Origin of the sequence: Chondromyces crocatus (assembly GCF_001189295.1) — a bacterium.
Classification (GTDB): domain Bacteria; phylum Myxococcota_A; class Polyangia; order Polyangiales; family Polyangiaceae; genus Chondromyces; species Chondromyces crocatus.
The window spans coordinates 4,546,761-4,777,446 of the sequence record NZ_CP012159.1; the positions used below are offsets into that span (position 1 = coordinate 4,546,761).

A 230,686-nucleotide genomic window follows, 5' to 3' on the forward strand; every position below is an offset into this window, starting at 1 on the left:
GTTCCTATTGCCCGGATGCTGGCGTGGTGGAGCTGGGGCGCCACGCCGTGCCGACCAGCCTCGATCTGGAAGGGCGCGAGGCGCTGGAGACGAGGATCCTCCAGCTGCGGTAGCCACCCGTCATCGCACCATCTCCTGCTCGGCACACCGCGTCATGGTGAGCGTCGACGCATTCGACGCAGCGAATGCCTCGCTCGGACACGGTCTGGTCCAAATTTGCTGTCGATGGCGAATACCACGACGGGATGTCGTTGCTGTTCCCATCACTCGTATTCCGTACACAACGGTGTCAGCCCCACTGTTCTCGCGGTGAGAGGGTGTGGTAGCGTGCCGCTTTCAACCCTCATTGTCCCAGGAGGACCTATGAGCTTCGACATCGCCCAGGCAGCAGCCAATTTCGAGACCAACCTTGGCCGCGAGGTCCTCTACAGCGAGATGGTTTGCAACCAGTTCGTGGTGGCTGTGCTTCGCCAGACGGTGGACGCCTCATTCCCCATGATCCGCGCGGACGATTTCCCGCATTCGCCCAAGTTCATGAAGGTCGACCTGCCGCAGCCTGGGGATCTCGTTCATTGGCCCGGGCATATCGGTATCGTCCTCGACCCCGACAAGGGCACCTTCATCGGCTCCCAGACGAGCACGGGCGTCGCGGTGGCCAACTACAAGAGCGGCTACTGGAATGGCTCGTACGGTGGCAAGCGCCCGGACGCGTTCCTGCGCTTCATCCACTGATCCTCCCCCCTCCGTCTCCGCTCCAGACTCCACGTCAGAGCCATCGACCGAAGAGAGGCATGCCCGAGGCAGCCTCTCCTCGGCGAGTCGTCACCCCTGAAGCGCCTTGATGTCCGTCAGCAAGACCTGCTCGTGACCCTGCGGGGTCACCTTCTCGTAGATCTTGCGCAGCACACCGGACGGGTCGATCACGAACGTGGTCCGGTCCCAGTACAGGGTGCCCTTCCATTCACTCTGCCCGACCTGAGCCGCTCGGAGCAGCTCGTGCTTCGTGTCGGCGAGCAGATCGATGGTGAAGTTGAATTTGTTGCAGAAATTGCGGTGCGAGGCGACGTCGTCTTCACTGATGCCGACGACGGTAATGTTCGCGGCGTCGAAATCCTGGCGCGTCGCCGTGAACGATTGACCCTGGATGGTGCAGCCCGGGGTGTCGTCCTTGGGATAGACATAAAGGACGAGCCATTTGCCGGCGAAATCGCCGAGCGATAGGGTCTTCCCGTCCTGATTCGGCAGAGAAAAGCTCGGGAAAGGCTGTCCGACCTCGAGGGCCATGGATGGTGTCTCCTTGCAGGGTTCTCGTTGCAGTGCGCTCTTGCCGGATGGGTTCGAGCGGGTTGGATCTTTTTAGGGGGATGGCTGGAGCCGACGCAATTCTTTTCTGGTGCCAGGCTCAGGGGTGTGGCGTCGCTTTGGCGCGCGCGGCGAGCGCAGCAGCGTCGTCGAGTGGGGCCTGGGGAGCCCGCTGGGCGAGCTTCATCCGTGATTGCGATGCTGGTTCCCCCTGAACACAGCGTCCGCGTGTATAGGCGCCGAGCCAGTCCAGCATGGGGAGATTGCGGCAGGCACCGAAGGAGCGCTTGATGAGGGCGTGGCCCGACCGGAAGCACTTCTCGCGGTCTTCGACCAGATCCTCGTGCGTCCACCCCTCGGCGGTCTTCCCCTTGCCGACCCGGATCTGGAGCAAGCACGAGTCCGTCCCCGAACCGCGCGACAAGGGTCCCTTGCCGAGATCGACGTCGCGGCGAAATCCGCTCTCGTGCTTGGCGATTGAAAGCAGAAGCGCCATCGTCGTGGCCCGGCCTCGCGGCCCTCGGAATACGGGGTCGAGTTCGGGATCGTACGCGACGCGGGCAGCCGCTTCGGCAATCGCCTCATAGCGAGCACGGCCTTCTTCGGGCGTCTCGACCGCGTCTCGGATGTGACTCCTCCCGGGGGGAGCCCAGGACACCATGATGGACACGGCCCAGGCGGTGATTGCGTCCATGCTCATTTCTCCTCCGTGACGGTGATACCGCCGGGTTGTGACGCTGGTATGGACAGCGACGCTGGTATGGATAGCAAGACAGAAGGGGGCGTCGGCGTCAATGTGGACATTTCGCTTTGCATATGCATTGCACGCGCGCGGACCCTGGCGTAACAGGCGCCATGTCGAATGATCCGTTGTCGGTCGATGTGACGTACGACGATATCGCCAGTGCGGCCCGGCTGCTCGATGGGATCGCCCACCGCACGCCCGTTGCCACCTCGAGAACGCTGAATGCCCTGCTCGGGGCGACGTGCTTTCTGAAGTGCGAGAATCTCCAGCGCATGGGGGCATTCAAATTTCGTGGTGCGTACAACGCCGTGAGCAGGCTGGGCGAAGCGGAGCGGCGGAGGGGCGTGATTGCCTATTCATCTGGAAATCACGCACAAGCGGTGGCGCTGGCGGGGCGGCTTCTGGGCGTGCCGGCCACGATCGTGATGCCCGAGGACGCGCCTGCCGTGAAGCGGCGGGCCACCGAGGGGTACGGCGCGCGGGTGGTGATCTATGATCCCCGCAAGGAGCGCCGTGAAGACGTGGCGCAACGCATTGCTGGAGAGGGAGGGGCGATACTCATTCCGCCGTTCGATCACCCGCACGTCATCGCGGGCCAGGGGACGGCTGCGAAGGAGCTGTTCGAGGAGGTCGGCCCGCTCGAGCTGCTGCTCGTGCCTTGTGGTGGTGGGGGGCTCCTCTCCGGTTCTGCGCTGGCGGCCCGGGCGCTGAGCCCAGGGTGCCAGGTGGTGGGAGTGGAGCCCGAGGCGGGGGACGACGCCACGCGCTCGTTCAAGAGCGGGGTGCTCTGCTCCGTTCACAACCCCGACACGCTGGCCGATGGGGCGCGCACGCCGTCCCTGGGCAAGCTCACGTTCCCTCTGGTACGCCAGTTCGTGGACGACATGGTGACGGTCCCGGACGAGGCGCTGCTGGGAGCGCTGCGCTTCGTCTGGGAGCGCCTGAAGCTGGTGGTCGAACCGACCGCGGTGCTCGGCCTGGCGGCCGCCCTTCAGGGGAGGGTCGACGTGGCGGGCCGCCGGGTGGGCGTGATCTTGAGCGGCGGCAACGTGGATGTGCTCGCCGTGGCGGAGCGGCTTCGAGGGATTCCCGTCACTGGTTGACGAGCTTCATCCCGACCTCGGTGTAGCGCTCCCCTGCCGCTGCGCCTCGCGGCGCCGCAGCGTCGATGCGGGCGATGTCGGTGGGCGTCAGCGTGATCGCGGCTGCCGCGGCGTTCTCTTCGAGGTAGCGGCGGCGCTTCGTTCCGGGGATGGTCACCACGTCCTCCCCCTGCGCGAGGACCCACGCGAGGGCGAGCTGGCTCGCCGAGCACCCCTTTTCCTGGGCGATCTCCTCGACCCGAGCGAGAAGCTCCAGGTTCTTCTGGAAGTTGTCGCCCATGAACCTGGGTGACGTGCGCCGGTAGTCGTCGGGGGCGAGATCCTCGAAGCGCTTGATCTGTCCGGTGAGAAAGCCACGTCCCAGCGGGCTGTAGGCGACGAAGCCGATCCCCAGCGTCCTGCACAGGGCCAGCAGCTCGTCCTCCGGATCGCGGCTCCAGAGCGAGTACTCGGTCTGAAGCGCGCTGATGGGATGAACTGCTGCGGCCCGGCGCAGTGTCTCTGCGCTCGCCTCCGATAGGCCCAGGTAGCGAACCTTGCCTGCTTGCACCAGGCCGGCCATCGCCCCCACGGTGTCCTCGATCGGCACACTCGGGTCCACCCGGTGCTGATAGTACAGATCTATCGCTTCCACCCCGAGCCTTCGCAGCGAGGCGTCGCATGCCTCGCGGACATACTCCGGCTTTCCGCTCACCCCGCGAGCTGCCGGATCTGCCGAGCGCCGGATGCCGAACTTCGTCGCGAGCGTCACCCGATCCCTGCGATGCCGGATCGCTCGGCCCACCAGCTCCTCGTTGGTGAATGGCCCGTACATGTCGGCCGTGTCGAGGAACGTGACGCCGAGCTCCAGGGCGCGGTGGATCGTCGCGATGGACTCCTGCTCGTCCCGCTGCCCTTCGCTGCCGTAAAAGTCGGACATCCCCATGCAGCCGAGGCCGATGGAGGAAACCTGGAGGCCATGCCGGCCGAGGGCACGGACAGGGATCGTCTGGGTCATGGGTATCTCCTGATCACGAGGTGCGGGGAGCTTACGGCGTCGGCCTGCTCCCGCCACCCCGGAACGCCCCCGCGCGTCGCCTCCGGGCATGGCGATCCGGGGGGGCGCCATTCATGGGCATGGCCTTTCTTCGTCCCGAGGATGGTGTCACCATGGCGCCATGAATCCTCGCTTTCTTGGTCTCTCGCTGCCTCTCCTCGTCCTGGCCTGCGGAGGTTCCGTCGAGCAGGCGCCTGGTGGTGGCGGTTCGTCCTCTTCCACCTCGTCCACGACCAGCACCTCGAGCAGCGGAGGTGGCGGAGGTGGCGGAGGTGGCGCGTCGACGCGTTGCGGTGGGCTGGCCCAGGTCGAGTGTGCCCCCGAAGAAGTCTGTGTCTGGCAGGATGGATCCTGCGGGGGCGACGATGGCATGGGCCTCTGCGAGCCACGCCCGAAGGGCTGTGACGACGACTGCCCTGGCGTCTGTGGATGCGACGGGAAGTTCTACTGCAACAGCTGCTATGCACAGTCAGCCGGGATGGATGTGTCGCCTGGTACCACGTGCGCAGCGCCAGACGATTTCGCAGCCGGCTTCTATTTCGGCGGCCTCGATCGCTTGATCCTTCGGAAGGTGGATCTCGCTCGGGACCTGTGCATCCGCATCGTCTTCGTCACACCGCCTTCACAGGGAGGCGTGTTCAATATCAGCCTGCCGGAGGACTGGGGGGTGTCCGATGCCTGGATCACCAACAGCGCGGCCGACTGCGAGGCTTCACCCGAGACGCCGCCGGGTGAGAGCGCGCAGGCCACGGGCGGCAGCGGGATGGTGTCGTGGACGACCGGATCGAGCATGTACGTGCCTTGTCGGGTCGGCATCGACGCGACGCTGATCTTCTCCGGCGCGCCCTCCTGGGCACCTGCTTCCGTTCCGCTCAGCGCGGCGGGGATCGTCGTCGAAGGTGGCTGTCAGTGAGCGCTCGCTCGGCGCGGCGTCACCTCGTGGTGCAGCGATCCGCGCCGGTTCACTTCGACGGTGATGACGCCGCGTGGGAGCGCCGCTTCAGATAGAAAAAGTCGCGCTCCGCCGGTGTCGTCACGTAACCGCGCTTGATGTGCTTCGTGTCCTGGATCAGAGTCGACACCACTTGGAGAGGATCGCTCGGCGTCGGGCGACCGTAGAAGAGGAACTTCGTGTACGAGTAGTTGATGTCGAGCTGCGCGGCGTCGACGGCGCCCGCGGCCTTCATCGCCACGGCGACGTCCTTCGCCGTCACCCACTCCCCGCTCCCGTAGAACAGCACCCTTCCGGTCGCGTCGACACCGAGCGCCGAGCGTCGGATCTCGACTTCGCCGTTCTCGGCCGCGCTCCATTTTCGAGGGCGCACGGCGTCCTCGATGGCCGGGTGCAGCTCCCTGGCCGTGACGAGGCATGGCGGCGTTTGCCGGAGCCCCACCATCTTCGGTGCGTCGGCCTCGATCTGGCTCCACTCGGCGATACGGACGGCACCATCCTGGTAAAGCGCCACGGTGCATGCGTCGGGGCGTGGAGGCAGGAACTCGTCTCCTTCCACCCGCATGCCGTACTTGCCGTGGCGCGCCATGAACCCACCGTTGAACACCGCGATCAGATCCTGCTGATCCGCAGCGGGGACGAGCCCGGGTCGCCGCTCTGCCGGGATGTCCTTGGACTGGGGCTCCAGTGTTCCGGCCACGAGGTGCAGCGCGACCTTGCGCAGGTCGATGGCCACCACGTGCACGTAGACGTGAGGCTTGATCTTGTGAGGGTGGACGGTGGCCTGTGCGAGCACGGGCGTCCCTCCTGCTGCGCCTTCGGCGAGCGGCCTCCAGGTGCCGTCCTCGGGCTTGGCGGTGCGTGCGTGCGGCGGCTCGAAGGAGGTGGGAGGGAAGGGGACGGCGACCTCCCGGGCGCCTGATGCTGCAGCCGGATGAGGGCCCGAGGGAGAGGCGCCTCCCTGCGGAGAGGGGCTCGTGGCTTCGGTGTTCACAGCCCCCGTCGATCCCGGGATGGGCGCATCGGGGAGAGCTGCCGTGGGTCCTGTTGACGCCGGCTTCTCGGCTCCACCCGCCGAGGAGGGGATCTGGGGAGAGGAGAGCGATGCCGAAGGTGTTGGCGTCGTTGCCGTCGCAGCCGGTTCGGTGCCCCCGCATCCTGTGCTGAGCCACCCAGCGAACGCAGCGCCGAGTCCGTAGAGCCTCATCCTTGTCGTCGTCATGGTCACCCGCGATCCCTCACTCCTGTCATCGTCACGACCATCGCGCGGCAGGAGTGTACGGCGGAGCGATGACGGTGCCGGTCAAAACTTCCGGTCTGGAGCGGAGCCGGCTACGATTCCAGTTCTCGTGAGAATTCGGTCTGTCGTCCTCGTCGTAGGCTTCGGGTCGCTGGCTGGCCTCGGGTTGGGGGCAGGCCTGCACCACGTGCTCCCACGTGCGCCCGTCGTGCGGGGGCTCTCCATCGGCGAGCGCATCCTTCCGGAAGGCGCTTCTCCGACGGCGTGGCTCGTGTCCCGTCGAGAGCAGCTCCACGGTCGCAAGATCTGGCTGCACCGCGAGGGGCACTGGTTCAGCACCACCCTCGGCGCGCTCGGTGTCTCCGTCGACGTGGCGGCCACGCTGGAGCGGGCGCAGCAGATCGGGCACGAAGGATCGCTGATGCGCCGGCTCAAGCAGACGGCACGCGCGCGGCGGGGTGAGCTCGACGTCCCCCTCGTGTGGACCGTGGACGAGCACAAGGCGCGCACCTTCCTCCGGACGGAGGTTGCGCCCGTCGTCTTCCGGGAGCCCACGGATGCACGCCTGGATCTCGCGCAGCGGCTGAAGGTGCCCGATCAGCCGGGCATGAGCCTGGACATCGAGCGCACGATCGCCGCCCTCCACGCCATCTCGCACGAAGAAGAGGAGACCATGGAGCTCGCCATGAGCTACGTCTCGGCCAAGGTGACCCTGGTGGATCTCACCCGGGTCGACGTGAGCCAGGTCGTCTCGGTCTTCGAGACGTCGTTCTCCACGTGGGGGAGCGGAGCGGGACGGGCGAAGAACATCGCCAACGCTGCTGCGCGTCTCGATGGCGCCGTGCTCGCGCCCGGCGAGGCGATCTCGTTCAACGAGCGGGTGGGCCCGCGGACCCCTGAGAACGGCTTCACCGTCGCTCCGGAGATCCTCGCCGACGAGACGGTCACCGGCTACGGCGGCGGTACCTGCCAGCTCGCCAGCACCCTGCACGCCGCGGCCCTGTTCGGTGCGTTCGACATCCTCGATCGCCAGAGCCACTCGCGGCCGAGCGCGTACACCAAGCTGGGCCTCGATGCGACGGTCGTCTATCCCACCGTGGACCTCAAGATCCGCAACAACCACCCGTTCCCGGTGATGATCCACGCCTTCCTTCCGAAGCCGACGGTCATTCGCGTCGAGCTGCTCGGCGGCCAGTCGTCGGCCACGGTCGAGTACCGGTACGGTGTCGCGAACGTCGAGGACTTCACCCGTCGTATCTACGTCAAGGGGCACTTCCCGCCCGGCAAGCGCATCCGTCACCAGAAGGGCTCGCGTGGGTACGACGTGACGTCGTTCGTGCGCATCTCCCACAAGGATGGTCGCGTCGACGAGCGCCACTACTTCAGCGGCTACCGACCTGCCCCCGAGGTGTACTGGGTGGCGCCCGGGTACGATCTCGCCGAGCTTCCTCCGCTGCCGGAGCATGCCAAGGGCATCGAAGACATGTCGGCCACGAGGACGGCTGGCGACGGCAGCATGGCCATGTGAAGACGGCGCTCGCGCAGGCCCGCCAGGTCAGCCCGGGTCACGACAGCAGCGGAAGCCCACCTCGTAGAAGCGGAACAGCGGCCCGTGGGACTCGTTGGTCCCTCGGCATCCTGCCCAGGGCTTGGACCAGTAGCCCCCTTTGAGGGAGGAGCGGTAGGGCCACTCGGCGCGTGAGGTGCTGACCCACTCCTCGACGTTGCCGACCAGATCGTACGCACCGAAGGCGCTCACGCAGGCCGGGAAGGTGCCTGTGGGCTCACCCTGCCAGACGCGTGCGGTCTCCGCCGCGCGTACCGCGGCGTCGTTGCTCGCGAGCTTGCGTTCGCTCACGGCCTTCCACGGCTTCGAGACGTTGCACGCCCTGGGATCCTGCGCGTGGCCGTAAGGGAAGGGGAGCGAGGCCGGCCCTTCGCAGCCGAGTTCCCACTCGAACTCGGTGCAGAGCCGCTTGCCCACGCCAGCGCAGAGCGCTTCCGCCTCGATGAAGCGCGCCATCACGACAGGCAGTTCACCCTGACGGTTCGGCCACTCGTACCGGTCCATGCACGCGCGGATCGGCGTGGCGCGCATCTCCAGGGCCACTGCCCCCGGGAAGAACGCCCAGCAATGATCCTGTTTGAAGGACGTGCAAAGGCGCTGCACCTGCTCGTGGTGGGTTCCCTCGACCAGCACCATGTCAGGAGGGCAAACGGCATTTCCTGTGACGGGCGCGGCGGTGGATGCCGCGAGGGGAGCGAGGAGCTGAGCCAGCAGGTCGAGACGCATCGAGGAGGGCGGGATATCGCATGCCCTGCGCAAGACCTCCACGGCTTGCAGGGCACTCGGGTATCCTCGTGGGATGCGTAGTGCCTTTCGTGGCGTCGTGCTCGTCGCCGCGCTGAGCTGGGCGGCGTGTGGCGGAAACGTGGTGGTGGATCCCGAGCAGGAGACGGGAGGGCCCGGCGCTGGCCCGGGGAGCGGGCCTGGCGGGGGCGATGACCCAGCCTCGAACTGTGCCCAGTTCTGCTCGGTTCAGCAGCAATACGACTGTTCCGGGCCCACCTGCGAGAGCGAGTGCCTCGAGTCCTACGCCGTCTTCCCGGATGCGTGTTACCCTCTTCTGACCCCGTATCTGCAGTGCATGGTGCAGCAGGTCGGTCCTCAGTGCGACCTGCCCGTCGCGTGCCTTGCCCTCCTCCTCGAAGTGATCGACTGCCTGGAGCTCTGAGCCCTGGGCATGGGCCTGCGCGTGGAGCCCCAGTCCTCGTCCGGCCGAGCCCTGGCACATCGCGTCGTGCCGCGTCGAGACGTAGCTTGGGCAGAGGGCCCCGCGACCCGCCGCTCGACGGATCGCGTTGGCGCGCACGTGCCCCACCGCACCAGAGGGGAGCGGTCACCCGGATGCTCCTCCGCTCGCGATGTGACGAACTCGAGGGCCTGGCCAGTTTCCGCGGGCCCCTGATCCGGACCTGGTCACGCGCCCCCTGAGCCGTGTACGCTGAAGGGCTACGGCGTCCTCGATCCTCCGGAATGGCAGCTCCCCCGTCGCCCTCGAGAACTGCCCTGCCTGCGCCGGATCTGGCGCGGGTGGGCGTGCTATCTGGCGGGATTGAATCCCGAACGCAGCGGCTCGCCCTGCGACCGGATGCAGGCCACGAGACGTCGGCGAGCGCTCCCACCGCCCTGAATCGTGCACCGGAGCCGTCGCTGCTCGACATCGACATCGACGTCGACGTGCCGGAAGAGCCGATCGACGTCGACGCGCTGTTCGATCTCGACGAGCTGCCTCAGGCGAAAGCCCCCTTCGCACCAGCTCCGGTTCCGCCGCCTGTCGTGGCCTCGACCCCTTCCACACCGCCACGGGCTGCCGTGCGTGTCGAGCGGCCGTCGAGCCCCGCTGCGGCCTCGGCGAGCCCGGTGGAGCGGCCATCGAACCCAGCGGCGCCGCTCGTGAACGCACTCCTGCCGGTGAGCGCGGCGGAACCGCCGCCGAAGCCCACGGCACCGCTCGGCGAGCACGCGCTCCCTGCGCTCAACCAGGCCGAAGCCCACCCCGTCGAAAGCGTCTCTCAGCCTCCCCTGTTCTCGCAGCAGGCCGCCGAGACGCTCACGGTGCGGCTCTCTCCGGCACCCGTCTCTGCCGACGAACCAGGTCCAGGGAGCCTCATCTCCGGCCGCTATCGCCTGGAGCAGATCATCGGACGCGGCGGCATGGGCGCCGTCTGGCTCGCCCGCGACACGACCCTGGACATCGACGTCGCCCTCAAGCTCATCCGACGCGACCGCGCTGCCCCCGAAGCGCGCGTACGGTTGCTCCAGGAGGCGCGTGCCGCGGCACGCATCGGCCACCCGTCGATCGTGCGCATCTTCGACTTCGGCGAGACCCCGAGCGGTGATCCCTTCATCGTGATGGAGCTGCTCCGTGGCGAACCGCTGAGCAGCATCCTCGCGCGACGTCAGCGCCTCGCTCCGGCGCTGGCGGTGTCCACCTTGCTCCCGCTGGCCAGCGCGCTCGTCGCGGCGCATGGCAAGGGCATCGTCCACCGCGATCTCAAGCCCGACAACATCCTCCTCGTGACCAACGAGGCCGGCGCGCTGGTGCCCAAGCTCCTCGATTTCGGGATCGCGCGGCTCCTCACGGGGGACTCGGAGCGGCGCTTCACCCTCGCCGGTGAAGTCCTCGGCAGCCCCGACTACATGTCGCCCGAGCAGGCCAAGGGCGAGGAAGACGTCGGCGCGGCGACGGACGTCTGGGCATTCACGGTCGTCCTCTACGAGGCGATCACGGGACGGCGACCGTTCCAGGGGGCGAACTACAACGCCTTGATCCTGGCCATCATCACCCAGGAGCCGACACCGATCACGTCGCTCGCAGCCGGCGACGAAGCGCTGTGGACCATCGTGCGCCGCGGACTCTCGAAGCGCGCCGCGGACCGCTGGCAGACGATGCGCGACCTGGGCGCTGCCCTGGCGACCTGGGCCATCGAGCGCAGCGTGCAAGAGGACGTGTCCGGCACCTCCATCGCCAGCCACTGGCTGACGGGGAGCCGGCAGCGCAAGCTCTCCGTGTACCCCATGGGGCCTCCGCCCAGCCTGAGTGCTGCGCCAGTCGATCCTGCCGTGGCGAACGGCGCCTTCCAGCTTCCGCCGCTCCGCATTCCCGTGGCATCGATGGAAACGGTGACCCGACCTCCCTTCGTCCCCACGCAGCGTCGGTGGGGGATGATGGCAGCGTTCCTCGCCCTCGGGCTGATCGGGACCGTCGCCTTCCTCGCCGTGGGCGCTGGCGCTGGCCGCGTCGCTGAGGAGAGCGCAGGGGAGGCGGCTGCATCGCCGCCGAGCGAACCGAGCGTCGAACTCCTGACACAGGAAGCCCCCCCGGCGGCGACCGCCGACATTTCACCGGCCGAACCGACGGCGACGGCGCTGCCCGTGACGGCTTCCGCCAGCGTCCCCGCCGCCCTGCCCACGGCGACCCCACGCAGCGTGGTGCAACCCATCAAGAAGAAGCCGAAGCGGACGGCGCCGCCCGCACCCAAGGACATCAGGTTCTGACGCTGCCTCCGTGCGCGTCACCTCGGGTTTCTTGCCCCCGGGTGGCCGCATTCACGATCCTTCCGGCATGCGTTGCGCCCGACTCCTTCTCCTTGCCGCCCCTCTGACCCTCGGCTGTGCCGGGCAACCGTGGGCGTCGGGTGGAGGCCTCGCGTACGCGCAGTCCCCCCCGCAGCGCGCGGCGGTCGCGTCGACCACCCCCGCCGAGGCCCCCGGTGTGTCCTCCTCCTCGCGCACCCCCGCGAACCGCGCCGATCCTGCTGCGACAGCCCTCGCCTTCGCTCGATCCAAGCTGGGGACACCTTACTGTCGCGGTGGCACCGGCCCGGGTTGCTACGACTGCTCGGGCTTCACGAAGGCTGCCTGGAGCGCCGCGGGACGGAACATCCCTCGCACCTCGGGACAGCAAGCGACCTCCTTGCCCACGGTGCCCATGGACCGCCTTCAGCCTGGCGACATCGTCTGGAAACCTGGGCACGTCGCCCTCTATCTCGGCGACGGCAAGGTCATCAACGCGACGAAGCCGGGTGACGTCGTGAAGATTCAGCCTCTCAAGGGCTATTCCAAGGCCGTGCGACCCTACTGAGCGGCGCCCGTCTCGACGCTCCGCGTTCCCTCACGACGCGGAGCGTGCCGGCCCCAGATCGAAGGGCAGCGTCTGCTGCCCGGGGCGCAGAAAGGTCGTCGCCCCTTCCTCGGCGACGCGCACACCGTCGAGACCGAGCTTCCTGCAGTGGATCGAGAAGAGCTGCTCGATCGCCTCCCACCGCCTGCCTTCACCCTTCATCCGCGCACCGAAGGCCGAATCGTTCATCTTGCCACCGCGGATCTCGCGGATCGCGCGCCGCACCTTCTCCGCATGCCCGGGGAGCGCAGCCTGGAGTCGCTCGTCGAACACCGGCAGCACCTCGCGTGGCAACCGCAGCGCTTGCATGAACGCCGAGCGTGCGCCCGCATCGCGCGCCCGCTCCAGCAGTTCGGGGATGTCGGTGTCGTTCAGTCCCGGGATCACCGGGGAGATGGAGATCCCCGTGGGGACACCCGCGTCGGAGAGCGCCCTCATCGCCTCGAAGCGGAGCGAAGGCCGGCTCGCGTACGGCTCGATCTTCCGAGCCATCGCATCGTCGGCAAACGTCACGCTGAGGACGACCTTGGCGCGCGCCTTCCGCGAGAGCTCCCCGAGCAGATCGACGTCGCGCCGCACCAGCGCTCCCTTGGTGATCACGACCACCGGATTCTGGTGCGTGAGGCACACCTCCAGCAGGCGACGGGTGATCTGGTAGCTCGCCTCCAGGGGCTGGTAACAGTCCACGCTCCCCGACAAAACGAGCGTGTCTCCTTGCCAGGAAGCCCTGCCGAACTCCCGCCGCAGGATCTCGGCAGCGTTCATCTTCACCACGATCTTCCGATCGAAATCCGTTCCAGCGCCCCAGCCGAGGTACTGATGCCCCGGTCGCGCATAGCAGTAGGCGCAGGCATGAAGGCAGCCGCGGTACGGGTTCGCGCTGAACCGGAAGGGGAGGTCTGGGCTGTCGTTCTGGGTGATCAGCGAACGCGCCTGCTCCTCGAACACCTGGAGGGTCGCCGCGGGCGCCTCTTCCAGGTACGTCACATGGGTCGAGGACCAGGGATTGGGCGGATTCGACACCGGGCGGGGCACGAGACGAGCTTACCCGGGGGGCGCAAGATTGCACGCTTGTTCAGGTGTCGGCCCGGCGTCGAGGTCTCGCGAGCTTCTCGCCCTGGTGCCTCAGTCCTTCAGCGGCAGCTCGATCTCGCGGCCGTCTTCGGCCACCTCGCACGCCTTGAGTTCTTCGCGCGCTTGCTGGAGCAGCACATGGGGCTCGTGATCGTAGCGGGCCGACAGGTGCGTGAGCACCAGCCGTTCCACCCCCGCCTCCCCGGCGAGACGAGCCGCCTCACGCGCCGTCGTGTGCTTCGTGAACTCCGCTCGTTCCTGCTCCGCGTCCCCGAACGTGGCCTCGTGGACCAGCAGATCGGCCCCACGCGACGCCCGCACCATCGCCTCGCATGGCCGCGTATCGCCCGAGATCACCACCCGCCGTCCGGGTCGCGAAGGACCGACCACCTCCTCAGGTTTCACGACGCGCCCGTTGGGCAGGGTGATCGCCTCACCGCGCTGGAGCTTGCCGAAGAGCGGACCCGACGGGACTTGCCGAGCGCGCGCTGCCTCCACGTCGAAGCGCCCTGGCCGGTCGTCCTCCACCAGCGCGAAGCCGATCGACCGCACCCGATGATCGGTGGGGAACGCCTCGACCCGGTAGCCGTCCCCCACCATCGCCGTCCCCTCGGCGATCTCCACGATCTCGACGGGAAGCGCCAGCTCGTCCACGCCGAGCTTGATCACCTGAGGAAGGAACGACGCTGCGGGCGGCGGTCCGTAGAGCCGGAGTGGCTCGGTGCGCCCCATCATCGAGAGCGTCCGCAGAAAGCCGATGATCCCCAGGTAGTGGTCGGCATGAAAGTGCGTGAAGAACACCGCCTGGAGCGAGAACCCCGTCCCGTAGCGGATCATCTGTCGCTGCGTCCCCTCACCGCAGTCGAAGAGCAGCGCGTCGCTCTCCCGCTTCACGAAGAGGCCGGACAGGTTCCGGCGCGCGGTGGGGGCGGCAGCCGAGGTGCCGAGGAAAGTCAGCCGCAAGCTCATGGCGCAGTGCTGTCGTCAGGAGGAGGCGGCGGAGGGGGCGGGGGCATGGGGACTGCCTTGGGAGGCACCACGTGGAACGGTTCTGGCGCGCTCAGCAGCCGGACCCGAGTCGGGTTCTTCGCCGTCACATCGGCCGTGTAAGCGTCGACCTCCGCGCGGCCTCCGGTCTCGTTGGCGTGCAGCACCGCGGTCACTCGGTACAGCCCCTGGCGCCGGAACGTCGTGTTCGGGCAGACCTCTCCGACCAGCACCCGGAAGCTGGTCGACGCACCCGGCTTGAGGGTCCTGAACAGATCCCGAGGCACACCACCGGTCGCTGGCGACGCCGGGCAGATCGTCGTCCCATCCGGCCCTTCGACGCGGAACTCGAGCATGCGCGGCAGCAGCGCCACCGTCATCGGACGCTTGCCTGCGTTCTTCGCGTTCACGGTGAGCGCCACCTTCTGCGGGGTGCTCGCTTCCGACCAGGGATCGGCCGTCACCTCGAGCCAGGGTGCGTTGGCGTCCACGATGGGTGGCGTCACCTCGACCGGCGGGCCTCCCTTGGGTGTCGCCTCCGGGTCGGACGTCGCGCCCGGAGCGCTCGCGGCCTTGTCCGAAGAAGCGGCTTCCTTCGTCTCCGCCGCTGCCGCAGGCACCTTCGCCGTGGGAGCGCCGGCCTTGTCTGGTGTCCCCGCGGGCTTGCTGGAAGCTGCCGCTGCCTTGTCGGCGCTCGCCGCTGCCTTGTCTCCCGCGCCCGCCGCCTTCTCCGCTTCCTCCTCTTCCTCGAGCGTCTTCGCTGCGCCGTAGCTCAGCATCATGGTCGGCGCCTGCAAGCCGCGCGCTGGCGCAAAAGCCACCGGATCGTCGGTCGACTCCGCCATGAAAGGCGCTTCCGGCTTCGCTCGCGACCACGCCTTCGGCGGACTCCAGCCGAGCCAGGCGCGCACCACCGCACCTCCCGTCAACGCCGCCGCGTCCTTGCCGAAACACAGCAAGTGCGGATCCAGCCGCTCGACGTAGGACTGCCCTGGCGCCAGGAGCAGCGCCCTCCGCTCGGGGAACGCGGTCGGCCGCAGCGGCGTGGGCACCGTACAGCGCACCTTCTTCTTCGTCACACGCCCTCGGGCGTCGACATCGGTCAGCTCGATCTCCAGCTCCAGCAGCCGCTCGTCGGCTGCGATGCGCATCGGTCGCTCTCCCGTGTTGTCGAGCCGCATCGTCCACGTGCCGCTCGCCGTCGGCGCCGTGAGCCACAACCGCGCAGGCGCGGGCGGCGGCTCGGGGGCCTTCTCTTTCGTCCCCGCACCGCCGCTCGCCGTCTGGGCGGACGCGGGATGCGAGACGAGGCCCAACCCGACCACGCCGATCAACCACGGAAGGAAGCGCATGTGCATGGATACCTTGCTCTTTGTCCGACGCTTCCGCTTTCTTTCCGGAGGCGTCAACCGTAGCTTTGCGCCTTGACATCGGCCGGGGCGGTCGGCCCCGAGGATCTTCCCTGCCGCACCCCCGTCATCGGTCATGCTTCGATCGGACCGTCACCGACCCCTGCTCTGCACCATGCGAGGACTCTACGCCATCATCGACACCGACGCCCTCGCGCGTCGTGGCATCGACCCCATCCCCTATGCCGAGGCCGTGCTCGCGGCGAAACCGGGCGCCATCCAGCTCCGGGACAAGCGCGGCAGTGCCCGACGCATGCTGGAACTCCTGCGTGCCCTCGTCCCGCGCGCCGCGGCGGCCGGTGTTCCCCTGTTCGCCAACGACCGCCCTGATCTCGCCTTGCTCGCCGGCTGCGAGGGCATCCACGTCGGCCAGGACGATCTGCCGGTGACCGAGGTCCGTGCCCTCGCAGAGCGTGCAAGGGTTCGTGTCCGCATCGGCCTCTCGACCCACGACCTCGACCAGCTCGAGCCCGCCCTCCGCGAGCCCATCGACTACGTCGCCATCGGCCCCATCTTCCCGACCGCCAACAAGGAGCAGGCGGATCCTGCCATCGGCCTCCCGGCCCTCACCGCGCTGGTCGCTCGCGTCGCCGAGGTGCGCCCGGGCCTCCCCGTCGTGGCCATCGGCGGCATCACCCTGGAAACGGCGCCCCAGATCGGCGTCCTGGGTGCGTGCGCTGCCGTGATCGGCGCGCTCCTCCCGTCCGAGCCCGAGGACGGCACCCCCTTCGACCTCACGAGCCCGGAAGCCCTCGCCGCGGTCACCGCGCGGGCCACCACCTTGCATCGGGCCTTGCTCGGTGCAGCGACCCCGGCATGAGCCTGCTCCTGATCGGTGCCGCCACGGTGGTGATGGCGGCCGCGGCAGGCTACGTCGCCGCACGCCGTCACCAGTCCGAGCTACCGCCTCCGAACGCCGTCGCGCGCCGTCGCGACCCATCGGACCCGGACCCAGACGAAGACGACACGCCCGCGAGCGACCCCTTCGAAGCGCTCCCCTTGCGCCTCGGGGACGTCGTGCAGGTCGACCGGGAAGAGCGCTGGCTCGCCGGCGCCGTGCTGGCGCGCGACCGGCGTGAGGTCGTGGCTGCCATCTTCCTCGCCCCCGAGGGGGCCGAGCAGCACGCGGTCGCCGCTTTCGCACCTCCACGGCGTGACATCTACTGGCTGCGCCCCGCCCAGGCCGACGCGCCCGCCGAGCCCCCCGCCACCCTTGAGATCGGTGGGACCGCCATGCAGCGCCGCAGCCGCAGACCCGTCGCCTTGCAGCGCCTGGGGAAGGGGACACCGGAGGTGGGTGACGAAGGCGTGCTGGCGCTCTACGACGCCGGTCCCGGCCGTGTCGCCGTGGTGCTCGGGACTGCGGGGCGCACCTTCGCCTGGGCGGGCAAGCCGGTGGACCCAGGCCGGTACGACCGACTCGGTCACGGCGGCGATTGCCCCTAGCTCCCCGGGTGGCCTTTCACTCGGGAGCGACCTCCCTGCTTGCGAGGTGGAAGCGACCTCTCTCTGCTTGCGAGCGACACCTCGGCGCAGCACGTCGGTGCCGACGCCTCGTCCCCAGGCGCTCCCTGCACGACCCGTGAGTTCAGGGCTGCGGTTTTGCCCCCTCGCGTCCCCATGCCTCCAGCGTGACGCCTCGGCTCACGGCTCCGGCGCAGGCACCTCGCCACCGTGCCCCGCGGCAGGTGGCACCTCCTGCATCTCGACCGCCCTGGCCCACGCCGCTGCCGCATCGATTCCGTGCTCCCCGAAGCGGGGCACGTAGTCCCGGGTGATCGCGCGCTCCAGGATCTCCCCGTAGCGCGCCCCTGCCATCAACCCCCAGGCCCGATCCTCCTCCGAGATCGTCACTCTCCCCCGCGCACCGGGGGGCATGTAGCTCCGCCGCACGCGGCCCAGCATCTGCGGAAGCTCCTGCACCACCAGCTGCTTCACCGCCGGCGCGCACGGCAGGGCGAGCAGGTACCGCAGCAGCGCCCACCCGAAATCCCGGTGACGCACCTCGTCGCGGAGCACCCGATCCAGCGCCCTGCGCGCCACCGGCACCGTACAGCCCTCGCGCAGCACCTTGAACAACGGCACCGCCACCGTCTCTCCCAGACAGAAGACCTCCACCCCCGCCCGCGCCACAGCGAGCTCCAGCAGCTCGCGGCCAGGCCCCCGCAGCCCCAGCGTCTCCCGCGCGAGCGCCGGCATCGCCTCTCCCCCCGCAGCCACGAACGTGCGGTGGCTCAGGTCCGCGTGGACCAGCTCGTCCTTCACGATCCGCAGCCCATCGTCGATCAGATCGGGCGACGCCCCCATCTGGATCAACCACAGAGTCAGATGCTGCGTGATCGCTGCCGACCGGTACTCCGCCTCCACCCGCCGCCCCCACTCCAGCCGCACCGCATCGCTCGCCGCGACCCGTCGCGTGCGCGCCGCAGGCCGCTCGGGGGACGAGGTTCGCGCACGCGCGCGCCGGGCAGGGGAAGGCGTGACCGCAGCCATCTGCTCACGCTAAGCGGCGCTGCGCGGCGCGACAAGCCGCCCGTCCTCGACGCCGACCTTCCCCTCGTCCCGCTCATCCCCTCGCCCCCTTTTCCCGGACGAACCCGTGTATCGTCGGGTCGGCGCCTCTGACGATCGCGGCGCGCGGAGACGCCATGCGGATCCTGTTCACGGCCACCATCGCCCTGAGCGCGGCCTTGCTCTTCAGCGTCCAGCCGATGCTGGGCAAGGCCTTGCTTCCGCGCCTCGGAGGCGCCCCGCAGGTGTGGGTCACCTGCATGCTCTTCTTCCAGGTGGCGCTTCTCGCCGGCCACGCCTACGCCCACCTCGCCGCGACCCGCCTCGACGCCCGCCGCCACACCTTAGGGCACCTCGCGCTCGCCTTCCTCCCCCTCGTCCTCGTCGCTCCCGGCTCGCGTCTCGGCGTCCCCTTCTCCCTCCCTCTCGCTCCAGCGGCGACTTTCCCCCTCGCCGCCATCCTGGACCGCGCGCCCACCCTTGCCGTCCTGCTTCCCCTTGCCACGACCGTCGGCCTCCCGTTCTTCATCCTCGGCGCCACCAGCCCCCTCCTCCAGCGCTGGTTTTCCCGCACCGACGACCCCGACGCACTCGACCCTTACTTCCTCTACGCCGCCAGCAACCTCGGCAGCCTCGCCGCCTTGCTTGCCTACCCCTTCGTCCTGGAGCCCTGGCTCGGCCTCACCGCGCAGGCGCGCGCGTGGGCCTGGGGCTACGGCCTCTTCGTCTTCCTGCTCGCCGCTTGCGCACACCGCGTGATCCGCCGCCACCCCGGCGCCCCGAACGCCAGCGCGACCGCCGAAACCGACGCGCCCGACGCGCCCGACGAGACCGCCTCCGAGCGCGAAATTCCCCCTCGCCCTCTCCTCTGGCTCGCCCTCGCCTTCGTCCCCTCCAGCCACCTCCTCGGCGTCACCGCCTACGTCACCACCGACATCGCGCCCATCCCCTTGCTCTGGGCCGTCCCCCTCGCGCTCTACCTCACCTCCTTCATCCTCGTCTTCGCCCGCCGCCCCACCATCCCGCACGCCTGGATGGTCCGCCTCCTCCCCCTTGGCGCAGCGGCCTCGATCCTCACCCTCATCGCCGAGACCTCCGACCCTCCGGCCCTTCTCCTCCCGCTGCACCTCCTCACCTTCTTCGCCGGCGCCATGGTCTGCCACGGCGAGCTGGCCCGCAGCCGACCTGGCCGTCGCCACCTCACCGCCTTCTACCTGTGCCTCGGCGCAGGCGGCGCCCTCGGCGGCCTCCTCAACGCCGTCCTTGCCCCGCTCCTGTTCAACAGCCTCGTCGAGTACCCACTCGCCATCCTCCTCGCCTGCCTCTGCCGCCCCGCGCCAGCCAGCGACCCCACGGCCTCCCCCTCCTTCGAGCCCGACCACGAACACGCAACCAGCATCCCCCCGGAGCCCGAACGCGAAGCCACCACCAGCGCACCCTCCGCGTCCGAACACGACATCGCGCGCTGCGTCCCCTCCGCGCCTCGTCTCGACACCTCCGAAGAAACCCCCGCGCTCACGGCCGCATGGCAAGGACCCTGGCGCCCCGACCTCCTCTTCGCCGCGCGCGCCGGCTTACTCACCGTCGCCCTCATCCTCGGTGCCCGCTTCCTCGACCGCCCTCACGACCGCCTCACCATCGGCGTCGTCTTCTGCATCCCCCTCCTCTTCGTCTACCGCACCCTCTACACCCCCCGCCGCTTCGCCCTCTCCCTCGGCGCCATCGCCCTCGCCAGCGCCCTCCACCCCGGCGGACACGGCGCCGACCTCCACCGCGAACGCACCTTCTTCGGCGTCGTCCGCGTCACCCAGGACAGCCGCGGCTTCCACCGCCTCGTCCATGGCCGCACCATGCACGGCGTCCAGAGCTTCGTCCCCTCACGCCGCCGCGAACCGCTCGCCTACTACACCCTCGACAGCCCCATCGGCCGCACCTTCACCCGCCTCGATCGCGCCGCCGCCTCCAGTGCCACCATCGGCGTCGTCGGCCTCGGCGCCGGGGCCCTTGCCGTCTACGCCCGCCCAGGCCAGCGCTGGACCTTCTACGAGATCGACCCCGCCGTCGCCCGCATCGCCCGCGACCCCCGCTACTTCACCTTCCTCCACGACGCCTTCCCCGAGGACCGAGGCCTCCACCTCGTGATCGGCGACGCCCGTCTCGGCCTCACCGCCGCACCGGACGCCCACTTCGATCTGCTGATCCTCGACGCCTTCAGCTCCGACGCCATCCCCGTCCACCTGCTCACGCGCGAGGCCCTCGCCCTCTACGAGCGCAAGCTCGCGCCGGGCGGCGTCATCGCCTTCCACCTCTCCAACCGCTTCCTCGACCTCTTCCCCGCCCTCGGCAACCTCGTCACCGACGCTGGCCTCATTGCCTACGGCTTCCAGGACGCGCCCACCCGCAGCCAGGAACAAGCCGGCAAATCCCCCTCGCGGTGGGCCCTGGTCGCGCGCCACATCGACGACCTCCAGAGCCTCCCGCACCTCCCCGACGCCTGGAAGCTCCGTCCCCGCCCCGACGTCGCGTCATGGACCGACGACGTCTCCGATCTCCTCGCGTTGCTCCGACGCTGACCCGCCGCCCTACTTCGAGCCCTTCTTGATCGGCAGCGACACCCGCCGCAGCTCCTCGCCACCGACCTCGCTCACGATCACCGTCAGCTCCCCCGCGTCCACGCTCCGCAGCGTGTTGTAGCCCCACGTTCGCCACTGCCACGACGCCCCCACGTCGAGCGTCAGCTCGGTCCTCGCCACCCCGTTCACCTGGAACTCCACGCGCACCTCGCGTGGCCCCCCCGTCCGGTTTCGCAACGACAGGTGCGCATAGACCCGCTCGCCAGCCCTGGCCGTGCTGAGCCGATCCGCCGGCTCCTTGTCCTTCACGGCCGACGTCAGCGTCATCTTCAGCAGCTCCAGCCCCTTCACCTCCGGCGCCTCGTCGCCGCCCGCAGCGCCTGGCGCGCCCGTCGACACCGCGCCGCTCGACCCCGCCGCCGCGTCGCTCGCCCCCGCGTCCACTCCGGCGCTCCCGCTGCCGCTCGACCCCGACTCGCACCCGCTCAGCGCCGCCACGACGAGGGCGTACACGAGCGCCCAGCGCACCCTCAGCATGCGCATCAGCCCCCCGCCTCGCGCATGTCGGCCACCAGCGACACCATCGCCAGCTGCGGCGAAGCGTTTCGCTCCAGCCGCACCACCGCCCGCGACACCACCTCGTAGCGCCGCGCCAGCACCTCCGCCGCCTCGGGAGCCGTCTCCACCTCGCTCCGCGCCTTCCGCGCCAGCGACGCCCCCAGCGCACGCAGCTCCGCCTTGAGCAACCCCTTGTCCTTCTCCAGCGACTCCGCCAGCGTCACCGCCGCGCCCAGATCGGGCGCCCCCACTGCGTCGAACACCCGCTGCAAGAACGCCTCCCGCCCGGCCGTCGCCTCCTCGTCGCACAGCTCCAGCGCCGCCGACACGCTCCCTCCTGCGAGCTCCAGCGCCAGCTCGTGCCGATCCTCCGGGATCTCCGCCGCCCGCAGCGCCTCTCTCACCACCGCCTCCGGCAGCGGCCCGAAGCGCACCGGCATCGTCCGCGACCGGATCGTGTTCAGCATCGCGTCCGGGCGCGACGTCGTCAGCACGAAGTACGTCCCTTGCCGAGGCTCCTCCAGCGTCTTCAGCAGCGCGTTCGCCGCGCTCGTCCCCAGCTCGTCCGCGTCCCGCACGATGAACACCCGTGCCCGCCCCTCGTGCGGCGGATAGCTCGCATGCTGCAGCACGATGGTCCGCACCTGATCGACCGAGATCTCCGTCACCTCGTCGCTCTTCCGCCCGATGGTCGACGCCGGGTAGAAGTTCTTCGCGATGATCGCCACATCCGGGTGCAGCGGCGACGCCGGCCGCCCTGGCGATCGCGCCCCGGCCCGCTTGCAAGCGCTGCACGCCCCGCACCCGAGCGGATCATCCCCCACGCACACCAGCGCCTGCGCGAGCGCCGTGGCCGTCATCTCCTTGCCCACCCCGGGAGGTCCCTCGAACCGGTAGGCGTGATGCACCCGCCCCGACATCAGCGCCCGCGAGATCGTCGAGACCGCCGTCTCCTGACCGAGGATATGCGTGAACGGCACGGCCGGGTCCTACCACGCTCCAGCGTGCCCGAGAACCCGTCCACCCCAACGTCCAGGCGCCCTGAGCGATGTTGAGTCGCGCTGGACGACCATGCGAGCCTTGCGTGCATGGATCCAGCTCATGCCACTCGTCACACGCTTTTTTTTACCATGCTCGCCGCCGCCCTCGCCGCATGCGGTAACGACTCCCGATCCGCTGACCTGGGGGGAGCGCGTGACGACACCAGGTCTGCCGCCACGGCGAACCCCTCCTCGACGGTGACTGCGGCGACGATTGGCGCGACGCCCACCGGGACGACGCAGACGCCGACCCTTCCCGCGAGCGCGACGCCCGCCACCGCCGACGCCGCTGGCCCCAAGGGCCGCTCCCCCGTGCCCAAGCCGGAAGAGTTCGCCACCGTCCCCGAGGTCACCGTCATCGGCTCCAGCGCGCTCAACTGCGAGACCAAGATGGTCCGTGAGTGGCTCCGGATCTCGTGCCGGGGCCAGACCAAGGCCGGCAGCAAACCCGTGGACGTCATCCGAAGCCGGAGCGGAAAGGATGTCCACCTGTTCGTCGACACGGACCTCCTGAGCCTCGTCTTCCCCTTCGAACCGGGAACGGACGTCGCCGCCACCTTCATGTGGTCCGGCGAGAGCCACCTCTTCACCTCCGAGTGGCCGCGTGGCGCCCCCAAACCAACGCGCATGGGCATCTTCGAACGCGTCGGCGCTCCCAAACCCTGATCCCGCCCGTCCCCCTGGGGTGACCCTTCCTCGGCCCGTCCCCCTGCATCGCCCGTCCCCGACCGTACCCCCCGCATCGCCCGTCCCCGACCCGTGTCCCGCCGTCCCCGACCCGTGCCCCCCGTACCGGACCGCGACGCCGCGCGCTAAGTTCGCCCCATGCGCGTCCTCGTCCTCGGTGGGACCCGGTTCATCGGCTACTTCCTCGTCCAGCGCCTCCTCGCCGCCGGCCACGACGTCACCCTCTTCAACCGCGGCCTCACGCCCGACCCCTTCGGCGCGCGCGTCACCCGCCTCCACGGCGACCGCCACCGCGAAGGCCTCGCCGCCCGCCTCGGCGGCCGTGATTTCGACGCCGTCGTCGACTTCCTCGCCTTCGACGAGCCCGACGCCCGCGGCGCCATCCAGGCCCTCCGCGACCACGTCGGCCACTACATCATGGTCAGCACCGGCCAGGTCTACCTCGTCCGCGAAGCCTGCCCCTTGCCCGCCACCGAGGCCGACTACGAAGGCCCCCTCCGCCCTCCGCCCACCGACGACGACGACAAGCTCAGTTACGACTACGGCATCCACAAGCGCGCTTGCGAAGACACCTTCGCCGCCGCCTGGACCGCCGAGCGCTTCCCCGTCACCCGCCTGCGCATCCCCATGGTCGAAGGCCCTCGCGACCCCCAGCGCCGCGTCGACCAGTACCTCGCCCGCCTCCTCGACGGCGGCCCCTTGCTCCTCCCCACCACCGACATCGCCTCGAACGCCGTGCGCCACGTCTACGTCATCGACGTCGTCGACGCCCTCCTCGCCCTCCTCGAACGCCCCGAGACCACCCGCGGCGAGGCGTACAACGTCTGCCAGCAAGAAGCGCTCACCCTCCCCGAGTACCTCACCCTCCTCGCCCAGGCCGCTGGCGCTCCACCCCCGCGCCTCGTCCCCGTCCCTCGCCGCACCCTCACCGGCGCCGGCCTCGACCCCCAGCAGCTCTCCCCCTTCAGCAGCAGCTGGATGTCCATCATCGACCCCACCCGCGCCATCACCACCCTCGGCTTCCGCCCGCGCCCCCTCGAACGCACCCTCGAGATCCTCGCCACCACCTACCTCGCCAACCAACCCGCTGAACCCTTGCCCGGCCTCGACCGCCGCGCCGACGAGCTCGCCCTCGCCACACACCACGCCGGAGCTGCCTCGTGAACAAAGCCCAGCGCCAGCGCACCCTCGCCGCCTTCAACCACTTCTTCGCGACCCCCCTCGACGAAGCCCTCGCCCGACACCGCGACGTCGACCCCGCCGCCCTCGCCCTCGCCCTCTTCCAGGAAGTCGCCGCCTCGGTCCCTGCCTACGGCCGCTTCCTCACCGAGCGCGGCCTCCAGGCCACCACCGTGCAGACCCCCGACGCCTTCCGCGTCCTCCCCGTGCTCACCAAGCAGAGCTACATCCTGCAGAACCCCCTCGACGACCTCTGCCGCGGTGGCCGCCTCGAAGACTGCGACATGGTCGCCGTCTCCTCCGGCTCCACCGGCCGCCCCACCTTCTGGCCCCGCTTCGTCACCGACGAACTCTCCGTCGCCCGCCGCTTCGAGCAAGTCTTCCACGACGCCTTCGAAGCCGACCGCCGCCGCACCCTCGCCGTCATCTGCTTCGCCCTCGGCACCTGGGTCGGCGGCATGTACACCACCGCCGCCTGCCGCCACCTCGCTGCCAAGGGCTACCCCATCACCGTCATCACCCCTGGCAACAACAAGGAAGAAATCTTCCGCGCCGTCCTCGAGCTCGGCCCCGCCTTCGACCAGGTGGTCCTCCTCGGCTACCCCCCCTTCCTCAAGGACATCATCGACACCGGCCGCGTCCGCGGCGTCGACTGGACCCCCTTCCACCTCAAGCTCGTCTTCGCCGGCGAAGTCTTCAGCGAAGAGTGGCGCACCCTCGTCCTCGAACGCGCCGGCGCCACCGACCCCTGCCGCGACTCCGCCTCCCTCTACGGCACCGCCGACGCTGGCGTCCTCGGCAACGAGACCCCACTCAGCATCACCATCCGCCGCTACCTCGCCCGCCACCCCGACGCCGCCCGCGAACTCTTCGGCCAGGACCGCCTCCCCACCCTCGTCCAGTACGACCCATGCGCCCGCTACTTCGAGGCCATCGACGGCGCCCTCGTCTTCACCGGCGACAGCGGCGTCCCCCTCGTCCGCTACGCCATCCTCGACCAGGGCGGCGTCATCCCCCACGACACCATGCTCTCCTTCCTCGCCCGCCGCAGCTTCCACCCCCTGGTCAGCCTCGGCGACGCCCGCGGCCTGCGCGATCTCCCCTTCGCCTACGTATTCGGCCGCGCCGACTTCACCGTCTCCCACTTCGGCGCCAACGTGTACCCCGAGAACATCGCCGTCGGCCTCGAACAGCCCGCAGTCGCCGAGCACGTCACCGGCAAGTTCGTCATGGAAGTCCACGAAGCCGAGGACCACGACACCGTCCTCACGATCCGCGTCGAGCTGGCTCCAGGTGAAGAAGCCAGCGACCCCCTCGCCACCTCGATCACCACCGCCATCCAGACCGAGCTTCTCCGCCTCAACAGCGAGTACCGCAACTACGTCCCCCCCGACCGCCAGACCCCGCGCATCCTCCTGCTCCCCGCCGGCGACCCGAGCTACTTCCCCGTCGGCGTGAAGCACCGCTACACCCGCAAGCCCACCCCACCGGCCTGAGCGAAGCAGCGCGCGAACTGCGCTGCCGCCCTCCTGCTCCGCTCTCCCGCTCCGCGCTCATGACCCGTCACACGCAGCCCTTCATCCCCGACTGGCTCGCGCTGTGCTGCACGCCGCCTCCGCCAGCTCCTCCAGCGTCACGCCCAGCGCAGCCACCACGGCCGCCTCCACATGCGCCTGCGTGATCTGCGACGGCACGAACGCATCGCTCGGCACATGGAGAAATCCCGCCCGCTCCACCGACGGAACCTCCCCCGCCGCGCACGCCGAGAGCAGCGCAAAGAACACCTGGTTGCAGAGAAACCCGCCCGCATCCTCGCTCGGCTCCACCGGCACCCCCAGCGCGTTCAGCGCCTGCTCGATGCGCTCCACTGGCAACCGCGACGCCAGCCGCACCGAAGCCTGCTCCCGCACCTGCGCCGGCCGTTTCCCCGCATTGTCCAGCCGATCGCGGCACACATCATCCGCGAACCGCTCCACCCGGAACGTCCCTTGCGCCATCCCGAGACACAGCACGATCGCGGGCCCCACCTCCCGCACCGCTTCGAGCAACGCGCTCCCAGCGACCTCCCAGACCACCGGCAACACCCGGCTCGTGATCTGCGCGCTCCACCCAGCCTCCCCATCTTCCCTGCGCAGCTCCCGCCCCTCCAGTGCCCGCGCCGCATCCCCACTCGGATTGCGCAGCGCGCCGTCGAACGGCTCGAACCCCGTGACCAGGATGCGCGTGATCATCGCTAACCCCATGCAATCACACGGCCCCCCTGTAGAACACGCTCCCGCGTTGGCGGCAGCGCCACGCGACAGCGCTGGCGGAGGGATCCACACGTGCTGTTCCGTCACCCAGCCCGAGGCGTGCGGTTCCCGAGAATGCGGGGGTGCGATACTATTTCCTGCGAGATGAGCCGCCCGCCCGTAATTACGCTTCTCGCTGGTCTGTCGATCGTCTCTCTCTCTGCCCTTGGCATGGGAGCGTGTTCGGCGGCGTCCGACAACCCTGACAACCCGAACAACCCGACCGGCGCCGGCGCCGGCAACCCGACCAGCTCCAGCACCGAGAGCGGCGTGATCGACAACCCGGGCAGCTCCACCTTCGGTGGCGAGAGCTGCGGCTCGTCGACCTTCGGCAACCTGGTGCCCGCGAGCATCCTGGTGCTGCTCGACAAGTCGGGGAGCATGTCCGGCGGCGACGGGAAGCCCAACATGTGGAACCCCACCCGTCAGGCCCTCAACGCGATGATGAACGCGGCTGACCCGGACCTGAACATGGGCCTGCTGCCGTTTCCCGCGGGAAACTACAATGATACCAATGCGGCCTTGTGCGTTATCAACCAGAATGCACCCGGCTGTGCGGAGCTGCTCGCCGACGGCGGCTGCAAGGATGTCGCCATGAATCCAGCAGTGCATGTAGCGCCGCTCAGTATCAGCAAGCCACAGATCTCGTCCTGGCTTGCTGCCAACTCCCCCAGAGGCAACACCCCTACATTCGAAGCACTTCAGCGTGCCTATCAGATGATGCGCAATGTCAATGCGTTCGGTGAACGGTACGTGCTTTTGATGACGGATGGTAAGCCGACCATTTATGAGCCACTCTTCCCTCAGTTCAATCTCGAATGTAGAACGCAAGCTGATATCGCGGCAGAAGCGCTGGCAGGCGCCAGTGGCTCACCCCCGGTGAAGACCTTCGTGATCGGTGCGCCGGGCAGTGAAGATGCTGGCGGTCTCCTCTCTCAGCTGGCCATCAATGGCCAGACGCAGCGCTCGCCAACGTGCAGCGTCGGTGCCAAGGATTGTCATTATCAGATCGGGAGCGCGAACTTTCAGTCTGAACTCGAAGCTGTCCTCAATGAGATCTCCGGGAAAATATCAGACTGTGTCTTCGCCATCCCACAAGGAACGGACGAGGTCGATCCGACGCTGGTCAACGTTGTCGTAGAGACGTCGGCTGGCACCGATGAGACGTACCGAGACACCACGCATCAGGACGGCTGGGATTACACGGACGCCAGCGAGACCAAGATCAGACTCTACGGTCCTGCTTGTGAGGCCTACCAGGCTGAGGAGGGCGCCCGCGTGAACATCATCCTCGGGTGCAAAACGGTCATCAGGTAGCCTCGCCGTCTATGCCTGTTCGCTGGCTTGCGCGTCGCATCGCGACACCGTTCGCCCTGATGCTCCTGGTCGGTGGGTGTGGCTTGCTCCTCAGTCTCGACGACTTTTCGGATGCACCAGCGGGCAGTGCGGGGGCGGGGCAGGGCAACTGCCAGGACGAGACACTGAACGGCGACGAGACGGACGTCGACTGCGGAGGCAGTTGCCCTGCTGGTTGCGCCGCAGGGCAGGCCTGTCGCATCTCCGACGACTGTCGGGGCGGGGATTGTGTAGAGAGCCGATGTCAGCCAACCTGCTCTGACGGCGAGCGGAATGGTGACGAGACCGATGTCGACTGTGGTGGTGGAGTCTGCCCAGCGTGCGCCACAGGCCTGCACTGCACGTCGGACCGCGACTGCGTATCCGGCCTCTGCGATGGCGTGATCTGTTCCGAGAGCATCGTCTGGGCTCGAACCCTCGGCACCCCGGTCGCGGCGCTTCGAGCCATCGCGAGCAACGACGTGGGCTCCGTCCTGTTGCACGGGAGCTTCGGCGGAACGGTGGATTTCGGCGGGCAGTCGATGAATTCGGCGGGCTACGTCGATCTATTTGTGGCCAAGCTCAATCCACTAGGAGAGCACCTCTGGAGTAAACGCTTCGGTGATGACGGAATAGATTTTGCGACATCAATACGCATAGCAGCAGACGATTCCATCGTGTGTGCCGGGTACTCTAATGGGAGCATCAATTTCGGTGGCGGCGCGTTGCCCAGCGGTGATGGCTTCGATATCTATCTGGCCAAGCTCGCTTTCAGTGGAGGTCATCTGTGGAGCAAACGCTTCGGTGCATCGTCCCTGACCCGCCAAGAGTTTCCTACCGATCTCCAGGTCGACTCCCAGGGAAATGTCTACCTGAGCGGCGCGTATCAAGAGCCGTTCAGCTTTGGTGGGGCCAACCTACCCGGTGGTAGCAGTTCTTCTTCTGGCGTCTTCCTCGTCAAGCTGGACGCTTCCGGTGGGCACATGTGGAGCCGCGGCTTTCTGGACACTGGTGTGATGGATTGGTCTTTCATCGATATCGATGTCTCCGGAAATGTGATCATGGCCGGTGGGTTCCAGAGTTCCATCAACTTCGGGGGTGGTGTGCTCACGAGCGCAGGCGAAAGTGACGTCTTCCTCGTGAAGCTCAATGCCTCTGGGAGCCATGTCTGGAGCCATCGTTTTGGCGATGCTGCAATGCAATCCGTCACGGCGATTGCCGTCGATGCTCAGGGGGATGTGGTTCTCGTCGGCAGATTCAAGGGGACCATCGACTTCGGGGGAGGACCGCTGAGCGCCAGCGGGAACAGCGACATCTTCGTCGCCAAGCTCGATCGCCACGGCGAGCATGTCTGGAGTAAGCGATTCGATGATGACAATACTACCGCGACGGGGGTCCGAGTGGCCGTGTCCCCCGCTGGCCATGTTTTCGTCGCCGGCTCGTTCTCGGGCCTGACCGACCTCGGTGGCGGGGTCATCAGCAGCGCTGGGGGAACGGATGTCTTCGTGCTCGAACTGACCGCGGATGGTGGGTACCGTAGGAGTCACCACTTCGGTGGATCGGGAGATCAAAATCTCACGGCCCTCGCTCTCTCCGGGGGGCATCTGGTCCTTGGCGGGAGCTTCAAGGAGAGCATCGACTTTGGCTCAGGTCCGATCGCGGCTGCGGGCGAGTACGACGTCTTCTTGGCGAAGCTGCGCGCGCCCTGAGTCCAGCGCCGCTCTCGTCTGCATCCGTCTCGATCGGCGGCCGACGTGACCCCCGTCGTCTGGAGACGGGAGGTAGGGGCAGGACGACACGATTCGCGAGACCATGCAGCGCGGCCATCTCGCCACGTCGGAGCGCGCGAAAGCAAGCTCAGGCTTCGAGCTCAAGCCCGCGATACATCCCAGGTGGATGCGTCTTCAAAAGCTCATCCTCCTCGGGTGCAAGACCGTCCTCGGATGGCCTCGCACGACATGGCCGTTCGCTGGTTTGCACGTCGCATCGCGCCTCCCTTTGCTCTGACGCTGCTGGTCGGCGGGTGTGGCTTGCTCCTCGGTCTGGATGATTTTTCGGACGCACCAGCGGGCGGTGAGGGGGCAGGAACCGGGCAGGGGAGCTGCGAGGACGAGGAGCTGAACGGCGACGAGACGGACGTCGACTGCGGCGGCAGTTGCCCTGCTGGATGCGCCGCAGGGCAGGCCTGTCGCATCGCCGACGACTGTCGGGGTGGGACCTGTGGGGAGGCGCGCTGCCAGCCGACTTGCTCGGATGACGAGCGCAATGGCGGCGAAACGGACATCGACTGTGGCGGTGAGACCTGTCCTGCGTGTGCCACGAACCTGCATTGCGCTACGGATGGCGATTGCGTGTCCGGTCTCTGTGATGGCGTGACCTGTCTGGAGAGCGTCGTCTGGGCCAGAAACCTCGGTAGTACCGATCGCATCGGCGTTCGAGGGATTGCGCTCAACGAGGTGGGCTCCGTCCTGCTGCACGGGATGTTCGGTGGGACCGTGAGTTTCGGAGGGCAGCCTCTGAATTCGGGAGACTACATCGACCTGTTCGTGGCCAAGCTCAATCCTGCAGGCGAGCATCTCTGGAGCAAGGGCTTCGGTGATGACGACATTGAATTTGCGTCGGCAATACGAGTGTCGACGGACGACTCCGTCGTGCTCACGGGCTACTTTGATGGAAGCGTCGACTTCGGTGGCGGAGCGCTCCCCAGTGGCGATGGTGTTGATATCTATCTGGCCAAGCTCTCTCCCAGCGGAACGCATCTGTGGAGCAAGCGCTTTGGTGCGTCATCCTCGACCCGCCAGGAAATACCCAGCGACCTTCGGGTCGACGCCCAGGGGAACGTTTACGTGAGCGGTGGGTATCAGGAGCCGTTCAATTTTGGCGGGGCGACCCTGCCAGGGGGCGGCAGCACCTCTTCGGGCGTCTTCATCGCCAAGCTGGATGCCGCTGGTGTGCATGTGTGGAGCCGCGGCTATCTCGACACTGGCGTGATGGATTTTCCCCTCATCGACATCGATGGCACCGGGAATGTGTTCATGGCCGGTGTGCTCCAGAGTTCCATCAACTTCGGGGGCGGCGCTCTCATGAGCGCAGGCGGAAACGACGTCTACCTCGTGAAGCTCAATGCTTCTGGTAGTCACGTCTGGAGTCACCGTGTTGGTGATGCTGCAATGCAAACCGTCACCGGGGTGGCCGCCGATGCTCAGGGTGATGTGGTTCTCGTCGGGCGATTCAAGGGGACCATCGATTTCGGTGGTGGAACGCTCAGCGCCAGCGGGAACAGCGATATCTTCGTCGCCAAGCTCGATCGCCATGGCGATCACGTCTGGAGCAAGCGATTCGATGATGACAACACCACCGCGACGGGGGTCCGGGTGGCCGTGTCCCCCATTGGCCATGTCTTCGTCGCCAGCTCCTTCTCGGGTCTGACCGACCTCGGTGGGGGCGTCATGAGCAGCGCCGGGGGAACGGACGTCTTCGTGCTCGAACTGACCGCGGCGGGGGAGTACCACCGCAGCCGCCGCTTCGGTGGGCCTGGGGATCAGGACCTCATGGCGATCGCCCTCTCGGGAGGGCATCTGGTCCTCGGAGGCCAGTTCAAGGAGAGCGTCGACTTCGGGGCGGGCCCGATCGCGGCCTCGGGCGAGCAAGACGTCTTCCTGGCGAAGCTGCGCGCGCCCTGAGCCGACCTCGGCACGCCAGCTCTCCCACCCGGAGTCCACCTTCTCACCCCCTTTGAGCCCATCCGCGAGGCGCTCGGCGAGCGACACGCCACGTGAAGAGAACCTGACTGGAGCGGCCACCACGGCCGCCGCCTCCTCGTGGCGGCTCACGGCCCAGCAGCCACCGGGGTCGACCCGACAGATGGGCGAATCGTGTCGCAGCGCGGCGTGGAACGGGAAGGGATCGAGGGCGACTTCAGGGGAGAGGAGATGGAGGTGAACGTCGCTCCTCTTCACGAGGCCACGCGCCGGTGGGCCACCGAGCGACTTCCTGACGACCCGCCGTGTTGGCGATGGGCTTCACCGCCTGATCGGGAGAGGCGCCGTCGAAGGCTCTGGGCTGGTCGCCCTGGCGGGGTTTCCGGCAAGCGCATGGCGTTTTCGATCCATCGCCATCCACCTGGGGTTGCGTGGAAGGGGGAGGCTGGCACGTGAATTGGAAGGGGCGAGCGTCGAACGGGAACCGACGAGCGTCGAATGACGATCGACGATCGTTGAACGGGGATCGACGAGCGTCGAACCAGGACCGACGATCGTTGAATGGGGGAAGGACAATCCGTGAATGGCAAAGGGTGATACGCGAGCGGAAGCGAGAGCGGAGATGGCTGAACGACCGGCACGTGAACGGCGGAGGACGATCGTCGAACGGCGAAGGCTGGCACGTGAACAGAGATCGACGAGCGTCGAACGGGGACCGACGAACGGTGATTGGGGAAGGACGAGCGTCGAACGGGGATCGACGAACGGTGATTGGGGAAGGACGAGCGTCGAACGGGGATCGACGAACGGTGATGGGAGAAGGGTGACACGTTGACGGACCAACGAACGGTGGTTGGCGAATGACTGTCACGTGAACGGGGACCGACGAACGGTGATTGGGGAAGGACGATCGTCGAACGGGGACCGACGAACGGTGATTGGGGAAGGACGAGCGTCGAACGGGGATCGACGTTCGTCGAATGGGGATCGACGATCAGGGATCGCCGACCGCTGGTACGAGATCGGCGAAGAACGATTTGTGAGCAGCCAAGACGCCCGAAGGGTGGGCATGGCCCGGTGCGGTGAGCGCGATGGCTTCTGATGGAACTCAGCGCGCGCTCACGCGACGTCTCGCTGGTGTGGAGACGTGCCCTACGTCGACTGAGACGATCACGATCTCGAACAGTTCCACGTGGCGAGGGAAGGAGATGGCCGCAGGACCGTCCACCATGCCCTGGCCAAGCTCAGGTCACGCCCGGGTCACGCGAGAGGTGCATGTTGCAGCAACTCTGCAATCCGTCGTTGCCCAGGTGGGAAACTGCTTACAGAGGACGAAATCTCATCTCCAGAACTCTCCCATCTCGCGGGAGGCTGCCCGATCTCACCTCGGCTCGCGTCCTCACTCGCGGGGAGCAGCCTGATCTCGCGCAGGGAGCAGCCTGATCTCGCCTTGGCTTCTCGTTCCTCACGCCCCTGGCCGCCCGAACCACGCCAGCAGCGGCTCCCGGTAGTGGTACGCCGCCGCCACCAGCGCGGCGAGCAGCGTGAGGCCCAGGATCATCAGCAGCCGGTACGTCTTCCCGTGCTGATCGGCCACCCGGTCCGGCAGGAACCCCGGGCGCCGCACGCTGCCGGCGGGCAGGGGAGGCACGCGGGTGAAGCGGTGGCTCAGCTTCCGGCGCAGGTAGATCCGGTCGTTGAAGGCCCAGCCGGAGGCTTCGAGGAGGGTCGCGACGTCACGGCGGCGGAGCTTCAGCCAGCCGATCATCGCGGACAGGGACATGATGCCGAGCACGACGCTCGCCAGCGTGAAGAGGACGTTGCGGGCGCCGGTGTTGGACAGCGACTGCAGCACGAACGCTGCCGAGGAGCCGATCGCGGCGAACGCAACGCCGCCGCCCACGAGCATCGCGGGGAGGCCGCCGCCCAGGCCGGGTGCCCCGGGGGCGGCAGGGGCTGCGGTGGGCGCTGCTGCTGGCGGTGGCGGTGGCGCCGGAGGTGGGGCAGCGCCGCCCGGGAGGGGCGCGGCGCCGGCGGCGTTCGTGACCTGGGCGCCGGCCTTCTCGGTGGTCTCTTTTTCGAGGGCTTCGAGGCGGCTGCCGAGCAGCTTCTCGACGCGCTCGGTGACGAACGTGCGCAGCCGGACGAAGGGCGCGATGGCGGCCTCCCAGACGGAGATCGGCTCGGAGATGAGGTCGAGCACGCGCGCGTCCCACTCCTTCGCGTCGCGGTCGTAGAACACGCCGCGCTTGTGGACGTCGATGCCGCGGCGGGTCCCGGAGGTGATGCCGGCGGCGATGACCTGCTGCTTGAGGTTGCCGTCGTCCTTGCGGTCCAGCTCCACGTAGACGACGAAGATGTGGCTCTTGTCGGCGAGCTTCTTGTGCGCGGCGCGGTCGGGGACGCGCACGCAGAGGTTGATCTCGCGGCCATCGAGGACGAGGGTGCCCGCCTCGAAGAGGGCGCGTTCGCCGGTCCGGAAGAGCGAGGGGAAGCTGACCATGTTGTTGGCCAGCTCCAGGATCCAGCGCTGGAGCAAGGCGAGCTTCTCCAGGTCGGAGAGGGCGAGCAGCTCGACGGAGGCCTTGCGATCTTCGAGGATGTGCTCGCGGAGGTTGCCAGGGGCCGCGCCGTCGAGGAGGGTGCGGAGGGCGGCGAGGTCGGGGACGCCAGGCAGGTCTTCGGGCTTGCGGGCGCGCCAGGCGCGGTACGGTTCGAGCTGGGCGCGGACGCGTTCCCATTCGGCGCGGTCGAGGCGATGTGCCGGGTCGGCGAGGCCGAGGGCGCGGGGGAGGACCTCGGTGGCGAGGCGGCGCGCGAGGTCGGCGAACATGGGGTTGATCGTGGCGTCGAGGTCGAGCACGCCTTCGCGGTTGGGCTGGGCGAGGGCGGCGCCGGACAGCCAGGTGCGGATGGCCGCGGGATCGCGGGCGTCGACGGAGGCGAGCGCCCTGCGGGTCACGGCGAGGTGGTGCTCGGCAGCGCTGCCCTGGGTGAGCAGGTCGCACTGCGCGAAGAACTGATCGAGCTTGGTGGCGAGGGCGTCGACGATCTCGAAGAGGCGCGGTGTGTCGTCGCCGAACGGCATGATCGCGGTCGAGGTGCTGGCAGGATCGACGCGCGCTTCGTCGGCCCAGTCGAGGAGCGCGCGGGCGCGCTGGAGGAAGGTGTCGAGGGTGGCCTCGTCGGCGCCCGCCTCGCCGCACGAGTCGGGGACGCCGCCGGTGGCCTTCACGATCAGGGTGGCCAGCTCGGCGAGCTCGGGATCGTCGAGCTGGGAGGGGGCGACGGAGCCGTCGCCGTTGGGGAACTTCTTCTTGTAGCTCTCGCGGAAGGCGCGGATCTCGGCGAGGGTGATGGTCTGGCCTGGGCGCGCGTCGTCGTCGGTGGTTGCGTCGTCGTCTTCGTCTTCGGAGGTGCTCGCGTCGTCGTCGCCGTTCTTGATGTAGCGGCGCACGAGCTGGAGCATGTGCTCCGCGTCCGCGTCGGAGGGGTCGAGATCGTCGAGGTGGACGGTATCGGTGCGCTCGCTGATGCGGTCCTGGTGCTTCAAGCGGGCGCGCAGCCAGTCGTGCGCGTCGAGCAGGTCCTGGACGCGGATGCGGCCGTCTTGATCGCGATCGAGGTAGGTCAGCAGCGCGGGATCGCAGAAGAGCTGATCCACGGGGACGCTGGTGGCGGCCCAGCGTGCCGGAGGGAGATCATGGATGCGGTCGAGATCCTCAGGCGTGGCGATGCGGAGCTGAACGACGCCACGGTAATCGAAGAAAACGAGGGGTTTCGTGCTCACGACGGGCTTGCGTTTCCCATGACGAGCGGCGGCGCGCAACGGTGACGCTGTAGCGTGCAGGGTGATCGGTCGCATTCGCTCGGGGCGATGGCGGTCGCGTTGCCGTGCGGGGCGGTAGGTGATACTTTCCCCACATCATGGGTCGAATCGGGCCGACGGAGATCCTCATCATTGTCGCCATCGCGCTGCTGCTCTTCGGTGGCCGGCGGATCGCCGACATCGGCAAGGGTCTGGGCGAGGGCATCAAGAACTTCAAGAAGGGCATCAGCGATCCCGAGAAGGGAGCGTCCGAGCTGCCTCCTGGAGGCGACGAGACGAAGACGAGTTCGACCTCCACGGCGAACACGACGAACGAGTCGGCGACGACCAGCAAGCCGAGCTGACCGGCCATCCCCTCAGGGCCCCAGCGACCGCTGGAGGCACCTGCCGATGAGGGCGTGGGGCTCGGGAGCCCTCTGCGGGAGGCCACCTCGGAAGAGGCGGCCTCCCGTCGTCGTTCAGGCGGCGTGGGCCGCGGTGGAGCGGGGCGCGCGGCGCTTGAGTACGACGCTGCAGCCGTCCGAGGGGGTGAGGGTGATGTTCCGGCGCACGGCGCGAATGGCGCGGTCGTGGGCGGGGCGCAGGATCGTGCGTGCGAGGACGGTGGCGAGCACCATCTTCATCTCGTGGAGCGCGAACGCCATGCCGATGCAGCGGCGGATGCCTCCACCGAAGGGGAAGAACTCGTAGGGCGAGAACTTCGTGCCGAGGAAGCGGTCGGGGTTGAAGCGATCCGGCTCGGTGTAGACCTCGGGGCGCTTGTGCGCGAGGTAGATGGAGCAGACGGCGCCGACGCCCGCCGGAAGATCCCAGCCGCCCACGCGCACGGGCTTGTCGAGGATGCGGCCGACGAAGGGAAGGACGGGCTGGAGGCGCAGCGTCTCGCGGACGACGGCGTCGAGCAGCTCCAGGCGGGCGATGCGCTCGGGGGTGAAGTGGCCGTCGGCGAGCTCGCGCCGGAGGCGGGCTTCGATGCCAGGGGTGGTGAGGATCCAGTGGAGGGCCCAGGCGAGGCCGGTGGCGGTGGTCTCGTGGCCCGCGACGAGGAGGGTCATGAGTTCGTCGCGGAGCTCTTCGTCGGTGAGGGGCTGGCCCTCTTCGTCGCGCGCTTGCAGCAGCAGGGTGAGGACGTCGTCGCCCTCCAGGCCTTCGGGGCGGGTGGCCTGCTCGGCGCGTCGTCTGCGGATCTGGTCGAGGAGCATGCCGTGGGTCTGGCGCTTGTAGTGAAGGAAGCGTCCCCAGGGGCTCCAGGGGCCGAGGTCACGCTGCATGGCGGGGAGGAGGAGCGGAGGCCACACGGCGATCTCGAGGAGGTTGGTCACGGCCTCGGCGAGGGCGTCGAGGCGGGGGCCTTCTTCGAGGCCGAAGACGGCGCGGAGGATGACGTGCAGGGTGATCTCCTGCATGTAGCCGTGCACGGCGAAGGGGGAGCGGAAGGGGAAGCGATCGATGGCGTCGTGCGCGGCGTCGATCATGATCCGGCCGTACGCGGTCATGCGCTCGCCGTGGAAGGGCGGCAGGAGGAGGCGGCGCTGGCGGAGGTGCTCGCGGCCGTCGAGCATGAGCACGGAGTGGTCGCCGAGGAAGGCGCGCAAGGAGAGGTTGAAGCGGCCAGCGAGCATGGTGTCGCTGTCGCCGGTGAAGATGTCCTTCACGTCGTCGGGGTTGGCGAAGATGGCGACCGGCGGGAGGTTCGGCAGGCGGATGGTGAAGGCCGGGCCGAAGGTGTCGCGGCACTCGGTGAGGAACGGCTGGGGGCGGCGTATCCAGTGGTAGGTGGTGACGAGGGCAGGGGTGCGCGGGCCGGGCGGGAGTGCCATGGCGGCACCTTACCGCACCAGGAAGTACGCGAGGATCGCGAGGCCGACGGTGAGCGATGCCGAGAGGACGCCGAGCAGGAGGAGGAACGAGAGGCTCGGGTGAGGGCCAGAGGTCGGTGGGGCGACCTCTCCCGTCTGGAGGTAGTCGGAGGGGAAGGAGACGGGGGCGCTCGGGTGGATCTTGTTCACGCCCCCTGCGCCGCCGAAGGCGGGGGGGGACCACGAGGCGGGTGAGGGGCCGAGATGCGGTGGGCCCGGGACGGGAGGCGCGTCGAGGCGAGGGCGGGCGGTGGGCAGGGGGAGCATCAGCTCGGTGCCGCCAGGACCCGCAGGGAGGCTCTCGCTGGCAGGGTGACTGGCGCTGCCCGGGGGGAAGCCGCGGGGGGCGCCCTCCGGGGCCTGCGCCTGGGGGCGCGCAGAGGGTCTGGCCATGCGGATGGTGCCGCCCAGGCCTTCGGGGAAGTGATGCGCTGGGGGCGCCGAGGGGCGGCGCTGGATCTGGATGGTGGCCGCTTCGTGGAGGAGGTCGTCGGAGGTGGTGACGTCGTCCTCCTCCAGCGCGTCGTGAAGGGTCTCCGGCTCGATCGAGTCGTCGTCCTGAGGCGCTTGCGAGGGCGCAGGCCAGGCCATGGGCGAGGCTGGCGGCGCGGCGCTCCTGGGGGCGGTGGGCCAGGGGGGCTGACCCGAGATGGCTGCGGGCGAGGCCGGCGGCGCGGCGTTCCTGGGGGCGGTGGGCCAGGGGGGCTGACCCGAGATGGCTGCGGGGGAGGCTGGCTGCGCGAGTGGCTCGAGGAGGGCTGCGAGCTCGGTGGCGGAGCTGATGCGCGCGTCGCGCTGTCGCTGGAGGCAGCGGTCGATGACGGCATGGAACTCGGGACCGACGTTGGGTGCGACCTCGGCGGCAGGGGGGATCCTGCCGTTCACGAGCTGGAGGACGAGCTGAGGGGCGGTGCCGCGGATGGGGCGCTCGCCGGTGAGCATCTCGACGAGGAGGATGCCGACGGACCAGAGATCGCTGCGCGGGTCGAGGTCGGAGGCGGCACGCGCTTGCTCGGGGCTCATGTAGGCCAGGGAGCCGATGGCGGCGCCGGCGACGGTGTGGAGGCCGTCCGAGACCGCGAGGTTCTTGCTGACGCCGAAGTCGAGGATCTTCAGGTGGACGTCGGTCTCGCCGCGCTGGAGGAAGATGTTGGCGGGCTTGAGGTCGCGGTGGATGATCTGCTTCGCGTGCGCGGCGGCGAGGCCGCGGGCGATGTCGCGGGCGAAGCGGGCGGCGAGCGGGGGATCGATGCAGCGCTTTCCCTTCAAGCGCTGGGCGAGGGTCTGGCCCTCGAGCAGCTCCATGACCAGGAAGGGGTCGCCGGCATCGGTGCTCTCGACGTCGAAGAGCTCGACGATGTTCGGGTGATGGAGCTGGCCGCAGGCTCTGGCCTCGCGGAGGAGCCGCTTCTGGAGGTGCTCCTCGGTGTTGCTGAGGAGCTTGAGCGCGACCTGGCGGCCCGTGCTGCCGTTCTCCGCCGCCCACACGGTGCCCATTGCGCCGCTGCCGAGGGGTTTGATCAGTCGGTACTTGCTGCCGATGATCATGTCGGGCGCGAGCGGGGTGGACATGCCTTCGTGAGGGATTATGCGCCGTGTTGCGCGCGGGCCGAAGAAAAGTCATCATGGCGGGTTTTCCAGAGGGCACGCGCTCTCTATGTTGAGGAGGGGGCGTCCGTGATCCTGGAGGGGCCCGTTTCCTCATGCGCCATGTCTCCGCTCCGCTGGTGGTCTTTGGTTGTGGCTTCACGGGCACGGCTGCCGCGGCGATGCGCAGGGCCGAGGGAGGGCGGGTGATCGCGACGACGCGGGACGAAGCGCGGGCCGCCGCGCTGGCGCGGGCGGGGATCGAGGCGCACGTGATTCCGGCGCTGGGCGTGGAGGCGGCGGCGAAGCTCGTGCCCGAAGGCGCCGAGGTGCTGGTGGCCTTTCCTCCGGATCCTGCCGCCGATGCGGCCGTCGCTGCGGCGCTCGAAGGGGCGCGTGCGGTGGTGTACGTGTCATCGACCGCGGTGTACGGGGGGGCGACCGGCAAGGTGGACGAGCTGGTGCCGGTGGATCGTGGGGATGCGCGTGCGGCGGCTCGGCTCGACGCAGAGGCGCACTACCAGCGACGTGGGGCGGTGATCCTGCGGGCCGCCGGCATCTACGGGCCCGGTCGGGGATTGCACCGGCGGCTGATGCGGGGAGAGCACCGGCTGGTGGAGGGAGGGCACAAGGTGGTGTCGCGGATCCACGTGGAGGATCTGGCGAGGTTGGCGCTGGCGTCGCTGGAGCAGGGGCTGCGCGGTGACGTGTTCGTGGTCGGCGACGACGCGCCAGTGCCTCAGGTGGACGTGGTGCGGTGGCTGTGCCAGCGGCTGGGGTTGCCGCTCCCCGTGGAGGTGGAGGCGGGGGCCGTCCACGAGACGCTGCGCCACGATCGGGCGGTGCAGAACGCCCGGATCAAGTCGGCGCTGGGGTTGTCGCTGCAGTATCCGAGCTACCGGGAGGGTTTCGAGGCTTGCTTGGCCCTGGAGGCTGCGCGCGGCACGTATTGAGTCGTCTAGCGCTTCGTGGCCTTGGTTGTGGAGCGCGAGCTGGCCTTGGCAGCCGGTCGCTTCGTGGCCTTGGCAGCCGGTCGCTTCGTGGCCTTGGTCGTGGAGCGCGAGCTGGTCTTGGCAGCCGGTCGCTTCGTGGCCTTGGTCGTGGAGCGCGAGCTGGTCTTGGCAGCCGGTCGCTTCGTGGCCTTGGCCGTCGAGCGAGAGGCCGTCTTGGTCGTGGCCTTGGCTGCGGAGCGCGAAGCGGTCTTGGAGGCAGCCTTGGTCGCCGGCCGCGCCTTGGTCGCCGGCCGCGCCTTGGTCGCCGGCCGCGCCTTGGTCTTGGCAGCCGGTCGCTTCGCGGTCTTGGTCGTCGAGCGTGATGCCGAGGCTTTTGCCGGGGTCGAGGCCGCCTTGGCCTTCGCACGCGGAGGGGCCGCGGTCGATGAGGCCGCTCTGGCAGCAGGCGATGCCACCTCGGTCGCGGAGGCGCCCCCTTCGTCCGAGGACGCGAGCGACGGTTCGGGCTGCGCTCGGGGGACCGCCCGGGGGCTCTTGGCGTTGAGCTTGGCCAGCTCGGCGACCAGCTCCGGGATGCCTTCGTGGGTCGCGGCGCTGACGAGGCGAAGCTTGACGCCTGCTTTGGCGAAGCGGCGCTCGAGGGCAGGGTACGCTTCCCTCACGTCCGGGAGGTCCGCCTTGGAGAGGGCGACGATCTCGGGGCGCTCTGCGAGCTCGGGGCTGAAGCGTTTCAGCTCTTTGCGGAGCGCGCGGTAGTCGGCGAAGGGTTCTCGGTCCTCGCCAGGGTCGAGGGTGATGAGGTGGAGAAGGGCCCTGGAGCGCTCGACGTGCTTGAGAAACTGGATGCCGAGGCCGACGCCCTCGCTCGCGCCAGGGATGAGCCCGGGGATGTCGGCGATGACGAAGTTGGTGCCCCCGGCGCGAGGGCCGCCGCCGACCTCCACCATGCCGAGGATGGGGTTCAACGTGGTGAAGGGGTAGTCGGCGATCTTGGGGCGCGCAGCGGAGACCGAGGAGACGAACGTGCTCTTGCCAACGTTCGGGAAGCCGAGCAGGCCGATGTCCGCAAGGATCTTCAGCTCGAGCTGGAGCTCACGCTTTTCACCCGGTTCGCCTTTTTCCGCGCGGCGTGGTGCCCGGTCGAAGGACGTGGCGAAGTGGATGTTACCCCGGCCACCTCTGCCTCCGTGCGCGACGATCAGTTCTTGCCCGTGCTTGGTGATGTCGGCGATGAGTTCACTCGTCTCGGCGTCGCGTATCTGGGTGCCGAGCGGGATGCGAACGGTGCGATCGGCCCCGGCTCTGCCGTAGCAGTCGCTGCCCTGGCCGTGCTCGCCGCGCTTCGCTTCGATCGTGCGCATGTACGTGAAATCGAGCAGGGTGGACAGTCCCTCGTCCCCGACGAAGATCACGTTCCCGCCGCGTCCGCCGTCTCCGCCCGAGGGGCCTCCGAAGGGGACGAACTTCTCTCGGCGGAACGCGGCCGCGCCGTTCCCGCCGTCTCCGGCAACGACTTTGAGCCGGCACTGGTCGACAAACCGCATCGGCGCGCTCTTATCATGAAAGCTGTCCCGGCGTCTGGAGGAGTGGTGCCTGCCCGCATTCTGATCATCGACGACAACACGACCCTGGCGGCGAATCTGCGCGACATCCTGGAAGGGGCTCCCGAGCTCGATGTGGAGGTGGTGCTCGCGTGCAACGGGAAAAAAGGGCTCGCGTTGGCCCGGCGCGAGGGGTTCGAGGTCGCGGTGGTGGACATCAAGCTGCCCGACGGCAACGGCGTCGAGCTCATCCGGCCGCTGCTGGAGGCATCTCCTCAGGGTGAGGTGGTGCTGGTGACGGGGTTCGCGACGGTGGACATGGCGATCGGGGCGCTCCGTGAGGGGGCCTTCGCCTTCGTGCTGAAGTCGTTTCGCCCGGAGGAGCTGATCTCGACGCTCGCTCAGGCGATCGCGAAGGTGACGCTGAAGCGGGAGCGCGAGGCGCTGGAGCGTCGCTACCGGGCGCTGATCGAGGCCGCAGGGGTGCTGATCCTGGGGCTGAACGCAGAGGGGCGGATCACGCTGATGAACCCGAGCCTCTCCGCACTGGCCGGGCCATCGGCGATGCTGGTGCTCGGCGCGGTGTTCACGGAGTCACTGAGCGAGGAGTCGGATCGGCGGCGGTTCGGGCATGCTTTCCAGAAGGCGCTGGAGAACGCAGTGGCCCCCGAGGTGGAGGTGGGGTTGCGCGACGCCGCGGGGGCCATCCGGCGGGTGCGGTGGCATCTGTCAGGGGTGCGGGGGGCACCCGGAAAGAAGGCGGAGCTGATCTACGGGATCGGTCTGGATGTGACGGAGCGGCGCGCGCAGGAGCGGCGCGCGGCGGACATGGAAGCGCTGAACGCCATGGCACCCCTGGCGCTGGGGCTCGCCCACGAGATCAGGAATCCGCTGAACGCGGCGGTGCTGGAGCTGCACCTGCTGTCCCGTTCCATCGATCGGATGGCCGACGAGGGGGCGCGCGGGCCCATGAAGCGACGGGTCGAGATCGTGGAGTCGGAGATCGCACGGCTGGGGCGTCTGCTGAGCGAATTCCTGGAGCTCGCGCGGCCGAGGGCGCCGCTGCGTGAGCCCGTGGATCTGTCGCGGGTGGTGGCCGAGGTGATGGAGCTGGAAGCCGAGGCGTTCGCGCGGGTGGGGGTGGAGGTGACGCGGGCGCTCGATGGGGACTGCTGGTCGCTGGGCGACGTGGAGAAGCTGAAGCAGGTGGTCCTGAACCTGGTGATGAACGCGCTGGACGCGATGCCCGAAGGCGGCGGGATCCGGGCCGCGACGGGCGGAGATGCCCAGGATGTATGGTTGTCGATCGGCGATACGGGGACGGGGATCGCGGCAGGGGTGCTGCCCGAGATCTTCGATCCGTTCTTCACGACGAAGCCCGGGGGGACCGGCCTGGGGCTGGCCATCGTGCAGAAGATCGTGGACCAGCACGGTGGACGTGTGTCCGTCGAAGCCTCCCCGACCGGGACCTGCGTTCGCGTGCTGTTCCCCCGCTACGTGAGCACTCCCTTGCCTCGCCCCAGCCCCTCCCGCCCCCCGCGCACCCACGGCGACGGAATTTGAAGCAGGGGCCGCAGGCCCCCACGCTCCCGATGGTCGCTACCCTGCGGTAGAAGCGGCCTCAGCAGGGGATGAGCTGATCAGTGGGAGGACGGCCCTCCTCGGCCGGGAGGCCGAGGGGATCACGAGAGCTGGGCAGAAGGAGTCGAGGAGGTGAGACGTCAGCCGACGACGCGCATCGGCGGCTTGAGGGGGAGGGGCGGCCGGGAGCCAGGCGCCGAGGGGGCTGGCTGCGGGACGACATCGCCCTCCAGGGCCGTCAGGGCGACGAGCACCTTGTCCATGCCGAAATCGAGCGCCGCTTCGCGCTGGAAGATCTGCACGACCTTGATCAGCATGAGCGAGTTCTGCTTGCCCAGGTCGATCTCCCGCTCGAGGAACGCCTCGAAGGAGCCGTACCCCTTCGCCTGGAAGAGGTCCTGCTGCTGGATGTCCAGCAGGACGAGGCCGATGTCGAAGAAGCCCTTGTCCAGCTTCTTCCGCAGGGTGCGGATTTTCTGGAGCTGGTTGTGCAGCTCGGCGACCTTGGCCTTGATCTCCTCGGCGCCGGCCGGCACGCGAATGGTCGCCCGCGCGCTGCCTGGGGGAGCCGGCTCAGCCGCACGAGCCCGCGCCTCGGCCGCATGCTTGGCCGCGTGACGCGCTGCCCACGGTGCAGCCCCCCGCAGCCCCAGCTTGCGCTTCGACGAGCCCTTGCTGTCGTCCTTGGCGGCCCCATCGGCGTTCTTGCCCTGGGATTCCGCACTCCCCTTGCCCGCCTTTTTCGCGGTCCCCTTCTCGGAGCTGCTCTTCGTCGTTTTCGCCATGTGCTGCGTCCCCGTAGCCCCCGGGCCCGCACCCTAGCGCGAGCCCGAAAGCGCAAGCTCAAGCTGTGTCCAGCGAGTGAATCCCCGCGCGGCTGTCAAGCCCCGAAAAATCGTGCCCGGCGCTGGCCTTACCAAAATCTCGTCACGTCCGTCCACTCCATTGAGAACTCCGTGACCATTTTCTCACGCCAAGCATGACCCGAAGTGGCTTCGAAATCCAAACGCACGGCCTCGCCCTCGGCGCAAGATTTCTGCTTCGCAGGCAGGGGGCCTGCGCCGTGCGATACGCATACGACGCGCTTTGGCCATGGCGGGTCCGTGGTCCGTGGGGTCCGTGATAGATGTGCCCGATGCACCGAGATCCCGCGGTATCCGAGCCTCAGGAGCCGATTGCCTCCGAGGCGCCGAATGGTGATGCGTCGCGTCAGGTGGCGGCGTCGGCTGCGCCGGCGTCGGTCGGGCCGAGCTCGGCTTCTTCAGGGCGTGCGGGGGCTTCCGGGCTGTCCGTGGGCACGACGCGCGACCGGATCGCCGTGGTGGTGAACGGCAATGCGAAGAGCGTGACCGACGAGGTCATCGAGACGCTCGATCAGATCCTCGATAGCGGCGATCTGTTCGTGTCCAGGCGGGTGGAGGACAGCGAGCGCATTGCCCGGACCCTGGTGGACCGGGGCTACGGCACGATCCTGACGGGGGGCGGTGACGGGACGTTCACGGTGGTGGTCACCTCGGTGGTGAACGAGGCGCGGCGTCGTGGTGCGCCGCTGCCACGGTTCGGTCTGCTGAGGCTGGGGACGGGGAACTCGCTGGCCTGGGTGCTCGGGGCGTCGAACGCGCCTGCGGGGCGAGGGCTCGCGGTCGATCTGCAGCGTCTGCGTGCGGAGGCGGGGAGCCGTGATCTGCGGCTCGTGGAGGCCGAAGGGGTGCTGTCGCCGTTCTGTGGCTTCGGTATCGATGCGGTGATGCTGCGCGATTACAACGAGGTGAAGGCGTCGCTCGCGCGCGGTCCGCTGCGTCGCTGGGCGCCCGGCCCGATCGCCTATACCGTCGCCGCGGTCACGCGCACCATTCCAGCATTCATCGTGCGCCGGACGCCTCACTGCCGGGTGATCAACGAAGGGAGCGACGCCTATCGCGTCGGGGAGAAGGGGTCGATCCTGGGCACGCCCATCCCGCGCGGGGGGGTGATCTACGAGGGGCCGGCGCGGATCGTCGCGCTATCGACGATTCCTTATTATGGCTTCGGCTTCCGGATGTTCCCCTATGCCGAGGACCGACCGGACCGGATGCAGCTCCGCATCTCGACCGTTCACCCCTTCACGTTCGTCCGGCACTTCTCGGGGATCTGGCGCGGCGAGTACGACGATCCCGAGATCATTTTCGATTACTTCGTCGACGACGTGACCATCGAGATGGATCCGCCCACGAGCTTTCAGATCGGCGGGGACGTGCGCGGGGAGCGGCGGCAGGTGCGGATGAAGCTCACCGATCCGATCCGGATCGTGGACTTCTACGCGCCGCCTCGGGGCTGAGCGCGCCGCGCGGATCGACGGGATCCGCCCGGCGCGTCGTGCTGTGCGGCGCAGCGGGCAGCGTGATCAGTCGTAGTACTCGTTGCCCAGGTGGGTGATGAGGTCTTCGCCCATCATCCAGCGCATGGTGTTCTTGAGCTTCATCGACTGGATGAACAGATCGTGCTCCGGGTACAGGTCGGGCGCGGTCATCGGGCTCTTCCAGTAGAAGCTCAGCCACTCCTGGGTGCCGCTGAAGCCGGCGCGCTGGGCGAGATCCATGAGCAGCGCGAGATCGAGCACGATCGGGGCGGCGAGGATGGAGTCGCGGCAGAGGAAGTTGATCTTGATCTGCATCGGATAGCCGAGCCAGCCGACGAGATCGATGTTGTCCCAGCCCTCCTTGGCGTCGCCGCGCGGCGGGTAGTACTCGATGCGCACCTTGTGGAACAGCTTGCCGTACAGCTCCTTGTAGACGTGCGGCTGGAGGATGTACTCGAGCACGCCCAGCTTGGAGACCTCCTTGGACTTGAACGAGTCGGGGTCGTCGAGCACCTCGCCGTCCCGGTTGCCGAGGATGTTGGTGGAGAACCAGCCGGCGATGCCGAGCATGCGGGCCTTGAGCCCGGGGGCGATGACGGTCTTCATCAGCGTCTGGCCCGTCTTGAAGTCCTTGCCTGCCAGAGGGACGCCGTGTTCGCGGGCGAGATCCCAGGCGGCCGGGAAGTCGACGGTGAGGTTGGGCGCGCCGTTGGCGAAGGGGACGCCCTCCTTGATGCACGCCCAGGCGTAGATCTGGGAGTTGGAGATGGCAGGGTCGCTCTTCGCGAGGCCCTCCTCGAACGCGGCCACCGACTGGTGCACGGTGGTGGGCTCGATGTAGACCTCGGTCGAGCCGCACCAGACCGCGACGGCGCGGTCGCAGCCGTTCTCCTTGATGAAGTTGCGGATGTCTTCGCGCACCTGCTCGACCATGTCGGCCTTGGTGGCGCCGGTCTTCACGTGGGTGCCGTTGAGACGCTTCACGTACTCGGGATAGAAGACGCCGCGCATGGGGCGGATGGCCGAGAGTTCGTCACGGACCGCATCGATGTGGCGGAGCTCGAGCACCTCGGCGTGCTTCGCGGACTCGTAGGCGTCGTCCGGGAAGATGTCCCAGCCGCCGAAGGCGACCTGGTCGAGGGAGGCGAGGGGCAGGAAGTCCTTGATCTTGGGGGCCTTGTTGTCGGTGCGCTTTCCGAGTCGGATCGTGCCCATCTGGGTGAGTGATCCGATCGGTTCGGCGAGCCCCTTCCGAGCGAGCAAAGCACCGGCGATCGTGGTGGTCGCGACGGCTCCGAGCCCGGGCAGGAGGATGCCCAGCTTCCCTTCAGCTTTCTTGATCTGCTTCGGCTGCTTCACGTGTGTTCCTTCGCGCTCGAGTTCTCCGGCCGGGGGACCGGCGACGCACGGAATCTCTCGCGCATTGCGACCACGTGCTCAGCATGGAATCACAGCGCGCGCCAGCGATTTTCATGCGCGGAGGACTGCTGTGGACATGCGTCCGCTCGCGCTGCGCACGCTGGAGGTCGCGCGTCTGGCGCGCTCCTGCGGTCATCATCCACCGCCCACCACGACATGTGGTGACTTCACCACAGTCGTGACATGTGGCGACTTCACCACACTGGGTAGCGTGGGTGGCAGCTGCGACGGAGCACGTTGCCAGCCGACGGAAAGGATTTGTTGCGCCGTCGAAGCGCGTGATAGTCCGCAGTGAGGCCTTCGTAGAGAGCCGTCAGGGACACGCGCTTATGTTGAATCGCTACTCGCTCGAGCGGGCCATCGTGCTCGCGGCTGGCACTGGATCGCGTCTCGTCAGCGGAGAGGTGTTGCCGAAGCCCCTCAAGTCAGTAGCTGGCGTGCCGCTGCTGGTTCGAATCCTGCGCACGCTGCAGGACGAGGGGATCCGGGAGGCGGTCATCGTCGTGGGGCACCAGGGCGAGCTGATCAAGCGCGCGCTGCTGGAAGAGCCATCGCTGCGGCTCGCGTTCACCTTCGTGCAGAACGATCGCTTCCTGCTCCGGAACGGCGTCTCCCTGCTCGCGGCGAGCGCGCATGTGGTCGAGGGGACGCTGCTGACGATGGCCGATCATCTCTACTCCCCGGAGATCGTGCGCTGCCTGCGCTCGATGGATCTGCCGCTGGGCGCCTCGGCGCTGGGCGTCGATCACGACATCGAGCGCTGCTTCGATCTCGACGATGCGACCAAGGTGCAGGTCGAGGCCGGGCAGATCGGTGACATCGGGAAAGAGCTGCCGAGCTACAACGCGATCGACACGGGCGTCTTCCGCATCGGGCCGGAGCTGTGCGCGGAGCTCGAGCGGATCTACGCCATGAACGGCGACTGCTCGCTGTCGGAGGGCGTCCGGGCGCTGTCGGCCCGCGGTCTGTTCCACGCCTGCGACGTCGGCGACGCGCAGTGGATCGACGTGGACACGCCGGCCGCATTGCAGCGCGCCGAGGCGATGCTCCAGGTCTTCGGCGACGCCCTCGGGGCCGAGCCGTCGTCGCAGCCGGGCGCCGAGCGGGACTCGCTCGTGGTCCCGGCTCCTGCATGGGCCCGCGCGAAGCAGCCCTACCAGGAAGACGGGTTCCAGAGCGCTCAGGACCTGTCGGCACCTTGATTCACACGGCAGGGGCACGCGACCCAGCCGCCCCGCCGAGCAAAGCTCGTCGGGGCCCCTTCACCCCGCGATCCACTCGGAAAATCGGGCATGTCTCGCCGCTTCGGGCCTGACGTCGTTGCGTCGAGAAGCGGGCGAAGTCCCGGCCGTGTGCATGAGCGTGTGAGGGCGGTACAAGCGGGCTGTCCTCCCGTGTGACGGCGCTCCAGAGAGGCTGTCCCCACGCGTGGGCAAGCTCTTCGGTACCTCGGGTCTTCAGCGCGAAGCCTGGGCAGAGGGAGTGAGCTGCGCCTGCACGAAACGCGTGCCGTCGTAGACCAGGAAGCGGTAGCGAGGGGAGGTGAGGGGCTCCGGGAAAGTGAACCGGACCCGGTGCACGTGGTTGTCCTCGTCGACCTCCAGGACGGTCGCCTTGAAGCGCCCCGTATCGAAGGTCTGGCCGACCTCGAACGGGTCACCGGTCGTGTAGAGCTGCTCGAAGAGCGTCGGGAAGAAGTGCCCTTCCCTGGGCTGGAGCTCGATCTCTCGGTCGCTCACCACGGTCGCGTCCACGTCGCCGTGAACGAACGACAGGGAGTAGTAGTGGATGCGCTCGGCGCCGAGGCCCTGGTACAGGGTCTCGACGTAGGAGAGCTGGTCGTTCTCGGTCCAGCGGGTGTAGTCGTCCACGCCCGTGGGCAGCTCCCGGCGGAGGTACAGGCCGTAGACGGCGGTCATCTCCCGCTGGTGCCAGTTGAGGAAGAACACCTCGAGACCGCTCTCCGGCAGGCGCGTGTAGTCGACCTCCGCCTGAAGAGACTCCTTCAAGGTCCGGTAGCGCCCCTCGAAGCTGTTCACGATGAAGACGCAGGCCTGGCAGAGCACGGGCGCGAGCACGAGGTGCAAGCCCGCCATGATCGCGAGCGACCAGCGCGCTCCCCGGGCCTCGCGCGTGGAGACGGGGATCGCGCCGTGGATTCGACGGAGGGCCTCCTCCATCACGCGTGCGGCCATGTAGGCGAAGCCGATCGAGGGGAGGAACAGGTTGCGAGGATCCGGGAAGCTCGTGGTCACGATGGCTTGCCCCGCGATCATCGTGATCAGGAAGAAGCGCAGCGGCTGGTCGTTCCGGAGCCACCGGAAGGCGAGCAGCCAGAAGGCGAGCGTCACCGCACCGAGCGCCGCTGCGGCCAGCGGGTAGTCGTGGACCGGCGTGCTGGAGAGCACGTGCAAGGGCACGCCGGTCGCGAGGATCACCGCGTGGTAGAACCCGGAGCGGAAGAACTGCGTGGCCCACAGGCCCGGGTTGTGGAGCGGGTTGATGTAATAGACGGAGTTCGCGCCGTGCCCGAAGCCGAAGTAGAGCGCGAGGAAGGCGAGGGTCACCGCCGCGAGCGTCGCGAAGGGCCACAGGTGAGGGCGCAGGCGGTTCCACAGCGGCTGGCCCTCGCGCTCCGGGAACACCACGGCCTGGGCCACCACGAAGACCGGGAGGATCAGGGCCGACTCCTTGGAGAGCAGCGCGCCCACGTATGACAGGACGACGAGCGGCAGGTGGTGGCGGCCCCGCCCCTCGCGGTAGCGCAGCCACGACAGGAGCGAGAGGAGCACCAGCGAGCCGCCGATGGTCTCGTTGCGGTTGGCGATCCAGGCGATGTTCAGCGCGTGGGCGTCGTCGAGCGCGAAGATGAGGACGGCGAGGACGTGGACCGCTGAGCCCGGCTTCAGGAAGCGCGCGAGGACACGGGAGACCAGGTAAACGGAGAAGGCGTACCACCCGATCCCGACGAGGTGCGCGATCGCCGCGTTGCCTCCGAAGATCTGGTGCTCGGCCCAGTACAGGATCGAGGGGATGGGGCGGAAGAAGGCGATCCGCATCTCCTCGCTCGTCCACCACGGCATCAGGCCGAAATGCTTGAAGGCAACGACCTGGTCGGCACTGTTCACGAGCGTGAACAGGTTGAACCGATCGGTGAAGATCTCCTTGAGCTGATCGAGCGCGACGAGGTGGAACCAGTCGTCCGCCATGAAGCCGCCACGCAGCGACGGCAGGTACAGCAGCGTGGTGAGGAGCAGGACGCCGAGCACCCCGAAGCGGGTGAGCGCGCGGGTCCACCCCGAGACGCGGCCACCTCCCGGCCCGGACCCCGACGCGGGCTCGGAGGTGTCGTCCGCACCGATCGGGAGCCCCACGGAGCCGGCGATCATGGCCCGCGCGTTCTTCTCGTGCCGGTGCCGGTGCTCGTGGTGGCGACGCCAGGGGATCACGCCGGGGCTCCTTCCGGGTCGACGTCGCTGCGGGTGACCCGCCGCTCCCAGAGCGCGGCGCCCACGCCCAGCGCGGTGAAGAGCACGATCCGCAGCACAAAGTAGATTTCGAAGCGGCCCAGCGCAGTGGCCAGGGCCATGAGGTCCATGTGGGGCGCGTTGCCGAGGAGGGCCCAGAGGCGCATGGGAGCGCGGTGGGCGGCGACGTAGGCATCGGCGACCGGGCCCGTGACGGGAATCTCGGCGAGGCGCGCGGCGCGCGGGTTCACGCGCCGGATCAGCGTCTCACGGTTCCCGAGCTGCCAGACGAAGACCGTCATCACCGCCCGCTGGAAGAGCGGAGCTCGGCGCTCCCGCAAGCGCGCCAGGGTCTCGGCGGCGCGAGCGCGGTCTCCACCGCTGTGTCGCCCACCCGTGAGAAAGCGCAGGTACATCGCGCAATGAAAGTCGTAGAGCATGAGGTGGTGCGCCCACGCGACGTGCGCGAGCAGCCCGAGCGCTGCCGCCATCGCGAGCGGCATCCTGTGCTCGGCCAGGTAGTAGACCGCGGCGAGGGTCGTGGCGACGTTCACCGCGTAATCCGAGGCGCCGTCGATGGCGTGGCCTGCCTCGGAGGACGTCTTCTTCAGGCGCGCGATCATGCCGTCGACGCCATCGAGGATGGCCGACGAGAACAGGAGGAGCGCGCCACAGAGCAGCGACACGGGTGTGCCGATCACGATGCACGCCGCGGAGCCGAGGCCCGCGAGCAGCGAGAGCAGCGTGACCTGATTCGGCGTGATCGGCGTGCGCACCAGTGGCCTCGCCAGGAGGAGCTGGAGCGGGCGATGAACGTGGAGGTTCACGGGATCCTCCACGTCCGGAGACTTGATGACGTCGCGCAGCTGGATGGACATCGAGGGCGCCGTTACGCCTCCTATGTGACACGGAGACCGCGTGGAGGGAATGGCGCTGGCGCGACCTCGCGCGGTGTGAATTGACGGCACAGGCAGCAGACGAGGCCGCGAAAACGCGGTGGCGCCTCCCTCGTGCTGCTTTGCCCTCGCGGGTTGCGACCTCTCGTCGCTGCGAACTAAGCTCGTGCTCCGATCGCGCCTGGCTTGCTGGAGCCCTGGTTTCCACGGGGAACCAGGGCACCTCGCCACACCTCTCCGGCTCCGCCCGCGCGCCTGTGTCTCCATGGAAGAGAAAAAGTCTCCTCGCATCCTGCAAAGGCTGGGCGCCGCGCAGGCGAGCCGCCCCTGGCTGTTCCTGCTGATTGCCGTGCTGTCGATGCTGCCGACCGGCCTCCTCGCGACGCAGCTGGGCTTCAAGCCGGATTTCTCGGAGCTGCTCCCGGACAACAAGGACAGCGTGATCGAGATGCGCCGCGTCTCGCAGCGGCTCCCGGGCATCACCACGCTGGCGATCACGGCAGAGATCGCTGACGGCAAGAACCGCGCGGCCCTCGAAAAGTTCGTCGACACCCTCACCCCACGCCTCGAAGCGTTCGGACGGGACGAGGTGGCGCTCGTCGATCGTGGCGTCCACGAGAGCCGGAAATTCTTCGACGAGAACAAGCTGCTCTACGCCGAGGTGAAGGATCTCCAGTCGGCTCGGGACGAACTGACGGAGCGCTACGAGTACGAGGTCCAGAAGCAGCTCGGTACCCTCCTCGACGACTCGGACCCTCCTCCTCCGATCACCGCCGCGTCCATCCGGGAGCGTCTCCAGCAGAAGACGGCCGAGGCGAACAAGAGCACGCCGGCCACCGCGACGGCGACCGCCAGCAAGCCCGGCGAGCCGGCCAGCGATCCGTACCCCGGTGGCTACTACATGAGCCCGGACGGGACGTTCATCACCGTCATCGTCCGGACCTCGGTGCAAGGGCGCGCCGCGCGGCAGGCGCTCCTCGGGAAGGTGGAGGCCGCCGTCGCCGAGGTGAACCCCACCCAGCTCGATCCGACCATGAAGGTCGGCTACACCGGCGATCTCGTCATCAGCGCCGAGGAGTACGAGGCCATCGTCAGCGACCTGTCCGAGGTGGGCATCGGCGGCGTCCTCGGCGTGCTCGCCAGCGTGCTCATCTTCTTCCGCAAGATCCGCACGGTGCTGGTGATGGGCGGGAGCATCGCCGTCGGCCTGGTCTGGACCTTCGGGATCACCTACTTCGCCATCGGCTACCTGAACAGCTCCACCGGCTTCCTGGTCAGCATCATCGCCGGCAACGGCATCAACTACGGCATCATGTACATGGCGCGCTACCTCGAAGCGCGCCGCGACGGCTCTCCCGTCACCGAGTCGATCCACATCGCCCACCGCGACACCTGGCTGCCCACGCTCGCCTCGTCCGGCACCGGCATGCTCGCGTACGGGTCGCTCGTGGTCACCGACTTCCGCGGCTTCAAGCACTTCGGGATCATCGGCGGCTACGCGATGATCGTCTGCTGGGCCGCGACCTACCTCTTCACGCCCGCCTTCCTCGCCGCGACCGAGCGCATCCTCCCGTCCTTCAAGCCCCTCGCCCCTGGCGAGACGCGCGCTGGATCTCGCGGCTACTACGGCATCGTCTTCTCCTGGCTCGCCCACGCCGCGCCGAAGACCGTCGTCGCCATCGCCGTGCTCATCGGCATCGGCTCCACCTGGCTCTCGTACCGCTACCTCGCGGGCGATCCGATGGAGTACGACATGAAGAACATCCGCAGCGAGTCCGGCTCGACGCCTGCGGTTGCGCTCTCGGGCCGGGTCGGCAAGGTCGCCGGGCGCCTCTCGCAGGACGGCATGGCGATCATGACCGATCGCCTCGACCAGGTGCCGATGCTCGAAGCCAAGCTGCAGGAGCGGTACGACGCCGCGCCCGCCGATCTGAAGCCCTTCGAGCGGGTGGTGACGATCTACTCGCTCCTCCCCACGCAGCAGGTCGAGAAGATTCCGCTCATCGAGGAGATGGAAAGGCTCGTCCGCAGGGCGCGCAACCGAGGCTTCATCGCCGACAAGGACTGGGCCGACATCGAGCCCGTCTTGCCGAAGGGAAAGCTCGAGCCCATCGGCATCGACGATCTCCCCGAGCAGGTCGCGCGCAGCTTCACCGAGCGTGACGGCACCCGCGGCCGCATCGTCTACATCGTCCCCAAGAGCGGCTTCAGCGTGTGGGACGCGAAGTACCTCATCCGCTGGGCCGACAGCTTCCGCTACACCGAGCTGCCCACCGGCGAGGTGATCAAGGGCTCCGGCCGCGCCGTCATCTACGCCGACATGATCCAGGCCATCATCGACGACGTCCCCAAGGCCACCGCCGTGGCCGCCGCCGGCGCCATCCTCATCATCCTCATCGCCTTCCGCGGCCACTACCGACAGGCCCTCGGCGTCTTCTTGCCCTGGTATCTCGGCGTGAGCCTCCTGTTCGCTTTCCTTTACCTCCGCGGCATCAAGCTCAACTTCCTGAACTTCATGGCCGTACCCATCACCATCGGCATCGGCGCCGAGTACGCGCACAACATGATGCAGCGCTACCGCTCGGAGGACGGCCAGCGCATCGACCGGGTGATCGTCGAGACCGGCGGCGCCATCGTCGCCTGCGCCCTCACCACCTGCATCGGCTACATCGTCCTCATGTGGTCCATCAACCGCGGCATCAAGAGCTTCGGCCTCGCTGCGGCCACGGGCGAAGCGGTTTGCCTCTTCGCCGCCCTCCTGGCGCTTCCCTCGTCCCTCGTCCTGGTCCAGCGCTGGAAGGCGCGCCAGCAGCAGAGCGCGCTCTCCGGCCCGCTCCCGCAGCCGTCACCGCAGGACTAGCCCGCGTGCGCGTCCTCTACCTCGCCCCGAACATCCCCGTCCCTGGCACCCACGGCGGCTCGACCCACGTCACCCAGGTCCACCGCGCCCTCCAGCGACGGGGCCACGAGGTCCTCCTCCTTGCGCGCACCGGCTCCACCGAGCCGGGCGTGCTCCCCCTCGGGACCGACCTCTTCCCCGTCTACAAGCACCTCGTCCCCGCCTACTACTTCGCACGCGCCCTCGCAGCCGTCCGCCGCTTCGCACCTGACGTCGTCTACGAGCGCTACTCCGCCTTCGGCCTCGGCATCGCCTTCGGCCGCGCCCTCGGCATCCCCAGCGTTCTGATGACCCTCGATCGCGACGCGAGCCCCCTCTCGTTCCACTTCGCCGAGCGCATCGTCGCCACCTCCGACGAGTTCATCCCCGCCCGCTACCGCCCGAAGGTCCGCCTCGTCCACTGGGGCGTCGACGTCGCTGGCCTCTCCCCCGAAGGCGCCGCCGCCGTCCGCCAGCGCCTCGCCCCTGCCGGCGAACGGATCGCCCTCTACACCGGCAGCTTCCACCGCTGGCATGGCGTCGACGCCCTCGTCGAGGTCGCGCGGCACTGGGACGGCCCGCCCCTCGTCATCGCCCTCGTCGGTGACGGCCCCGACCGCGCCCGCATCGAGCGCCTCGCCCGCAGCGCCACCCGCGCCCGCGTCGTCTCGACCGGCCGCGTCCCTCACGCCGACATCGGCGCCTACCTCGCTGCGGCCGACGTGTGTGTGGCCCCCTATGCCCCCGCCCGCCACCCCTTGTTTCGCGTCCACGGGATGAACCGCGATCCCATCAAGGTCCTCGAGTACATGGCCCTGGGGCGCCCGACCGTCACCATCGACATCCCCCGACTTCGCGCCCTGTTCCAGCCCGAAGAGCACGTCCTGCTCTACCCGGCGGAAGACGCCCGCGCCCTGAGCGCCCAGCTCCGGAGGCTGCTCGACGATCCCGCGCTCGCGAAGAAGGTCGGCGACGGAGGCGCTGCGCTCGTGCGCGAGCGCTACTCCTGGGACCACCACGCCGAGGAGCTGGAGCGCATCTTCCTCGAAGCCATGCGCCGTGAGCCCGTCACGCCCCCGTGATACGACCTACCCCATGATCATCGGGAAGCGGTGGGGCCTCGTCGTGCTCGCGGGAATCATGGCGGCGGCGCCGAGCGCCTGTTCGAGCGACCCGGACCCTGGACCCAGCACGGGGGGCGAGGGAGGAAGCGGCAACGCGGGTCAAGGCGCAGCGGCTCCGACCGGAGGCGGTGAAGGCGGCGCCGGTGCCTCCGGCGGGGCAGGGGAGGGCGGCTCCAGCGCCCCGGACTGCAGCGTCATCCCTGCGTGCTCCATCTGCGCCCAGTGCGCTGGCGACGGCCCGTGTGCCGCCGAGAGCGACGCTTGCCAGGACAGCTCCGCCTGCCGCGCGTACATCGTCTGTTACAACGACTGCCTCGCCTCCGATCCGGACTGCAAAGACATCTGCGATCAGATCTATGCCGAGGACGCTCCGGAGTTCGCCCCCTACCACGCCTGCTACACCAGCGTCTGCGGCAGCTCCTGCGGAAGCTGACCCCTCACGCGGCCGTGCTTGCCGCCGCCGCGGAGTCACACTTCCCTGACCCGCATGCGCTTCGCCCGTCTCGCCCCACCCGATCAGGATCGACCGCCCTTCTACGCCCGCCTCGAAGGCGCCGCCGCGCTCGTCCTCGATCGCGCCCCCTGGCTCGGCGGGACCACGACCGGCGAGTCCGTCGCCTGGGTGGACCTCGACCTCGCCTGCCCCGTCGAGCCCACCAAGATCCTCTGCGTCGGCCGCAACTACGCCGCCCACGCCCGCGAGCTGGGCAACGACATCCCCAAGGAGCCGTTGCTCTTCCTCAAGCCGCCCTCCTCCCTCCTCGGTCCCCTCCAGACCATCGTCCTGCCTCCTGACAGCCAGCGCGTCGAACACGAGGCCGAGCTGGGCGTCGTCATCGGCCGGCGTTGCCGCAACGTCTCCCCCGAGGACGCCCTCGCCCACGTCTTCGGCTACACCTGCCTCGGCGACATCACCGCCCGCGACCTCCAGCGCAAGGACGTCCAGTTCACCCGCGGCAAGGGCTTCGACACCTTCTGCCCCGTCGGTCCCTGGATCGAGACGGCGCTCGACCCGGCGCAGCTCCGCATCCGCGCCACGGTCAACGGCAAGCTCCGCCAGGACGGCCCCACCTCCCAGATGATCTGGGGCGTCCCCGCCCTCATCGCCGCCATGAGCCGCGTCATGACCCTCGAACCTGGCGACATCCTCGCCACCGGGACGCCCGAAGGCGTCGGCCCCCTCGTCGATGGCGACGAGCTCGTGATCGAGATCATGGGCGAGGGCGACCGGGCGCCAGGAATCGGCGCCCTCCGGGTCTCCGTGGCGACTGCAGACGCGTCCGACGGTGGCGCTTCGACCCTGCCCGACGCCTGAGCCCAGCGGCTCACCCCGGCGCGCGCACCACCAGCCGACCCTTCGCGATCGCCTTCACCACATCCATCGGTGTGATGATGCCCGCGAGCTGACCCTGGCCATCCAGGACCATCAGCCGGTGTACCCCGTTCGCTGCCAGCGATGCGATCGCCACCTCCAGGCTCTCGTCGACCCCGACCGAGATCACCTTGGCCGTCATCAGGTGCCGCACCAGCGACCCCTCGGGCGCGGGCCCATCCAGCTTCACGACATCGCTCTGCGAGAACACCCCCACGACGCGCTCCGCATCGTCACACACCGGCGCCCCGCTCACCCCGATGGTGGACAGCGTGTTCGCCGCCTCCGCCAGCGTCATCTCTGGCGAGAGGGTCACCACGCTGTTCGTCATCACGTCGCTCACCCGCAGCATCGATCCACCTCGCGCGGCAGCGAACCATGGGGCGCCGCAGGGATCAACGCCGCTAGGGCGCTCCCTCGGTGACCACCTCCCAGAAGCTGCGGGGCGGCTTTTTCTCCTGCCGCGCCGTGAAATCGGCGAACCGCTGCGAGACCGTCGCCGTCCTGTGCCCCTGCATCTGTCGCGGGTGCCGCCGCCCCTGGTCCAGGTACGCCCGCACCAGCACCCCGTCCTCGCGGACCGGCAGCGCGGCCACGTTCCGCAGCCACCGAGACCACACCTTCGGCTCCAGCAGGTACTGCTCCACGTTGGACACGTAGAACACCGACACCTCCATCCCCTTCTCCCGCAGGAGCGTCGCGATGGCCGGCATGGCCCGGTCTCCTGCGAAATCGCCCACCACCGGCACGATCCGGTGCTCTCGCTGCATCTGCTGCACGAAGCGGAACGACGCCTCGTTTGCCAGGAAGCTGCGCCGCACACCGCCTGGATCCTGCTGCACCAGAAGCTCGCGGAGCGACGGGTAGCGACGCCCCGAGGACTCGTGCAGCTCGAACCGCAAGCCGAGCTGACGCTCCTGGAACCGGCGCGCCATCAGCTCCATCGACTTCCGATCCGCCGCGTTCAGCGCCACCCCCCACGCCTGCTCCACCCGGCGCTGCGCGCGCTCCAGCGTGGCGGTCACCGTCGCCTCGTCCGACGCCCTCCGCTCCGCGTGCCGGATCACCGCCTCGATGTCCCCCTCGGAGCCCGGGTCTCCGTCGGCCTCCCAGGGCCGACCCAGCAGCAAGGCCAGGAAGTGCGCCCGGCTCTCCGCTTCGACGAAGAGCGCTTTGTAATAAAGGTGGTGGACCAGGTTGTCCCGCCGGATGTCGACCAGGAACGCCGCACTCGGTCGCGAAAGCGCGATGTACGTGAAGTTCTGCTCGGGCCCCACCCCCAGGTAGACCCCACCCGCAGGCCGGGCCGCGAGCGCGCTGGCGATCTGCAGGTACGACGTCTCGTTCGAGATCAGGTTGTCGGAGAAGAACTCCCCGTTCGGCTCCGACAGCGTGCTCACCAGCTCGGAGAACCCTCCCAGCCCGCCCGCCTTCGCCGCCGCGGCATCTCCCGTGCTTGCATCCTCCGCGCCTGCGTCGCCCGGACCTGCCGGGAGCCCTCCTGCTCCGGCGCCCTCGGGCGGGCGCGCGCTCACGCTGCCGGCGACCAGCTCCCCCGCGTGCGCTTCCCCCGACGCTGCCGGGCCGACCGCCGTCCCAGCGGAGCCGGCGGGACGGGCCGCTGGAGGCGCCTCGGCGTCACTGCACCCGTTCAACGAAAGCAGGACCACCAGCGAGAGTGGCGCGAGCTGATGGCACATCGAGGCGAAGACGCGGAAGCTCAGCATGGTTCCGACAGGGAACGCCGGCCGAGGTGGCAAACATTCCGTGGACTGACACCTTCGACGGGTGCATGCCTGTGGGAGCAGGACAACGCCGGAAACGATGGTTATATCCCGCGACGACGCTCCTGCTCGCCGTTGACTCCATGCACATGCTCGACCGAACCCGCGCGCTGCGCCCGCGCAGCCCGCAGTTACCCTCAGGGAACCTTCCATGACCATGACCCCCCGATCCACCGAATCGACCTTGCTCGAGTGGTACACCCGCGCAGCCCGCCCCTTCCTGGAGCACCATGCTCCTGGACATCTCGCCTCCCTCGACCAGCAGAGCAAGCGCCTCGCCCAGCTCACCCATGCTTCCCGTGAAGAGGTCGCCGCGTGCTTCCTCGGCGCAGCCGGCGTCGGCAAGAGCACCCTCCTCAACGCCCTCGTCTCCGAGCGCTACAACCTCCTCCCGCACGGCGGCGTCGGCCCCCTGACCGCGCAGGCCACCGTCGTCCGCTACGCCGACGCGCCGTACTTCCGCGCCACGTACCTCCCTGCCAGCGCGCTCAACCGCATCCTCTTCGCCATCGAACGCGCCCACGAGATCGCCACCCGACGCGCCCTCGATCCCGCCGCCACCGAGGCCGTCGCCGCCGCCCTCGACGAGGAAGAGCGACGCGAAGCCGAAGCTGCCGTCCCCGTCTCTTCCCCGGACGACCCCACCGAAGGCGCCCGTGACAAGATCGACGCCTACGAACGCCAGGTCCGCCTCCTCATCCAGGGCGAACAGCAAGGCGAGATCGACGCGCCCTTCCTCCTCGACGCGCTCCGCACCGTCCTCGGCCTCCCGCTCCGCTGGAACGGCCGCCCCCTCACCCCCGAGGAGCGCGGCCGCATCGAGTGGCTCCGCGAGTGCATCAAGCTGCCGCTGCGGAACGGTGCCCACCGTGAGCAACGCGCCGACGGCGACCTCGAGACCTTCCTGCGTGACCTCCGCGAGCACGCCTCCGGCTTCCTCGCCCCCTTGATCAAAAGGCTCGAAGTCGGCTGGACCGCCGACGCCCTCCGCGAAGGCCTGACCTTCGTCGATCTCCCTGGCGTCGGCGTCGCCAACGACGAGTACCGCAACGTCACCGCCGAGTGGATCCGCGACCGCGCGCGCGCCATCGTCCTCGTCGTCGATCGCGCGGGCGTCACCGAAGCGAGCGCCGACCTCCTCCGCTCCACCGGCTTTCTCAACCGCCTCCTTCACGACAGCGACGACGCCGAGGCCGAGCCCGTGTCCCTCGCCGTCGTCATGGTCAAGGTCGACCAGTCCGCCGACGCCGCCTGGCAAGACGAGAAGCTCCTCAAGCCCGGCAGCGCGCGCAAGTGGGGCGAACACTGGCGCGACGTCCACGCCCGCGCCGTCGACGTCGCCCGCGCCCAGCTCCGCCAGGAGCTGGAGAAGCTTTCCTCCGAGGGCCCCGACGCCACCCGTGACGAGCGCCAGGCCGCCCTCGCGCGCGTCCTCGACACCGTCCAGATCCACGCCGTCTCCGCCCCCCAGTACCGCCTGTGGCACCTCCAGGACGACGAAGAGCGCCCCCGCATCAAGAGCGCCGAGGAGTCCCGCGTCCCCGAGCTGCTCTTCGCCCTCCGCACCTTCGCCACCGACCACCGCGCCCGCCGTGATGCCCAGCTCGCTGCCGCCCGAGCCGACTTCCAGCGCCGCGTCCGCGCCTCCCTCGACCTCGTGCGCGCCGAGTGGGAACTGGACGCCCGCGCTGAGCGGGAGGCTCAGCAGCTCCGCGAGGAGCTGGAGACCTTTCTCGCCCCCAAGCAACGCGAACTCGACGCCCGTCAGGGCGCCTTTCGCGAGTTCCTCCGCGAGAGCCTCCCTGCCCAGATCGACGCCCAGGTGAACGCCGCCAGCCTCCAGGCCAAGGAGGACATCGCCCGTTACCTCGGCCGCCTCAAGAAGCTCCACTGGGCCACCCTCCGCGCCACCGTCCGCCGCGGCGGCGCCCACCTCAACAACAAGGGCGTCCACCTCGACCTCCCCAATGCCCTCGCCCTGCGCTTCGAGGAGCCCATCGCCATCGTCTGGTCCAAGCACGTCCTCACGGCCCTTCGCCGCAGGACCGCCGAGCTGGGGCAGGACTACGTCGCCCTCGTCGGTGAGGTCGTCACCTGGGCCAGAAGCCAGGACGCCCGCGTCCAGGGCCGCTTCGTCGAGGCCCTCCACGAGAGCCTCGTCGCCCAGACCCAGGACCTCGCCTCCATCGGCAAGGACGCCGTCGACGAACTCAAGAAGAACGTCCGCGCCCAGCTCTACGCCCAGCTCGTCACCCGCGTCCGCCAGCGCTGCCAGGTCTTCGTCGACCAGAAGAGCGACGTCGGCCCCGGGGTCAAGCAGCGCATCCTCGAACTCTTCGGCGAAGAGCTGGCCGCTGGCGTCGTGGAGATCGCCCGCCCCGCCGCCGCGAAGGTACTCCGCGACAACTACAACGCCATCCAGGCCGAGATCACCGAGCGCTTCGCCGCCTACCAGAACCCCCTCGACAGCGCCCGCGACGCCATCGTCGGCTCCCACCAGGACAGCATCCGCCGCAGCGATGCCGAGCGCCGCCAGGGCGTCCTCGATCAGATCGACACCATCGCTCGCGCTGCCCCCGAGACCACCGTCGCCCCCAGCGCCACCGACTGATCCGCTGCTTCTCTCTCTCCGCGAGGGCGTCACCCGGGCTTCCACGTGAACCTCCCGGGCCGCCCTCGCGTGCCGCTCCTCGCCTGGACGACCCCCCATGACCAGCCCTCCCCGCGACTCCCTCCGCGCTTCCGCTGCTCCCTCGATCCAGGACCGCACCGTCCTGCGCCGAGCGGGAGATCCCACCCCCTGGACCCTCCTCCGCGCGCACCGCAGCTTCGGCTTCGACGAACTCGACCTCCTCCGCCCACCAGCCCGCTTCTGGTCCGACGGAGCCGCTGCGCCTCCGCCCGCCGCACTCCACGTCGACGCCCGCCGCGCCGAGCCCTTGCCCACCCCTGCCGAGCTTCTCCAGCGCGGTCCTGATCTCCAGCGCGTTCCTGACCTCCAGCGCCCCGACCCGCCCACCACCCCCTGGCCCGCGCTCTCCCAGCGCAGCCTCGACCGACTCCTCGCCTGGTTCCTCGTCCTCGAAGACCCCCAGCGCCGCCTCGACGCCCAGCCCGTCGTCACCCTCGCGCACCAGGCCAGCGTCGTGCAGCACATCCTCCAGCACCCCCACCTCCGCCGCGTCCTCCTCGCCGACGAAGTCGGCCTCGGCAAGACCATCGAAGCCGGCCTCCTCGTCCGCGAGATCCTCGCCCGCGACCCTGCCGCGCGCGTCCTCTACCTCGCCCCCGCCCGCCTCACCCGCAACGTCCGCCGCGAGCTGGACCGCCTCGGCCTCGCCTTCCGCTCCTGGGTCGCCACCACCGATCGCGACGCCTCCCTCACCGACCCTTGCGTCCTCGCCAGCATCCACCGCGCTGCTCTCGACACCCGCCTCCCCGAGTTCCTCGCCGCCCCGCCCTGGGACCTGATCATCGTCGACGAGTGCCACCACCTCTCCGACGCCGCCCCCCTCGGAGGCCGCCCTGGCGCCCAGTACCGCCTCGTCGCCCAGCTCGCCGAGCGCCTCGGCGATCGCGGCCGCCTCCTGCTCATGAGCGGCACCCCGCACCAGGGCCAACCCGATCGCTTCCGCAACCTCCTCCGCCTCCTCCTCGCCCCTGGTGAAGACGAAACCGCCCTCGCCGGCCGCGTCATCTACCGGACCAAGGAAGACGTCCACGACTGGCACGGCCGCCCCCTCTTCCCGGGCCGCCGCATCAACCCCCCCCTCGTCGTCGACCTGCCCCCCGAGCACCGCGCCTGGGTCGAAGCCATCCACCACTACTTCGACCCCGACCGCGCTCCGGCCACCGCCGCCGCTGCTACGACCGCCGCTCCCCTCGGCAACGAGAAGGCCGCCGCCATCGACAGCACGAGCCGCTCCGCAGGCCCCGCGACCTCCACCTGCGCCGCCGCCTCCACCCTCTCCCTGCCTGCCCGACGCGCCTCGGGCTGGCGCGCCGCCCAGGCCCTCCAGTGGGCCACCTCCAGCGTCCACGCTGGCCTCGGCTACCTCGTCCGCCATGCCATCCGCGCTGGCTTCACCTCGGCCGACCTCCCGGCCCTCCGCCCCGCCCTCGAAGCCCTTCGCCCCTACCGTCTCGGCGCACCCGACGAACCCATCGGCGCCCTCCACGCGCGCCTCGCTCGCGAGATCGCCCGCCAGCGCCGCGCTGCCGACACCACCCGCGACGACACCACGAACGACGACGCCACCGACGCCACCGACGCCACCAGCGCCGCCGACGACCTCGACGACCTCGAAGACGTCATCGAAGACCCTGGCTTCCAACCGGATCCCGAGCTTCTCGCCACCCTCCTCCTCGACGCCGTGCAGCTCCTCCGCACCGACGACGCCCGCTGGGACCTCCTCTACGCCCGCCTCCTCGAACCCTGCGCCCCCGAGAAGGTCGTCCTCTTCGCCCAGCCCATCGAGACCGTCACCGCCGTCGCCGCCTACCTCACGCGACGCACCGGAGAACGCCCCGCCCTCCTCCTCGGCGGCCAGACAGACGCCCAGCGCGCCCGCGAAGTCACCACCTTCTGCGACCCGCACGGCCCCCGCTTTCTGATCTCTTCACCTGCCGGCAACGAAGGCTTGAACCTCCAGATCGCGCGCCGCCTCGTCCACCTCGACGTCCCCTGGAACCCCATGGACCTCGAGCAGCGCATCGGCCGCGTGCATCGCTTCCTCTCCCTCCGCACCATCCTCGTCGACACCCTCGTCACCCAGCACAGCCGCGAGGTCGACACCTACGCCGCCGCCCGCGACAAGCTCCGCACCATCGCCAGCGCCCTCGTTCCTGCCGAGCGCTTCGACGGCCTCTTCACCCGCGTCATGTCCCTCATCCCCCCCGAGGAACTCCAGGACCTCCTCGGCCGCGCCCCCCTCGGCCCCCTCACCGACGCCGACCACACCCGCCTCTCCGAACTCGTCCATCGCGGCTTCGAGCAATGGCGTGCCTTCCACGACCGCTACGCTGGCGCCCAGCACGCCCCGCACGACCTCGACCCTGGCGTCGCGACCTGGAGCGACCTCGCCCTCTTCGCCCGCCGCGCCCTCTCCGCCACCGACGCCGAGGGCTTCACCACCCTCCAGTTCTCCGCGCACGGCGACGAGATCCACGGCGCCTTCGAGCCCGCCCCCGTCCTTGCGATCGACGACCGCCCCTACGCCTGCACCGACCCGACCGGCGTCCCCGTGATCCGCGACGATGGCACCCTCGCCACCCCGCTCGGCCTCAACGTCCCTTGCATCGCTCGCGCGCTTCGCGAGCGCATCGCTTCGAGCACCCCGCTCGGCGCCGCGCACCTCACGTGGCCATCCGACCTCGCCCCTCGTCCGCACCCCACACCCTTCGGTCTCCTCGTCGCCGTCCGACAGTGCGTTCTCCTCGACCAGGGCGCCGTCACCGAGCGCTCCACCACCCTGCACGGCGCGCTCGTCTTTCCCGACGGCACCCACCGTGCTCTTCACTTCGGCCCAGACGCTTCCTTGCACCAACCCGGTTCTGACGCGCGCTCACGTCAGGCACCGTCCCTCCCTGGCGCCCCTCTGCTGCGCGTCCTCCTCCGCGCCCCTGTGTCCGCTCACCCCGAGAGCGACCCTGTCCTCCTCCACGCCGTGCGGTACGCCGAAGCCGCGCTTCTCGATGGCCTTCGCCAGCGCACCGAGATCGAACACACAGCGGACGCGACCCTCGCCGTCTCCCCCCTCCTTGCTGCCATCCTCCACTGACCTCGCCACGCAGCGATCCTTCCCGGACCTCGCACCCTCCTCGTCCGAGCGCGCCTCCATCCTCGTCTCAGCGCATGACCCGCGTCTCAGCGCATGACGCCGAGGAGCGTTCCCCCCTACACCTTCATGAACCCGAGGTTGTGACGACGGTCCTCACGCACTAGACCCTCCCCGATGCGCCCCTCCCTTCGTGCTCTTCCGCTCCTCGGCCTCCTCGCGTGCGCACCCACCGCCCCGCCGGCGCCTCCTGCGGAAGCCCCGCCCGCGCAGCCCACCTCGGCCCCTCCAGCGCTCTCCGCCGCCGAGGCGCCCGCGCTGCCTCCCGTTGCCGACGAAGAGGTCGACCTCTCTCGCTTCTTGGCCCCCCTCGAGCTGCGCGGCACCTTCGTCGTCCGCCACCTCCGCACGGGCCGCACCCTCCGCCACAACCCCGAGCGCGCGCGCACCCGCTTCACCCCGGCGTCCACCTTCAAGATCCCGAACTCCCTCATCGCGCTCGAGACCGGCGTCGTCACCGGCGAAGACTTCGCCCTCCCCTGGAAGCGCGAAAGCGACCCGCCGCGCGACTGGTGGCCCAAGGCCTTTTACAAGGACCAGCAGACCCTGCGCTCCGCCTTCCGCCACTCCATCGTCTGGTACTACCGCGAGCTCGCGCGCCGCATCGGCCCCGAGCGGATGAAGCAGCACCTCGCCACCTTCGCGTACGGCAACCAGGACATGTCCAGCGGCGTCGACGACTTCTGGCTCACCGGCGCCCTGACCATCTCCGCCGAAGAGCAGATCCAGTTCCTGCAGCGCCTCTACGAAGGGAAGCTCGGCGTCTCCGCGCACGCCACCGACACCTTGAAGCGCATCATGCTCCTCGAAGAGACCTCGTCGTACCGCCTCAGTGGCAAGTCGGGCACCGACACCAGCGTCCCTGGCAACGATCTCGGCTGGTTCGTCGGCTTCCTGGAACGCGGCGACGACGCGTACGTCTACGCCTTCAACGCGAGTGGTGCGAGGATCTGGAAAGAGTTCCCGCCTCCGAAGCGCGCCGTCCTCGTGCGCGACATGCTGAAGTCGCTCTCCTTGATTCCGGCCGACGCGCCCGTCCTGCCCGACCCGACCCCGTGAGCGTTCAGCTCGAGGCAGCCGATCGTGCGGCAGGTCGTTCTGCACGCCAGCGACGACCGGACGCGCAGGGAACGTCCCACCCGACCGCTGCCTTCAGGACGTGATGCGGTCTCCGGTCGATTCCCGGTGACCCGAACTCGAGAGCTGACCGGGAAAGGCGGAAGATGAGCCAGAGCATCCGCGCCGGATGCTCCGGTGGCAGCGTGTCCTCTGGAATCTCGAAACGGATGACGCCTTGGGCGCGTTGAGGCTCACGGGGTGGAGCTTGGCCCGAGCGAAGCCTTCACGGCGCGGCTCCAGCCCCGACTGCGCGGTATGCCTGCTGCGCACCCGGGCTCAACCCCTGCGCATTCTCGGCCGGGAGCCCCCACCTTTCTTCAGAAAGTCGATCAGCACCTCGAGCTTGGGGGCGAGGTTCAGCCGGCTCGGGTAGTAGAGAAAATAGCCCGGGATGCGCGGGCAATACCCGTCGAGCACCCGCACGAGTCGCTTCTCGGACACGAGCCCGCTCACCATGTCTTCGAAGACGTACGCGAGGCCGACGCCCTCGACGGCGGCGTCTACCAGGACCGATCCATCGTTGGTCACGACGCGGCCGTCGACGGCCAGTTCCAGCTCCTTGTCGCGTTCGACGAACTTCCACCGGGCGACTGCGCCCGTCGACATGCGCAGACCAATGCACTCGTGCTCGTGGAGCTCGCGCGGATGCGTGGGCTTTCCTCGGCGCGCGAAGTAGTCCCGTGAGCCGACGACCACGAGGCGCTGGTCCGGGCTGACGCGAACAGCGATCATCTCGCGATCGAGGCTGTGGCCGAGGCGTATCCCCGCGTCGAAGCCTTCGGCGACGATGTTCGACAGCGCCTCCTGGAGACAGATGTCGATCCGGATGTCGGGGTACGCGGCGAGAAAGGCCGCGAGCTTCGGCTTGACGACCTCGTCGTAGCCGGTTCGGAGCATCGTCAGGCGCAACAGACCCGACGGGCGGCCGTTCATGGCCATGAGCGACTCGAACGCGACGTCGATGCCGTCGAATGCAGGCCTGAGCTGCGCGATGAAATGCTCACCTGCCTCGGTCAAGCCGACGTTGCGCGTGGTTCGTTGAAGCAGACGCACACCGACGCGCTCTTCGAGGGCGCGAACGATCTGACTCACGGCAGATGGCGTTACCCCCAGCTCGGCGGCCGCCGCCCGGAAGCTGCGCTTTTCGGCCACGCAGAGGAGGGCCCGAAGCCCGGATAGGTCGTCACGCATTGTTAAGCCTGGCTACCTATAGCATGCACGATTCAGCGCATTCTCTTTATGTTTGGCGAGACTAATCTCTCCGAAGCGAACCAATGCAGAGGAGAACACTCATGGCATCCGCACTCCCCAAACCCATAGCCGCCTACGTCGAGGCCAACGCACAACTCGATGTGGACGGCATGCTGAAGCCTTTTGCCGCCGATGCGGTCCTCTCGGACAACGGAAAACGTCACGAGGGCCACGCCGAGCTGCGAACCTTGTTCGAAGACGAGGTGATCGCCGTCAAGGCGATCTTCACGCCGGATGCCGTTCGCCACGAGGACGGTCAGGTCGTGGTCGAAGGCCCTGCCCATGGCGACTTCAAGGGCAGCCCGATCCGCTTCACCTATCGCTTCACGCTCGAAAACGACGCCATCAAAGCACTGGAGATCACGCTGTGAACCTCAGAGCTGATCCCGCGGAATTTGCTGGGAAGCGTGTGCTCGTCAGCGGCGGCAGCAAGGGTCTGGGCCGCGCCACCGTCGACCGCTTCCTGGCCGGGGGCGCCCGGGTGATCACCGCAGCCCGCGGAACCCTGGAGCCCATCGACGGCGTCGAGTTCGTCCGGGCGGATCTGACGACGGCCGAAGGTGGGGAGACCCTGGCCAAGGCGGCGCTCGAGCGGATGGGCGGCGTCGACATCCTCGCCCACGTGATCGGCGGCTCGGCCTCGCCGGGCGGCGGGTTTCTCGCCCTGACGGACGAACACTGGCTTGCCGAACTGAATCTGAACCTTCTGGCCACGGTCCGCCTCGATCGCCTCCTGGTCCCGCAGATGATGGAACGGGGGGCCGGCGTGATCGTGCATGTCACGTCGATCCAATCGATCCTGCCGCTTCCCGAATCGACCACTGGCTACGCCGCCGCAAAGGCCGCGCTCAGGACGTACAGCAAGTCGATCTCCAAGGAGCTGGGGCCGAAGGGCGTGCGGGTCAACGCCGTCTCCCCCGGCTGGATCATGACCGAGTCGTCCGTCGACCTGCTGAAGCGTCTGCAGGCCGCCAGTGGCGGCACGGTCGATGAGGCGCGGCAAGTTGTTCTCGATGCTCTGGGCGGGATCCCGATCGGGCGTGCGGCCGAGCCTGACGAGGTTGCCGATCTCATTGCCTACCTGGCCTCCGATCGCGCCGCCGCGATCCACGGCGCCGAGTTCATCATCGACGGCGGCACCGTCCGGACCGTCTGAGGTCATCGCCCCGACGTGTGCACCGCGTGGCAGACGTCGGGAAGCGAGGCTTGCTCGGCGGCTCGTGCGTGAGGGGTGGCTGCGCGAGGTGACCCACGGCCTCTGAGTCAGTTCCCGGTGCTCTCCGGTCAATTCCCGGTGACCCGGAGTCAGTTCCCGGTGACCCGAAGTCAGTTCCCGGTGACCCGAAGTCAGTTCCCGGTGACCCGGAGTCAGTTCCCGGTGACCCGAAGTCAATTCCCGGTGACCCGGAGTCAATTCCCGGTGACCCGAAGTCAGTTCCCGGTGCTCTCCGGTCAATTCCCGGTGACCCGGAGTCAGTTTCCGGTGGTCTGAATTGCATGAGTCACCGTGTGTGACGCTCCTCCGTGTCCACGACGGAACAGCTTCCTTCCTGGTCGGCGGCGTCCGTCGAAATCGTGCCTTTCCATGTTCCTTTCTTTCCCATTCCTTGCCGGTCGATCTGCCGCTGCTACATCCCTGCACATGACGACGCCGGAATTGTCCGGCACGGGAGGAAACCATGGATCTCACGAACATCGCGCCTGGACGGCGCACGGAACTCATCTCGCAGGGACGCCGCTTTGGCTCCGAGCTGGTGTTAGCGCAGGCCCGCAAGACGCTCGCCGCCCTCCAGACCCACGGCAGCAAGCTCGTGGACTTCGGGTTCGGCAGCGCCGACACGACCGAACTCGCCGCGGCTTACGAAGAACTCGTCACGTCGGGCGGCGTCCGCGAAGGGCGACGCACCACCAAGAAACAGAACTCCCTCGGCTACCATCGCGCCTTCCGCGACGCGCTGGACATCCGGCTCCGGGCGCGCGCCGTGCTCACCAGCGGGCGTCGTGCGCTGGCACGCACGGAGGGGGCCGACGTGGAGCAGGCCATACGCCTCATCGACAGTGTCCTCGCGCGCGGCTCGGTCGCGCCGCAGGATGCAGGGCCGCTCGCCAACCAGCTCGACGAGCTGCGGCTCGCGCTGGGGGATGCGACCATCGCACCCATCGTCGCCTCGCGCGGTGGACCGAGCGCCGTCACCGAGCTGGCGGAGCACGCCACCCTGGTGCGCGCCGCGGACAAGGCCATCGCCGGACCTCGCGGCACGCCGGAGCACACCGAGCGGCTCGATCTCGTGGACGGCGTCGTCCTCGAACTCGTGCGCAGCGCGCGCGAGGCGGCCGAGGTGGCGAGCAAGGCGCTCGGCGAGCCGGCGCTGGTCACCGTCTTCTCGCTCTCCGAGCTGTACCCCGCGACGCCCGCCACGAACACGAACAAGCCGAGCGGTCCAGGCGTGACGCCGCCGAGGAACGATCCGCCCCACGGGGGCACGCCGACGCCGACGCCGCCCGCTTCCTCCTGCTGATTCCCGCCGCTGATTCCCGCCGCTGATTCCCGCCAATCCAGCCTGCCGAGCCTCGCGCCTGGGATCTTCGCGCGTGGGGCTCGGCGTCTCCTTCATCGGCTCGTCGCATGCTCTCGCCTCGTTGCACACGTTCGGCGCGTCGCACGCTCAGCGGCTCACTGCGTGAATGCCGTGGATCACAGCATCTCGTGGCCATCACGGGATGGCTGCGCGCAATCCATTTCGCGCATCCGGCTCGCTTCGGAAGTGCGGATCGCACCGCGCGGATCCCGGAATTTTCCTGCATGCGCCTCCACGCTTGACGTGAGCGCTGGCACCCGGAAGATCTCGAACATCATGCAGTATCCCCCTCGACTTGGCTTTGCGCTCCTCGTGGCCCTCACCGGGGCTTTCGGGGCTGGCCTCTCTGGCAGCGTGGGCTGCTCCAGCGATGCATCCTCGTCCACGTCGACACCGACCGGAGGCAACACCGGCGGCAGTGGCGGGACGGGTGGCAGCGGCGGCGATGGTGGCTCGACGGCCTCCGTCTTCCCCTCCACCTTCAACGACTTCCCGAGCGATCCGCAGATCGACGACGGCATCACGCCCGAGATCGTCGGCATCTTCAAGGACAACCCCGGGTCGGACACGGGCGGCCCCTGCGTCGCCGAGCCTTCGCCCGAAGCCCTGGTGCCCACCAACTGGACGCCGCTCCGCTTCGAGTGGGCGCTGCCGCCCGAGCACAACGTCGTCGAGCTGCGCCTGTCGGTGTCGAACCAGAACAACGATCTGGTCGTGTACACCTCGCAGTCCAGCTACACGATCTCGCGTGAGGTGTGGCAAGGGCTCACCAGGAACAGCGCGGGCCTCGACATCCGCGTCCAGGTGCGCAGCGTGCGCATCGACGACGGCGGGACCCTGGGCGACGGGCCCTTCCTCGGGCTCGACAGCGTGGTGCACATCGCGCCCGTCGCGGCGCCCGGGAGCATCGTCTACTGGACCAGCTCGGGTGGCACGGCGCTCAAGGGCTTCACGGTCGGCGACGAGGAGGTGACGACCGTCATCACCCCGCCTGCGGTGAGCGACGATACGGGCTGCGTGAGCTGCCACTCGTCGTCACCCGATGGCAAGCTGGTGTTCTTCACCCGCGATCTCATGGACGGCGCGCGCGCGAACACCGCGCGGCTCGCCGACGGCACCGCTGCCGTTCCCCCGCCTCAGATGGTGACGGACGTCGCCCTCGGGCTGCTCGCGCGCGTCACCCAGGGCGCCCCCGTGCTCTCGGCGGGCCACTACAGCCCGACCGACGCCGTGGCGCTCTCCGTGCTCTACAGCCCCGAGACGGGCAACCGCGGCGAGCTGGCCTGGACCGATCTGCGCGCCACCGACCCGGCGACGGGCTGGGGACTCCTCGCGCGGAACGGCGATCCGCGCCCGGTCACCTCGCCGACGTGGTGGCACGACGGCAGCACCATCGCGTACACCTCGTCGATCGGCTCGGGCAGCGGCGTCGTCGCGAGCAGCAACGCCAACGACCCGACGATGGACATCTACACGGTGCCCTACAACAACCGGCAAGGCGGCGACGCCACCCCGCTGCCGGGCGCGAGCGAGCCGGACTACCAGGAGTTCTACCCGGTCATCTCGCCCGAAGACAAACTGCTCGCGTTCAACCGCATCCCGACGGCGCTCGGCAACAGCTCGTACAACCAGCCGCTCGCCGAGGTGCTCATCGTGCCCGCGGGCGGTGGGACGGCGGTGCGCATCGAGGGTAACGACGCGCCGGCCTGCACGAACCGGCCGAGCCCCGGGATCACCAACTCGTGGCCGCGCTGGGCGCCGAGCGTGGAGACGGCGAACGGCAAGCGCTACTACTGGCTGACGTTCTCGTCGACGCGGCGGGACGCGAACAACCCGCAGCTCTACGTGAGCGGCGTGGTGACCTCGGTGGTGAACGGCGTGGAGACCATCGAGCGGGCCTACCCTGCGGTCTACGTGACCACGCAGCCGCCCGGGGAGAACAACCACACCCCTGCCTGGGACGTCTTCCAGATCGCCCCGCCCCAGTAGTCTCCCTCGACGACGCCACCACGGCCGCAACCACGGCCGCATCCGGCCGTGGTTCAGGCTATCCTCCCCCCCATGCCCCGCGCCCTCTCGGTGGAGCCCCGTCGTCGCCTGCGCGTCGCGCTCGCGGCCGCCCTCTCCCTGGCTCCCCTCGTCGCAGCGCCCGACGCCAGCGCTTTCCTCTGGCCCAACGTCTCCGACCAGATCGCGCGCGCGCTCACGTCCGGCGACGTGGTCGAGCGCCGCCTCGCCGCCCAGCGCCTCGGTGAGCTGCCGCTCGAGACGGCGCAGAAGCTCGTCCAGCGCGCCATGGCCGATCCCGACGTCGAGGTGCGGCTGCGCGTCGCCCAGGCGGCGATCGGGTTTCGCCTCCCGCGCGCCGGCGACCTGGTGATCGACTGGCTCGGCGAGGGCGACGCGCGGCTCCGCCTCGCGGCCTGTGACGTGATCCGCGCCGCGCCGACCGACCGCTCCGTCACGGCGCTCGGCCGCGTGCTCGGCGATCCCGATCCCAACGTGCGGATCGCCGCGGCGGCCGCGATGGGAAGCTCGGGCCTCACCGAGGCGGTGTCGGCGCTGCTCGGTCACCTCGACGACACCGCGCCCGAGGTCCGGGCGGAGGTGGGGCGCGCCCTCGGGCGCATCGGGGACGCGCGCGCCGTGGTCCCCCTGATCGGCAAGGTGCAGGACGCCATCCCCGAGGTGCGCCGCGCCGTCGCGCGCTCCCTCGGCGAGCTGGGCGACACGCGCGCCGTCAGCGCCCTCATGCTCGCCCTCCAGGACACGGCGCAGGAGGTCCGCATCGAGGCGGTGAACGCCCTCGGCAAGCTGCGCTCCGACGAGGCGACCCTCGCGATCGCCCCCCTCGCGAGCCAGGACGACACGGACGCCGGGACCCTCGGCTCGCCGTTCGGTTTCCCGCGCATGCCCGGCCGTCCCCAGGACGATCGCGGCGGTCGTGGCGAGGTCCGCGAGGCCGCCCTCCGGGCCCTCGGTCGCATCGGCTCCGAGGCTGCGGTGAAGCTGCTCGTCGCCGCGCTCGCGAAGGACGACGCCGGCGCACCCCGGTCCCCCGTGCGTGACGCCCTCGTCGCTTCGGGCAAGACCGCAGCGCCGGCCCTCGTTGCCGCGCTCTCCGGCTCTCCGCTCGGCAACACGGGCGCTGGCGCCGCCCTCGTCCTCGGCCGCCTCGGTGCGGCGTCCGCGCGGGAAGCGCGCGCCGGGCGCGACGGGCGTGACGCGGCGGCCGGGACCCCGGCGAGCACCGCAGAGGCAGGGGCGCGTGCGGACACCACGGCGGGCACCGCGCCCCGCGAGGCCCGCGAGGCCATCGTGCGGGGCATGCAGCGCGGCGTCGTCCCGCTCCGCTTCGGCCTGCGGGCCCTCGCGGATCTCGGTGATCCCGCAGCACTCCCCACGGTGCTCGAGCTGCTCGGTGACGAGGACCCTTCGGTGCGTCGCGAGGCCATCCTGACCTCGATGGCCCTCCTCGATCCTGCGCGTGCCGACGGCCGCGCCGTGGATCCAGCCCGCGCGCTGCTCCAGGACGTCGCGACGCCCCTCGACGAGCGCATCGAGCTGGCCCGTCTCCTCGGGCGCACCGGCTCCCCGAGGGCCCAGGAGGCGTTGCTCCCCCTGGTGAAGGCAAAGTCCACGGCGCTGCGCCTCGCGGCCCTGGAGGCGCTCGGCTCCCTGCGCATCTCTGCGGGCGCCGCGGACAAGGTCCTGCTCGGCGCGCTCGACGACGAGTCCGCCGACGTGCGCCTCCGCGCCGCGGTCGCCCTCTCCCGGGTCGCCGGGAAAGGCGCGGCCGGCGTCCTCCTCGAACGCCTCACCGTCGCTGCCGAGCAAGATCGCGGTGCGCTCGGCATCGCGATCGCGGGCGCCCTCGCCAGGACGGCGGATCCCGCGCTCGTGCGCAAGGTCGAGGCCGCCGTCGCCAGCGCCCCCGAGGCTGCACGTGACGCGCTGATCGAGGGGCTCGGTCGCACCCGCGACAAGGCCGCCGGGGAGGCGCTCGCGCGGCTCGCCCGGGGAGGCATCGACGATCGCCGCAAGGTCGCCGAGGCGCTCGCGGGTCACCCCGAGCAGGTGCAGACCCTCCGTCGTCTCGTGACCGACGCCGATCCCGGCGTGCGCGCCGGCGCGGTGTGGTCGCTGGGACTCGTGGGGGGCCGCGACACGCTCGGCGCGCTCGGCGCTGCGCTCAAGGATCCGGACGTGACGGTCGCCGGCAACGCCGCCGCCACCATCGGGCGCGTCGCCGCGCGCACGAACCAGCCGGCCGCCGCGCCGCCCTTGCTCTGCCCCGCCCTCACCGACAGCAGGCCTTACGTGCGCGCCAACGCGCTCTCCGGGCTCACCGTCGCCGGAGCGCGCTGCGACCGGACCCTCGCGCGGGATCTGCTCGCCCGCGATCCTGCCGAGGCGGTGCGGCTCGCGGCCGCCGAGCACCTCACCCGCAGCGCCAGGGAGCCTGGCAAGGAAGGCCTTGCCGACGCCCGCGCCCTCGCGCGGTGCGAGAGCGACGATCGCAACGCCATGGTGGCGCTCCGCTGCGCGCGTGCGCCCCAGCCCGTGTCGGCTCGCCCCGACTCCACGGTGCGGGATGGCGTGGCGGTCTTCGTGGTCCCCGAAGGGCGGCGTTCGCCGCTGGAGCGCGCACCCTTCGCACTGGTGCGCCCCGACGGGTTGATGCGCCTCGGGCTCGCGGATCGTCGGGGTGCGCTGTTCGAGGCGAGCGCCCCGAGCGGGACGCTTCGTCTCGCGGTGCCCGCGCCCCTGGTCCGCTGATCGCGGTGCCAGCGCCCCTGGTCGGCTGAGGCGCGACCCCTCTCGGCATCCTTCGTGCTTCAACGTCGCTCCGAGCCTCTGGCGTGCCTCGAGCTTGAGCCAGACTGTGCCTGGGGAGACACCGCGATCATGCAAAAGAAGAAGCCGCGCCGCGCACCCCGCGCCCCGTTCATCGTCACCGTGGCCGTGGCCTCCGCGGCCGTCATTGCCGGTCTCCCCGGCTGTGGAGCGAGCGTCGCCGACGAGCGGGAGCCGGAGGCCGATGGCTGCCCCGAGCAACCCCCTTCGGTCGGCACCTCGTGCAACGAGATCGGCAAGCGCTGCGACTACCCCGCCGCCCACTCGTGTGCCGAGCATGTCGAGGCGATCTGCGGCGCCGGCGGCACGTGGGGCCAGACCGTCGAGTTCGGCCCGTGCAACCCCCCTCCGGTGGCGTGTCCGGCGAGCGTCCCCCAGCAGGGCAGCGCGTGTGAGCTCGCCCCGAACGAGGGCTGCTCCTACCCCGGCGAGAGCGAGTGCGGATGGCTGGAGACCTACGCGAGCTGCGAAAGCGGTAGCTGGATGGTCACGCATCCCTCCTGCAACCCGCCTCCGCCCGACCTCTGCTACGGCATGTCCGCGTCCGAGTGCGAGGTGGCTTCCCCCCTCTGCCGCTGGTTGCAGCCTGGATGCGATTGGGACCCCGACGTGACGGCACCTCTCCTCGGGGAGGCCGGGTGCTTTCCGCTCCAGGGCTGTGACGATGAGGCCTGGTGCCCGGGTGGGATGACCTGCGTCGAGCGCTCCATCGATCCGTGTCATGGCGACGTGTGCGACGCGTGCGCCCTCTCGGAGATGCTCTGCGTCGCGCTTTGAAGGGCCGCAAAGAACCGTGAGTCGATCGCGAGCGCGATGGAGCCGTGCGTCGACCGGGATGCGCCCGGGCGCTCGATGCTCCACCGTTCGGCCGGCCATGCACGAGCGCGCGCAGGCGGCATCCTGCTGCAGAGCCCGGGGGGGAAACGAGATGGCGCCCCGGGGCGTCGAAGACATGACGAGGGACCATGAGACAGCCGAAGAAGCGACGCGCACCGCGGGCGCCGTTCATCCTGACCGTGACCGTGGCAGCGACCTCTGCGCTGACCCTGCCCTTGCTCGCCGGGTGTACCTCGGGTGACAGCGGATTGTGCATCGAAGGCGCGACCTGCAACCCCCCGTTCCCGCCCGATGAGCCGGACGTGGGCTGCCCCGAGCAAGTCCCTGTCGAGGGCGGGCAATGCGCGGACGTGGGCGTGAGCTGCAGCTACCCACCGGACACCTCGTGTCCGGACTTCGTGGCCACCTGCGACGACCAGGGGACCTGGGACGTGAACGACCTGACCGTGGTCAGCTGCAACCCCCCACCTCTGCCCCCGTGCGACGTGCACACCACGGAGGCCGACTGCGGGAACTCGGAGCGCTCGTGCCGGTGGCTCGTTCCGGGTTGCGCCGAGCCCGATGATCCCGTGCCGGCGCTGGCCGAGGCTGGGTGCTTCGAGGCGGTTCCCTGCGTGGACGATGACTTCTGCTCCCCGGGGCTGGTGTGCGCCGAGCGGGTCTTCGACCCATGTCATGGCATGGAGTGCGATGCATGCGGCCAGACCGAGATGCTCTGCGTCGCGCCGTGAGCCATCGAGCGTACCCGCCCCTTCGAGGAGATCTCGGGGTTCGAACAATCTCGGCTCGGGCTGCTGGTTCGGGTCTTCGAGAGCGACCGACTTGCGGCATCATGTACGGGAACCGGGGGGAACAATGGCGTGGCGCGTCGAAGCGTCCAAAGGGTGACGAGGGATCATGAAGCAACCGAAGAAGCGTCGCGCTCCGCGAGCGCCATTCATCGTGACCGTGGCGGCGACCTCTGCACTGTCCCTACCCTTGCTCGCCGGGTGCAGCTCGAGCGACGTAGACCGCTCGGGACTGGTGGGCAACCCGCCGGAGGTCGAGGTCTGTCCCGAGGAAGTGCCGGACGACGGCGCGCCGTGCTCGGACGTGGGCGTGGGCTGCGACTACCCGGCGGGCATCTCGTGTCCGACCTTCGTGGCCACCTGCACCGACGAGCAAACCTGGAACGTGGAAGACCGAACCGGGGTCACCTGCAACCCCCCTGAAGTCGATGTGTGCCCCGAAGCTGTGCCGGAGGCGGGCGCGCCGTGCTCGGGGCAAACCCTGAGCTGCAACTACCCACCGGACATCTCGTGCCCGGACTTCGTGGCCACCTGCAACGACGACGGGACCTGGGATGTGGACGACCGCAGCGTGGTCACCTGCAACCCTCCACCTCTGCCCCCGTGCGACCTGCTCACCACGGAGGCCGAGTGCGGGAGTTCGGAGCGCTCGTGCCGGTGGCTCGTTCCCGGTTGCGCCGAGCCGAATGATCCCGTGCCGGCGCTGGCCGAGGCAGGGTGCTTCGAAGCGGTTCCCTGCGTGGACAATGACTTCTGCTCCCCGGGGCTGGTGTGCGCCGCGCGGGTCTTCGACCCATGTCATGGCCAGGCGTGCCAGGCTTGCGGCCAGACCGAGATGCTCTGCGTCGCGCCGTGAGCCGTCGAGCGAACCCGCAGCTTCGGGGAGATCGTGGTCGTGGTGCATGACGAGGGTCCGCCCTGAGCTGGATCATGGGCTCAGCGCATTTTTCGTGTGTCGCCCTCTCGGGGCGAGACCTCTTGCATCCCGATCTCTCGGGTATCGAAATGATCTCGGTTCGGCCTGCTGGTTCGTGTCCTCGAGAGTGATCCACTTGCGGCATCATGCACGGGAGCCGGGGGGGGGCGATGGCGTGGCGCGTCGAAGCGTCCAGGTGGTGACGAGGGATCATGAAGCAACCGAAGAAGCGTCGCGCTCCGCGAGCGCCGTTCATCGTGACCGTGGCGGCGACCTCTGCGCTGGCCCTGCCCTTGCTCGCTGGGTGCAGTTCGAGCGTCAAAAGCGATGAGTGCCCTCCGGGCGCGGAGTGCAACCCCCCGGAGGTCGAGGTCTGTCCCGAGGAAGTGCCGAACGACGGCGCGCCGTGCTCGTACGAGGCCCTGCACTGTGAGTACCCACCGGGCGACTGGTGTCCAACTGCCGTGGCCACCTGCACCGACGAGGGAACCTGGGACGTTGAAGACCGAGGCAGGGTCGTCTGCAACCCACCTGAAATCCGCCTGTGCCCCGACGAGCTGCCGGTGGAGGGCGCGCCGTGCTCGCACGTGGCCCTGCACTGCGACTACCCGCCGCACCTCTCGTGTCCCGATCAGGTGGCTGCCTGCACCGAGGGGGGAACCTGGGAGGTGAACGACATGACGGACGTCACCTGCAACCCCCCGCCTGTGCCTCCGTGCGACCTGCTCACCACGGCGGCCGAGTGCAAGAGTTCGGAGCGCTCGTGCCGGTGGCTCGTTCCCGGTTGCGCCGAGCCGAATGATCCCGTGCCGGCGCTGGCCGAGGCAGGGTGCTTCGAAGCGGTTCCCTGCGTGGACAATGACTTCTGCTCCCCGGGGCTGGTGTGCGCCGAGCGGGTCTTCGACCCATGTCATGGCCAGGCGTGCCAGGCTTGCGGCCAGACCGAGATGCTCTGCGTCGCGCCGTGATCTGAAAGCGAGCGAGAGGCGTGCTTCGAGGGCTTCTGGCAAGGGTGAGGAGACGGTGAACGAGCATGAAAGGAAGCATCGTATGCGGCACGCGCCCTGGCTGATCGCCGGGCTCGCCCTGCACCTGTTCACAGGGTGCGGGGACGTGGTGGTGGAGCAGCCTCCGCAAGGAGGGGGCGACTCGCCAGAGACGCCAGCGCAAGGCTGTCCCGAGCAGGCCCCTGGCGAGGGGACGCCCTGCGCCGGCACGGGGCTGCGCTGCGCCTACCCCGACGACACCTGGTGTCCGTCTTTCCTCGCCGTCTGCAGCGGCGACGGGACCTGGGAGGTGGAGGTGCCGCCGGACGACGTTTGCAGCACACCGACCTTGTACCCGTGCCATTCGTTTCTCACCGAGCGCGAGTGTGTAGCGCAGGTCGGCCACTGCCGATGGCGGGTGCCGGGGTGTGCCGACAGCTCTCCCTTCGAGGCGTTGCCCCAGGCCGGGTGCTTCGCGCAGCTGCCCTGCTACGGTCCCCAGTACTGCTACCCGGACCAGACGTGCGTCACGCGGATCGTCGCCCCGTGCGTCGGAGCCGAGTGCAGCGCCTGCGGGGCGTCGGCGAGCGTCTGCCTCGCGCTGTGAGCGTCGGGCGCTCGTCGCACATCGCGGCGTGCGCTTCCTTGCTCCGCGCCTCTTCTCGCCTGTCGTGGGTTTCCATGGCCCCGGGTGCGCCCGGGCCGGATGCTCACCCTGCGTCGGGGGCCCGCCGAAATTCGATCCTTCTGCTCCGGCGACCGGGCTAGAGTGCCCCGCATGCTCGACAAGCTCTCGCGGGAGGAACGCCTCCAGCTCATGCGCTTCGTGTGCTCGTTTGCCTGGGCTGACCTGGAAATCCAGCCCAAGGAGCGAAAGTTCATCGGCAGCTTGATCACCAAGCTCCACCTGAACGCGGACGAGAAGGCCCAGGTGAAGGCCTGGCTCGAGGTGCCGCCGGAGGCGGAGATGCTCGATCCTCAGCTCATCCCGCGCGCCCACCGTGAGCTGTTCCTCGAGACGGCGCGGAAGATGATCGCGGCCGACGGCAACGTCGATCCCGAAGAAGAAGAGTCGCTGCGCCTGCTCGAGCAGCTCACCGCCTGAGTGTCACCATGAGCGATGCTCCCTCCGAGGTGTCGCCGACGTCCGGCGAGGCGCCGTGGGTCGGCGTGATCATGGGCGGCAAGAGCGACTGGGAGCACCTCGCGCCGGCGAGCGAGTTCCTGACACAGCTCGGCATCCCCCACGAAGCGCGTGTCGTCTCCGCCCACCGCACGCCGGACCGGATGTTCGACTACGCGCAGACGGCCGCTGGGCGAGGGATCCAGGTGATCATCGCTGCGGCGGGCGGTGCGGCGCATCTCCCGGGCATGGTGGCCGCGAAGACGACCTTGCCGGTCATCGGTGTGCCCATCCCCGCCACGGCCTTGAACGGCGTCGACGCGCTGCTCTCCATCGTCCAGATGCCGAAGGGCGTCCCGGTGGCGACCATGGCCATCGGCAAGCCAGGTGCGGCGAACGCTGCGTTGCTCGCCGCCTCGATCCTCGCGCTCTCGCGCCCCGTGCTGCGTGAGCGTCTCGCCTCCTTCCGGGCGGCCCAGGAGGCCGCCGTCCTCCGCGACGCCGTGATCCTGTGAACCGACCCATCCTTCCCGGAACGACCCTCGGCATCCTCGGCGGTGGCCAGCTCGGCCGCATGACGGCGCTGGCTGCGCGCACCCTGGGCTATCAGGTCCACGCCCTGGATCCGGATCCCGACTGCGCGGCGCGCCCGGTGCTCGATCGGCTGGTCTCTGCCTCGTTCCAGGACGTGGATGCCGCGGTGGAGCTGGCGTCCCGCTGCGACGTGGTGACGCTGGAGATCGAGACCATCGCGGTGAACGCGCTGGAGGCTGCGGCCAAGGTGGCGCCGGTCAGGCCCTCCGCCCAGGTGATGGGGATGGTGCAGGACCGCGGGATCCAGAAGGCCTGGCTCTCGAAGAACGGGTTTCCCGTCGGCCCGTTCCGGGAGGTGGCGAGTGCCGTGGAGCTGGGCGCTGCGGTGGCCCAGATGGGGGCCTCGTGCTTCATCAAGGCCTGCCGCGGCGGGTACGACGGCCGGGGTCAGGCCGAGCTTCTGGATCTGGCCGAGGCCGAGCAGCTCTGGTCCCAGATCGGCGGCGGTCGCGCCGTCGTGGAGCAAGCGCTGGATCTCCAGGCCGAGCTGAGCGTGCTCGTGGCGCGCAGCCCGAGCGGCAAGCTCGCCGTGTATCCCCCCGCGCTGAACCACCACCGGAACCGGATCCTCGAGTGGTCCCTGCTGCCCGGGCCCATCTCGGCGAGCGTCACCGGGCAGGCGGTGCAGATCGCGCTCGATCTCGCGGTGGGGCTGCGCCTCGAGGGCATCCTCGTGGTGGAGCTGTTCCTGCTGCGTGATGGCCGCTTGCTGGTGAACGAGCTCGCACCGCGCCCCCACAACAGCTACCACGCCTCGGAGGTCGCCTGCGCCACCAGCCAGTTCGAACAGGCGGTGCGCGCCGTGTGTGATCTCCCGCTCGGCTCGGTGGAGATCGTGCGCCCCGCAGCCATCGTCAACCTGCTCGGGGATCTCTGGTTGCGCGATGCGCCACCACCCTTCGAGGCGGCGCTGGAGGTGCCGGGGGTGCGGCTTCACCTGTACGGCAAGCGTGTGGCGCGGCCAGGTCGCAAGATGGGGCACCTCTCCGCGACGGGCCGCACGCCCGAGGAGGCGCTCGCCGCGGCGAAGCTGGCGATGGCGCGCCTCGGGGGTCAGCCCTCGCTGCCGCTGCCAGGCTGAGACGACCTCCGCGCGCGCCGGGGGGCCTGTCGCATGCTGGCGCTCCAGCGCGCGAGGGGTGAACGCGGCGCGTCGAAGGCGGTGCGTCGAAGGCGCGTCAAAGGCGACGCGTCGAAAGGGTCCCTGTCGTCGGGTCGAAAGGGTCCCTGTCGTCGGGGCGAAGGGGTCCCCGTCGTCGGGTGGACGTGACCATCGTCCCGTCGAGGTGCCCGGAGCCCGCTTGACGCCCCCGACGGTCGGCCCGATTGTCCTCCCGCGAACCGTTTGCGGCGTGCAACGGTGTCCAGGAAGGGGAGCCCGCTATGTACATCGCTCGATGGCATTTCACCGCCCGTGAAGGACAGACGAACGCGTGCATCACCCACCTCCGCAAGTGGGCGATCGACGTGGGAGACCGCATCGGTTGGAAGCCCAGCGCGATCCGCTTCATTCAGGGTGCGATCGGTGAGGGCGAGGGGCGGATCGAGCTCGAGGTTCAGCTCGACTCGCTGTCCGATCTCGAAGGCGCGTGGAGCGACATGAAGGGCGTGCCTTACCACGCGCAGCACCAGCGCGAGCTGGAGGGGCTGCTCGTGCCGGGCAGCGTGCACTGGACGGTGCACCGCATCGTCGACTTCTCGGTCGAGGAGTGAGGGCGACCCGTCCCTGATGCGCGCACCTTCCAGGAAGCACGCCGCCGAAGCGACCGCGGTGCTGGTCATCGACGTGGTGAACGATCTGGAGTTTCCGGGGGGCGAGAAGGTGCTGCCGTGGGCCCGCAAGATGGCCGACCAGCTCGTGCCGTTCCTCGACGAAGCCCGCGCCGCGGGGTTCCCCGTCATCTACGTCAACGACAACTTCGGTCACTGGCGCAGCGATCTCGGCGACATCTACCGCCACTGCAGCCGACAGGGGGCGCGCGGGCGCCCCGTCGTCCGCAAGCTGAAGCCGCGCAAGGACGACTACTTCATCGTCAAGCCCAAGCACTCCGGCTTCTTCTCCACGGCCCTGCAGCCGCTCTTGCACCACCTCGGGGCACGCAGGCTGATCCTCACGGGCATGGCGACCAACCTCTGCGTCTTCTTCACGGCGCATGACGCGCACATGCACGAGTACACCATCTCGGTGCTCTCCGACTGCTGCGCCGCCGAGAGCGACCTCGACCACGACACCGCGCTCGACCAGCTCGTGCGTTTCTGTCGGGTCCAGGTGTGCCGCAGCGACGAGATCGCGCTGAAGAAGCTCACCCCGGCCGCCGCGAAGGACGAGCCTGCGCGGCCCCGCAAGCGTCGCGAGCGCAGCACGGCCCGGACGTCGGGGCGAGAGGCTCGTCCGAAGCGGTCTCCTGCGAAGAAGTCTCCTGCGAAGCGGTCTCCTGCGAAGCGATCTCCCACGAAGCGGTCTCCTGCGAAGCGGTCTCGTCCGAAGGCGAGCTGAAGCGCTGACCAGCGCGAGGCCGCGAGCGCCTTGCGATCCGCCCGCGACCGATGTCGCGCCGCGCGAACACAGCGGCGACCGGCCGGCATCCAATCCGGACATGGCACGAGCTGTTTCCACCCGACGAGCACGTCCCTCGGCCTGCGCGGCTGCTGGCGTGCCTCCCTCAGGGTCCTGGGCGCGCGGCTCCCGCGCGATCCGGCTCGCCTCGTTTCTGCTTCTCTGCGCGATCCCGGCCTGTACGTCGAGCTGTGGGGGGCCTCCTCCGACCGACGATGGCGCGGCGGCGTCGGCGCGGATCCGCGCCTGGGTTCGCGCCGAGGCCGAAGCGCGCGCGCAACGCGCCCAGATGGAAGCCGCGGCGCGGGACAGCGCGCCCACGGACCCCGCGCGGCGACCCACCCGTCATCAAGGAATCCTTCCCGTTCTGCTCAGCGCCAGTGGTGGACAGAGCCCTAAAGCCGGCACCCCCGGAGCGCCTGGGGTCACCGAGGCGCCTGCCACGGCAGGGGCCGGGCAAGAGGAGCCCGTCGTCTCCCTCGGCGTTCCGTTCCCGCCTGGCGCCATCCAGGATCCATCGAAGATCGCGCTCCGTCACGGCCGCGGGAAGCCGGTGCCCGTCCATGTCCAGGTGCTCGCCACGTGGCCTCGCGACGGTTCCATCCGCAGCGCCCTGGTCGCGTTCCGGGCCAAGGTGGGGGCGAAGGAGCAGGACCTCTACCAGATCATCTGGGGGCCGGAAGCGGAGGCCAACCGGCGCCCGTCGCCGCCCCTCGCCCCGAATCCGGACGGGCCGATCACGGCGACGTTGCCCGCGTCCTGGTACGGCCAGAGCCTGGTGAGCGGGCCGCAGGTGCCGGCGCTCGACGACCAGCGCTTCCCGAAGTTCGAGCAGCGCATCGAGCAGGGGCTGTCGACGATGTCGCCCGCCTTCGACACGCTGAAGGTGGCGTGCTCCGGGCAGCACCGCACCTACTACGACAGCCCGCACGCGCTCTATCAGCGCTTCCTCCGTTACGGCGATGCGGCGCGGTTCCAGCGGGCGCGCGCGGAGGCGCTCTGGTTCCGCGGCAACGAGATCCGGTTCAGCCCCGACAGGCAGTGGGCGGTCCACGTCTGTCAGCCGGAGGGGTGGACGCCCGAGAAGCCCATCGGGTGGGGCGCGCTGCGGCGCATGGTCTCGCAAGGGTTGCTCGACGACTACCTGCTCACGGGCGATCCCGCCTCGAAGGAGGCGATCGTCGCCATGGGCGAGGCGCTGCGGCTGAGCATCCCGGCCTTCAAGACGAAGAAGGAGGACCAGCTCCTCGCGACGGAGCGGAACATGGCGTTCACCATGATGATCCTGGCCAGCTACTACGCGCTGGAGCCGCGGCCCGACGTGAAGGCCTCCCTCGACGAGCTCGTGGACCGCACGGTGGCCTGGCAGGCGCGCAGCAGCAGCGGCGCCTTCGAGCACGACGTGACACGCGCGGACCCGAGCGAGTGTGAGCGGGGGCCGAAGGGGGCGTCGCCGTTCATGACCGCGCTGCTCGTCGACGCCTTGATGGACGTGCACGCGCTCACGGGCGACCGGCGCATCGTCGGTGTGGTGGAGCGGTCTGCGAAGTGGCTGGAAGAGCAGGCGCTCACCTCCGACCGGCGCGCCTTCCGCTACCTGTGGCGCTGCGAAACCGATGCCTACGACGACAGCGGGACGGCGGATCTGAACCTGCTCGTCGTCCCGGTGTTCGGCGCCGCGTACGCGCTCACGGGCGACAAGCGCTGGCTGCGCACGGGCGACCAGCTCGCCGACATCGGGGTGGACGCGATGAGGCCGAGGAGCCCGAAGCACTGGAGCCAGTCCATGCGCAGCTTCGGCCGCTACCTGGGCTACCGTGCGGCGGGATCGACGGTGGGGGAGGCCGCCGCTGCGCTCGGCACCGACGAGGAGGCGCCCGCGGCGGCACCTCAGGGCCAGGGAGGAAAGACCATTGCTCCCAGCAAGGCACCCGCAGCCGGGCAGACCCCTGCACGCGAGGGGGCCTCGGGCGCGCCGACGCCGACCGCGCCGGCTGCACCGACCGCACCGACCGCACCTCCGCGACCTTGAAGCGCCACGCGTGGCACCTTCGCTCTGCCGTGCAGGACAGGGAGCTGTTCCGTGAGCCGCGGCCTCGCGTAGCATCCCGCGCGTGACGTCCGAGGAAGCGTTCCCGATCGGCCTGTCGCTGCGGGTCGCGGCGATCGCGCTGGGCCTCGCGGGGCCTCTCGGCATCGGCATCGCGTGGGTGCAGGCGCGCCATCGCTACCCGCTCCGCTGGCTGGTGGAGGCGCTCGTCCTCTTGCCGCTGATCCTGCCTCCTTCCGTGATCGGCTACTTCCTCATCGTGGTCTTCGGGCGGCGTGGCCTGGTGGGGCCGCTGCTGGAGGGGACCTTCGGTGTGCGCCTCGTGTTCTCGCCCGCTGGCGCCGTGCTCGCCTCGACGGTGGTCGCGCTGCCCCTCGTGGTGAAGACCGCGCAGCCCGCGATCGAGGCCGTGCCCCCCGAGCTGGAGCAGGTGGCGAAGACCCTCGGCCTGGGGCCACTGTCGCTGCTGTTCCGGGTCACGCTGCCGGTTGCCTACCGCGGTGTGCTCGCGGCGCTGGTCCTCGGCTACGCCCGCGCGCTCGGCGAGTTCGGGGCGACGCTCATGTTCGCCGGCAACATCCCCGGCCTGACGAACACCATGCCGCTGGAGCTGTTCGCTGCCTACCAGGGGGGAGACGACGCGCGCGCGGGCCTGTACGTGATCGTGCTGACGGGGATGTCGCTGGTCGTGGCCTTCGTAGCAGCGCGGCTCTCTCCGCGGGAGATCACGGGGTGAGCGCGCCTGCGCTGGAGGCCTCGCTCACGGTGACGGTGGGCGATGATGAAGACCGCTTCTCGGTCACGGCCGAGCTGTCGCTGGATCGCGGCGTGCTCGTCCTGTTCGGTCCCTCCGGCGCGGGCAAGTCGCTGACGCTGCGCGCGCTCGGGGGGCTGCTCCGCCCCGTCGCTGGATACGTGCGGGCGACGGGGGAGGTGCTCTACGACGGCGAGCGGCGGATCTTCGTGCGGCCCGAGCGGCGTCGGATGGGCTACGTGCCGCAGCTCCCTTCGCTGTTCCCGCACCTCTCGGTGGCGCGGAACGTCGCCTTCGGTCTGCCCTTCCGCGAGCGGAGGCGGCGTGGCCCGCGGGTGACGGCGCTGATGGAGGAGGTGGGGATCGCCCACCTCGCGGGCGCACGGCCTTCGTCGCTCTCGGGGGGCGAGCGGCAGCGGGTGGCGCTGGCCAGGGCGCTCCTCGTGGAGCCGCGGCTGCTCTTGCTCGACGAGCCGTTCGCCTCGATCGATCAGGCGGGGCGAGCCGAGCTGCGGCAGGTCCTCCGCGAGACGCTCGCGCGGCACGGCACGCCGGCGGTCCTGGTGACGCACGATCCAGAGGAAGCGCTCGCGCTGGGCGACACGATGGTGCGGTTCGAGCGAGGCCGGACGGTGGCGCAAGGGTCTCCCGCAGCGCTGCTGCGCGAGGACGGGGTGGTGCTGCTGACGGGCGTGACGACGGGAACCACAACGGAAGCGGGGGAGGGGAGGGTCGCGCTCGCGCTCCGGGAAGCGCGCCTGGAAGGCCCGGCCGAGGTGCTCTCCGGGGTGAAGGAGTCGCTCCGCCTCACGCTGCGCACGCCGCGCACCTGAGCCCTGTCCGCAGCGCTCGGCTCTCTCGTGCGACGCCCTTGCGCCGCCACGAGCGTGCGGGGAAGATGCTCGGGTGAGCGAGCCTTCCCAGAAAAAGCCAGTCATTCTGTCGGGTATGCAGCCGAGTGGTCTCATGACCATCGGCAACTACGTGGGCGCTCTGAGGAACTGGGTCGAGCTCCAGCACCAGTACGACTGCGTGTTCATGATCGTGGATCTGCACGCCTTGACGGTGAAGCAGGTCCCCGCCGAGCTGCGCAACCAGTGTCTCTCGTTCGCCGCCCAGTACATCGCCAGCGGCATCGACCCGGAGGAATCCGTCATCTTCCTCCAGTCCCACGTCTCCCAGCATGCCGAGCTCGCGTGGGTGCTGAACACGATCGCGTACATGGGCGAGCTGAGCCGCATGACGCAGTTCAAGGACAAGTCCCATCGGCACGAGGAGAACGTCAACGCGGGCCTGCTCACCTACCCGGTGCTCATGGCGGCGGACGTCCTGCTCTACCAGGCGAACCTCGTCCCCGTGGGGGCCGACCAGAAGCAGCACCTCGAGCTGACCCGGGATCTCGCCCAGCGCTTCAACCAGCGCTACTCGGACACCTTCGTCATCCCCGAGCCCTTCATCCCCAAGGTGGGGGCGCGGATCATGAGCCTCCAGGACCCGACGAAGAAGATGTCGAAGAGCGACGAGAACCCCGACGCTTACATCGGGCTGATGGATCCGCCGGAGGTGATCCGCCGCAAGATCAAGCGCGCCGTCACCGACTCGGGCACGGAGATCCGGGTCGACGAGTCGCGGCCTGGCGTGAGCAACCTGCTCACCATCCACACGGCGCTGAGCGGCAAGACGTTCGCCGAGCTGGAAGAGCACTTCCAGGGCAAGGGGTACGGGCACCTGAAGGAGGAGCTGGCCGAGGTGGTCGTCTCGGCGCTCGCTCCCATCCAGGCGCGCTACAAGGAGCTGATGGGCGACAAGTCCACCCTGGAGAAGATCCTCGGGGAAGGCGCCGAGCGTGCCCGCTTCCGCGCGCGCAAGACGCTCTCCAAGGTCCACCGGAAGATCGGCCTCGTTCCGGTGCAAGCGCCGCTCGCCCCGAAAAGCTCCATCCCCTAGGCTTCCGCGCATGAAGCGCTGGCTCCCCATCGGCCTCGTCGTCCTCGGCGTGGCCTTCATCGCGTACGCACTCTTCGGGGCCTCCGACAAGGACCGCGTCCTCGCCCTCCTGCACCGGGCGGCGGACGCCGTGCGCGTCGAGGAAGGGGACACGAACCCGGTGGTGCGACTCGGCCGGGTCCGCTCCGACTTCAGCGAGATCTTCTCGAAGGACGCCTCTGCCAGCGTGCCCGAGATCAACCAGCGCCTCCAGGGACGTGACGCGCTGGTGGACGCGACGGTCAAGCTCGGGGCGGTCTACGGCTCCGCGCACGTCACCCTCGACGACATCGACCTCCAGATGGATCCTGGAGGGCTCACTGCCGAGGCCAAGGCGACCGCCACGGTCACCGGCGCGCAGCACGGGCAGTCGGTGCGCCGGGACGAGCGCAAGGTGATGTTTCGCGCGGAGAAGATCGATGGAGACTGGCGGCTCGTCTCGGTGGTCGCGGGCTCGCGGCTGGGCACCGACGACGACGAGCCGTAGTCAGGTCGCCTCGGGGCTCGCTGGTGAGGCGCCTCGCGCGGGTCGCGATCCTCGTTGCACCACTTCCCACCAGCTTCCCACCAGCGCGCGCGCCTCGTCATCCAGCGACAGGGCGTCGGACACGAGCCCATCGATCGCTTCCTGCTCGGCGGCCGTGATTCCCTCGTTGCGATCTCCGAGCCGTCGTCCCAGCGCCGAGAGGGCGTGCACGGCAGGGTGGTCCGCAGGCGGTGCGGGCAGCGCGCGGAGGTGGGAGATCTTCACCTGAGGCATGCCCTGCCGCGCATCCCGCTGGCGATGGTAGTGAACCCAGCGCACGGGCGTGGAGTTCAGGTACAGCAGCAGGAAGTGCGCGCCGTACTGCTCGTCCGCGAAGCCTGCCAGGATGGAGTTCCGGAAGGCCTGCCCATCCGAGAGTGCCGCCAGGGGGAAGCGCGCCGTTTGCCGGATGAGCAGGTCCACGGTGCGCCACTCCTGGGCTGGGCGGAAGCGGGTGTCGAAGGCGTCCGGATCGCAGTAGAAGCGAGGGGGCTTGAGCAAGCAGGGGGCGACGTCGCTGCCGGCCCGCAAGCCCACCGTGTGCGTCGCGTCGGGCTGGAGCACGAGCTTTCGCGTGTCGGCGGCGCTCGTCTGGAAGCCGCGCTCGCCGAAGAGCCGCGGGGACAGCCGGGGCAGCGTGTCGAGCCGTGCGAGCAGCTCGGCCGTCCTCGCGTCGAGATCGGAGCTGGCCAGGTGCCATCGCGACGATGGGGGGCGAGGGGCGGACGGTGATGCGTGACGGCGCGTGGAGAGCAAGCCCATGCTCGGCTGGAACACGCCTTCGAAGGCGCGCTCCCCGAAATCGGGGAGGGCTTCATCGGCCCTGCACAGCGCGTCGTGTGCGCGGCGGGTCGGCTCGTAGCCTGCGAGATCGGACATCGAGGTGGGCAGCACCAGCCCGAGCCGGCCTCCGGGCCTCAGCAGCGTCGCCATGCGGTGGACGAAGAGCCCCTGGAGCGTGCGGTAGCCCGAGAAGGCGGTGCTGAGTTCGGCATGGAGATCACGCAGGGGGTTGGCGATCGGCTGGGCTGCCCTGCCGGCGTAGGCCACCCAGGGGGGGTTGCCCACGAAGGCGTCGAAGCCTCCGCGCTCGGCGAAGACATCGGCGAACTCCAGCTCCCAGTGCAGGGGGCCGTGGCGCTCGCGCAGCTTGTCGAGCCGGTGGGTGAGTTCGGGGTCGAGGTCGCCTTCCAGCAGCCGCGGGACGAGGGGAGGGAGCTTTGCCAGCACCCGTGGCCTCGCGCGCCGTTCTGCCCAGAGGAACGTCGCGAGGATGGTGTCGGCGAGGTGGCGGGTGGGGATGAGCGCCTGGTCGGCGCACGCGAGGGCGTGCTCCCGGGTCAGGGTGCCTTCACGAAGGGCACGCCGGCTGGCCGCGGCGCTCGCCGTTGCGCGCTCCAGGGCTTCGATGGCCACGGGGTCCTCCCGAGCATGACGTCGTCGCGGCGTCAGGGCGGCGATCTGGGCGCGATCGAGGCCCAGGATCGCGTCCCCCCGCTGGAGGGCGTGTGCGAGGAACGGAGGGCGCCCGTCCGGTCCCAGTGCGAAGAGGCCCAGGGAGATCCGGGCGATGTCCACGGCGAGCGGATCCTTGTCCACGCCATGGAGGGCGTGCTGCGCGACGAGGTAGTGCGCTTGGGCACGCCGCGCCTCCGCCGTTTCGAGCCCGTGCGTGACGCCTGCGTCTTCCCACGCCGTCAGCAGCGCCTCCGCCAGCTCGCGGCAGGTCTCGAGCAGGAACGCGCCTGCTCCCATGGCGGGATCACAGATCCGCAGGGCGAGGATGGCCGCCGGGGTGCGCGCCTCGGCGAGGAGAGGCGCGAGCGCTCGCGAGACGATCGCGCGTGCCATCGTGCGCGAGGTGTAGTGCGCGCCAGCGCGCCGGCGGGCATCCCCGGCGGTGATGGAGAACCCTCCAGCGCCGTCCAGCTTCAGCTCGACCCCGAGCAGCCCCTCGTGCAGCGCCCCGAGCCGATCGACTCCGAGCGACGGATCTTCCGGGTGGACTTCGGGCGCGGCGAGGTGGGACAGCACCCGCCGCAGCACCGCATCCGGGACGGTGGGCAGCGTGGGCGCCTCGGGAAGCTCATCCTTGCTGCCGGCAGGCCGCCCTTCGAGGAACGGATGAAGGTGGGGATCGAACAGGCATCCGCCATGCGGGAGAGGCAGCGCTGCGCCCGTCGGCGTGTGGGCTCCTCCGTGAACCGCGCGTGTCAGCGCGAGCAGCGCGGACCATGCGCGCTCCGGCGTGCTGAACAGCGTCGACAGGACCAGGCGCTCCGGGGCGACACGCTCGACGACGAGCAAGACGAGCAGCCGGAGGAGGACCGTGGTGAGGCCTCGCGTGAGGAGCGCTTCCTGTCCCGCGAGGAGCCGACCGCCAGCGTTCACATCCGCCTGCAAGAAGGCTTCGCCCAGCTCGCGGAGCGCCAGCAGGGCGTGATCGCGGAACCGCCGGGCCGGGCGAGCCTGGGACGGCCCGACCGAGGGGCTGGCCTTGATCCTCGCGACGGGCCGGGAATCGCCTCGATCCAGCTTCCCGTCGGACTGGCAGTCTTCTCCCCCCGTCACGGGGAGTGTTGGCAACACGCGCGGTAGCATCGCCGGATGCAGGCGCGTGGCGCAAGCGGGTCGCCGTGGATGGGGCCTCGCGGAAGGCCTCGCCGAGGTGGCAAGCGTGCTGGGCCGGGCGGTGTGCTCCAGCATGAACGCCGGTGTTTCGCGCTTTTCCGTGGGTGAAGCTGGGTCAGGCTCGTCGGGTCGCGGGGCTCGGTCAGATCCCGGCGCGCCCGGCGATACGGGCGCACCGTCGTGTGGCGCAGGGCGCGCTCACGGCTTGGGGTGCGAGAGCAGGAAGTCGAACACCCCGGTGCCGAAGGCGGACGTGAACGAGGGGAGATGGCTGCCGCCCTGGATGCTCCACAGTGCAGCGTTCACCCCGGAGGCACAGCCGCCGAAGGTCTGCGTGGTCGTCTCGGCACCGCCGATGTCTGCCTCCAGATCCAGCGGCTCTCCCGACGTCGGTGATGCGTCGCAGCCCCCCAGCTCGGCCCAGTGCTCCACCGAGGCGAGCGCGCTCGGGTACGCGATCCCCGCGAAGGTGTCCCCCTCGTACTTGACGGTATCGTCGTCCGTTCCGTGGATCTGCAGCACCGAGACGGGCTCGGTGGCCGCGCACTGCGACGGCATGGACACCATCGCCCCGGCGAGGCTGACGACGGCGGCGACGAGATCGGCGTGGTCGCACGCCATGCGGTAGGACATGAAGCCGCCGTTGGAGTGGCCGACGAAGTAGATCCGCTTCGGATCCACCGCGTAGTGCGCCTGGATCTCCTCGACGAGCTCCCGGAGGTACGCGGAGTCGTCGACGGTGCTGCCGTGGAAGTTGCAGCAGGCGTCCGTCGCGTTCCAGAAGCGGCTGCCGTCTGGATCGGTCGTCCCGTCGGGGTGCGCGTACAGGAACCCGTGCGCCTCGGCGAGTGGCCGAAACTGGAAGTACAGCTCCTGGAGCCCTCCCGATGCCGTGAACCCGTGCAGGAGGATCACGAGGGGCGCGGGCGTGTCCTCCTGGTATCCCGAGGGCACGAAGACATCGACGGGCCGGTCACCGCCGAACACGTGCGACGTCCCGCCAGCGCCGCCAGCGCCGCCCGCGCCACCCCCTCCCGCACCACCTTCCCCTGCGGGGCCACCCCCTGCCGAGCTGGTGGCATCGTCGTCGGAGGAGCATCCCGAGCTGAGAGCCGCCGCACCCGTGAGTGCGACCGCGAGCAACGTGGCGGGGAACATGCGCATGGCCTGGCCATACCTGCGCACCCGGGGTCCGGCAAGCCGCCCGTGAGCCGACCGGAGTGAGCCTCTTTCGCGCGATGTCTCAGCCCCGCGGTGGGCGCATGCGGTTCCGGAACCACGAGCGGTAACGTTGCATCTTGACCCGCTGAGACCACGGCGCGCGGCGCACGCAGGGGCCCGCCTCGTCGCTGCCCTCGGGAGCCCCCCAGCGCACCTCGACGCAGTCGTTGGGGTTGTAGGCCATCTCCAGCGCCTCGGCGCGTGCCACCACGTCACCGAGGGTCAGCGCGTACTCGGTGCCGTTGCTCCGGGTATAGGTGACGGTGCGCGCCCCGAGTTCCTCCGAGAGGACCCGCTCCAGCTCGGTGCGCACCTCGGCCGGGGTCCGGCCCGCGGGCATCGCGTACCGAGCAGGGAGCCGCTCCACGCGCGCCGGCAGGCCACGCACCACGTCGATGGCGATCAAGAGGCGGAGATCCCGCGACGGCGTCGAGAAGTCCTCCCACGGGCCCATCGTCTCGAAGATCTCCGCGCCCTTGGGCATGTCCACCGAGGGGTTGCCCTGCGCCACGTAGTCCTGCCCGTTCTTCACGGACAGCACGCGGCCGCGGACCTGCTCGTCCAGGGCCTGGATCGTCTCCATCAGGGCGCGGCGTGGGTCCAGCGGCGCCGGGGAGAGCACCGCGTCGACCTTGTCGTAAAAGCCCTCCACCCCGCGGAGATGCTGGTCACGCGAGTAGTCGCCGTAGACCTCGTGGCGCGCGATCTCTTCGTTCGTGAGGGGTCGGAGCCGGCCTCGCTCCCGCATCAAGGGGCGAAACCGCTTGAAGCCGGCGCCTCCGAGCGAGGGCTCGACCGCGAAGAGGAAGTTCCCGCGCCAGAAGCGCCGCCGCGCGACCGTGCCGTCGGGCTGGCCGTCGACCGCCAGCAGGACGCCGCCCGCGTCGTCGGTCTGCGGCACGCGCTTCGTCACCATCAGCACGTGCCCGTAGGGATCGGCGTACACCGTCCCGGGCCGCAAGCTCTGGGCGGTGAGTGCGACCGAGTAGTAGTCGCCTTCCTCGGACTCCGAGGGCACACGGCTGCTCCCCGAGTGCACAGTGTCTGCCACGGTGACGCGGAGGAAGTGGTTGAACGCCTGGACCAGGCTCCGGGCCTTTCCGGAGAAGCGCTCGTCGCTGGAGCGGAACCGCCTGCAGCTCGGCGGTGCGCCGTACCCGCCGCGGGTGCACGCCGAGAAGCCGAAGGCCAGGCCACGCTTGAAGGCGAAGTACGCCCGCAGGAAGTAGGGCAGATCGGCGCAGTCCGGCTTGAGGGAGAGGCCGCGCGGAGGCGGGTCGTCCTCGCCCTGGCCGAGATGGTTGTGGAGGAGGTTGCGCCTGTCGTCCCGCAGCACCTCCTGGAGCGCACGCCAGGAAGGTTGCTCGGTGAGGGGGGCGTCGAAGAGCCGCTCGATCCAGGCGGAGTAGAGGTCCTCGTCGGCGCTCGTCCAGGCCCGCGCGCTTTGCCACGTGGTCCCGCCGGCGGCGCCGTCGGTCGTGCGAAACGCGGCGGGACCGACGGCCGAGGCGACGCGGATGTCCTGACACGCCAGGATCTCGCGCCCGCGGCCGAGCACGACCCGGTAGGTGCCCGCTCTGGCCGCGGCGATGTCGGCAGAACGCCACCAGGGCGGGCCGCCCCCTTGGGCGACCTCGAACGGGGCCGTGGCGCTCTCGGGCGACCGGATGTCCAGCGCACCCGCCGCCTCGGGGATCGGCTGCGACGAGACCACCACGATCCGGAGCGGTTCCCCCTCGCGTGGCGCAGCGGGAGAGACGAACAGCGTGACGTCGGCGCTCGTCTCGCAAGCGGCTCCCGTCGGAACGTCGGGTCTCGCGAGCGCGGTGGTCGCCGCAGCCGTCGCCCCGGCCCGCGCCGCGGTCGCGACGGCCGCCATGACCCGAGCCGGCGGCCCTGGTGGGTTCCGGCCCCACGCGCCCGCGAGGAGCGCATCGACCGACGGACCCACGTCGGAGCAGCCCGAGAGGAGCAGGGCGAGCAGCGCCCATCGCGACATGCGGACCCTTCTAACGCGCCCCGTCCTCCAAGCAAACTCCCGGGATGAGGCCTGGGCGCGAGGTGCGCTCGCCCCCATCCACTCGCGCCCCACCAGGGAGGCGGGCTTGACGCCCCAGGCTGCCATCGGGAAGACTCCCGTCATGCGCCCGCTCCTCCCCTCTGCTGCAGGCTTCCCGCTGCTTCTTGCGATCGTCGGTTGCAACCAGCCCTCCGCCGCAGACAACGCGGCTCCAGCGGACAAAGCTTCCACGGCCGCGCCCGAGGCCGCGAAGCCGGCGGCGGACGGAGCCATCCCGGCGGATGCCAAGCGCATCGAGATCGCGGTCGTGGACGAAGGGTTCTCGCCGTCGACCCTGGACCTGAAGAAGGGGGAGACCGTGGTGCTGCGCTTCAACCGGACCACGAAGAGCGGGTGCCTGAACGCGATCGAGATCCCCGACCTCGGCGTGAAGAAGGAGCTGCCCTTGAACACGCCGGTCGAGGTGGCGATCACCCCTCAGAAAGAGGGCAAGATGACGCTCCAGTGCTGGATGGCCATGGTGAAGGCCACGATCAACGTCACCTGACCCCTCGCTGACGGACGCTTGTGACGCGAGGCGAGTGGACCTCGGTCCCCTCGCTGGACGCTCAGCTCACTCGGCTCAGAGGACGACCCAGAGATCGGCAGGCTGGCGCAGCTCGGCCGCGATGCGTGACGACTCGTGCTCGTGCGTCGGCGAGGCCTCCGTCACGTGCGCAGGATCCGCGCTCGCCGCCGCACACCGATCCACCGTGACGCGGAGCACCTCGCGGACGTCCGCAGGGGTGAGCGGTCGCTCGGCGTGCCGGTACCCGAACGAGAGCGCGCGCTCGACACAGGCCACACAAGGCGTCGTCGCCGCGCGGAGCCGGAACAGCAGCGTCCCGTCCGGCCAGCCCAGCGTCCGCGCCTCCACCGTGATCACCACGCTCTCCCCATCGCGCAGCACCACGGTCCCCGTGGGCTCCTCCTGGCCACAGCGCCGCCGCACCAGGAACCAGTACCGATCCACCAGTCGCTCCGCTTGCGTCGGAATTTCACGGTCGTCTTTGCGATCCATGCTCCTCCTTCGATGGCGAGAAGCCTACGACCGATGCGGTCCGGGCGCATCTCCTGTGAGGGACGGAGAATGTCCAGAGGACGAAGAATGTCCCGAAGACTGCCGCAGATTTCCAGCGAGCACCGAGCGACGTCAGCCCTGTAGCAGGACTTCGCGCCCTCTCAAGGCGTACCGAGCGACATCAGCTTCACCTCGGCGATGTTCACCTTGTTGAACCGCCCCGCGGCACCACCGTTCCCGGTGTAGAGCGAAAAATGCCCGAAATCGCTCATGTTCCCTGACGCGGCGTCCTCGCGGACGACCAGCGTGTAGCTCTGACCTGCGGTGAGGTTCACGGGCACGAAGTTCGAGTCGCGCCACTCGGACCAGTTCGACAGGTGCGGCATGACGAGCTGACCGCTGCCCACCAGGTTCGCGCCTTGCCAGACCTCGACGGCCTTCACGCCACAGGTGATGCCGGTGTTGTAATTCCCCGCGCCGTTCCCTGCGACGGCCTGCACCAGGTGACGACCCGTCTGCGTGGCGGTCACGTTGATGATCGTCAGCGTGTCGCCGCGGTCACCCCAGTCCTCGTGGTGCCAGTGACCGTGGTTGTTCACCAGGCTGCCACCGACCGCCGCGAAGCCCTGGGCGCCGAAGCTCTGCACGCGCTCGCTGTTCGGGCCCCAGTAGCACCACGCGCGCGCCCGGTGCGACGTATTGCCCGAGGCGCCGAAGACGGCCTCCACGGTGTAGCAGTAGGTCCGGGTCGCGTGCGACGCGCTGTTCTGGTCCACCCAGGTTGTGGTGCTGCCCGGCAGGCCTGCTGCGACGAGGGCCCCGTCGCGGTGCACGTTGAACGTCACGTCGGCCGCGGCTTCGCCGATGGACCAGGTGAGCTGGACCCGGTTGCCGACGATCTCCCCGCCGCTGATGCTCGGCGGACGAGGGCTGAACAGGTTCCGGTAGTCCGTCAGCCCCGCGCCTTCGAGCAGCGTGATGCTTCGCGCCGACGTCGTGCTCGGGCCCAGGACGATCTCGAACAGGTTGTCCCTCGCCAGCGCCGCCGGCTCCACCAGATCGGTGCCCACATCCTTCCCGTTCAAGCGCACCGACTGCACCGTGAGCAGCCCGCCCTCGCCCACGTCGGCGGGCAGGTCCACGGCGACCGACAGGTTCTTCCCGCGGTAGTGGAGGTTGCTCAGCGCGATCCGCTCCGCCCCGGCGAACAGCGTGGTGCGCAGCCCACCCGTGATCTTCGGCAGGAACCGCACGCCCGTGGGCGTCGCTTCCAGGCCGAAGAGCACGTCGTTCACCATCCCCAGGTGACCCGCCACGCTCCAGAGCTGCCGCTGCGAGTTCACCACGGGTCCCGAAGCCGCCCCGTCCTCCACGTAGGCCTGCCCGGTCACCACCTCGAAGTTCTCCATGTGCGACAGGTTCAGCGCCGCGCCGCGCAGGAGCGAGTGCACCGCGTTCTCGAGCGCCGCGGCGTTGCCCACCTTGGCCGCGGCCTTGGCCCAGAACGCCGTCACGAACGGCCAGATCCCGCGGTTGTGGTAGATGGGCGTGTCCTGCTCCTGCGGCCATGCCACGGGCGGCCCCTTGGGCAGGTGCGGGTAGCTCGCCACGATGCGCTCGGACTGGGCGGGCGTCGCCACGCCGTAGAGAACGGCGAACGCCGAACCGAGCAGGTCGAAGCGGCTCGTGGGGACCTGATCCAGCGAGCCGGGGATGAAGGTCGAGAACATGCCGCTGTCCTCGATCCAGAGCCGCGTGCGGAGCGCCTCGCGCAGCGCGCCGGCCCAGCCCGCGTACCGCTGCTGCGCCGCCGGATCCCCCTTCTCTTCCGCGAGCTGCGCCGCGAGTTCGAGCATCACCAGGTGGCCGATGTTCGTGCTGAGCGCCTTGCTCATCCCGATGTGCACCGTGTCCGTCGCCGTGTAGCCGGGGTAGGTCTGCTCGCGCCAGTCGAGGAACGACTGCTCGCCCCGGTACAGACCGTCCACCGGATCCCAGATGGCCAGCCGGTCCCGCTCCGCCGTGTTCACCAGGGCGGGGTAGGCGAGGTCCCGGAACGAACGCCGCTCCTCCCCGTCGAGGAAATCGAGCAGGTACTTCGCGCCGATGGCCCACACCACGCGGTCGGTCGAGATGGGCCAGCTCCCGCCACTGCCCGTGTCCTGCACGATCTCCGGCCGGGTCCCGTCGCGCCGATCGCTGATCTTGAACGCCAGCGAGTTCTTCGCGCGCGTCGGATCGAGCTGCCCGAGCCCCAGGGCCACGGCATACGCGGTGTCGCGGGTCCACACGTAGTTCCAGAGCCGCCCCGTCTCGAAGCAGCCGCCGGCAGGACAGGAGATGGGCTGGCCATCGTTGAACGCGTAGTCGGAGATGGCATCCACCGCGTTCTCTCGCGCCTCTTCCACCGCGAGCGCGTAGATGGCGTCGAACATCGCGTGCCCGGTGCGCACCACCGGCTGCCCCGGCTGCTCCACATACGTCCGCGGGTTCGCCGGCAGGTCGTCCCGCAGCGGACCGGTCGTCGCCAGGACGTAGGAGCGCGCGCAGCTCCCGGGATCCTGCACATCGACGGTGGCCTCGTACGGCGCATCCCGGAGCACGGTGCTCCCATCCGTCCCCTGACCTCGGCCTTCCACGCAGCCCGTGATCGGGCCATCGCCACCAGCGCCCCCGTCGCCTCCCTGGCCGCCCCCCCCACCAGGCCCCCCCGAGCTGGTGGTGGTGGTCGAGCTGGTGGTGGTGGTCGAGCTCGAGTAATCGTCGCCGCAGCCTCCCGCAGCGAGCACGGCCAGCGTGGTGAACAGAGAAAGACCGAGGGAAGATCGCAGGCTTCGCATGGGTTTGGCTGGCGCCATCATGGCGACCAGGGGAGGGGATGGGAAGCCTGGCCCGCCCCCGAGGTCGGCCTTTTCGGCCCGCCCCGAGCGGCCCCGGGCGCGACGATTCCAGCCAGCAGCGCCGGATTTCCAGCCAGCAGCGCCGGATTTCCAGCCTTCGAGCGGACAGCTCCTGCAAACGCTTCCCTTTTGCGTCTCCCTGGGTAGACTTCGCGCCCCCAACGCGTCTGGCGGTTCACCGCCCCGGTTTCCCGCTCCGGAACCTGCTTCGGAGACGCTGAGGGGCAGCGAGGTTCCCTCCCGGCTCGCTGTGCGCCCCTGGCGCAGTTCCCGCGTCCATCGAAACGGAGCGAAGGAAGGCAGTCTCTCGTGAATCAGAATCCCGGCATCATCGGCAAGAAGATCGGCATGACGCAGATCTTCACGGAGAACGGCGAAGTCATCCGCTGCACCGTCGTCCAGGCGGGCTGCGTGGTGGTGGGCAAGCGCACCGTCGAGAAGGACGGCTACAGCGCGCTCATCGTCGGCCTCGACGAGCGCAAGGAGAAGCACACCTCCAAGCCCCTCGCCGGTTACTACAAGAAGACGGGCGTGACCCCGAAGCGCCTCCTTCGCGAGCTGCGTTGCTCCCCCGAGCACGCCGCGAAGTTCGAGGTGGGCGGCGTCCTCAAGGTCGAGGACCTGTTCGAGGCCGGCCAGTACGTCGACGCCCAGGGCCGCACCCGCGGTCGTGGCTTCTCCGGCGTCATCCGCCGGTGGAGCATGGCGGGCTCGGTCAGCTCGCACGGTACCCACGAGTACTTCCGCCACGGCGGCTCGATCGGTACGAACATGACCCCCGGCCGCACCCTCCCCGGCCTCAAGATGCCCGGCCACTACGGCGACGAGAAGGTGACCACGCACAACCTGCGGCTCATCAAGGTGATCCCCGAGGAGCAGCTCATCCTCATCGAGGGCGGCATCCCCGGCCCCGAGGGGCAGTACGTGACCGTGCGCGTCGCCGTGAAGAAGGCGACCAAGCGCTGGGACGTCGCGCGCGCCGTCCACACGAAGAAGAAGAAGGGCGGCTCCTGAAGCCCTGACCGCGCGGGCACGACCCGTTGACCGCGCGGCCCATTGAAAGGCAAGAAGAGCTGACCGGAGAGCACGCAACCGCTCTCCGGATCAGCTCTTGGCTTTTTGGGGCGCCTCTTCAGGCCGCGCCCCTCGAAATCGGGGAAGGCCGCTCGTGAACCGCAGGAACAAGAACCCGTACAAGCGACCCGACGCCAAGACCCGGCAGGCCAAAGCCGAAGGCTACCCCGCCCGGAGCGTCTACAAGCTCGAGGAGATCGACCGTCGCACGCGGCTCCTCCGCGCTGGCCAGCGTGTGCTCGACCTCGGCGCCGCCCCCGGCTCCTGGTCGATGTATGCGGCGCAGCGCATCGGGCAGAACGGCAAGCTGCTCGCCGTGGATCTCTCCCCGATCAACGTCTCGCTCGGACCCTCCTCGCAAGCGATCCAGGGCGACGCGCTCGCCCTCGACAACGCCGACCTCGCCCTGTTTGCCCCCTACGACGTGGTCCTCTCGGACATGGCTCCCGCCACCACCGGGAGCAAACTCGCGGACCAGGCGCGCAGCTTCGACCTCTTCATGCGCGCCGCGGCGGTGGCGCGCGAGCTGCTCGCTCCTGGTGGCGCGTTCGTGGGCAAGCTCTTCATGAGCGACGACTTCCCCAAGGCGAAGGCCGCGCTCCAGCAGACGTTCACCGAGGTGCGCGTCATCCGGCCCGAAGGCACGCGCAGCGTCAGCTCCGAGGTCTTCCTCGTGGGCCTGCGCAAGAAGAAGCTCGACCCCCCGGCACCCGCGCCGCCGCCGCCCGCAGCTCCCTCGCCGACCGGCGGCTGACGCGGCGCCACGCACCCCATTGTGATACCGGTTCGCTCGGCCCGGGGGCGTGCCCCTGTCCCGGGTCTCGTTGCTGTGGTCGGGAGCTTTGCCCGTCTTCCGACGCGACGAGCATCAGGCCCGAAGTGGCGAGACGTGCCAGGTTACCCTGGTGGATCGCGGGGCGGCGGGGGCGCGTACCCTCGCCATGTGACCTGGTACGAGCTGCGGCACGGCCGGAGCGTTCCGGTGGGCGTGTCGGAAAGTGCCGCAACTGGAGGGTGACAAAGGACGAAAGCCTGGCGTGGCAGCTTGTGAGCAAGAGACCAAGGGACATGATAACGGCAAGAGTCGAGCCAAGGAGAGTACGAAGCAGGGCCGCAAAAAGACCTGGAAAAGAGAAGATGGGGGAGGACGGGTCGGATGAGCGAGCAAGCAGAGCGAGAGGCGGCGAGTCCTGCTACGGCGGCGGAACCTGCCATCCGGGTGGAGGACGCGGCGCCCCGGATGTACCGCGCGATGAAGGCGGACGACGAGCATCCGAAGACGGGAACGAGCGGGACGACGTTGGGCATCCGGGTGCCGAAGGACATCCCGGTCGACCTGCAGGGACGCGTGCGACCAGGAAAAGGAGGGCTGTCCGTGCGTCCACGGATCCGAGACATCCCCGCGGAGTTCCTTCCTCGCAGGCTCAAGCACTTGAACCGTAATGCCACTGGCAGCGACAAGACCATCGTCTTCCGCTACGGCGAAAAGGCATTCACCGTGGCGCACGTCACGTCCGAGCTATGCCTGCGCCCGGACAAACCGGATCATGGCGTCGTCGAGCCCAGCGCCGAGATGGATTTCGACGCTTACCAGAACGCGCTTCACGCCACGCGCGAAGGATGGGTCAACGGTGAAGAAGACGCTTTCTGAGCAGGCCATGGGGCCGGACGATTTGAAGGCGCGCCTCACGTACGAACGCATGATCATCGAACTCCATGACCTCATCCGCGCTGGCCGCAGTGACGAGGATGAGACCGATGAACTGCGTGAACGGATGGTCGAGATCAAGGAGGCATTGCGGCCGGAGAGCCGAGCGTTCCTGGAGAACCTGTCCGGCGACCTGTACATGCTCCAGGGGGAGGAGGTCCTCGAAGAGGAAGGCGCGCGTATCTCCGATTTGCCCACGCAGCTGAAGTCCGTCTGGGGAAAGGGCGACTGGGCCGAGGCCCTGACCCTCCTGCGCCACGCGAAGATCCGGGATGTCGTGCCCGACCATGTCAGAGCATCCCTCCGTGACCGCTCGTGGTCGAATCTCGGTTACTTCCATGCAGCGTCCTGCTTCTTCGAGCATGCCGTGAGCCTGTCTCCGGAGAACGACAACTATGCCTATTTCGCCCTCGGCGCCCTGCTCAAGTGCGGTCGTACCGATGAGGCCTTGAGGCGAGCGGACGCCATCGTTCGCGACGAGACCTCCTCGGCACGCCGGCTCTACAAGGCGGCCGATGTGCTGTTCTACGCAGCACGCCACGTCGATGGTGCGGCGGCTGCGACTGTATACGAGCGCGTACTCCTCGTGCTCGATCGGGCCCTGGAGCGGGACCGCGCGCTGCCGGCCGAGGACCGGCTACCGGCGCTGACCGTGGGAGGCTACGTCCATCGCGGCCTCTGTCACGAGCACCTGGGGGAGCCCCGTCAGGCGAAGGAGGCGTACACAGCAGCGCTCGAGGAGGATCCGAACAGCGACGTCGCATTGACCGCGCGCGGGCTGCTCCTGTACGGCGAGGAGTGCCCTACGGAGGCCCTGCTCGACTTCGAGCGTGCCGTCGAGACAGGCACGCCACTCGTCTGGCCGTACGTCTACCTGGCATTCGACGCGCTCAGGAAGGACGAGCCGACGCGTTGCTTGCTCCTGGCCCGGCAGGCGGAAAAGAGGACCCAGGATCCTGTGATGCGCGCGAACATCGCCGAGTGGATTGCGATCGCCACCGCCCGACAAGGCGCCGCTCAGGCCGAGAGCATCGCGCGGTTCCAGGAGGCACAAGTATTCAACCCGCTGAGCGCCCGGATCGCCGAGAACCTCCGACATTCGATCACGGGTGATCATGCCGCGCTCATCGTCGCCAACGACACCACGGTCGAGGCGGCGAGGGAGCAGCTCAGCGAAGCGCTACGCCCGACCGGATGACGCCAAGGCAGTCTCCGGAGCGCGCGGCAACATCCTCCGCCGACTAGAAGGCGTTGTGGCCGGTCAGGGCGTTGCCGAGGATGAGCGTGTGCACCTCGTTCGTGCCCTCGTATGTGTAGACGCTCTCCAGGTTCAGCATGTGCCGGATCACCGGGTAATCGAGCAGGATCCCGTTCCCGCCGAGCAGTCCTCGCGCCATGCGCGCGATGCGCAGTGCCCAGCCCACGTTGTTCTTCTTGCAGAGCGACACCTGCACGGGTGAAAGCCCCCCGGTATCCTTCAGCCGCCCGTAGTGGAGCGCCATGATCTGGCCCTTGGCGATCTCGCTGGCCATCTCCACGAGCTGCTCCTGCACGAGCTGCTTCGACGCGATCGGCTTGCCGAACTGCACACGCTCCCGCGTGTACGACACGGCCGTCTCGTAACACGCGCGCGCCGCCCCCAGCGCTCCCCAGGAGATCCCGAAGCGCGCCTGCGTCAAGCAGCTCAGCGGCCCCTTCAGCCCCGTCACCCCGGGCAGCACGTTCTCCTCCGGCACCCGCACCTCGTTCAGCACGATCTCGCCGGTCGGGCTGGCCCGCAGGCTCATCTTCCCGTGCACCGTCGGCGTCTCGAAGCCCGCCATCCCGCGCTCCACCACGAAGCCCCGGATCGACTCCGCTCCACCGTCGTCGACCTTGGCCCACACCACGGCCAGGTGCGCCACGGGCGAGCTGGTGATCCACATCTTCGTCCCGGTGAGCACGTAGTCACGCCCATCGCGCCGCGCCCGCGTCGTCATCGAGCCGGGATCCGAGCCCGAGTCGGGCTCCGTCAGCCCGAAACACCCGATGATCTCGGCCGTGGCCATCTTCGGCAGCCACCGTTGCTTCTGCTCCTCGGAGCCGTACTTCCAGATGGGGTACATCGCCAGCGACCCCTGCACGCTCGCGAAGCTCCGCAGCCCGCTGTCCCCGAACTCCAGCTCGGCCAGCGCGAGCCCGTACGACACCGCGTTCATCCCCGCGCAGCCGTACCCCGTCAGCGACGCGCCGAGCAGACCCATCGCCGCGATCTCCGGGATGAGATCGCTCGGAAACTCCTCCTTCGCGAACAGCTCTCCCGCCCGAGGCAGGTACCGCTCGCGCACGAACCGCCGGACCGTGTCGCGGATCATCCGCTCCTCGTCCGTGAGCAGCGGATCGATGGCCATGAGCTGATCGAGGGAGAGCGGCTCTCGGGGACTTGTCATGCGCGCCGATCTAGCCTGGCGCGGCGGCGCGGTCACGGGTGGATGTAGACCAGCGTGCCCTTCCGCAAGGACAGCGCAGCGTGCCATCCAGCCGGCACGTCCGGTGTCGTCCACCCGAACAGCCACGCCGCGTCACGAGGGGACAGGTTGATGCACCCGTGGCTCCGCGGCGTCCCGAACTCGTCGTGCCAGTACGCCGCGTGGAGCGCGTAGCCCTCGGTGAAGTACTGCACGAAGGGCACATCGCGGAAATCGAAGCGGTCCTCATCGTCCGCGTCCCCCGACATCTTCACCGTCACGTGCTTCGTGTGGATCAGGAACGCCCCCTGGATCGTCGAGCGCGTCTTCTTCGGATCCCCCAGCCCGTCGGCGCCGGTCGACACCAGCGTCGCGAACACCGGGCGCGTCCCCTCGTAAGCCACCAGGCTCTGACGCAGGATCGACACGTCGATCCACTTCCGACCGCTCGCCGCCCACGTCGGCGGTGTTCGCGGCGCCTCCACCATCACCACATCCTCGACGCGCACGAGGCTCCCATCCCGCGCCACCCGGTGCTCCACCCCGCCCACGCGGCGCACCTCGCCCGTGACCGGCACCCCCTCCCGGTAGCCCAGCACGGGCCCTTGCACGTACCCGCCCGTGGGTCCTGGTACCAGCCGCACCGCGCGGCGCCGGCGCACGAAGGCCACGGGCAATCCCGCCTCCTCGCCCAGCGTGACCCCGGTGAACGCGCTCTCTCGCACCACCCGCGTCCGGTCCAGCGGCAGCACGGTCATCTCCGTCGTCAGCCCGAACCGGCGCCCCTCGTGATCGAACGTCGACAGCAGCGCGTGCCCCGACCGCGCCTGCGCCCGCCCCAGCACCAGCGCCTCCAGGTCCCGCTTGTCCCCGCCCAGCGCCGGCAACGGCTGGCCGTAGAGCAGCACCGGCGGCGTCGGATCCGGCTCCGGCAGGGGCACGAAATCCGCGCCCTTCGCCGTCGCAGCGGCCCGTTGCAGGTGGTTGCCCAGCTCCTTCTCGACCTGCCGCTGCTCCTCGGGCTCCGGCAGACGCCCGTACAGCAGCGGCGCAGGCGACCGCGACATCACGTACGTGTAGGGCAACCCCTCGCCCAGCGTCGGCCGCCGCCGCGAGGCCTCCACCACGCGCGCGTGGATGTCGAGCGTCGCCGTCGCCCCCACGCACACGTAGCCGTGCGGCTGGACCCCGTACCATCCCCCCTGGCACCCCTTCTTCCCCGCCGGCTTGGCGCGCCGCTCCACGATCGCGCCCGCCCTCAGGTACCCCAGCCTCCGGCTCCCCCAGCGTGGCTCGGCGAACACCCACGTCTCCCGCGCGACGCTCGCCAGCTCGTGCAGCGTCCGCGTTGGCTCTGGCGGGGGCGGCTCCGACTTCGGCAGCTCGTCCGACCCATCATCCAGCAGCTCCGGTGGCAGCCCCTCGACGCCCACCGTCCCGGGGCCTGCGCTCTTTTCGAGGCGTGCCAGGTCCACCCCGGGTCCACCGGGCACCACCTCGGCGGCCTCCAGCCCTTCGTGCTCTCCCTGGGGTGAGCCCTCCTGCGCTCCCTGGAGCGCGACCCCGGGAGCCAGCGAGGGCCGCTCCGCGTTCGGGACGACGCCTGGCGCCGCCCCGGTGCGTGCGCCCTGGGTCTGCGCGCCCTGGGTCTGCGCGCCCTGGGCCTGCGCGTCCTGGGCCTGCGCGCCATGGGCTTGCGCATCTTCTGCGGGAACGGAGGGCACGACGGCGGCGAGCTGCTCCGCGTCCACGCCGGCTTCCACCGAGGGGAGGGGAGGGAGGGAAGGCGCCGTGGGCTCCGCCTCCGCGAGGGCCTCCACGTCGGGCACGGCCGTCACCACGGCCGCGAACCGGCCGAGGACCGGCGGCACCATGAACCCCGAGAGCTGAGCGGGATCGACGGAAGGGCAGCTCAGGTGGAGCGCCCCCAGCACGAAGGTGGGAACGGCAAGGAGCCGACGCAGGCCCATGCTGCGCGCGTATCATCGCCCGCAGCATCGGGCCAAATTCACGGAGATCGGGCCGGAGCGCGGTGCGTGCGCTCCATCACGGCGTCCGATCACGGGGTCACGGGATACTCCACGCTCGTCCCCGAGTTCACCAGTCGAGCGCAGCGACCCCCGCGGTAGTAGCGGCGCGCCGACTTCTCGTACCCGGCGCGGAAGTCGTTCTTCAGCTTGAACAGCTTCGCGACCCAGCTCCCACCCCAGGTGATCGTCCCGTTGCCATTGACATCGCCGTTGTCATAGCGAACGCAATCGACGCAGTTCGTCTGGTAGGCATACACGTTCGAGCTGTCGAGCGTCGTGTTGTACACGTTCCCCGACAGGTCGACGTGACCCCAGCGCCCGATGCCCAGCGGGAAGATGCCGACCTCGGTCAGGTCGGTCGCCTTGCAGTTGCCGGCCTCCGAGCCATCGCCGAGACAGTCGTTCGCCGCACGCAGCGGGTTGTTGCTCTCGTCCGCACCCCACGGGTACGGCCGCTGCTGCGTCCCACCCACGGCCGCGTAGTTGTACTGCGCTTCCGTCGGCATGAACCCGCCGTCCCACGCGCAGAATGCCCTGACCTCGTAATAGGTCAGGCAGACGATCGGCTTCTTTTCGCGCGCTCCGGCCGTGTCGGTCCAGGTGTTCCAGGAGTCCCACGGATCGCACTTCAGCTCCGCCTTCAGCGTCGCTGCATTGGGCGCGAGGTTCGAATTCCAGGCCGGGTTCCAGCCCGTATCGACCCCATTGGTGTACGGGTTGGCGCCCGAGCCCGGGGTCGGCGGGTTCACCTGCGTGCCCCCACCCGCGTCCAGGAATGCACGGAATCGGCCCGTGGTGATGGGGTACTTGTCCATCGCGAACCCGCTCACCGTCGCCGGCAGCGTGGGATCGTTGGCCCGGTTGAACGTCCCCCCGGGGATGTTGTGTACGGCGCAGCAGTTGTCGTTGCCCGCGCTGCTGCAGTTGTTGCCGGCGCCCGGCGCGCCGCTCTGGCAGCTGATGGGCGCGCTGTAACCGACCCCGGTCCCGGGCCATCCGCCCGAGCCGCCAGCACCACCCGAGCCACCCGACCCCGAGGAGGAGCTGGTGGTCGTGCTGCTCGTCGAACCCCCGGCGCCTCCGGCCCCGCCAGAGCCCGAGGTGGTGGTCGAAGAGCTGGTGGTCGACGCACTGCTCGTCGTGGCGCTCGTCGTGGCGCTCGTCGACGAGGCCGTGGTGCTGCTGGCGCTCCCGTCGTCGTAGCAGACCACGAGCTTCGGCCTGCGGGCGACCTCCGAGTCCGTCACGTTGGTCGTCTTGATCTGGGTGCGGTTCGCGGTCTCCTCCAGGTAGATCCCGAAGTTCTGGTGGGTCCCGTTCACCCAGCTCTGTACGAGCGGCGTGATGCTCACCGTCCGGAGGCCCGAGCCCGCGGTGAACGTGGCCTCGGTCTGTGCGCTGAAGGCGGCATTGTGAGAGTTCCACGTGACCGACGTCTCACCCCAGGCGGTCGTCGTCCGGTGGACCCGGACGAGTTCCGCGGGGGCGGTGGCATAGGCGACGTACACCGACAGATTGGCGGAGGTGACCGTGGCGCCCGCCGGAATGTTCGAGAGATCGAAGCGGATCAGGGAGCTTTGAAGTGCGCCGCCCGTGTAGACACCGGCGTACATATCGGGGCCGGTGCCGAAGTTCGTCGTCGGGTATCCCTGATGCAGGAGCGCGTCCTGCACCGCGCTGCTACCCACACCTTGCTGGATCGTGACGCACGTCTCCACAGCCTGGCTCACCTCGTCGACGTCGAGGAGCTCTTCGTCGAGCGGCGCCATGCAGCCCGCAGCGAGCGGGCCTCCGGCGAAGGCAGCCAGAGCAGCGAGCAGCAGCGGGTGAGATGGGCTCGCGAGCAAGCGGTTTCTCATGATGTATCTCCAGGTCCATCCGCGGTGACGGGGGGCCCACCTGACGGGAGGGGGTATTGGCCGCTCCGCGCCGCGTTGCGCAGGAGACTGGCGCTAAGGACCAACGTCGATTCTAGGAGGGCGCCACTTCGCGTCAATGAATTTTGATGGATAGCCATAAGCCGCATCCATCGTCGCGTCTTAATCAACCTTCACAAAACTCTTCATTATCGCGCATGGTGAGCGGGCTTGTCCAGCGCCGGCTCATTGTGTCGCATTCTGCGACGCATTGAATCCGGGATAAGCTTTCACTGTGGCTCAGCCCTGGCGTGCATGTCCAGACGGCGCCTACACAGGCGACGCTCACACAGGCGGGGCCTGCACAGGCCGCATCGAATCCGGCGCGTGCCTGGTCTCGCCTCTCCGTTCGATGACGGCCTGCCCGCCACGGCGTCGCGCGCGTCTCGTCGGCTGTCCCAGGGCGCAGGAATACAGAAGGCGCCTTTCTGGCGGCTGGCTTTCGATCGAGAGAGCCAAAGCACGCCCCCCAGGCCGAGGTGCCGCGGCAATCGTCACGCCAGGGAGACTGGAACCCGGGAATCTCGATCGAAGGGGGAGAGAACGGAACCGAGCGTTCAGCCTGCGACGGGGGTCGGCGTCGCGCCGAGCTCCGCCAGGCCTTCCGTCACCTCGGTGGCAATCATCTCTGCCAGACGCTCGAGCAAGTCCGAGCCCTCTTCGGCCGAGGCCTCCCGCGGCGCGCCCGTGTAGGCAGCGTCCATGCCCATTGCCAGGAACGTCGATTGCCCCGCCTGGATCCCCTTCGACAGGCTGATGCCCAGGTCGGGCAATCCCTGCGCGACCTCGGTATGGACACGCTCCGGTGCGGCGGCCAGGATCAGCGACGTCTCATAGCGGCCGGCGTGGCAAGCCCCACTCTTGAACTCGGCGCTCAGTGTGCGCGCCCAGCGTCGTGTGAGCGGGCTCGCCACGGACGCCTTCCCCGCGGGGAGCCCCGCCACTGAGGCCCTCACGGCGGCGTCGTGCTCGGGTTCCAGGTGATTGTTCACCACGCAGACGTGCGCGAAACCAGCGCCGAGGTGAGCCTCCACCACCGCCCGCAAGAAGGAGGTGAGCGCCGCCGCCGGAATCGAGAGGGCGCCCGCGAAGCCCGCCGCGAAATCGGTGACACCATATCCGACGGACGGAGCGATCAGCGCGGTGATGCCCCTCGCTCGAAGCTGTCTGACAGCCCGCTCTGCTGCCGCCTCTCCGATGAGCGTGTCGGTCGCCAGAGGTAGATGAGGGCCATGAGGCTCGACCGACCCGACCGGCAGCAGGGCGACACACGGTGCTGCGCTGCGTAGTCGGTTCGCCAGCGCCTGGGTCGTCATCCTGGCGAGCTGGTGCTCGGTCTCGGTATCCACCATGACGCGAGCCTAGCGGCGGGTCCAAGGGGGCGCCAGCAGCCGCCGTCGCCCCTCCTCCGTCGTCTGGACGCCGGGCCCGTCGAGCGCTTCCCGGTCCCAGAGCTGGCAGGTCACGGCCTTGTGGAGCTGATCCAGCCCCTCGCAATAGTTGCTGTAGATGCAGCGGCGGACCTCGCCCCCGTGGCCCTGGCGCAGCTTCAGGAACCAGTCCGGGTCGGCCAGCGTCTGTCGGGCGGCGCCGACGAGATCCGCCTCGCCTCGCTGGAGGATCGCCTCGGCCTGAGCGAACGTGCAGATGCCCCCGGCGGCGACGGTGGGCGTCGCGAACCCCGCCGCGCGCACCGCCTGCCGGATGGCCGCCTGCTTCGCGATCTGTCGCCCGAATGGCCCGCGCGCGTCCGAGACCGCGGTGGGCATGCATTCGTAGCCGCTCGGCCCGGTGTACGGATAGGCGGCGTGCCCCACCTTGGGCTGCTTTGCGTCCTCGAATTTGCCGCCGGTCGATAGCGAGAGGAAGTCCATGCCCGCCCGGGCGAATGCGACACCGAAATGAGATGCGTCATCGACGCGATTACCACCATCAATCACGTCGTCGCAGAGGAAGCGGCAGCCGACCACGTACTCGTTGCCCACGGCTTCGCGCACGGCGCGGTAGACCTCGAGCGGCAGGCGCGCCCGCGCTTCCAGTCCACCTCCGTAGCCGTCGTCCCGCGTGTTTCGCGCGGAGAGGAGCGAGGCCATCGTGTAGGCGTGCGCGTAGTGCAGCTCGACCCCGTCGAAGCCCGCCGCCTTCGCTCGCCGCGCTGCCGCCGAGAACAGGCCTGGCAGGACCTCGGGCAGTGCCTGGATCTCGGGCACGTGCATGTCGGTCACCCGCTCCCGCGCCCCGAACTGCAGTTCCTCCAGCTCGCGCTCGGTGAGCACCTGCGCGAGGGCCGCGTCATCGAGCTGGCACAGCACCTCGCGCACCTCACTCTCGGCCGCTCCCTCCCAGCGCCGCTGCACCGTGAGCGCATCTTCCGGGGCTCCGTTCCGTGGGCCCCCTTCGTCCCTCGGCGGCGCGAGCACCACGTCACGGGTGAGCGTCGACAGCCCCGCGCGGTGACCGTCCGTGATCCGCAGAAACGCCCGCAGGAAGCGCTCGCGTTCGGGGCGCCTCCGGATGCGCAGGAAATCGATGAGCTGGATGAACAGGCGCGTCCGGCCGCCACTCCTTCGCCTCACCTCGTCGACGAGCTGCGTCAGGCCCGGGAGGAAGCGATCGTGCCCGATGCGCAGCAGTGGCCCGCTCGGCACATCGCGGATCCCCGTCGCCTCCACCACGATCACCCCGGGCTCCCCCTCCGCGAAGCGCCCGTACCACCCCAGGATCTCGGGCGACACGAACCCCTCTTCCGTGGCGCGCCAGGGCACCATGGCGGGCACCCACGACCGCTCGGCGAGCGTGAGCCCCGCCGCGAGCCGCAGCGGTGAGAACAGCAGCGACCCTGCCGCCTCGTCGACCGACGGGGGCTGGTCCTCCGGCAACGGGTGGCGGATCCGCTCCGGAGGCCGCCACATCGTCAGCGCTCCTGGTCGCGCGGTGCGCCGCTCGAGGCGCCAGCCGCGCCAGCCGCGCCAGCTGCGCCAGCCGCGCCAGCTGCGCCAGCCGCGCCAGCCGCGCCAGCCGCGGCGTCCGCCGCAGCCGCGCGATCGAGCAGCCCCTTGGCGATGATCAGCTTCTGGATCTCCGTCGTGCCTTCGTAGATCCGCAGCGGCCTGATCTCCCGGTAGAGCCGCTCCACCTCGGTCTCCAGCGTCACCCCGGAGCCCCCGTGGAGCTGCACCGCCCGATCGATGATCCGCTGCGCCGCCTCCGTCGCGTACATCTTGGCCATCGCCGCCTCGACCGTGACCCGGCCCGACGACGTGTCCCGCTGGTGCGCCGCCCGCGCGACCAGGAGCCGCGCCGCATCCAGCTCCGTCGCCATCTCGGCCAGGTACGCGCGCACGATCTGCTGGTCCGCGAGCGGCCCCCCGAACTGACGCCGTCGCCGCACGTGCTTCACCGCCTCCGAGAGCGCCCGCGACGCCATCCCGTTCGCCGCGGCCCCGACCGAGATCCGGAAGGCGTCCAGCGTCTCCATCGCGATCCGGAACCCTCCACCCGGCGCCCCGAGCAGTTCCCCCGGGCACCCATCGAGGTGCAGCCGACCGAGAGGGTGCGGCACCGACAGCGGCACCGGCTCCATCGAGAGCCCTTTCGCTGCCGTGTCCACCAGGAACGCCGAGATCCCCTTGCGCCCCGCGGCGGGATCCACGGTCGCGAACACGACGACGTGGTGCGCGATGGGCACGTTCGAGATCAGCGTCTTCTGCCCGGTCAGCAGCCACCGCTCCCCGTCGCGTCGCGCCACCGTCTTCAGCGAGGCGACGTCGCTCCCCGCCTCCGGCTCGGTGAGCCCGAACGCCCCGATGCGCCGCCCGCGGATCACGTCCGGCAAGATCGCCTCGCGTTGCGCTGCCGAGCCCGCGAGCACCACCGGGTACGAGCCCAGCCCTTGCACCGCGTAGATCGAGTCGGCCAGCGGCGAGACCTGCCCCAGCGCCTCCCGCAAGAGCACCAGCGCGCGCACGTCGATCGCCGTCGGATCCTCGGGCCGCCCTGCGGGGGCGCCGCCCAGCGCTTCGGGCACGAGGTGCGCGTACAGACCGAGCGGCTCACCCAGGAGCCGCGCCGCCTCCGCCGCCTCGTGGGTCTTCGCGAGCGGCGCGAGCGCCTCCTCGGTCAGCCTGTGGCCGAGTTCCTTGTGCCGCTGCTCGAAGAAGATCGGCAGCACCTCCGACGAGAGGGACAGCGCGCTCATGCCCGTCGCGTCGGGGGTTCCCCCGCTCCCTGCATCGTCGCCGGCGGCGGGTCGGTGATCGGCCTCCGCGCACCGCTCCCGGGCGGTTCCTGAGGCGCCTGGGCTGCCTGGGCCACCTGAGCGCTCGATCCCCCCTGCGCCTCGCCGCCTTCCAGGGGCTCGTCACAGATCGCCGCCCCTTCGAAGCGCGGAGGCCGCTTCTCGCGGTTCGCCTCGTACGCCTCGCGGAAGTCCCCGTGGACCATGCACAGCGCCTGCGCCTGCGCCTCCGCCTCGATCGCCGCGGCCAGCGTCATCCCCGACTCGCTCACCAGCATCTGCTTCGTCATCGCGTGTGCGAACGCCGGCCCGCGGGCCAGCCGATCGGCCCACGCCCGCGCCGTCTGGAGCAGGTCCGCGTCGGGCACCACCCGGTTCGCGAGCCCGATCCGGAGTGCCTCCGCCGCGCCCACCAGATCCCCGAAGTACAGCAGCTCTGCCGCCCGACCTTGCCCCAGGATCCGCGGCAACAGGTAGCTCGCCCCCATGTCGGCCCCCGACAGCCCCACCTTCGGGAAGATGAACCCGAAGCGCGCGCTCTCTGCCGCGACCCGCAGATCGCACGCCGCCGCGATCACCGCGCCCGCGCCCACGGCCACCCCGTTCACCGCCGCGATCACCGGCCGCCGCAGCTCGCAGATGCTCTGGATCAGCGCCCCCGTCATCCGCGTGAAATCCAGGAGCGCCCGCGCATCCCGCGAGAACAACTCGGAGATGATCCCCTCCACGTCACCGCCCGAGCAGAACCCTCGCCCCTTGCCCGTCAGCACCACCGCGCGCGCTTCTGCGCACCGCTCCAGCGAGCGGAACGTGGTCTCCAGCTCCGTGTACACCCCGAAGGTCAGCGCATTGAGCCGATCCGGCCGGTCCAGGGTGATCGTCGCGACCCCGCGGCTGATCGAAAGCTCGAAGGTCTTCGGGTTCAACGTCATCGATTGGTCTCCTCGTCGTCGGGGGACGCCTTGCGGCGTCGTTCTCTCTTCATCGTGGCGGCACGTGCTGGCCGTGCCCGGGCGGACGCCGACCCCCGCGCTGCTGGCGCCGCCGAGGCCGCCAGCGCGCGCATCGGATCCCGGAGCTTCGCCAGCAAGCGCGTCAGCGTCGTCAGCTCCGCCGGCGCCAGCGCCGAGAACAGCTTCGCGATCCGTGTCGCATGCCGCCGCTCCGCATCGCGGAACGCCCGCTGCCCCTTCGGCGTCATGTGCACCCGCCACGCGCGCCGATCGTTCGGATCCGCCCGCCGCTCCACCAGCCCATCGCGCGCCGCCCGGTCCACGAGCCCCGTCAGATTGCCCGCGGTCACCAGCATGCTTCGCGACAGCGCGGCCAGCGTCTGCCCGTCCTCCCGGCTCAGGTTCGCCAGGAGGTCGAAGCGCGGCATCGTCATCTCGTGCTCCAGATCCACCCGGATCGCCGCGAGCGCGCGCTTGTGGACCGCCAGGATCCGCACCCATGCCGCGATCGCCGCCTGCTCGCGCAGCGCGTCTTCTGCCTTCGCCGGAGGGGAGACCGGCCTGCGCGCCGGAGCGCCTCGCCTCACGTCGTCTCCGGGCCGGCCTCGTCGTCGAGGGACGCGACGGCTTCGATCTCCACCACCGCCTCGCGCTCCACCAGCCCCGCCACCCCGAGCAGCGCCATCGCCGGGAAGTGCCGCCCGAAGCGCTCCTTCCAGGCCGCGCCCACCTCGCGCAACCCGCTCCGGTACGCGTCGAGATCGGTCACGTACACCGTCATCCGCGCCACGTCCTCCGGCTTCCCGCCGGCCGCGCGCACCACCGCGAGCACGTTGTCGAGCGCTTGCGCGAACTGCCCTGGCAGATCCTTCGCCACGAACTCGCCCTGCGCGTTCCAGCCCACCTGGCCGGACACGTGGAGCGTCCGCCCGCGCGTCACCACCCCGTTCACATACCCCTTCGGCCTGGGCCAGCCCTCGGGCTGAACGAACGTCAATCGGCTGCTCATGTCATCACCTGTCCGCCGTCGATGGGAATCGCCTGACCGTGGATGCTGCGCGCCTCGTGCGAGCAGAGCATCGCCACCATCGCCGCCACCTCGTCGGGCTGCACCATCCGGCGCTGCGGCGACATCGAGGTCAGCGCCTTCCGCGCCTCTTCGCGTGAGCGGCCCGTCTTCTGCTCGATGCGCGTCACCGCCTCGTCCGACATCCGGGTCTCCACCCAGCCCGGGCAGAGGCAGTTGATGGTCACCGGCGTGCGCGCGATCTCCAGTGCAATCGCCTTGCTCATTCCGATGATCGCGTGCTTCGACGCGCAGTAGCCGCTCGAATACGCATACCCGGTGAGCCCCGCATTGGAGACCACATTCACCACCCGTCCCCAGCCACGTGCGATCATCGGCGGGATCAGCGCCTGGCACAGCGCGAATGCCCCCGTCACGTTGACCGCGAACATCCGGTCCCACGCCTCGTCCGGCGTTTCCTGGAATGGCGCGCTCTCCGCGATTCCCGCGTTGTTCACCAGGATGTCGACGTGCCCGAGCTGCTCCAGCACCCGCGGCACCGCCGCCCGGATCGCCGCCCGATCTCCCACATCGAGCTGGACGGGGATCCCCTTCACCGCCTCGCTCACCTCGGCGAGTTCCGACACCGTGCGCCCGGCGACTGCCACCCGCGCTCCCTCGCGCGCGAGCCACTCGGCGACGGCCCGACCGATGCCACGACCGCCGCCCGTCACCAGCGCCGTCTTGCCCTCGATCGACATGCAACGGCTCTAAATCATTGATATATGAAGCTCAAGGGGAATCGGAGACGGCACGGGGCGCGTGACCGCGAAGGCAGCCTGCCCGCATGACCGGAACGCAGGCGCATTGCGTCAACATCGTCCCGGGCTCGCGCACCGAGCTGCGTTCTGGTCGCGCTGCGTCATTGCGACGACCCGACCTCGTCCAGGGCGGCGAACAGGCCACCACGACGGAATGACTTGTGGGGGGACCCCTTCACGGATGGTTGCCTGCGCCGTCGCTCGAAGCGCATCATGCGGCGATGCGTCGTCTTTGCGTGGTCACCCTCGTCGCGGCCAGCGCCGCGCTCACTGGCTGCGTCAGCGCCGAGGCCGACACCACCGCCCATGCGCTGTGGACTGCGACCGAATCGCTCCAGGCACTCGGCGGCGAACGCTTCTTCGACGCGCCCTGGCCCAGCGATCTCCGCCTCCAGGACGGCTCGCCCTACATCGACGGTTACTACAACCCCCACGACCAGCCGCTCCTCCGCGAATACATCGGCGCCATGCGCGGCGCCCTCCGCGGCTTCTCTCCCGCCTCGGCCGGCTACCTCCGCTTCGACGCTCCCATCGACCCCGCGACGCTCCCCACCGATCCCATCGCGGCGCAGGCAGCCACCTCCTCCGTCCAGCTCCTCGACGTCGATCCCGCGTCCCCCGAGCATGGGCAGCGCCGCGCCATCTCCCTCCACTGGCGCGAGGCCCGCGGCGTCTACTGGCTCCCGAACACCCTCGCCTTCATGCCCGCCTTCGGCGCGCCCCTTCGCCCCCACACCCGCTACGCCCTCGTGGTCACCGACGACGTGCGTGCTGCGGATGGCGGTCTCGTCGGCGCCAGCGACGAACTCCGCCAGGCCCTCGGCGTCGACCCCCCCAGCGCCGCCCTCCGCCCGGTGAACGAAGCCCTCGCTCCCTCGATCGACGCCATCGAGCAGAGCGGCATCCCGCGCGACCGCATCGCCCACCTCACCGTCTTCACCACCGACGACCCCACCGCCGAGATGTTCGCCCTGCGCGACCACCTCGTCGCGAACGTCCCTGCGCCGCGCCTGCGCCCCTCCTCGTGGAACCTCGCCACCGAGACCGACACCTTCGTCGAGTACATCGGCCAGTACGGCCCCTCGCCGAACTACCAGTTCGGTCGCTCCCCCTTCACCAGCTTCGGTGACGGCGGCGCCTTCCGCTTCGAGGACGGCGTGCCCCAGGTCGAGGGCCTCTACGACCTCCGCTTCTCGCTGACCGTACCCAGCGACGCGAACTGCCCCATGCCCTCCGAGGGCTACCCCATCGTGCTCTACGCCCACGGCACCGGCGGCAACTACAAGTCCTTCATCCGGGATGGCACCGCCGCGTCCCTCGCCGCGCAGTGCCTCGCCACGATGGGCGTCGACCAGATCTTCCACGGCACCCGCTGGGGCGCGCCGAAGAACCCTGGCGACACCGCCTTCCTGTTCTTCAACTTCATGAACGTCACCGCCGCGCGCGCCAACCCGCGCCAGTCGGCCCTCGACGAGGTGCAGCGCGCCCGCCTCTTCTCCGAGACCCGCGCCACCGTCCCCGCCAGCGTCTCCGTCAACGGCAAGGAGATCCACTTCGACCCGGCCCGCGTGCTCTTCTTCGGCCACTCCCAGGGCGGCCTCAACGGCCCGCTCCTCCTCGCCGCCGACGACGCCGTGCGCGGCGCCGTCCTCTCCGGCTCCTCTGCCCAGATGGCGATCACCCTCCTGGAAAAGACCGAGCCCACCCCCAGCGTCGCCGGCGCCGTGAAGACCCTGTTCCTCGGCCTCAGCGGTGAAGACGGCGCCGAGCTGAACGAGTTCCACCCCGCCATCTCCCTCGCGCAGAGCATCGTCGACGTCGTCGACCCCATCCATTACGCCCCCGCGATCGTCCTCGAACCGCGCCCGGGCTTCGCCCCGAAGAGCATCTACATGACCGAAGGCGTGAACCCCGACGGCGTGGGCGACAGCTACGCCCCGCCGCGCGGCATCGAGGTCCACGCCATCGCCATGGGCCTCCCCCTCCAGTCCCCAGGCCAGCGCCTCCCGCCGGACGGCCGCTGGGTCGGCCCTGCGCCCGTGACCATCCCCGACGGCGGCCTCTCCGGCAACCTCGCCAACACCACCGCCTCCGGCGTGCTCGCCCAGTGGCCCGTCCCCGAAGGCAGCGACGGACACTTCGTGATCTTCCGCGTCCCCGAGGCCCGCCGCCAGGCCGCCGGCTTCCTCCGCCACCTCGCCGACGAGCCCGTGGGCCGCATCCCGCTGCCCTGAGCGTCATGCCCACCGTGACCCGAGCCGCATGAGCCACTCCCCCAGCGCACCGTCCTCCGCCGCCGCAGGCACGCCAGGCCCCGCCGCAGGCATGCCGAACCCCGAGCCCCAGGCGCTCCACGCGCGCGTGACGGCCCTGCTCGCGAGCCCCGCCATCACCGAGCGGCGCCCGCCCGCCGAGGAGCCCTGGCCCCTCCCGGGCCCCGAGCCGCTGGATCTCGCCGCCCTCTACGCCGTGACCGACGGCCTCGTCCTCGCCGACGGCGCGACCCTCCTCCGCCGCGGCGAGCTCGCGCGTGCCACCGACTGGCTGAAGCAAGACCGCTCCCTCGACTGGCCCGAAGGCCTCGTCGTCCTCGGCGAGCACCAGGAACTCGTCGTCGTCCTCGACCTCGACCCCACCGGCGCGCGCGCCGGCGGCGGCATCCTGGAAGCTCCCCACGACGGCCTCTCGACCTTCCAGCGCCTCGACCGGAGCGCCCTCGGCTACCTGGAGCGTCACGCCGGCGTCGGCCCTGGCGATCCAGGCCCCGAGCAGCGCCTCGCCGACGCCATCGCGCGTCGTGACGTCGCCGCCCTTCACGAAGCCCTCGCCCTGCCGCTCTACCCCGGCGCCGAGCGCAACGCCGCCCTCGGCGCGCTGACGCTGGGCAGCCTCCTCGCCGCCGCGGGTGACGACGCTGGCGCCCTAAAGGCCTTCGAGCGCTCCGTCGCCGCCCGCGTGCGCGCCGCTCGCCGAGGCGCGGGGGCCCTGGAGCGCGCCGCCGCCCTCCGCGCGTGCGTCGCCGCAGCCCGAGAAGCCGGCGCCACCACCCTCGCAGAGCAGCTCGCCCAGCAGCGCTGAAGCCGCCGTACCAGGAGGCCCGTCGCGGGCCCGTTGCGTCTCGTGACGTTCGGCACGGGGCCATCGCGGAGGTCACGACGGTGGCCCCACCATTCCGTCCTGCATGCTGGATGCTATTTCAAAGTCACTGAATGAACTGACGCTGTTCGGCGTACATCTGGCGACATCGGGGGAGATGTAGATGTCGTTGGAACACTCGATTCGGTGAAGTGTCTTACGGAGTACGCGAAGGATCTTCGCGTCGACGTGAAGATCCTTCGTGTCCACAGAAAGGAGCGTTCGCGTCGACACGAAGGATCTTCGTGTCCACGGAAAGGATCTTCGTGCGACGCGAAGAAAGTTCGTGTCCACGGAAAGGATCTTCGTGTCCACGGAAAGGATCTTCGTGTCCACGGAAAGGATCTTCGTGTCCACGGAAAGGATCTTCGTGTCCACGGAAAGGATCTTCGTGCGACGCGAAGGAAGTTCGTGTCCACGGAAAGGATCTTCGTGTCCACGGAAAGGATCTTCGTGCGACGCGAAGGAAGTTCGTGTCGACGCGAAGGATCTTCGTGTCCACGGAAAGGATCTTCGCGTGACGCGAAGGAAGTTCGTGTCGACGCGAAGGATCTTCGTGTCCACGGAAAGGATCTTCGCGTGACGCGAAGGAAGTTCGTGTCGACGTGAAGGATCTTCGTGTCCGCAGAAAAGGAGGTTCGCGTGACACGAACGCACTTCCCGTGAACATGACCCTCCTCCTCACATCGTATGAAGTGATTTTGAGTCTTCGCGAAGCCTCTTTGGCACCTCACGAGGCGCCTCGACGTGCTCGTGAAGGCACGCGGATATGGCAGTACGGGAAGTCGCGCACGCGTGAGCGCGACGCGCGGAACCTGGCAGCGACTTCATGTCTGCGCAGTCACCGTCGACGTGAACGACAGGATCGCCTGCGTGGTCACCGAGGTCATGCTCGTGACACCCCCCGTGGTTCCCGTGGACGGGATCGAGCCGTACCAGGCTACAGGCGCGTCGTCGGCCACAGGTACACCAGGCCCACCGGGGTGAGGCGGGTGAGGCTCACCTCGTAGAGGCCTTCGAGGTCGGCGGGCTCGCGTTCGATCTCGTCTTCGATGCGCTCGAGGCGTCGCTTCATGTCGGCGCGTTCGCTCTCGAGCTGCTCGTATTGACGGGTGAGCGAGTCGCCGTCGAGCTGGAAGAAGAGGTCGAGCTGGTGGCCGAGCTGTCGCTGAATCGCCTCCCGCTGGTCTCGGAGAAGCTGTCGGAGCTCGTCGGCTTCTCTGGCGCCGCGCGCCTGGAGGCGCTGCGTGGCTGCCTGGGCGCGGGCGCTGGCCTCGCGGTGTACATGGGGCCAGAGGGTGGCGAAGTCCTTGGCGGCGCCCTTCGCGAGCTGGCTCGTGAGGGCTTCGGGCGCGGGGGGCAAGCTGGTGGTGCGGGTCAGAAGGCGCAGAAGGCGCTCGACGGCGCGACGATCCTCGTCCGTGGTGCTGGGGACGAGGTGGTCGCCGTCCCGCGTCTCCCGGAAGGGGGCGGCGACGGCGACACGCTCGTCGTGGAGGCGGGTGTCGCCAGGGCCGAAGAGGGAGAAACGACCGAAGGCGATGACGCGCGGTTCGTCGGAGCCATCGTCAGGGACGAGGGTGACGCGGGAGAGATCGTGAGCGCTGGAGCCCTGGGCGAGAAAGCGGCCGAGGATGCGCTGGACGAAGGGATGGTGGAGATGGAGGTGGACGCGCCCGTCGTCCATGCGGGAGAGGGCTTCGAACACGACGGGCCGGGGCAGGCACTCACGCCACGCGCTCTCGGCTTCGCCACGGCGGCGCGGGCGACGAAGGCTGTCGAGGAGGGGGTCGAAGCTCGCCGGCAAGGTGGGGAGCGCGTAGACGGCCTCGCCTTCGCGTTCGTCGTCGAGGGGGGTGAGGGGCGGAGCGCCGGAGAGTTCGAGGCCGACATCGATGACGTCGCGGAGGCGCTCTCCACGGAAGGCGAAGGCTTCGCGGGCGTGTTCGAGGCTGCGACGGGCCTCGTCGATGTCGCGCTCGATGGTGGCGAGATCGGCGCGCTGCGTCTCCAGCTCGCGGCGCGTGGTCTCGGCGTGCTCGGGGTAGCGCTCGGCATCGTCGAGCGCGGCGGCGGTGGTGCGGTCGATGCCTCGGGAGAGGACGCGCTCCATGTGCGTCGTGACGACCTCGCTCAGGCTGCCCAGCTCGGCGCCGAGGGGGCCAGCGCTGCGGACGATCCTGTCCAGCACGGCGTCCTCGAAGCGCTCGGGTTGGACGAAATGGTGGCAGCGGACCTGCGGTGCGCGCTGACCGATGCGGTCGATGCGGCGGTTGCGCTGCTCCACGCGAGCAGGGCTCCACGGTACATCGACGTGGAAGAGGTCCGCGCAGCGCTCCTGGAGGTCGAGCCCTTCGCGGCCGGCATCGGTGGCGATGAGGATGCGCACCGGGTGCTCGGCAGGGTCGCCGTTGAAGGCGCGCTGGACGTCAGCGCGGGCACCGTCGCGCATCCCGCTGTGAAAGACGGCGATGCGCTCGTCGCCGCGGTCCGTGCCCTCGACGGCTGCGCCGAGTGCGCGCTGCAGGTAGCGCAGCGTGTCGCCGTACTCGGTGCAGAGGATGACGCGGCGGTCGCTCCAGGTGCCGCGGGGGCGCTCGTTCGCGCTTCCGCTCACGCCCGGGAGCGCGACGGCCGCGCACTGCTCGGCGCGGATCCAGTGAAGCAGCGCGAGCACCTTCAGGTCGGGGCGATGGCGGTGCGCGCGGGAGAGGTCGAACATGCGCTGGCGGAGGTCTCGTGTGGGGCCCTCGGGGGGCCTCGGGGCGTCGGTGGCGACGGCGATGGCGGCCTCATGGGCTTCGAGAGCGCGGTGGAACGCCTCGATGCTGGAGAGAAGGCGTCTCTGGAGCTTGATGAAGACGCCCTGCCCACGACCTCGCTTCGGCCTCATGGAGTCGGCGTACTCGGCGAGGAGGCGTGCCAGCACGATCTCGGGGGCTTCGCTCTCGCCCAGCGAGACGTCGGCCACGCGCTTCTCCGCCGCGCCCGGGGTGGCCTCGATGTGCCGGGCATGGAAGGTGTCGCCTTCGCGCTGGAGGGCGATCCGGACCACGGTCCGGGCGGGGAAGCCGTCCTTGCCGGCGTGGTGGAGGTCGCTCTTCAACCTGCGGACCAGCACCGCAGAGAGGGCCTTCGAGCCGGCCTCGATGGGAACGCCGCGCGTGAAGCGCCGAGGGTCGAGCATCGCCAGGAGGGCGCTGAAGCTGTTGGCGTGACCGTTGTGCGGTGTGGCCGAGAGGAAGAGGCGGTCGTCGAAGCGCGGGCCCAGCGCGTCACGGATCATGCGGGTGATGGGCGTGTCGACGGCGTACTGGCTTGCCCAGGCGGGGGCGGCGATGTGGGCTTCGTCGAGGACGAGGAGGCCCTTCTTCGCGCGGCCGTCCAGGTGGGCGAGGAGCGGCTCGCGGACCTCGGGGCGGCGGAGGGTCTGGTAGGAGACGATGACGTGATCGTGCGTGCTCCACGGGTTGACGTCGACGCCGCGCTCCTGGCGGCACCGGGCGACGAACGCGCGTCCCATGATCTCGAAGCGCTGGCCGAAGCGCCTCTCCATCTCCTTGCGCCAGTGGAGGCAGCGCGCGGCGGGGCAGACGACGAGCACGCCGGCGATGCGCTGGCGAAGCTCCAGCTCTTGCATGATCAGGCCGGCCTCGATGGTCTTTCCGAGGCCCGCGTCGTCGGCCAGGAGGAGGTTGGCGCGAGGGAGCGAGAGGGCCTTCGCGAGCGGCGTGAGCTGGTGGTCGAGGAGTTCGAGACCCAGGCGAAACGGGGCCTGGAAGAGATCGGCGCGGGTTGCCGTGACGAAGTTCCACGCAATGGCGTGGAAATACGCCGCGAAGTGGCGAGGTGAGTCGAGCGTGTCGATGGTGCCGAGTGTCTCGGCGTCGGACTGGACGTGGTGGGTGCCGAGCTCGATGAGGTGTTCGCGGGAGGCCAGCGCATCGAGAGGCGAGGGGGGCTGCGAGGACATGGCAAACTCGGACGTCAGCGGACAGACCGGGGATGTACTCCGCGTTCACGTCCAGGAGGCGTCGTCGCAGCATGCGCCCTCAGACCGGAGACCTCAACGCGCAGACGAACAGCCCGAGCCCCGTCCCTGCGAGCGCATCCGCCATGAGCCCGCCCACCGCGCTCACGCTGCCAGCACCCGGCTGCAAAGCTGGTCGATGATCGGACCCACCTTCGCGTGATCGTCGGTGCCGACCGGGGCCGTGCCGAGTTCCAGTCCGTCCGCGGGACCGAGTGAATACGACTGCCTCCTGCCCGGGATGTTGCCGAAGTAGAACAGCGTCGCCGTGTACGCCTCCGCCGGCACCCGGTTCCGGTGGAACAGGCCGAGAGGCACCTCGTACGTCGAGCCGCTGGCATAGGACAGGTCGAGGACGGGCTCCACGGTGACGCGCCGCTGCGTGTTTCGGAACACGGGCCTCTCGTCGCGATCGCACTCGGTCCGGTAGAGCGCCTGCGGCGCGTGGACGTCGTCGGTGGGCGTGACGCGGTACAGCTCGTTCGAGATCTCGCCGTGCAGGATGAAGCTCCGGCACGACAGCTCGTGCGAGTGCAGCGTCGTGTCCAGGTTCTCCACGGGCGAGCGATGGCCTTCCTCCCAGACGTGGATGCGGATCAGCTCCTGGAGGTGATGCTGCGACCCCTCCGCGACGAACATCCGGAGCGAGAGGAAGCCCAGCGGGGTCCTGGCGACGGCCGGGTAGAGTTCCGGCTCGTCGAGGTGGAGGGCGCGCAGGATGCCGCGTCCCTCGATGCGCTCCTGGTCCTCGGGGGTGCGCTGCCGCAGCGAGTCCAGCGAAAGCGCGCGCTCGACGAGCTTTCCGGTGAGGCCGTCGACGAGGCGGCGGCTCTGGTGCAGCAGCGCGTCGGCGTGCAGCGTCTCCGCCGTGCCGAAGAGCATGACGGCGAGCTGCGCTGGATCCAGCCGTTGCCGCCATGCCGTCGCGCGCTCGGGCGGGAGGCCCGCGATCGTGCAGGTGAGCGCCTGCGCGAGCCGCTTCGGGCCGAGCGCGTGCGGTGGGGCGGATGGCTGCTGGTGATCACGCGGAGAGGGCATGCTGCTGTTGCTCCTGGGACATGGCGTCAGGTCTCCACCGAGAGCGAGGCCTTCGGATAGCCGGCCTGGCGCGAATGCCACGGCATGACCATGGCATTGCGTTCACCAGTGCATTTCGGCAGCTTCGGGGCCGAACATTGCGTGCGGGGAGGACTGCTCGTAACGATTGCATCGATGAAATGAGCCGTCGGCTTCGCGCGCGTACCAGAGCCTTCGCGGCTGCGCCCGGATCCATGCCGAGATTCAGGGGACAGCGCTGAGCCGAGGCGCTCCGTCGAACTGGAGGGCATTTCTTGTATGGGTTGGACCAATACGTGTCAACCGAACGGGGGCGCGCGCATTCACGAGTTTCTGGCGATATGCCGCGGCATCTGGATCACGCAGGAACGAGGACGTCGTGAGCGAGGGTCGACGTCTCGCTGTGCGAGAGAGGACGCTCGCATCGTCGTGCTGATACCTTGAAGCGGTCCTCCACCATGCCCCATTCCGACGACGTCTTGCACCCTGCGACGCTCGCCGACCTCGATGGCGTCCCGGCGGAGCAGCGCGCGGAGTTCATCGAGGACACCCTGTTTCTGTGCCCTCGGCCTTCCGGGGTTCACTCCCTGGTCGCCTCACGGCTGGGCGGGCGTGTCGACGGGCCTTTCGGTCTGGGAGACGGTGGTCCCGGGGGCTTCTGGATCCTGGATGCGCCCGAGGTCCACCTCGGCAAGAACGTCGTCGTTCCAGACCTTTCAGGTTGGCGCGTCGAGCGGATGTCGGAGCCTCCCGCCGACCATCGGTTCACCATTGCGCCGGACTGGGTGTGCGAGGTGCTGAGCGCGTCGACGGCCACGCACGACCGCATCCGCAAGATGCGGCTCTATGCGGCTGCCGGCGTGGGCCACGTCTGGCTCATCGACCCGGTGGCGCGAACGCTGGAGGTGTTCCGTCGTGGAACCGACGAGCCCTGGCACGTGATCGGGCTGCACGAGGAAGCCGAGCGGGTGCGGGCCGAGCCGTTCCAGGCCATCGAGATCGACCTCGCGCTGCTCTGGAAGAAGCCGCGCCCCGCCGCCGCTGACGGGCCCCCTCCACGCATCTGAGCGACGTCGGGCGGCCTCAGTCCTCGTCGAACTCGATCGGCTCGCCCTCGCCGCCGATGCCGAGCGTTTCCAGGATCTGCTGCACCTCTTGCTTGGCCTCGACCTCCGGGTTCGTCGCCAGGTAGCCCTGCAGGTGCTTGCGGGCGAGGAAGCGCTGTCCGAGCGCGGCGTGGGCCATGCCGAGGGCGTAGAGGGCGTCCGGATCGTCGGGGAAGCGCCGCCGGGCCTCCTGCGCTTGGCCGACGGCGGCCTGGTGATCACCGAGGCGGCGGAGGGCGTGCGACAGGGAGACGCGGGCGCCGAGGTAGTCCGGCGCGAGCTGCACGGCGGCCCGGTAGGCATCGCGCGCGGGCTCGAGCTGCTCCAGCTCCCACATGGCCTGGCCCACGAAGAAGTAGGCGTACGCGTTCGCCGCATCCCGCTGGATCACGTCGCGCAGGGTGGACAGGGCCTCGTGGTACTTGCGCTCTTGCAGCAGCTCGGTGGCCTCCTCGACGGCCTCCCAGTGGGCCGCGTCCTTCGAGGGGGTGCTCATCGCTCGTGACGACATGGCGCGCAGTCTAGTACGGCGTTCGCGGAGTTCGTCCCGGGTTCTTGGCCGGGCGATCTGCGCCGCAGCCAGGGAGCGACCCTCGGCAGCGCAGCGCAGCCAGGGAGCGACCCGCGGCAGCGCAGGGGGGCCGACGGGCGCCTGATTTCGGGTGCGCAGGAGCTGTCTCTTCTGTGGTAGCGGCGGAGGGTGGGCTCTTCCCGGCTCCTTTTTCGCGTGGCGTCCGCTCTCCCGGTGCTGGGGGCGGCGATCGCGTTCTACGGGCCGGCGCTGCGCCGGACTGGCGGGCTGTGGCCTGCGCCGCTGGACGATGTGTACATCCACTTCGCCTTCGCCCGGTCGGCCGCGCTCGGGCACCTGTCGACGTGGATCCCGGGGAACGGGTACTCCTCGGGCGGGACGAGCTTGCTCTATCCGCTCGTTCTGGCGCCCGGGTGGCTGATCGGGTTCCGGGGGGTGTGGCTCGGGGTGTTCGCGGCGCTCGTGGCGTGCGTGGCGCTGATCGACCTGTGCCGCTCGGTGCAAGGGCTGGTCGATCCTGGCGCGGGGACGCGCGAGGGGGCCGGGGGAGAGGCGCTGGGGCCGCGTCCGCCGTCGCGCGCGCGGTGGGTCGCGTGGGGGGTGCCGCTGTTCGTGGTGGCGGTGCCGCTGCTCGACTGGAGCTGGTTCTCGGGGATGGAGGTGGCCTTGCTCGGCGCGGTGCTGGGGCGAGCGCTCCTCGCGGTGAGGCGCTGCGAGCACGCGCCGCCGCACGTTCGTCCGCGCGCGCAGTGGCGGGCAGGTCTGTGGGTGGCGTTGCTCGTGGCGACGAGGCCGGAGATGGCGGTGCTCTCCGGGGCGCTCGCGGTCGCCGTCGCGCACGCGGCCGGGACGGGGAGCGCGGTGAAGGCGCTGTTGCGGGCAGGAGGACCGACGGGCGCGCTGCTGGTCGGGCAGGCTGCGCTGAACCGGACGCTCACGGGGGAGTGGAGCGCGGCGGGCGCGGTGCGGAAGCTGGTCCCGTCGAACCCGTACCTCTCGCCGCTGGAGGTGGTCGGCGAGGTGGCCCGGAACGTCATGGCGCTCCGGGTGCAGGCGCTGGAGAGCGCGCTCGGCGGCGCGACGTGGGCGTGGATCCTGCCCGCGCTCGGGGCGTTCGCGGTGCTGGATCGGCGGTCGCGGCGGCTGGCCTTGCCGCTGTTCCTGGGCGGGATCGGGGCGCTGATCCTGGCCTCGTTCAACGCGACGGCGCGGTTCCAGAACCTCCGCTATGCGGCGCCGACGCTGATGATGTTGCTGATCGCCGCCGTGCTCGGCGTCGCGGCGCTCGCACGACGGGGGCGCCCCGGGGGGCTCGTGGCCGTGGCGCTCGCGGGACCCGCAGTGCTTGCGCCTTCGGTGTGGTTCGGGCGGCAGATCGATCACTTCGCGCGGTCGTCGGGCAACATCGCGGAGCAGCAGGTCGAGGTGGCGAGGCGGCTCGCTGCGATGACGCCGGCGCCGCGGCGGGTGCTGCTGAACGATGCGGGTGCGATCCCGTACCTGTCAGGGCTGCCCGCGATCGATGGGCTGGGGCTCGGGGGATACCAGGGGATGCCGTTCGCGCGCGCGTCGGTGCATGGCGTGCCCGCCGTGGTGGAGCTGATCGAGCGGCTCGCGCCCGCCGAGAGGCCCGACGTGATGGCGCTCTATCCAGGCTGGTGGGGCGGGCTGGTGGAGCCGTTCGGGCAGCGGGTGGACGGGGTGACCATCGAGGACAACGTGATCTGCGGGGCGGCAGAGAAGGTGATCTACGCGGCGGACTGGTCGGCGCTGGAGGACAGGGGCGCGGGGGCGAGCGAAGGCCAGGGAGAGCTGCGGTCGGGCGAGGGAAGCGGGGAGCTGCTGGACGAGATCGATGTGGGGGATCTGATCTCGGAGAAGGAGCATCAGTACGTCATCCCGGCGCCGCGTGGCGGGTGGGTGGTCGGGGCGGTGCTCGATGAGATGGTGGCGGGTGGAGGCGTGGCGGTGGGGGGGAGCGCGGACGGGGGGAGGCCACGAAAGCGCTTCGATGCGGGGCGCATCGTGCCCGAGGGGCGGGAGGAGTCGTTCGTGATCCGGGCGGGGGTGCCGCGAGGGTCGGCGAGGCTCGTGCTGCGCACGGACGGTGGAGGTCCGCTCGGGCTGCGGGTCGTCGTGGAGAAGGGGGAGCGAGGGCGTGCGAGCGGGGGAGCTGCCGAAGGGGAGGGGGCCGGACGCGATGGCGAGCTGAAGGCCGAGGGGTCGGGGCGAGAGGCCGAGGGGTCAGGGCGAGAGGTGGAGGTGCCGACGCGGGATGAGGGGCGCTGGCACGTCGTGGAGGTGGCGCTGGGCGAGGTCGAGGGGGGCGATCGGATCCGGATCCAGGCCGCACAGGGGGCCTGGCGGAGCTTTCATGGGTGGCTGCGGCGGTGAGGGTTCCTCGTCGGGCGTGAGCGCTTCTTACAAAAGAACTTACAGAAGCGTGAGGCCCAGATGACGCAGGGACGTGAGCCAAGGCACGATCGTCGGACGGTTCGATGAGGGGATGGCGAGATCGGTATCGCGCGACCTGCACCGGCATCCATGAGTGGCTCGCAGCCATCTGACGCACAGGTCGAGGTGACGGTGCCCGAGAGCGATGCAGAGGAAGGGCAGGCGGCGGTGCCCGAGAGAGATGCCGCGGAGGGACAGGTGGCTCCCATGGGCAGCGCATGGGTGGGGCGGCTGCATCTGGTGGACTCGGACGAGGCGGTCGTCACCGCGTGGAGGCATCATTTCGCGGTCTTTCCCGAGGTGGAGGTGGTGCACGGGGACATCGTGGAGGTCGCAGCGCACGCGGTGGTGTCTCCAGCGAACGGCTACGGCTTCATGGATGGCGGGGTGGATCGCGCGTACGTGCGCTTCTTCGGGGCGAGCATCGAGGAGCGCGTTCGTGCGGCGATCCGGTGTCGGCCGGAGGGCGTTCTCTCGGTCGGTGCTGCGCTCGTGGTGGACACGGGGCACCCACGGATCCCGCGCCTCATCGTGGCCCCGACGGTACTCATGCCCGAGCCTGTGCCGGCCAGCCACGCGTACCGAGCCCTGAGGGCCGTGCTGCGTGTCGTGACGGCGTGGCCTGCGTCGGCGGGCGATGTGTACTGCCCTGGCTTGACCACGGGGGTCGGTGGCGTCGCGCCGGACGAGGCGGCGCGGGAGATGGCGCTCGCGTTCAGGGACTGGTGCGCTGTGCACCGTGGGACTGGGCCGTCGGGGGGCTGAACAGGGAGCAAGCGAGCGTCGCGGGAGGGGGTGAGCGGGGAGGACGTGCCGCGGCGCCATCTTCCGGCGTGCGCTCTGGTACGCTGGCGCCGTCCGGGAGCCCGATGACCCATGACGACGGCACCATCCCAGCAAGTCTCCTGTAGCCTCTCGGCTGCGCAGTTGAAGGAGCAACGCGCGGCGTTGATCCCGGGACTGCTCGAGCGCGCGGACCGGGTGACGGATCTCGTCGATGGGCTGCGGCTCGACTTCGCGCAGCGTGCAGGGCTGCTCCCGGAGCTGGCGCGCTTGATCGAGGCGGAGCAGCGCTGCTGTAGCTTCTTGCGGTTCCAGCTCCTGGTCGAGCCGAGCGCTGGAGGCGTGTCCTTCGAGATCACCGGGCCCGAGGGGACCCGCGAGATGCTCCGGGCGCTGTGAGGGAATCCGGACCGGGTGCAGGAAGCTGCCGAGGAAGGAGTGGGGGATGAGGTTTCTCGCGAACGTGCTGTGGTTCCTTCTCGGAGGGCTGATGATGGCGCTCTCCTGGTGGTTCGCCGGAATCCTGGCCTTCCTCTCGATCGTGGGGATTCCGTGGGCGCGCTCGTGCTTCGTGATCGGGCAGTTCGCGCTCTTCCCGTTCGGGAAGGAGGCCATCAACCGCAAGGATCTGAACCAGCGTGACGATCTGGGGACGGGGTTGCTCGGGTCGATCGGGAACGTGGTCTGGTTCGTGTTCGCAGGGGTGTGGATCGCGCTGGGTCATCTGGGTTCCGCGCTGCTCTGCTTCGCGACGATCATCGGGATTCCTTTCGGCATCCAGCACCTGAAGCTGGCGGGCCTCGCGCTCGCGCCGGTCGGGAAGACGGTGGTGACGAACGACATCGCCGAGGCGGCGCGGGTGATGGGTCGGGCGCGCGCGATGGCGGGGGTGCGAGGACGGTTCTGACAGGGGTCCGTGCGTCCTCGTCGACGCGCGGATGTTCTGCATCGAAGGGCGCGTGCGCGCCGAGGATGTTCAGGGCGCTGGAGAGGCGCTCGGCGCTCGCGGAGGCGGTGATCTCACCTGGGGAGGGGGCCGGGCGTCACTATCCTGAGCGCGATGCGGCTCGCCTTCGCCCTGCGGCTCCCGTTCGCCACGCGGCTCGCCTCCGTCATGCGACTCGCCTTCGTCATGCGACTCGCCTTCGTCGTGCGACTCGCCTCCATCATGCTGGCCACGAGCGCATGCAGCATCCTCACCGGGCTCGATGACTTCAGCGTGGGGGGAGATGCCACGCCGGATGACGGAGATGTGGGGGGCGCGGCGGGCGAGGGAGGCGTCGGCGCTCCGGGTTGTGTGGCTGGGCTTGAGGCGTGCGCTGGCATGTGTGTGGATCGGTCGACGGACCCGCATCACTGTGGTGCGTGCGGTCGTGACTGTCTGGGGGGCGCATGCGACGCGGGGCGATGCGCGCCTGGGGCGGTCGTCGAAGGGCTGGCGGCGCCTCGGCACCTCCTGGTCGCGGGAGGCAGGTTGTTCTGGGATGACGAGGGGCGCATCGGGACGGCGTCCGTACGAGGGACCGCGCAGAGGAACCTGGTGGCAGGGCAGGGGATGGTCCACGGCATCGCCAGCGATCTGGTGCACGTCTTCTGGACCGATGGAGGAGCGGGCGCCGTGATGAAGGTGCGCCTCGAGGAGGGGGCATCGCCCGAGGTCGTCGTCTCGGGGCAGCTCGGTCCTCATGGGATCGCGCTGCATGGAGGCCGGGTCTACTGGACCGACGTGATCGAGGGCGCCCTCAAGAGCGCGACGGTGGGAGGGGAGGACGTGCGCATCCATGCCTCGGGTCACGGGCAGCCCCGCGCGCTCGCGGTCGATGGCGTGGACGCCTTCTGGGCCGACACGACGACGGGGGAGCTGGTCAGGCTTCCCCTCGATGGCGGGCCTGCCGTCGTGATCGCGACGGGGCTGGGCGACGTCCACGAGATCCTGCCGGTCGCGCCGCACGTGTACTGGACGGCGGGCTCCGCCGTGTACCAGGCGCCGCTCCTGGGAAGCAGTGCCGTGGAGCTGGTCCGCGTCGATGGCTACGTGAACGGGCTCGCCGTCGATGCGGGGTCGGTCTACTGGACGGAGCCGAGCGCCGGTCGGGTGATGAGGGTGCCTCTCGCGGGAGGCGCGCTCGAGGTGGTCGCCTCGGAGCAACGGGAGCCGTTCGGTGTCGCCGTGGATGCGCACGCCGTCTACTGGACCTGTCTGGCAGGGGGGACGGTGCAGCGGTCGATCCGATGACTAGAGGTGGGTGGTCATGGCGTCCGCGGCCTCGACGGAGAGCCCCAGTTCGTAGAGCCCCTTCAGCAGCGCCGGCTTGAGCAAGCGCCGGAGACCTTCGTGAGGGATGCGGGTGAACGCCTCGAAGGCGGCGCTCCGATCGGCTTGTACCAGGGCCACGAGGAGGTCGTACCGCTCCCCCACGAGGGCCTTCCTGGCCACCTCGGACGAGGCGCCGTCGATGGGAGCGAGCAGGAGGTCGACCATCGCCTCGATGGCCTCGTCGTCGCGGTGTGCGAGCTCCGCGAGGAGGTCGAGCATGGCCATGCGTTCGACGATGGCCGCAGGGCGGTCGGTGCTGAAGCGTGTCCCCGAGGGCAGGGCGTGCAGCTCGTCGGCTCGCGTGAGCTCGTCGCGGAGCCTGGAGAGGTAGCGCGGGTCGCGCAGGGGGAGAGCGTCCAGGAAGGCGACTTCGTCGAAGAAGATGTTCTGTCGACCGGCACGGTACTGCCAGGCGGCCTGTCGAATGGCCACGCGCGCTTCGTGCTCGGCGTCCGGGGCTTCTTCGGGGGAGCGCTCGCTTCCGAGGCCGTCGGTCCTCGGTGAAGGAGAGGTGGCCTGCGCTGGAGCGGGCGGGGGCGCTGCGTGGCGCTCCACATCGAGGGAAGGGGACGCCGGGCGTGCTGCATTCCGCTCGGCGCTGGCCGGCGCTTCTCCGAGGAGCGACCACGCGATCGGTCCGAGGAGAAGCGCCACGGAGAGGAGGGTGAAGGCGGTCGGTCTGCGAGGGGGCATGGCGGTCCTCACGTCGAGCGGGGAGGGGGTCCGTGGCACCGCGGGCGCACGTTCACGGGTGGAGGGCGACCACGTGGTGGTGCCATGGGGAGGCAGCAGAAGGCGCAGGAGGGAAAGGGAGATTGACGAGGCGGTGGCGTGGATCCACCTGGATCGCCGTGACGCTGCCATCGAGCGTGAGGGGGATTTCGAGGACCGTGTCGGGCTGGTCCAGCGCGAAGACGCCGGACACGACCAAGGGGCCCGTGGTGGTCTCGAGGGCGACCTCAACGACGCAGGGGTAGGCCTGTCCGGAGAGAGACTCTTGCTCGATCCGGAGCGTCGGCCCGGTCGCGCCCTGGGTGATCTGGGTGCGCATGAAAGGCCAGTCCGGGGCGCCCGTGCCGTGGATCCACGCCTCGAAATAGCGCTGGAGGTCGGCGCCCGATGCGGTCTGGAGAGCGTCCTTCAGATCGGACACGCTGCGCGCACCCGGCGACGCGAGGAACAGGCGGATGGCTTCGAGGATCGTGGCGCGATCGAGGAGGTCTTCGAGCTGCAAGAGCAGGATCATCGAGCCGGTGCCGTAGGCGCTGCTCGCTGTGGTCTCGAGGGGTATCGGGGGGTCGTCCTCGGGGACTGGATAGAAGGGGGTGAAGGTGGCGAGGCGATCCCAGGTGCGTAACGTCGCCTTCGCCGTGCTCGGCGGCATGTGCTCGTCCTCGTAGACGTACACGAGGTAGTCGGCGATGGCTTCCTTCCAGACGAAGTCCTGCGCGTGCCTCAGGGTGGTGCGGTTGCCCGCCCACTGGTGCACGAGCTCGTGCAGGAGCGTGTGCATGGCCATGTCCTCGTACTCGGGCGGAAACTCTCGGATGCGCTCGTTGAGGAGGATGGTCGCGGGGTGCTCGTAGCCCATCCAGTTCATGGGGGCGGTGGCGACGCGGAGGTCGTCGCCGTAAGGCAAGGCGCCGAGGAGCGCGGTGATCCAGCTGGAGAAGTCGTCGAGGCGCGCGAGATCGAGCGTCTCCAGGACGCCTGCGCCGGGGACCTCGTGGAGGTGGAGCCGGATGTCCGAAGACAGGGTGTGGGAGGTCCGTCTCCAGCCTGGATTCGCCGCGAGGAAGAGGCCGGAATAGGTCGGCGCGCGGACGGTGTCGAGGGTGCAGCGGGTCTTCGTGCCCTGGGTCGTGAGGGCGCCAGGGCAGAGGACCACCTGCTCCGCCTCGTGGGTGATCTGGAATCGCAGCTCGACGAGCTGCGCAGGGTCCGGGTTGCAGGGGCCGAGGACGGGGCACTGCTCGACCCAGCTCCGCAAATAGGTGAACTCGTTCCCGTGCCGATCCTGGGTCCTCGTGAAGCCGAAGTCCGACGCTGGGTGCTGCTCCGGCATGGTGAAGCTGGAGCACATGCGGCCCGGCCGGGTGCGCGAGGCGTCGTCGACCCGCACGTTCAGGATGCCCTCGTCGAAGCATCCGTCCGTGGGGACGCCATTCCAGGTGAGTCTCTGCACCGGGATGGCGCTCTCGACGCTCACCCAGCGAGAGCCCTTCGTCGAGGCGTCGAGCCAGAGGCAGGAGCTGGTCTCGCCGCTCCGGAGATCGATGCCAATGTCATAGCGCTGGATGGATGCGCGCGTTCCATCGGAGCATGCGCCATCGGGGGGGGCGCCGGAGGGGGGCGTGGGTCCGTTCTCCTCCGCGTCGTCGCTCACGTCGTCGGCTGTGACGAAGGGACCGCAGCGCGCTTCCCTCGGTCGACACTCCCCCTCTCTGGAGGCCGCCGTCTCCCAGAACGAAGGGCACGCGGATAACGACAGCAGCAGTGCGGCGAGGAGCATGCGCTCGGATCGTCGACCCATTGCGTGATGGGGTAGATGACGTTCGGCAGGCAGTCCACTGCTTCTCGAGCGACCGGAAACCTTACGCGTAAGGTTCTGGGCAAGGTGCGGTGGAGACGTTTCTTCGGGTGTGCCAGCGGGACGAATCGTCTCCGCTCGGGACTTCCGTCGGTGCGCTGTGGTCTTGGTGCCCTGTGGCGTCGGCGGGGTTCGTGGACGGGAAGCTCAGAGGCTGCTGACGTCGAGGGCGTCTCGCACCGCCAGGCGATACGCTTCAGCGGCCCATTCGTTCTGAAAGCGCACGGAGCCGGACAGGAAGCCGCTCGCGTTCACGATGTTCTCCCGCTTGTCATGGCTGGACGGCATGACGTTCCAGACCAGGCCCGAGTAAGGGAACGTGCTCACCGAGTTCAGCGTGATGAGGGTCCCATCCGCACCGAGGAGGCGGTCGCCAGCCGACAGGGTGTTTGCCCGGACGATGTCGCCGCGCCAGTCGACCATGGGGTGCTCCGAGGTGACCTCGAGGCGGCGCCCATCGAGGGCCTCCAGGAGGAAGATGCGCTCGATGGTTTCGCCTGACACGAACGCGCGGATGGGCTGCTCGGCGAAGGTGAGCGCCTCGATGTTCGACTCGCGTGTGAGCGCGGAGACGGTGCTCAGCCCTTCGGCGTGGGCCTCTTCGATGGGGATCGGACGGCCTTCGAAACTGAGCTCCTGGGTCGGTGTGTAGCAGCCGGCGATGCAGGTCCCGACATAAGACAGTCCTGCAACGCAAGGCGCAGATTCCACCGTGGGGGCGTGCTTGGCGCACGAGGAGCCCAGGGGCACGTTGGGGTACGAGCTGCAGGCGTTCTGGTAGACCACGTAGAGGTGTTCGCTGTTGAAGAACGCCTCTGCGCTGGCGCTGATGTGGCCACATTTCCGCGCCCAGGCATTACGGCCGACGGCGCTGACGGTGCCGAGCGCGTCGTCGAGGGTGCAGCGGGCCACCGTCTGGGTGTGCGCTGGGGTCGTGGTGGTGTGGATGGCACCAGCGATGGAGAAGTAGGTCACGAGGAGCTTGAGCTTCGGCTTCTGCATGGGCCTCTCGATGGTCATTCGCCCGGTGCTCGCGCTTGCCACCTGCAAATGCGCAGGTGGCTCGCCGTCGCGCGCAGGAGCGTTCATGCGAAGGGTGTTCTCCGGGTCGGGCGTGAGCAACCCGCAAGGAGCCGTGCTGGAGACGCGCCGTCCGTTGCGAACGCTGGGAGTGACGGAGGTGGCGGTGGGCGTTCCGCCGTGTGCGGGCGGGAGCGCTCTGTGCGAGGGAGGCGCCGGCGCAGGGGGCGCCTCCCCAGCGCTCACTGCCCGGAGTTCACTGGATGATGTTGCAGGTGGCGCGGACGACGGGCGAGACGTTGTTGTCGGTCCGGCACTCGGTCCAGGTGGGGTGGGGCGCGTTGCCGTCGTCGACGATGGCGTAGATCGAGCCGTTCTTCACCTCGGCGCTGGCGTTGGGGAGCGGGAGGATCACGACCTCGGCTTCGGCGGGGTACAGAGCGCGGGTCGTCGCCAGGGTGCCGAGCAGGGTGCCGTTCCCCGGTGTACCCGAGTAGAAGCCGACAGGGACGCCGGCCGGGAGCGAGGCTTCACCGACGTTGCGCACGGTGGCGGCGAGCCCGTACTCGCCGGAGCAGTACGGGGCGATGGTGACGACGGCGTCGGGCGCGGCGAACTCGCTGCCAGGCTGCTTGTTCTGGCGGAAGTTGTTGAGCCCTGGCGTCAGGTAGTTGGGGGCCTCGTTCATCGGGATGGAGCCGTCTTCGCCGACGTTGGTGATGTGGTAGGCGTGCTCGTTCCAGACGCGGCGGGTGCGGACCCACTCGTTGGCGGGGTCGCCGAAGATGCGCACGCCGGACTGGCCGTTGGCGACGCCATCGTTGCACTGGGTCTGGGCGCTGTTGCTGGCGTAGGCGTTGGAGACGACGACGATGTCGGCATGGCCGTCGTTGTCGACGTCGGCGACCACCGGGTTCTCGATGAGGGTGGCGGTGGTGTTGCAGGTCTCGAAGAGGACGTCGCCCGTCGGGCCGTCGTAGATGCGCAGACGCTGCTGGTCGCTGTAGATGACCTCGGCGCGGCCGTCGCCGTTGAAGTCGAAGACGGTGCTGCCGGTGGAGGCCGAGGAGCAGTCGACCGTGGGCCTGATCCAGAGCAGGGTGTCCGGGTTGGCGATGGTCGCGTCGGTGAGCCGGCGGCCATCGAACACGGCGTAGCCGACGCCGCCGGCCATGGCCACGTCGGGGTAGCCGTCGCCCGTGAAGTCCGCGATGGTGGGCGGGCCGCCGCCGTGGGTGTTGCCCCAGCTTCCGACAGGGCATGCCGAGGCGGGGATGGTGCCGTTGATGTCGACGTTCTGGCGGAGGACACGGAAGCCGCCGGGCTGCGAGGCGTCGTGCTGCCACACGTGGAGGGTGTGGTTCGGGTTGTCGACGACGACCACCTCCGGGATGCCGTCACGATCGAGGTCGCCGATGGCAGGCCAGGGGCTCTTCCAGTCCTGGCCGCCGTAGAAGAAGCTCTGGTTGGCGAAGCCGGTGTCGATGAAGAGGGTGCCGTCGGCGTGGAAGGCCTGGCTGCCCGTCACGATGTCCAGCTTGCCGTCGCGATCGATGTCGCTGACCACGAACGAGGTGGTGAGCGGTGTGGAGAAGGCCGTCTTCAGCGCGCCGGTGGCGCCGTTGAGGATGCCCCCTTCGACGATGACCTCGACGGTGCCGTCGCCATCGAGGTCGGCGATGGAAGGCATGAAGCAGTCCATGGGGGCGCTGGTCCAGAGCAGGGTGCCATCACCGCGGAAGGCGCGCGCCGTGCCGTCGACCGCGCAGCCGACGACCTCGTTGCCCGGGGCGCCGTCGATGTTGCCGGCCGCGATGTGCTTGGTGGCGTTGACGATGCCCGGCGTGGCCCACTTCTCGACGACGACGCCTTCGACGACGCTGATGGCGCGCAGGACGCCGGCCGAGGTGTAGGCGCCACCGGAGAAGGTGGAGAAGACGATCTCGGGGATGTCGCGATCGGTGATCTTGCCGTCGCAGTCGTCGTCATCGAGCTGGATGACGATGGGGGACATCATGACGTCCGTCGCGTAGGGCGAGGTGACCTGGCCACCCCAGGCGTACTTGAGGGTCGCCTCGAACGAGGTGGTCTGCGGGATGACCTGGCAGGCGGCGATGCAGGTGAGGTTGTCGGGGTCCGGGTCCTGGCCATCCGGACACACGGGAGGCCGGGGCAGGCAGCGGCCGGTCTGGGTGATCACGCCCCCCGTACACGCGCCGCCAGCGCCGCCGTTGCCGCCCGCGCCACCCGCCCCGCCCGCGCCGTCGTCGGAGAGGGAGAACTCGCAGTAGTCTTCCGCAGCACACTCGCTGGAGTCCGTGCAGAGGCTGCCAGGCGACTGGCATTGCTGGAACGAGCAGACCTGGCCGCCCTGACAGCAGGTGTCGGCGCAGGCGAGGTCCGCGGCACAGCAGGCACCGCTGACGCACTTCTCGCCGTCCTCGCAGCCGCTGCTGTCGGTGCAGGTGCCGCCGTCGTTCAGGAGGCCACTCAGGGTGCTCTCGCCGCCCGCGCCGCCAGCGCCACCGACGCCGTTTCCTCCTGAGCCTGGTGTGGTGGAGTTCGAGCCTTCGCCCCCGCACTCACAAGCTGGGATGATTGCCAGTGGGGAGACCAGCAGCCAGAGGATGGAACGGCGCATGCTTCATCTTAGGGCTGGGCTGCGCGCCGACGGAAGCATGTTCCCGGTCGGCGAGAGGGCGAGGGGGCGAAGGGCACTGCGTAGAAGGCTGCGCGCCGTGTCGAGCGCGCGGAGGGGCGGTGATGCCGTGCTATGGGTGGCGCATGCGGCGTCGGATCCCGCTTCCCACGCGAGCGTTTGCGACTGCCGGTCACGAGGTGGTGGCGTACGCGAGGCAAGCGTTGCTGATGCGGCACGACACGGATGCGCCGGTGCTGCCTGCGGAGGTGCGCGACGGGGAAGACGTGGTGGTGCTGCTGCACGGGCTCTTCGCGACGGCGGGGGTCTTGCGCCCGCTGCGGGCGGCGATCGGGCGGATGGTCCGGCGGGCGATGCCGATCCACACGGCCGCGGTGTCCTACCCGTCGACGAGCGGGATCGCGCCGGCAGTGGAGCAGCTTGCGGAGGCGCTGGGGGCGCTGCCGGCCGGAGCACGGCTGCATCTCTGCGGGCACAGTCTGGGGGGGATCGTGTGTCGGCTCTACGCGCTGGAGTCGGGGGATCGGCGGGTGATCCAGACGATCTCGCTGGCGTCGCCGTTCGCGGGGGTGCCTGGCGTTCGGTTCCTGGGGTTCGCCGGGGGGCGCGATCTGGCGCCGTCGAGCGCCGTGCTGCGGCGGGTGCGGCTGGGAGAGCGTGCTCACGCCGACGAATCCGGGGAGGAATCCGGGGAGGCCGGGGGAGCGTCGGCCGAGCTGCCGCACCTGTCGATCATCGCGGGGGCCGACGGGTTGATGCGGGCTCCGCGCGCGCATGCGCTGCCTGGCGGTGATGTGCGGGTGATGGAAGGGCGAGGGCACAGCGCCTTGCTCTTCGACGAGGAAGTGGCCGGGATCCTCGTGCGGCGGGTGCTGGAGAGGGCAGCCCAGCGGAGCGAGCGCACGGCATCGACGGCGTGAGGTGGCAGGGGGCGTCGCGTTGCAGTGACCTCCCGCGCGCTTCGTGCTACCTCGCCCGCGTGCGCTCGCCGCTCGCTTCATGGATCGCCGCTTCCAGTGCGCTCGCCGCGCTCGTCTGGGTCTCTCCCGCGAACGCGGAGGTGTCGTCCTGGGTGCACGTGGGAGGCGGGGCCTTCTCGTGGACGCAAGGTGGCGCGGACCGGGCGCTGAACGGGGCGCTGAACGCCGACATCGGGGTGGGTAGCTCGCCGGACGGGCGGCTGATCTTCGGTGGGCTCGCGCGGATGACGACGATGCTGGAGCAGGGGACGGAGTTCGCCGTGCTCGCGCGCGGGGCGTCGTGGGGGTTCCAGGCGGGTGGGTTCGGGCTGGCGCTGGACGCTGGGGCCTACGTGCGGTTCTGGGGGGTCGGGTCGACGGGGTTCGCCGGGGCGGTGAACCTTGGCGCGCCGCTGGGGTTCACGCTGTCGATCCAGGGGAGCGTGGGAACGAACGACGCGAACGCGATCGGCGTCATCGCCGGACTGGATCTGCTGCGGTTGACGCTGTACCGCCAGTCGTTCACGAACTGGTGGCCGAACCCGAACCCCGGTCAGCAAGAGACGCGGCGGGATGCCTGGGTGGCCGGGCGACGGTACTGGTAGGAAGCGAACCCGTCAGGGGGCGGGCACGCTAGGGGACGTAGGCCGAGAGGGCCTGGACGAGCCGGTCCAGGTCGGCGCGGGTGTGGCGCTCGGTCACGGCGAGGAGCAGCTCGCCGCGGCGGGCCGGGTCGAAACGGCCGAGGTCGAGGCCCGGGATGATGTTCTGGTCCTGGAGGGCGCTGCAGAGGGCGGAGGCGTCCCCGCCGCGGACGCCGACCACGAACTCGTGGAAGGTCGGGGCGCCGAAGGGGAGGGTGTAGCCGTCGAGCTTCGCGATGGCCTGCTTGAGGTGCTCGGTTTTGGCGAGGCACTGGCGGGCGGCGTCCACGAAGCCTTGCTTGCCCAGCATGCTCATCTTGATGGTGACGGCCGTGGCACAGAGGCCGCTGTTCGTGCAGATGTTGCTGGTGGCGCGCTCGCGGCGGATGTGTTGCTCGCGGGTGGCCAGGGTGAGCACGTAGCCGCGGCGGCCTTCCTTGTCGACGGTCTCACCGACGAGGCGGCCGGGGATCTGCTGGAGGTACTTGCGGTCGTTGCGGCACGCGAAGAGGCCGACGTTGGGGCCGCCGAACTGGGGCGGCAGCCCGAGCGGCTGGCCTTCGGCGACGGCGATGTCGGCGCCGAGAGCCCCGGGGGACTCGAGCAAGGCGAGCGCGTACGGATCGAGGGTGACGGTGATGAGGAGCGCACCCCTGGCGTGGCAGGCCTCGGCGATCCGGCGGATGTCTCCGATGCCGCCGAAGAAGTTGGGGTAGCCGATGACGACGCAGGCGGTGGTGTCGTCGATGGCCTGGGTGAGCTGCTCGATGCTCGGCGCTCCGTCGGAGCCGACAGGGACGTGAACGAGCGAGGCCGTCCCGGTGCCGATGCCGCGGACGTAGGTCTCGATGGTCTCGGTGTAGTGCGGGTGGACGCCCGCGGAGATGACGGTGCGCTCACGTCCGGTGAGGCGCCGCGCCATGAGCACGGCCTCGGCCGCACCGCTCGCGCCATCGTAGAGCGAGGCGTTCGCGACGGGCAGACCGAGGATTTCGCTGACGATGGTCTGGAACTCGAAGATGACCTGCAGCGTCCCCTGGGCGACCTCGGGCTGGTAGGGCGTGTAGGCGGTGTAGAACTCGCTCCGCAGGAGGAGCTGATCGGCGGCCGGCGGGAAATGATGCTCGTAGGCGCCAGCGCCCAGGAACGAAAGCATCTGTGCCGCGCGGTTCTGCGTCGCGAGGTCCCCGAGGTGTCGCATGAGGGACACCTCGTCGAGTGCCGGGTCGAGCTGCAAGGGGCGCTCGAGCCGGGCCTCGGTGGGGATGGAGGTGAACAGATCGTCGAGCGTCTCGAGGCCGGAGACCTCGAGCATCGCCCGAATTTCCTCGGGAGTATGGGGGAGGTAACGCATGTCGTCGGGGAGGGGAGGCCGGTGGCGGTCGAGCGCTCAGTGGCCTGACTTGAGGAGCTCTTTGTATGCGTCGACGTCGAGGAGCTCGTCGAGCTCGCTCCGATCGGACGGCTCGATGGCGACCATCCAGCCGAGCTCGTAGCAGTCTTCGTTGACCTTCTCGGGGGTCTGCTCGAGGGCGTCGTTGATGCGGACGACCTTGCCGCTCACCGGTGCGAAGAGGTCGCTCAAGGTCTTCACGCTCTCGATGGTCCCGAAGGCCTTGCCGGCCGTGATCGTCTCACCGACCCGGACGTCGAGGTTCACGAGGGTGATGTCCCCGAGCTGATCGACGGCGTAGGCCGTGATTCCGACGAGGATCTGGCCATCCACCTCCTTCGTCCACTCGTGGTCTTTCGTGTACTTCCTGTCCGATCGCACGTCGTCTTGCTGCGCCATCTCGCCTCCCTCCATATCCCTGGAGCCAGGTTTGAGCTTCCCGCCGTTTCAGGACGCCCGCTTGTAAAAAGGCGTCTTCACGATCACAGCCTCGATCGTCCGCCCACGGCAGTCGACGATGAGCTGCGTTCCGATTGCCGCCATGTGGACTGGCACATAGCCCAGTCCGATGTTCTTGCCCACTGTGGGACCAGGGCTGCCGCTCGTGCAAACACCGACCCGCTCGCCAGTCGTGGAGAGCAGGGGGTAGCCGTGCCGGGCGATTCCGCGGCCGACCATCTCGAAGCCCACCAGCTTGCGGGACTGACCTTGCTCTTTGATGCGCTGGAGGGCAGCGCGTCCCACGAAGTCGCCCTTGTCCAGCTTGACCACCCAGCCGAGGCCAGCTTCGAGCGGGTTGGTGGTCTCGTCGATGTCATTGCCGTAGAGCGACAGGCGCGCTTCCAGGCGGAGGGTGTCTCGGGCACCCAGCCCGGCGGGTTCGATGCCGAGGGGGGCGCCCTTCTCGAGGAACGTGCGCCACAGCGTGGGGGCCTCGTCGGGGCTGCAGAACAGCTCGATGCCGTCCTCGCCGGTGTAGCCGGTGCGCGCGACGGTGCAGCGCACGCCGGCCAGCGTCGCGTCTCGGAAATGGAAGCTCGCGAGGTCTTTGAGGGCCGCGCCGTCTCCCTCGACGAGGGCGGCGATCTCCAGCGCCTTGGGGCCCTGCAGCGCGATCATGGCCATGCGGTCCGAGGCGTCCTCGAAGTCGCAGCGGTCCTGAGCTGCCCTGGCGATGTGCGTGGCGATCTTGGCGCGGTTCGACGCATTGCACACGATGAGCCAGCGGTCGGCGGCGATCCGGTAGACGAGGAGGTCGTCGAGGATGGTGCCGGCGTCGTTGCAGGCACAGGTGTAGAGGGCCTGACCGTCGGTGAGCTTGGCAGCGTTGTTGGTGATCAGGTGATCGACCACCTCTCCGCTGCGCGCTCCGGTCAGGAGGATCTCTCCCATGTGCGAGACGTCGAAGAGGCCCGCCGCCGTGCGCACGGCGCGGTGCTCCTCGGTCACGCCGCGGTACTGGACTGGCATCTCCCAGCCGGCGAACGGCACGATGCGTCCACCCAGGCGGACGTGTTCGTCGTACAGCGAAGTCCTGTGCAGGGGCGTGGAAGGCTGGGAATCGTTGGACACGAGGCGGCGATCTACTGCGGATGGGTCGGAAAGTCGACGGGGCCGGGGTCGCCCCGTGGTTTCGAGCCCTTTCCTCGGGGGGTGACGCTGTGGTGACGGGTGTCTATTCGAGGCGGGTTGGATCGAGCGGGCTGCCGTCGGGCTTGAAGCCTTTGGCCTTCCACCGCTCCTCGTCGCTGAGTCCCGGTTCCGGAAGTACCTTCGTTACGTCCTGCACTGTGAGATCGGTGCCCCGGTGGCGCCGTGAGACGACCTCGATGCGGAGCTGACGCGTGGGGTTCTTGTCGACGGTCACGCCCGTGAAGACCGTCTTCGCTGGTCCCGTCTCCACCTTGTCCGCGCGGACGCGCTGCCTGACGTAGTTCGCAAGCTGCTCGGCTGGAACGTTTCCGTTGGCGACGACCTCGTCGGGGAAGCGGAAGCGGACGTGCAATTTCCTGGGGATGGCGAGGCCGAAGGCGAGTTCCGTTCCTTCCGCCAGCTCTCCAGGGGCCGTCTGATCGACCAGCATGGGGTTGGGCTGGATCTCACTCGGCGCCGGGGCGGGCGCGGGCTCTGCTTTGCTGCGGCACCCGTTGAGCGCCAGAGCCCCGGCAGTGAGTGTGAGCAGACGGAAGATGCGCGAGGCCTTGCTCACTCCACCACGCTCGCCCACGAGTCGATCCTGCTCCCTGTCGCGGGTCGCGGCAGGTTGATGGTGCGGGTCGGTGTGACACCACCCGTCACGTTGGAGATGCCCCGGTTGCCCGTGTGGAAGCGCAGCTCGTAGTTCATGCCCGAGAACGCAGCCGGCCCGATGAATGCACCGAAATACGGGTCGTTCACATTCACGGTGTCGGTGCAGCTCGGTGTCTGCATGACGGCGACGCCGAACACGATGCCTTCTTGCTCCTGGTTGCGATCGAAGTTGAGCGGATCGTTTTCCTTCGGGAGGCGACCATTCGAGAGCTGCGGCGTGTCCTCGAGGGTGTAGTGCAGTCCCCAGACGTGGCTCGCGCCGACGTCACAGAGGAGCGCTCCTGCACTCGGGTCAGGCGGCGAGTACGTGGAGAAGTAGGCGACCGAGTCGAAGAGCGAGATCGGTCCCGTCACACGTCGCCCGTTCTCGAGGCGCTCGTGCCAGTTGCGCGACATCGTGAGCGTTGGCGTGCCGCTCTGGAACTCGAGCCCTTCCTTGAGTGACCAGATCCAGTTCTCGTCCTCGCCTGGATCGAGCCGCTCTTGATCGCCCGTCGAGAACATGATGATCGTGTTGCCGATCTCGTCGAGGCTGACGATGGGCGTCGTGGCGATCGGCTGGCCTGCCGCTCCGGCGACGTTGGCCTGTGTGGCGGAGTAGGCGTCCCATGCGAGCTGGACGGTCCATTGATCCGGATCCGCGCTGGCGAGGTTGATGCGCCACAGCGTGCCGTCAGCGTCTCCGATGTAGACGCGATCTGCGATCTGGCCTGCCTGCGAGGGGAAGATGACAGGGATCCCGGTGAGGGGTGAGTCGAACGCTGCGACCGTGACCCGGCCCGCTGAGTTGAGCCCTTGAGGCCCTTCGAGGGCGTTCCCTCGGAACGTGCGGATCACTCGGCCATTGTCGAGACGCACGATCGTGAGCGAGCGCCCCGGTCCGACGTCGGTCGGCGAGTTGCCCCAGCACCGCACCTGGGTGCGCTGCTGGTACGGGGAGATGGGAGGAATGAGCGACGTGCCCCCACCCTGGCGGTCGCACGTGCCCGTTCCGAGCGGCGCGCCACCTCCAGCGAGGATGGCGACTGCGACCTCGCGCGTCTGTCCGGGATCACCGTTCTCGCTGACCTCGATCGTGGCGATCGCGGGCGTCGGCGGCGATTCGCCGAAGAGAGGCGCACCCAGATCATCCGTGGAGAGCTGCCACAAGAAGCTGGGCTTCGTCGGATCCGTGACGTCGAGCGCGTAGTAGAAGCTGCCGCCGGCACCACCGCTGGCGACGAGCACGGTGCGCCAGGTCGCCGTCCCGTCGATGGCCTGGGTGAGGGAGCGCTCGAAGATCACGTTCTTCACGACCGGGGCGCCGTCGAGCAAGGGCGCTTGCTGGTTGAACGTTGACACCGCTCGGGGAAGGACGTGAGGCGGGAAGAAGGACCAGAGCTCGTTCTGTTGCTCCGAGTTCACCTCCATGTTGAAGGCGTGCAGCTGGCCATCCGTCGTCGCCGTGTACAGCGTGAGCGGCCGGCCGATGAACTGATTCGCGAAGGCCTCGTAGGTGTCGTCGGTGACGAGATCGCGAGGAGGGCCGATCAGCGTGGGCGTCGAGTGGTAGACGGCGCCGAGCAGGCTGGCGCGCTGGGTGTCCGCCACGTTGTCGCCGAGCTGCCAGTTCATGACGCCGCGTGCACACTCCGCGGCGGTGGCCGTGTTGATGGAGGTGCACTGGCTCGGGACGGCGCCGCTCGGATCGAGCCCGAAGGCGCGCGGATCGTTGGCGGCTTCGGAGGTGAAGGCGTCTTTCTCGATGAGCTGACCACCACCGCTCATCGCGCCGGTGTACGTGCCGAGGCCGTCGGTCCCGCCAGCGATGGGGCGAATGCTCCGCGTCGAGTGGACCGTGCTGGTCATCCCCTCGGGCTCACCGAACACCGTGAAGAAGCGCCTCGGCGCCGGAGACGCCTGCCGCATGTTCTCGGCAAAGAAGTCACCCTCGTCCTGATCCGGGGTCTGGAGGACGGCGACGGTCTGGCCGTTCTGTGACTCGCACTTGTAGCGCTTGCGCTCGAGGAGTCCTCCCCACAGAGGGCTGAACCCAGCGGGAGGCTGCGGCTGGAACGAGGCAGAGACCTCGTACCCTGCCGCGCCTGCGCTTCCCGCGTTGGTCGCGCCTCCGGCCGCGCTCACGGGGACGGTCCGGCTCGTGACGCGCGCGATGTCGATGAAGATGCTCGAGAGCGCCGCGTTCAGCTCGGCGATGCTGTTCGGGAAGTAGCCACGCGGCGAGCCTCCCTCGATGGCGATCCGGGTGAGCGTGCAGCACGCACGCAGGCCGCTGGTCTGCGGATCCTCGCACACGCCGCCCGGATTGAAGGAGCTCGCGTTGAGGTCGTTGCAGTTCATCCCCGCTGCAGCCGACAGGCTGTAGCCGATGGTGAAGGTGCGGATCTGATGGTTGTCGTAGAGATCTTCCGCGATGTTCCACGGTCGACGGTAGGGGCACCCATCCCCGTCGGGACCCGGGCCTGGGCTGCTCGAGCAATCCTTGGCCGGGTTGGGATCTCGGAGGTCCATGTTCGGCTCGCCGTCGGAGAGCAGCACGATGAACTTGTCTCGGCCGGCGATGCAGGGATCGTCCTTCGGTCCGAGCGGCCTGCCATTCCAGTCGCTGCCGTCCTCCGTGAGGTAGACGCGCGCGTCGGCGAGCATCCCAGCGAGAGGTGTAGCCCCATAGGGCCGCAGTGTGAGCAGCGCTTGCTGGATGCGCTCGTTGGTCGCGCGGACGTCGTTGAGGGATGCGTCGTGCGCAGGGAAAGGGACGAGAGGACCTTCCCAGTCGGGCGCTGCTGGGTTGCGCGCGCCGACCTCGAAGTCCTGCGGGGTGAGGCAGCCAGGAGGCTGGCCGGCGGCGTGCGAACCACCGCTCTGGAAGCCGAGGTAGTAGCTCCACATGCCTTGCACGCCGTCAGCGCTGTTGGAGACACCCGTGCCCGCGTTCGTGAGGGTGTCGAAGGTCATCATCGAGAACCGGACGAGGTCCTTTGCGTTGTCGAGGAAGCCCGTCTCGAGCTGGTTCCAGGGGGTGCCGCAGGTGCCGCTCGCGTTGTTGTAGGGATGCTCGACGAGGGCGCCGTTGTGCGGGCCCTTCGTGCAGCCATTCGACAGCGGGCGGTGATAGTTGATGTAGTAGCCACGGTCGTACGGCATCGCGCCGTTGATCGCGTACTGCGTGAGGAACGCGCTGTCGCTGCGTGGCTGCGCATAGCAGGAGAAGTTCTGGATGGGTCCGGTGAGGGCCTCGACGATGTTCGTCCACCGGCTGCGCTCGGCCTCCGGGGGAGGCGCTCCGCCCGGCGAGCACGTGGGATCATTTCCGGCGACCGTCCTCTCCATGGATCCCGACGTGTCGAGGAGCAGCAGGACGTTCGGCAAGAGAGGGTTCAGATCGAGCTGTGCCAGCGCGGATGTTGCGTGCAGCGAGAGTGCGGCGCTGGTGCTGGCGATGAGCAGTAGCTTTGAAATGGAGCGCATGACGTCCTCTCAGCTCATTTTATCGGAACGTTGATGACGACGACATGAGCGCTGAGCAGCTCTTGGTTGCCCGACATCGCGACGAGGGTCTTGTCGTCCATGGGCGCGTTCGGGCCTGGTGCCGGATAGACGACGCTGGTCGCGTTGAGCGTCACCATCACGGCGTCGGTGTTCACGGCACCGGCCGACGTGAGGTCCATGCCGGGAGGAGGTGGTCTCGCACGAGAGAAATCGCTCATCTCGACCTCGATCCGGTACTGCAGATCGGCTTTGCCCAGGCTCCCCGGTATCGTCGGCGTGTAGGGGACCACCAGGCTTCCCGTGAACCCCTCGAGCGCCTCTCTGCTGAACCGGAAACACCGGTCACCCGGCTCGGCGGCGAAGCAGCACCTCTCCGGTGCGCTGGCATCGCAGACGTAGGCGTCTTTCCGCCGAGATTCCTGGATGAGGGAGGGGCCGATGTCGGCATTGTCGAGCTGGGCGATGGTGGCTTGCAGCGCGAGCTCGGTGAGGTAACGCGCCTGGGTGCTCTGACGCGCGTAGCCGCTCGAGATCGTCGAGAGTGACGCCGCGTGCGCGGCGAAGACGCCGATCGCAGTGAGCATCGCGACCAGCAGCACGACGATGAACACGGCAGCGCCGCGTTCTCGAGAGCGTGCGCGGACGCGGGAGAGATGGGGAGAGATCACCATCGCTGTGCCTTCTCGTTGTTGGGAAGCGACACCTCTGCGTGCAGGGTACGCATGCGGGCAAAGACGGCAGGCGCTCCCGCGGGGATGGGATCACCCAGGGTGTTCACTGCCGGGACGACGCCGGGGATGAGGAACCGCAGGTGGCGTGTCTCGGTCCCGGTCGGGTAGTACAGATCGGCGTCACGATCGGGGGCGCGCGTCCGGGTGCTCAGACGGGCCTGCACCGCGCGAATTCTCTGAGGCGTCCCGCCATTCGTGATGTCGTTGGCGATCGTGTAGACGTCGTCGATGACGGGCGTCCGGATGGGGTAACGCACCACTTCCGGGTTGACGGTGGACGAGGTCACCAGGGCGGCCGTGGAGATGCCGAACTTGAGATCGACCGCATATTCGGAGACGATCTCGAGGGTGTTTGCGATCTCGACATTGTCGGCGTCGAGCTCGACCCTCACCAGCTCGGTTCGTCCCTGGTCTCCTGTCACGCCTTCCGAGATCGGCGCGACCAGCTGGCCGTAGTCGGGGTGGTTGGTGAGGCTGCGAATGTCGTAACGAACGCGCGTGACGGGGGTCACGAGGAAGTTCGCGTTGCTGCCGCTGCGGCTGATGCCGCACGGGCCTGCATCCTTGTACGGAAGCGCAGGGTTGGACCGCAGCTGAATGGTCAGCGTTCCCGCATTCGCGCCCTCGATCACGCCATAGACGATCGGTGGTTGGCCGTCGGTCGTGATGCGGATCGCTCTTCCAGGTCTGAAGATGCCGTCGAACGCAGCGTTGCCAGCGCTGGCACGCATCAACGTGCGCCTCATGGCGCCGGAGTTTCGCTGGAGCTGGATGGTCAGGCCGCCGCCGGCCGAGAAGATGGCCTGCACATCGAACTGCTCGTTCGTCCCGAAAGCACCTCCGATGATGAGGGCGTCAGGGAAGAAGTTGTTCGCTGCGCTCTGGGCCAGCGCTGTCGGGTTGGCATCGAATGACCCCTCCCTGAGGATCTGGATGCCAGCGAGCCGCTGCAGCCCGTCCGGCCATGCGGAGGGCGGGCGGCAGGTCATCGGATCGAGCTGGATGTTGGGCGTCGAGAGAAACGCTGCTCTCTGGATGTCCGCCGTGAGCCGCTGCATGCCCAGCATGGCGCCGAGGTGCGCCGCGGAGAACCGCGCTTCGTACTGGAAGAAGCGGCTCGCGTTCTTCGCCAGCAGCATCGCAGCGGTCGCGACGGCGAGGCCAGCCGCCATGGCGATGATCAGCTCCACCAGGGTGAAGCCGCGCCGTGAGCGCGGGGATGGTGTCGCCGTCCGCGATGGGAGCGACTCCGCAGAAGCGCGCTGGGTGGATCGGTGCCGAGGTCGAAGGATGCTCATCGTCAATCCCGGATCTTGTTCCGCATCACGCTCGTGGTGAGATAGACGGCGCCATAGAGGTCCGGCTGTGCATCGACCGCGCTCGGCGTGACGTCACAATCGGCTGGTGAGCCATCCCGCCGCCAGAAGACACGGATGTCGGCGCGGATCAGCGTCCCTGGCGTGCTCATGATGCCTGGAAAGCGGTGGAAGCGGAGATGGGTGCAGTAGGCGCTCGTCACGAGGTCGGCGCTGTAGGCATCGATCCCGAGGACATCCGCCACGGGGGAGCCCATGGTGGGGACCTCCTCCGGGATGAGGCGCTGATCGGGGTTGGTCTCGGCAAGTCGCAGCCAGTCGGTCTCCGACAGGTCCGGAAGCCCGTTCGGTTCATTCCACTGGAGTGCGTCCACGCGGATCCGCTCTGCCCAGCTCTGCGCGATGAGGTTGGCCATGGCCAGGTTGCGCGCCTGCGTTCCGCTGACGGCTGTCGCCCGCTGCAGAGCGATGATGCCGCTGGCTCCGAGCGCCAGGATCCCGAGGGCGACCATCACCTCGATCACGGTGTAGCCCGCACGCCGAGCGCGGGAAGGATGCGGTGAGCGTGTGTTCACAGCGCGAGCCTCGCTGCCCCGTTCGGTGGAATCAGGACTGTTCGCGAGAGACCGGTTTGCTGATTGTCCACTCGGAATGTGGGCACGGTGGTCAACGGGGCGAAGGGACCATTGGTGTCGAACCGAATGAAGGCTCTGCCGCGCGGCGTGAAGCAGATGTCCACCTGCGGCACCTCGCTGGCGTTGTTGAGCATCGCGACGCTGGCCAGCTCGGAGGCTCCGCCGTTGACCCGGAGGGTGGAGATCTGTCGAAACTGATCGGCGGTATTGAAGTCTGCGGTCCAGCAGTTGGAGTTCAGGACGGGGAACGTGAGGATGGATGCTGCCTCGCGCATGTCGAGATTCCCCGTGCCAGCATCCCATCGCACCATCACGGCGGTTCCTCGTCCGAGCGAGCGGCTCCGCGCCAGGCGGTACATCGAGGAGATCTCCATCGCTGTGCGGTTGACGCGGCGATCGCGCATGATCTGAACGAACATCGGCGACGCGGTCGCTGCCAGCACGCCGATGATGATCACCACCGCGAGCAGCTCCATGAGCGTGAAGCCGCGGTTACCTGCACGCGCCTTCCTCACGACGGTCCGCATCCGGGGCGGGATGGGCCGAGCGGCTGCACGATGGAGGGGAAAACGCAGACACATGGAGCTCTCCAGGAGAGGGAGGCAAGGCAAGCTGCGTGCCTCTCTCTGCGGACAATAACGCGTTGAGACCGCCTGAAAATGGTTGGAAGCGCCGTTGCGTGGGGGCTAACGATTGCGGCGCTATGAAAAAAGGTGCAAGGCCGACTCGCATGCGACCCTGTCCCACACTGCGGTGTGTTCTGCGCAGGCGGGTCGACCCACTGGCACTTGGCATGCTCGCGTTGGCCACGCTGGCGGGCTGCAAAGAGGATGAGCCTCGCCGCGCCCCACCACCGCCACCTGTGGTCGCCAAGGCCGACGCCTGTGCCAGTGGAGGCGGGAAGATCTCCGATGCGGCCAGCGCGTCGCTCTTCCCACGCGCCGTCGGAGGGTTCTGTCTGGATCCCAACGGTGGCGAGAAGGTCTTCGGTGAAGGCGCATCGCTCCCGCTCGACGGGATCTGCGACATGTTCGACGGGGAGTGCGAGATCTACAAGGGTTTCAACGTGCGTCGTGTCGTCGAGGCACGTTACGTCGATGGAAGCGGGACGAGCGCGACCATCGAGGTGCACCTCTCCAAGTTCGCCACGACCGATGGGGCGTATGCGATGTTCACGAAGCGCGTCGTCGGGGATGGTGACCCTGCCGATGAAGCCACCCCGCGCGCGCTCGATGCAGGGGGCGCCGCGGCGCTCGGGCTGGGCAACTCGTACCTGTGGCGTGGGCTGTACCTGGCCGAGATCACCTACAGCGACGAGTCGGCTGCCGAGGCGGCGTTGAAAAGCGCCAGCGACAAGGTGCTGCCGTTGCTCGTGAAGGACATGGGGGAGAAGCTGCCCGGAGAGACGAGCCTGCCAGCGGCCGCCGAAGCGTTGCCCAAGGAGCACCGGCTGTCGCTGGGCATCCGCTATGTGTCGAAAGACATCCTGGGGGTCACGGGGCTCGGAGGAGGTGCCTTCGGGTACTACCGCGATGGGGCGAAGCGGTATCGGGTGCTCGCCGTGCAGCGTGACGACGACGATCAGGCCAAGGACACGCTCGCGAGCTTTGCCAAGCAGCCCGGGGCCAGCAAGGAGAAGGGGATCGAGGGGGGCATCGTGCGCTTGATGCACCGGGAAGGGGACTCCCCGGCGACGGAGTGGGTCCTCGCCCGCAAGGGGAAGCTGCTGCTCGGTGTCGGTGACGAGTCGCGCGTGTTGCTCCCCGGGATGACAGCCGAGGAGCACGCCTCGATCTCTCTCTCTCGAGAAGAGAAGACCAGCCGTCTCCGGAAGGCGCTCAGCGGTAGCTGAAGCGACCCTGATCGCGAGGCGCATGCAGGGGGGCGGAGGGCCCGGCCTGGGCTCCGCGCGTCGGAGAAGTCATCGCTGAGCGGGGGGTCGACGGGGCCCCTCGATGCGTTGTGGGACGCGAGGGGCCGGAGGGGGATGGCGTCCGGGCGCTTTCGGCCCGGTGAACGCTACTGAGTCCTGAGGATGACGTGGAAGCCGAAGGGCGTCTCCACGATCTCGCTGACCTCACCGACCTTGATCTTCTCCAGGCCCTCCTGGAACTCGGGGACCATCGCTCCCTTGGGGAACTTCCCGAGATCACCGCCGCGCGCTTCGGCGCCCGGCTCGTCGGAGTACTCCTTCACGAACTCCGCGAACTTGCTCGGGTCGGCCTTGGCCTTCTTCATGGCCTCGGTGGCGCGCGCCTTGGCTTCCTCTTTGGTGCGCTGGATGGTCGGCGGCGCACGACGGCTGCCGTTGTACATGACCAGGAGGTGCTTCGCGCCGAAGACCTCCCGAGGTGGCTGCGGCGTCGGGGGACGAGCCGGAAGCTGCGGGGTCGTCGCAGGCGTGGCGGGCGTCGCGGCGTGAGACTTGTGGTCGTGGTGGTCCTCGGTGGGAGCCACGGGCGCGGCGAATCGTACGAGCGGCGTCTTGTTGAAGAAGCCGAAGAAGCCGGCGAGACCGACGAGCAGTAGGACACCGAGCACCGCGTGGGGAAGCCACCACGTCGCATCGGCTTCCTCCGCGGGAGGAGCTGCCGGCGCCTTCTGTCCGTGGCTCGGTGCGTGGCCGCGGGCGTGACGACCGCGATCCGCTGCCTTCGCAGGAGCCGCTTCCTCTTCGTCTTCGTCCTCGTCCTCGTCTTCGTCCTCGTCCCTGTCGTCGAGCTCCTCTTCTTCGGCGGCCTTCGACTTGTGCTCGTCCTTCTTGCTCATCTGGGAGTTCCTTTTACGCTCGCTGTTTGCGCGGGTACAAGACCTGCGGCGTCCTCAATCAGCCGATCTCCGCCCATGCACCCGTCAGAACGGGGTCGGGGCGGCCCTTGACGGAAGCCAGGACCGCAATTTTCCCGTCGTCGAGATGCCATCCCTGCGTGACGATCACATCGCCAGGCCAGACGGGCTTCCTGAACTGAGCGGCGAACGTCCGGAGGCGGGATGCATCCCCTCTGGCAGCATGCCGCACGACCGCTCGGGCGGCGAACCCGTACGTGCAGAGCCCGTGCAGGATGGGACCCTGCTCGAAGCCGACCGAGGCCGCAAAGGCGGGATCCGCATGCAGCGGGTTCAGATCACCGGAGAGGCGATACAGGAGTGCCTGTTCGGGGCTGGTCGCCTCTTCTTCCGTCCAGTCGGGGGCTCGATCCTTGGGGACCGAGGGCTCCTGCTCCTCGGTCGCGGGCCGCCGGACACCGAACCCGCCTGCGCCGCGGAAGATGATGGACCAGGTCGTGTCGAAGAGCGGCTCGCCGTCCAGCGTGGTCCGCGTCTCCAGGATCACCTGGGCGAACTTCTTCAGGTCGTACATGGCCTGCAGCGTGCCCACGGTGCTGAGGGTCCCGCTTGCAGGGATGGGGCGATGGAGACGCACCTTCTGTCCGCCGTGCACGACCATCGCCATGTCACCGCCGGAGTGGGTGAGCATGCCGAGGACCGCTTGATACGCAGGGATCACGGCGAAGGTCGGATAGACGGCGAGCCCTCCCGGCGTCCCTTCGTACAGGTACGGCAGCTCGTCCCGGCGCGCGCCGATCCCGAGCGCATAGAGCGCGACCGTCTTCCAGTCGTAGGTGAAGCTGTTGGGCTGAGTCGTGTAACCAACGGTCGAGGGATCCAGGGGCATGGTGGCTCCAGAGAGGGCTGATCGACGACAAGGGCCTACAGAGCCATCGAGGTCGCGTCAACAACGTGTCGGCTGCGAGGACCTCATCACCACGGTCGGAGCGGCCGGTTTCTGATGCAACGACGAGCGTCGAGCCCGCAGGGCAGCGAGGGCGCCGTGCGTGCCGTGTGCATCAGAGCGCGATGCGGTACGCGATGGTCAGCCCCAGATCGAACATGTCGATGCGACCCTTCAAGGACGCGAAGTCGCCGGTGGGGAGCTGCTCGGGCTGGCCAGGCAAGAACCAGTTCGAGTAGCGGACCTGGGCGCCGAAGCTCCAGTTGTCCGCGAAGGTCCACTCGGCGCCGACGCCGAGCCCCGCTGCGAGCCCCTCCGTGCCGAGGGTGGCGGCGCGCGGTCCGATGAACGCCGTGTCCGCGTACGGCTCTCGGTCGGCCACCACCGACCAGGAGTCGTTGACCACGACCCCTCCGAACGTTCCGCCGACCCAGAGCTCCCAGGTGTCGAAGCGGAGCCCGTAGTAACGAAACTGAGCCTCCACCAGGAAGTAGCTGCGGGAGTGCTCGCGCTCCAGTTCCGGATCTCCAGGCGCCCGATCGGCGCTCAGATCGAGCGCCCAGACGATGCCCGCCCCCAGCCCGAGGGGGCCATAACGGTAGAGGTTGTGCAGGGAGAACGAGAGGCTGCTCTCCCCTTGCTCGCAGCGGTTGAGCGCGACCGGACAGACGTCGGCCGCGGGGAGCGTGAGCATGCCGGCGCCGAGCGTGAACTGCGTGAACGGCAGGCTCTGCTCGAACGCGGCCGCGGCGCGCCTCGCCGCTCGGCTTTCATCCGCGCGGGAGACGCCGGCCGCTGCCGTGAGCCCCGCGAGCGCTGCAGCGAAGACCGCGGTCTGCCTCATAGCCATGGTGCACTGGTGGGGGGCAGAGAGGCCGGATCGGGCGAGAATGTGGGCGCCGAAGGCGGCAACTCGGGGCTTTGAAGTGGCTGCGGGGTGGGCAAGGTGGAGGCCGGGGGCGGGGGGGGCGTTGGCTGGAGAGGCTGCGCGTCAGGGGCTCTGGGGATCGCGCGTTGAGGGGCGCCGGGGGCAGATGAGGGGGCTCCCCCTCGAGCGGTCGCCGGTCCCCCTCCACGACCGGGAGGGGCTGGCACGAGCGCGGTGGTCTCTTTGCCACCCGGAGCCTTCCCCGACTCCAGCTCGGCGGCGAGATGCTGCGCGGTGGTGAACTCGGGGGCCAGCTCGAGAGCGAGACGGACGAGCCGGATCGCACCAGGCAGATCACCTGCATACTTGCGCCCGAGTGCCGTGGCCACGAGGCGCTCTGCAGCTTCACGGCGCAGCTCGCGCACCCGTCCATCGGTGGGCCACCGGGACTGGGCTCGCTCGGTGATCTCCTTGACGTTCTCCCCTTGGGGCGCATCCCATGCGTGTCGACGCATGCACTCGCGCGCCCGCTCGAGGTGCGCCTCGATGGAGTTCGGTGACTGCGGGGCGAGCGCTCCGAGGTGCTGACCACCCAGCACGAGGACCAGGCCCACGAGACCACAGCACGCCGCGATGGCGACCGCGCGTGCGAGCTTCGCGCGACGAGGCCGCGGGTGGGCCTCCGACGCGACCCCATGCATCGTCGACGGCGGCTCGAGTTCCGGCCCGCTCAGGTCTGCGCCCATCGTCGAGGCCCCTGGGTGTCGACCCTCGGCATCGTGCCCCTGCGATGTCCGCGCGCGATGCTCCCCCACCTCGTGCCGCGCAGCGCCCGGCAGCGCGTTTCCGTCGAGCAGCGAGCGCCGCGCAGGCAGAGGGGTTTCCGCCGCGACGCCGCACGGCTCGGCCGCCATGTCCGCGACCGGCATCGCCTCGAGCGCCTCCGCATGGCTCCGCGCCGAGAGCCCCGCCGCATCCTCCTCTCGGCCCGACTCCAGCGCAGGTGCGTCCGCGGCTCCCAGCCGGGCTGCGAGTTCGGGGCTGAGTTCCAGGGCGCGGGTGCGCGCCTTCGAGGCGAGCTTCACCAGCCCGCTCGTGCGCGTCATCCGCGCTGGGGCTTGAATCTCCTCGGGATCGAGCCCGCTCGCACGCGCGGCCAGGGCGAACTCGTGCCGCAGCGCGCGCGCGTCTCGCGCTCGTTCCCCGGGCCGCTTCGCCAGGTTCTGCATGATCACCTGCGCGATCGGGGTCGGAACGTAGCTGGCGCGCGTGATGCTTCGCAGGTCGGGAGGCGGAGCGTGGGTGTGCTGGACCAGCAACGCGACCGGCGAGTCGCCCTCGAAGGGGGCGCGCCCCGCGAGACACTGATAGAGCATCGTCGCGATCGAGTACACATCCGCTGCCGGACCGACCGACTGACCCTCGGCTCCCTCGGGAGAGATGTACTTCGCCGTCCCGAAGATGAGCCCTGCTTGCGTGGCGACCGCCTTGTCCGCCCAGTCGAAGCGCGCGATGCCGAAGTCGAGGACCTTCACGAAGTCCGGATCCTCGCCCCGGCGCACGAGCATGATGTTCTCGGGCTTAAGATCGCGGTGGACGATGCCCTGAGCGTGCGCCTCGCCCACCGCGTCGCAGACCTGCAGGATGATGTGCAGCGCCCGTGGCAAGGGCAGCGCGTTTTCATCCCCGCCCGTGCCCGCAGCGGCCAGCGCGGAGAGCAGGGAGAGACCGTCGAGGTGCTCCATGACCAGGTACAGCTCGCCACCGACGTGGGGGACGGCGCAGGGCGGGATGGTGCCCGACATCAGCACCTGCACCACGTTGGGGTGCACGAGCCGGCTCGCGATCTTGGCTTCCCGGTGAAAACGTCCCGTCAGCTCCGCGTTCCCGCTCATCTCCCGGTGCAGGATCTTCACCGCGACATCGCGCTCGATCCCTGCCTGGAAGGCCCGGTAAACGCGCCCCATCGAGCCGATGCCGATGAGGTGCTGCAGCCTGATCTGTCCCGCGAGTTCCAGCCCCGCATACGGGTCGGTCTCGGTGACGGGGGCAACCTTCCGCGAGGTATGAAGGGGCGTGCCGTCTCGTGGGCAGTAGAGCACATCCGCGTCATAGCGGTCGCCACAGGAAGGGCAGCTCTTCGCGGGGCCAGGCTGCATCGAGGGGAGCGAGCATAGCACTGCTGCCCCGCGGGGACCTCGTCCAGCGCCGTCCGGCCTGGGCATCCCACCCGAGACCCCCGCCAGTCAGGTCTGAGGACCCGCGGCGATGGATCGTAGGACCCGGAGCGATGGAGACGAGCGCCCTGGAGGATGGGGGAACGGCAGAGGCCAGACGTGCCCCTTCAGCCGACCTACCTGCGACGACGTCCTCTCCAGCGGGAGCCCCCTCTACCCGCGGATGTCCGATCAGTGGATGCACCGAGAGGTGCTGCCCCTCTGGAGAGCTACCGAACATCCAGCCGATGGAGGCATGGCCTCCCCCCTCCCTCGTCCGGTCGGCTCTGCCCGTCAGTCGGCTCGGTCCGTCGCGCTGGGCAGGTCCAACCGCTGGTATCTGGGCGGCGCGAGGGCGCTGTGCGGGCACTCGCTCCTCGCTCCGAACCCTCGGTCCCCGGGGGGGCAATCGCTGGATGGGAGCGAGTTCTCCGCTGCCCGTACCGGGTCTACGGGTGCTGGCTCTTCGAGTCCTGGCGCCTCCGCGGGCCGAGCAGCGCCAGGGATGAATCCTGTCGACCGGCCGGGACATGAGCCTGCTCCTCCCGGAGCATGAGCCTGATTCTCCCCGAGGTGGAGGCCGTCACCTACACCGAACATGGACCGTTCGACACCTCCGGATTACCGTCTGCGCGATGAGCCGCCGGAAGGAGCGTGTCACCGCGTGAGAGCCCAGAAGACTGCACGAGCAGGACTGGAGCAGGGTTCCGCGCGCACGGCCCCCCGGGAGCCTCGGGCGAAGGGGTCTTCCACGTCCTCCGCGGCCGAGCGAGAGACCCACGATGCCTCCCAGGAGGGCCCTCAGGAGCCGAGAGAGGGGGAGTACTTCGTCCACCTTCCGAGTTTCGAGGGCCCGCTCGATCTGCTGCTCCATCTCATCCAGAAGCACGAACTCGACATCCTCGACATCCCGGTGAGCTTCATCACGGCGAAGTACCTCGAATACCTCAAGGTGATGAAGTCACTCGCAATCGATCTAGCGAGTGAATACCTGGTCATGGCCGCCACCCTCACGCACATCAAGTCGAAGATGCTGCTGCCCGTGGTCCCTGCCGGCCAGGACGACGACGGCATGCCAGGCGAAGAAGAAGACCCGCGCGCGGAACTCGTGCGCCGGCTGCTCGAATACCAGAAGTACAAGGCGGCAGCAGAGGCGTTCAGCGAGCGCAGCACCCTCGGTCGTGACGTGTTCATGAGAGGGATGAGCGAAGAGGAAGTGCCGCTGGGCCCTGCCCCCTTTGCCCCGGTGAATGCCTTCAACCTCCTCGATGCATTCGAGAAGATCCTGGGTCGCACCAGCGTGCGCATCGATCACGAGGTGGTGTTCGATCGAATCTCGATCACCGACCGCATCGTCGAGCTCACCGAGAAGCTGTCCTCTCGTAAAGCGATGACCTTCGAGGCCTTGCTGCTCGACGGGATCCCCCGTGGCACGACGATCTCGAGATTCGACTTGATCATCACGTTTCTGGCCGTGCTCGAGATGTGCAAGCTCAGATTGCTTCGTGTTCACCAGACGGACTCTCTCTCGACCATTCACGTCGAGCTGACGGTCCGTGGAGAAGAGTCGACCTTCGATGACTTCGAAGTCGAAGGTTCTCCGCTGGAAGCCTCGGAGGAGACGGACCCGGAGGCCTCTCGGTCGGGCTACGGGGATACCGTCATGGAGCAGGGGAGCATCGACGCGGACCTCTATGAGGTGATGGATGTCGAGGGCTGAGGTGGGATCCCGTGGCCCTGTCGACGACGCGCACTCGACCTCGAACGCCATGACGTCGATGCAAGCCGCCGCGTTCGCGTGGTTCTCGGCTCAGCCCCCATTGACGCCACCGAGTTCGGACGCCGACCCGAGCACCGCCGACCTGCACACTCCGGTCCGATCCCGGAGAGTAGAGCCCCGCGCTCTGGACAGGGACAGCGGAGCGAAGTCGGCCAGCGGAAGCGAGTCCAAGCCAGCCCGAGGGAGCAGAGCCAAGGCAACCAGCAAGCGTGGCGCCAAGCCGGCCAGCGGGAGCGAAGCAGAAGCATCCGGCGGGAGCGATGCGAAGCCGAGCCGTGACGTCGAGGCTGAAGCCGTCAGCGTGGGCGAAGCCGTCAGCGTGGGCGAAGTGGAGGCCACCAGCGAGGCAGACGCCCCCAGCGCGGGCGAGGCGAGGGACACCAGCGACGACGAGGCCGAAACCGCCAGCGCGGGCGAAGCGGCGCTGCCTGCCGGGAGCGAGGCGGAAGCTTCCAGCAGAAGCGAGGCGAGGCTGGTCGACGAGGACGACGCCGAAGCCGTCAGCGTGGTGGAGGCAGCGTCTGACGCGAGCGAGGTGGATGCATCCAGCGGGAGCCAAGCGAGGTCGGTCCACGGAAACACACCCAGCGGGGACGAGGCCGAGGTCGCCCGCAGCAACGAACCGAGGCCGGCCAACGCGAGCGGAACGAAGCCAGCCAGTGGCGAGGATCCGCGTCCGCAGAAGGCGAGCCGCCGGGACCGAGGGGCCCGTTTTCGTGCCGCCGCGTGGACCCAGCTCCGCAACCGGGCCCAGCAGGCGAAGTCACCCCGGACGTCGTCGGTGTCGCCGGTCGTGCGCAAGCACCTCAAGGGGGTGCTGGAAGCGCTGATCTTTGCCGCGGAGAAACCGATGAGCGCGCGCGAGCTCGCACGTTCCGCGACCGCGGAGCTGCCGGTCATCCGGGAGGTCCTCGCGGAGCTGGTCGCGGAGTACGAAGGGCGCGGTTTCCGGCTGGATGAGGTGGCGGGAGGGTACGTGTTCCGGACGAGCCCGGCGTTTTCGCCTTTCGTTCGGGAGGTGACGGAGCAAAAGCCGGTGCGCATGTCGCGAGCGCAGCTCGAGACCCTCGCCATCATCGCCTACCGGCAGCCCATCACCCGGCCCGAGGTCGACGAGGTCCGTGGGGTCGACTCGGGGGCCGCGCTGAAGTCCCTCCTCGAGCGCGACATCGTGCGCATCCTGGGCAAGAAGGACGAGCCCGGGCGCCCCATGATCTACGGGACGACGCCTCACTTCCTGGCGTTTTTCGGGCTCCGGGCGCTCAGTGACCTGCCGACCCTGCGCGAATTCACCGAGCTCAGCGATGACTCGCGTCGGGCGTACGAGCGTGAGCTGGGGGAGGAGCCTCCGGAGGGAACGGAGGTCATGGGAGACAGCTTCGCTGGCGCTGAAGGGGTCATGCAGCGCCATGTCTCCGCACCCGAAGGGCCGGACACGACGTCGTCCGGAGCCGGCGAGACCGAGGGAGAGGCTGCCGAGCCTGCTGACGTCAGCCATCCGGACGAGCTTCCGGACGAGGAGCCTCCGGACGAGGAGCCGTCCAGCGAGCGCTCGGAGGTCGGCGAAGTTCAGCTCGACGACGGGTGATGTCGTCCAGCGTGGTCAGACCCCACCCCGCTGGAGCTTGGTCCGTCGAGGGCTCATGCCTCCGAGGACCCTGCGCCACGGGTCAGCGGGGGAACTCTCCGGAGGCGACGCTCCGAGGCGCCTCCTCCATGCCCCCCTGGACGCCGCTGTTCGTCTCCAGAGGAATCTGAAGGGTCCCGCCGGTCGGTGACCCGCTCGAGACCTGGGGTGTCGACTCCGGCGGCACGATGGCCGATTTCAAGGTCTGGAGATCCCCTTTGCCCACCTGCGTCACGAAGGGGGGCGCGTTCGCTGGCTCGTCGGCGAGCGCCATGAACAGACCCTGCGGACACGCGCGGTGGAGCGCCTCGAAGAGGGCCGAGAGCTCCACCTCCGGGGGCATTGAGCGGACATCGACGACGAATGCGTCCGCCGGCTCGGCCCCTGCATAGATCAGCGCATCATAGGGGTGCGCTGCATGCCGGACGGGGACGCCATCGCCGAGCACCCGGCTCAGCTGTGTCATCATATCCTTGCTGCCGATGGCCATAACGAGTTTCGAGGTGGCCCGGGCGAGCTCGCGCGGCACGGAGTAGCCCCATGCTCGCAGGAACTCGGCGACGTCTGCCGCACGGAAACGCAGGTGCCGACCTGGCGTCCGGAAATGGGCGATCCGCCCACGATCGACCCAGTTATGAATGGTCTTCAGGTCGACCTCGCAAAGGGTTGCGAGGTCGGACGCAGTCAACAGCTTCTCACGAGAACCAGACATCGCTGTACTCCATGCGAAGGACCCGCATCACACCGTTCGCGAAAGAACGCGATGGCGGCCACCCCTCAGGCGGCTTTCCCTAACCCCACCTGCGCCGGTTGCGAATTGAAATCTAGCTCTCAGAAGTGGAGCCGTCACCCGCTTTGCTTGATTTTCTCGGAGCTGAATCAGGTATGCCCCTGCTTCCCGCTACCGGACACGTCGGTCGTTTGGATTCGTTCAGGGTATCGCTTTCTTCATTATGTGCCCTCGACCTGGTGAAGGCCAGTCCGTGGTGAACGAGTCGGCGAGGCCATCCGGTGCTCGCGCTGCAGTTCGCGCCAGACTCATGCCCGCTCGGGGGGGCGCGAGCGCTGGCGTTCGTGAGACCACGCGCCCGGATGCATTCGACAGCCGGAGCGGCTCTCCGCCATTGGACAGACCGTTTTTTCCAAGTTTGGGAACTCTCAGGAGAATCGTCCCAGGTGCGGGGGGTGGATCGAGGCCATCGTCCTCCTGAAAAGACGCATTCACCACCAAGGCAAACGTTCCTGGTGGAAGGGAGGCCTCTGGAAGCACCGTCCGACCGCCCACGTCTTCGAGAACATAACCACCCAGATCTGCAGCCACCAGCCCATCATTGTAGAGTTCGACCCACTCTTGAGAGGGCTCTGCTCCAATGGGGTTGGCGAGCACCTCCGTGATCACCACGTGGGCCATCGGCGCAAGCGTCGTGCCACGGAAGTGACTCCGCTCGGCGCGACCCGCAGTGTCGAGGACGACGATATCGAAGTGAATCGATGCGTCGGGCTGGAGTGGTGCGAGGATCAATGGTTCCCCCGGTCTTCTCGGTGCCACGAGATCGTGGCCTTCTCCCGCCACGGCCCAGAAGAGCGGCGCGTCGGGCGACTGGACGAGGACGCGATCATCCTCGACGAGTGCGCACCCGGGCCCGAAGGGGACCAGCTCGCCGTCGCACTCCGTGGCCGTGTACGGAGAGGGCGCGGTGTCCATGGTGAAAGGGCGAGGGGAGAGCGCGAGCTGGAGGCCCTCGTCGAGGAGGAGATCGGGAGGGCCGAGAAACGGTCCATCCCCTGCGTCTTCATGGCCAGCCGCGGGCTGAAAGCGCACACAGGACTCCCCGAGACCTGCTGCGGCCCCTCGCAGCAGGTTCCCGGGCGGCCCTTCTGGATCGAGGTGGACTGCGACCTCCAGCTCGGGGAGAGGCGACAGGCCGCACCAGACGCCGAAGCTGGCCGTGGAGGCCTGGCCCGCTGGAGGCCAGAGGCGGCTCAGCGTGGGCATCGTCGTCGGTGTGACGTGGATGACTTGGACGGCCTCCGGGAGCGCGCTCGCGAACGTGTACGTTCCCCCCGGCTGAAGCTCGACCGTGGGGGCGAGGACCAGGAGGCGCCCCTCTGAGACTGGTTCGTCCGTGGTCGGCTCTTCCATCCAGACGAGCGCAGGGACGATCCGCTTCGAGAGGGCCTTCGAGAGCTGACCACGGGTGATCTGTCGGAGGTGGGCCGGGCCGAGTTCCCCTTCGAACAGCAGGGCGCGTTCGACGTCGACCTCTGCCCTGGAGGGAACCTGCAGATGCACGCGGAGGACTGGCGGCGCGGCCTGCGTGGAGGCCTCGGGGTGTAGCGTCACGCCAGGGCCCGGTTCGGGCGCGGTGTCCCCGGGGCCGGCTCCTGCGGAATGGCCCGGCAGCTCGGGCAGGCACCCGAGCCCGATGACGCCGCCCAATGCCACCAGCAGGCTCGTCGCACAGCGGCGCGCCAGTTCGTGTAGAGAAAACATACCCGTCCATCGGCACGCCGAGCGGTGCAGTTGACGCCGGGATGCATTTCATTCGAAAAACGGACCATAGAAACGTGGACGCGAGTGACATCAAGGCATTGCGACAAGAACTCGCCTGTACTGCCCGGGAGCTGGCTGCTGCGCTCGACATCGAGCAAGACGTGGTGCTCTCCTGGGAGCGTGGGGAGCTATTTCCCACCAAGCGCCATGTCACTCAGATGGAGGCGCTGCGCAGCCAGGGCCCCTCCGCCATTCCCCGACGTCCGAAGGGGCGCCGGAGCCCGCAGCAGCCACCCCTGCACTTGCTCGCCGAACCCGAGCTGTGGCGGCTGGTGCGAAAGCTCCTGGCGCACGCCGAGCTGCGCGCGGAAGCCATGAAGCTGGCGGAGCAGTATCCGGACCCTGCGGAAGACCTCCCCGAGAAAGGTCGCTGAGTCGGCCGTCTGGCTGCCGAGTGTCCACGCCTCGGATGGTGCTGGAGGAGCGTCGGACGGGTGAAGTGCGATGGTCGGACGCCGACGCACCCAGTTCACGGTGAAATCCAGGCGTTGCGGCGCTGACGTGCCCAGTTCAGCCACCCGCGTGCAGATCACGCGTCTGCCGGTCAGCAGGACGAAGAGGCCACCCGAGGTCGCCACGAGGTGAAGGGGTGAGGGAGAACGGCGCCTCGGCCAGGTCGAGCCATCGAGGGGTCCAGGCCTGCTTCCCGCTGACGAGACGTGATGGAGGCTCGCTCCTCATTCGGTGAGGGATCGCGATCGGCAGGTGGTGAGCTTCTGGGCTTCCTCGCTGCAATCGATCCCGTCCAGGAAAAACCGATTGTCGCGGCAGCGGGCCTTCGTCAGCTCGCAGCTCGTGTAGCGCTCGTAGGTTTCGCTGCAGCCGTAGGCCGCCGCGGTGTCCTCTTCAGCTGCGAGGTTGACCCGACAAGCGCTGTGGTCCGTCTCCGTGCATTCGGTGCATGCGCACATCGCCTCGCACCGCTCGTCGGCGATGGAGGAGCAAGCTGGCGCCACACCGACGAGGCAGAGCAGCAGCGTGATGGAGGTCAGGCGGTTTCGTGGTCCCAGCGCGTCACGTGATGGCTGCCGTCGCGGAGGGCGGGTCATGGGACGCGCAGCGGTCAGCTCCCGGCGATCGTCATCGAGGCGACGCGCAGCGTGGGCGCGGCGGTGGAGGTGCGGAGATCGAGGTCGCTGCCGACCGCGTCGATGCGCTGGAGGAGCTGGTCCAGGTTGAGCGAGATGGTGACCTCGTTGACGGGGAAGGCCAGCTCGCCATCCTCGATCCAGAACCCGGAGGCGCCCCGGGAGAAGTCGCCGGTGACGGCGTTGAACCCGAAGCCCATCATCTCGGTGACGTACAGGCCCCGCTTGGTGGAGCGCAGGATCTCTTCCGGCGGGGTCTTCGACGGCTGAAGCAGCAGGTTCGAGGTCGAGGGGCCCACGCCTCCTCCGCCGCCTCGCGACGCATTGCCGGTGGGCTGACGGCTCAGCTTCCGGGCGCTGTAGCTGTCGCAGAGGATCATCTGGAGTACGCCATCCTGGACGACGACGTTGCGGCGCGCGGCGAGTCCTTCGCCATCGAAGGGCCTGGAGCCGGGTGCGCGCGGGATCAGCGGGTCGTCCACCACGCTGACGAGTTCGCTGGCGACACGAGTCCCCTCTCGACCCACGAGGTAGCTCGACTTCCGCCAGATGGAGCTGCCCATCATGCAGCCAGCGAAGAGGCCGAGGATGGAGCGGGCGACGTCGGGATCGAAGATGACGGGGGCCTCGCAGGTGGGGACTTTCCGGGCCCCCAGCTTGCGGAGGGTGCGCCGCGCGGCTTCACGTCCCACGGCCTCGGGGGAATCGAGCTCGGCGAGGTGGCGCTTGGCGCTGTAGTGGTAGCCTCGGCGCTTCTTGCCGCCTTCGTCGTCGGCGACCGGCGACACGACGAGTGAGGCGTAGGAGCCGGCATAGCCGCCCCGAAACCCACCCGACAGGACCAGGCCGAAGGCGCCTGCGGTGCGTGAGAAGGTGGCGCCGTCGCTGTTCGTGATGCGGGGATCGGCGTCGCGGGCCGCTTGCTCGCCGCGGCGGGCGAGGGCGATGGCTTGCTCTGCGGTGACCTGTCCGCCGGCGGGATCGTAGAGGTCGAGATCGGGGAACGGCCCCGGGGCGATGAGGTCGGGGCTGGCGGGGCCGGCGAAGGTGTCTTCCTGGGAGATCTCGGCCAGCTCCAGGGCATCCTTCACGAACCGATCGAGGCCCCTCGGCGTGAGATCGGAGGTCGACGTGAGGGCGACGCGACCCGCCTTGATCACGCGCATCCCGATGCTCCGGTGGGCGGCTTCCTCGACGAGTTCGGGCTCTCCGAGGCGCACCTTGGTGGACAGCTCGGAGCCCGAGCGGGCGATCGCCTCGGCCACGTCGGCGCCGCCCTGTCGCGCCCGCTCCACGACCTCACTGGCCAGCTGCATCAGGTCCTGGATCTGCTGATCGACGTTGGGGTAGGCGGACATGGGGGCTCAGGGTGGTGGACGGGCGCAGGTTCGTCAATCGGTCGGTCACCTCAATCCCCGAGGCGCGACCCGACGCTTGTGCCTTCAGTGGTCTCGGCCTTGACGAGGTCTTCGTGCAGGCGGGTTTCCGAGGAGGCGCCCGGACCCCGAGGAGGTCGCCCTCCCACCTGCATGGCCACTCATCATCGGCCTCCCGCTGCGCGTGGGGTCGGCGTTCCGTGGCGCGCTGGCGGCGGGACCTGCTGGTCGTCGTGGCGCGTCACCTTCTCGGGGTGGACGCTTCGCCGAACGCCTTCCGTTCAGGAGCGCTTGCGCGGTGAGCACGAGGCCCGCAATGAGCAGGCCGTGCATCCACAGGAGAGCATAGCCGAGGGGACCGCCCGCCACGGCCCCCACGCCGAAGTCTCCCTGGATCTGGCGGTACGTGCCCTCGACGGTCAAGCGCTTGCCCAGGAGCAGGACGAGGAGGGCGGCGAGGGCCAGGGGCGCGCCGACGAGGCTCCCGGTCGCGCGGAACGAGCGGTGTTCTCCCGCGCGTTCCATGGCGAGGAAGCCAGCGGGGACGGCGGCGGCGTCCGCGATGAGGAGCAGCAGCTCGAGCGCCGAGGGGACGCGGCGGCTGTCGATCAGGTAGGCGAAGCTCCAGTCGGGCGCGAAGGTCAAGAAGTAGGCGCAGATCGGGGTGAAGACGAGGAGCCCGAACAAGGTCGCCAGGGCGAGCGAGCGAGCCTCGGCGGTGCGGGCTGTCCCCATCCCTGACACGCCGTGATCGCGGAGCGCTTGCCAGGCCGTGCCACCTGGCTGGGAGCGAGCGAACGGCTGCAAGGGCGCGGCGCCACGTATCCAGGCGAGCAATGCACCCAGGGCGAAGCCGATGAGTGGAGCGACGAACGCGGGCACGGGTGGAACCTAGCGCCACCGGCGGCCATCGCCAAAGTTTGCCGTTTGATCTGAGCGCTGCGTCGCGGTAAGCGCCTTGCCCGATGGATCCTCGCGACGTCCGTGAGCTTCTGGAGCGGGTTCGTAGTGGTGATGTGACCGTCGAGAGCGCTCTCGAGGGGCTACAGGAGCTCCCGTTCCGGGACATCGGCGTCGCCGCCGTGGATCATCACCGGGCGCTCCGGCAGGGAGTTCCGGAGATAATTTTCGGCCAGGGCAAGACGCCGGAGCAGATCATCCGCATCGCGGAAGAGATCCTGCGTACCGGGCAAAACGTGCTGGTGACGCGGATCGAGCCGGAAAAGGCAGAGCGCATCACCGCTGGCCTGCCCGGCTTCAGCTACTCGTCTCTGGCGCGGACGGGGAAGGTTGCGCATCGCCCCGCTCCCGAGCGCCTGGCTGGGCCCGTCGCGGTGATCACGGCGGGGACCAGCGACATCCCCATCGCCGAAGAGGCGGTGGAGACCTTGCTGGCCGTGGGGCTTCAGCCCGATCGTGTCTACGACGTGGGCGTTGCCGGGTTGCACCGTCTGCTGTCGCGCTCCGAACAGCTTCGTCGCGCTGCGGTGGTGATCGTGATCGCCGGCATGGAGGGGGCGTTGCCGAGCGTCGTCGGCGGCCTGGTCGCCGCGCCGGTCATCGCCGTGCCCACGTCGGTCGGGTACGGGGCGGCGCTTGGAGGGTTCACCGCGTTGTTCTCGATGCTGACGTCCTGCGCCTCGGGCGTGGTCGTGGTCAACATCGACAGTGGTTTTGGCGCAGCGATGGCGGCTCACCGCATGCTGCTCGACCGAGGGCAGTAGCGATGGCACACGGCGATTCTCACGATCTCCCCCCTGACGAGGGGCATGGGCAGGGCGGCGAGGGCGCTGGCCATGGGCACGCTCATGCCCACGGTCACACCCACGAGCATGGGCATTCCCATGACCATGGCCACACGCACGAGCATGCGCACACGCACGAGCATGCGCACACGCACGAGCATGGCCACACGCACGAGCATGGCCACACGCACGAGCATGCGCACACGCACACGCACTCCCATGGCCACGCGCGCGATCACGAGCACGTGACGACGCGCATGCCCCTCCTGGAGCAGGGAGCCGGGGCGGGCAAGATCCTGTTCTTCGACACGTTCAGCGGCATCGCGGGGGACATGACCATCTCCGCGCTCCTCGATCTCGGGGTGCCGTTGCTGGTCATCGAGCGTGCCGTGGCGGCGCTCCCCATCGAGGGGTTCCACCTCCACCGAGGCCACGCGCACCGCAGCGGGATCGTTGCGACGTCCTTCGACGTCCACGTGGAAGGGAAGCAGCCGGAGCGGACCTATGGCGAGATCGACGCGATGCTCGCCGCGGCGCCGCTCGAACCAGCGATCGCGACCCTCGCGCGCAGGATCTTCCGCCGCCTGGGCGAGGCGGAGTCGGCGGTGCATCGGATGCCGCTGGAGAGCGTGCACTTCCACGAGGTCGGCGCGGTCGACGCGATCGTGGACATCGTCGGCGCGGCCGCCGCGATCGCCTATCTGGGAGCGGAAGTCGTGGGCTCTCCGCTCCCGATGGGGCGAGGCTTCGTTCGTGCGCAGCACGGGATCTTGCCGCTGCCGCCGCCGGCGGTGGTCACCTGTTTGCGCGGGGTTCCGACGTATGGCGTGAACCTGGACGCCGAGCTGGTGACCCCGACGGGCGCCGCGATCATCGCGACGGTGGCGACCCGCTTCGAGCGCTGGCCGACGTTCGCGCCCGAGCGCGTCGGCTTCGGGGCCGGTCAGCGTGAGCTTCCGGATCGCCCGAACCTGCTGCGGGTCGTCCTCGGCAGTCCTCCCACCGTGGAGGAGTCCGGCTCGGCCTCGCACGTCGTCCTCGAGGCGAACGTGGACGACATGACCGGCGAGATCGCAGGGCATGCGATCGAGGCGTTGCTCGCGGTCGGTGCGGTGGATGCCTGGGCGACGCCGATCACGATGAAGAAGGGTCGTCCGGCGCTCACCATCTCCGCGCTCGCGCCTGCGCCTCAGGCCGACGCCGTGGCGACCACGCTGCTCACGGAGACGACCACGATCGGCGTTCGTCGTGTCCCGGTGAACCGCACGGAGCGACCGAGGCGCTCGATCACCGTGGAGACCGTCTACGGAGCGATCCGGGTGAAGGTCAGCGAGGGACCGTTCGGCCCCCCGCAGGTGAAACCCGAGTTCGATGACTGTGCAGCGGCAGCGCGTACGCACGGCGTGCCGGTCCGCGAGGTGGTCTCGGCAGCCCTCGCCGCGACCAGGATCTGAGCAGGGTCAGTCGGCCCGCTCGATGGGGAGCAGCTCGGCTTCCCAGGCCAGAAAGCCACCTTCGAGGAAGGCGACGGGCGTCCCTTCTTCGGCCAGCTTCGCGACGAGGTCTTTCGACTTGTCTCCGCTCCGACAGTAGAGAACGGGGGCGCCCGGGAGCATGTGAAGCTCCGCCAGGCGGTTCTCGATCTCTTCGATCGGCATGTTGACGGCACCCGGGATGTGCGCCCGGTTGAACGCAGCGAGCTCGCGGGTATCCACGGGGACGACCTGGCGCTCCTGGAGGAGCTGCACGAGTTCAGGCGCCCTGACCGCGCCCTCGGCGCGCGGCAGGAAGGGCTCGATGAGGGCACGGAGCTGGTTCTTGCGCAGCACCCCCTGGTCGGCGGCGACAGGGCGGCCCCGGTGAAAGACCATGAAGGTGGGCACGGCCTGGACGCGCATCATGGTGGCGAGCCGCTTCGACTTGTCGATGTCGATCTTGACGACCTTCGCCTTGTCCGCGAGCTCTCGCGCTACCGCTTCCACCTCGGGCGCGACGGTCTTGCAGGGGCCGCACCACGTGGCCGTGAAGTCGATGAGCACCGGGAGCTCGCTACGAAGCACCTCACGCTCGAAGTCCTGCTCGGAGATCTCGGGGACAGACATGCTGGAGAGGTTTAGCCGGCCTCCTGGCTGGAAGCGAGGGGATCTGGTGCCGGTGAATGGTAGCGGTCGCAGGATCTCGACAATTCCGGTGGGCCCGACGATGGAGCCTGCCACGCTGTGCCGATCCGGTGCATACACGGACGTGAGCTGAACCAGACGGCTCCCCGAACCATCGGGAGCCACCACGACGGAGCGAGCGCCATCATGGGACACACGACTTTGTGGCTAGGTCATCCGACGGAACTCGAAGGTCCTCGTCTTTCGCAGGGAGACGGAGCACCGGCCGACTTCTCCCTCACCAGCAACGAGATGCAACCGATCCCCGGGGAAGCGCTCTCCGGAAAACCTCGGGTCCTGGTCGCGGTCCCTTCCCTCGACACGCCCGTCTGCGATCGCGAGAGTCGACGCTTCAATGAAGAGGCCGCGAAGCTGCCAGGCGTGTCGATCCTCATCGTGAGCATGGACCTTCCCTTCGCGCAGCAGCGCTGGTGCGGTGCTGCAGGTATCGAGCGGGTGAAGACCTTCTCCGACTTCAAGGAGCGCTCGTTCGGCCGAGCCTACGGAGTGTTCGCACCTGCCGTGGGCCTGCTGGCGCGCGCCGTCTTCGTGATCGACGCGAGCGACGTCGTTCAGCATGTCGAGTACCTGAGCGACGTGTCCGACGAGCCGGACTATGACGCCGCGCTCAAGGCAGCTCGCGCGCTGGGCTGACGGGGTCAGCCGCGGCGCTCTTCGCGCGTCCGCACGGTCCTCGGATCCACGGCGTCCCGGAGCGCGTCTGCGAGCAGGTAGCTGCCTCCGATGGTGAGCAGGAGCAGGGCGCCGGGCCAGAGGAGAAGGCGCAGGTTCTCCGGATGGAGAGCGGCCTGGGCCAGCGTCTCGCCCCACGAGGCTGCCTGCGCGGGCGCGCCCATCGGCAAGAATGAGATCGCCGTTTCCAGGAGCACGACGGACGTCACACCGAACACCGAGCTGACGATCACGGGGCCCAGGGCGTTCGGCAAGATGTGGCGAAAGAACACCCGCAGGTCGGAGCAGCCCAGGGCCTTCGCCGCGAGCACGTAGTCTTCGGCCGATGCGCGGAGCACCTCGGCGCGGACGAGGCGCGCAATCTCCGCCCAGCGCACGACGGCCGCCGCGAGCACGAGCGAGAGCGCGGATGGCTCTCGCTCGATCGCGCGGATCAGGGCGACCATGATGATCGCCGGGAATGTGTCGACCGTCTCCACGAGGCGGACCAGGCGATCGTTCCAGAAGCCGCGGTACGTGCCAGCAAACCCGCCGAGGAGGACGCCGAGGAACATCCCCGTGAGCACGGCGGCGAGCGAGAGTCCGAGCGCAGTCCGTGCGCCGTAGACGAGCCTCGCGGTGAGGTCGCGGCCTTTCATGTCCGTGCCGAGAGGATGGCGCGATGAGGGCGCGGCGCTCGGTCCGGCGTCGCTGGGATGCGTCGGCCCATATCGGACGAGGGGCCAGATGCCCGTCCCGGTCTCGTACCGAGCGAAGCGGATCTCGTCGCTCGAGGCATCGAGCTCGTCTGCGTGGACCACGGAGCCGAGCACCTCGACCCCGCGCGGCCCGGTCCAGATGATGGGGGCGGGGCCTGCGATGAACTCCGCGAAGATTCCGACGAGCGACAGCATGCCGAGGAGCACGGCGCCGAGGGCAGCGCGTCGGCTCCAGGCGATGCGGTGCCACAGGATCGCGAAGTGGGTCACCCGCGTCGTCTCCTGGAGAGCACGCTCCGCGCCAGCCGAGGATCGAGGAGGACGTAGGCGAGGTCGGTCGCGATCACCGCCAGCGCCGCGATCGCCGCCGCAAAGAGCGAGAGCGCCATCAGCCAGTTCGCGTCGCGCGTCTGCACGGCGAGGATCGTGGCCTCACCGAGACCTTCCAGGCGGAAGACATGCTCCACGACGAACGCGCCGCCGATCGCGAGCGGCGGCTCGACGACCGCCAGCGTCACGACGGGGAGGAGCGTGTTCCGGACGCCATGAGCCAGGAGGGCTCGCAGGCGACCCGCACCCCGAGCACGCGCGGCCCGGATCACCTCCTGGGTCAGCACCGTCGACAGCGCCGAGCGCTGCTGGCGTGTGGGGGCTGCGATGAGCCCCACGGCGAGGATCGCTGTGGGGAGGAGCAGGCTGCCGCCACCGCTGCCGCTTCGCGGTGCGAGGGCGATGGCGAGGACGGGTGTCGGCAAAACGCAGAGGCCGAGCACGGTGCACGCGATGATCAGATCCGTCTTTCGCCCGCGCGAGGCCGCGCTGAGCGCACCGAGGGGGATCGCGAACGCATACGCCATCATGATGGCGCCGAGGACCAGCGTGAGGGTCACGGGGAGGCGGCGGCGCAGCTCGTCGAGGACGGGTTCTCCGCTGGCGGCCACACCGAAGCGGTGGGTGATCGCGCCCAGGGCCCACTTGCCGTAGCGGGTCTCCAGGATCATGGCCGCGATGCGCGAGGGGCCGCTGAACACGGCAAAGTCGCCTCGATAGACCGACCAGTAGGTCTGCCATCGGGTCACGCAGGCCTGCGCGGTCGCGAGATCGTCGTCGGGACCGATCCGATCGTCCACGCTGGTCACGTCGGCGGCGATCTCCACGAGCGCCTGCGCTCGTTGCAAGCTCGTTGGATCCCGGGGTGGAGGCATCGCCTTGATCACGAACTCGAGGGCGAACGTGTCCAGCTCCCGCAGCTCCGCGGCGCGCGAGCTGGAGCCGTAGCGGGTGAAGCGACTCACCGCGCTGCGCACGGAGGCTGCGCGGAATTCCACGCCCCGGTCGTCCCAGAAGCGCGTCCAGAAGGCCACGGCGCGCGCCGGGTTCCTGGCATCCTCCGCGCGCGGCAGGTGCATCCTTTCCGCGACGGGGGCGAGGGCGAGGGCGACCTCGGTCCGTGGCTCGGGGGCGAGCGTGTCCAGCGCTGGCAGCACGTGGGGGAGCGCGGCGCCGCCGAGCCGTTGCAAGGTGGCCGCCGCGCGCGCGGCTTGATCTCCACCCGCCGCGATCTCTCGCACCGCCTCCATGGCGCGCGTGCGCACGTCCCTGGGGTTCGGGTTGATGAAGCGTGGGAGATCGAGGTACCGCTCCCGTCGCATCCGTTCTCGATCGGCACGGCTCAGCGCTGCGGTGAAGCGCGGATCGTCCACGGGATCCGGGACGAACGACAGGACCAGGAACGTCACCACCGACACCGCGAAGAGTGTCGGCAGGGTCCACAGGAGTCGTCTCAACGCATGGCGCAGCATGATCTGCTCAGCCCGACCGCGGCCCTGGTGAGCCCGAGCGGGCTCCTCGGTCCGGAGCAGGGAAGTCGCTCACCCCATGCGTCGTATCGTCACTCCCCCCATGAGGCGCTATCGGAACAGGTAGTAGCCCGCAATGAAGACACACGCGACGGCGCTGGCGATCATCATGATGACGAGCCACTGCGGCGCGCCCTCGGTGGGAATGTGGATCGCGTCGTCTCCCGGCAAGGCGCGGTTCGCCATGCGGTCGTCATCGTCGTCTTGCTCGTCGTCGCCATGCCGCTCGTCGCTGTCGTCCCCTCCGCCGGATCCATCCTCGGAGCCTGGCGTCCAGAGTCGCGGGGCCGGCGGGCGCTGGGAGATCTTTCGCTCCTCGACCTCCCGGGCGCGTCGCGTCGGCTCGGGCACGGAGGTCGCGGCCAGCAAATGCTCGGGGAGCTGGTACTTCTGGTACTTCAGGCTCTCGGTGTCCTCCCGCGACGGCTTGTCGAGGGAGTCGCCTTCGAACCTGGCCACGACCACGGTGATGTTGTCGTGACCTCCGGCCTGGTTGGCCCTCTCGGTGAGCACACGACACGCCTCCAGTGGCTCCTCGATGGTGCGGAGGATCTCGCGGATCTCGTCGTTGCGCACCATCCCGGAGAGCCCGTCGGAGCAGAGGAGCAGCACGTCACCGTGCTTGAGGACGACACAGGTCAGGTCGACCTGCACGGACTCTGCGGTGCCGAGCGCCTGGAGGATGATGTTGTTGTGCTCGAAGGTCTCCGCTTCTTCCTCGGTGAGCTGACCGGCTTCGATGAGCTGGTTCACCAGCGACTGATCGCGGGTCACCTGCACCAGCCGGTCGCCACGCAGGATGTATGCGCGGCTGTCACCGACCTGCCCCACGAAGAGATGATCATCGAGGAGCGCCGCGACGGTTGACGTCGTCCCCATCCCTCGGCGCGTCCGATCGAGCTTCGCTTCGCTGAAGATGCGGAGCCCGGCGGCCTCGATCGCGAGCACGAGGCGCGCGGCGAGTTCGTCGTGATCGGCCGGCTCTGGGCCGGCGAGCATGCGCTGGTAGATGATGTCCACGGCGAGCTGGCTTGCGACCTCGCCCGCCGCGGCACCGCCCATCCCGTCGCACACACCGAAGAGGGCACCTCGCTCCCCCACGAGCTGGGTGCGTTCGGCCTCCATCAGGCCTCGGGTGCCCTTCGTCAGATCGGCGACGATGAAGTTGTCTTCGTTGTGTTCGCGGACCTGGCCCACGTCCGTGCGTCCGAAGATTCGGAGCCGCACTTTGTCGCGGGCCTGGGCCTTCGTCACAGCGATGTCTGGCGAGCTTCCACCGTTCGACGGTTGTGAAGTGGCATCGCCATCCGAGCTGGATTCATCCTCAGTTCCGGCCGCCAGAGGAGGCACGGCGTCCAGAGGTGAGGTGCTCACCTCGGGCCGTACACTTCTTGGCGCGCCGTCCCGCGCGGGATCGTGGCCCCCGGGGCCATCGAGTCCGGGGGGCTCTGCGCTGGTTTCGCGGGCGGTCTGGTCGCTCATCACGATAGGTCCACGCGGAACAGGTGCTGCCCGACGCGAACGAAATCCCCGTTGGCCAGGGTAACGTCCTCCCGGACCGCGACGTAAGTTCCGTTCGACGAGTCGAGATCGGTCAGGGTGAACTCGCTGGTCACCGGATTTCTCCGGATGACCGCATGTCGCCTCGAGAGGAACGGGTCCGACGTGAACACGATATCCCCGGTTTCTCTGCCGATCACGGTCTCATCCCGGTGCAAGTGATAGACGTCGCGCACCACGCCTTCGACCGTCCTCTGGCAGAGCCGTGCACGTCGCTGGACGGCCGGCGAGCCGAAAAGCAGAGTCCCGTGTTGGATCGCATGGCCGAGGCCTCGCTCCCCGTCACTCACGGTCTGAAACTGTAACACCTCCAGCCCCAGGAGAAGCAAGTCAGCATCTCGCAGAGAATGAGGCTGACGGATGCGGAGGTAGCTCCGGTTGACGCTCCCCAGGTCCCGGAGAATCCAGGTCCCTTCATGGGGAATCAGCCGTGCATGCCGCGGAGCGACGTAAAGATCGTCTTCGAGGTGGATGTCGCCCTCGGTCCGACCGATATCGATTTGTCGGCCCGACAGCGGAAAAGACTTCCCTTCGCTGCCGTCTTCGACAATGACGACCAGCCTTCCCTCGGGGGCCCGGCCGGCTCGGGTGTCTGGCCAGGAACCCGCCGGTCTCACGGCGTGAGGGGACCGAAGGGGTGGGGCTGCGAGCTGCGAGAGCTTCGCCCCGCCCGAGGTCTCCGTGGAGCTGGGGAGCGTGGAAAGTTCTTCCGCCGTGCTGTGGCTCTCCCGAGCGTCGCTCGACGTCGGCTGGTGCTCCACCCGCACATCGGTCGGTGGGACGCCTCCGAGAGAGAGGGGTGCCGAGCGTTCCCCTTCGAGCGGCGCGCCACAGTACTTGCAGAAGCGGGTCGTCGCGAGGCAATGCCCGTGGCAGCGGCTGCACTCGATCATGCGGGTGGGGGCATGTCTCGCCGCCGAGATGTCGACCACCGGGGCGCCCACGATCTTCTCGTGCGTCACGCCTCCGTCGAGTGGCGAAGGCGTCCCGTGGCCGGGCACATGAGGCTCCAGGGCGCCACGAGGGATCGTGTCGTCCTTGCCGCGCTCGACGCGCAACGTCGCCTCGACGGGGGGCGTGGGCGAGGGCGGGGGAACGGCTGCTCCCATCTGGGTCGACGGCTCCGGGACCGTCCGGCTCTCGGGGCGTGAGGCCTTGAGCGACGAGCCGCACGTGACGCAGAAGCGATAGCCGGGAGGGTTCTCGGAGTCACAGCTCGTGCAGAGGACCCGGAGCGCCACCGTTGCAGGCATGAGCGACTCGACGGTAGTTCGCTCCTCCGGGACGAAGGCTGGCTGCGCGGGGACCTCCCGCTGGGCCGTGGGGGGCGTGAACGAGAAGCCGGGGACCTCCGGTCGCAAGCGGCTCTGGGCTCGTCCTCCTGACGCGCTCGATCGTCCAGCCTCGGGATCCTGAGAGGACACGGCGGGGGCGCTGGCGTCCTGCTGGAGTGCGCCCTGCGATGCCTGGGTCGCTGCGAGCTGCGAGATGGGCGCTTGGTGGCTCGCTGCAGAAGGCAGGGTCAACGCAGCCGCTTGCGAGGGAACCACGGATCCCGGTGCGATCGCAGGTGGCTGTGCAGCGACGACCTCGGAGCGTGCGGAAGCCTCGGGAGATGCGCTCCCTTGCTGCGCGCTGCTGCCCGATGACGAGATGATGAGCTGAGGGGCCGCGACGTTCTGCGGGATGCCGATGGACTGTTGACTGCCGATGGACTGTTGACTGCCGACGGACTGCTGAGCGCCGATGGAGGGGTTCCCGATGCCAGACGAGCCTGATGCCGACGTGCCTTCTGGCGGGGAGACTCGTGGAATCCCTTTCGGAGGGGTCGGGGCGACTCCGCGCTTCACTTTCGCTTTGAGCCGCCGCCCACAGTCCTGGCAGTAGGTCAGTTCATCAGGGTTGTGGCGTCCGCAGACATCACAGATCACTCGGGGAGGGGACCGCGGTCCGCCTGTCGAGTCAAGGGCAAGAGAGGGGGATCGCGTCGGGCGCCTACCCGAAAAAAAGGGCCGCCACGGTCGAAAGCTCTCTCGAGGCGTCGTGCCGCTGCGAGATGCGTCACCGATCGGTGGTGCGTGCGCCGCGGCACGACGGGCGGTTCTCGCGCTTCTTGCGATGCTCTCGACCCCGGGGGACGAGACGCGTCAGCGGCGTCCCAGCTCGGTCCGGACCTCGATCATCAGCTCGAGACCGAGGAACTGAGCGATGGCGGTCCGTCGCCGATAGCCGGCCGTGTCGGTCCATCCCGCGAGCAGAACCGGACGCCAGCCCCCGCTGATGCCGAGCACCGTCAGCCGAGAAATCTCGAGTTCGACGCCTGCACCGAGGGAGAGGTGCGCGCCGCCGGTCTCGGCGCCCCATTCGTTCCCGTAGGCGACGCCGCCGACACCTGCGGTGAAATAGGGAGCGGCCCGCGTCCCGAAGTCGGGCAGGTAGCGCATCTCCACGCGGAGCTGCTGGAAGATTCCGAGCCGGTAGAGGTTGCTCGAGTCCATCTTGGTGAACTCGTAGGAGCCTCCGAAGTACCAGGGGCCCGGTGAACGGTAGCCACCACGGATCAACAGCCCACCACCGCTGCCCAGGATGCACGGGAGAAATGCTCCCTGCTGCTCCTGGCAGGCGGCCCCCTCCGACAGGTTGATCGCCGCCGTGAGCGCGACCCCGTATTGCGCGTACTCGACGTTGAGCGGGGGAGGGCGAGGACCCACGGTTTCCTCGAACCTGCCCGCCACCGTCGCATCGGACGCGCTCGTCCCAGCGCCATCGGTCTCTTGCCCCATGGATGACGCTGGCTCCGCGCTCTGCGCCTGGAGAGGTGCAGCGCGGAGCGCGATGGCGCTGGCCACCGTCAGCGGTAGGAGCGCCGTTCGGAGACGCACGATATAGCGTGAATACGCGAGCCTCGCGCGCTCGGCAACGCTTCGTCCACGAGACTCGCGCGGAGGGCCCTCGCGAGGGCGCCTGGACCACGGGGGTGAGAGTCCTGGACCACGGGATCGTCGATGGCCCCCGGTGGAGGACCCTGGTGGCTGGGCAGCTCCCGCGCTCGAACCCTCTGCCGAGCCGACCTCTCCGCCGACCTGAACGGTCATGCACCGCGTCGACGGAGGTGGTCCCCGAGTCGGCGAAGCGTCATCCGATGTCCGAAGATCTTCGTTCGCCCGCTTGACGTCAGCGGCGAGGCTCGCCTAAACGGAGCTATCCCCCTATGGAGATTCACCTCGACAAGCGTGCCGTTAGGCAGATTCGGGACTCAGCGGCTGACGCCGTTGAGGAGGGCGATACCGAGGCTCTGCGTGAAGACGTCCTCGAAGCCTTCTCGGAAGAGCAGGTCGAAGAAATCGAGCGCCGCCTCGATAGCGGCGACTTCTTCGAGTTCCTGACCGACATCCTCGACGAGTGGGGCGGCGACGACGTCGACGAACTCTTCGAGCTCATCGAGACTCAGCTCGGCGATCTCGGCATCGACCTCAAATACGAGGGGCGAGGCAAGGTCGACGACGACGAGGCTGCCGATGACGACGACGAGGACGACGACGACCTCGACGACGACGAGGATGATGACGACGACGACGACGACGACGACGACGACGACGAGGACGAAGAAGAGGACGAAGACGCGGAACGCTGAGCGCGTCTGACGTCACCCGTTCGATGCGGGCTCACCGCTCGCCTTCATCGTCTTTCTGCGTCAAGTCGCGCTCGATGTACGCTGCACAAGGCTTGCCGGACGCTTCGAGCGTCGGGCAAAGCCGGTGTGCGCAGCGCGCGTAGCGTGACTCGGGGAAGTCTCTTCGAAGGAGGGCGGCAACGGAGCACGCTTCTCGTTGCTGTCCGTCCTCGAGCCACAGCTTCGCCTCGGCCCAGAGCACGTCGTCGCGCATGAGCGATGTGCGGTGCTTCTCGTAGAGTCTCCGGAACTCTCGCCTCGCCGAGGCGTGATCCTTCAACGTGTCTCTGTAAATCTGCGCAATGCGTAGCTGCGCGTCGTCGAACAGCGGCCGCTCGTAGCTTCCCGTCGACGCCGTCTCGCGCGGCGCGAGCAGCTCTCTCAGGATGCTGATCGCCTCCTCGGGGCGGCCCAGCTCCTCTGCGAGACGCGCGGCGTGAAACAACGCATTGTCGGTGAGCGGACCTGTCGGGTAGGGGTGGGCGCGGGCCGCGTCGAGCAGCGTTCGGAGCGCGCGCGCACGATCCCCGGCGCGCTCCTCCGCGCGTCCGAGCTCGTAGCGCACCATCTGGTCGAGCTCCGTTCCTCGCAGCCCGGATCCCTCGCGCTCGAGCCAGGACACCGCGCCTGCTGGCCCACCCAGTGCTTCTTGATGATCGACCAGCATGCGGAGCGCACGGCGCGCGAACCCGTGCTCGGGGTGACGTCGCAGGGCCGCGAAGAGCTGCGCGAAACCCTGCGTTTCGTCGCCTTGGCGGATGGCCAGCTCGGCCAGCTCGAACTCGGCGCGCACCGCGCGGGGACCTTTCGGGGAGGCGGCGACGAGCTGCTCGTAGGCCCGCTGCGCAGAGGCCCAGTCGGCGTCGCGCTCGTGGGCGCGAGCCGCCATGAAATACGCCTCGTCGCGATCCTTCACCCGATCCGCCTTCGTCGCCGCCTCCGTGAACGCGCGCGCGGCTTCCTTGTAGCGACCGGCGTGGAAGGCGCGCTGTCCGGAGGCGAACGAGTGAACGTAGACCTCGGCAGGCATCGACGCACAGCCCACCGTCGCAGCGACGACGACGGCGAGTGCCGAGGCGTGGAACCACCTCACGCGTTCGCTTTCTGCATGGCGATGCGGAGCGCCTGCACCAGCGCGTCCGTGGCGCGGGGGACGTCTTCCGTCGCGAGATCCAGGTGGGTGCACAGACGAACCCTGTGCGGGCCGAACGCCGAGACCAGGACCCCTCGCTCCTCTGCGGCCTCCACGAAGCGGGCTGCTGGAACGCCCGGGGTGTCGACCATCACGATGTTCGTTTCCGGTACCGGAATGCTCGCTCCCGGCACCTCGCGCAACGCCGATGCGATGCGCTCGGCTGCGTGGTGGTCCTCGACGAGGCGCACTCGGTGATGCTCCAGCGCGTGGAGCGCGGCCGCTGCGAGCACACCCGCCTGACGCATCCCGCCACCCAGCATCTTCCTGAACCTGAGCGCCGCCGCGATCTGCTCGGCGCTCCCGCACAGCGCCGAGCCCACTGGAGCGCCCAGGCCCTTCGAGAAGCAGACGCTCACCGTATCGAACGGCGCGGCGAGCGCGGCGACCGTATGCCCTGTCGCCACTGCTGCGTTCCACAGCCGCGCCCCGTCGAGGTGCAGGGCGAGCCCATGCTTCCTGGCCACCGCTGCAATCTGGAGGACGTGCTGCTCGGGAAACACGGTACCTCCCGCTCGGTTGTGCGTGTTCTCGAGCGCGACGAGCCTCGTGCGCGGCATGTAGTAGGCGGGCGGCTTGATGGCGGCCTCCAGCTCCTCTGCCGTGAACAGCCCGCCCTGGCCTGCCACCTGGAACTGCACGCCGCTCCACGCGGCGCCCGCGCCCGACTCGTAGAAGGCGCAGTGTGCTCCTTCGCCGATCACCACTTCGTCACCGCGCTGGGTGTGGCAGAGCAGGGCGATCTGGTTGCTCATCGTCCCGCTCGGCACGAAGAGCGCGGCTTGCTTGCCGGTGATCTCTGCGGCCCGCTCTTCGAGCCGCCGCATCGTCGGATCCTCGCGGTAGACATCGTCTCCTACCGGAGCGCTGACCATGGCGCGGCGCATGGCCTCTGTCGGACGAGTCACGGTGTCGGAGCGGAGGTCGATCATGGGAGGTCTGGTCGAACGGTGGGTGGCGTGCGCTTGCGTGCGGCGCTGGGAACCAGATGGCGACGAGGGTCGATGCTCACGCCGCGGAGTGCGCAAGCCTCGCAAATCGCTCGTCGAGCCGCCAGGCGAGTCGGGTGGTCATTGCCATGATGGGCACCTGGGAGTTCACCCCGATGCTGGTGGGCAAGATCGAGCCGTCCGCCACGAACAGGCCAGGGAGTTCGAAGCTCTCGCCGTTCTGGTCGACGACGCCGCGTCGCGCATCGTTCGAGACCCGCGCGCTGCCGAGAGGATGGAACGACATGCACTCGATCCGCCGCGCATCGATCGATGCTCTCTCCATCGCGCGCGCCTCGTCCATGTTCTTCAGCGGCTGGAAGCCGAACACGGGCGTGTAGACCTCGCGTGCGCCAGCGGCGAGCGCCATCTCGCACAGCACCGTGATCGACCTTCGAAGCCGCGCCAGATCCCGGGGGGCCATCTCGTAGGTGAGCATGGGCTCGCGCCCCAGCCCGCTGCGCACCTGACCGCCACCTTCATCGTGGATCATCGCGCCGAACACCGCGGAGTTCTGCAGCGCGCGCGCGCGCCTCCGCAGCGCCGGTCCCACACCAGGCAGCGCGGCCGCGAGCACGTTGACGGCGGTGTACACACCCACCAGCTTGATCCCGTCGTCGGCAAACGTGTCCGAGTAGACGCTCTGGAGCGCGCCGTTCCACCCGTTCACGGCGTGATCGAAGCGCGCCACGACGCGCGCTGCGGGGTGCAGGGTGATGTTTCTTCCGAGCACCCCGCTCTGCCGCCCAACGCCGGAGGCAGAGAGGAGCAGCGGCGTGTGCAGCGTTCCGCACGCGGCCACCACGACCGGCGCGCGTATCCGGAAGCGGTGCGAGGTCCCCTCGCTCCCCAGGAGCCTCCCCTCCACACCGGCGGCGCGACCTCGCTCCACCAGCACCCGCTCCACGAGCGCATCGGCGACGACCCGCGTCCCGTGCTTGAGCGCCGACGGCAGGTACGACACATCGACCGAGCGTTTGGCTCCCGCCGGGCACGTGAAGTTGCACCGCGCGTTTCCCTCGCAGTCGTCCCCCGTGTTTCGATGGATCGGCTTCATCTCGATCCCGAGCGCCTGCGCGCCCTTCACGAAGAGCCGCGTCGAGTCCGAGCGCATCGCCTCGGGGACCTCGCGCACGGTCAGGCGCTTCTCGACGCTCTCGTACGCTTCTTCCAGGTGACGCTCGCCGAGATCGGAGAGGCCCAGATCTCGTGTCCAGTGATGATGCACCTCGCCAGGGATCCGGAAGCAGACGCCGCCGGTCACGAGGGACGAGCCGCCCACACCGCGGCCCATCATCATGGAGATGATCGGCGTTTGCCCGACACCGAAGACGGTCGCCATCCCCGCCTCGCGGAAGATCTTGCGCACCGCCTCGCTCGGCAAGAAGCGCTGGTAGTCCGCCGGGCGGTAGTAAGGCCCCTCCTCGAGCACGATCACACGACGCCCGGCCTCGGCCAGCAGCGTCGCCATCACCGCACCGCCTGATCCCGAACCGATGACCACCACGTCGCACGCTTCATCGAAGCCGACCTGGAGGTTTCGCCCATCGACGATGGGCTCGGACGACGCAATCTCTCGGTTCACGCGGCCTCCCGGCGTGGCGACGAGGTCACGAGCAGCCGCCGCGTGGAGAGCGTCTGCCGGTCGAAGCCCGTGCTGCGCAGCTCCTCTCCTTCCTCGAAGGCGGGGACGCACAAGGGAACTTTGAACGCGATGAGGAGCATCGAGAGCAGCCCGATGCGGTGGTTCTCCAGCGCCTCCAGGTAGGCGAGCCGCTGCTCGAGCGTGAGCCGCGTCATCCGGCTCGGGACCCCGAGGATGAAGAGGGGCAAGAACTCGAGCGCGACGGTCAGGACCCAGAAGCCTCGCCGGAGATCGGCGCTGGACCTGGCGAGCGACTCGTCGAGCCCTCGGACGGCACGATCGCACACGGCGGGAGGTGGCGCGATGAGCGTCCCCGGCGAGCTCTCGTCCTCGTCGCAGAGGATGGCTTGCGCTGCGGACCAGGCGATCCGACGAGACATGGCCGAGAGGCCACCCTGCGGGTCGTTCCGTGCGGAGGTCCGGTCGGTGTCCAGCGCCGAGGGGCCGGGCTCGGACGTGGTCGACGTGACAGGGGGTCGCATCGCCCGCAGCGTAGCCGGTTTGTTCTTGGTGAAAAACCCCGGCAGAAACCGCCACGGGAGGTCCGCCCGCGGCGGTCTGCTGGCTTGTGATAGAAGCGGTTGGCGAGCGGAGACTTCCTCGCCGCCGGAGGGCCCATGCCTGAGCGACCGCTACAGCATCGAGATCCGGACAAGAAGGATGACGAGACCCTCCGAAAGGAGGCGCGCGCCCACTTCGCGAGCGAGCCTGCGCTCCAGCTCGTGGCCGAGCTGATCGCGCGTCTTCGAGAACTCGACTTGCCCTGGTGGAGCCCCGTGCGTCTACGCGATCGCTGGGGCGCCGTGGAGAGGATGCGCTGGCTCCGTGAGCGCGCCGATCTCCGCCAGCGGGTCACCTCGTCGCTGACGGGCCTCGCCCCCAAGGCTGCGCGCAAGAAGGCGCCGGACTTCCAGGGCGCGCTGCTCGACTCGGTCATCGACGACGGCGACGTCACGGTGCGGGTCTTCGAGGAGCAGTTCCAGCCCTTCGAGATCGCCGTCTACGGCCCTGCGGGGGCGTACTGGAACTTCTTCCGCGAGTCGCTCCCCTGGGATCAGGAGACGCAGGTCCATCACGACCTGATGACCTGGCTGTTCAAGTCCCTGCTCTCGGACCGGAGCCCCTTCGACGGCATCGGCCGCACCCCGATCTTGACGCCGTGGGACGTGCGCACGGCCATCGACGGGCGGGTGTGGCATACGCGCATCCCCCTGGAGGTGCGGGTCGCGATCGACGAGGCCCGGCTCCAGCAAGAGCGCGATCGACCGGGGGTCCCGTTCCACGCCGAGGGGGACCTGTCCATCGCGGTGCCGGAGATCATCGCCACGAGCATTCCCCTTCGCGATCTCGTCCCGGTCCTGAACGTCGCGCAGAAGTCGATGCGCTTCGAGGCGTCGCCGCGCGCTGCCTCGAAGATCGAAGGCAGCGGCGCCGACTCGTCGATGAGGACACCCGAGATCGGCGCGACGGCCGCCCCCGCGCTGCCTGGAGGCAACGTCGCCGCGGTGCCGGGGAGCGGAGCACAAGCGCCTGCCACCACGCCGCCCCCGCCGCTCTCGAGCGGTCCTCCCACCCTGACGGGAGGGCCGCCCTTGCTGGGCCTCAGCCCTTTCCAGGAGGGGGGACGGACGGGAGGCCCCCCGGTTAGCCCCCCCGCTCCCGTGTCCGGAGGTGCCGAGCCCGCGCCCGCGAGCAAGCCGCAGTCCGTGACGTCCATGGATCTGGGCCCCATCCAGGATCCACGAAGCGGCGAGCCGAGCAGCAAGCCGCCGGCGACGGTGCCACCGAGCTTGATCACGGCGACCACGATCCCTGCGCCTCCCCTGATTCAGATGGGGCTCCAGGCGGCCTCGGGCGGCCCCCCTGTCCCCGCTCCGGTGGTGGCGCCTCCGAGCGGGGGCCCTGCCAGCGCGCCCGGCTTCGTGGAGGCGGCGAGCGCTCCCGGGGCGCCTGGCCCTGGGGCTGCGCCCGTGAGTGCGCCACCCCTCGTCGAACCCGGCCGCGTTGCGGCGCCGCCGCCCTCCGAGCCCAAGCCCGTCATCGTGTCGAGCGCGCGTGGCTCCTCGCCCGAGCGATCGTCGGGTGGACGTCCGGGAGGAGGCTCGTCGGGGCTGCTCGCGCTGCTCAACTCCATCGACGCCGAAGACGAGATGGAGATGACCAACCCTTACAGCATGCCGACGCCCGAGGAGATCGCGGCGGAGTCGGCGCGCCTCCCGCCCCAGCCTGACGACGGCTCGGGAAAGCGACGCAAAGCGTAGTGACGTGCGCGCCAGCCCACGCGCGTGGGCTGCATGCGTCGCTCTTTGCACTTCTTCACGACAGCCCCGGACGACCCTTCACAGACGGGAGGCACCTTGCCCGTGTGAATGGCGGCGACGCCGCTGGAGGGTAAGGACCATGGTGGGATTCCTGATCGGTACGGCCTGTCTGGTGGGCCTGTTCTCGATGCTGAGACGCGGTGGCTGGGAAGGACGTTGCGGAGGCAGAGGCTGGGGAGGGGACTGGCAGGGGCGCTTCGGCGGTCCCTGGGATGGTGAAGGGGGCCCGCCCTGGTCGCGGGGTGGAGGGGGTGGTTTCCAGGGAAGGCGCCGGCGGATGCTCGGCTTCCTGTTCGAGCGCCTCGACACCACCGCCGGCCAGGAGAAGGTGATCACGGCTGCGCTGGACGATCTGCGCAGCACCGCCGAGGCGCATCGCGGCGAGCTGCGCCGCACGCGCGCAGACGTGGCGGCAGCGACTCGCAGCCCCAGCTTCGACGAGACCCGCCTCGGAGAGCTGTTCGCGCGACACGACGACGCCTTGACGACGATGCGCAAGGAGCTGGTCGGCGCGCTCGCGAAGATCCACGCCGTCCTCGACGACCGGCAGCGCGAGCGGCTGGCCGATCTCCTGGAGAGTGGCTCCTTCTTCGGCGGGATGAGGCACGGCCGCGGACGCCACGGCAGGGCGTGGGCGTGACGACGGCACACGGACGAGACGAGAGGAGACGACCATGCATCGCAAGCTGATCATCACGTTGCTCGCCTTCGGGGCCATCGGTGGGTTCGCCTCTGGCTTTGCCTCGCTGGGGTGCCGAGCCCACGCGCGGCGTGCCGCGTTCGAGCGCCACGTCGCCTCGGTCTGCGTCGACGCTGCTCGCAAGGCCGAAGTCGAGCGCACGCCGGTGATGTGGGCGGTGCCGGCGCAAGCCCTGGACAGGTGATGGTACCCTCCTGACCACCACGCCATGGCGCAACGCGTACTGCTCATCGACGACGACGTCCGGCTGCACGAGCTGCTCGCGAGTTACCTCGAGCAGAACGGCTTCTCGATCACGGGGGCTCACGACGGGCCCCGCGGCCTGGCCGCCCTCGCCACGGGGACGTTCGACGCCATCGTTCTCGACGTGATGATGCCAGGGATGGATGGCGTGGAGGTCGTCCGGCGCATCCGCGCGAAGAGCTCCATCCCCATCCTGATGCTCACCGCGCGCGGCGAGGAGGCCGATCGCGTGGTCGGTCTCGAGATGGGCGCCGACGATTACATCGCCAAGCCCTTCAGTCCTCGGGAGCTGGTTGCGCGCCTGCGGGCGGTCCTGCGGCGCGGTCGCAGCGAGACCTCGGGCGAGCGCTTCGTCCTGGGAGACATCGTGATCGACGTGCCCGGTCGGGTGGTGAGCGTGGGAGGCCGGCCCGTGGATCTGACGGGCATCGAGTTCGACATCCTGGTCGCGCTGGGGCGCCGTGCCGGCCGCGTGGTTCCTCGGGATGCACTCCTCGAAGCGGCGGGACGCGCGGACGTCCACGTCGGTGAGCGGACGGTCGACGTCCATATCTCGCACCTGCGCCAGAAACTCGGAGACGACCCGCGCGCGCCGAAGCTGATCAAGACGGTGCGCGGCGTGGGGTACGTGCTGACGAAGGACGGAGCGTGACGCGCTGCAGGCACCACACACCACGGGAAGGGCGCGTCTCGCGCTACTTGAAGGCGCGTCTCCAGCGCCGCCTGTTCGTGACGTTCGGCATCACCATCATGGCGACGGTCGCCATGGTGGCCGCGGCGATGAGCCTGCTGGATGGAGGATGGGGAGCGAGCTTCCGCCTGGAGGTGAGACGGGTCGAGGCCTTGATCGACCGCCAGTTCGCCCAGGTCTGGGGCACGCCCGCCGCGCGTGACGGCCTGGCCCGCGCCGTGGCTGAGGAACTGGACGCGAGCGTGATGCTCCTGGACGATCGAGAGCAAACCCTCGTGTCACACGGGCCGGCTTGTGGAACACGTACCTACCGTGTCCCGGTACAAAGCGATGGCACTGCGCTGGGATCGGTGGTGGTGTGCTTCCACCGTTTCCGGCACGGAGGTCCGTTCCGTGTCGCCCTGGTGCTCGGCGTGATCGCGTCGGTCCTGTGGGCCGCCTCCGGTTTGATCTCGCGGCGCCTTGCACGTCCGCTTCTGGAGCTGTCGCGGGTGGCGCGCGAGATCGGTGAGGGCAACCTGCAGAGCCGCGTCCGGCTCGACCGGCGCGCTGCTGGTGAGGTCGGTGTCGTGGGCGAGACGCTCAACGACATGGCGGCTCGCATCGAGAAGCAGCTTGCGGATCAGCGGGAGCTGCTCGCCGCCGTCTCGCACGAGCTGCGCACGCCCCTGTCACGCATCCGCCTGTTGACCGAGATGGCGCGAGATCGTGGAAGGGGAGGGGAGGAGAGTGAGGGCGTGGAGATCGAGGGCGTGGAGATCGAGGGCGAAACGAGACCCCTCCGCGTCCCCTCCTCGAAGCTCCTCGACGATCTCGATCGTGAGGTGATGGAAATCGATGCGCTCGTCGGCGATCTGCTCGCAAGTTCCAGGATCGACTTCAACGCACTCACTGTGACCCGCGTCGCGCCTGCGGATGCTGCGCTTCGCGCGCTGGAGCGAGCGGGGCTCGATCCCAGCCTGCTCGAAGTGGAAGAGGACACGCCTCCCGCCATGGAGGTCGACGCGACATTGCTGGGGCGCGCCCTGGCCAACCTGATCGAGAACGCGCGTGCACATGGTGGCGGCGTCGAGCGGCTCCGGGTGCACGCGCGAGGCGAGACGATCTCGTTCGACGTGGAGGACGGTGGTCTGGGTTTCTCCCCTGGCGAAGAAGCGCGGGTGTTCGAGCCGTTCTATCGGGGAGGCAGCGCATCGGCCAGCGAACCGCGTGGTGCTCTGGGCCTGGGCCTGGGTCTCGCCCTCTGCAAGCGGATCGCCGTAGCGCATGGTGGCCGGGCTTTTGCGGAGAACCGGGCCGAGGGCGGCGCGCGGGTCGGCGTCGAGATTCGTGTCCGCCCCCCATCCTCCGGCGGGGCACCGCGTGAGCGCCGCTCCTCCCACGCCTGAGCCGAGGGCGACCCCTCTCGATGCACGCTCAGAGTTCGATCTTCGCGCCGACCTGCACCCAGATCGGCGCGCCGGGCCGCGCTCCGAACGGCCGCCGTGACGCCAGGTAGGCGCTGTTCAGCAGGTTCCGGCCCGTCGTGTACACGCTCAACCAGTCGAGCACCTTCACGCTCGCGCTGGCATCGAGCAGGAAGTAGGCATCCGTCGCCTCTCCCGGTCCTGGATCTCCTCGGCCGGCGATCTCCCGCATCTGGCTCACGTAGGTCCCTCCCACGTTCACGCCGAACCGACGTGTCTCCAGCCCGATCGATGCGTAGAGCTGGTGCGTGGGCACGTAGGGGACAGTGTCACCGGCGAACACCGTCCCGAAGATCGGATCCGCCGAGCTGAAGTCACTCGCGAATTCCGCCTGCGTGAACGTGTACGCCAGCCTGCCAGGGAGCGCGATCCCCTCGGTGAGCTGGTACTCGCTCTCCACGTACCCTTCGAGACCGTACACGCGCGCGCGCCCGCCGTCGTACTGCTGGTCGATGTTCTCGTTGAGGCATCCCGTGGAGTACGTGCACACGTTCGAGAGGTTCGAGTAGTCGTTGTAGAACCCGACCAGCTCGGCCCGGAAGCGGCGTGGTGACCACCGCAAGCCGGCCTCGTAGTTCACGCTCTTCTCGGGCCTGACGAAGTCGTTCTGGCCCGGTGGGACTGGCGAGAACCCCTGATGAAGGCCGACGAACGCGCCGAGATCCAGCGGCAGTGCGACGAAGAGGCCAGCCCCGGGGAGCGCCACCTGCTGCAGCGCGAGAGTCCGCACATCACTCTGGTTGTCGTTGAACTCGCCGCGGATCGACTCGATCCGTGCACCCGCCGTCAGCGTCACTGGCCCCCAGGTCGCCGCGTCGACGGCGTACATGGAGAGCGCCAGCGTCGATGCCTCGTTGTTGGCCTCGTACACGGTCGGAGACCCGTCGTGCTCGAGCCGGGTCCCCTCGACCAGGTAGCCGTCACGGTTGTGGATGCGCGCGATCGAGTCGTAGTGGATCCGCGTCCCCAGCTCGATGCGGTGCGTGATGGGCCCCGTGCGCGGCCTCCAGTGCAGTGTGGACTGCACCCCTTGAGAGACGAATGCCCGATCGTTCGGCCCGAAGACCAGCGACTCCTCGGAGGTGGTGGGCGGGATGGCCCCCGTGAGCACGTTGTAATAGACGGCGTTGCGCGGATCCGACGGGTTGCTCAGCACCTGCGAGAGTGCCGCGCCGCGGAAGCTGTGCACGCGGTCCCAGATCCGGTGCAGATCGTGGCGATAGCCCGTCGTCACGAGCTCCACCTCGCTCCCGAACTTCATCCGGTGCGTCAACGCGAGCTGCGTCCTGTGGAACTCCATCCGGTCGAGCTTGCTGGCGACGTACCGCCGGTACGGTGTCACTGCGAAGTCGGCGTCCGTCAGGCCCAGGTAGGTCTCGTGCGAGATCTCGTTGGAGTAGCCCGCCTTGAGCTCCAGCTCCTGGTGGATGCCGCCTCGGGTGCCCAGATCGTAGCGACCCTTCAGCATCCACTCGTTGCGGGTGAAGCCCGTGTCCCCACCCCCGTCGAGATCCTTGAAGCCCGTGTTCCCCAGGTGGACGCCCTCGATGAGGATGCCGAGCCGCCCTGACTCGTCCGAGACCCCCGCACGCACGTGAAGCTTGCGGGAGAGGTACTGGCCCATGGCGACGTCGATCATCACCTTGCGCGTGTCGGGGATCGGCGCCGTGACCAGATCGATGGCGCCGGCGACCGTGTGCGGTCCGTAGACGATGGCCGACGGGCCCTTCACCACGCGCACCGAGTTCATCCGCGTGATCAGAGGGAAGTAGTACGCCGCGGGGGCGCTGTACGGCGCCGGCCCGAAGAGGACACCGTCCTCCATCAGCGTGATCTTCTTGCTGCGATCCGAGATCGCGCCGCGCATCCCGATGTTGGGTCGGAGCCCGAAGCCGTCTTCCCCGCGGACGTAGACGCCGGGGACGCTCAGGAGGACCTGGTGCGGATCGTCGTACTCGAAGCGCTCGAGCTGCTTGGGTCGAATGACGTGCGCGGAGCCACTCGTCTCCTGGGCGCGTGTCCCCACCACGGTGACCTCGGTGGGATCGGAGGGGGGAGCACCCTCGGCCTCGGCGCTCTCCTCGGAGCCAGAGGCGACGCCGATCTCGACGTCGAGCGCTCCCGTTGCCGGCCGGGGCTCATCACCTGGGGGGGCATCGGTCGCTTCCTGAGCGGAGGCGAACGGTGTGGCGAGGAGGACGGCGAGAAAGGGGGTGATCAGGGGAAGGCGGCGCTGCTTGCGGATTTCCATGCGACGGGACGGATTGCGGGGGGAGGCTCGGTCGGTGCGGGGAGAATCCACGCAGCGCGGGCGAGCGAGTCAGAGATACTGGCGAGGTCGACCTCGGGATCGATGAGACGTGCGGCCCGACGTCCGTTGAGGGACGCGATGGCGTCGACCTGGACGATGGGACGAACGCCCTCTCGGTTCCCGACGTCGCGTGCGATGTGCTGCGCGAGCTGGAGGATGAGATCGGGCTGGGTGGAGAACTCGCGCTGTTGTCGTTGATCCAGGTACTTGCGCGGGTGCACTTCGGTCACCCGCCCGGTCTCTGGATGCGTCAGCCGGTAAGTCACGCTGCCGTTCTTCTCGCGGACCATGACGCGCCAGGAGAACCTCATGCCTTGCTCGTGCCAGAGCACGTTGCCTCCGTAGAGGTGGGTGCGCAGCGGCAAGAAGATCTGGATGGCCATGTACACGGCCCCCAGCCCGAGCGCGAGCTTGAGCTTCATCGTCGGCGCATGGGTGGGGGGCGCTGCAGGGCGGCGCGTGGAAGCGGGCGCTTCTGCACCGTCGATGGGAGCGTCCTGGGCGCCTCGCAGCCAGGGAATGTGGCGCAGGTACCGCCTGGGCCAGCTCGGGGCGAAGAACACTGTGGCGGCGACGACCATGATGGCCGGGAACATCCCGATCGGGAACAGCATCTTGGTCAGCGCGTGGAAGACCAGCACTGCCACGTACGCGAAGGGGCGCGTCCGCCCGAAGAGCAGGAACCATGCGACGCTCAGATCGAACAGACACCCCGCCCAGCTCATGACGTGACCGGCGCCGGGGAGCGTGAGCAGCGGGCCGATCAGCGGCGTATCCGTTCGCGCAGCGAGCCAGATCTGGAGCGGCTGAGCGTGAACCAGCCAGTCCTCCGTGACCTTCGCGAGCCCTGCGCACGTGTAGACCGTTCCGACCTGGAACCGGAGCAGGTAGGTGCACCAGGTGGGGAACGTCTCCCGGCGGAGGCGGGGGAACAGGAGTGCGTCGATCGACCACTTGCCGTTGAGCGGCATGAGCGTCATCAACGCCGCGAGAAGGCTGAAGAGAACGTAGTGGTTCAGGTAGTTCGTGACGTCGAGCAGCTGGACGTACGTGAACCCCAGGAACACGAGGAAGATGGCGGGCCGATAGAACAGCCCGAGCGCGACGCACGCGGAGAGCACCGTCAGCGCCCCGAAGAGCGCGTGGGTCGCCGTCGGCCCGAGCTGACGCACCCACGCCGCGCCGAAGTAATGGAAGGTGAACTGCGGCTCGACGAAGAGCTGGTCCACCCAGCCATACACCTGGAAGCGGAGCGCGCTGACGAAGCCGAGGATCCCGAAGAGGATGCGGAACGCCGCGAGAGAGGCCGCATCCTTCGGGGCCAGCAACACTGCGCGGACGCGAGTGAGCCAGTCTCGACGGAGGCCTCTCGGCGCCGCACCCTCCTCTTCAGTCATTGTCTCCCTCGACCACCTGCGGCAGTTCGAGATCGAGGACCGACACGAACTCGGTCTTGAGTGCGTCCGTGATCCGCTTGACGCTCGCATGCAGCGCCTCGACCTCCGAACGCCGGGTGCTCAGTCCCTCGACGAGGTCCGGGTTCGACATCGCCTCCGCCGTGGCGATGGCTCCGTCGACATCGGCGGTCATCCGCTCGGCCAGCGAGCCTGCGCCGATGCTGACGAGCAGATCGTCGAAGCCGATGTTCTCGCTCTCCTCGCAGCCCGCGAAGAGCCGCCGGAACCCGATGAGATTGTTCTTCACGTGCTCCGCGGCGATGAGGGCGTAGCGTGACTCGACCGCTTCCGGGCATGACGTGCTCGCGCACTCTCCCCAGACCCCGAGAGGTCGGCCGAGCTTCATGTCCTTGACCTCTCGCTCCACGTAGAACATCCCGTCGCTCACCGCGTTGAGGGCGGCCTGCGCGCTCGCGAACGGCGAGCCAGACGTCCCGGCAGCGCCGAGGATTGCGCCGAAATTCCCCTGGTCCGGCGCCCATGAGTCGGCGAGCTGCCGTGACCTCGCCGTCAGATCGGTCGTGACGACGGCGGCGTAGGCTGCCTTGCGCGCAGCGATCTCTGCGGCACCGAGCGCAGCCCAGGTGCCAGCCGAGTTGATGCTCGCGGTCGCATTGCAGGCGTTGTCCGAGCCCTCGTAGAACAGGAGATACTCCGCCGCGGCGAGACCACGCATGTTGATCAGCGCCGTCTGGGCGAAGGTCGGCGCCTCATAGGCTTTCGACGTGAGCGTCTGCTCCATCAAGCACCGGCTGGTGAGGGGCCACGAATACATGTAGTCACGCAGCGCCTGCCCGTGCGGGAGTGCTGCCGGGCCGGCCGCACCGATCCGGATGACCTCCGCTTGCTGCCAGAGGCCGATGGTCTTCGTCCAGGCCTCGCGCGCGGTCGTGCGTGCCTCCGCATCGCCGCCGACCGCAGCCCGTGTGGCGGTGTCGAACTCTGCCACCGCCGTGGCCACGCTCTGGTACAGCGGGGCCGCGCAAGCGCCCACGGCGGCGAGCACCTGCGCGCGTGTCACCTCGGTGCCTGGGCCGGCACCGGGTCCTGTGGTCGTGGTCGTGGGGGCGCCAGGCCCCGAGGGATCGCCGCCCGAGATGGAGTAGTACGACACCCGTTCGCAGCCGCTCGAAAGCGCATAGAGAACGAATCCTGCTGCAATCGGCGCCCCAGCGAGCAGGCGAACATCTCGAGACCTACGCATTGCTTCAACCTTCCTCGACGACCTTCCTCGGACGTCCTTCCTCGGACGCCCTTCCTCGGACGACCTTCCTCGGACGACCTTCCTCGACGACGTGAACCGGATCGAGAGCAGACCGGCAAAGCGCACGGAGCGCCCTGTCCCACCGCTCGGCTTCCCTCGAATCCCGTGTGGGCTCCTCGGTCGGCCTCCTCTGGGCAGGGCGCTCGCGACGCTCTCCCGCTCAGCCTCTCAGTGGTTGACCTTGAACGCCTCCACGTCTTGCGCCGAGAAGCTGTAGATGGTGGCGAGCTGCTCGATCGCGAGCGCCAGCGCCGGCACCGTCGACGACCCGTCGGTGATCAGCTCGTAGGAGCGGGGATCCTGGCCGATGGGCGCGTGGATGAGCTCCAGCAGCGCGTCGATCTGCGCGTCGGTGATCAGCCGAGCGGTTGCGGGAAGCTGCCGGAACCCGTGGAGGAACGCGACGCCCTCGCCGTAGCCGTGCAGGCCGGCGGCCAGCGTGGTCTCGGGCGCGTTGTCCGTGGTGAGCTGCGTCGCCGCGCTGTTCATGTAGTAGATCACGGTGGCGGCGTTGACCCGCTCCCAGTCGAGCAGCACGTCCTTGATCGCCTGATCGCGCACCGCGTTGCACTCCGCGCCTGCCCGCACCGCCGCCTGGGCCTTGATGAGGTTCGCCTTGATGCGGAAGTAGGGCCCGGGGTTCGCGGCATCCAGCGGGCGGCTCGAATCGCCCGGATCCTTCGGGCTGCGGCGCTCGGCGTACTGCGCGCCGATGCGATCCGGGTTCGGGTTCACGGTCGGGTCGGCCGTCTCGCTGTCGCCCGGGAACGTCGGGTGCGCACCGAACGCGGCGAGGATCTGATCGATGGTCGCCTCCTCGATCGGGCCCACCGAAAGCGATGCGGCGTGGTGGTAGAAGGCGGCGCCGAAGAGCCCCTTCTCGACCGTCTGGCGCAGGTCGTTCCCGTGCGCGGAGAAGATGTAGGCGCCGTACTTCCCGCCGTCGCCCACGGGCGGAGACGCCGGCGTCCAGGTGTTCCCCGCGGCAGCGGCGAACAGATCGAAGGCCGCCTCGATCTCGCCCTGGTAGTACGTGGTCGTCGCATCACGGAGGCTGGGCGTCCCCGCGTCGAACAGGGCGACGAGTTCATCGGAGGTCGGCGTCACCGTCAGATCGGTCTCCGCATTCCTCATCAGGCCGTTCAGCGCGTTGAGCTGGTTGCGCAGGGCGAGTTCGGTCGCCGCGTTGGTCGCGAAGTTCGTGCCGTCGTAAGTCTCGGGATCTGCAGGCGCGCATTCCGCCTGCACCGAGCCACCCTCTCCGCCGTTGCCGCCGGAGCCATTCCCACCCTCCCCACCCGATCCTCCAGTCGAGGACGTGGTCGTGGTGGTCGTCGTGGTTTGCGTGTCGCCATCGTCATCACCGCCGCAACCGACGTTGACGAGAACGAACGGCAAGGACAGCGCGAGCGCACGGACGATCACAGAACGAAGCATCGAGTTCTCCTTAACGAAAGCGGTCCCCAGACGTTGGGAACGCGGCGACGCTACAAGTGTTGAAAGTGGTTTTCAAGTTCCCTATTCTCGTAAATAGGAACTTGAAACAGACTTTCAACTTCCAAAGCTGGAGCCTCTTCGTTGGTGGTGAGACGATGTGTGAGCGGGGGACAGGGGTCGCTGACGCGTGCAAAAGCGCTCGGAGGCGTGCTGTTCTCGCTGTTCGCAGCCACCACGGAGGCTGCGGCGCAAGCACCTCCCCCGCCTGAAGCGCCCTCGACCCCGCCTGCGGAAGCGCCTCCGCGCGAGGCGGCTCCGAGCGCGTCCGGCGAAGCGCCGAGCGAGATCGTCGTCACGGGCACCCGCACGCCCGAGTCCGTCCAGCGCGCGACGGTCCGCACCGACGTCGTCACCCGGAAGGAGGCCGAGCGACGCGGCGCGACCAACGTCGCCGAGGCGCTCGAAGGGCAGCTCGGCGTCCAGGTGAACCCTGGCGCGTACGGCGCCCTGGGGAACCCGAGTGCGATCCAGATCCAGGGCTTCGACCGTGATCGGGTGCTGGTGCTCGAAGACGGTGAGCGCGTCATCGGTGACGTCGGCGGCGCCATCGATCTCTCCTCCCTGCCGCTGACGGACGTGGCTCGGGTGGAGGTCGTCGCGGGCCCGATGAGCGCGCTCTACGGAGCCAGCGCCATCGGCGGGGTCGTCAACGTGATCTCTGCGCCGCCTGCGCTGCTCGGTCTGAGTGGGCGAGTGCGCCTCGAAGGGCGCCTCCGACCTGGCTTTCTCCTCCAGGGCAGCAGCGCCTACCGCGGCGACGATACCTGGGCAGGCGCCGACGTGACCGTCGAGGACCGTGCTGGCGTCCCCTTCGAAGGAAACGAGCCTGCGCTCCTCGCGCCTGCTCGAAAACAGCGCGCAATCGGCCTGCGCGCAGGGACCGCCATCGGATCGCGGATCAACCTGCGCGCCCGCGCCCGCTGGCTGAACGACGTCTCCGAGGGGACCGAGGTGCAGCGCATCCCGGGTCTCGGGGACTACGTGCTGGATCTCCCCTCCGTCTCCAACCGCGTCGCGCTCCACCTCGCCGAGGACATCGATCTGCGCGGCGGCTCCAACCTGCGGCTCACTGTCGGGCGACAGTGGATCTTCCAGGAGAACCGGAAGGATCGCCGCGACTCGCCGCTCGACGAGGTGCGCGACCGCGAAGGGACCATGCAGAGCATGGAGGCCATCGCCACGATCGTGGATGGCAAGACGAGGACCTGGGTGATCGGCGCCCGCGCCGAGATGGAGGAGCTGACCCAGCGGATCACGAAGACCGAGACCGACGGCACCTCGCTCTCCACCCACGAGACCGAGGAGGTCCCGCTCACCCGCCTCGGCGTGGCCGCGCTCTACAGCCAGTTCTCGTGGAAGCCCTTCGACGAGCTGACGATCATGCCCGGCATCCGCGGCGAGATGCACCTGCGTTACGGCGGCGTGATCGCGCCCCGCCTGTCGATCGCGTACCGGCCCACCTCGCGCCTCTCGCTCCGCCTCGCTGGCGGACGCGGCTTCCGCGCGCCGAGCGCCAAGGAGCTGGGCTTCCTGTTCGATCACTCCTTCTACGGCTACCGCGTGATCGGCAACCCCGATCTCTCGCCCGAGGCTTCGTGGGGCGTGACGGGAGACGTCTCGCTCAAGATCACCGACGAGGTGAGCTTCCGAGCTGGCGGCTTCGTGACCTGGATCGACGACCTGATCGACTTCGCCCTCGATCCCTCGTCGTCGTTCGGGGGCATCGACACCTACTCGTACAGCAACGTGGCGAAGGCCAGGACCTCCGGTGTCGACGCGCGCGTCACGCTCCGCCCCTTCGACTGGCTGAGCGCCGAGCTGGGTTACGCCTACCTCTGGACGCGCGACGACACCAACGAGCGCCCGCTCTCCGGCCGTCCACCCCATACCGTGATGGCCGCCTTGCGCGCCGACCTCCCGGCCGACTTCGAGCTCGTCGCCCGGTTCCGCGCGGTGACCAGCACGTTCGTCGACGAGGATCTGCGCTCTCCCGGCTTCAACTCGCTCGATCTGCGGCTCGCCCGCGGGCTGTGGTCGGGCGCCCAGGCCTACATCGGGATGCGGAATGCACTTGCCGCCCGGCGCGAGCCAGGGCGCATGGGGGATCAGCGACCGTTCGACGGTCGCGCCGTTTATCTCGGCTTGATCGCCGAGCTGCCATCGGAGGAGCCATGAAGAACAACAAGCAGCGGTGGATGCTCGTCGCGGCGCTGGGTCTCGCCTGTCCGGCGTGCACCGAGTCGGTCGGCGACGGGGGCGGCGGGAGCGGCGGGACGCCGACGACCCCGACGGGTGAAGGCAAGGAGCTGGTGGTGGAGGTGCCCGCCACGGGGCACGCCTACGTGCGCCTGGAGGGACCCGAGGTGGTGGAGGGAGGTGCAGGTCAGTCCGACTGGGACCTCTCCTTCTCGGGCTACGACGTCTACACGAACAGCGGCCCCTCGGGCTCCGCGAACGCCGGCGCCTTCGGACCCCTCGGGCCCGAGGTCTTCGACAGCGGCGAGATCCCCTCGGACATCCCCTTCATGATCGCCGACAAGCTCGGGGGAGCTTTCCTCGGCTGGTACCTTTACGACGGCAACACCCACCGCCTGTGGAGTCGCTACCACGTCCACGCCATCAAGGACGGGGGTCGCCTGTGGAAGGTGCAGCTCCTCGGGTACTACGGTGAGGCCCAGGGGGCGCCCGTGAGCGCGCTCGTCCAGCTTCGTTACGCCGAGGTCACGGCGTCGGGCGTCGAGCCCACGATGACCGTCGCCGATCTCAACGCCTATGCCGGTGGCGCCGGAGGCCCCATCGACGCACCGAGCGAGTGCCTCGATCTCGCCACCGGGACGCGCCTGGAGAAGACTCCCGCCCAGGCGAGCAGCAGCTCCGACTGGCACCTCTGCTTCCGCCGCGAGACGGTGCTCGTGAACGGCGAGCTGAGTGGCCCGCGTGGCACTGGGGCCATCGACCTCAACGCCGCCGAGACCGACGCGGAGAAGCTCGAGCAGATCCAGGCCCGCACGCCCGCCACCGAGCAGGCCCGCTTCGACGCCGTCGATCACGCCGCCCTGACCGCGCCCGCGCTCGACTACCGCGGTGACCGCATCATCAGCGCGTTCTCGCAGTACTGGCTCGATCGCGATGGTGAGCTGCCGACGCCCGAAGACGGCTCGTGGGTGGTGCGCGCCGCGGCCAGCGAGACCCGGTACATCGTGCGCTTCGACCGCTTCGAGGGCGCCACGGCAGACTCCCCCGGCCGCGTCGTCCTGCGCGTCCGCCGCGAAGGGGCCGAGCCGTGACCGCCGCCGCGTCCGAGCCGATCCCGAGCCTCCAGCAGCGATGGGCCGACTACCGCCGCGAGCACCCCCGCGCATGGCCGCGTGATGCCGCTGCAGCGCTCGGCGTCAGCGAAGCGGAGCTTCTGGCCACCCGCTGCGGCGACGGCGTCACGCGCCTCGAAGGCGACATGACCGTGCTGCTCCTCCGTCTCCCGTCTCTCGGTGACGTGAAGACCATCACCCGCAACGAGACGGCAGTCATCGAGCGCCGCGGCCGTTTCGAGCGCGTCGAGATCTCGGGCCGCATGGGCCAGGTCGTCGGCGAAGAGATCGACCTTCGCCTCTTCCTCGACCACTGGGCCGCCTGCTTCGCCGTCCGCGACGAGAGCCCCCGTGGCGTCCGCCGCAGCCTCCAGTTCTTCGATCGACAGGGAGACTCGATTCACAAGGTCTACCTCGAAGAAGACGACCGCCTTCCTGCGTACGAGGCGCTGATCAAGGCGTACCAGAGCGCCGATCAAGAGCCCGTGTTCCGGCCCCAAGGCGCCACCCCGAGCGCCACGCCGAAGCCCGACGATGCCATCGACGTCGTCGCCTTCCGTGACGCCTGGGATGGCCTCACCGACGTCCACGGATTCCACGGGCTGCTCCGCAGCTTCGGTGTCACCCGCACCCAGGCCCTCCGCCTGGCGGGCGCCGAGCGTGCCCGCCGCGTCCCGCCCTCGTACCTCACCCATGTCCTCGGGAGCGCCGCCGAGCGCGCCCTCCCGATCATGATCTTCGTCGGCAGCCGTGGCGCCATCCAGATCCACACGGGCCCCGTCCATCGTGTCGAGCCCCTCGGCGCCTGGCTCAACGTGCTCGATCCTCGCTTCAACTTGCACGTGCGCACCGAGCGCATCGCCGAGGCGTGGATCGTCCGCAAGCCCACCGAGGATGGCCCCGTCACCTCCCTGGAGCTGTTCGACGCGGCCGGCGAGACCGTCGCGTTCCTCTTCGGCAAGCGCAAACCAGGGCAGACCGAGTCGGCGCTGTGGCGCGATCTGCTGAGCGAGCTCCCCGAGGCCAGCCCGTGAACGCGCTCCACCGGCCTGCGCTCGCCAGCCTCCTCGTGCTGCTCGCCAGCCTTCTCTGCGCGTGCCGCGAGCGCACACCCGCAGGCGGTGAGCCGGGCAGCGCGCGCAGCGAGTCGAGCGCGGCGCCCAGCGACCCGGGCCCGGCGAGCGCGTATCGAGGTACGCCCGGCGCCACCACCGCGCCGGCCCGCATCGTCTCCGTCGGCGGCCCCGTCACCGAGATCGTCTACGCCCTCGGCGCAGGCCCGGACGTCGTCGCCGTCGACACCTCCAGCCTCTACCCCGACGAGGCCAACAAGCTCCCCAAGGTCGGCTACCAGCGCACCATCGCCACCGAGGGCGTCCTCGCCCAGCGTCCCACCCTCGTCCTCCTGTCCTCCGAGGCCGGGCCGCCCGCCGCGATCACCCAGATCCAGGCTGCCGGCATCCCCACCCACGTCATCCCTGCGGAGGCCCAGCTCGACGGCATCGCCGACCGCATCGACGCCGTCGCCAAGGCCCTTGGCAAGCAGGCCGAAGGCGACACCCTGAAGCGCACCGTCACCGCCGAACTCGACGCGGTGAAGCGCGAGCTCGGCGCCCTCCCGACGCACCCCCGCGTCCTGATGATCTACACCCGCGGCGCAGGCACCCAGCTCGTCGCCGGCGTCGACACGCCGCCCGACACCTTGATCCGCCTCGCGGGGGGCGAGAACGCCGCCGCCACGCTGTCCGGCTACAAACCCATGACCGCCGAGGCCGTCGTCGCTGCGGCCCCCGAGGTCATCCTCGTCCCCAGCCGTGGCCTCGACGCCCTCGGTGGGATCGACGGCATCCTTGCTCTCCCTGGCGTCGCCCAGACCCCCGCAGGCAAGGCCCGACGCGTCGTCCCCCTCGACGACCTCCTCCTGCTCGGCCTCGGCCCCCGCACCCCCGCTGCCGCCCGCGATCTCGCCCGACAGCTCCGCGCGCCATGAGTTCCACCGCGCTCTCCGGGCTGACCCACGCCGCGCGCCGACCCGCTGGCCGGCGCGCCACGCTGCTCGCCCTCGGCGCGCTCCTCGTCGTCGTCATGCTCCTGGCCGCCTCGATCGGTGCCGTCCGCCTCACCCTCGGCCAGGTCCTCGCCATCGTCCTCGAACCCCTGGGCATCACCCTCCCGTTCCACGTCACCGAGCAGGACATCGCCGTCGTTCGCGCCATCCGCGCCCCGCGCGTCCTGCTCGGCGCCCTCGTCGGCGCGGCCCTCGGCGCCAGCGGCGCCGCCATGCAAGGCCTCCTGCGCAACCCCCTCGCCGATCCGGGCCTCATCGGCGTCTCCAGTGGCGCCTCCCTCGGCGCGGCCCTCGCCATCGTCTCCGTCGGCGCCGCCGGCATCGGCACGGCCGGCATCGGCGCCGCCTTCATCCCAGCTGCCGCTTTCGTCGGCGGACTCGCCGCTGCCGCCCTCGCGCTCCACCTCGGCCGCGTCGACGGCCACCCCGTCGACGGCGCCCTCCTCCTCTCCGGCATCGCCATCAACGCCCTCGCCGCCGCGGGCGTCGGCCTCGTCATCCACGTCGCCAGCGACGCCCAGCTCCGCAACATCACCTTCTGGACCCTCGGCAGCCTCGGCGGCGCCTCCTGGACCAGCCTCCAGTGGGCCGCCCCGCCGCTCCTCGTCAGCGTCTTCTTGCTCCAGCGCCTCGCGCGCCCCTTGAACCTCCTGCTCCTCGGCCCGACCGAGGCCCGCCACCTCGGCCTCCGCGTCGACCGCGTCCAGCGGATCGCCGTGGTCACCGCCGCCTTCGGCGTCGGCGCTGCCGTCTCTGCTTCGGGCCTCATCAGCTTCATCGGCCTCGTCGCCCCGCACCTCGTGCGCCTCGTCCTCGGCCCCGAGCACCGCGCCGTCCTCCCGGGCGCCGCCCTCGTCGGCGCCCTCGTCCTCGTCCTCGCCGACCTCCTCGCCCGCACCCTCATCGCGCCAGGCGAGATCCCCCTCGGCGTCCTCACCGCCTTCCTCGGCGCGCCCTTCCTTCTGGCCCTCCTGCGCAGCCGCGCTGCCGGGAGGCTCACGTGATCGAGGCCCGCGGCGTCGGCGTCCGCATCGGCGGCAACGACCTCCTCACCGACGTCTCCCTCCGCGTCGCTGCTGGCGAGTGCGTCGCGCTGGTCGGCCCCAACGGCGCGGGCAAATCCACCTTCCTCCGTGTCCTCTCCGGCGACCTCGCCCCCACCACGGGCGACGTCCTCCTCGGAGAGCGCCCCCTCGGACGCTACGCCCCCGAGCAGCTCGCCCGCGTGCGCGCCGTCCTCCCGCAGGAAGCTGGCCTCCGCTTCGCCTTCACCGCCCTCGAGGTCGCCCTCATGGGCCGCGCCCCGCACACCCAGGGCGCCGATCGCCCCGACGATCTCCGCATCGCCCGCGACGCCCTCCGCCGCGTCGGCCTCGCTGGCCAGGCCGATCGCCTCTACACGACGCTCTCTGGCGGCGAGCGTCAGCGCGTCCAGCTCGCGCGCGTCCTCGCCCAGCTCCCACCTGCGGACAGTGAAGGCCCTCGTGCCCTCCTCCTCGACGAGCCGATCGCCAGCCAGGACCTCGCCCACCAGCACCGCGTCCTTCGCATCGCGCGTGACGAGGCCAGGGCGGGCGTCGCCGTGATCGTCGTCCTCCACGATCTCGGCCTCGCCGCTCAGTATGCCGATCGCATCGGCGTCCTCGCCCGCGGTCGCCTCGTCGCCGCTGGGCCGCCCTCCGAGGTGCTCTCCACAGCGCTCCTCCGCGACGTCTTCTCCGTCGCCGCGCGGATCGCCTTCGACCCTGCGTGCCCCGGGCGCCCTCTCGTCTTCGTCGAGACCGACGATCTCTGAAAGAGCATGAAATGCAGGCCCCCGCGGGGCCATGCACTGTCACACAAGGAACGATCATGAGTGAACTTCGCATCGGGGCGGGAGCGCTTCTCCTCGGTTTGATCACGGCCACGGCTGCCTGCGGTGGCGACGACCCCCCTGGGAACGACGCGACGACCAGCACGACCACGACGACGTCTGGCGCGGGGGGCCATGGTGCTGGTGGCGACGGCGCGGGGGGCGCCGGTGCTGCAGGCACGGGTGGTGAAGGCGGCGGGGGCGTCGGCGGCAACGGCGTCGGCGGCAACGGCGTCGGCGGCTCGGGAGGCGACGGTGGCGCGGGCGCAGGTGGTGCTGGTGCAGGCGTCGGTGGTGCAGGCGTCGGTGGTGCAGGCGTCGGTGGTGCAGGCGGCTCGGGCGGCGGCAGCGCGACCTGTGTCGCCCCGATGGCCGAGTGTGATGGCAACTCCGCCACGGTCTGCGAGACCGACACGACCGCGAGCTCCGAGCACTGCGGCGCCTGCGGCCACAGCTGTCTGGGCGGTGCCTGCCTCGCCGGCACCTGCCAGCCCGTGGTGCTCGCCGACACGCAGAACAATCCCTGGACCATCGCCCTCGACGACGAGCACGTCTACTGGACCAACGGCGGCCAGGCTGCCTCCGGGAACGGCAGCGTCGCGCGCGTCCGGAAGATGGGCGGCGACGTCCAGATGATCGCGACGGGCCAGAGCTACCCCTTCATCGGCATCGCCGTCGCCGACGACCACGTCTACTGGACCAACTACACCGACGGCACCGTCCGCAGGGCCCTGATCATCGGCGGCGGTGAAGAGACCCTCGCCACGGGGCAAGCCAACCCCAAGGGCATCGTCGTCGACGCCACGCACGCCTACTGGGCGAACAACAACGGCACGATCATGCGCCACCCGCGCGGCGGTTCAGCGCAGCCGCCCGAGCTTCTCTCCTCGGTGAGCGGGACCAAGCCGTACGGCGTCGCACTCGGCAATGGCGGCATCTACTGGACCGTCGCCTCGGCGAACGTGGGCTCGATCCAGTTCCTCCCGCTCGCTGGCGGTCCACCTGCTCCCATCGCCGAGCAGCAAGACCTCCCCCTCTACCTCGCGACGGACACCGAGCACGTATACTGGGTCAACACCGCGGCCGGTCCCTCGATCGCGCGGGCACCGCTCGCCGGCGGCGCCGTCGATGTCCTCGGCAGCTCCCCCTCTGCCGGGGCCTACGGCATGACCGTGGCGGGTGACGACGTCTACTTCACCAACCACCAGCAAGGGACCATCACCCGCGCCCCGTCCTCGCCCCCCGAGCAGGCCCAGGTCCTCGTCACGGGCCAGGGCAGGCCGCGCATGATCGCCGCCGACGACCTCGCCATCTACTGGGTCAACCAGATGGACGGCACCGTCATGCGACTCGCGCGGTGAGGGTCCTGCGGTCCGCGCGGTGAGGGTCCTGCGGTCCGCGCGGTGAGGGTCATGCGGCTCACGCGGTGAGGGTCATGCGGCTCACGCGGTGAGGGTCATGCGGCTCACGCGGTGAGGGTCATGCGGCTCACGCGGTGAGGGTCATGCGGCTCACGCGGTGAGGTGCAGGCTGCTTGCGTAGCGAGGGGGTAGGCGGCTCATGCACGGAGGCGCATGTCACTCGCGCGATGAGGGTCATGCCGCTCGCATCCTGATGCACTGAGGGCGGATTGGGGAGGCATCGCTGCTTCCAGATCCGTCCTCATGGTGTCCCGGAGGCCGATTTGTAACGTGCACAGGCCCCGTGAGTGGCCGACGCGACCAGGTCACGCCCGTGCACAGGGCCCGTGAGTGGCCGACGCGACCAGGTCACGCCCGTGCACAGGCCCCGTGAGTGGCCGACGCGACCATGGTTTCCAATCCAACCCCCGGTTCGTGTCCTCCGGCATCCAGGTGCGAGCCCGACCTGGTCACGTCGGCTGGCTTCCTGTCCCTGGTCGCGGAGGTGACGGCGCCGCCGTGGCGACTTCCGATACCCGGGCGCCAGGTGACCCCGATCCATGGGCGCCTTCATCAAGGGGTGTCCCGCGGGACAGGGGCTCCGCGATCGTCTCCGGCACCCGGGTCGTGGACGGACCTCCCCCCCGTCGCTCGAGGAGGGCACCAGGGCACGAGGGTGACCCGACGAAAAATAAACGGCGGACACCTGGTTCACGTCTCGGACCCAGGGAAAACCAGTCCGGACATACGAATCACGCTGTGCTGGCGGGATGCTCGACCTGCGGGCTGCCACGCCTGATACGGCGGGCTCCGTGCCGCGCTCGCGCTACCCGCTGGTGGTGTAGGGGAGCAGGGCGATGCCGCGCGCCCGCTTGATGGCGAGCGCGAGCTGCCGCTGCTGCCGGGCCGATAGCCCCGAGATGCGCCGTGGCACGATCTTCCCGCGCTCGCTGATGAAGTACTTCAGCGTTTGCGGATCCTTGTAATCGAAGACGTGATCGGGACCGATTCCCAGCCTGGCGGCCAGCCGGCGGCTCCGCCGCTCGACCGTGGGGATCCCCTGAGACCGCAGTTCATCGGGGTAACGCTCCTCTCTCGGGCCACTCGTCATTCCGGTCGTCATCTGGACATCTCCATTTCGTAGCTGGTCTTTAATGCAATCGAGTTGCATGATGAAGAGCATTGAAGTCGAAATGTTCATTCTGCAATCGCGAATGCGTGGCAGGCCTGCGCCGGAGCGGAGGGTGACGTCATGAGCTGGTCCGGTGGCGCCGTGATGCATGGACGGGTCCCCGTGTGCAGCGCCGCGGCGCATCTCACCGTGCTCGAAGCGACCGGACTCTCGTCCATCCTGCGGCCTTCCGTGAATCTGTGTCTCTGGCGGCGCAGGCTCGATCCGGATCTCCTCACCTGGGCCTCACGGCAGGCGACCGCGGCGACGTTCGAAGCCGAGCGCGTGCTCTCTCGTGTCCGACCGGACCCGTCAGCGTTGGTCATCGCGCTGCCAGCGTCGCCGCAACGGGTGATGCTCGGCGCGGACATCGCAGAGCTCTCCGTCCGCTTCGCCGGGCTCGCCGGGTGTGGTCGGGTCCGGGCCACGCTCAGCCTCTCGGCGCGCGACGTCTGTCGCAAATTCCATGTCGATCACGTCGGCCTCCGGCTCTTCTGCACGTACGCCGGTCCCGGGACGGAGTGGATCCCGAACGACGCGGTGCGACGTGATCTGCTCTCTCGCTACGATCTGGCCATCGACGTGGCCAATCGCTCGATCCAGGGCAATGAGGGCGCCGCTCGTGGCGCGAAGCCCGGAGAGGTGCTGCTCCTCAAGGGCGAAGGGTGGCCGGGCAATGGAGGGAACGGCGCCGTTCACAGGGCTCCGCCGATCGCGGCTGCCCGGCTACGGCGGCTGGTGCTCACCCTCGACGCCGTCCCGTGAGGCCATGTGTGCTGAATTCATCATGTGTCGTTACTTGAATGCTGATGCAATTGGGTTGTATGTGATTCCAGGTTGATCTAGCTTCCTCGGCGTCGAGGCGCGCGCCGCGTGACCTCGCTCCACGGAGGTGCGCTCACGCACCACAGAAGGCGCGTCCGCGCGCCATGGCTCGTCTCGTGCCGCGCTTCATCGCGCGTCGTCACGAATCGAGGAGGGCTGACATGCGTGATGTCATCAAGCTCGTGTCGTCCGCCGGCACTGGCTATTGCTATTACACGACCAAGAACAAGCGAACGATGACGGAGAAACTTCAGATCAAGAAGTTCGATCCGATCGTCCGCAAGCACGTCGTCTTCACCGAGGGGAAGATCTCGAAGGGCGGCGGCAAGTAGCAGCCGTGGGAGCCATGACCGCCCCACGCGAGGACTCGGCCGTTTCCCTCTGCACGCAGCTCCTGCGCGCGGGCTGGGTGCCTCTTCGCCCCGCTCTGTCTGGAGGGGTGGCGATGCAGCGCCGGGATGCGGACCTGTCGATGTCGCTCTGGCATACACCTGGCTCGGACGAGGTGCGCGTGGTGGTCGCCTTCCGGAGCGGCGAGGGGCCACACGATGTACGGCGCGTCAGGGCGATGGATCTTCGTCTGTGCGTCGCGAGAGGCCGGATGCGTGACCTCGGCGCGTGCCTCCAGGAGGCTCCTTCATGGCTCTCGCCTTCGCGGTTTCCTGGGTGGATCGCGCAGCTCAACCAGCAGGGGGCGGAGGTGTACACCGTGGTCTCGGCGCCGGGCGCTCCCGAGGTGCTGGCGCTCGTGGGCGACGCGCCTCCAGCACGACACCTGCACTGAGCGTGCGCCCGCAGGGAGCAAACGGGCCACCACGCCATCCACGCTGGCCCATGAGCCGCCATTCATGACGCAGAGGAGTTCGAGATCATGATCGAATCGCCCCAGCCTGGACTGTACCGGACCACGGCGCCCTATCCCGGGCAGGAGCAGGCGATCCCTGCCGGCGTGCTGGTCTATGTGGGCACGCGCGATGGCGGTGTCCCGTTCGTCGTGAGGCCCGGGCAGAATCGACGCAACCGCTGGTTCTGGGGAGAGCCCGTGGTCGTCCTGCGCGCTCCGAGCTGGGCGGCGACGCTGAAGCGGCTCCCCACGGAGGGCTTCTACACGCTGCCGGAGGAGCTGAAGGTCAACGGGGGGCGATGGTTGAAGAATGCCATCGTCCAGCTCGGATACAACGGCGAGGGACGCGGCATTCTCTTCGTCGCCGAGGACCACGCCGACGAGCCGCGTAATGTGCTCGTTTTCGCCGAACGAGGCGTTCTCATCGACGACGCTTTGCTCGCGCGGCTCGTCTGGGCACCCATTCTGCCCACGCGAGCCGACGAACCGACCGGATGAATGAAACACGAGGAACATCGGATGAAGATCAAGGTGAACATGCGCTCTCTTTCCTGGCTTCTGGCCCTCACGGCGGCCTTCGCGCTCGCTGCTTGCGGCGACGACGACGGCGGGTCGTCGGGCGGAGAGGGGGGACATGGTGGCCACCATCATGGAGATGGAGGGCACGATCATGGAGATGGAGGGCATGATCATGGCGATGGAGGTCATGATCACGGCGACGGGGGGCATGGTGGAGAAGGGGGCGCGGGCACGTGCGGTGATCCTGGCGACCATTGCGTGAGTGATGCCGACTGCTGCTCCAGCGATTGCCACGGCGATCACTGTCACTGAGCTCGAGCGCGCGAGGGGCGTCCGGTCGAGGACGCCACGCTTCCGGGGGGACGGGCGCATTCCTGCGTGCAATTCGTCGCTGCGTGGCGTGGATCGACGGATGCGCAAGCGTTCGACGGAGTTCCTCGGTGGGTGGGGACACGACCCTCCAGGGGCGGACGACGGGACCGCGCACCATCTGCATGACCGATTGAATGTGCAATCTTGCAAGCGGGATTTGCCTGATCCTCGATTGCAATTGCGTGGTGGAATGGTAGAGCCGACGCGCTGCGGGGAGGCAGATGCCGCCTCGCGCAACCCTCACTCCCGCGCCTTCATGAGGAGAGACGATGAGCTACCGCTTCGCGATGGTGTTTCTGAGCGCGCTGGCCCTTGCTGCATGCGGGGGTGATGAGCACGGGCACGAGCAGGAGCACGAGCACGAAACCGAGGACGGGGACGATCATGCTTGTGAGCACCTCGAAGAGGGGCCGTTCCAGTCGGTGACGGCGGCGGAGGTCGCTGCATCGGCGCCTGCGCTGGCGCAGACGCACGTGTCGTACGAGGTTGCGCTCGTGGAGGATGGAGCGGGCAGCTTTCACGGGCTGGTGACGTTCACTCCCAGGGAGGCCGCGGAGTTCGCGTTCTTCTCGACGGAGGAGGTCGCGATGGCCTTCCAGGATGCGGACGGCGCGGCCGTCGCGCCGGAGAGTGCTTGCTCCACGGGGCCGTGCTCGGCGGGATGCGCGCTCGTGAAGAGCAAGGTCACGGTGGATCTGGAGACCGCGACCTACACGTTGACGCTGGGACCGACGACGCTGGAGCAGGTTCACGTGCTGGTCGAGAAGGCGAGCCACGCCCACTGAGCGTCGCGCCATGCCTCCTGTCCTGGAGGAAGAAGGCGTGCTTGCTCCCGTGTGGCGACGGGGGGCGACGGGGGGCGACGGGCGAGGCGAGGGGCGAGCACGAGAGGCTCGCCCGGGCGCGTCAGCGGGAGACGTCGGTGAGGTCGCCGAGGTTGCGCGTTTCTTCGTCGATGCCTGCGACGACGAGGAGGGAAGGAGTCCCCTGGACCGGCCACTGGTTCAAGCGCTCCAGGGCATGGTCGAGCCACAGCTCGTGGACCTCGCGCTGCCTCGGGTCGGAGACGTAGGCGCGCGCTGGGGTCTGAGCGAGACGGGGGCGGACGAGATCGGTGCAGGCGAAGGGCGCGAGCAAGTCGCGTTGAGCGAGGGTGGAGCCGTCGTCGGCGTCGAGCTGGTAGATGGTACCGTCCTGCGCGAGCACGGTCACCGTCTTGCCGTAGCCGGGCTCCAGACCGAAGTCGCACGGCTCGGCGGGCAACGAGAGGCGGGTGGGGAGAGGGGCAGCGCCGGTGAGGTCGGCGAGATCGTAGCGGGTGAGGGCGGCCTCGCCGTGGTGGGCGAGAACGATCGGACGATCGGGGTGTCCCTGGAGGGTGGCCGGGCGCGCCGCGCCGTCGGCATAGGGGATCGCCGTGGTGGTGAGGTCGCTGCCCGAGCGCTGGATGACGAGGAGTGCCGTGTCGCAGGCGAGCACGGCGTGGCCCGCCGCCCATGCGAGCGCAGGTGAGGCGCCACAGGTGTCGGCGAGCGTGGTTGCGGCGCCCTGCGGGGTGTGGGCCGTGACGCCTTCGGGCCCAGCGATGAGCACGCGGCCCGAGAGGGGGAAGGCGACGCCCGCGTAAGGGGAGGGCAGCGTGAGGCGCTCGGGAGGGGAGGGGGGCTCCTCGTAGAGGGTGGCCTCGGCGAAGCTGAGCGCGCTTCCGGCGCGGGCCGGCTCCGTGTCGTCGCCCGGGAAGAGCAGGCCGAAGCGATCCTCGTGGGCGGTGATGCGCGGCTGTCCGACGCCGTCGAGGGGGTAGTCGATGCGCTTCGGGGGGAACTTGTAGACGTGGATGTGAGGGGCGTCGGCGTCGGTGGCGCCCTCCGAGTGATCCAGCAGCGCGACCCCGGCGTAGACGACCTCGGCGCTGCCGCCGTGGGCGACGAGCACATGTTCGCCCGAGGAAGAGACGGTGAGCGCGGAGGCCGGTCGCGCGAGGGGAACCTCGCCGACGAGTTCGCTCAGCTCGACGTCGATGAGGGAAAGCCGGGGGGCGTCCGCGTCGGCGATGACGACGCGCGCGCGTCGCCAGGAGGGGTGCATCTCCGGTCGGATCGAGCGGTCCCCGTCGTCGTCGTTTCCGCCGCAGGCGCCGAGCGAAAGGAGCAGCGCAATGCCGGATCGCGTCACACGCTGCATGTCACTTCGCCTCCACCATGATGCGGATGTTCTGGCGTTCCGTGGGGCCGAGCTGGATGCTGACGGTCTGCTGCTCCGTCAGATCGATGACGTCGGCGCGCCCCAGTCCAGGGCATGAGGCGGGGAACACCGACGCCGCGAGGCAGCTGTTCGAGCCGTCTTCGCCCTGGTACGCCGCGTAGACGTCCTCCGGGTAATAGAACACGTGGGGGCTGGTCCGTCGCGCTCGGAAGCGGACTTCGCCGCGGTATGTGTCGTCGCCGGAGTCGGTCAGCCGCACCGTGTAGATCATGTGCAGGTTCGCGAGCGTCTTGTCGGCCCCTACCTCGCCGAAGGGACCCTCGTCGACATGGCTGCACGCATGATTGATTTCATATTCGTCGATCTCATACTGCCAGTCGTCGATCCGGCAGCCGCTCTCGAGGGGATCTCCGTTGCCTCCGCCACTGCATCCGAGCGCCAGAAGGGTCGCAGAGATCGAAATCCCCGCTATAACACGCCCCAACCTGTCGCTTCGTGCAGCCCGTGACGTTGCGCGTCGTGCTTGTGCCCAAACCACGAACGTGAAATATATCAGCCGGTAAGCACATGCAACGAAGTTGCATCAATAGAGCGTTCGCGTGTGCATGGGGGCTGCTCGCGGGTTTCGTTCCGATGGTCGTTCTGGCGCAGCCCGCACCGGGGGTGCCGCAGCCCGCACCAGGGGCGCCTGCTCCACCAGGGCCGGAGGGCGCATCGTCTCCGGAGCGGGTGTCTGCGGAGGCTGCTGAAGAGGGAGCGGCTGGCGCGTCCGATGTGACGGAGGGCGATGCAGAGGGAGACGCCGCCGCTGCGCCCGTCGATGCGGATTCGTCCGAGCCGAGCGACGCTGGGGAGGGGGATGCGTCCGTGGACACGCCGTCCTCGGGGCCGCTGACCGTCCGGGTGAGTGGCGCGCGGCGTGGTCCTGCGCCGCGTGCCGGTGGCGATTACCAGCTCGTCGTGGGGCAGCTCATCGACGTGCCTCGCACCTCGGCGGAGCGGTTGCTCACGCTGGCGCCTGGGCTCTTCCTGGCAAACCACGGCGGCGAGGGGCACCCGTCGGCGGTGTTTCTCCGCGGGTTCGATGCAGGCGAGGGGCAGGACATCGAGTTCACCTTGCAAGGGATCCCGCTGAACGAGCCGTCGAACCCGCACGGGCATGGCTTCGCGGACACGAACTTCATGATCAGCCGCCTTGTGGAGCGGCTGCGGGTCGTGGAGGGGCCGTTCGATGTGCGGCAGGGGGACTTCGCGGTCGCCGGGAGCGCGGAGTACACGCTGGGGATGCCGGACCGCGGCGTGGTGGCACGCGCGGGGTACGGGACGTTCAATCGGACGGAGACGACGGTGCTGTGGGGGCCGAAGGGCTTCGGCTCCGACACGTTCGTGGGCGTCGAGTGGATCCGGGGCGACGGGTGGGGGAAGAACCGGGCGCACCAGGCGGCGCGGGCCGTCGGGCAGATCGGCTGGGCGCTCGACGAGGACACGCGGCTCAAGGTGCTCGCCACGTCGTATGCGGCCCGCTACGACACGGCAGGGGTCATCCGGCTCGACGATCTCGCGGCGCGGCGCGTCCCGGGGTGTGGCTCCGACTTCGACGAACAGTTCTTCTGCTCGTACGATCCCAACCAGGGTGGGGCGGTGCAGCGGCACGGGATCGGTGCGCAGATCGAGCGCAAGGGAGAAGACTCCGCGCTGGATGCGCAGCTCTTCGCGACCGTGAAGAACCTGCGGAGCCGCGAGAATTTCACGGGGTACGAGCTGGACGTCGGGAACAGCGGGGCCCCGCAGCGAGGAGACGGGACCGAGCAGATCTATGACGCGGTGACGCTGGGATCGCGCGGGAGCTATACGCGCACGTTCGACTGGCTCGGGCGCAGCGATGCGGAGGTCGGCTACTTCTTCCGCCATGATCGTGCAGACGCGACGCTGCGGCGCCTGCGGCGTGCGGATGGTGTCCCTTACTCGCGCGACTTCGACAACGGTCTGCGGATCACGAATGCTGCGGCCTATGCCTCGCTGAACGTGAGGCCGCTGCGCTGGCTCTCGCTGCGGGGTGGTGTGCGGCTCGACTCGTTCTTGTTCGGCGTGGAGGACAGGAACCAGCCCGAGGTGGACCGCTCCGGGGTGCGCGAGCCGTCCAGCTACAGCGAGGCGTTCGGCGTTGCGATCCAGCCGCGCGGGGTGGTGACGGTGATCGTCGCGCCGTGGCTTTCGTGGATGACCTCTCTGGGGCTCGGGACCCGATCGAGTGACGCTCAGGCGCTCTCCGACGGCGAGTCGGCGCCGTTCGCACGGGTGATCGCTGCAGAGACGGCGCTGGTGACGCGCAGCGTGGGTGGAGGGCCTCTCACGACGGAGGCGCGCCTGTCGACCTTCGCGACGCGGGTGACGAACGATCTGGTCTTCGACGAGCGGCGAGGGCGCAACACGCCGATCGGGGCGTCGAGTCGCTTCGGTGCGACGATCTGGGGGCGGATCACGCACCCCGGCATCGGCTTCGATCTGGCGTCGAGCTTGACCTGGTCGGAGGCGTACCTGCCTCCGGACGACGCGAGTCCGTTCGATCTCGCGGCGGGGTCGAGGCTCCCGTACGTGCCGCGGTGGGTGTTCCGGCTCGACGCGTCGGAGCGTTACCCGTTCACGGTGCGCGGCGAGAAGCTGCGCGCGACCGCGGCCGTGGGGCTCCAGTTCGTGGATCGGCGGCCGCTGCCGTTCGAGCAGCTCGGTGCGCCCTACGCGACCGTCGACGCGGCGGCGCGGCTGCGCTGGCGGTGGTTCGAGCTGGGGGCGGAGATGACGAACCTGTTCGACCGGAGGAACCGGGAGGTGGAGCTGAACTACCCGAGCAACTTCGCGGATCCCGAGGCGCCTGCGTCGCAGCTCCCTGCGCGCCACATCATTGCCGGTGCGCCGTTCCAGGTCCTGGGCACGCTCACTGCTTACCTCGATCACGAGGAGCCGGAGTCATGACGTTCGTCCGACGTTCGATGGACACACCCCGGCGAGGGCGCGGGAGGGTCTCTTCGGTGCTCCTGGGTGGGCTCGTCGCCCTCTGGGCTTCGGCCTGTGCGCCCGACACGGGAGGGAGGATGATCGGCCTCCAGATCGCGGTGCGCGCCGAGGCCGACGAAGCGCAGCCTCTGGGAAGGTTCACGACGGCGACCGGCTGGGACGTCACGCTGGACGAGGCGCTGGCGGCGGTGGGGCCGGTGTTCATCTACGAGAATGCGCCGGTCTACGCGCGCCGTGACGAGCGTTTCGCCCCGCTGCGCTGGCTCGTGCCGCTCGCGCACGCGCACCCGGGGGACAGCCATTACGATGGCGGTGTGGCCAAGGGGGAGTGGCTGGGGCAGACGATGCTGGATCTGCTCGATCCCTCGTCCTATCCCACGGTGGATGCGCCTGGCATCGCCGGTGAGGCGCGCTCGATCACGGTGCATCTCGATCCGCCGCGCTCGAGCCTCGCCGGTCGGGAGCGCCTCCGAGGGCATCAGTTCTACGTGAGCGGTGTGGCCGAGCGAGAGGGGCAGCGGGTGCCGTTCGCGGGAGGTCTGGATCTGCCCGCCGAGGGGGATCAGCGGCGGGTGCAAGGGATCCCGCTTTCCGGGGTGCTCGACGATGGGTCGAGGCTCGTGGTGGCGGTGCATCCGTCGTCGTGGCTGCGAGAGGCGCGGTTCGAGGAGCTGCTCGGTGAAGAGCCCGGGGAAGACGGGCGCTACCCCATCCCGAAGGGGAGCCAGATCGAGCGCGCCTGGTACATCGGGGCGCGCAGCCTGGCGCCGGCAGGCGTTCCAGGGTCTGCGTTCACCGCGTGGCTCGCCGAGCATGGAGAGGAAGATCGTCGATGAAGAGCGAGAACCGGAGCGAGATCCACCGGACCAGCCGGCTCCGTCGCGCCATGCGGTGCGCCGCAGGGCTCGCGCTGTCCTGCTGGGCCGTGGGTTGCGGTGGCGGCGAGGATGGCGGGACCGGTGCGCTGCGCGTGCGGATCAGCGGGGAGGGCGCCGCGCGGGAGGGGTACCCGTTCGTGAAGGAGGGGGTGGAGGTCCGCTTCGCCGACGGGTGGAGCATCACGTTCCGCAAGTACCTGGTGTCGTTCGGTGACATCGAGGTGAAGGGGCTCGACGGTGAGCCGGGGAGCAGCTCGGGGAAGCGGTACGTGGCGGATCTGCACGCCGGAGACCAGATCGCGGAGGAGATCGAGGGGCTTTCCCCGCGCCGCTGGGATGCGCTGAGCTTCAGCGTGCTGCCTGCGAGCGAGGAGAGCCTCCCGCTCGGGAACGTGTCCGAGGAGGACATGGCCCGGCTCGCGGCGGGACGGTTCACCTACTACATCGACGGCGAGGCGAGCCACCCGGAGCGGGGTCGCTTCGACTTTCAGTGGGGCCTGCAGAACCCGACGCGAAACCGGAACTGCTCCAACGGGCTCGATGGCACCGACGGCGTGATCGTGCGGCCCAACGCGACGACGGAAGCAGAGCTGACGTTCCATGTGGACCACCTGTTCTGGGACACGCTCGGCGCGGAGCAGTCGCGGCTGCGGTTCGATCCGATGTGGGGGGCGAACAAGGACGGCGACACGACGATCACGTTCGACGAGCTCTCGGGGCAACGCCTCGCAGATCTCACCGATCCGGAGGGCGCGCCGCTGCGCGACGAGGCAGGGCAGGCGCTGGTGTACAACCCGGGGTCGATCCCGCTGCCCGACAAGAATTTGAGGGAGTTCGTCCTGGTGTCCTCGGCTTCGCAAGCCCACCTGAACGGGCTCGGGCTGTGCTCGGTGCAGGCGCTCGCGCCGTGAGGGAGCTCCTGGCCGGGCGTCGAGCGTGATTGTCGCGTCGCGCCAGGCGCCCTGCGTGCGGTGTCCTCACCGGGTCACGCGCTGCGCGATGTGGCGTTGCGCATTGCAGCAGGGAGCGATCCCTCCAGCCTCCCTCTCCGTCGTCGTAGTGCCCGGAGGGGGTGGAGGAGATGTGGGCTGCGCTGGTGCGCCGGGAGGTACAGGTTCCCCTTGACCGTCCGCCGTCGCGGGTGCGACCCTCCGGCCGCGCGACCATGCGAATTTTGCTTTGTGAAGATCAAGACGCCATCCGGCGCATGATCGAGGCACTGGTTGGCGCCAGCGGCCACGAGGTCACGGGTGTTCGCACCGGAGCCGAAGCCATCGAGCTGGCCCTGAAGGAGCCGTACGATGTGGTGCTTCTCGATCTGATGCTGCCGGGCACGATGGACGGCTTCGAGGTCTGCGGGCGGCTGCGCAGCGATCCTTCGACGAAGGCGCTGCCGATCGTCATCATCAGCGCGCTCGACGACAAGGAGTCGCGTGAGCGGGCAGAGCGTGCCGGGGCGACCGCGTACTATGCGAAGCCGTTCCGGCCGCTGGAGCTGCTGGAGTACATCGGGAGCCTCGAGCCTGCCAACCGCCCCGCGGGCTGACCGCGGTTGACCGCGCGTGAGGTCCGGGGCTACACCGCGGGCCCATGCAGATCGGGATGCGCGGACGTTTCGCCGGGGCCGTCGTGGTGGCTTCGCTGCTCGGTCTTCTCGCCGGGTGCGACGACAAGAAGAAGCCGGAGACCCCGGCGGCCGAGTCAGGGACAGAGGAAGATGCCGGGCTGCCGGTGAACGCGGGGCGGCTGGGGGCGGCGCTCGCGTCGGCTGCGACGGTGGGTGGTCCCGCTCCGACGGCCAATGCCGCCGCGGGGCAAGGGCCGCCCGAGAACGGGATCTTCGCGCCGGGCGCGGCGGAGGCGGCGCTGCCGAAGAGCACGCCGTTCAAGATCGAGATGCTCGGAGAAGGGAGCGAGCCGCGGGTGTCGCTCGCGCCCAAGCACGACGCCAAGGCCGAGCAGAAGTCGTCGGTGATCCTCAGCCTGCGCATGGGCGGTGGCCAGGGGTTGCCCGCCCTCGACTTCGGTCTGTCGTTCAAGGCCGACAAGCCGAAGAAAGATGCCGCTCCCGCCGAGGCGCCTTCCGGGACGGCGATGCGCGCCAAGCTGACGTCGGTGGTGCCGGCATCGATGAGCCCGGGTGGGCTGCCCAAGGAGCTGGTCGACGCGTTCAGCAACCTCAAAGGGAGCGAGATCCACTACCAGCTCGCGGCGAACAACGCGGTCAGTGAACTCTCCATCGAACTCTCCAAGGGGGCCGAGCAGGGGCTGCGCCCGATCCTGGACTCGCTGGCCGAGGTGATCGGGTTGCTCACGCCAGCGCTGCCAGACAAGCCGGTCGGCGTGGGGGCGATGTGGATGGTGACCGATCGGTTCGTGTGGCCCGGCGCGAAGATCCCGGTGTTGCGCTACCGGGTGTTCAAGATCGAGAAGATCGAGCCGAACGGCGCCGTGTCGTTCAGCGTGGATACCCGTCAGTATGCGGAGGAGGCGCTGGCGAAGCTGCCCGACGGTGCGACGGAGCGGCCCACGACGCTGGATGGCTTCGAGTCTTCGGGGAAGGGGAGTCTCGTCTGGAGTCCCACGGGCTTCGCACCGAGCCAGGGGGAGATCCGGCAGAAGCTGGGGGCGCAGTTCCTGCCGCCCAATGCGCCGCCTGGATCGACTCAGCGCGCCGTGCTGCAGTCCGAGCTCATCGGTCGCTTCCAGGTCCCTGGCGCGCCCGCGACGCCCTGAGTTCTCTCGTCGCTTTCCTCTTTCTGCTGGGTCCGCGCGCTGCGGACGCACCGTCGCTCTCCCTGGTGTTCCCACCAGGTGGTGGCGTCGGCGCGTCGTGGCTGAGCGCCGCGGGCGCATCCCTCGTTGGCCACATCCGTGCATCACGACCAGGGCAGGGGGAGCGAAACCGTGTGCAGGACGTCGAGGCCACGATGGCCTCACCACCCGGCGCAACGGGCGCGGCAAGCGAGATGATGAATGAGTGCGATGAGACCGTGAGATGCAATCTCGACAGGTATCTGAGGGAGCCTGGCATCTCGGAGGGGCAGCGGCGTCGACTCCAGCTCTTCCAGACCGTGGAGAGTGGCGTGTGCGCGAAGGTGGAGCGTTTCTGTACAGAGCACGGGATCGAGGTGACGGACCTGGCCGTTCTGCTGGTGGCGCCCGAAGCTCATCTGTTGTTCCGGAACGCTCTGCTCGCGCAGCCCGGGTCAGGCCGTCGACCTTCGACTCCCCAGGCGAGCTTGATCCTCGGTCATCGCAGCCAGCTTCATAGCTTCTTGCGGAGGGCACTGCCGCCGAACGAGAGCGACGCGGCGGATCCGTACATGGATCTGATGACACCTGCTCCAGCGCGCTGCGTGCGCATCCTCATCATCGACGATGATTCGCTGACGATCATGAGCTACGGCACCTTCGTGACCGTCAGCATGAACCTGGCGGAGATGCCCGACGCCTGAGCGGCGAGGCCGTACGCAGCCCTAGCGGCGACCCTTGGGGGTCTTCCACCGCGGCTGCAGATGGACGCGCACGATGTCGGCCATGAGGCCGAGGTGGGCGCAGTGATCGGGCTTGTCGTCGCCGGTGTACCCGCGGACGTGGAAGTCGCCGCGGTCGTAGCGCCGGATCATGTCGAGGCCGAGGACATCCTGCCGGTTCGCCTTCTTCGACTTGCCAGACAGCCGTTTGATCATGAAGTCGGCCACCTCGGTCGTCGATGCATACCCGGGCGGGATGATCGACGAGTGGCTGAGGAACATGAACTTTTTCTTGGCGGAGGCGCTGCGCGCGAACTCGATGAAGGGCTCGATCTGGACGACCTTCAGCGACTTCGCTTGCTCGTCGAGGTATCCAGCGTGGAGCGAGTCGAGGAGGATCACCGAGTCGACCTTCTTGCCGGCGGGCTGGCGCAGGATCTGCTCGATGGCGCCGTAGCCGGCGCTCCACGCGGACAGCGCCAGCTTGCGGATGTGCGCGTTCTTCTTGCCCGTCTTGCTGGCCATGCCGGTCTCGATGCTGGTGAGCAAGCGTTCGAAGGTGCCAGGTGACGCGAAGGCGTTGGCGTAGGCGCCCGAGCCGATGCCGAGGTCGATGCCCACGAGCACCATGCCGTTCTCGCTCTTGACGAACTCCTTCCGGACGGCTTCGTGGCCGTGGAAGTGGATGATCACGTCGAACCCACCCGACTTGGTGAGCCCGCCCTTGTGGGGTGAGATCATCTGACCCATCGAGGGCGCACGTGACCAGCGATCGTGGACGCCGAAGCCCGGGTCGGGCGTCATGCAGGGGTTGATGCCTCCACGGCGCGGTGGCTTGGGCGGGCCCTTGCGGCGCTTCGGGGCCTCGTCGCCGTAGGTGTCGGCGCCAGCGGGCTCGGAGAGCGGGACCGGCTCGGGGTCGGCGTTGGCGACGCGGGAGGAGAGGGCGGGGATGACGTCCTGCGCTGGCTCCGCGTCCTGCGCGGTGGCCGGGGGGCTCCAGAGCAAGCCGAGGCCGAGCAAGGAGAGGAGCGCACCTGCGCGGCGGAATCTGGCCAGCGACCAGGGGGCGCGGAGGACGGGCAGGGGGCTCCCCGGCGCGGACGTCCTGACCTGGGTCGCAGCTTCTCCCATGCGCCCACTCCTTTCCATGATTCCGGCTCGGGGTCGAGTTTCTGGCAGGGGGAGGGATCCTCGGGTTCTCCTCATGCTGGAGCGCGTGCTCCAAGAGGGCGGTAGAGGCCGCTCACACGGGGTAGTTGTGGTGGCCGGCGGCGGCCGCCGCCGCCGCGTGGGCGGCAGTGCGCTGGGCCTCGGCGGAGGCGAGGATGCGCTCTTCGGCCTGAGCTGCGAGCTTCTCGACCGCGCCGGCGGCGTCCGCCGGGGAGAGGGAGCGCAGGTACTGGATGAACTCGGCTTCCAGGCCGGGGTTCACACCGCTCATGACGAGCACGATGGGAATCGCTGGCTTCTCGATCTCGGCCAGCTCGGCCGCGCGGTCGCGCCACTTCCGGGCGCCGATGGCGATGCGGATGGCCCACTGGATGGCGAGGCCGAGGAGCAGGCCGGCCATCACGCCGACGACGAAGAGGTCGGCGTCTGCGGGCTTGAGCAGGGCAGCGAGGAGGCCTCCCACGGCCGAGCCGATGACGAGGCCGGGCTCTCCCCCGTTGTGAGCGGCGGCGGCCTTGAGGATCATCGCGGTCTGCGCGCCCGGGGTGCCGGTGCGCGCGGCGTCACGGAGGGGGACCAGGGTGCCGAGCCGGCGCATCGAGGCCACGCGGACGCTGAGGTAGCTGACGAGGAGCGCGATGACGGTGAGGCCCACGCCGAGGCTGACGGCCGTGCGCCGGCTGAAGAGCCCTTCGGGCAGCGGTTCCCGCACCATCGCCGTGGCCGCGCGGGCCTTGTCACGCTCCATGTCGGATCGGGTGCGGGTCTCGACCTCGGCCGTCGCCTTGACGAGCGGCTGGAGGGCATCGGCCTGGAACAGGCCCTTCACCACGTCGTGGAGGCGACGGGCCGATTTGTCCTCGGTCGCTCGGTCGTTGGGTGGAGGCGGGGTGAGGGCCTCCACGGCAGCGAAGGTCTTCCAGGTGGCGTCGAGTTCGGGCCGAGGTTCACCGAGGCCAGCCAGGATGTGCTCGCGGCAGCCGTTGATGATCTTGGACTGCTTGTGGAGCTGGTCGGCGGGGCCGCTCCAGGGAGCGAGCGGGGGGGGAGCCGGCGGTCGGGGGAGGGCTCCGCGCCGTGGGCGAGGCTCCTCGGGAGCCGGCGGCGCGCCGAACTTCATCTGCTCGGCGAGTTTCCCGAAGTACTTCACCGCGTCCGTGACCTGGGTCGCCGCCGCCGCACAGCGGGTCGCCGTGCCCAAGCGGGCCTCGGATTCCTGTGCTTGCCGCTGGGCGTTCGGGTCGGGGACGAGGCGCCCCTCCACGCGGACCAGGCGGAACACCGCGAGCGCGATGCAGAGCACGAGGATGGCGGAGGCGATGAAGGTGGCCCGCACCTCCTCCCGTCGGGTGTACTCGTTCATTGGTTCTCCCGACGGACGGGGATCGATCGCGCGCTCTGCACCCAACGCATGGGGTTCCACCGTTAAACCAGTTGCCTGCCCATTTCCATACCTCCTCGGAAGTTGGTCGGTTCAGGGGGAGGTCGTGTAAGGGTGGCGGCGTGGTCGCCGCTGTATCTCGAGGGACCGTGGGCATGTCGGGCGGGGAGCCGGCCAGCGCGGGTGCCGCCCACGGGGCCGAGGGCGGTGGGGCGGTGAGGGGCGGCTCGAGCCAGGGGACGTCGGAGCCCGTGGACGAGGGCACGCCCGGGAGTCCGGGGCAGGAGGAGAAGGCACCAGGGGCGGGGCAGGCGGGGCTGGTGGCGGCAGGGGCGGCCGTCCCCTGGGTGCTGTCCACGTACTTCGCTGAGGGGCTGCCTTACGCGCTGCTCCACAAATTCGCGTCCGAGTTCTTCACCCACGCCAACGCGAGCACCGGGGCCATCGGGCTCCTGTCCCTGTACGGGCTGGCGTGGAACAGCAAGTTTCTGTGGAGCCCCTTCCTGGACCTTTACGGGGCGCGGAGGACGTGGCTGCTCGCGACCGAGGTCCTGATGGGGCTGGGGGTGCTCGCCCTCGCCTGGCCTGCCGGGGAAGGCGCGCTGGAGATGGTGGCCACGGGGTTCGTGGTGATCGCCTTGCTCGCGGCGACCCACGACATCGCCGTCGACGGCTTCTACCTCCAGGCGCTCGACAAGGACGCGCAGACGAAGCTGACCGGGCTGCGGGTGGGGGCCTATCGAGGAGCGCTGCTCGTGGGCGGCAGCGTGCTGGTGACGTTCGCGGCGAGCACCTCATGGCGAGCGGCCTTCCTCGCGGCGGGCGCGCTGCTCGCGCTGCTCGCCGTGATTCATGCGTTCTTGCTCCCGCGCCCGGTGATCGTTCCTTCGGCGACGCGGCCCAGCTACTTCGCGGCGCTGAAGTCGTTCCTCGAGCAGCCGTCGATCGGCGCCGTGCTGGCCTTCATCGTGCTGTTCCGGGCAGGGGACGCGATGATGTTCTCGGTGTCCACGCCGTTCCTTCGGTGGCTGGGGCTGGATCTCACGGCGCGTGGGCTGTTGAACACGCCGAGCATCGTCGCCTCCATCGGCGGTTCGATGCTGGGGGCGGTGGTGGTGTCGCGCTGGGGGCTCGCGCGGACCCTGCTCCCCATCACCGTGGTGCAGAGCCTCGCGATCCCGCTGTACGCGCTGCTCGCGTGGCTCCGCCCTTCGCTGCCCGCCGTGAGCGCGATCGTCATCGTCGAGCAGATCGCGGCGGGCATCGGGACGGCCGCGCTGATGGTGTTCCTGATGCGTCGCTGCACGGGTGAGTTCAAGGCGTCGCACTTCGCCGTCGCGAGCGCGCTCATGTCGCTTCCCATGACCGGGATCGGGAGCGTGAGTGGTTTCCTCGCGGAGCGCGTGGGGTTCACGGTGTTCTTCCTTCTCGCCTTCGCCGCGTCTCTCCCTGGGGTGTTTCTGGCGCGGCGCGTACCGACCGACTGAGCGATCGAAGCCGAGAACGACGCTGTCTGCTTGCATTCCCCGGAGAGCGTGGCAACGCTCGCGCCCATGCATGTCTCCAGGCGTCTCCGTGCGCTTCTCGCTGGCGCCCTCGCTGGGCTTGCCGGGCTCTCCGCCGGCATGCTCTCCGCGCCTTGCTCTGCCAGAGCCGAAACGCCGGCACCGGCACCGGCTCCGCCGTCCCGGCTCGATGTGCCCTTCACCCGCTACACCTTGCCGAACGGTCTCACGGTCATTCTCCACGAGGACCACACGCTGCCACTCGTCGCGGTGAACGTGATGGTGAAGGTCGGCTCGCGCCACGAGGCGCCGAAGCGGACGGGGTTCGCCCACCTGTTCGAGCACCTCATGTTCATGGGCACGCACCGCGTCCCCACCAAGAAGTTCGACGCCTGGATGGAAGCCCAGGGGGGGTGGAACAACGCCTGGACCAGCGAGGACCGCACCGACTACTTCGAGGTCGCGCCGACGCACGCCCTGCCGCTCCTGCTCTGGATGGAGGCGGATCGGTTCTCGTCCCTCGCTGACGACATGGACCTGCCCAAGCTCGACGCACAGCGTGACGTGGTCAGGAATGAGCGGCGCCAGAGTGTCGAGAACACGCCCTACGGGAAAGCTGAACTCCGTCTGCCAGAGCTGATGTATCCGCCCGGCCACCCGTACCATCACCCCGTCATCGGTTCGCACGAAGATCTGCAGGCCGCCACGGTGCAGGACGTCACCAGCTTCTTCCGGAGCTGGTACGTCCCCAACAACGCCTCCCTCGTCGTCGCGGGCGACATCGATCCTGCCGCGACACGCGCGATGATCGAGAAGTACTTCGGGATCATCCCCGCTGGGCAGGTCCCGGCTGCTCCTGCCGCCTCTGCCGTTGCCCTGAAGAAGGTGGTGCGAGAGACGCTCACGGACAACGTGCAGCTCCCGAAGGTGATCATGGCGTGGCACAGCCCCGCGCACTACGCGGAGGGCGACGCCGATCTCGACCTGCTCGCGGCCATCCTCGAAGAGGGGAAGGCCAGTCGGCTCTACAAGGCGCTCGTCTATGACAAGCCGCTGGCGCAGGAGATCTCCGTCTCGCAGCAGTCTGGCGAGCTGGGATCGCGTTTCGTCGTCGAGGCCATCGCGCGACCAGGTGTCGAGCTGACGCAGCTGGAGGCGGCCATCGACGCGGAGCTCGAGAAGATCAGGACGGCCACCGTCCAGCAGAGGGAGCTGGATCGCGCCCGGAACCAGTTCGAGACCATGTTCGTCTCCCGGCTGGAGTCGACGATGGCGCGCGCGATGATCCTCAACCAGTACGAGACGTTCCGCGGCGATCCCGGTTACGCAGAGCGGGACCTGGGGCGATACCGCGCCGTGACTTCGCAGTCGTTGCAGCGGGTGGCCAGGTCGGTGTTGGCGCCCGATGCTCGCGTGATCTTGCACATCGTGCCCGCCGGGCAGAGCAAGGAGGGAAAGTGATGAGCCGACGGACGACGCTGCGCGCTGCGCTCTGCGCCGGGATGCTCGGGGCGCTGGTGGGGTGTGGGAGCACGCCACCGACGAACGGGACCTCGGCGCAGCATCCCGAGACGCCTCCGACCACGGAACGTCCCAAGGCCGACGTGGGTTCAGCCCCCGATCTGCTCGGCCCCATGCCCGAGCTGGGCTCCCCCAAGGAGTTCAACCCGCCTCCTCCGGTGGTGTTCGAGGCTGCAAACGGGATGAAGGTGTGGCTCCTCGAGCGTCACGCTTTGCCCCTGGTCTCGGTTTCGCTGGTGATCCCGTATGGAGCGTCATCGGATCCGGCTGGTGGAGCGGGGCTGTCCTACATCACAGCCGACATGATGGACGAGGGGGCTGGCAAGCGGGACGCCGTCGAGCTCTCGAGCGCAGTCAAGGACCTCGGTGCCACGCTGAGCCTCTCGGCGCGCACGGATGGGAGTGTCGCGTCTCTCACCGTGCTGAAGAAGAACGTCGAGCCCGCGTTCTCGATCCTCGCCGACGTCGTCGTGCGCCCTCGGTTCGATGCCAAGGAGTGGAAGCGCGTCAGCGATCTCTGGCAGAACGGTCTTCGCAAGCGTGGGGATGACCCGGCACAGGTGGCGCGGGTGGTGTCGAGCGCTGCTCTGTACGGTCCCGGGTCGCCCTACGGGCATCCCTCCGATGGCCTGCTTGCAGATGCGCAGAAGATCAAGCTCGCCGACGTGAAGGCCTTCTATCAGTCCGTGTGGCGCCCCGATCGAGCGACCCTGGTCGTGACGGGCGACATCACGAAGGACGAGGTGCTGAAGCTCGTCGAGCGTGACCTGCGCGGGTGGAAGGCACCCAAGAAGGCGCCGCCGTCGGAGGTCGTGCCTGCCACGAACGGCTCGTGGAAGCCGCCGCGTCTGCTCCTGGTCGATCGCGCCGAGGCGCCTCAGTCGGTGATCATGGTGCTCCGCGATGGTGTCGCTGCCAGCGACTCGCGGGCGCCGCTGCTCGATCTGATCAACTCCGCGCTCGGAGGGTCGTTCACGTCGCGCTTGAATCAGAACCTCCGAGAAGAGAAGGGGTGGACCTACGGCGCGAACTCGGCGTTCACCGAGACGCGAGGGCGGGGCGCGTTCGTCGCCAAGGCGGCAGTGGTCGCCGAGGCCACCGGGCCGGCACTGAAGGAGATGCTCGGTGAGCTGACGAAGATGGCCGACGCGGGGCTGACCCCGGAGGAGTTCTCGAAGGTCCGGGCCAAGGACCGCGCTGATCTCGTGGAGATCTACGAGACGACGAGCCGGACTGCGCAGCGGCTTTCGATGCTCTCGTTGCTGGGGCTACCTCCGGCCCATGACGTGAGGGCGACCGAAGCCAGGCAGAAGTCGACGCTTGCGCAGCTCGCCGAGCTGTCATCGGCGGTCGATCCGAAATCTGCGGTCGTGCTGGTCGTGGGACCTCGGGTCCAGATCGAGCCTCAGCTCCAGAGCCTGGGTCTTGGCGAGCCCGTCTTCTGGGACGCGGAAGGTCGTCCGGTCGCTGCGACGCCCACCCCTTGAGGTGAGCCAGCAACAGGGGGGGCCGCCCGCAGGGGGGGCCGCCCGCAGGGGGGGTGAGCGTTACGACAGAGGAGGACTGCCAGGATGGCATTCCCGTCGCGAGCCCTCGGCGCTGAGGTCTCGCGCGGGAGGAGGACCGTCGGTCCGGTCAGGGCGAGGTCGGCTCGAAGTCGACGGGGTTGGATGGCGCGCCCTGGTGCAGGACCCCATCGCCCTGCCAGTAGACGTACCGGGACTGGGCCACGTCATCGAGGTACACCTCCAGGCGCACGATGGCGCCGGGCGTGGTGACGAGCCGCATCTCGTCGATGTCGGACGCCGTGGACGCGCTCAGGTAGACCACACCTTCTTCGTAGAGGGTGGCCTGGTCGCGCCCTTCGAGACTCACGCCGCTGAACTCGTGGAGTTCGGAGTCGACGTCGACCGAGGCGAAGATGTCAAAACGGCAGGCGATGTCGGAGTAGTTGGTGTCGCAGGTGGTCCAGATGCGCCACTCGCCCTCGCTGGCATACTCGACGAAGATCCCGACCCCCTCACCAGGCTCGGCGCTGACGGTGGCATCGGTCTGGATGCTCACCAGCATTGGCTGCGCGGGGGGAGGGGGCGGAGGCTCGACGTAGCCGCCGTCATCCCAGGTCCCACCGCTGTCGTTCTCGATGATGAGACAGCCGCCGAGACACAGGGACGACGTGGCAAGGGCGAGAAGGGAGGTCCAGCGTCCGAGTGAACGTCGCTTCACAGAGTCGGTAGAGAAAGCCATGGGATCTGCTCCTCGCATCCAGGGTATCCAGGTTTAAAGCAGGATTCGGGCCAGAGCTACCTCCGACGGATGTTCGTCGAAGGCTTCGGCGCGCTCCGGGTCGCCTTGGGGGCCGAGACGGCTTTGGGCGCCGAGCTCCTGGACGGAGAGGACACGCGGGGGGACGGAGAGGACATGCGCGTGGACGGCGAGACCCGCGTGGACGGTGAGACCCGCGGCGAGGGCGTCGCTCTCGGTGACTGCTGGAAGCTGGGCTGCCGAACGGAAGGCGTACGCTGCGCGGGGGCAGGCATCGTGCTTCGAGAGCTGGGCGTGCGCATCACGGGCGACGGCGCGCGCGGCGCGCGGCCGGTGCTGCCCGACAGCTCGGGCTGCCGCGTGAAGGGCGCGCTGGCGCCGCTGCTCCGGCCCGGCGGGGTGATGCGCTGCGGGCCCTGCTGGCCAGGGTTGGTCTGCGGGGTGACGCGCTGCGGTCCCTGGCGGCCAGGGTTGGTCTGCGGCGTGATGCGCTGCGGGCCCTGGATGGGTTGGCGGGCGTCGCCCCCCGGCCGCGGGAGGTTGCCGCGGTCGCGCTGCGGGAGGCGCCCCAAGGAGTCGCGGGCGTCGGTGCCACGCTGGGGGAGTTGCATGCCGGGCTGGTTCCGCGACGGCGTCGTCATGGCGCGCGCTTGCGGCGTGGTGCTCTTGCGAGCGAAGCCGAGGGCGCGCGGGTCGGGCCTGGTCGCCGCCTTCGGTGCCGACTTGGCAGCGATCCGGGCGTCCGCGAGGGAGGGGGACGCGGGACGATAGGACCCGGGTCGCGCGCTCCCGCCCGACTGGCCAGGGCGCCCCGGTCGCGACGCTGCCGCCGCCGGGCGGTACGGTCGGGTGTGCGCCGCGACGCGCTGCACCACCGCGCGATCGCGAACGACATAGGTCGTCACGTGGCGGTGAAAGACGTAGCTCGTCGGGCAGAAGACGTAGGCCGCCCTCGGCACGCCCCAGAGCCGCACGGCGACGCCGCTGGACCAGTAGAAGGTCGGGGGCATCGGGGCCCAGCCGATGTACCCGTAGTCGCCCGTTCGCCATACGACCCAGGCCGGCGCGTAAACCCGGCCCGGGATCCACACCCAGCCGTAGCCCCCCGACCAGGTCCAGCGGCCGTAATGGAACGGGATGTACCCCCAGTCGTAATCGCTGACCCACATCCAGTCGCCCTCGTCGGAGAGGGCCCAGCGCCCTGCCGTCTGATAAGGGGCGAAGTCGGGACCGACTTCCGCCGCCGAGGGGACCCACACCGTGCCGTACGTCTCGTCGCTGACCCACGTCCCGTGATCCGCCAGGGGCTCCTCGAATTCCGCCAGCGCGCTCGGGTCGGCGTCTTCGTAGTACTCGTCGCCCAGCGCATCCTGGGCCGGCTGTGCCACAAAGGCCTGTGAATCACCGGTCTCACCCGTCACGTCGGGCGTGTCGTTGGCGTAGCCGGGAGGCAGCGCCTGTGCGTGCGCCCCAGCCGCGCCGAGGGCAAAAACGGCGGTAGCGCCGAGGACGCAGAAGATGCGAGCGAGGGGCAACATCAGGGTCATGATGGGTCCTTCTCCGGTGGAATGCCAGCGTGAGTGAGCCTCATTGCGACGAGCCTGCTCATTCGCTGTGCAAGGAGCGTTCCCGGTCTCCTCCGCCCGAAAAGCGAAGGCTCCTTCGCTCGACGCCGTGAGGCTCGCCGACACTTCCGCCACCTGGGGGCGTCGCTGTAAGGTGACCGCTTCATGCGGTCGTTCTGCTCCTGGCTCTCGGCGTCTATCCTGATGGCGGCCCTGTTGCCGGTCCTGTCACCGGGCGTCGCGAGCGCGGCGCCGGTCCAGGAGGGCGTGCGCGTCGATCTCCTCCAGCCCGCGTCGCCCGAGAGTCATTTTGTCCGCGCCGAGGGGCCGCATACCCCGACCGGTGACGCCGTGGAGGTCGCGGCCGTCCTCGGGCTGGAATACGCATCGAGGCCCGTCCGTGCCGTGGGGGTGGATGCCGAGGGGGGGAAGATCGACCTCGGCGATCCCGTGCGGCACGCCGTGATCACCCGGGTTGGCGCGTCCGTCACGCCCGGCGGAGTGGTGTCGCTCGAGCTGAGCATCCCGGTCGGGGTTTACGTCACGGGGGATGGAGAGCGTCCGATCCAGTATGCAGGGCAGCCGATCCAGCCGGCGAACGGCGCGTTCGGGGTCGGTGATCCCCGCTTCGGCGTCCACGCGCGCGTCATCGACACCCAGGCGTTCGACCTCCTCGTCGGCGGTCGGGTGTGGGCGCCCGTCGGCTCCCAGGACGCGTACCTGTCCGATCGCCGTCTGCGTGGCGAGCTGAATGTCGGCGCGGCCGGCGAGATCGGCTCGTTTGCTTACGGCGCAACGATCAACGTGGCGCCAGGCATCTTTGCGCGCCGCGATGGCGACCGCGCCGCGGCCTCGTTCGCCGCGCACGTCTTCCCGGTGCGGGCATTCTCGCTGGGGGTCGAGCCCTCCCTCGTGCTGCTCATGGATGAGCGACCGGACCAGAGCCATCAGCTCCAGGTCGCCGTCGAGGCGCTCGCTGCCATGCGACTCACGCTCGGACCCGCTCGCCTCGGTCTCGCCGGTGGGCCGGTCTTCGGAAACGCGGCCGGCTCCGGCGAGCTACGTGGGCTTTTCACGGTCGCCTTCGTGGGCGGGGCTTCTTCCAGCAAGCCGCCTGCAAAGCCAGCTGGTCCGCCCGATCGCGACTTCGACGGGATCCGCGACGAGGAAGACGCGTGTCCTGGCGAGGCGGGCCCCGACCGCCCCGATCCCACCTCCCGCGGTTGTCCGGTGCGGGATCAAGACACGGACGACGTGCCCGACGACGAAGACGCCTGCCGCGATCTTCCTGGCGTGAAGCACCCCGATCCGCGCGCGAATGGCTGCCCGGATGGTGACAACGACGGCATCCCCGACCCGCTCGATGGCTGCCCCCGCGAGCCCGGCCCGGCCCCTGCCGGCTGCCCCACCCACGCTCGCCTCGAAGGGGATCGCTTCAAGCTCGACGTCCCCCGCGTCTTTCAGGGCGCCGAGCTCACGCGCGAGGGGCGCGCTGCGCTCGAAGAGATCGCGGCGACCATGCGCGCGAACCCCCGGTTCGAGCAGGTCAGCATCGGCATCGGGACGCGGGGGCTCAGCGCTCAGGCCGCGGATGAGCGCGCGAGGGCCATCCTCCTCGTGCTCCGGGCCGGATACCTCGACCAGAGCCGCTACGAGGTTGTCCTGCGCGAGGAACTCACCGCAGGCCTGGTCGAGGTCCAGCTCGTGCGTTGACGGGCACTCACTCGATGTCGTCGCTCTCGTCGAGCGACGTCGCCACGGAGCGCTCGTCCTCTCGACCGGCGCGCGGCGCCATCGTCGAACCGGGCGCCTGCCCCTCGGGCAGCGCGGGCGTCGGACGCGCCTCGGCCAGCAAGCGATCTGCATCCCTCAGCCGTCGGTTCAGCACCCGGATCACCGCCTCCGCGATCTCCACCGTGTCGTGGATCGCCTCGTGGAAATCCTCCGCCGACACCCGCAGCAGCTCGGCGTCCTCCGTCACCGTCGCCGTCGCCGTGCGCGGATCGCGGTCGAGGATCGACATCTCACCGAACACGTCCCGGTTGCCGAGGTGGGCGAGTTCGCGTCCCTGCGTGGAGAGGGCCACGGCCCCGGCGATGATCAGGTACAGGGATCCTCCGGACTCCCCCTCGCGGAAGATGACGTCACCCTTCCGTAGCGACACCACGATCGACCCGCGGGCGAGCGCCACCAGATCGTCCCCGGCGACGCCAGCGAAGAGGGGGACCCGCTGGAGGAACAGGATCTTCTCGATGGTCGTGTACATGGTGTCGTCCTCGTCGAGCCCGACGCGGCCGGTCTCGAGCCAGTAGTGTGCATAGCGCGCCACGACGGGATCCTCATCGTGGCTCAGCGCCGTGAGGCGCTCGCGCGCCCCCTCGGGAGACAGGGCCGCCACGGCGATGGCTGCGGCCTCTCGCACCAGCGGATCTGCGTGCGAGGTGGCCGAGAGCGCGCTCTCGGCGACGATCATCAATCCGTGGCGGGCCGCCGCATCGAGTACGAGCGCTGCGCTGTAGGGCTGCCCTCGCGCGAGTTCTCCTCGCACCCATACAGCCGCCTCGCGGCGCTGAGCCTCCGCCTGCTGTCCCGAGGGCGAGCCTCCGGCGGCTCCGTTCCGTGCCTTCGTCAGCACGAACCCTCCCGCGCGCAGCTCGACCAGCCCCTCCAGCAGCCGGCTCAACCGCTCGAACAGCGGCCGCTCGAGCAGCGCATCGAGGACCTCGAGCGCATTGGCTCGGAGGGCCGGGTCTGCGCCGAGGACATGGGTCCGCGCCAGCGCGATCTCCTCGCGGGGATAGCCCAGCTCGCAGACCCGGAGCGCACGGATCAGCCCCTGGCGCAGGCGCCGCAGCAGGTGCTGATCCAGCAAGGGACCTGCGATGACCGGCCGCGCTGCGAGGTAGCGATCGCGGGTGTGTTCGTGCTCGTCCAGCTCCCTCGTGACCCACGCCAGCACCTCGCGCTTGTCCACGGCCGGCGCCTGGAGGGTGAGCCGGAGCCGTGACGCCGAGGCCAGGATCTTCTGCCGTACGCCCTCGTCCGGCTCGTCGATGCACCCCACCAGTCCATCGAGCGCGTCCAGATGCGCCGAGGCTGCGAGGATGCGCGGCATCATCTTCCTCGCCTCGCGCGGCGTCGCTGGATCGGCGAGGCGCGCCGTGAGTTCCGGTATCGCTGGCTGACCGATCACCGACAGCGCTCTCCCGGCCACCCGTGAGAGCCCTCGATCCGCCAGCGCCCCGACGAGCAGCGGGATCAGCCGCGGATCTGCCACCGTGCAGGCCGCCTTCACCGCCTCGCGCCGCACCTCGGGATCCGTATCCGCGATCAGCCGCGCCAGCGCCCGTTGCAGCGACTGTTGCCCGACCATCCCCAGCGCGCGCGCCGCGGCGATGCGGTTCTTCGCGTCGGCGCTGTCGAGCAGCTCTCGCAGCCTGGGCGCCCCGTCGAGCATCCCGTCCAGGCCCCCGTGGCGCATCAAGGCGGCGATCGCCGCGGCCTGGGTCGCGTCGTCGCCCTCCTTGGACAGACGACACAGCTCCTCGTGCGCGTCCTCGCGGAGCAGCTCCGAGAGCACCTCCACGCCTGCGACCCTCACCAGCTCGCTCGGATCCCGCAGCGCTCGGCGTGCGAGCTCGGGGGCGCCCTCCACCCCACCGACCTCGACCAGCAGGCGCAGCGCGGTCGCACGCACGCGCGCGGATCGATGTCGTGTGAGTCTCGGCGCCGCGCTCTGAAGGATCTCGGGCGAAAGCGAGCGGAGCTGATCGATCGCGAACAGCACCTGCGGAGCATCGTCGCCGAAGAGCGCCTCCTCGAAGATCGCCCGGGTCTGCGGTCCGACCACCACGTCCTCGCTCCCGATCCCGCGTCGGACCAGGGTGCGGCGCATGGCTTCGATGTACCCCTGACGCAGCCGAGGCGTGAGCCCGATGACGACGAGGCCCAGAGGCAACGAGTACAAGCCGAGCCGCGCGGCGTCGTGAATGAGCGCTTCCCCGCCATCCGCCGTCCCCGTCGAGGCGCTGACCACGATCAGCAGGGTCGCGCCGACACCGCAACCGACGGGCTTGGCCACCGCCGACGCGAGGGTGCGCACCCGCTCGCGCAGCGCCTGGGGAAAGGGGAACAGCAAGAGCTGCGTCGCCGTATCGTGCACGGTGAACTGCAGCCCGTGATCGCTCGCCTTGAGCACCGAGGCGATCGCGAGGGAGGGGGACAGGAACAGCGCACCCGTGGCGGTGATGAACGCGGCGGGCATGGCCACGATCCCACCCAGCACCCCGTACCGTGAGAGCAGCCGTGGCATCAGGAGCTGCACGGCGAGGCTGAGCGCACCCACGGCGCCATAGAAGAAGCCCATGAAGCTCGCCAGCCGGTCTCGCTCCGGGTAGGCGACGGTCGCGATGGCCTTGAACTGGTAGTCGCCGATCGTGAGCACGGCGAAGAGGAGCAGCGTGAACAGGGCGACGGTGAGCGCGTAGCGTGAGCGCCAGACCGGGGTGTCGAACAGCCGCTCCTCGATGGCCCGATCGGGGTGCTGGACGGGGGCCGGGTGACGGGTGGCGAGCACGTAGGTGAGCGCCGCGACGGCGAACAGCGCCGCGACCAGAATGAAGATCAGGTTCTCGGTACCCATGAAGGACACCGCGGCCCCTGCACCGAAGCCACAGGCGACCGTTCCCGCGATCCTGCCCACACCGATGAGCCCGAAGAGGCGCTTGGCGCTCCTCGTATCATGCAGATCCTGGGCGATCCCCCAGACGAGCACGGTGACGAAGTTGGCGATGATCTCCGACCAGACGTTGAAGATCACGTATGCCGCGCGGACCTCGTGGCCGATGAGGATCCGCAGGATCACATAGGTACACGCGCTGAAGAGGGCGAAGCCGATGGTGAACTTGGCCCTCGGCAGCCGTGGCGCGATGGCCGCATACACCAGGCTCACCACGCAGGACACGACCCCGTAAGCGATCCACATGGGGCCGATCCACGTCACCGGGAAGCGCGTCAGGAAGAGGGCGTCGCGCGCCGTCCGGCCCACGACGAGCAACAGGGCTGCCAGGAAGAGCAGCGCGAACAGCAGCGCGCTGCGCTCGAGTTCGACGGCGGTGAGACGGAGCCCCAGCGCCTCCGCTTGCTGTACGGGACGCTCCGGCGCTCTCGCTGGGATGGACACGCGCGGATGGACCTGTCCAGAGCGGCTGACGCCGGTGGCGGGAGAGGGGGTCGAGTCGGGCCGGGCAGTCACGGAAACGTGACAACCTAGTCGAGTTTCGATGAACTTCACCCCCCGAGAGCGGACGGTTGCCCAGTCAATGTCGCAGTGAAGTCGCCGAGGTAGCCTGGAGGACCAGCGCGCTCGACGCTCTGCGGCAACCGCGACCCGGGTGAGGGGGGAGCGGTCGTGGAGGGGACCCTCCGGAGGGGGGGCCAGGAGGGACGAGCGGACCGACTCGGGGGACGAACTGCCCGTGCCAACTTGGCAACATCGAGCGTGCTCCGGGGGCTCTCTGCGCCATGCCGTCAGCGCCCGATCGTGCGCGTTCTGGCGCCTCCGCCAGCGGGTGGAAGAGGTTTGCTGTCTGGCACGATGTGTGCTGAAACTGGCCGACCATGAGCGTCATCGGTCAGTTCGGAGGGGGGAGGCAACGAACGCGGATGAGTCTTCGACGGCTGTGTGTCGCTGCGGTTGCAATGGCCGTGACGACCGGCCTGGCCGTCACGGCGGAGGCGCAGACGACGATCCGCGAACGGCAGGTCAAGCGCTCGTACACCCAGCGGCGCGAGCCCGGGGAACAGAACTTCATCAGCTACGATGACTGCATCAACTCGAACGACTTCGAGTTCGTCGTGGAGATGGGTGGCCTCGAGGCGGGCGAGACGCTCGGCATCTGGGTCGCCAACGAGGCCTCCATCGACTGCAAGCTCGGCACCGAGAGATCCTCCGCGACCGCCCGTTGCCGGGAGATCGCCAGCTTCGGGAGCCTCCTGCGCGTCACCACGGTCAATCTGAAAGCGAAGGACATCGTGGCGAAGCTGTTCGGCAACCAGGACCCGGACAGCTGCACGGCCGACAACACCAGCAACACCGAGCCGCGGAAGGCGAACATCTACTTCCTGCGATACAAGGGATCCGAGGATGTGACTGCGGCCAAAGCCGCGGTCTGGTCGAACACCTCGGTCGACGTCCTCGGCCCGCTACCCCCCACGGACATCCAGGGGAGCGTCGGCGATGAGCGCATCGTCCTCGAGTACAAGACGCAGACCAACGAGCTGGATCGTCGCGGGTTCTACTTCTTCTGCGACGACGGCAGGAGCGCAGGCGCCACGGGGACCGGCGGCGCGAGTTCTGGCGGCGCGGGGGGAGACGGAGGGAGCGGCGCAGCTTCCGGGGCGGCAGGTGCAGGCGGGGACGCGGGCGCAGGCGGGGCTGCGGGCGCAGGAGGGTCGGGTGGAGACGGTGGGACGAGCAGCGGCAGTGGTGGCGATGGCGGTACGTCGGGCTCGGGAACGAACGGCTCCGTCTGCGCAGACACGGGGTCGTGTACCTCCTCCATCCTGGTCCCTGGCCAGCGCGTCCCCGACGATGTGCCCGCGTCGTTCCGGTGTGGCTCCACGGTCAGCAGGAGCAGCGCCGAAGCGCAACCGGCCGTCAACGGGAGCTGCTACCGCGTCTTCGTGGCGAGCTACGACCGGCTCGGCAATGTGGGCGTCCTGTCGGAGCCCGTCTGCGTGACGCCGCTGCCCGTCGATGACTTCTACAAACTCTACCGCGCTGCTGGCGGCCAGGCGGGTGGCGGTTTTTGCAGCATGCAGGGCCCCGTCACGAGCTATGGCGTCGGGACGTCTGTAGGTATCGTGGGGGTGGCTGGTCTGACGTTTGGTCTACGACGCTTGCGACGTCGTGGCCGCAGGGAGCACACTCAATGAGCCGTGTCGGCCGTCTCGCGACGTGCTTTGTTCTCAGTGGAGTCATCGTTCTATCGGCTGGTGTCGCCTCTGCTCAGTATTCTTCGAAGAGTCGCTTCGGGGGTGAGTGGCGGCGAGCCAACCGCAAGGCTGAGGAGAGTCGTTTCTTCGACTGGACCCGGTTCACATTCGAGGCGCGCTTCGGACCTTACTGGCCTGCAATCGACGACGAGTTCGAGGGCTCTGCGACGCCGTACGCGGACGCATTCAACCCCAAGCCTCAGTTCTATTTCGGAGCGGAGGTGGACTGGCTCTTCTTCCGGATTCCTTATCTCGGCGTCGTCGGCCCCGGGCTGGGATGGGGGTACACCTCGGTCAGCACCAAGGCGCGGGTCACGGGGACCGAAGAGGAGTCGGGCCAGGACACGTCCCTCTGGATCATGCCGATGTACCTCTCGGCGGTCCTCCGCGCCGACGTCCTGATGCGCGAGGTCAACATCCCTCTCGTGCCCTACATCAAGTTCGGCCTCGGGTACGGGCTGTGGGGTTCCTCTTCCGGGCAAGACACCTCCGTTCGCGATGGCCTCGCGGGTCGTGGTGCGAGCCTCGGTACTCACCTCGCGCTCGGCGGCATGTTCTCGCTGAGCTGGCTGGATTCCAGCGGCTCCGAGAGTCTCCGCGACGCCACGGGCCTGCGGTCGATCTACGCGTTCGGTGAGTGGATGCGCTCGGATCTGGGTGGCGGCTCGCAGATGCGCATCGGTACCACGACGGCCATCTTCGGCCTCGCCGCCCAGCGCTGAGCCCCACCATCACGGGCGGCGCTCTGCCGCCCTCGTCGTTCCGAGCGGCTACCTGCCGCTCTCGTCTTCGGCGCCAGTCCCCCGATCCTCCTCGATCACCGTCACGCCCTTCCGGCGCCCGGAGCGGGCCGCTGGGGGAGGTCCGCCTTCCTCGATCACCTTGACGACCTCCGGCGTCGGCTCACCGTCCACCGGGATCGTGGCCTCGGCCTCCTTGCCATCGCGCTCGTAGGAGAACCGGATCTCCTTCGCCTTCGCCAGCCCCTTCCAGACGGCGAACAGGTCATCGGGGCGTTCCAGCGCTTGCCCGTTCACCCGGGTCACCACGTCCCCGGCCTTGAGAGGAGCCTCGCTCCACGCCTCCGGCAGCGCGAGGAGCTTCCAGCCCACGAAGTTCCCGCTCCGGATCACCTCTTCGATGGGCACCCGCTGAAGCAGCCAGGGGGGACCCTGCACCAGCACCTCCTCGAGCGACTGGCGCGCCACGTGTCCTGGTGGCACCGCGCGCGCATCCGCGGTGGGGCCGGTCTGCGCCGCAGGCTTCGTCTCTGCCTGAGCTGGGGCCGGCTGCGACCCCCCGCACCCGGTGAACACCGCGAGCACCGCGGCCGCAGCGAGAAAGAACAGTGGTCGCGTCCGCATCGCGGCGACTCTGCATCTCCAGCCAGGCTGGGCCAACTTTCTCACGCTTCCCCCTGCCCGCAGGAAGCTCCGCTCACCCCCCGACGATGCGGCCTCAGGGCAGGGCGGTGGTGATCACGTCACGCGTGAAGGCCATGCTACGGCCGGGTCGCTCCAGGCACGCGGGGTAGTAGCGCCCGAGCGTCAGCGTCTGACAGGCCAGCGCGCACGGCCCCACGATCTTGATGGGCCCGCACTCCACGATCTGGCCGTCTGCCCCCTGGTGGCCGGCCGCGCAGTCCCGCTTCTGCGCGCGCGAGTTGCCGACGTTCAACGTGTGGTAGCACGCGTGGAGCGACGGCTCTTCGGCGAACAGGTTCCCCCAGAACGCGCCTTCGACCTGAGGGTACTCGTGCAGCTCCGAACTCCAGAGCGTCGTCTTGAGAGGCCCCCGGGACGAGCGCATCGAGATGGTCACCGGCGTCTCGTAGAAGTTGGTCCGAGCCGCCAGACAGGCGGACACCATCCCCTGGCTCGACCTCCCGAGCGGCTCGGAGCCCCAGTGCGGAGCGAGCCCGAGGCGCCCGGGGTACATCTCGTCGTGGGGCGCACCGCCGGCATCTCGCCACGAAAATACCAGCCGCTGCCCGCCGTCCAGCGCGCAGCTCACCAGGTACTTCATCAGCTCCCGAGCCAGGCTGCCCGTCGGACCAGCGTCCTGGAGCGCGTGCAGGCTCTCCGCGCTGAGCGCGTTCAGACTCAGCGCATTCAAGCTGAGCGCATTCAAGCTCAGAGCGTTCAGGCTGAGCGCGTTCGCGCTGAGCGCGTTATCCCCTTCCAGCGCACCCGTCACCCCACCGGGCTCGTCCTCCGCGATCTCGTCCGCGCCGGCACCGCAAGCCGAGAGCGCCGCGGTGCAACCCAGGATCAACCACCTCGTCGTCGTGCGCATGTCCGAAAGCTCCGCGCTCCATCCGATGCCGTTGCGCCCCTCGTGTTCTCGCGTCGCAGCCCGCGCTCAGGGCAACGCGGTGGTGATCACCTCCTTGATCATCGACGACCCCTGGCCCGGGCGCTCCATGCACTCGGGGTAATACTGACCGGACGGCTTGATGCTCTTGCAGACCTCGCTGCAGGCGCCGACGATCTGGATCGGTCCGCACGCCTCGAGCTCACCCTCCTCGTTCAGGTACCCCGTGGTGCAATCGCGTTGCCAGGCGCGGGAGTTGCCGATGGTGGCGCTGTTGTGACAGGCGAAGAGCTGCGGCGTCGGAGCGAACAGATTTCCCCAGAAGGCGCCCTCGACCTGGGGAAAATCCTGCAGCTCGGTGCTGCTCGGGTTCAGCTTGAGCGCCTTCTGTGGAGAGCGGATCGAGATCGTGACGGACACCCCGTGCAGGTTCACCCTCGCTGCCAGGCACGCGGACACCAAACGCTGCTCGACGACCTTCAGCGGTCGCGACTTCCAGCTGTCGATGAGCCCGAGTTCCCCTGCGTAGGTCTCGTGGCGTACGGCGCCGTCGGTGTCGGTCCAGGGCAGGGTGAAGGACTGCCCGCTCTCGAGCGCACATCCCACGGCGTAGTGGAGGAACTGGCGAGAGAGCTGGCCTGCCGTCCC

The 230,686-nt window shown here is 69.1% G+C and carries 192 protein-coding genes and 1 pseudogene (2 of these 193 only partly in view); 102 read left to right on the top strand and 91 right to left on the bottom strand.

The window, feature by feature from the left end; genetic code table 11:
• Positions 1-113, top strand: the end of a protein-coding gene (locus CMC5_RS16785; RefSeq protein WP_050431386.1) for a class I SAM-dependent methyltransferase. The gene continues 610 nt to the left of window position 1, outside the view; the window shows 113 of its 723 coding nt (coding positions 611-723); its start codon lies off the left edge, out of view; the stop codon is at positions 111-113.
• Positions 114-363: 250 nt separating this feature from the next.
• The gene (locus CMC5_RS16790; RefSeq protein ID WP_050431387.1) at positions 364-732 is read left to right on the top strand and encodes an NlpC/P60 family protein; all 369 of its coding nucleotides are present in this window, start codon (positions 364-366) and stop codon (positions 730-732) included.
• A 90-nt stretch (positions 733-822) separates the two neighbouring features.
• On the opposite strand, the gene CMC5_RS16795 is transcribed toward CMC5_RS16790, so the two are convergent.
• Both CMC5_RS16795 and CMC5_RS16800 read right to left on the bottom strand, forming a co-directional pair.
• The gene (locus CMC5_RS16795) at positions 823-1,284 is read right to left on the bottom strand and encodes a peroxiredoxin (RefSeq protein ID WP_050431388.1); all 462 of its coding nucleotides are present in this window, start codon (positions 1,282-1,284) and stop codon (positions 823-825) included.
• Between the two features lie 118 nt (positions 1,285-1,402).
• A complete protein-coding gene (locus CMC5_RS16800; protein ID WP_245678473.1) occupies positions 1,403-1,996 on the bottom strand; it encodes a hypothetical protein in 594 nt (197 codons plus the stop codon).
• Between the two features lie 161 nt (positions 1,997-2,157).
• Here CMC5_RS16800 and CMC5_RS16805 point away from each other — a divergent pair, with 161 nt between their 5' ends.
• Positions 2,158-3,150, top strand: a complete 993-nt coding sequence (locus CMC5_RS16805) for a threo-3-hydroxy-L-aspartate ammonia-lyase (protein ID WP_050431389.1) — start codon at positions 2,158-2,160, stop codon at positions 3,148-3,150.
• On the opposite strand, the gene CMC5_RS16810 is transcribed toward CMC5_RS16805, so the two are convergent.
• Positions 3,140-4,147, bottom strand: coding sequence for an aldo/keto reductase (locus tag CMC5_RS16810; RefSeq protein ID WP_050431390.1), 1,008 nt, complete (start codon positions 4,145-4,147; stop codon positions 3,140-3,142). The genes CMC5_RS16805 and CMC5_RS16810 overlap by 11 nt on opposite strands.
• Before the next feature lie 160 nt (positions 4,148-4,307).
• Here CMC5_RS16810 and CMC5_RS16815 point away from each other — a divergent pair, with 160 nt between their 5' ends.
• Entirely contained in the window at positions 4,308-5,099 is a 792-nt protein-coding gene (locus CMC5_RS16815; RefSeq protein WP_050431391.1) for a hypothetical protein, read from the top strand.
• A gap of 49 nt (positions 5,100-5,148) precedes the next feature.
• Here the strand turns inward: CMC5_RS16815 and CMC5_RS16820 are convergent, their stop codons facing one another.
• Positions 5,149-6,132: a phosphodiester glycosidase family protein gene (locus CMC5_RS16820; protein WP_050431392.1), complete on the bottom strand. Its 984-nt coding sequence runs from the start codon at positions 6,130-6,132 to the stop codon at positions 5,149-5,151.
• Between the two features lie 355 nt (positions 6,133-6,487).
• Here CMC5_RS16820 and CMC5_RS16825 point away from each other — a divergent pair, with 355 nt between their 5' ends.
• Positions 6,488-7,906 carry a VanW family protein gene (locus CMC5_RS16825; RefSeq protein ID WP_050431393.1) on the top strand — a complete coding sequence of 473 codons (1,419 nt, stop codon included), beginning with the start codon at positions 6,488-6,490 and terminating at the stop codon, positions 7,904-7,906.
• A 27-nt stretch (positions 7,907-7,933) separates the two neighbouring features.
• Here the strand turns inward: CMC5_RS16825 and CMC5_RS16830 are convergent, their stop codons facing one another.
• Positions 7,934-8,671: a formylglycine-generating enzyme family protein gene (locus CMC5_RS16830; protein ID WP_050431394.1), complete on the bottom strand. Its 738-nt coding sequence runs from the start codon at positions 8,669-8,671 to the stop codon at positions 7,934-7,936.
• Positions 8,672-8,744: 73 nt separating this feature from the next.
• Between CMC5_RS16830 and CMC5_RS16835 the strand changes: the two genes are divergently transcribed.
• From CMC5_RS16835 to CMC5_RS16845, 3 genes are all read left to right on the top strand, one after another.
• Entirely contained in the window at positions 8,745-9,113 is a 369-nt protein-coding gene (locus CMC5_RS16835) for a hypothetical protein (RefSeq protein ID WP_156338654.1), read from the top strand.
• A gap of 359 nt (positions 9,114-9,472) precedes the next feature.
• A complete protein-coding gene (locus tag CMC5_RS16840; RefSeq protein WP_050431396.1) occupies positions 9,473-11,440 on the top strand; it encodes a serine/threonine-protein kinase in 1,968 nt (655 codons plus the stop codon).
• Positions 11,441-11,507: 67 nt separating this feature from the next.
• Positions 11,508-12,026: a C40 family peptidase gene (locus CMC5_RS16845; protein ID WP_050431397.1), complete on the top strand. Its 519-nt coding sequence runs from the start codon at positions 11,508-11,510 to the stop codon at positions 12,024-12,026.
• A gap of 30 nt (positions 12,027-12,056) precedes the next feature.
• Here the strand turns inward: CMC5_RS16845 and CMC5_RS16850 are convergent, their stop codons facing one another.
• From CMC5_RS16850 to CMC5_RS16860, 3 genes are all read right to left on the bottom strand, one after another.
• Entirely contained in the window at positions 12,057-13,100 is a 1,044-nt protein-coding gene (locus tag CMC5_RS16850) for a PA0069 family radical SAM protein (protein WP_050431398.1), read from the bottom strand.
• Positions 13,101-13,190: 90 nt separating this feature from the next.
• On the bottom strand, positions 13,191-14,108 hold the full coding sequence (gene rnz, locus CMC5_RS16855; protein ID WP_050431399.1) for a ribonuclease Z: 918 nt from the start codon (positions 14,106-14,108) through the stop codon (positions 13,191-13,193).
• Complete coding sequence (locus CMC5_RS16860) at positions 14,105-15,484, bottom strand: hypothetical protein (RefSeq protein ID WP_050431400.1); 1,380 nt, start codon at positions 15,482-15,484, stop codon at positions 14,105-14,107. The genes rnz and CMC5_RS16860 overlap by 4 nt, the downstream gene beginning before the upstream one ends.
• Before the next feature lie 166 nt (positions 15,485-15,650).
• On the opposite strand from CMC5_RS16860, the gene CMC5_RS16865 reads away from it, so the two are divergent.
• Together CMC5_RS16865 and CMC5_RS16870 are read left to right on the top strand one after the other, a co-directional pair.
• Positions 15,651-16,355, top strand: coding sequence for a thiamine phosphate synthase (locus CMC5_RS16865; RefSeq protein WP_050435934.1), 705 nt, complete (start codon positions 15,651-15,653; stop codon positions 16,353-16,355).
• On the top strand, positions 16,352-16,981 hold the full coding sequence (locus tag CMC5_RS16870; RefSeq protein WP_050431401.1) for a hypothetical protein: 630 nt from the start codon (positions 16,352-16,354) through the stop codon (positions 16,979-16,981). The genes CMC5_RS16865 and CMC5_RS16870 overlap by 4 nt, the downstream gene beginning before the upstream one ends.
• A 198-nt stretch (positions 16,982-17,179) precedes the next feature.
• Here the strand turns inward: CMC5_RS16870 and CMC5_RS16875 are convergent, their stop codons facing one another.
• Positions 17,180-18,028 carry a ferritin-like domain-containing protein gene (locus tag CMC5_RS16875; protein WP_245678474.1) on the bottom strand — a complete coding sequence of 283 codons (849 nt, stop codon included), beginning with the start codon at positions 18,026-18,028 and terminating at the stop codon, positions 17,180-17,182.
• 659 nt (positions 18,029-18,687) lie between these two features.
• On the opposite strand from CMC5_RS16875, the gene CMC5_RS16880 reads away from it, so the two are divergent.
• Positions 18,688-20,619 carry a spermidine synthase gene (locus CMC5_RS16880; RefSeq protein WP_156338655.1) on the top strand — a complete coding sequence of 644 codons (1,932 nt, stop codon included), beginning with the start codon at positions 18,688-18,690 and terminating at the stop codon, positions 20,617-20,619.
• Between the two features lie 9 nt (positions 20,620-20,628).
• Here the strand turns inward: CMC5_RS16880 and CMC5_RS16885 are convergent, their stop codons facing one another.
• Both CMC5_RS16885 and CMC5_RS16890 read right to left on the bottom strand, forming a co-directional pair.
• Positions 20,629-21,162 (bottom strand): hypothetical protein, encoded by a 534-nt coding sequence (locus CMC5_RS16885; RefSeq protein WP_050431403.1) that lies wholly within the window; start codon positions 21,160-21,162, stop codon positions 20,629-20,631.
• Complete coding sequence (locus tag CMC5_RS16890) at positions 21,162-22,157, bottom strand: DNA polymerase III subunit (RefSeq protein ID WP_050431404.1); 996 nt, start codon at positions 22,155-22,157, stop codon at positions 21,162-21,164. The genes CMC5_RS16885 and CMC5_RS16890 overlap by 1 nt, the downstream gene beginning before the upstream one ends.
• A gap of 150 nt (positions 22,158-22,307) precedes the next feature.
• On the opposite strand from CMC5_RS16890, the gene CMC5_RS16895 reads away from it, so the two are divergent.
• From CMC5_RS16895 to CMC5_RS16905, 3 genes are all read left to right on the top strand, one after another.
• Positions 22,308-22,883, top strand: coding sequence for a hypothetical protein (locus tag CMC5_RS16895; protein WP_156338656.1), 576 nt, complete (start codon positions 22,308-22,310; stop codon positions 22,881-22,883).
• A gap of 159 nt (positions 22,884-23,042) precedes the next feature.
• Positions 23,043-24,068, top strand: a complete 1,026-nt coding sequence (locus CMC5_RS16900) for an NAD-dependent epimerase/dehydratase family protein (RefSeq protein WP_050431406.1) — start codon at positions 23,043-23,045, stop codon at positions 24,066-24,068.
• The gene (locus tag CMC5_RS16905) at positions 24,065-25,579 is read left to right on the top strand and encodes a phenylacetate--CoA ligase family protein (RefSeq protein ID WP_050431407.1); all 1,515 of its coding nucleotides are present in this window, start codon (positions 24,065-24,067) and stop codon (positions 25,577-25,579) included. Before CMC5_RS16900 ends, CMC5_RS16905 begins: the two co-directional genes overlap by 4 nt.
• A gap of 81 nt (positions 25,580-25,660) precedes the next feature.
• Here CMC5_RS16905 and CMC5_RS45910 read toward each other — a convergent pair whose 3' ends face one another.
• The gene (locus CMC5_RS45910; RefSeq protein WP_050431408.1) at positions 25,661-26,314 is read right to left on the bottom strand and encodes a pyroglutamyl-peptidase I; all 654 of its coding nucleotides are present in this window, start codon (positions 26,312-26,314) and stop codon (positions 25,661-25,663) included.
• A 165-nt stretch (positions 26,315-26,479) separates the two neighbouring features.
• Between CMC5_RS45910 and CMC5_RS45915 the strand changes: the two genes are divergently transcribed.
• From CMC5_RS45915 to CMC5_RS16925, 3 genes are all read left to right on the top strand, one after another.
• Positions 26,480-27,691, top strand: coding sequence for a vWA domain-containing protein (locus CMC5_RS45915; RefSeq protein ID WP_169796562.1), 1,212 nt, complete (start codon positions 26,480-26,482; stop codon positions 27,689-27,691).
• Between the two features lie 11 nt (positions 27,692-27,702).
• Positions 27,703-29,418, top strand: a complete 1,716-nt coding sequence (locus CMC5_RS44625; protein ID WP_156338658.1) for a hypothetical protein — start codon at positions 27,703-27,705, stop codon at positions 29,416-29,418.
• Positions 29,419-29,652: 234 nt separating this feature from the next.
• Positions 29,653-31,392, top strand: coding sequence for an NHL repeat-containing protein (locus CMC5_RS16925; protein WP_156338659.1), 1,740 nt, complete (start codon positions 29,653-29,655; stop codon positions 31,390-31,392).
• A gap of 1,483 nt (positions 31,393-32,875) precedes the next feature.
• Here CMC5_RS16925 and CMC5_RS16930 read toward each other — a convergent pair.
• Entirely contained in the window at positions 32,876-35,200 is a 2,325-nt protein-coding gene (locus CMC5_RS16930) for a hypothetical protein (protein WP_050431412.1), read from the bottom strand.
• Between the two features lie 137 nt (positions 35,201-35,337).
• Here CMC5_RS16930 and CMC5_RS41620 point away from each other — a divergent pair, with 137 nt between their 5' ends.
• Entirely contained in the window at positions 35,338-35,583 is a 246-nt protein-coding gene (locus tag CMC5_RS41620) for a Sec-independent protein translocase subunit TatA/TatB (RefSeq protein ID WP_082362555.1), read from the top strand.
• Between the two features lie 114 nt (positions 35,584-35,697).
• On the opposite strand, the gene CMC5_RS16940 is transcribed toward CMC5_RS41620, so the two are convergent.
• The gene (locus CMC5_RS16940) at positions 35,698-37,059 is read right to left on the bottom strand and encodes a cytochrome P450 (RefSeq protein WP_050431413.1); all 1,362 of its coding nucleotides are present in this window, start codon (positions 37,057-37,059) and stop codon (positions 35,698-35,700) included.
• A gap of 9 nt (positions 37,060-37,068) precedes the next feature.
• Positions 37,069-38,670 carry a serine/threonine-protein kinase gene (locus tag CMC5_RS16945; protein WP_050431414.1) on the bottom strand — a complete coding sequence of 534 codons (1,602 nt, stop codon included), beginning with the start codon at positions 38,668-38,670 and terminating at the stop codon, positions 37,069-37,071.
• Between the two features lie 131 nt (positions 38,671-38,801).
• Between CMC5_RS16945 and CMC5_RS16950 the strand changes: the two genes are divergently transcribed.
• The gene (locus CMC5_RS16950; protein WP_050431415.1) at positions 38,802-39,638 is read left to right on the top strand and encodes an NAD-dependent epimerase/dehydratase family protein; all 837 of its coding nucleotides are present in this window, start codon (positions 38,802-38,804) and stop codon (positions 39,636-39,638) included.
• Between the two features lie 473 nt (positions 39,639-40,111).
• Here the strand turns inward: CMC5_RS16950 and obgE are convergent.
• Positions 40,112-41,182 (bottom strand): annotated as a pseudogene (gene obgE, locus CMC5_RS16955) (GTPase ObgE); the annotation flags it as partial.
• A 45-nt stretch (positions 41,183-41,227) separates the two neighbouring features.
• Here obgE and CMC5_RS48525 point away from each other — a divergent pair.
• A complete protein-coding gene (locus CMC5_RS48525; protein ID WP_050435935.1) occupies positions 41,228-42,742 on the top strand; it encodes a hybrid sensor histidine kinase/response regulator in 1,515 nt (504 codons plus the stop codon).
• Between the two features lie 158 nt (positions 42,743-42,900).
• Here the strand turns inward: CMC5_RS48525 and CMC5_RS16965 are convergent, their stop codons facing one another.
• On the bottom strand, positions 42,901-43,545 hold the full coding sequence (locus CMC5_RS16965) for a hypothetical protein (protein WP_050431416.1): 645 nt from the start codon (positions 43,543-43,545) through the stop codon (positions 42,901-42,903).
• Between the two features lie 350 nt (positions 43,546-43,895).
• On the opposite strand from CMC5_RS16965, the gene CMC5_RS16970 reads away from it, so the two are divergent.
• A complete protein-coding gene (locus CMC5_RS16970) occupies positions 43,896-45,077 on the top strand; it encodes a diacylglycerol/lipid kinase family protein (protein ID WP_245678475.1) in 1,182 nt (393 codons plus the stop codon).
• Positions 45,078-45,143: 66 nt separating this feature from the next.
• Here the strand turns inward: CMC5_RS16970 and CMC5_RS16975 are convergent, their stop codons facing one another.
• Positions 45,144-46,457, bottom strand: coding sequence for an inositol-3-phosphate synthase (locus CMC5_RS16975; RefSeq protein ID WP_050431417.1), 1,314 nt, complete (start codon positions 46,455-46,457; stop codon positions 45,144-45,146).
• Positions 46,458-46,846: 389 nt separating this feature from the next.
• Between CMC5_RS16975 and CMC5_RS16980 the strand changes: the two genes are divergently transcribed.
• On the top strand, positions 46,847-47,719 hold the full coding sequence (locus CMC5_RS16980; protein ID WP_050431418.1) for a phosphocholine cytidylyltransferase family protein: 873 nt from the start codon (positions 46,847-46,849) through the stop codon (positions 47,717-47,719).
• 255 nt (positions 47,720-47,974) lie between these two features.
• Here CMC5_RS16980 and CMC5_RS16985 read toward each other — a convergent pair whose 3' ends face one another.
• Both CMC5_RS16985 and CMC5_RS45920 read right to left on the bottom strand, forming a co-directional pair.
• Positions 47,975-49,966, bottom strand: coding sequence for a hypothetical protein (locus CMC5_RS16985; RefSeq protein ID WP_050431419.1), 1,992 nt, complete (start codon positions 49,964-49,966; stop codon positions 47,975-47,977).
• Positions 49,963-50,862 (bottom strand): CDP-alcohol phosphatidyltransferase family protein, encoded by a 900-nt coding sequence (locus tag CMC5_RS45920; protein WP_050431420.1) that lies wholly within the window; start codon positions 50,860-50,862, stop codon positions 49,963-49,965. The genes CMC5_RS16985 and CMC5_RS45920 overlap by 4 nt, the downstream gene beginning before the upstream one ends.
• Positions 50,863-51,145: 283 nt before the next feature.
• Between CMC5_RS45920 and CMC5_RS16995 the strand changes: the two genes are divergently transcribed.
• Genes CMC5_RS16995 through CMC5_RS17010 form a run of 4 tightly spaced genes read left to right on the top strand, consistent with a single transcriptional unit; the run spans position 51,146 to position 56,197 of the window.
• A complete protein-coding gene (locus tag CMC5_RS16995) occupies positions 51,146-53,740 on the top strand; it encodes an efflux RND transporter permease subunit (RefSeq protein ID WP_050431421.1) in 2,595 nt (864 codons plus the stop codon).
• Positions 53,741-53,745: 5 nt separating this feature from the next.
• On the top strand, positions 53,746-54,840 hold the full coding sequence (locus CMC5_RS17000) for a glycosyltransferase family 4 protein (protein WP_050431422.1): 1,095 nt from the start codon (positions 53,746-53,748) through the stop codon (positions 54,838-54,840).
• A 13-nt stretch (positions 54,841-54,853) separates the two neighbouring features.
• A complete protein-coding gene (locus CMC5_RS17005) occupies positions 54,854-55,315 on the top strand; it encodes a hypothetical protein (protein WP_050431423.1) in 462 nt (153 codons plus the stop codon).
• 54 nt (positions 55,316-55,369) lie between these two features.
• Entirely contained in the window at positions 55,370-56,197 is an 828-nt protein-coding gene (locus tag CMC5_RS17010; protein WP_050431424.1) for a fumarylacetoacetate hydrolase family protein, read from the top strand.
• A gap of 10 nt (positions 56,198-56,207) precedes the next feature.
• Here CMC5_RS17010 and CMC5_RS17015 read toward each other — a convergent pair whose 3' ends face one another.
• Together CMC5_RS17015 and CMC5_RS17020 are read right to left on the bottom strand one after the other, a co-directional pair.
• A complete protein-coding gene (locus CMC5_RS17015) occupies positions 56,208-56,606 on the bottom strand; it encodes a CBS domain-containing protein (RefSeq protein WP_050431425.1) in 399 nt (132 codons plus the stop codon).
• Between the two features lie 52 nt (positions 56,607-56,658).
• Positions 56,659-57,981: an LIC_10091 family protein gene (locus CMC5_RS17020; protein ID WP_050431426.1), complete on the bottom strand. Its 1,323-nt coding sequence runs from the start codon at positions 57,979-57,981 to the stop codon at positions 56,659-56,661.
• Positions 57,982-58,195: 214 nt separating this feature from the next.
• On the opposite strand from CMC5_RS17020, the gene CMC5_RS17025 reads away from it, so the two are divergent.
• The 3 genes from CMC5_RS17025 to CMC5_RS17035 all read left to right on the top strand — a co-directional run bounded on the left by CMC5_RS17025 (position 58,196) and on the right by CMC5_RS17035 (position 64,934).
• Positions 58,196-60,649, top strand: a complete 2,454-nt coding sequence (locus tag CMC5_RS17025) for a dynamin family protein (protein WP_218920277.1) — start codon at positions 58,196-58,198, stop codon at positions 60,647-60,649.
• A 97-nt stretch (positions 60,650-60,746) separates the two neighbouring features.
• A complete protein-coding gene (locus CMC5_RS17030; protein ID WP_050431428.1) occupies positions 60,747-63,818 on the top strand; it encodes a helicase-related protein in 3,072 nt (1,023 codons plus the stop codon).
• 174 nt (positions 63,819-63,992) lie between these two features.
• Positions 63,993-64,934, top strand: coding sequence for a penicillin-binding transpeptidase domain-containing protein (locus CMC5_RS17035; RefSeq protein ID WP_050431429.1), 942 nt, complete (start codon positions 63,993-63,995; stop codon positions 64,932-64,934).
• A 336-nt stretch (positions 64,935-65,270) separates the two neighbouring features.
• Here CMC5_RS17035 and CMC5_RS17040 read toward each other — a convergent pair whose 3' ends face one another.
• A complete protein-coding gene (locus tag CMC5_RS17040) occupies positions 65,271-66,185 on the bottom strand; it encodes a LysR family transcriptional regulator (RefSeq protein WP_050431430.1) in 915 nt (304 codons plus the stop codon).
• 101 nt (positions 66,186-66,286) lie between these two features.
• Here CMC5_RS17040 and CMC5_RS17045 point away from each other — a divergent pair, with 101 nt between their 5' ends.
• The 3 genes from CMC5_RS17045 to CMC5_RS17055 all read left to right on the top strand — a co-directional run bounded on the left by CMC5_RS17045 (position 66,287) and on the right by CMC5_RS17055 (position 68,764).
• A complete protein-coding gene (locus CMC5_RS17045; protein ID WP_050431431.1) occupies positions 66,287-66,616 on the top strand; it encodes a nuclear transport factor 2 family protein in 330 nt (109 codons plus the stop codon).
• Positions 66,613-67,401, top strand: coding sequence for an SDR family oxidoreductase (locus CMC5_RS17050; protein WP_050431432.1), 789 nt, complete (start codon positions 66,613-66,615; stop codon positions 67,399-67,401). The genes CMC5_RS17045 and CMC5_RS17050 overlap by 4 nt, the downstream gene beginning before the upstream one ends.
• A gap of 523 nt (positions 67,402-67,924) precedes the next feature.
• Positions 67,925-68,764: a hypothetical protein gene (locus tag CMC5_RS17055; protein ID WP_050431433.1), complete on the top strand. Its 840-nt coding sequence runs from the start codon at positions 67,925-67,927 to the stop codon at positions 68,762-68,764.
• A 176-nt stretch (positions 68,765-68,940) separates the two neighbouring features.
• On the opposite strand, the gene CMC5_RS44630 is transcribed toward CMC5_RS17055, so the two are convergent.
• Positions 68,941-69,102, bottom strand: coding sequence for a hypothetical protein (locus CMC5_RS44630; RefSeq protein WP_156338660.1), 162 nt, complete (start codon positions 69,100-69,102; stop codon positions 68,941-68,943).
• On the opposite strand from CMC5_RS44630, the gene CMC5_RS17060 reads away from it, so the two are divergent.
• From CMC5_RS17060 to CMC5_RS17140, 17 genes are all read left to right on the top strand, one after another.
• A complete protein-coding gene (locus tag CMC5_RS17060; RefSeq protein WP_050431434.1) occupies positions 69,101-70,813 on the top strand; it encodes a TolB family protein in 1,713 nt (570 codons plus the stop codon). The two genes, CMC5_RS44630 and CMC5_RS17060, sit on opposite strands and share 2 nt — an antisense overlap.
• Before the next feature lie 72 nt (positions 70,814-70,885).
• Positions 70,886-73,603, top strand: a complete 2,718-nt coding sequence (locus CMC5_RS17065; RefSeq protein ID WP_050431435.1) for a HEAT repeat domain-containing protein — start codon at positions 70,886-70,888, stop codon at positions 73,601-73,603.
• 129 nt (positions 73,604-73,732) lie between these two features.
• The gene (locus CMC5_RS17070) at positions 73,733-74,458 is read left to right on the top strand and encodes a hypothetical protein (RefSeq protein ID WP_050431436.1); all 726 of its coding nucleotides are present in this window, start codon (positions 73,733-73,735) and stop codon (positions 74,456-74,458) included.
• 188 nt (positions 74,459-74,646) lie between these two features.
• The gene (locus CMC5_RS17075; RefSeq protein ID WP_050431437.1) at positions 74,647-75,249 is read left to right on the top strand and encodes a hypothetical protein; all 603 of its coding nucleotides are present in this window, start codon (positions 74,647-74,649) and stop codon (positions 75,247-75,249) included.
• 166 nt (positions 75,250-75,415) lie between these two features.
• Complete coding sequence (locus CMC5_RS17080) at positions 75,416-76,162, top strand: hypothetical protein (RefSeq protein WP_050431438.1); 747 nt, start codon at positions 75,416-75,418, stop codon at positions 76,160-76,162.
• A gap of 272 nt (positions 76,163-76,434) precedes the next feature.
• Positions 76,435-77,190 carry a hypothetical protein gene (locus tag CMC5_RS17085; RefSeq protein ID WP_050431439.1) on the top strand — a complete coding sequence of 252 codons (756 nt, stop codon included), beginning with the start codon at positions 76,435-76,437 and terminating at the stop codon, positions 77,188-77,190.
• A gap of 82 nt (positions 77,191-77,272) precedes the next feature.
• Positions 77,273-77,815, top strand: coding sequence for a hypothetical protein (locus CMC5_RS17090; protein WP_050431440.1), 543 nt, complete (start codon positions 77,273-77,275; stop codon positions 77,813-77,815).
• 171 nt (positions 77,816-77,986) lie between these two features.
• Positions 77,987-78,313 (top strand): tellurite resistance TerB family protein, encoded by a 327-nt coding sequence (locus CMC5_RS17095; RefSeq protein WP_050431441.1) that lies wholly within the window; start codon positions 77,987-77,989, stop codon positions 78,311-78,313.
• Between the two features lie 8 nt (positions 78,314-78,321).
• Positions 78,322-78,846: a 5-(carboxyamino)imidazole ribonucleotide mutase gene (purE, locus tag CMC5_RS17100; RefSeq protein WP_245678476.1), complete on the top strand. Its 525-nt coding sequence runs from the start codon at positions 78,322-78,324 to the stop codon at positions 78,844-78,846.
• A complete protein-coding gene (gene purK / locus CMC5_RS17105; RefSeq protein WP_082362557.1) occupies positions 78,843-80,006 on the top strand; it encodes a 5-(carboxyamino)imidazole ribonucleotide synthase in 1,164 nt (387 codons plus the stop codon). Before purE ends, purK begins: the two co-directional genes overlap by 4 nt.
• A 302-nt stretch (positions 80,007-80,308) precedes the next feature.
• Positions 80,309-80,638 carry a hypothetical protein gene (locus tag CMC5_RS17110; protein WP_050431442.1) on the top strand — a complete coding sequence of 110 codons (330 nt, stop codon included), beginning with the start codon at positions 80,309-80,311 and terminating at the stop codon, positions 80,636-80,638.
• 16 nt (positions 80,639-80,654) lie between these two features.
• Entirely contained in the window at positions 80,655-81,422 is a 768-nt protein-coding gene (locus CMC5_RS17115; protein ID WP_063796293.1) for a cysteine hydrolase family protein, read from the top strand.
• Positions 81,423-81,771: 349 nt separating this feature from the next.
• The gene (locus CMC5_RS17120) at positions 81,772-83,514 is read left to right on the top strand and encodes a beta-L-arabinofuranosidase domain-containing protein (RefSeq protein ID WP_342673953.1); all 1,743 of its coding nucleotides are present in this window, start codon (positions 81,772-81,774) and stop codon (positions 83,512-83,514) included.
• A gap of 82 nt (positions 83,515-83,596) precedes the next feature.
• Positions 83,597-84,268, top strand: a complete 672-nt coding sequence (modB, locus tag CMC5_RS17125; protein WP_050431444.1) for a molybdate ABC transporter permease subunit — start codon at positions 83,597-83,599, stop codon at positions 84,266-84,268.
• Positions 84,265-85,119, top strand: a complete 855-nt coding sequence (locus CMC5_RS17130; RefSeq protein WP_050431445.1) for an ATP-binding cassette domain-containing protein — start codon at positions 84,265-84,267, stop codon at positions 85,117-85,119. Before modB ends, CMC5_RS17130 begins: the two co-directional genes overlap by 4 nt.
• Positions 85,120-85,192: 73 nt before the next feature.
• The gene (gene trpS / locus CMC5_RS17135; RefSeq protein WP_245678477.1) at positions 85,193-86,233 is read left to right on the top strand and encodes a tryptophan--tRNA ligase; all 1,041 of its coding nucleotides are present in this window, start codon (positions 85,193-85,195) and stop codon (positions 86,231-86,233) included.
• A 10-nt stretch (positions 86,234-86,243) separates the two neighbouring features.
• Positions 86,244-86,759, top strand: a complete 516-nt coding sequence (locus CMC5_RS17140) for a nuclear transport factor 2 family protein (protein WP_050431447.1) — start codon at positions 86,244-86,246, stop codon at positions 86,757-86,759.
• Here CMC5_RS17140 and CMC5_RS17145 read toward each other — a convergent pair whose 3' ends face one another.
• The 3 genes from CMC5_RS17145 to CMC5_RS17155 form a co-directional block, all read right to left on the bottom strand.
• Positions 86,760-89,387 carry an Eco57I restriction-modification methylase domain-containing protein gene (locus tag CMC5_RS17145; protein ID WP_156338662.1) on the bottom strand — a complete coding sequence of 876 codons (2,628 nt, stop codon included), beginning with the start codon at positions 89,385-89,387 and terminating at the stop codon, positions 86,760-86,762.
• Between the two features lie 240 nt (positions 89,388-89,627).
• On the bottom strand, positions 89,628-90,593 hold the full coding sequence (locus CMC5_RS17150; RefSeq protein ID WP_050431449.1) for a CE1 family esterase: 966 nt from the start codon (positions 90,591-90,593) through the stop codon (positions 89,628-89,630).
• Between the two features lie 79 nt (positions 90,594-90,672).
• Positions 90,673-92,649 carry a hypothetical protein gene (locus CMC5_RS17155; RefSeq protein WP_218920278.1) on the bottom strand — a complete coding sequence of 659 codons (1,977 nt, stop codon included), beginning with the start codon at positions 92,647-92,649 and terminating at the stop codon, positions 90,673-90,675.
• Between the two features lie 142 nt (positions 92,650-92,791).
• Between CMC5_RS17155 and CMC5_RS17160 the strand changes: the two genes are divergently transcribed.
• On the top strand, positions 92,792-93,217 hold the full coding sequence (locus tag CMC5_RS17160) for a cupredoxin domain-containing protein (protein WP_050431450.1): 426 nt from the start codon (positions 92,792-92,794) through the stop codon (positions 93,215-93,217).
• A gap of 75 nt (positions 93,218-93,292) precedes the next feature.
• On the opposite strand, the gene CMC5_RS17165 is transcribed toward CMC5_RS17160, so the two are convergent.
• Together CMC5_RS17165 and CMC5_RS17170 are read right to left on the bottom strand one after the other, a co-directional pair.
• Complete coding sequence (locus CMC5_RS17165; protein WP_050431451.1) at positions 93,293-93,730, bottom strand: hypothetical protein; 438 nt, start codon at positions 93,728-93,730, stop codon at positions 93,293-93,295.
• Between the two features lie 161 nt (positions 93,731-93,891).
• Positions 93,892-96,570, bottom strand: coding sequence for an MGH1-like glycoside hydrolase domain-containing protein (locus CMC5_RS17170; RefSeq protein ID WP_050431452.1), 2,679 nt, complete (start codon positions 96,568-96,570; stop codon positions 93,892-93,894).
• Between the two features lie 369 nt (positions 96,571-96,939).
• Here CMC5_RS17170 and rplC point away from each other — a divergent pair, with 369 nt between their 5' ends.
• The 4 genes from rplC to CMC5_RS17190 all read left to right on the top strand — a co-directional run bounded on the left by rplC (position 96,940) and on the right by CMC5_RS17190 (position 100,610).
• The gene (rplC, locus tag CMC5_RS17175) at positions 96,940-97,644 is read left to right on the top strand and encodes a 50S ribosomal protein L3 (RefSeq protein ID WP_082362558.1); all 705 of its coding nucleotides are present in this window, start codon (positions 96,940-96,942) and stop codon (positions 97,642-97,644) included.
• 154 nt (positions 97,645-97,798) lie between these two features.
• Entirely contained in the window at positions 97,799-98,458 is a 660-nt protein-coding gene (locus CMC5_RS17180; protein ID WP_063796294.1) for an SAM-dependent methyltransferase, read from the top strand.
• 402 nt (positions 98,459-98,860) lie between these two features.
• Positions 98,861-99,355: a hypothetical protein gene (locus tag CMC5_RS45925; protein WP_050431453.1), complete on the top strand. Its 495-nt coding sequence runs from the start codon at positions 98,861-98,863 to the stop codon at positions 99,353-99,355.
• Positions 99,336-100,610, top strand: coding sequence for a tetratricopeptide repeat protein (locus CMC5_RS17190; protein ID WP_169796568.1), 1,275 nt, complete (start codon positions 99,336-99,338; stop codon positions 100,608-100,610). The genes CMC5_RS45925 and CMC5_RS17190 overlap by 20 nt, the downstream gene beginning before the upstream one ends.
• Positions 100,611-100,653: 43 nt before the next feature.
• Here the strand turns inward: CMC5_RS17190 and CMC5_RS17195 are convergent, their stop codons facing one another.
• From CMC5_RS17195 to CMC5_RS17240, 10 genes are all read right to left on the bottom strand, one after another.
• A complete protein-coding gene (locus CMC5_RS17195) occupies positions 100,654-101,841 on the bottom strand; it encodes an acyl-CoA dehydrogenase family protein (RefSeq protein ID WP_050431455.1) in 1,188 nt (395 codons plus the stop codon).
• A gap of 32 nt (positions 101,842-101,873) precedes the next feature.
• Positions 101,874-103,829 carry a L,D-transpeptidase gene (locus tag CMC5_RS17200; protein ID WP_050431456.1) on the bottom strand — a complete coding sequence of 652 codons (1,956 nt, stop codon included), beginning with the start codon at positions 103,827-103,829 and terminating at the stop codon, positions 101,874-101,876.
• An 89-nt stretch (positions 103,830-103,918) separates the two neighbouring features.
• Positions 103,919-105,748, bottom strand: a complete 1,830-nt coding sequence (locus CMC5_RS44635) for a DNRLRE domain-containing protein (protein ID WP_050431457.1) — start codon at positions 105,746-105,748, stop codon at positions 103,919-103,921.
• A 614-nt stretch (positions 105,749-106,362) separates the two neighbouring features.
• Positions 106,363-107,157, bottom strand: coding sequence for a creatininase family protein (locus CMC5_RS17210; RefSeq protein WP_050431458.1), 795 nt, complete (start codon positions 107,155-107,157; stop codon positions 106,363-106,365).
• A 9-nt stretch (positions 107,158-107,166) separates the two neighbouring features.
• A complete protein-coding gene (locus CMC5_RS17215) occupies positions 107,167-108,717 on the bottom strand; it encodes an oxidoreductase (protein WP_050431459.1) in 1,551 nt (516 codons plus the stop codon).
• 2 nt (positions 108,718-108,719) lie between these two features.
• Positions 108,720-110,003 (bottom strand): acyl-CoA dehydrogenase family protein, encoded by a 1,284-nt coding sequence (locus tag CMC5_RS17220; RefSeq protein ID WP_179955524.1) that lies wholly within the window; start codon positions 110,001-110,003, stop codon positions 108,720-108,722.
• Positions 110,000-110,974 (bottom strand): enoyl-CoA hydratase family protein, encoded by a 975-nt coding sequence (locus tag CMC5_RS17225; protein ID WP_082362559.1) that lies wholly within the window; start codon positions 110,972-110,974, stop codon positions 110,000-110,002. The genes CMC5_RS17220 and CMC5_RS17225 overlap by 4 nt, the downstream gene beginning before the upstream one ends.
• Positions 110,971-111,582: a MarR family winged helix-turn-helix transcriptional regulator gene (locus tag CMC5_RS17230; protein ID WP_050431460.1), complete on the bottom strand. Its 612-nt coding sequence runs from the start codon at positions 111,580-111,582 to the stop codon at positions 110,971-110,973. The genes CMC5_RS17225 and CMC5_RS17230 overlap by 4 nt, the downstream gene beginning before the upstream one ends.
• A complete protein-coding gene (locus CMC5_RS17235) occupies positions 111,579-112,004 on the bottom strand; it encodes a RidA family protein (protein WP_156338664.1) in 426 nt (141 codons plus the stop codon). Before CMC5_RS17235 ends, CMC5_RS17230 begins: the two co-directional genes overlap by 4 nt.
• Positions 112,001-112,762: an SDR family NAD(P)-dependent oxidoreductase gene (locus tag CMC5_RS17240; RefSeq protein ID WP_050431461.1), complete on the bottom strand. Its 762-nt coding sequence runs from the start codon at positions 112,760-112,762 to the stop codon at positions 112,001-112,003. The genes CMC5_RS17235 and CMC5_RS17240 overlap by 4 nt, the downstream gene beginning before the upstream one ends.
• 281 nt (positions 112,763-113,043) lie before the next feature.
• Here CMC5_RS17240 and CMC5_RS17245 point away from each other — a divergent pair, with 281 nt between their 5' ends.
• Together CMC5_RS17245 and CMC5_RS17250 are read left to right on the top strand one after the other, a co-directional pair.
• Positions 113,044-115,056, top strand: coding sequence for a hypothetical protein (locus CMC5_RS17245; RefSeq protein ID WP_156338665.1), 2,013 nt, complete (start codon positions 113,044-113,046; stop codon positions 115,054-115,056).
• A 28-nt stretch (positions 115,057-115,084) separates the two neighbouring features.
• Positions 115,085-115,900, top strand: a complete 816-nt coding sequence (locus CMC5_RS17250) for a hypothetical protein (protein ID WP_245678478.1) — start codon at positions 115,085-115,087, stop codon at positions 115,898-115,900.
• A 72-nt stretch (positions 115,901-115,972) separates the two neighbouring features.
• Here the strand turns inward: CMC5_RS17250 and CMC5_RS17255 are convergent, their stop codons facing one another.
• From CMC5_RS17255 to CMC5_RS17265, 3 genes are all read right to left on the bottom strand, one after another.
• The gene (locus tag CMC5_RS17255; protein WP_156338666.1) at positions 115,973-116,335 is read right to left on the bottom strand and encodes a hypothetical protein; all 363 of its coding nucleotides are present in this window, start codon (positions 116,333-116,335) and stop codon (positions 115,973-115,975) included.
• A gap of 562 nt (positions 116,336-116,897) precedes the next feature.
• Positions 116,898-119,930 (bottom strand): DISARM system SNF2-like helicase DrmD, encoded by a 3,033-nt coding sequence (locus CMC5_RS17260; protein ID WP_050431465.1) that lies wholly within the window; start codon positions 119,928-119,930, stop codon positions 116,898-116,900.
• A gap of 162 nt (positions 119,931-120,092) precedes the next feature.
• Positions 120,093-121,025 (bottom strand): hypothetical protein, encoded by a 933-nt coding sequence (locus tag CMC5_RS17265; protein ID WP_050431466.1) that lies wholly within the window; start codon positions 121,023-121,025, stop codon positions 120,093-120,095.
• A 476-nt stretch (positions 121,026-121,501) separates the two neighbouring features.
• Here CMC5_RS17265 and CMC5_RS17270 point away from each other — a divergent pair, with 476 nt between their 5' ends.
• Entirely contained in the window at positions 121,502-122,110 is a 609-nt protein-coding gene (locus CMC5_RS17270) for a Uma2 family endonuclease (protein WP_050431467.1), read from the top strand.
• A gap of 16 nt (positions 122,111-122,126) precedes the next feature.
• Here the strand turns inward: CMC5_RS17270 and CMC5_RS17275 are convergent, their stop codons facing one another.
• The gene (locus CMC5_RS17275) at positions 122,127-122,660 is read right to left on the bottom strand and encodes a tetratricopeptide repeat protein (RefSeq protein ID WP_050431468.1); all 534 of its coding nucleotides are present in this window, start codon (positions 122,658-122,660) and stop codon (positions 122,127-122,129) included.
• A 216-nt stretch (positions 122,661-122,876) separates the two neighbouring features.
• On the opposite strand from CMC5_RS17275, the gene CMC5_RS17280 reads away from it, so the two are divergent.
• The 5 genes from CMC5_RS17280 (at position 122,877) to CMC5_RS17300 (ending at position 128,154) form a co-directional block, all read left to right on the top strand.
• A complete protein-coding gene (locus CMC5_RS17280) occupies positions 122,877-125,075 on the top strand; it encodes a hypothetical protein (RefSeq protein ID WP_245678479.1) in 2,199 nt (732 codons plus the stop codon).
• A gap of 150 nt (positions 125,076-125,225) precedes the next feature.
• On the top strand, positions 125,226-125,900 hold the full coding sequence (locus tag CMC5_RS17285; RefSeq protein ID WP_050431470.1) for a macro domain-containing protein: 675 nt from the start codon (positions 125,226-125,228) through the stop codon (positions 125,898-125,900).
• Between the two features lie 111 nt (positions 125,901-126,011).
• A complete protein-coding gene (locus CMC5_RS17290) occupies positions 126,012-126,317 on the top strand; it encodes a hypothetical protein (RefSeq protein WP_156338667.1) in 306 nt (101 codons plus the stop codon).
• Positions 126,318-126,363: 46 nt separating this feature from the next.
• Positions 126,364-126,825 (top strand): YccF domain-containing protein, encoded by a 462-nt coding sequence (locus tag CMC5_RS17295; RefSeq protein WP_050431472.1) that lies wholly within the window; start codon positions 126,364-126,366, stop codon positions 126,823-126,825.
• 153 nt (positions 126,826-126,978) lie between these two features.
• Positions 126,979-128,154: a hypothetical protein gene (locus CMC5_RS17300; RefSeq protein ID WP_050431473.1), complete on the top strand. Its 1,176-nt coding sequence runs from the start codon at positions 126,979-126,981 to the stop codon at positions 128,152-128,154.
• On the opposite strand, the gene CMC5_RS17305 is transcribed toward CMC5_RS17300, so the two are convergent.
• The 4 genes from CMC5_RS17305 to CMC5_RS17320 all read right to left on the bottom strand — a co-directional run bounded on the left by CMC5_RS17305 (position 128,155) and on the right by CMC5_RS17320 (position 134,486).
• Positions 128,155-128,928, bottom strand: coding sequence for a hypothetical protein (locus CMC5_RS17305; RefSeq protein ID WP_050431474.1), 774 nt, complete (start codon positions 128,926-128,928; stop codon positions 128,155-128,157).
• Positions 128,929-128,980: 52 nt separating this feature from the next.
• Positions 128,981-130,747 (bottom strand): M1 family aminopeptidase, encoded by a 1,767-nt coding sequence (locus tag CMC5_RS17310; RefSeq protein WP_050431475.1) that lies wholly within the window; start codon positions 130,745-130,747, stop codon positions 128,981-128,983.
• Positions 130,748-130,972: 225 nt separating this feature from the next.
• Positions 130,973-131,827 (bottom strand): Hint domain-containing protein, encoded by an 855-nt coding sequence (locus tag CMC5_RS47595; protein WP_245678480.1) that lies wholly within the window; start codon positions 131,825-131,827, stop codon positions 130,973-130,975.
• Positions 131,828-132,101: 274 nt separating this feature from the next.
• The gene (locus tag CMC5_RS17320) at positions 132,102-134,486 is read right to left on the bottom strand and encodes an FG-GAP repeat domain-containing protein (RefSeq protein ID WP_050431476.1); all 2,385 of its coding nucleotides are present in this window, start codon (positions 134,484-134,486) and stop codon (positions 132,102-132,104) included.
• Positions 134,487-134,629: 143 nt separating this feature from the next.
• Between CMC5_RS17320 and CMC5_RS17325 the strand changes: the two genes are divergently transcribed.
• Positions 134,630-135,424, top strand: coding sequence for an alpha/beta hydrolase family protein (locus tag CMC5_RS17325; RefSeq protein ID WP_050435943.1), 795 nt, complete (start codon positions 134,630-134,632; stop codon positions 135,422-135,424).
• A gap of 59 nt (positions 135,425-135,483) precedes the next feature.
• Positions 135,484-136,068, top strand: a complete 585-nt coding sequence (locus tag CMC5_RS17330) for a hypothetical protein (RefSeq protein WP_050435944.1) — start codon at positions 135,484-135,486, stop codon at positions 136,066-136,068.
• 28 nt (positions 136,069-136,096) lie between these two features.
• On the opposite strand, the gene gcvPA is transcribed toward CMC5_RS17330, so the two are convergent.
• The 9 genes from gcvPA to CMC5_RS46965 all read right to left on the bottom strand — a co-directional run bounded on the left by gcvPA (position 136,097) and on the right by CMC5_RS46965 (position 146,562).
• On the bottom strand, positions 136,097-137,461 hold the full coding sequence (gene gcvPA, locus CMC5_RS17335; protein ID WP_050431477.1) for an aminomethyl-transferring glycine dehydrogenase subunit GcvPA: 1,365 nt from the start codon (positions 137,459-137,461) through the stop codon (positions 136,097-136,099).
• Positions 137,462-137,497: 36 nt separating this feature from the next.
• On the bottom strand, positions 137,498-137,899 hold the full coding sequence (gcvH, locus tag CMC5_RS17340; RefSeq protein ID WP_050435945.1) for a glycine cleavage system protein GcvH: 402 nt from the start codon (positions 137,897-137,899) through the stop codon (positions 137,498-137,500).
• Positions 137,900-137,947: 48 nt separating this feature from the next.
• Complete coding sequence (gene gcvT, locus CMC5_RS17345; protein WP_050431478.1) at positions 137,948-139,072, bottom strand: glycine cleavage system aminomethyltransferase GcvT; 1,125 nt, start codon at positions 139,070-139,072, stop codon at positions 137,948-137,950.
• Between the two features lie 103 nt (positions 139,073-139,175).
• The gene (locus CMC5_RS17350) at positions 139,176-139,709 is read right to left on the bottom strand and encodes a hypothetical protein (RefSeq protein WP_156338669.1); all 534 of its coding nucleotides are present in this window, start codon (positions 139,707-139,709) and stop codon (positions 139,176-139,178) included.
• Positions 139,706-143,278 carry a pilus assembly protein gene (locus CMC5_RS17355; protein WP_050431480.1) on the bottom strand — a complete coding sequence of 1,191 codons (3,573 nt, stop codon included), beginning with the start codon at positions 143,276-143,278 and terminating at the stop codon, positions 139,706-139,708. The genes CMC5_RS17350 and CMC5_RS17355 overlap by 4 nt, the downstream gene beginning before the upstream one ends.
• Positions 143,279-143,292: 14 nt before the next feature.
• On the bottom strand, positions 143,293-143,970 hold the full coding sequence (locus CMC5_RS17360) for a pilus assembly PilX family protein (protein WP_050431481.1): 678 nt from the start codon (positions 143,968-143,970) through the stop codon (positions 143,293-143,295).
• Positions 143,964-145,328, bottom strand: a complete 1,365-nt coding sequence (locus CMC5_RS17365; RefSeq protein WP_082362560.1) for a PilW family protein — start codon at positions 145,326-145,328, stop codon at positions 143,964-143,966. Before CMC5_RS17365 ends, CMC5_RS17360 begins: the two co-directional genes overlap by 7 nt.
• A gap of 2 nt (positions 145,329-145,330) precedes the next feature.
• On the bottom strand, positions 145,331-145,921 hold the full coding sequence (locus CMC5_RS46960; protein WP_169796405.1) for a type IV pilus modification PilV family protein: 591 nt from the start codon (positions 145,919-145,921) through the stop codon (positions 145,331-145,333).
• Entirely contained in the window at positions 145,918-146,562 is a 645-nt protein-coding gene (locus tag CMC5_RS46965) for a pilus assembly FimT family protein (protein WP_050431482.1), read from the bottom strand. The genes CMC5_RS46960 and CMC5_RS46965 overlap by 4 nt, the downstream gene beginning before the upstream one ends.
• Before the next feature lie 212 nt (positions 146,563-146,774).
• On the opposite strand from CMC5_RS46965, the gene CMC5_RS17380 reads away from it, so the two are divergent.
• On the top strand, positions 146,775-147,833 hold the full coding sequence (locus tag CMC5_RS17380; protein ID WP_050431483.1) for a DUF6599 family protein: 1,059 nt from the start codon (positions 146,775-146,777) through the stop codon (positions 147,831-147,833).
• 167 nt (positions 147,834-148,000) lie between these two features.
• On the opposite strand, the gene CMC5_RS17385 is transcribed toward CMC5_RS17380, so the two are convergent.
• The 4 genes from CMC5_RS17385 to CMC5_RS17400 all read right to left on the bottom strand — a co-directional run bounded on the left by CMC5_RS17385 (position 148,001) and on the right by CMC5_RS17400 (position 152,741).
• Complete coding sequence (locus CMC5_RS17385) at positions 148,001-148,750, bottom strand: peptidylprolyl isomerase (RefSeq protein WP_050431484.1); 750 nt, start codon at positions 148,748-148,750, stop codon at positions 148,001-148,003.
• Between the two features lie 58 nt (positions 148,751-148,808).
• Positions 148,809-149,657, bottom strand: a complete 849-nt coding sequence (locus CMC5_RS17390) for a MaoC/PaaZ C-terminal domain-containing protein (protein WP_050431485.1) — start codon at positions 149,655-149,657, stop codon at positions 148,809-148,811.
• 172 nt (positions 149,658-149,829) lie between these two features.
• Positions 149,830-150,564 carry a hypothetical protein gene (locus tag CMC5_RS17395; protein ID WP_156338670.1) on the bottom strand — a complete coding sequence of 245 codons (735 nt, stop codon included), beginning with the start codon at positions 150,562-150,564 and terminating at the stop codon, positions 149,830-149,832.
• The gene (locus CMC5_RS17400; RefSeq protein ID WP_050431487.1) at positions 150,555-152,741 is read right to left on the bottom strand and encodes a serine/threonine-protein kinase; all 2,187 of its coding nucleotides are present in this window, start codon (positions 152,739-152,741) and stop codon (positions 150,555-150,557) included. The genes CMC5_RS17395 and CMC5_RS17400 overlap by 10 nt, the downstream gene beginning before the upstream one ends.
• A gap of 721 nt (positions 152,742-153,462) precedes the next feature.
• Between CMC5_RS17400 and CMC5_RS17405 the strand changes: the two genes are divergently transcribed.
• Both CMC5_RS17405 and scpB read left to right on the top strand, forming a co-directional pair.
• Complete coding sequence (locus CMC5_RS17405; RefSeq protein WP_245678483.1) at positions 153,463-154,518, top strand: segregation and condensation protein A; 1,056 nt, start codon at positions 153,463-153,465, stop codon at positions 154,516-154,518.
• Positions 154,519-154,879: 361 nt separating this feature from the next.
• Positions 154,880-156,166: an SMC-Scp complex subunit ScpB gene (gene scpB / locus CMC5_RS42645; protein ID WP_245678484.1), complete on the top strand. Its 1,287-nt coding sequence runs from the start codon at positions 154,880-154,882 to the stop codon at positions 156,164-156,166.
• 82 nt (positions 156,167-156,248) lie between these two features.
• On the opposite strand, the gene CMC5_RS17415 is transcribed toward scpB, so the two are convergent.
• Together CMC5_RS17415 and CMC5_RS17420 are read right to left on the bottom strand one after the other, a co-directional pair.
• On the bottom strand, positions 156,249-156,917 hold the full coding sequence (locus tag CMC5_RS17415) for a helix-turn-helix domain-containing protein (RefSeq protein WP_050431489.1): 669 nt from the start codon (positions 156,915-156,917) through the stop codon (positions 156,249-156,251).
• 219 nt (positions 156,918-157,136) lie between these two features.
• Complete coding sequence (locus CMC5_RS17420; protein WP_169796572.1) at positions 157,137-158,549, bottom strand: lamin tail domain-containing protein; 1,413 nt, start codon at positions 158,547-158,549, stop codon at positions 157,137-157,139.
• A gap of 224 nt (positions 158,550-158,773) precedes the next feature.
• Here CMC5_RS17420 and CMC5_RS17425 point away from each other — a divergent pair, with 224 nt between their 5' ends.
• Positions 158,774-159,133 carry a helix-turn-helix domain-containing protein gene (locus CMC5_RS17425; protein ID WP_156338672.1) on the top strand — a complete coding sequence of 120 codons (360 nt, stop codon included), beginning with the start codon at positions 158,774-158,776 and terminating at the stop codon, positions 159,131-159,133.
• A 303-nt stretch (positions 159,134-159,436) separates the two neighbouring features.
• On the opposite strand, the gene CMC5_RS17430 is transcribed toward CMC5_RS17425, so the two are convergent.
• The 3 genes from CMC5_RS17430 to CMC5_RS17440 all read right to left on the bottom strand — a co-directional run bounded on the left by CMC5_RS17430 (position 159,437) and on the right by CMC5_RS17440 (position 162,105).
• A complete protein-coding gene (locus CMC5_RS17430; RefSeq protein ID WP_050431492.1) occupies positions 159,437-159,808 on the bottom strand; it encodes a hypothetical protein in 372 nt (123 codons plus the stop codon).
• 14 nt (positions 159,809-159,822) lie between these two features.
• Positions 159,823-161,205 (bottom strand): TldD/PmbA family protein, encoded by a 1,383-nt coding sequence (locus CMC5_RS17435; protein ID WP_245678485.1) that lies wholly within the window; start codon positions 161,203-161,205, stop codon positions 159,823-159,825.
• Positions 161,206-161,289: 84 nt separating this feature from the next.
• A complete protein-coding gene (locus tag CMC5_RS17440; protein ID WP_050431493.1) occupies positions 161,290-162,105 on the bottom strand; it encodes a hypothetical protein in 816 nt (271 codons plus the stop codon).
• An 83-nt stretch (positions 162,106-162,188) separates the two neighbouring features.
• Here CMC5_RS17440 and larB point away from each other — a divergent pair, with 83 nt between their 5' ends.
• Positions 162,189-162,947 carry a nickel pincer cofactor biosynthesis protein LarB gene (larB, locus tag CMC5_RS17445; protein ID WP_050431494.1) on the top strand — a complete coding sequence of 253 codons (759 nt, stop codon included), beginning with the start codon at positions 162,189-162,191 and terminating at the stop codon, positions 162,945-162,947.
• Here the strand turns inward: larB and CMC5_RS47600 are convergent.
• On the bottom strand, positions 162,917-163,165 hold the full coding sequence (locus CMC5_RS47600) for a hypothetical protein (protein ID WP_245678486.1): 249 nt from the start codon (positions 163,163-163,165) through the stop codon (positions 162,917-162,919). The two genes, larB and CMC5_RS47600, sit on opposite strands and share 31 nt — an antisense overlap.
• Positions 163,166-163,213: 48 nt before the next feature.
• Between CMC5_RS47600 and larC the strand changes: the two genes are divergently transcribed.
• The gene (gene larC, locus CMC5_RS17450) at positions 163,214-164,422 is read left to right on the top strand and encodes a nickel pincer cofactor biosynthesis protein LarC (RefSeq protein ID WP_245678487.1); all 1,209 of its coding nucleotides are present in this window, start codon (positions 163,214-163,216) and stop codon (positions 164,420-164,422) included.
• Positions 164,423-164,428: 6 nt separating this feature from the next.
• On the opposite strand, the gene trxA is transcribed toward larC, so the two are convergent.
• Complete coding sequence (gene trxA / locus CMC5_RS17455; protein WP_050431496.1) at positions 164,429-165,070, bottom strand: thioredoxin; 642 nt, start codon at positions 165,068-165,070, stop codon at positions 164,429-164,431.
• Between the two features lie 204 nt (positions 165,071-165,274).
• Between trxA and tpx the strand changes: the two genes are divergently transcribed.
• Positions 165,275-165,781 (top strand): thiol peroxidase, encoded by a 507-nt coding sequence (gene tpx / locus CMC5_RS17460; RefSeq protein WP_050435949.1) that lies wholly within the window; start codon positions 165,275-165,277, stop codon positions 165,779-165,781.
• Between the two features lie 5 nt (positions 165,782-165,786).
• Here the strand turns inward: tpx and CMC5_RS17465 are convergent, their stop codons facing one another.
• The 5 genes from CMC5_RS17465 to CMC5_RS17485 form a co-directional block, all read right to left on the bottom strand.
• The gene (locus CMC5_RS17465) at positions 165,787-166,788 is read right to left on the bottom strand and encodes an ABC transporter permease (protein WP_050431497.1); all 1,002 of its coding nucleotides are present in this window, start codon (positions 166,786-166,788) and stop codon (positions 165,787-165,789) included.
• On the bottom strand, positions 166,785-168,320 hold the full coding sequence (locus CMC5_RS17470) for an ABC transporter permease subunit (protein WP_050431498.1): 1,536 nt from the start codon (positions 168,318-168,320) through the stop codon (positions 166,785-166,787). The genes CMC5_RS17465 and CMC5_RS17470 overlap by 4 nt, the downstream gene beginning before the upstream one ends.
• A 108-nt stretch (positions 168,321-168,428) precedes the next feature.
• Entirely contained in the window at positions 168,429-169,574 is a 1,146-nt protein-coding gene (locus CMC5_RS17475) for a Stp1/IreP family PP2C-type Ser/Thr phosphatase (protein ID WP_218920279.1), read from the bottom strand.
• A 284-nt stretch (positions 169,575-169,858) separates the two neighbouring features.
• Positions 169,859-171,463 (bottom strand): double zinc ribbon and FHA domain-containing protein, encoded by a 1,605-nt coding sequence (locus tag CMC5_RS17480; protein WP_156338673.1) that lies wholly within the window; start codon positions 171,461-171,463, stop codon positions 169,859-169,861.
• 621 nt (positions 171,464-172,084) lie between these two features.
• On the bottom strand, positions 172,085-172,819 hold the full coding sequence (locus tag CMC5_RS17485) for a hypothetical protein (RefSeq protein WP_050431501.1): 735 nt from the start codon (positions 172,817-172,819) through the stop codon (positions 172,085-172,087).
• Between the two features lie 329 nt (positions 172,820-173,148).
• Between CMC5_RS17485 and CMC5_RS45935 the strand changes: the two genes are divergently transcribed.
• Positions 173,149-173,571: a hypothetical protein gene (locus CMC5_RS45935; protein WP_050431502.1), complete on the top strand. Its 423-nt coding sequence runs from the start codon at positions 173,149-173,151 to the stop codon at positions 173,569-173,571.
• Positions 173,572-173,602: 31 nt separating this feature from the next.
• Here the strand turns inward: CMC5_RS45935 and CMC5_RS17495 are convergent, their stop codons facing one another.
• From CMC5_RS17495 to CMC5_RS17510, 4 genes are all read right to left on the bottom strand, one after another.
• Positions 173,603-174,703: a tetratricopeptide repeat protein gene (locus tag CMC5_RS17495; RefSeq protein WP_050431503.1), complete on the bottom strand. Its 1,101-nt coding sequence runs from the start codon at positions 174,701-174,703 to the stop codon at positions 173,603-173,605.
• Complete coding sequence (gene ltaE / locus CMC5_RS17500; RefSeq protein WP_050431504.1) at positions 174,700-175,734, bottom strand: low-specificity L-threonine aldolase; 1,035 nt, start codon at positions 175,732-175,734, stop codon at positions 174,700-174,702. Before ltaE ends, CMC5_RS17495 begins: the two co-directional genes overlap by 4 nt.
• A 76-nt stretch (positions 175,735-175,810) precedes the next feature.
• Positions 175,811-177,376 carry a GMC family oxidoreductase N-terminal domain-containing protein gene (locus CMC5_RS17505; RefSeq protein WP_050431505.1) on the bottom strand — a complete coding sequence of 522 codons (1,566 nt, stop codon included), beginning with the start codon at positions 177,374-177,376 and terminating at the stop codon, positions 175,811-175,813.
• Positions 177,373-177,918 (bottom strand): hypothetical protein, encoded by a 546-nt coding sequence (locus CMC5_RS17510; protein WP_050431506.1) that lies wholly within the window; start codon positions 177,916-177,918, stop codon positions 177,373-177,375. Before CMC5_RS17510 ends, CMC5_RS17505 begins: the two co-directional genes overlap by 4 nt.
• Positions 177,919-178,053: 135 nt before the next feature.
• Here CMC5_RS17510 and CMC5_RS17515 point away from each other — a divergent pair, with 135 nt between their 5' ends.
• From CMC5_RS17515 to CMC5_RS17535, 5 genes are all read left to right on the top strand, one after another.
• On the top strand, positions 178,054-179,697 hold the full coding sequence (locus CMC5_RS17515; RefSeq protein ID WP_156338674.1) for a hypothetical protein: 1,644 nt from the start codon (positions 178,054-178,056) through the stop codon (positions 179,695-179,697).
• A gap of 139 nt (positions 179,698-179,836) precedes the next feature.
• On the top strand, positions 179,837-180,397 hold the full coding sequence (locus CMC5_RS17520) for a Spy/CpxP family protein refolding chaperone (protein ID WP_050431508.1): 561 nt from the start codon (positions 179,837-179,839) through the stop codon (positions 180,395-180,397).
• 34 nt (positions 180,398-180,431) lie between these two features.
• Entirely contained in the window at positions 180,432-180,641 is a 210-nt protein-coding gene (locus CMC5_RS17525; protein WP_050431509.1) for a hypothetical protein, read from the top strand.
• A gap of 24 nt (positions 180,642-180,665) precedes the next feature.
• Positions 180,666-181,352 (top strand): response regulator transcription factor, encoded by a 687-nt coding sequence (locus tag CMC5_RS17530; RefSeq protein ID WP_050431510.1) that lies wholly within the window; start codon positions 180,666-180,668, stop codon positions 181,350-181,352.
• On the top strand, positions 181,349-182,779 hold the full coding sequence (locus tag CMC5_RS17535; RefSeq protein ID WP_050431511.1) for a HAMP domain-containing sensor histidine kinase: 1,431 nt from the start codon (positions 181,349-181,351) through the stop codon (positions 182,777-182,779). The genes CMC5_RS17530 and CMC5_RS17535 overlap by 4 nt, the downstream gene beginning before the upstream one ends.
• 28 nt (positions 182,780-182,807) lie before the next feature.
• Here the strand turns inward: CMC5_RS17535 and CMC5_RS17540 are convergent, their stop codons facing one another.
• The 4 genes from CMC5_RS17540 to CMC5_RS17555 all read right to left on the bottom strand — a co-directional run bounded on the left by CMC5_RS17540 (position 182,808) and on the right by CMC5_RS17555 (position 189,326).
• The gene (locus CMC5_RS17540) at positions 182,808-185,108 is read right to left on the bottom strand and encodes a TonB-dependent receptor family protein (RefSeq protein ID WP_063796296.1); all 2,301 of its coding nucleotides are present in this window, start codon (positions 185,106-185,108) and stop codon (positions 182,808-182,810) included.
• Positions 185,075-186,565, bottom strand: coding sequence for an HTTM domain-containing protein (locus tag CMC5_RS17545; RefSeq protein ID WP_082362564.1), 1,491 nt, complete (start codon positions 186,563-186,565; stop codon positions 185,075-185,077). Before CMC5_RS17545 ends, CMC5_RS17540 begins: the two co-directional genes overlap by 34 nt.
• Positions 186,558-187,829: an imelysin family protein gene (locus CMC5_RS17550; RefSeq protein ID WP_082362565.1), complete on the bottom strand. Its 1,272-nt coding sequence runs from the start codon at positions 187,827-187,829 to the stop codon at positions 186,558-186,560. The genes CMC5_RS17545 and CMC5_RS17550 overlap by 8 nt, the downstream gene beginning before the upstream one ends.
• Before the next feature lie 228 nt (positions 187,830-188,057).
• Entirely contained in the window at positions 188,058-189,326 is a 1,269-nt protein-coding gene (locus CMC5_RS17555) for a hypothetical protein (protein WP_156338675.1), read from the bottom strand.
• Between the two features lie 159 nt (positions 189,327-189,485).
• Between CMC5_RS17555 and CMC5_RS17560 the strand changes: the two genes are divergently transcribed.
• The 7 genes from CMC5_RS17560 to CMC5_RS44650 are packed head-to-tail and all read left to right on the top strand — an operon-like array spanning position 189,486 to position 197,975.
• Positions 189,486-191,561, top strand: coding sequence for a TonB-dependent receptor plug domain-containing protein (locus tag CMC5_RS17560; RefSeq protein WP_245678488.1), 2,076 nt, complete (start codon positions 189,486-189,488; stop codon positions 191,559-191,561).
• On the top strand, positions 191,558-192,673 hold the full coding sequence (locus CMC5_RS17565; protein WP_245678489.1) for an HmuY family protein: 1,116 nt from the start codon (positions 191,558-191,560) through the stop codon (positions 192,671-192,673). Before CMC5_RS17560 ends, CMC5_RS17565 begins: the two co-directional genes overlap by 4 nt.
• Positions 192,670-193,728 carry a hemin-degrading factor gene (locus CMC5_RS17570; RefSeq protein WP_050431515.1) on the top strand — a complete coding sequence of 353 codons (1,059 nt, stop codon included), beginning with the start codon at positions 192,670-192,672 and terminating at the stop codon, positions 193,726-193,728. Before CMC5_RS17565 ends, CMC5_RS17570 begins: the two co-directional genes overlap by 4 nt.
• On the top strand, positions 193,725-194,684 hold the full coding sequence (locus tag CMC5_RS17575; protein WP_050431516.1) for a heme/hemin ABC transporter substrate-binding protein: 960 nt from the start codon (positions 193,725-193,727) through the stop codon (positions 194,682-194,684). The genes CMC5_RS17570 and CMC5_RS17575 overlap by 4 nt, the downstream gene beginning before the upstream one ends.
• Positions 194,681-195,766, top strand: a complete 1,086-nt coding sequence (locus tag CMC5_RS17580) for a FecCD family ABC transporter permease (RefSeq protein WP_050431517.1) — start codon at positions 194,681-194,683, stop codon at positions 195,764-195,766. The genes CMC5_RS17575 and CMC5_RS17580 overlap by 4 nt, the downstream gene beginning before the upstream one ends.
• Positions 195,763-196,557, top strand: a complete 795-nt coding sequence (locus CMC5_RS17585; RefSeq protein ID WP_050431518.1) for a heme ABC transporter ATP-binding protein — start codon at positions 195,763-195,765, stop codon at positions 196,555-196,557. Before CMC5_RS17580 ends, CMC5_RS17585 begins: the two co-directional genes overlap by 4 nt.
• Before the next feature lie 56 nt (positions 196,558-196,613).
• Positions 196,614-197,975 carry a hypothetical protein gene (locus tag CMC5_RS44650; protein WP_050431519.1) on the top strand — a complete coding sequence of 454 codons (1,362 nt, stop codon included), beginning with the start codon at positions 196,614-196,616 and terminating at the stop codon, positions 197,973-197,975.
• Positions 197,976-198,840: 865 nt separating this feature from the next.
• On the opposite strand, the gene rpsR is transcribed toward CMC5_RS44650, so the two are convergent.
• A complete protein-coding gene (gene rpsR / locus CMC5_RS47605; protein ID WP_082363466.1) occupies positions 198,841-199,125 on the bottom strand; it encodes a 30S ribosomal protein S18 in 285 nt (94 codons plus the stop codon).
• A gap of 141 nt (positions 199,126-199,266) precedes the next feature.
• On the opposite strand from rpsR, the gene CMC5_RS17600 reads away from it, so the two are divergent.
• The 6 genes from CMC5_RS17600 (at position 199,267) to CMC5_RS17620 (ending at position 202,530) form a co-directional block, all read left to right on the top strand.
• Positions 199,267-199,950: a DUF1826 domain-containing protein gene (locus CMC5_RS17600; protein ID WP_050431520.1), complete on the top strand. Its 684-nt coding sequence runs from the start codon at positions 199,267-199,269 to the stop codon at positions 199,948-199,950.
• 221 nt (positions 199,951-200,171) lie between these two features.
• On the top strand, positions 200,172-200,342 hold the full coding sequence (gene rpmG, locus CMC5_RS17605) for a 50S ribosomal protein L33 (protein WP_050431521.1): 171 nt from the start codon (positions 200,172-200,174) through the stop codon (positions 200,340-200,342).
• A 14-nt stretch (positions 200,343-200,356) separates the two neighbouring features.
• On the top strand, positions 200,357-200,794 hold the full coding sequence (locus tag CMC5_RS17610; protein ID WP_050431522.1) for a hypothetical protein: 438 nt from the start codon (positions 200,357-200,359) through the stop codon (positions 200,792-200,794).
• 87 nt (positions 200,795-200,881) lie between these two features.
• A complete protein-coding gene (locus CMC5_RS17615; protein ID WP_050431523.1) occupies positions 200,882-201,352 on the top strand; it encodes a hypothetical protein in 471 nt (156 codons plus the stop codon).
• A 136-nt stretch (positions 201,353-201,488) separates the two neighbouring features.
• Positions 201,489-201,635 carry a hypothetical protein gene (locus tag CMC5_RS44655; protein WP_156338677.1) on the top strand — a complete coding sequence of 49 codons (147 nt, stop codon included), beginning with the start codon at positions 201,489-201,491 and terminating at the stop codon, positions 201,633-201,635.
• Positions 201,636-202,014: 379 nt separating this feature from the next.
• Positions 202,015-202,530 (top strand): hypothetical protein, encoded by a 516-nt coding sequence (locus CMC5_RS17620; protein WP_050431524.1) that lies wholly within the window; start codon positions 202,015-202,017, stop codon positions 202,528-202,530.
• Positions 202,531-202,651: 121 nt separating this feature from the next.
• On the opposite strand, the gene CMC5_RS17625 is transcribed toward CMC5_RS17620, so the two are convergent.
• Together CMC5_RS17625 and CMC5_RS17630 are read right to left on the bottom strand one after the other, a co-directional pair.
• Entirely contained in the window at positions 202,652-203,929 is a 1,278-nt protein-coding gene (locus tag CMC5_RS17625; RefSeq protein ID WP_050431525.1) for a hypothetical protein, read from the bottom strand.
• A gap of 1 nt (position 203,930) precedes the next feature.
• Positions 203,931-204,434 carry a hypothetical protein gene (locus CMC5_RS17630; RefSeq protein WP_050431526.1) on the bottom strand — a complete coding sequence of 168 codons (504 nt, stop codon included), beginning with the start codon at positions 204,432-204,434 and terminating at the stop codon, positions 203,931-203,933.
• Between the two features lie 149 nt (positions 204,435-204,583).
• On the opposite strand from CMC5_RS17630, the gene CMC5_RS17635 reads away from it, so the two are divergent.
• The 6 genes from CMC5_RS17635 to CMC5_RS17660 all read left to right on the top strand — a co-directional run bounded on the left by CMC5_RS17635 (position 204,584) and on the right by CMC5_RS17660 (position 211,301).
• Positions 204,584-206,923, top strand: coding sequence for a TonB-dependent receptor (locus tag CMC5_RS17635; RefSeq protein WP_082362568.1), 2,340 nt, complete (start codon positions 204,584-204,586; stop codon positions 206,921-206,923).
• A complete protein-coding gene (locus CMC5_RS17640) occupies positions 206,920-207,801 on the top strand; it encodes a hypothetical protein (RefSeq protein WP_050431528.1) in 882 nt (293 codons plus the stop codon). The genes CMC5_RS17635 and CMC5_RS17640 overlap by 4 nt, the downstream gene beginning before the upstream one ends.
• Positions 207,798-208,754, top strand: a complete 957-nt coding sequence (locus tag CMC5_RS17645; protein ID WP_050431529.1) for a hypothetical protein — start codon at positions 207,798-207,800, stop codon at positions 208,752-208,754. Before CMC5_RS17640 ends, CMC5_RS17645 begins: the two co-directional genes overlap by 4 nt.
• Positions 208,755-209,008: 254 nt before the next feature.
• A complete protein-coding gene (locus CMC5_RS17650; protein ID WP_050435954.1) occupies positions 209,009-209,389 on the top strand; it encodes a response regulator in 381 nt (126 codons plus the stop codon).
• 56 nt (positions 209,390-209,445) lie between these two features.
• Positions 209,446-210,579, top strand: a complete 1,134-nt coding sequence (locus tag CMC5_RS17655) for a hypothetical protein (protein ID WP_050435955.1) — start codon at positions 209,446-209,448, stop codon at positions 210,577-210,579.
• Between the two features lie 257 nt (positions 210,580-210,836).
• Positions 210,837-211,301, top strand: a complete 465-nt coding sequence (locus CMC5_RS17660; RefSeq protein ID WP_245678491.1) for a hypothetical protein — start codon at positions 210,837-210,839, stop codon at positions 211,299-211,301.
• 21 nt (positions 211,302-211,322) lie between these two features.
• Here CMC5_RS17660 and CMC5_RS17665 read toward each other — a convergent pair whose 3' ends face one another.
• Positions 211,323-212,453, bottom strand: coding sequence for a hypothetical protein (locus CMC5_RS17665; protein WP_050431530.1), 1,131 nt, complete (start codon positions 212,451-212,453; stop codon positions 211,323-211,325).
• A 112-nt stretch (positions 212,454-212,565) separates the two neighbouring features.
• On the bottom strand, positions 212,566-213,855 hold the full coding sequence (locus CMC5_RS17670) for a hypothetical protein (RefSeq protein ID WP_050431531.1): 1,290 nt from the start codon (positions 213,853-213,855) through the stop codon (positions 212,566-212,568).
• 173 nt (positions 213,856-214,028) lie between these two features.
• On the opposite strand from CMC5_RS17670, the gene CMC5_RS17675 reads away from it, so the two are divergent.
• The 3 genes from CMC5_RS17675 (at position 214,029) to CMC5_RS17685 (ending at position 218,386) form a co-directional block, all read left to right on the top strand.
• Positions 214,029-215,360 carry an AmpG family muropeptide MFS transporter gene (locus CMC5_RS17675; protein WP_156338679.1) on the top strand — a complete coding sequence of 444 codons (1,332 nt, stop codon included), beginning with the start codon at positions 214,029-214,031 and terminating at the stop codon, positions 215,358-215,360.
• Between the two features lie 66 nt (positions 215,361-215,426).
• Entirely contained in the window at positions 215,427-216,839 is a 1,413-nt protein-coding gene (locus tag CMC5_RS17680) for a M16 family metallopeptidase (RefSeq protein ID WP_082362569.1), read from the top strand.
• Positions 216,839-218,386 carry a M16 family metallopeptidase gene (locus CMC5_RS17685; RefSeq protein ID WP_050431533.1) on the top strand — a complete coding sequence of 516 codons (1,548 nt, stop codon included), beginning with the start codon at positions 216,839-216,841 and terminating at the stop codon, positions 218,384-218,386. The genes CMC5_RS17680 and CMC5_RS17685 overlap by 1 nt, the downstream gene beginning before the upstream one ends.
• Positions 218,387-218,534: 148 nt before the next feature.
• Here CMC5_RS17685 and CMC5_RS17690 read toward each other — a convergent pair whose 3' ends face one another.
• Positions 218,535-219,146 (bottom strand): hypothetical protein, encoded by a 612-nt coding sequence (locus CMC5_RS17690; protein ID WP_050435958.1) that lies wholly within the window; start codon positions 219,144-219,146, stop codon positions 218,535-218,537.
• A 56-nt stretch (positions 219,147-219,202) separates the two neighbouring features.
• Positions 219,203-220,711 (bottom strand): DUF6600 domain-containing protein, encoded by a 1,509-nt coding sequence (locus tag CMC5_RS17695; protein ID WP_156338680.1) that lies wholly within the window; start codon positions 220,709-220,711, stop codon positions 219,203-219,205.
• Between the two features lie 183 nt (positions 220,712-220,894).
• On the opposite strand from CMC5_RS17695, the gene CMC5_RS17700 reads away from it, so the two are divergent.
• Positions 220,895-222,442 (top strand): beta-propeller fold lactonase family protein, encoded by a 1,548-nt coding sequence (locus CMC5_RS17700; RefSeq protein ID WP_156338681.1) that lies wholly within the window; start codon positions 220,895-220,897, stop codon positions 222,440-222,442.
• 7 nt (positions 222,443-222,449) lie between these two features.
• Here CMC5_RS17700 and CMC5_RS17705 read toward each other — a convergent pair whose 3' ends face one another.
• Positions 222,450-225,983, bottom strand: coding sequence for a HEAT repeat domain-containing protein (locus tag CMC5_RS17705; protein ID WP_245678492.1), 3,534 nt, complete (start codon positions 225,981-225,983; stop codon positions 222,450-222,452).
• Between the two features lie 410 nt (positions 225,984-226,393).
• Here CMC5_RS17705 and CMC5_RS17710 point away from each other — a divergent pair, with 410 nt between their 5' ends.
• Positions 226,394-227,665: a hypothetical protein gene (locus CMC5_RS17710; protein WP_156338682.1), complete on the top strand. Its 1,272-nt coding sequence runs from the start codon at positions 226,394-226,396 to the stop codon at positions 227,663-227,665.
• Positions 227,662-228,447 carry an MXAN_2562 family outer membrane beta-barrel protein gene (locus CMC5_RS17715; protein ID WP_050431538.1) on the top strand — a complete coding sequence of 262 codons (786 nt, stop codon included), beginning with the start codon at positions 227,662-227,664 and terminating at the stop codon, positions 228,445-228,447. The genes CMC5_RS17710 and CMC5_RS17715 overlap by 4 nt, the downstream gene beginning before the upstream one ends.
• A 48-nt stretch (positions 228,448-228,495) precedes the next feature.
• Here the strand turns inward: CMC5_RS17715 and CMC5_RS17720 are convergent, their stop codons facing one another.
• The 3 genes from CMC5_RS17720 to CMC5_RS17730 all read right to left on the bottom strand — a co-directional run.
• Positions 228,496-229,089 (bottom strand): PDZ domain-containing protein, encoded by a 594-nt coding sequence (locus CMC5_RS17720; RefSeq protein ID WP_050431539.1) that lies wholly within the window; start codon positions 229,087-229,089, stop codon positions 228,496-228,498.
• 94 nt (positions 229,090-229,183) lie between these two features.
• On the bottom strand, positions 229,184-230,020 hold the full coding sequence (locus tag CMC5_RS17725) for a hypothetical protein (protein ID WP_050431540.1): 837 nt from the start codon (positions 230,018-230,020) through the stop codon (positions 229,184-229,186).
• Between the two features lie 66 nt (positions 230,021-230,086).
• Positions 230,087-230,686: the 3' portion of a hypothetical protein gene (locus CMC5_RS17730; RefSeq protein ID WP_063796297.1), read on the bottom strand. The gene runs 258 nt beyond the window's last position; only the last 600 of its 858 coding nucleotides appear in the window; its start codon lies off the right edge, out of view; it ends in the stop codon at positions 230,087-230,089.

Coding starts and splice junctions, on each gene's coding strand:
- CMC5_RS16790 (WP_050431387.1), top strand. CDS start 364: ATGAGCTTCGACATCGCCCAGGCAGCAGCCAATTTCGAGACCAACCTT.
- CMC5_RS16795 (WP_050431388.1), bottom strand. CDS start 1,284: ATGGCCCTCGAGGTCGGACAGCCTTTCCCGAGCTTTTCTCTGCCGAAT.
- CMC5_RS16800 (WP_245678473.1), bottom strand. CDS start 1,996: ATGGACGCAATCACCGCCTGGGCCGTGTCCATCATGGTGTCCTGGGCT.
- CMC5_RS16805 (WP_050431389.1), top strand. CDS start 2,158: ATGTCGAATGATCCGTTGTCGGTCGATGTGACGTACGACGATATCGCC.
- CMC5_RS16810 (WP_050431390.1), bottom strand. CDS start 4,147: ATGACCCAGACGATCCCTGTCCGTGCCCTCGGCCGGCATGGCCTCCAG.
- CMC5_RS16815 (WP_050431391.1), top strand. CDS start 4,308: ATGAATCCTCGCTTTCTTGGTCTCTCGCTGCCTCTCCTCGTCCTGGCC.
- CMC5_RS16830 (WP_050431394.1), bottom strand. CDS start 8,671: ATGCGTCTCGACCTGCTGGCTCAGCTCCTCGCTCCCCTCGCGGCATCC.
- CMC5_RS16835 (WP_156338654.1), top strand. CDS start 8,745: ATGCGTAGTGCCTTTCGTGGCGTCGTGCTCGTCGCCGCGCTGAGCTGG.
- CMC5_RS16845 (WP_050431397.1), top strand. CDS start 11,508: ATGCGTTGCGCCCGACTCCTTCTCCTTGCCGCCCCTCTGACCCTCGGC.
- rnz (WP_050431399.1), bottom strand. CDS start 14,108: ATGAGCTTGCGGCTGACTTTCCTCGGCACCTCGGCTGCCGCCCCCACC.
- CMC5_RS16860 (WP_050431400.1), bottom strand. CDS start 15,484: ATGCACATGCGCTTCCTTCCGTGGTTGATCGGCGTGGTCGGGTTGGGC.
- CMC5_RS16865 (WP_050435934.1), top strand. CDS start 15,651: ATGCGAGGACTCTACGCCATCATCGACACCGACGCCCTCGCGCGTCGT.
- CMC5_RS16870 (WP_050431401.1), top strand. CDS start 16,352: ATGAGCCTGCTCCTGATCGGTGCCGCCACGGTGGTGATGGCGGCCGCG.
- CMC5_RS16875 (WP_245678474.1), bottom strand. CDS start 18,028: ATGGCTGCGGTCACGCCTTCCCCTGCCCGGCGCGCGCGTGCGCGAACC.
- CMC5_RS16885 (WP_050431403.1), bottom strand. CDS start 21,162: ATGCGCATGCTGAGGGTGCGCTGGGCGCTCGTGTACGCCCTCGTCGTG.
- CMC5_RS16895 (WP_156338656.1), top strand. CDS start 22,308: ATGCTCGCCGCCGCCCTCGCCGCATGCGGTAACGACTCCCGATCCGCT.
- CMC5_RS16900 (WP_050431406.1), top strand. CDS start 23,043: ATGCGCGTCCTCGTCCTCGGTGGGACCCGGTTCATCGGCTACTTCCTC.
- CMC5_RS45910 (WP_050431408.1), bottom strand. CDS start 26,314: ATGATCACGCGCATCCTGGTCACGGGGTTCGAGCCGTTCGACGGCGCG.
- CMC5_RS45915 (WP_169796562.1), top strand. CDS start 26,480: ATGAGCCGCCCGCCCGTAATTACGCTTCTCGCTGGTCTGTCGATCGTC.
- CMC5_RS44625 (WP_156338658.1), top strand. CDS start 27,703: ATGCCTGTTCGCTGGCTTGCGCGTCGCATCGCGACACCGTTCGCCCTG.
- CMC5_RS16925 (WP_156338659.1), top strand. CDS start 29,653: ATGGCCTCGCACGACATGGCCGTTCGCTGGTTTGCACGTCGCATCGCG.
- CMC5_RS41620 (WP_082362555.1), top strand. CDS start 35,338: ATGGGTCGAATCGGGCCGACGGAGATCCTCATCATTGTCGCCATCGCG.
- CMC5_RS16940 (WP_050431413.1), bottom strand. CDS start 37,059: ATGGCACTCCCGCCCGGCCCGCGCACCCCTGCCCTCGTCACCACCTAC.
- CMC5_RS16945 (WP_050431414.1), bottom strand. CDS start 38,670: ATGTCCACCCCGCTCGCGCCCGACATGATCATCGGCAGCAAGTACCGA.
- CMC5_RS16950 (WP_050431415.1), top strand. CDS start 38,802: ATGCGCCATGTCTCCGCTCCGCTGGTGGTCTTTGGTTGTGGCTTCACG.
- CMC5_RS16965 (WP_050431416.1), bottom strand. CDS start 43,545: ATGGCGAAAACGACGAAGAGCAGCTCCGAGAAGGGGACCGCGAAAAAG.
- CMC5_RS16970 (WP_245678475.1), top strand. CDS start 43,896: ATGCACCGAGATCCCGCGGTATCCGAGCCTCAGGAGCCGATTGCCTCC.
- CMC5_RS16980 (WP_050431418.1), top strand. CDS start 46,847: ATGTTGAATCGCTACTCGCTCGAGCGGGCCATCGTGCTCGCGGCTGGC.
- CMC5_RS45920 (WP_050431420.1), bottom strand. CDS start 50,862: ATGTCCATCCAGCTGCGCGACGTCATCAAGTCTCCGGACGTGGAGGAT.
- CMC5_RS16995 (WP_050431421.1), top strand. CDS start 51,146: ATGGAAGAGAAAAAGTCTCCTCGCATCCTGCAAAGGCTGGGCGCCGCG.
- CMC5_RS17005 (WP_050431423.1), top strand. CDS start 54,854: ATGATCATCGGGAAGCGGTGGGGCCTCGTCGTGCTCGCGGGAATCATG.
- CMC5_RS17010 (WP_050431424.1), top strand. CDS start 55,370: ATGCGCTTCGCCCGTCTCGCCCCACCCGATCAGGATCGACCGCCCTTC.
- CMC5_RS17015 (WP_050431425.1), bottom strand. CDS start 56,606: ATGCTGCGGGTGAGCGACGTGATGACGAACAGCGTGGTGACCCTCTCG.
- CMC5_RS17020 (WP_050431426.1), bottom strand. CDS start 57,981: ATGCTGAGCTTCCGCGTCTTCGCCTCGATGTGCCATCAGCTCGCGCCA.
- CMC5_RS17025 (WP_218920277.1), top strand. CDS start 58,196: ATGACCCCCCGATCCACCGAATCGACCTTGCTCGAGTGGTACACCCGC.
- CMC5_RS17030 (WP_050431428.1), top strand. CDS start 60,747: ATGACCAGCCCTCCCCGCGACTCCCTCCGCGCTTCCGCTGCTCCCTCG.
- CMC5_RS17035 (WP_050431429.1), top strand. CDS start 63,993: ATGCGCCCCTCCCTTCGTGCTCTTCCGCTCCTCGGCCTCCTCGCGTGC.
- CMC5_RS17040 (WP_050431430.1), bottom strand. CDS start 66,185: ATGCGTGACGACCTATCCGGGCTTCGGGCCCTCCTCTGCGTGGCCGAA.
- CMC5_RS17045 (WP_050431431.1), top strand. CDS start 66,287: ATGGCATCCGCACTCCCCAAACCCATAGCCGCCTACGTCGAGGCCAAC.
- CMC5_RS17055 (WP_050431433.1), top strand. CDS start 67,925: ATGGATCTCACGAACATCGCGCCTGGACGGCGCACGGAACTCATCTCG.
- CMC5_RS17060 (WP_050431434.1), top strand. CDS start 69,101: ATGCAGTATCCCCCTCGACTTGGCTTTGCGCTCCTCGTGGCCCTCACC.
- CMC5_RS44630 (WP_156338660.1), bottom strand. CDS start 69,102: ATGATGTTCGAGATCTTCCGGGTGCCAGCGCTCACGTCAAGCGTGGAG.
- CMC5_RS17065 (WP_050431435.1), top strand. CDS start 70,886: ATGCCCCGCGCCCTCTCGGTGGAGCCCCGTCGTCGCCTGCGCGTCGCG.
- CMC5_RS17070 (WP_050431436.1), top strand. CDS start 73,733: ATGCAAAAGAAGAAGCCGCGCCGCGCACCCCGCGCCCCGTTCATCGTC.
- CMC5_RS17075 (WP_050431437.1), top strand. CDS start 74,647: ATGAGACAGCCGAAGAAGCGACGCGCACCGCGGGCGCCGTTCATCCTG.
- CMC5_RS17080 (WP_050431438.1), top strand. CDS start 75,416: ATGAAGCAACCGAAGAAGCGTCGCGCTCCGCGAGCGCCATTCATCGTG.
- CMC5_RS17085 (WP_050431439.1), top strand. CDS start 76,435: ATGAAGCAACCGAAGAAGCGTCGCGCTCCGCGAGCGCCGTTCATCGTG.
- CMC5_RS17090 (WP_050431440.1), top strand. CDS start 77,273: ATGCGGCACGCGCCCTGGCTGATCGCCGGGCTCGCCCTGCACCTGTTC.
- CMC5_RS17095 (WP_050431441.1), top strand. CDS start 77,987: ATGCTCGACAAGCTCTCGCGGGAGGAACGCCTCCAGCTCATGCGCTTC.
- purE (WP_245678476.1), top strand. CDS start 78,322: ATGAGCGATGCTCCCTCCGAGGTGTCGCCGACGTCCGGCGAGGCGCCG.
- CMC5_RS17110 (WP_050431442.1), top strand. CDS start 80,309: ATGTACATCGCTCGATGGCATTTCACCGCCCGTGAAGGACAGACGAAC.
- CMC5_RS17115 (WP_063796293.1), top strand. CDS start 80,655: ATGCGCGCACCTTCCAGGAAGCACGCCGCCGAAGCGACCGCGGTGCTG.
- CMC5_RS17120 (WP_342673953.1), top strand. CDS start 81,772: ATGGAAGCCGCGGCGCGGGACAGCGCGCCCACGGACCCCGCGCGGCGA.
- CMC5_RS17140 (WP_050431447.1), top strand. CDS start 86,244: ATGAAGCGCTGGCTCCCCATCGGCCTCGTCGTCCTCGGCGTGGCCTTC.
- CMC5_RS17150 (WP_050431449.1), bottom strand. CDS start 90,593: ATGCGCATGTTCCCCGCCACGTTGCTCGCGGTCGCACTCACGGGTGCG.
- CMC5_RS17155 (WP_218920278.1), bottom strand. CDS start 92,649: ATGTCGCGATGGGCGCTGCTCGCCCTGCTCCTCTCGGGCTGCTCCGAC.
- CMC5_RS17160 (WP_050431450.1), top strand. CDS start 92,792: ATGCGCCCGCTCCTCCCCTCTGCTGCAGGCTTCCCGCTGCTTCTTGCG.
- CMC5_RS17165 (WP_050431451.1), bottom strand. CDS start 93,730: ATGGATCGCAAAGACGACCGTGAAATTCCGACGCAAGCGGAGCGACTG.
- CMC5_RS17170 (WP_050431452.1), bottom strand. CDS start 96,570: ATGCGAAGCCTGCGATCTTCCCTCGGTCTTTCTCTGTTCACCACGCTG.
- CMC5_RS45925 (WP_050431453.1), top strand. CDS start 98,861: ATGAGCGAGCAAGCAGAGCGAGAGGCGGCGAGTCCTGCTACGGCGGCG.
- CMC5_RS17195 (WP_050431455.1), bottom strand. CDS start 101,841: ATGACAAGTCCCCGAGAGCCGCTCTCCCTCGATCAGCTCATGGCCATC.
- CMC5_RS17200 (WP_050431456.1), bottom strand. CDS start 103,829: ATGGGCCTGCGTCGGCTCCTTGCCGTTCCCACCTTCGTGCTGGGGGCG.
- CMC5_RS44635 (WP_050431457.1), bottom strand. CDS start 105,748: ATGAGAAACCGCTTGCTCGCGAGCCCATCTCACCCGCTGCTGCTCGCT.
- CMC5_RS17210 (WP_050431458.1), bottom strand. CDS start 107,157: ATGGTGGATACCGAGACCGAGCACCAGCTCGCCAGGATGACGACCCAG.
- CMC5_RS17215 (WP_050431459.1), bottom strand. CDS start 108,717: ATGTGGCGGCCTCCGGAGCGGATCCGCCACCCGTTGCCGGAGGACCAG.
- CMC5_RS17220 (WP_179955524.1), bottom strand. CDS start 110,003: ATGAGCGCGCTGTCCCTCTCGTCGGAGGTGCTGCCGATCTTCTTCGAG.
- CMC5_RS17225 (WP_082362559.1), bottom strand. CDS start 110,974: ATGACGTTGAACCCGAAGACCTTCGAGCTTTCGATCAGCCGCGGGGTC.
- CMC5_RS17235 (WP_156338664.1), bottom strand. CDS start 112,004: ATGAGCAGCCGATTGACGTTCGTTCAGCCCGAGGGCTGGCCCAGGCCG.
- CMC5_RS17240 (WP_050431461.1), bottom strand. CDS start 112,762: ATGTCGATCGAGGGCAAGACGGCGCTGGTGACGGGCGGCGGTCGTGGC.
- CMC5_RS17245 (WP_156338665.1), top strand. CDS start 113,044: ATGCGTCGTCTTTGCGTGGTCACCCTCGTCGCGGCCAGCGCCGCGCTC.
- CMC5_RS17250 (WP_245678478.1), top strand. CDS start 115,085: ATGAGCCACTCCCCCAGCGCACCGTCCTCCGCCGCCGCAGGCACGCCA.
- CMC5_RS17260 (WP_050431465.1), bottom strand. CDS start 119,930: ATGTCCTCGCAGCCCCCCTCGCCTCTCGATGCGCTGGCCTCCCGCGAA.
- CMC5_RS17265 (WP_050431466.1), bottom strand. CDS start 121,025: ATGCCCTCTCCGCGTGATCACCAGCAGCCATCCGCCCCACCGCACGCG.
- CMC5_RS17270 (WP_050431467.1), top strand. CDS start 121,502: ATGCCCCATTCCGACGACGTCTTGCACCCTGCGACGCTCGCCGACCTC.
- CMC5_RS17275 (WP_050431468.1), bottom strand. CDS start 122,660: ATGTCGTCACGAGCGATGAGCACCCCCTCGAAGGACGCGGCCCACTGG.
- CMC5_RS17285 (WP_050431470.1), top strand. CDS start 125,226: ATGAGTGGCTCGCAGCCATCTGACGCACAGGTCGAGGTGACGGTGCCC.
- CMC5_RS17290 (WP_156338667.1), top strand. CDS start 126,012: ATGACGACGGCACCATCCCAGCAAGTCTCCTGTAGCCTCTCGGCTGCG.
- CMC5_RS17295 (WP_050431472.1), top strand. CDS start 126,364: ATGAGGTTTCTCGCGAACGTGCTGTGGTTCCTTCTCGGAGGGCTGATG.
- CMC5_RS17300 (WP_050431473.1), top strand. CDS start 126,979: ATGCGGCTCGCCTTCGCCCTGCGGCTCCCGTTCGCCACGCGGCTCGCC.
- CMC5_RS17305 (WP_050431474.1), bottom strand. CDS start 128,928: ATGCCCCCTCGCAGACCGACCGCCTTCACCCTCCTCTCCGTGGCGCTT.
- CMC5_RS17310 (WP_050431475.1), bottom strand. CDS start 130,747: ATGCTCCTCGCCGCACTGCTGCTGTCGTTATCCGCGTGCCCTTCGTTC.
- CMC5_RS47595 (WP_245678480.1), bottom strand. CDS start 131,827: ATGCAGAAGCCGAAGCTCAAGCTCCTCGTGACCTACTTCTCCATCGCT.
- CMC5_RS17320 (WP_050431476.1), bottom strand. CDS start 134,486: ATGCGCCGTTCCATCCTCTGGCTGCTGGTCTCCCCACTGGCAATCATC.
- CMC5_RS17325 (WP_050435943.1), top strand. CDS start 134,630: ATGCGGCGTCGGATCCCGCTTCCCACGCGAGCGTTTGCGACTGCCGGT.
- gcvPA (WP_050431477.1), bottom strand. CDS start 137,461: ATGCGTTACCTCCCCCATACTCCCGAGGAAATTCGGGCGATGCTCGAG.
- gcvH (WP_050435945.1), bottom strand. CDS start 137,899: ATGGCGCAGCAAGACGACGTGCGATCGGACAGGAAGTACACGAAAGAC.
- CMC5_RS17355 (WP_050431480.1), bottom strand. CDS start 143,278: ATGCGCTCCATTTCAAAGCTACTGCTCATCGCCAGCACCAGCGCCGCA.
- CMC5_RS17360 (WP_050431481.1), bottom strand. CDS start 143,970: ATGGTGATCTCTCCCCATCTCTCCCGCGTCCGCGCACGCTCTCGAGAA.
- CMC5_RS17365 (WP_082362560.1), bottom strand. CDS start 145,328: ATGAGCATCCTTCGACCTCGGCACCGATCCACCCAGCGCGCTTCTGCG.
- CMC5_RS46965 (WP_050431482.1), bottom strand. CDS start 146,562: ATGTGTCTGCGTTTTCCCCTCCATCGTGCAGCCGCTCGGCCCATCCCG.
- CMC5_RS17380 (WP_050431483.1), top strand. CDS start 146,775: ATGCTCGCGTTGGCCACGCTGGCGGGCTGCAAAGAGGATGAGCCTCGC.
- CMC5_RS17385 (WP_050431484.1), bottom strand. CDS start 148,750: ATGAGCAAGAAGGACGAGCACAAGTCGAAGGCCGCCGAAGAAGAGGAG.
- CMC5_RS17390 (WP_050431485.1), bottom strand. CDS start 149,657: ATGCCCCTGGATCCCTCGACCGTTGGTTACACGACTCAGCCCAACAGC.
- CMC5_RS17395 (WP_156338670.1), bottom strand. CDS start 150,564: ATGGCTATGAGGCAGACCGCGGTCTTCGCTGCAGCGCTCGCGGGGCTC.
- CMC5_RS17400 (WP_050431487.1), bottom strand. CDS start 152,741: ATGCAGCCTGGCCCCGCGAAGAGCTGCCCTTCCTGTGGCGACCGCTAT.
- CMC5_RS17415 (WP_050431489.1), bottom strand. CDS start 156,917: ATGTCTGGTTCTCGTGAGAAGCTGTTGACTGCGTCCGACCTCGCAACC.
- CMC5_RS17430 (WP_050431492.1), bottom strand. CDS start 159,808: ATGACCCGCCCTCCGCGACGGCAGCCATCACGTGACGCGCTGGGACCA.
- CMC5_RS17435 (WP_245678485.1), bottom strand. CDS start 161,205: ATGTCCGCCTACCCCAACGTCGATCAGCAGATCCAGGACCTGATGCAG.
- larB (WP_050431494.1), top strand. CDS start 162,189: ATGGATCCTCGCGACGTCCGTGAGCTTCTGGAGCGGGTTCGTAGTGGT.
- CMC5_RS47600 (WP_245678486.1), bottom strand. CDS start 163,165: ATGCTCGTGCGTGTGGCCATGCTCGTGCGTGTGGCCATGCTCGTGCGT.
- trxA (WP_050431496.1), bottom strand. CDS start 165,070: ATGTCTGTCCCCGAGATCTCCGAGCAGGACTTCGAGCGTGAGGTGCTT.
- tpx (WP_050435949.1), top strand. CDS start 165,275: ATGGGACACACGACTTTGTGGCTAGGTCATCCGACGGAACTCGAAGGT.
- CMC5_RS17470 (WP_050431498.1), bottom strand. CDS start 168,320: ATGCTGCGCCATGCGTTGAGACGACTCCTGTGGACCCTGCCGACACTC.
- CMC5_RS45935 (WP_050431502.1), top strand. CDS start 173,149: ATGGAGATTCACCTCGACAAGCGTGCCGTTAGGCAGATTCGGGACTCA.
- ltaE (WP_050431504.1), bottom strand. CDS start 175,734: ATGATCGACCTCCGCTCCGACACCGTGACTCGTCCGACAGAGGCCATG.
- CMC5_RS17510 (WP_050431506.1), bottom strand. CDS start 177,918: ATGCGACCCCCTGTCACGTCGACCACGTCCGAGCCCGGCCCCTCGGCG.
- CMC5_RS17515 (WP_156338674.1), top strand. CDS start 178,054: ATGCCTGAGCGACCGCTACAGCATCGAGATCCGGACAAGAAGGATGAC.
- CMC5_RS17520 (WP_050431508.1), top strand. CDS start 179,837: ATGGTGGGATTCCTGATCGGTACGGCCTGTCTGGTGGGCCTGTTCTCG.
- CMC5_RS17525 (WP_050431509.1), top strand. CDS start 180,432: ATGCATCGCAAGCTGATCATCACGTTGCTCGCCTTCGGGGCCATCGGT.
- CMC5_RS17530 (WP_050431510.1), top strand. CDS start 180,666: ATGGCGCAACGCGTACTGCTCATCGACGACGACGTCCGGCTGCACGAG.
- CMC5_RS17540 (WP_063796296.1), bottom strand. CDS start 185,108: ATGGAAATCCGCAAGCAGCGCCGCCTTCCCCTGATCACCCCCTTTCTC.
- CMC5_RS17545 (WP_082362564.1), bottom strand. CDS start 186,565: ATGACTGAAGAGGAGGGTGCGGCGCCGAGAGGCCTCCGTCGAGACTGG.
- CMC5_RS17550 (WP_082362565.1), bottom strand. CDS start 187,829: ATGCGTAGGTCTCGAGATGTTCGCCTGCTCGCTGGGGCGCCGATTGCA.
- CMC5_RS17555 (WP_156338675.1), bottom strand. CDS start 189,326: ATGCTTCGTTCTGTGATCGTCCGTGCGCTCGCGCTGTCCTTGCCGTTC.
- CMC5_RS17565 (WP_245678489.1), top strand. CDS start 191,558: ATGAAGAACAACAAGCAGCGGTGGATGCTCGTCGCGGCGCTGGGTCTC.
- CMC5_RS17580 (WP_050431517.1), top strand. CDS start 194,681: ATGAGTTCCACCGCGCTCTCCGGGCTGACCCACGCCGCGCGCCGACCC.
- CMC5_RS44650 (WP_050431519.1), top strand. CDS start 196,614: ATGAGTGAACTTCGCATCGGGGCGGGAGCGCTTCTCCTCGGTTTGATC.
- rpsR (WP_082363466.1), bottom strand. CDS start 199,125: ATGACGAGTGGCCCGAGAGAGGAGCGTTACCCCGATGAACTGCGGTCT.
- CMC5_RS17600 (WP_050431520.1), top strand. CDS start 199,267: ATGAGCTGGTCCGGTGGCGCCGTGATGCATGGACGGGTCCCCGTGTGC.
- rpmG (WP_050431521.1), top strand. CDS start 200,172: ATGCGTGATGTCATCAAGCTCGTGTCGTCCGCCGGCACTGGCTATTGC.
- CMC5_RS17610 (WP_050431522.1), top strand. CDS start 200,357: ATGACCGCCCCACGCGAGGACTCGGCCGTTTCCCTCTGCACGCAGCTC.
- CMC5_RS17615 (WP_050431523.1), top strand. CDS start 200,882: ATGATCGAATCGCCCCAGCCTGGACTGTACCGGACCACGGCGCCCTAT.
- CMC5_RS44655 (WP_156338677.1), top strand. CDS start 201,489: ATGGTGGCCACCATCATGGAGATGGAGGGCACGATCATGGAGATGGAG.
- CMC5_RS17620 (WP_050431524.1), top strand. CDS start 202,015: ATGAGCTACCGCTTCGCGATGGTGTTTCTGAGCGCGCTGGCCCTTGCT.
- CMC5_RS17625 (WP_050431525.1), bottom strand. CDS start 203,929: ATGCAGCGTGTGACGCGATCCGGCATTGCGCTGCTCCTTTCGCTCGGC.
- CMC5_RS17635 (WP_082362568.1), top strand. CDS start 204,584: ATGGTCGTTCTGGCGCAGCCCGCACCGGGGGTGCCGCAGCCCGCACCA.
- CMC5_RS17640 (WP_050431528.1), top strand. CDS start 206,920: ATGACGTTCGTCCGACGTTCGATGGACACACCCCGGCGAGGGCGCGGG.
- CMC5_RS17645 (WP_050431529.1), top strand. CDS start 207,798: ATGAAGAGCGAGAACCGGAGCGAGATCCACCGGACCAGCCGGCTCCGT.
- CMC5_RS17650 (WP_050435954.1), top strand. CDS start 209,009: ATGCGAATTTTGCTTTGTGAAGATCAAGACGCCATCCGGCGCATGATC.
- CMC5_RS17655 (WP_050435955.1), top strand. CDS start 209,446: ATGCGCGGACGTTTCGCCGGGGCCGTCGTGGTGGCTTCGCTGCTCGGT.
- CMC5_RS17665 (WP_050431530.1), bottom strand. CDS start 212,453: ATGGGAGAAGCTGCGACCCAGGTCAGGACGTCCGCGCCGGGGAGCCCC.
- CMC5_RS17670 (WP_050431531.1), bottom strand. CDS start 213,855: ATGAACGAGTACACCCGACGGGAGGAGGTGCGGGCCACCTTCATCGCC.
- CMC5_RS17675 (WP_156338679.1), top strand. CDS start 214,029: ATGTCGGGCGGGGAGCCGGCCAGCGCGGGTGCCGCCCACGGGGCCGAG.
- CMC5_RS17680 (WP_082362569.1), top strand. CDS start 215,427: ATGCATGTCTCCAGGCGTCTCCGTGCGCTTCTCGCTGGCGCCCTCGCT.
- CMC5_RS17685 (WP_050431533.1), top strand. CDS start 216,839: ATGAGCCGACGGACGACGCTGCGCGCTGCGCTCTGCGCCGGGATGCTC.
- CMC5_RS17690 (WP_050435958.1), bottom strand. CDS start 219,146: ATGGCTTTCTCTACCGACTCTGTGAAGCGACGTTCACTCGGACGCTGG.
- CMC5_RS17695 (WP_156338680.1), bottom strand. CDS start 220,711: ATGACCCTGATGTTGCCCCTCGCTCGCATCTTCTGCGTCCTCGGCGCT.
- CMC5_RS17700 (WP_156338681.1), top strand. CDS start 220,895: ATGCGGTCGTTCTGCTCCTGGCTCTCGGCGTCTATCCTGATGGCGGCC.
- CMC5_RS17710 (WP_156338682.1), top strand. CDS start 226,394: ATGAGTCTTCGACGGCTGTGTGTCGCTGCGGTTGCAATGGCCGTGACG.
- CMC5_RS17715 (WP_050431538.1), top strand. CDS start 227,662: ATGAGCCGTGTCGGCCGTCTCGCGACGTGCTTTGTTCTCAGTGGAGTC.
- CMC5_RS17720 (WP_050431539.1), bottom strand. CDS start 229,089: ATGCGGACGCGACCACTGTTCTTTCTCGCTGCGGCCGCGGTGCTCGCG.
- CMC5_RS17725 (WP_050431540.1), bottom strand. CDS start 230,020: ATGCGCACGACGACGAGGTGGTTGATCCTGGGTTGCACCGCGGCGCTC.